The sequence below is a fragment of the Paenibacillus sp. LjRoot56 genome, from assembly GCF_964253335.1.
GTDB lineage: Bacteria > Bacillota > Bacilli > Paenibacillales > NBRC-103111 > Paenibacillus_E > Paenibacillus_E allorhizoplanae.
On sequence record NZ_CAXURV020000001.1, the window covers coordinates 72501 to 275000 of the forward strand.

At 46.1% G+C, this 202500-nt stretch carries 171 protein-coding genes, 2 tRNA genes, 2 rRNA genes, 1 pseudogene and 2 riboswitches (2 of these 178 running past the window's edge); of the genes and pseudogenes, 20 read left to right on the forward strand and 156 right to left on the reverse strand.

Going from position 1 to position 202500, the window contains the following annotated elements; genetic code table 11:
- The 19 genes and pseudogenes from ligA to ACSQ8O_RS00450 all read right to left on the reverse strand — a co-directional run.
- Positions 1–1395: the 5' portion of an NAD-dependent DNA ligase LigA gene (gene ligA / locus ACSQ8O_RS00360; protein ID WP_436240039.1), read on the reverse strand. 627 nt of this gene lie to the left of the window's left edge; 1395 of the gene's 2022 nt are visible here — the first part of the coding sequence; the start codon lies at positions 1393–1395; its stop codon lies off the left edge, out of view.
- Positions 1396–1435: 40 nt separating this feature from the next.
- Positions 1436–3841, reverse strand: coding sequence for a DNA helicase PcrA (gene pcrA, locus ACSQ8O_RS00365; protein WP_436240040.1), 2406 nt, complete (start codon positions 3839–3841; stop codon positions 1436–1438).
- Positions 3813–4514, reverse strand: coding sequence for a heptaprenylglyceryl phosphate synthase (locus ACSQ8O_RS00370; protein WP_056611370.1), 702 nt, complete (start codon positions 4512–4514; stop codon positions 3813–3815). Before ACSQ8O_RS00370 ends, pcrA begins: the two co-directional genes overlap by 29 nt.
- A gap of 177 nt (positions 4515–4691) precedes the next feature.
- Positions 4692–5171 carry a hypothetical protein gene (locus ACSQ8O_RS00375; RefSeq protein WP_436240041.1) on the reverse strand — a complete coding sequence of 160 codons (480 nt, stop codon included), beginning with the start codon at positions 5169–5171 and terminating at the stop codon, positions 4692–4694.
- A 184-nt stretch (positions 5172–5355) separates the two neighbouring features.
- A complete protein-coding gene (locus ACSQ8O_RS00380) occupies positions 5356–6300 on the reverse strand; it encodes a spore coat protein (RefSeq protein ID WP_436240042.1) in 945 nt (314 codons plus the stop codon).
- 28 nt (positions 6301–6328) lie between these two features.
- Complete coding sequence (locus tag ACSQ8O_RS00385) at positions 6329–6553, reverse strand: hypothetical protein (RefSeq protein WP_056611378.1); 225 nt, start codon at positions 6551–6553, stop codon at positions 6329–6331.
- 116 nt (positions 6554–6669) lie between these two features.
- A complete protein-coding gene (locus ACSQ8O_RS00390) occupies positions 6670–7602 on the reverse strand; it encodes a DUF4340 domain-containing protein (RefSeq protein WP_436240043.1) in 933 nt (310 codons plus the stop codon).
- Positions 7599–8987 (reverse strand): GldG family protein, encoded by a 1389-nt coding sequence (locus ACSQ8O_RS00395; RefSeq protein WP_436240044.1) that lies wholly within the window; start codon positions 8985–8987, stop codon positions 7599–7601. Before ACSQ8O_RS00395 ends, ACSQ8O_RS00390 begins: the two co-directional genes overlap by 4 nt.
- Before the next feature lie 5 nt (positions 8988–8992).
- The gene (locus tag ACSQ8O_RS00400) at positions 8993–9709 is read right to left on the reverse strand and encodes an ABC transporter permease (protein ID WP_056611390.1); all 717 of its coding nucleotides are present in this window, start codon (positions 9707–9709) and stop codon (positions 8993–8995) included.
- Positions 9702–10778, reverse strand: coding sequence for an ABC transporter ATP-binding protein (locus ACSQ8O_RS00405; RefSeq protein ID WP_436240045.1), 1077 nt, complete (start codon positions 10776–10778; stop codon positions 9702–9704). Before ACSQ8O_RS00405 ends, ACSQ8O_RS00400 begins: the two co-directional genes overlap by 8 nt.
- Before the next feature lie 717 nt (positions 10779–11495).
- Positions 11496–12641 carry a glycosyl hydrolase family 8 gene (locus ACSQ8O_RS00410; RefSeq protein WP_436240046.1) on the reverse strand — a complete coding sequence of 382 codons (1146 nt, stop codon included), beginning with the start codon at positions 12639–12641 and terminating at the stop codon, positions 11496–11498.
- 67 nt (positions 12642–12708) lie between these two features.
- Positions 12709–13638, reverse strand: a complete 930-nt coding sequence (locus tag ACSQ8O_RS00415; protein ID WP_056611399.1) for a carbohydrate ABC transporter permease — start codon at positions 13636–13638, stop codon at positions 12709–12711.
- A 37-nt stretch (positions 13639–13675) separates the two neighbouring features.
- Entirely contained in the window at positions 13676–14611 is a 936-nt protein-coding gene (locus tag ACSQ8O_RS00420; RefSeq protein ID WP_235550406.1) for an ABC transporter permease, read from the reverse strand.
- A gap of 144 nt (positions 14612–14755) precedes the next feature.
- Entirely contained in the window at positions 14756–16453 is a 1698-nt protein-coding gene (locus ACSQ8O_RS00425) for an ABC transporter substrate-binding protein (protein WP_436240047.1), read from the reverse strand.
- A 94-nt stretch (positions 16454–16547) separates the two neighbouring features.
- Complete coding sequence (locus tag ACSQ8O_RS00430) at positions 16548–18335, reverse strand: sensor histidine kinase (protein WP_436240048.1); 1788 nt, start codon at positions 18333–18335, stop codon at positions 16548–16550.
- The gene (locus ACSQ8O_RS00435; protein WP_436240049.1) at positions 18307–19938 is read right to left on the reverse strand and encodes a response regulator transcription factor; all 1632 of its coding nucleotides are present in this window, start codon (positions 19936–19938) and stop codon (positions 18307–18309) included. The genes ACSQ8O_RS00430 and ACSQ8O_RS00435 overlap by 29 nt, the downstream gene beginning before the upstream one ends.
- Before the next feature lie 145 nt (positions 19939–20083).
- Positions 20084–20428: pseudogene (locus ACSQ8O_RS00440) on the reverse strand (endo-1,4-beta-xylanase); the annotation flags it as partial.
- A complete protein-coding gene (locus ACSQ8O_RS00445) occupies positions 20365–20685 on the reverse strand; it encodes an alpha-glucuronidase family glycosyl hydrolase (RefSeq protein WP_436240050.1) in 321 nt (106 codons plus the stop codon). The gene ACSQ8O_RS00445 and the pseudogene ACSQ8O_RS00440, both read right to left, overlap by 64 nt.
- Before the next feature lie 391 nt (positions 20686–21076).
- Complete coding sequence (locus ACSQ8O_RS00450) at positions 21077–23629, reverse strand: DUF3656 domain-containing U32 family peptidase (protein ID WP_436241916.1); 2553 nt, start codon at positions 23627–23629, stop codon at positions 21077–21079.
- 217 nt (positions 23630–23846) lie between these two features.
- Between ACSQ8O_RS00450 and ACSQ8O_RS00455 the strand changes: the two genes are divergently transcribed.
- The 6 genes from ACSQ8O_RS00455 (at position 23847) to ACSQ8O_RS00480 (ending at position 31870) form a co-directional block, all read left to right on the forward strand.
- Positions 23847–27086, forward strand: a complete 3240-nt coding sequence (locus tag ACSQ8O_RS00455; RefSeq protein WP_436240051.1) for an FG-GAP repeat domain-containing protein — start codon at positions 23847–23849, stop codon at positions 27084–27086.
- Between the two features lie 51 nt (positions 27087–27137).
- Positions 27138–27389, forward strand: coding sequence for an acyl carrier protein (locus ACSQ8O_RS00460; protein WP_056611423.1), 252 nt, complete (start codon positions 27138–27140; stop codon positions 27387–27389).
- A gap of 7 nt (positions 27390–27396) precedes the next feature.
- Positions 27397–28596, forward strand: coding sequence for a hypothetical protein (locus tag ACSQ8O_RS00465; RefSeq protein ID WP_436240052.1), 1200 nt, complete (start codon positions 27397–27399; stop codon positions 28594–28596).
- A 91-nt stretch (positions 28597–28687) separates the two neighbouring features.
- Positions 28688–29605, forward strand: a complete 918-nt coding sequence (locus ACSQ8O_RS00470) for a hypothetical protein (RefSeq protein WP_436240053.1) — start codon at positions 28688–28690, stop codon at positions 29603–29605.
- A 90-nt stretch (positions 29606–29695) separates the two neighbouring features.
- The gene (locus ACSQ8O_RS00475) at positions 29696–30850 is read left to right on the forward strand and encodes an MBOAT family O-acyltransferase (protein WP_436240054.1); all 1155 of its coding nucleotides are present in this window, start codon (positions 29696–29698) and stop codon (positions 30848–30850) included.
- A 51-nt stretch (positions 30851–30901) separates the two neighbouring features.
- Complete coding sequence (locus ACSQ8O_RS00480; protein WP_056611435.1) at positions 30902–31870, forward strand: sugar phosphate isomerase/epimerase family protein; 969 nt, start codon at positions 30902–30904, stop codon at positions 31868–31870.
- An 82-nt stretch (positions 31871–31952) separates the two neighbouring features.
- On the opposite strand, the gene ACSQ8O_RS00485 is transcribed toward ACSQ8O_RS00480, so the two are convergent.
- The 4 genes from ACSQ8O_RS00485 to uvrB all read right to left on the reverse strand — a co-directional run bounded on the left by ACSQ8O_RS00485 (position 31953) and on the right by uvrB (position 37785).
- On the reverse strand, positions 31953–32156 hold the full coding sequence (locus ACSQ8O_RS00485; protein ID WP_056611440.1) for a hypothetical protein: 204 nt from the start codon (positions 32154–32156) through the stop codon (positions 31953–31955).
- 292 nt (positions 32157–32448) lie between these two features.
- A complete protein-coding gene (locus tag ACSQ8O_RS00490) occupies positions 32449–32598 on the reverse strand; it encodes a hypothetical protein (RefSeq protein WP_157256838.1) in 150 nt (49 codons plus the stop codon).
- Between the two features lie 264 nt (positions 32599–32862).
- A complete protein-coding gene (gene uvrA, locus ACSQ8O_RS00495; RefSeq protein ID WP_436240055.1) occupies positions 32863–35745 on the reverse strand; it encodes an excinuclease ABC subunit UvrA in 2883 nt (960 codons plus the stop codon).
- Positions 35746–35787: 42 nt separating this feature from the next.
- Positions 35788–37785 (reverse strand): excinuclease ABC subunit UvrB, encoded by a 1998-nt coding sequence (gene uvrB / locus ACSQ8O_RS00500; RefSeq protein WP_436240056.1) that lies wholly within the window; start codon positions 37783–37785, stop codon positions 35788–35790.
- 271 nt (positions 37786–38056) lie between these two features.
- Between uvrB and ACSQ8O_RS00505 the strand changes: the two genes are divergently transcribed.
- The gene (locus ACSQ8O_RS00505; RefSeq protein WP_436240057.1) at positions 38057–38848 is read left to right on the forward strand and encodes a flagellar motor protein; all 792 of its coding nucleotides are present in this window, start codon (positions 38057–38059) and stop codon (positions 38846–38848) included.
- A complete protein-coding gene (locus ACSQ8O_RS00510) occupies positions 38832–39653 on the forward strand; it encodes an OmpA/MotB family protein (RefSeq protein WP_236290347.1) in 822 nt (273 codons plus the stop codon). Before ACSQ8O_RS00505 ends, ACSQ8O_RS00510 begins: the two co-directional genes overlap by 17 nt.
- Positions 39654–40091: 438 nt before the next feature.
- Here the strand turns inward: ACSQ8O_RS00510 and ACSQ8O_RS00515 are convergent, their stop codons facing one another.
- From ACSQ8O_RS00515 to ftsE, 5 genes are all read right to left on the reverse strand, one after another.
- Positions 40092–41375, reverse strand: coding sequence for a PDZ domain-containing protein (locus ACSQ8O_RS00515; RefSeq protein WP_436240058.1), 1284 nt, complete (start codon positions 41373–41375; stop codon positions 40092–40094).
- Between the two features lie 119 nt (positions 41376–41494).
- On the reverse strand, positions 41495–42958 hold the full coding sequence (locus ACSQ8O_RS00520; RefSeq protein ID WP_056611460.1) for a S41 family peptidase: 1464 nt from the start codon (positions 42956–42958) through the stop codon (positions 41495–41497).
- A gap of 91 nt (positions 42959–43049) precedes the next feature.
- Positions 43050–44243, reverse strand: coding sequence for a murein hydrolase activator EnvC family protein (locus ACSQ8O_RS00525; protein WP_436240059.1), 1194 nt, complete (start codon positions 44241–44243; stop codon positions 43050–43052).
- Positions 44244–44541: 298 nt separating this feature from the next.
- Positions 44542–45459: a permease-like cell division protein FtsX gene (gene ftsX, locus ACSQ8O_RS00530; protein ID WP_436233461.1), complete on the reverse strand. Its 918-nt coding sequence runs from the start codon at positions 45457–45459 to the stop codon at positions 44542–44544.
- On the reverse strand, positions 45449–46135 hold the full coding sequence (gene ftsE / locus ACSQ8O_RS00535; RefSeq protein ID WP_056611468.1) for a cell division ATP-binding protein FtsE: 687 nt from the start codon (positions 46133–46135) through the stop codon (positions 45449–45451). Before ftsE ends, ftsX begins: the two co-directional genes overlap by 11 nt.
- Before the next feature lie 217 nt (positions 46136–46352).
- Here ftsE and ACSQ8O_RS00540 point away from each other — a divergent pair, with 217 nt between their 5' ends.
- From ACSQ8O_RS00540 to ACSQ8O_RS00555, 4 genes are all read left to right on the forward strand, one after another.
- On the forward strand, positions 46353–47786 hold the full coding sequence (locus ACSQ8O_RS00540; RefSeq protein WP_436240060.1) for a VanW family protein: 1434 nt from the start codon (positions 46353–46355) through the stop codon (positions 47784–47786).
- 113 nt (positions 47787–47899) lie between these two features.
- On the forward strand, positions 47900–48685 hold the full coding sequence (locus tag ACSQ8O_RS00545; protein ID WP_436240061.1) for a DUF1700 domain-containing protein: 786 nt from the start codon (positions 47900–47902) through the stop codon (positions 48683–48685).
- A 3-nt stretch (positions 48686–48688) separates the two neighbouring features.
- Entirely contained in the window at positions 48689–49576 is an 888-nt protein-coding gene (locus ACSQ8O_RS00550; protein ID WP_436240062.1) for a DUF4097 family beta strand repeat-containing protein, read from the forward strand.
- Positions 49577–49808: 232 nt separating this feature from the next.
- Complete coding sequence (locus ACSQ8O_RS00555) at positions 49809–50441, forward strand: DUF975 family protein (RefSeq protein ID WP_436240063.1); 633 nt, start codon at positions 49809–49811, stop codon at positions 50439–50441.
- Positions 50442–50547: 106 nt separating this feature from the next.
- Here the strand turns inward: ACSQ8O_RS00555 and ACSQ8O_RS00560 are convergent, their stop codons facing one another.
- Genes ACSQ8O_RS00560 through ACSQ8O_RS00575 form a run of 4 tightly spaced genes read right to left on the reverse strand, consistent with a single transcriptional unit; the run spans position 50548 to position 54269 of the window.
- Positions 50548–50910 (reverse strand): response regulator, encoded by a 363-nt coding sequence (locus tag ACSQ8O_RS00560; protein ID WP_436240064.1) that lies wholly within the window; start codon positions 50908–50910, stop codon positions 50548–50550.
- Entirely contained in the window at positions 50903–52660 is a 1758-nt protein-coding gene (locus tag ACSQ8O_RS00565; protein ID WP_436240065.1) for an ATP-binding response regulator, read from the reverse strand. Before ACSQ8O_RS00565 ends, ACSQ8O_RS00560 begins: the two co-directional genes overlap by 8 nt.
- A complete protein-coding gene (locus tag ACSQ8O_RS00570; protein WP_056611489.1) occupies positions 52661–53206 on the reverse strand; it encodes a heme NO-binding domain-containing protein in 546 nt (181 codons plus the stop codon). It lies immediately after the preceding gene.
- Positions 53207–53225: 19 nt separating this feature from the next.
- The gene (locus tag ACSQ8O_RS00575; RefSeq protein ID WP_436240066.1) at positions 53226–54269 is read right to left on the reverse strand and encodes an HD-GYP domain-containing protein; all 1044 of its coding nucleotides are present in this window, start codon (positions 54267–54269) and stop codon (positions 53226–53228) included.
- 234 nt (positions 54270–54503) lie between these two features.
- Between ACSQ8O_RS00575 and ACSQ8O_RS00580 the strand changes: the two genes are divergently transcribed.
- Positions 54504–56231, forward strand: coding sequence for a methyl-accepting chemotaxis protein (locus ACSQ8O_RS00580; RefSeq protein WP_436240067.1), 1728 nt, complete (start codon positions 54504–54506; stop codon positions 56229–56231).
- 139 nt (positions 56232–56370) lie between these two features.
- Here the strand turns inward: ACSQ8O_RS00580 and argH are convergent, their stop codons facing one another.
- From argH to ACSQ8O_RS00970, 78 genes are all read right to left on the reverse strand, one after another.
- Positions 56371–57786 (reverse strand): argininosuccinate lyase, encoded by a 1416-nt coding sequence (argH, locus tag ACSQ8O_RS00585; RefSeq protein WP_436240068.1) that lies wholly within the window; start codon positions 57784–57786, stop codon positions 56371–56373.
- Between the two features lie 116 nt (positions 57787–57902).
- A complete protein-coding gene (locus tag ACSQ8O_RS00590) occupies positions 57903–59141 on the reverse strand; it encodes an argininosuccinate synthase (RefSeq protein ID WP_436240069.1) in 1239 nt (412 codons plus the stop codon).
- A 39-nt stretch (positions 59142–59180) separates the two neighbouring features.
- Positions 59181–60140 (reverse strand): ornithine carbamoyltransferase, encoded by a 960-nt coding sequence (gene argF, locus ACSQ8O_RS00595; RefSeq protein WP_056611505.1) that lies wholly within the window; start codon positions 60138–60140, stop codon positions 59181–59183.
- A 30-nt stretch (positions 60141–60170) separates the two neighbouring features.
- On the reverse strand, positions 60171–61367 hold the full coding sequence (locus ACSQ8O_RS00600; RefSeq protein WP_436240070.1) for an acetylornithine transaminase: 1197 nt from the start codon (positions 61365–61367) through the stop codon (positions 60171–60173).
- A gap of 30 nt (positions 61368–61397) precedes the next feature.
- Positions 61398–62168: an acetylglutamate kinase gene (argB, locus tag ACSQ8O_RS00605; RefSeq protein WP_056611804.1), complete on the reverse strand. Its 771-nt coding sequence runs from the start codon at positions 62166–62168 to the stop codon at positions 61398–61400.
- 36 nt (positions 62169–62204) lie between these two features.
- Positions 62205–63431, reverse strand: coding sequence for a bifunctional glutamate N-acetyltransferase/amino-acid acetyltransferase ArgJ (gene argJ, locus ACSQ8O_RS00610; RefSeq protein ID WP_436240071.1), 1227 nt, complete (start codon positions 63429–63431; stop codon positions 62205–62207).
- 31 nt (positions 63432–63462) lie between these two features.
- Entirely contained in the window at positions 63463–64512 is a 1050-nt protein-coding gene (gene argC, locus ACSQ8O_RS00615) for an N-acetyl-gamma-glutamyl-phosphate reductase (protein WP_056611514.1), read from the reverse strand.
- Between the two features lie 444 nt (positions 64513–64956).
- Positions 64957–65799 (reverse strand): YitT family protein, encoded by an 843-nt coding sequence (locus tag ACSQ8O_RS00620; protein WP_235550407.1) that lies wholly within the window; start codon positions 65797–65799, stop codon positions 64957–64959.
- Between the two features lie 146 nt (positions 65800–65945).
- Positions 65946–67059 (reverse strand): peptide chain release factor 2 gene (gene prfB / locus ACSQ8O_RS00625; protein ID WP_171633253.1). Its coding sequence is split into 2 segments (ribosomal slippage): positions 65946–66986 and positions 66988–67059, totalling 1113 coding nucleotides; the frame shifts between segments, so codons are not numbered across the junction.
- A gap of 54 nt (positions 67060–67113) precedes the next feature.
- A complete protein-coding gene (gene secA / locus ACSQ8O_RS00630; protein ID WP_056611523.1) occupies positions 67114–69633 on the reverse strand; it encodes a preprotein translocase subunit SecA in 2520 nt (839 codons plus the stop codon).
- 286 nt (positions 69634–69919) lie between these two features.
- Positions 69920–70468 carry a ribosome hibernation-promoting factor, HPF/YfiA family gene (gene hpf, locus ACSQ8O_RS00635; RefSeq protein ID WP_056611526.1) on the reverse strand — a complete coding sequence of 183 codons (549 nt, stop codon included), beginning with the start codon at positions 70466–70468 and terminating at the stop codon, positions 69920–69922.
- Between the two features lie 170 nt (positions 70469–70638).
- Complete coding sequence (locus tag ACSQ8O_RS00640; protein ID WP_028556842.1) at positions 70639–70836, reverse strand: cold shock domain-containing protein; 198 nt, start codon at positions 70834–70836, stop codon at positions 70639–70641.
- A 412-nt stretch (positions 70837–71248) separates the two neighbouring features.
- Positions 71249–71611, reverse strand: coding sequence for a hypothetical protein (locus tag ACSQ8O_RS00645; protein ID WP_436240072.1), 363 nt, complete (start codon positions 71609–71611; stop codon positions 71249–71251).
- Positions 71583–71975 (reverse strand): flagellar export chaperone FliS, encoded by a 393-nt coding sequence (fliS, locus tag ACSQ8O_RS00650; protein WP_436240073.1) that lies wholly within the window; start codon positions 71973–71975, stop codon positions 71583–71585. Before fliS ends, ACSQ8O_RS00645 begins: the two co-directional genes overlap by 29 nt.
- A gap of 29 nt (positions 71976–72004) precedes the next feature.
- Complete coding sequence (gene fliD, locus ACSQ8O_RS00655; RefSeq protein WP_436240074.1) at positions 72005–73954, reverse strand: flagellar filament capping protein FliD; 1950 nt, start codon at positions 73952–73954, stop codon at positions 72005–72007.
- Between the two features lie 21 nt (positions 73955–73975).
- Positions 73976–74386, reverse strand: a complete 411-nt coding sequence (locus ACSQ8O_RS00660) for a flagellar protein FlaG (RefSeq protein ID WP_436240075.1) — start codon at positions 74384–74386, stop codon at positions 73976–73978.
- Positions 74387–74446: 60 nt separating this feature from the next.
- Positions 74447–75655 (reverse strand): UDP-4-amino-4,6-dideoxy-N-acetyl-beta-L-altrosamine transaminase, encoded by a 1209-nt coding sequence (gene pseC, locus ACSQ8O_RS00665; RefSeq protein ID WP_436240076.1) that lies wholly within the window; start codon positions 75653–75655, stop codon positions 74447–74449.
- Positions 75656–75670: 15 nt separating this feature from the next.
- The gene (gene pseI, locus ACSQ8O_RS00670) at positions 75671–76720 is read right to left on the reverse strand and encodes a pseudaminic acid synthase (RefSeq protein ID WP_436240077.1); all 1050 of its coding nucleotides are present in this window, start codon (positions 76718–76720) and stop codon (positions 75671–75673) included.
- A 39-nt stretch (positions 76721–76759) separates the two neighbouring features.
- The gene (gene pseH / locus ACSQ8O_RS00675) at positions 76760–77329 is read right to left on the reverse strand and encodes a UDP-4-amino-4,6-dideoxy-N-acetyl-beta-L-altrosamine N-acetyltransferase (protein ID WP_436240078.1); all 570 of its coding nucleotides are present in this window, start codon (positions 77327–77329) and stop codon (positions 76760–76762) included.
- The gene (gene pseG, locus ACSQ8O_RS00680) at positions 77319–78452 is read right to left on the reverse strand and encodes a UDP-2,4-diacetamido-2,4,6-trideoxy-beta-L-altropyranose hydrolase (RefSeq protein WP_436240079.1); all 1134 of its coding nucleotides are present in this window, start codon (positions 78450–78452) and stop codon (positions 77319–77321) included. Before pseG ends, pseH begins: the two co-directional genes overlap by 11 nt.
- Positions 78449–79738, reverse strand: coding sequence for an aminotransferase class III-fold pyridoxal phosphate-dependent enzyme (locus ACSQ8O_RS00685; protein WP_436240080.1), 1290 nt, complete (start codon positions 79736–79738; stop codon positions 78449–78451). Before ACSQ8O_RS00685 ends, pseG begins: the two co-directional genes overlap by 4 nt.
- A 21-nt stretch (positions 79739–79759) precedes the next feature.
- On the reverse strand, positions 79760–80518 hold the full coding sequence (locus ACSQ8O_RS00690) for a cytidylyltransferase domain-containing protein (protein WP_436240081.1): 759 nt from the start codon (positions 80516–80518) through the stop codon (positions 79760–79762).
- A gap of 15 nt (positions 80519–80533) precedes the next feature.
- Complete coding sequence (locus ACSQ8O_RS00695) at positions 80534–81421, reverse strand: aldo/keto reductase (protein ID WP_436240082.1); 888 nt, start codon at positions 81419–81421, stop codon at positions 80534–80536.
- Positions 81422–81429: 8 nt separating this feature from the next.
- Positions 81430–82419, reverse strand: coding sequence for a UDP-N-acetylglucosamine 4,6-dehydratase (inverting) (pseB, locus tag ACSQ8O_RS00700; RefSeq protein ID WP_436240083.1), 990 nt, complete (start codon positions 82417–82419; stop codon positions 81430–81432).
- 29 nt (positions 82420–82448) lie between these two features.
- Positions 82449–84353 carry a motility associated factor glycosyltransferase family protein gene (locus ACSQ8O_RS00705; RefSeq protein ID WP_436240084.1) on the reverse strand — a complete coding sequence of 635 codons (1905 nt, stop codon included), beginning with the start codon at positions 84351–84353 and terminating at the stop codon, positions 82449–82451.
- Position 84354: 1 nt separating this feature from the next.
- Positions 84355–84948, reverse strand: a complete 594-nt coding sequence (locus ACSQ8O_RS00710) for a hypothetical protein (RefSeq protein ID WP_436240085.1) — start codon at positions 84946–84948, stop codon at positions 84355–84357.
- Positions 84949–85067: 119 nt separating this feature from the next.
- Positions 85068–86192 (reverse strand): DUF2920 family protein, encoded by a 1125-nt coding sequence (locus ACSQ8O_RS00715; RefSeq protein ID WP_436240086.1) that lies wholly within the window; start codon positions 86190–86192, stop codon positions 85068–85070.
- Between the two features lie 131 nt (positions 86193–86323).
- The gene (locus ACSQ8O_RS00720) at positions 86324–88270 is read right to left on the reverse strand and encodes a flagellin (protein WP_436240087.1); all 1947 of its coding nucleotides are present in this window, start codon (positions 88268–88270) and stop codon (positions 86324–86326) included.
- 144 nt (positions 88271–88414) lie between these two features.
- Positions 88415–88642, reverse strand: a complete 228-nt coding sequence (csrA, locus tag ACSQ8O_RS00725; RefSeq protein ID WP_436240088.1) for a carbon storage regulator CsrA — start codon at positions 88640–88642, stop codon at positions 88415–88417.
- A gap of 3 nt (positions 88643–88645) precedes the next feature.
- Positions 88646–89095 carry a flagellar assembly protein FliW gene (fliW, locus tag ACSQ8O_RS00730; protein WP_436240089.1) on the reverse strand — a complete coding sequence of 150 codons (450 nt, stop codon included), beginning with the start codon at positions 89093–89095 and terminating at the stop codon, positions 88646–88648.
- A gap of 120 nt (positions 89096–89215) precedes the next feature.
- Positions 89216–89800, reverse strand: a complete 585-nt coding sequence (locus tag ACSQ8O_RS00735) for a DUF6470 family protein (protein WP_436240090.1) — start codon at positions 89798–89800, stop codon at positions 89216–89218.
- A 19-nt stretch (positions 89801–89819) separates the two neighbouring features.
- Positions 89820–91124, reverse strand: coding sequence for a flagellar hook-associated protein FlgL (gene flgL / locus ACSQ8O_RS00740; RefSeq protein WP_436240091.1), 1305 nt, complete (start codon positions 91122–91124; stop codon positions 89820–89822).
- A 30-nt stretch (positions 91125–91154) separates the two neighbouring features.
- Complete coding sequence (gene flgK, locus ACSQ8O_RS00745) at positions 91155–92804, reverse strand: flagellar hook-associated protein FlgK (protein ID WP_436241917.1); 1650 nt, start codon at positions 92802–92804, stop codon at positions 91155–91157.
- 16 nt (positions 92805–92820) lie between these two features.
- The gene (locus tag ACSQ8O_RS00750) at positions 92821–93318 is read right to left on the reverse strand and encodes a flagellar protein FlgN (RefSeq protein WP_436240092.1); all 498 of its coding nucleotides are present in this window, start codon (positions 93316–93318) and stop codon (positions 92821–92823) included.
- A 34-nt stretch (positions 93319–93352) separates the two neighbouring features.
- Positions 93353–93625 (reverse strand): flagellar biosynthesis anti-sigma factor FlgM, encoded by a 273-nt coding sequence (gene flgM, locus ACSQ8O_RS00755; protein WP_436240093.1) that lies wholly within the window; start codon positions 93623–93625, stop codon positions 93353–93355.
- A gap of 109 nt (positions 93626–93734) precedes the next feature.
- On the reverse strand, positions 93735–94157 hold the full coding sequence (locus tag ACSQ8O_RS00760; RefSeq protein ID WP_436240094.1) for a flagellar protein: 423 nt from the start codon (positions 94155–94157) through the stop codon (positions 93735–93737).
- A gap of 110 nt (positions 94158–94267) precedes the next feature.
- Positions 94268–95023, reverse strand: coding sequence for a ComF family protein (locus ACSQ8O_RS00765; RefSeq protein WP_436240095.1), 756 nt, complete (start codon positions 95021–95023; stop codon positions 94268–94270).
- On the reverse strand, positions 95020–96888 hold the full coding sequence (locus tag ACSQ8O_RS00770; protein WP_436240096.1) for a DEAD/DEAH box helicase: 1869 nt from the start codon (positions 96886–96888) through the stop codon (positions 95020–95022). The genes ACSQ8O_RS00765 and ACSQ8O_RS00770 overlap by 4 nt, the downstream gene beginning before the upstream one ends.
- An 80-nt stretch (positions 96889–96968) precedes the next feature.
- Positions 96969–97364, reverse strand: a complete 396-nt coding sequence (locus ACSQ8O_RS00775) for a hypothetical protein (RefSeq protein ID WP_056611567.1) — start codon at positions 97362–97364, stop codon at positions 96969–96971.
- Positions 97365–97444: 80 nt separating this feature from the next.
- Positions 97445–98170 carry a response regulator gene (locus tag ACSQ8O_RS00780; RefSeq protein ID WP_056611570.1) on the reverse strand — a complete coding sequence of 242 codons (726 nt, stop codon included), beginning with the start codon at positions 98168–98170 and terminating at the stop codon, positions 97445–97447.
- A gap of 1 nt (position 98171) precedes the next feature.
- On the reverse strand, positions 98172–99335 hold the full coding sequence (locus ACSQ8O_RS00785) for a sensor histidine kinase (RefSeq protein ID WP_082595309.1): 1164 nt from the start codon (positions 99333–99335) through the stop codon (positions 98172–98174).
- 98 nt (positions 99336–99433) lie between these two features.
- Positions 99434–102037, reverse strand: a complete 2604-nt coding sequence (locus ACSQ8O_RS00790; RefSeq protein WP_436240097.1) for a stalk domain-containing protein — start codon at positions 102035–102037, stop codon at positions 99434–99436.
- Positions 102038–102234: 197 nt separating this feature from the next.
- Entirely contained in the window at positions 102235–102468 is a 234-nt protein-coding gene (locus tag ACSQ8O_RS00795) for a hypothetical protein (RefSeq protein WP_436240098.1), read from the reverse strand.
- A 203-nt stretch (positions 102469–102671) separates the two neighbouring features.
- Entirely contained in the window at positions 102672–103886 is a 1215-nt protein-coding gene (gene metK / locus ACSQ8O_RS00800) for a methionine adenosyltransferase (protein ID WP_056611580.1), read from the reverse strand.
- Positions 103887–104381: 495 nt separating this feature from the next.
- Positions 104382–104648: an alpha/beta-type small acid-soluble spore protein gene (locus tag ACSQ8O_RS00805; protein WP_056611585.1), complete on the reverse strand. Its 267-nt coding sequence runs from the start codon at positions 104646–104648 to the stop codon at positions 104382–104384.
- A 148-nt stretch (positions 104649–104796) separates the two neighbouring features.
- The gene (locus ACSQ8O_RS00810; protein ID WP_436240099.1) at positions 104797–105300 is read right to left on the reverse strand and encodes a hypothetical protein; all 504 of its coding nucleotides are present in this window, start codon (positions 105298–105300) and stop codon (positions 104797–104799) included.
- 115 nt (positions 105301–105415) lie between these two features.
- Positions 105416–108604 (reverse strand): S-layer homology domain-containing protein, encoded by a 3189-nt coding sequence (locus ACSQ8O_RS00815; RefSeq protein ID WP_436240100.1) that lies wholly within the window; start codon positions 108602–108604, stop codon positions 105416–105418.
- Positions 108605–108932: 328 nt separating this feature from the next.
- On the reverse strand, positions 108933–111851 hold the full coding sequence (locus ACSQ8O_RS00820) for an S-layer homology domain-containing protein (protein WP_436240101.1): 2919 nt from the start codon (positions 111849–111851) through the stop codon (positions 108933–108935).
- A gap of 350 nt (positions 111852–112201) precedes the next feature.
- Positions 112202–115108, reverse strand: coding sequence for an S-layer homology domain-containing protein (locus ACSQ8O_RS00825; protein WP_436240102.1), 2907 nt, complete (start codon positions 115106–115108; stop codon positions 112202–112204).
- A gap of 272 nt (positions 115109–115380) precedes the next feature.
- Entirely contained in the window at positions 115381–119334 is a 3954-nt protein-coding gene (locus ACSQ8O_RS00830) for an S-layer homology domain-containing protein (RefSeq protein ID WP_436240103.1), read from the reverse strand.
- A 270-nt stretch (positions 119335–119604) separates the two neighbouring features.
- Positions 119605–120714 (reverse strand): glycosyltransferase family 4 protein, encoded by a 1110-nt coding sequence (locus ACSQ8O_RS00835; RefSeq protein WP_056611602.1) that lies wholly within the window; start codon positions 120712–120714, stop codon positions 119605–119607.
- A gap of 135 nt (positions 120715–120849) precedes the next feature.
- Positions 120850–121641, reverse strand: coding sequence for a WecB/TagA/CpsF family glycosyltransferase (locus ACSQ8O_RS00840; protein ID WP_436240104.1), 792 nt, complete (start codon positions 121639–121641; stop codon positions 120850–120852).
- Positions 121642–121719: 78 nt separating this feature from the next.
- A complete protein-coding gene (gene csaB, locus ACSQ8O_RS00845) occupies positions 121720–122847 on the reverse strand; it encodes a polysaccharide pyruvyl transferase CsaB (RefSeq protein ID WP_436240105.1) in 1128 nt (375 codons plus the stop codon).
- Positions 122820–124871, reverse strand: coding sequence for a DUF5693 family protein (locus ACSQ8O_RS00850; protein WP_436240106.1), 2052 nt, complete (start codon positions 124869–124871; stop codon positions 122820–122822). The genes csaB and ACSQ8O_RS00850 overlap by 28 nt, the downstream gene beginning before the upstream one ends.
- A gap of 173 nt (positions 124872–125044) precedes the next feature.
- Complete coding sequence (locus ACSQ8O_RS00855) at positions 125045–126739, reverse strand: phospho-sugar mutase (protein ID WP_436240107.1); 1695 nt, start codon at positions 126737–126739, stop codon at positions 125045–125047.
- A 32-nt stretch (positions 126740–126771) separates the two neighbouring features.
- Positions 126772–127200, reverse strand: coding sequence for a 3-hydroxyacyl-ACP dehydratase FabZ (gene fabZ, locus ACSQ8O_RS00860; RefSeq protein WP_029195635.1), 429 nt, complete (start codon positions 127198–127200; stop codon positions 126772–126774).
- Positions 127201–127368: 168 nt separating this feature from the next.
- Complete coding sequence (locus ACSQ8O_RS00865) at positions 127369–127887, reverse strand: CDP-alcohol phosphatidyltransferase family protein (RefSeq protein ID WP_236290457.1); 519 nt, start codon at positions 127885–127887, stop codon at positions 127369–127371.
- Positions 127888–128001: 114 nt separating this feature from the next.
- A complete protein-coding gene (locus ACSQ8O_RS00870; protein WP_436240108.1) occupies positions 128002–128253 on the reverse strand; it encodes a DNA-directed RNA polymerase subunit beta in 252 nt (83 codons plus the stop codon).
- A complete protein-coding gene (locus ACSQ8O_RS00875) occupies positions 128246–129100 on the reverse strand; it encodes a flagellar hook-basal body protein (RefSeq protein WP_436240109.1) in 855 nt (284 codons plus the stop codon). Before ACSQ8O_RS00875 ends, ACSQ8O_RS00870 begins: the two co-directional genes overlap by 8 nt.
- 36 nt (positions 129101–129136) lie before the next feature.
- Entirely contained in the window at positions 129137–130030 is an 894-nt protein-coding gene (locus ACSQ8O_RS00880; protein WP_436240110.1) for a flagellar hook-basal body protein, read from the reverse strand.
- Between the two features lie 28 nt (positions 130031–130058).
- Positions 130059–131057 carry a rod shape-determining protein gene (locus tag ACSQ8O_RS00885; RefSeq protein WP_057313423.1) on the reverse strand — a complete coding sequence of 333 codons (999 nt, stop codon included), beginning with the start codon at positions 131055–131057 and terminating at the stop codon, positions 130059–130061.
- 174 nt (positions 131058–131231) lie between these two features.
- Positions 131232–131522 carry a sporulation transcriptional regulator SpoIIID gene (spoIIID, locus tag ACSQ8O_RS00890; RefSeq protein WP_056611628.1) on the reverse strand — a complete coding sequence of 97 codons (291 nt, stop codon included), beginning with the start codon at positions 131520–131522 and terminating at the stop codon, positions 131232–131234.
- A 247-nt stretch (positions 131523–131769) separates the two neighbouring features.
- Positions 131770–132507, reverse strand: coding sequence for a M23 family metallopeptidase (locus tag ACSQ8O_RS00895; protein WP_056611631.1), 738 nt, complete (start codon positions 132505–132507; stop codon positions 131770–131772).
- Between the two features lie 82 nt (positions 132508–132589).
- Entirely contained in the window at positions 132590–133636 is a 1047-nt protein-coding gene (spoIID, locus tag ACSQ8O_RS00900) for a stage II sporulation protein D (protein ID WP_436240111.1), read from the reverse strand.
- Between the two features lie 191 nt (positions 133637–133827).
- Positions 133828–135147, reverse strand: coding sequence for a UDP-N-acetylglucosamine 1-carboxyvinyltransferase (gene murA / locus ACSQ8O_RS00905; protein WP_171633436.1), 1320 nt, complete (start codon positions 135145–135147; stop codon positions 133828–133830).
- Positions 135148–135345: 198 nt separating this feature from the next.
- Entirely contained in the window at positions 135346–135606 is a 261-nt protein-coding gene (locus ACSQ8O_RS00910; protein WP_063795496.1) for a DUF1146 family protein, read from the reverse strand.
- A 19-nt stretch (positions 135607–135625) separates the two neighbouring features.
- A complete protein-coding gene (locus tag ACSQ8O_RS00915; protein WP_436240112.1) occupies positions 135626–138133 on the reverse strand; it encodes a S8 family serine peptidase in 2508 nt (835 codons plus the stop codon).
- Between the two features lie 416 nt (positions 138134–138549).
- Entirely contained in the window at positions 138550–140061 is a 1512-nt protein-coding gene (locus ACSQ8O_RS00920) for an NADH-quinone oxidoreductase subunit N (RefSeq protein ID WP_436240113.1), read from the reverse strand.
- Positions 140062–140065: 4 nt separating this feature from the next.
- Positions 140066–141688, reverse strand: a complete 1623-nt coding sequence (locus tag ACSQ8O_RS00925) for a complex I subunit 4 family protein (protein ID WP_056611647.1) — start codon at positions 141686–141688, stop codon at positions 140066–140068.
- Entirely contained in the window at positions 141678–143600 is a 1923-nt protein-coding gene (gene nuoL, locus ACSQ8O_RS00930; RefSeq protein WP_436240114.1) for an NADH-quinone oxidoreductase subunit L, read from the reverse strand. Before nuoL ends, ACSQ8O_RS00925 begins: the two co-directional genes overlap by 11 nt.
- A gap of 15 nt (positions 143601–143615) precedes the next feature.
- The gene (gene nuoK / locus ACSQ8O_RS00935; protein WP_436240115.1) at positions 143616–143927 is read right to left on the reverse strand and encodes an NADH-quinone oxidoreductase subunit NuoK; all 312 of its coding nucleotides are present in this window, start codon (positions 143925–143927) and stop codon (positions 143616–143618) included.
- Between the two features lie 2 nt (positions 143928–143929).
- On the reverse strand, positions 143930–144460 hold the full coding sequence (locus ACSQ8O_RS00940; RefSeq protein WP_056611655.1) for an NADH-quinone oxidoreductase subunit J: 531 nt from the start codon (positions 144458–144460) through the stop codon (positions 143930–143932).
- A complete protein-coding gene (nuoI, locus tag ACSQ8O_RS00945) occupies positions 144453–144905 on the reverse strand; it encodes an NADH-quinone oxidoreductase subunit NuoI (RefSeq protein WP_056611658.1) in 453 nt (150 codons plus the stop codon). Before nuoI ends, ACSQ8O_RS00940 begins: the two co-directional genes overlap by 8 nt.
- Before the next feature lie 104 nt (positions 144906–145009).
- Positions 145010–146014, reverse strand: coding sequence for an NADH-quinone oxidoreductase subunit NuoH (gene nuoH / locus ACSQ8O_RS00950; RefSeq protein WP_056611661.1), 1005 nt, complete (start codon positions 146012–146014; stop codon positions 145010–145012).
- Positions 146014–147114 (reverse strand): NADH-quinone oxidoreductase subunit D, encoded by a 1101-nt coding sequence (locus ACSQ8O_RS00955; protein WP_056611664.1) that lies wholly within the window; start codon positions 147112–147114, stop codon positions 146014–146016. Before ACSQ8O_RS00955 ends, nuoH begins: the two co-directional genes overlap by 1 nt.
- A 3-nt stretch (positions 147115–147117) precedes the next feature.
- Positions 147118–148053 carry an NADH-quinone oxidoreductase subunit C gene (locus tag ACSQ8O_RS00960; RefSeq protein ID WP_436240116.1) on the reverse strand — a complete coding sequence of 312 codons (936 nt, stop codon included), beginning with the start codon at positions 148051–148053 and terminating at the stop codon, positions 147118–147120.
- Positions 148050–148568 carry a NuoB/complex I 20 kDa subunit family protein gene (locus ACSQ8O_RS00965; RefSeq protein ID WP_056611667.1) on the reverse strand — a complete coding sequence of 173 codons (519 nt, stop codon included), beginning with the start codon at positions 148566–148568 and terminating at the stop codon, positions 148050–148052. The genes ACSQ8O_RS00960 and ACSQ8O_RS00965 overlap by 4 nt, the downstream gene beginning before the upstream one ends.
- Positions 148553–148918: an NADH-quinone oxidoreductase subunit A gene (locus tag ACSQ8O_RS00970; protein WP_057313434.1), complete on the reverse strand. Its 366-nt coding sequence runs from the start codon at positions 148916–148918 to the stop codon at positions 148553–148555. The genes ACSQ8O_RS00965 and ACSQ8O_RS00970 overlap by 16 nt, the downstream gene beginning before the upstream one ends.
- 220 nt (positions 148919–149138) lie before the next feature.
- Here ACSQ8O_RS00970 and ACSQ8O_RS00975 point away from each other — a divergent pair, with 220 nt between their 5' ends.
- Positions 149139–149303, forward strand: a complete 165-nt coding sequence (locus ACSQ8O_RS00975) for a hypothetical protein (protein WP_157256841.1) — start codon at positions 149139–149141, stop codon at positions 149301–149303.
- A 113-nt stretch (positions 149304–149416) separates the two neighbouring features.
- Here the strand turns inward: ACSQ8O_RS00975 and ACSQ8O_RS00980 are convergent, their stop codons facing one another.
- The 30 genes from ACSQ8O_RS00980 to ACSQ8O_RS01125 all read right to left on the reverse strand — a co-directional run bounded on the left by ACSQ8O_RS00980 (position 149417) and on the right by ACSQ8O_RS01125 (position 180547).
- Positions 149417–149821 carry a F0F1 ATP synthase subunit epsilon gene (locus ACSQ8O_RS00980; RefSeq protein WP_056611670.1) on the reverse strand — a complete coding sequence of 135 codons (405 nt, stop codon included), beginning with the start codon at positions 149819–149821 and terminating at the stop codon, positions 149417–149419.
- A 55-nt stretch (positions 149822–149876) separates the two neighbouring features.
- On the reverse strand, positions 149877–151274 hold the full coding sequence (gene atpD, locus ACSQ8O_RS00985; protein ID WP_056611673.1) for a F0F1 ATP synthase subunit beta: 1398 nt from the start codon (positions 151272–151274) through the stop codon (positions 149877–149879).
- A gap of 48 nt (positions 151275–151322) precedes the next feature.
- The gene (gene atpG, locus ACSQ8O_RS00990; RefSeq protein ID WP_029195659.1) at positions 151323–152180 is read right to left on the reverse strand and encodes an ATP synthase F1 subunit gamma; all 858 of its coding nucleotides are present in this window, start codon (positions 152178–152180) and stop codon (positions 151323–151325) included.
- 125 nt (positions 152181–152305) lie between these two features.
- Positions 152306–153820: a F0F1 ATP synthase subunit alpha gene (gene atpA, locus ACSQ8O_RS00995; protein WP_056611676.1), complete on the reverse strand. Its 1515-nt coding sequence runs from the start codon at positions 153818–153820 to the stop codon at positions 152306–152308.
- Between the two features lie 32 nt (positions 153821–153852).
- Positions 153853–154386 (reverse strand): F0F1 ATP synthase subunit delta, encoded by a 534-nt coding sequence (locus ACSQ8O_RS01000; protein WP_056611679.1) that lies wholly within the window; start codon positions 154384–154386, stop codon positions 153853–153855.
- Positions 154383–154868: a F0F1 ATP synthase subunit B gene (gene atpF / locus ACSQ8O_RS01005; RefSeq protein ID WP_056611682.1), complete on the reverse strand. Its 486-nt coding sequence runs from the start codon at positions 154866–154868 to the stop codon at positions 154383–154385. Before atpF ends, ACSQ8O_RS01000 begins: the two co-directional genes overlap by 4 nt.
- Before the next feature lie 78 nt (positions 154869–154946).
- Positions 154947–155171, reverse strand: a complete 225-nt coding sequence (gene atpE, locus ACSQ8O_RS01010) for a F0F1 ATP synthase subunit C (protein ID WP_028556930.1) — start codon at positions 155169–155171, stop codon at positions 154947–154949.
- Between the two features lie 79 nt (positions 155172–155250).
- Positions 155251–155958, reverse strand: coding sequence for a F0F1 ATP synthase subunit A (gene atpB, locus ACSQ8O_RS01015; RefSeq protein WP_310501116.1), 708 nt, complete (start codon positions 155956–155958; stop codon positions 155251–155253).
- Between the two features lie 37 nt (positions 155959–155995).
- Complete coding sequence (locus tag ACSQ8O_RS01020) at positions 155996–156376, reverse strand: ATP synthase subunit I (protein WP_056611685.1); 381 nt, start codon at positions 156374–156376, stop codon at positions 155996–155998.
- Positions 156376–156597, reverse strand: coding sequence for an AtpZ/AtpI family protein (locus ACSQ8O_RS01025; protein WP_056611689.1), 222 nt, complete (start codon positions 156595–156597; stop codon positions 156376–156378). Before ACSQ8O_RS01025 ends, ACSQ8O_RS01020 begins: the two co-directional genes overlap by 1 nt.
- A gap of 223 nt (positions 156598–156820) precedes the next feature.
- Positions 156821–157957, reverse strand: coding sequence for a non-hydrolyzing UDP-N-acetylglucosamine 2-epimerase (wecB, locus tag ACSQ8O_RS01030; protein WP_436240117.1), 1137 nt, complete (start codon positions 157955–157957; stop codon positions 156821–156823).
- 109 nt (positions 157958–158066) lie between these two features.
- Positions 158067–158696 carry a uracil phosphoribosyltransferase gene (gene upp / locus ACSQ8O_RS01035; protein ID WP_056611696.1) on the reverse strand — a complete coding sequence of 210 codons (630 nt, stop codon included), beginning with the start codon at positions 158694–158696 and terminating at the stop codon, positions 158067–158069.
- Between the two features lie 214 nt (positions 158697–158910).
- Positions 158911–162069, reverse strand: coding sequence for a glycosyl hydrolase (locus tag ACSQ8O_RS01040; RefSeq protein WP_436240118.1), 3159 nt, complete (start codon positions 162067–162069; stop codon positions 158911–158913).
- A 16-nt stretch (positions 162070–162085) separates the two neighbouring features.
- Positions 162086–163687, reverse strand: coding sequence for a response regulator (locus ACSQ8O_RS01045; RefSeq protein WP_436240119.1), 1602 nt, complete (start codon positions 163685–163687; stop codon positions 162086–162088).
- Positions 163684–165468, reverse strand: coding sequence for a cache domain-containing sensor histidine kinase (locus ACSQ8O_RS01050; RefSeq protein WP_436240120.1), 1785 nt, complete (start codon positions 165466–165468; stop codon positions 163684–163686). The genes ACSQ8O_RS01045 and ACSQ8O_RS01050 overlap by 4 nt, the downstream gene beginning before the upstream one ends.
- A gap of 71 nt (positions 165469–165539) precedes the next feature.
- Positions 165540–167153 (reverse strand): extracellular solute-binding protein, encoded by a 1614-nt coding sequence (locus ACSQ8O_RS01055; RefSeq protein ID WP_436240121.1) that lies wholly within the window; start codon positions 167151–167153, stop codon positions 165540–165542.
- A 77-nt stretch (positions 167154–167230) separates the two neighbouring features.
- Complete coding sequence (locus tag ACSQ8O_RS01060) at positions 167231–168103, reverse strand: carbohydrate ABC transporter permease (RefSeq protein ID WP_436240122.1); 873 nt, start codon at positions 168101–168103, stop codon at positions 167231–167233.
- Between the two features lie 15 nt (positions 168104–168118).
- On the reverse strand, positions 168119–169021 hold the full coding sequence (locus ACSQ8O_RS01065; RefSeq protein ID WP_436240123.1) for an ABC transporter permease: 903 nt from the start codon (positions 169019–169021) through the stop codon (positions 168119–168121).
- A 183-nt stretch (positions 169022–169204) separates the two neighbouring features.
- On the reverse strand, positions 169205–170215 hold the full coding sequence (locus ACSQ8O_RS01070) for a glycoside hydrolase family protein (RefSeq protein WP_436240124.1): 1011 nt from the start codon (positions 170213–170215) through the stop codon (positions 169205–169207).
- A gap of 474 nt (positions 170216–170689) precedes the next feature.
- Positions 170690–171940: a serine hydroxymethyltransferase gene (gene glyA, locus ACSQ8O_RS01075; protein WP_056611727.1), complete on the reverse strand. Its 1251-nt coding sequence runs from the start codon at positions 171938–171940 to the stop codon at positions 170690–170692.
- 36 nt (positions 171941–171976) lie between these two features.
- Positions 171977–172588 carry a TIGR01440 family protein gene (locus ACSQ8O_RS01080; protein WP_436240125.1) on the reverse strand — a complete coding sequence of 204 codons (612 nt, stop codon included), beginning with the start codon at positions 172586–172588 and terminating at the stop codon, positions 171977–171979.
- 15 nt (positions 172589–172603) lie between these two features.
- Entirely contained in the window at positions 172604–173062 is a 459-nt protein-coding gene (rpiB, locus tag ACSQ8O_RS01085) for a ribose 5-phosphate isomerase B (RefSeq protein ID WP_056611733.1), read from the reverse strand.
- Between the two features lie 104 nt (positions 173063–173166).
- Positions 173167–173247: riboswitch (ZMP/ZTP riboswitch) on the reverse strand.
- Between the two features lie 109 nt (positions 173248–173356).
- Positions 173357–173929: a low molecular weight protein arginine phosphatase gene (locus ACSQ8O_RS01090; protein ID WP_436240126.1), complete on the reverse strand. Its 573-nt coding sequence runs from the start codon at positions 173927–173929 to the stop codon at positions 173357–173359.
- A 55-nt stretch (positions 173930–173984) separates the two neighbouring features.
- A complete protein-coding gene (locus tag ACSQ8O_RS01095) occupies positions 173985–174545 on the reverse strand; it encodes a manganese efflux pump MntP (protein ID WP_436240127.1) in 561 nt (186 codons plus the stop codon).
- 65 nt (positions 174546–174610) lie between these two features.
- Positions 174611–175690 carry an L-threonylcarbamoyladenylate synthase gene (locus tag ACSQ8O_RS01100; protein WP_436240128.1) on the reverse strand — a complete coding sequence of 360 codons (1080 nt, stop codon included), beginning with the start codon at positions 175688–175690 and terminating at the stop codon, positions 174611–174613.
- Positions 175691–175717: 27 nt separating this feature from the next.
- Positions 175718–176485 carry a stage II sporulation protein R gene (gene spoIIR, locus ACSQ8O_RS01105; RefSeq protein ID WP_056611746.1) on the reverse strand — a complete coding sequence of 256 codons (768 nt, stop codon included), beginning with the start codon at positions 176483–176485 and terminating at the stop codon, positions 175718–175720.
- A 154-nt stretch (positions 176486–176639) separates the two neighbouring features.
- Positions 176640–177530: a peptide chain release factor N(5)-glutamine methyltransferase gene (gene prmC / locus ACSQ8O_RS01110; protein ID WP_436240129.1), complete on the reverse strand. Its 891-nt coding sequence runs from the start codon at positions 177528–177530 to the stop codon at positions 176640–176642.
- Complete coding sequence (gene prfA / locus ACSQ8O_RS01115; protein ID WP_056611751.1) at positions 177530–178594, reverse strand: peptide chain release factor 1; 1065 nt, start codon at positions 178592–178594, stop codon at positions 177530–177532. Before prfA ends, prmC begins: the two co-directional genes overlap by 1 nt.
- A gap of 33 nt (positions 178595–178627) precedes the next feature.
- On the reverse strand, positions 178628–179728 hold the full coding sequence (ychF, locus tag ACSQ8O_RS01120; protein WP_236290506.1) for a redox-regulated ATPase YchF: 1101 nt from the start codon (positions 179726–179728) through the stop codon (positions 178628–178630).
- A gap of 78 nt (positions 179729–179806) precedes the next feature.
- Positions 179807–180547, reverse strand: coding sequence for a PilZ domain-containing protein (locus ACSQ8O_RS01125; protein ID WP_436240130.1), 741 nt, complete (start codon positions 180545–180547; stop codon positions 179807–179809).
- A gap of 103 nt (positions 180548–180650) precedes the next feature.
- Positions 180651–180737, reverse strand: a riboswitch (cyclic di-GMP riboswitch).
- A gap of 285 nt (positions 180738–181022) precedes the next feature.
- On the opposite strand from ACSQ8O_RS01125, the gene tadA reads away from it, so the two are divergent.
- Positions 181023–181481, forward strand: coding sequence for a tRNA adenosine(34) deaminase TadA (gene tadA / locus ACSQ8O_RS01130; protein WP_327205090.1), 459 nt, complete (start codon positions 181023–181025; stop codon positions 181479–181481).
- Here the strand turns inward: tadA and ACSQ8O_RS01135 are convergent.
- Both ACSQ8O_RS01135 and ACSQ8O_RS01140 read right to left on the reverse strand, forming a co-directional pair.
- Positions 181478–182047 carry a DUF1697 domain-containing protein gene (locus tag ACSQ8O_RS01135; protein WP_436240131.1) on the reverse strand — a complete coding sequence of 190 codons (570 nt, stop codon included), beginning with the start codon at positions 182045–182047 and terminating at the stop codon, positions 181478–181480. The genes tadA and ACSQ8O_RS01135 overlap by 4 nt on opposite strands.
- Before the next feature lie 14 nt (positions 182048–182061).
- Entirely contained in the window at positions 182062–182559 is a 498-nt protein-coding gene (locus tag ACSQ8O_RS01140) for a DUF1648 domain-containing protein (protein ID WP_436240132.1), read from the reverse strand.
- A gap of 131 nt (positions 182560–182690) precedes the next feature.
- Here ACSQ8O_RS01140 and ACSQ8O_RS01145 point away from each other — a divergent pair.
- Positions 182691–182764, forward strand: a tRNA-Arg gene (locus ACSQ8O_RS01145).
- 129 nt (positions 182765–182893) lie between these two features.
- Here the strand turns inward: ACSQ8O_RS01145 and ACSQ8O_RS01150 are convergent.
- Positions 182894–183226, reverse strand: a complete 333-nt coding sequence (locus ACSQ8O_RS01150; RefSeq protein WP_436240133.1) for a hypothetical protein — start codon at positions 183224–183226, stop codon at positions 182894–182896.
- Between the two features lie 148 nt (positions 183227–183374).
- Between ACSQ8O_RS01150 and ACSQ8O_RS01155 the strand changes: the two genes are divergently transcribed.
- The 4 genes from ACSQ8O_RS01155 to ACSQ8O_RS01170 are packed head-to-tail and all read left to right on the forward strand — an operon-like array spanning position 183375 to position 186876.
- The gene (locus ACSQ8O_RS01155) at positions 183375–184580 is read left to right on the forward strand and encodes an MFS transporter (RefSeq protein ID WP_436240134.1); all 1206 of its coding nucleotides are present in this window, start codon (positions 183375–183377) and stop codon (positions 184578–184580) included.
- A gap of 9 nt (positions 184581–184589) precedes the next feature.
- The gene (locus ACSQ8O_RS01160) at positions 184590–185237 is read left to right on the forward strand and encodes an RNA polymerase sigma factor (protein ID WP_436240135.1); all 648 of its coding nucleotides are present in this window, start codon (positions 184590–184592) and stop codon (positions 185235–185237) included.
- Entirely contained in the window at positions 185234–185710 is a 477-nt protein-coding gene (locus ACSQ8O_RS01165) for a hypothetical protein (RefSeq protein WP_436240136.1), read from the forward strand. Before ACSQ8O_RS01160 ends, ACSQ8O_RS01165 begins: the two co-directional genes overlap by 4 nt.
- Entirely contained in the window at positions 185710–186876 is a 1167-nt protein-coding gene (locus ACSQ8O_RS01170) for a hypothetical protein (RefSeq protein ID WP_436240137.1), read from the forward strand. The genes ACSQ8O_RS01165 and ACSQ8O_RS01170 overlap by 1 nt, the downstream gene beginning before the upstream one ends.
- Before the next feature lie 269 nt (positions 186877–187145).
- Here ACSQ8O_RS01170 and ACSQ8O_RS01175 read toward each other — a convergent pair whose 3' ends face one another.
- From ACSQ8O_RS01175 to ACSQ8O_RS01235, 13 genes are all read right to left on the reverse strand, one after another.
- Positions 187146–187316, reverse strand: a complete 171-nt coding sequence (locus ACSQ8O_RS01175) for a small acid-soluble spore protein P (RefSeq protein WP_157256842.1) — start codon at positions 187314–187316, stop codon at positions 187146–187148.
- An 18-nt stretch (positions 187317–187334) separates the two neighbouring features.
- Positions 187335–187490 carry a hypothetical protein gene (locus ACSQ8O_RS01180; protein ID WP_436240138.1) on the reverse strand — a complete coding sequence of 52 codons (156 nt, stop codon included), beginning with the start codon at positions 187488–187490 and terminating at the stop codon, positions 187335–187337.
- 20 nt (positions 187491–187510) lie between these two features.
- Positions 187511–187858, reverse strand: a complete 348-nt coding sequence (locus tag ACSQ8O_RS01185; RefSeq protein WP_436240139.1) for a hypothetical protein — start codon at positions 187856–187858, stop codon at positions 187511–187513.
- A gap of 120 nt (positions 187859–187978) precedes the next feature.
- Entirely contained in the window at positions 187979–192139 is a 4161-nt protein-coding gene (locus ACSQ8O_RS01190) for a choice-of-anchor I family protein (protein ID WP_436240140.1), read from the reverse strand.
- A 157-nt stretch (positions 192140–192296) separates the two neighbouring features.
- Positions 192297–192383 (reverse strand) — tRNA-Ser (locus ACSQ8O_RS01195).
- An 83-nt stretch (positions 192384–192466) separates the two neighbouring features.
- Positions 192467–193747: a serine--tRNA ligase gene (gene serS / locus ACSQ8O_RS01200; protein ID WP_056611785.1), complete on the reverse strand. Its 1281-nt coding sequence runs from the start codon at positions 193745–193747 to the stop codon at positions 192467–192469.
- A 91-nt stretch (positions 193748–193838) separates the two neighbouring features.
- The gene (pdxT, locus tag ACSQ8O_RS01205) at positions 193839–194417 is read right to left on the reverse strand and encodes a pyridoxal 5'-phosphate synthase glutaminase subunit PdxT (protein WP_436240141.1); all 579 of its coding nucleotides are present in this window, start codon (positions 194415–194417) and stop codon (positions 193839–193841) included.
- Complete coding sequence (gene pdxS / locus ACSQ8O_RS01210; RefSeq protein WP_056611791.1) at positions 194417–195298, reverse strand: pyridoxal 5'-phosphate synthase lyase subunit PdxS; 882 nt, start codon at positions 195296–195298, stop codon at positions 194417–194419. The genes pdxT and pdxS overlap by 1 nt, the downstream gene beginning before the upstream one ends.
- 119 nt (positions 195299–195417) lie before the next feature.
- Positions 195418–196788: a D-alanyl-D-alanine carboxypeptidase family protein gene (locus tag ACSQ8O_RS01215; protein ID WP_436240142.1), complete on the reverse strand. Its 1371-nt coding sequence runs from the start codon at positions 196786–196788 to the stop codon at positions 195418–195420.
- 167 nt (positions 196789–196955) lie between these two features.
- Positions 196956–198413, reverse strand: coding sequence for an IMP dehydrogenase (gene guaB / locus ACSQ8O_RS01220; protein WP_171633418.1), 1458 nt, complete (start codon positions 198411–198413; stop codon positions 196956–196958).
- Positions 198414–198574: 161 nt separating this feature from the next.
- Positions 198575–199780 (reverse strand): putative glycoside hydrolase, encoded by a 1206-nt coding sequence (locus tag ACSQ8O_RS01225; protein ID WP_436240143.1) that lies wholly within the window; start codon positions 199778–199780, stop codon positions 198575–198577.
- A 102-nt stretch (positions 199781–199882) separates the two neighbouring features.
- A 5S ribosomal RNA gene (gene rrf / locus ACSQ8O_RS01230) occupies positions 199883–199999 on the reverse strand.
- 71 nt (positions 200000–200070) lie between these two features.
- A 23S ribosomal RNA gene (locus ACSQ8O_RS01235) occupies positions 200071–202500 on the reverse strand (it continues 487 nt past the right edge of the window).

Sequence of the window (202500 nt, forward strand, 5' to 3'; positions counted from 1 at the left end):
CAGCTCTTGATGCAGCTGTGAAGCGGTCATCTCGCTGAAAAATTCAATGTCCATCGCATCGCGCGAAGCAAAATGCGCCATCCGGCCCACGAGCTGCGGACTACAGCCGAGACGATTGAGACAGAAGAGGTGCGCGCCACGCATCTCCAACTCACTGCCGCAGGACGGGCAATGCGTCGGTGCCACGATCTCCTCGCCGTCATTCTCCTCGGTGACCTTGCCGAGAATCTCTGGAATGACGTCATTCGAACGGCGGATGTAAACGAGGCTGCCGAGGGCGTGTTTGAGGTTCTTACGCTCAATGTCCCCGACATTGTTGAGCGTACAGTTCTGCACCGTCACGCCTGCGAGATCAACGGCTTCCACGCGGGCTAAAGGTGTGATTTTACCCGTGCGGCCGACTTCCCAAGAAACACTTTGCAGGATTGTCGTCGCTTCTTCGGCTTCAAACTTGTAAGCAATCGCCCAGCGCGGGAATTTCTCCGTATAGCCGAATACTTCCCTTGTGCGCATATCCGTCAGCTTCACGACGCTTCCATCAATGAGGAAATCAAAGCTGGACCGCTCCTCCGCAATGCGTTCGAGCTCGCTACTTACCTCTTCGATGGTGGAGAAGTACCGCGTGCGGTTACTGATTTTAAACAGGTTATCCCGCAAGAACTGAACCATATCAGCATGATTTTCAAATTGAAGGTCACTCGAGTAGCCCACATTATAGAAGAAAGCGTTCAGCTTGCGCTCTGCGGTTAGTTTGGGGTTCTGATTACGCAGGGCACCTGCTGCGGCATTACGAGCGTTTTTGAGCGGCTCTGCGGCCGTCTGATTGTAAGCTTCTAGGACAGACAGGAACATGACTCCCTCGCCTTGTACTTCAATCGTCCCTTGATCGTAAGGAATTTCTAACGGGATCGATTTGATTGTTTTGACTTGGGCCAAAATACCCTCGCCAACCGTACCGTTCCCCCGCGTAGAGGCTTGGACCAGCTGCCCCTGCTCATAGGTTAGGTTTAGTGTAAGCCCATCAAACTTCAGCTCGACCACGTAAGTCGGGTCTGGCAACGGTGTTTCAGGATTCTTGCTATTGTAATCCGCGATCAGCTTAAGCACGCGTGCATGCCAAGTTGCTAAATCTTCGGCGTTTTGCGCTTTGTCCAGGCTCCAGAGACGTGCTAAATGACGGTGCGGTTCAAAGCCTTTGAGGATGTCCCCACCTACCCGATGGGTAGGGGAGGACGGCAGGGTAACCCCTGTCTCCTTCTCCAGCTCGGACAATTTATCATAAAGCGCGTCCCACTCTGCGTCCGAAATCGTGGGCTGATCCAGCGTATAGTAATTATGGTTATGCTTGTTGATTTCTTGGATGAGGGTTTTCATTGCCGCGAGTTTATCGGTCATGGCGGACTTCCTCTCTCAATGTAGTGTTAACTGCCCGCTCCTACACTTTCGTGATTGGAGCGAACTTCGCGAGCAGGCGCTTCAAGCCAACAGGCGCCGGGAAAGCAATTTGCAGCTCGGTGTCATCACCCGAGCCCTTGACGGACACGACGGTGCCGACGCCCCACTTGCCATGCGACACGCGGTCGCTGGCTTTGTAGTCCGTCACCCCGCCGCCTGCGGCAGGCTGCGGAGCCCGGAACGCAGCCGGTCGGGGCGCGGCAGCAGGGCTTGGCGCAGCAGTCGCGCCAGCGGCAGTGCCAGTGCTTGGCCGTCCCCCGAAGGAGGACGGTGTGCCCCAAGCAGACGAGCCGATGGTCGTGCCACGGCTCGATGCAGCGGCGCTGCCGCTGCTGCCCCACGAGGAGCCTCCGACGGAACGGCCACCTCGGGAGAAGCCTCCGCTGGAGCCGCCAGCGGAAACGGTTTCCAGGAGTTCCTTCGGAATCTCCTGCAGGAATCGCGACGGCGCATTCGCGGCGGTACGGCCGAAGAGCGTGCGCATGCGCGCGCACGTGAGGAACAGCTCTTGCTCGGCGCGCGTGATGCCCACATAGGCTAGACGGCGCTCCTCTTCGAGCTCTTCGTTATCGGCGAACGCACGGCTGTGCGGGAAGACGCCTTCTTCCATCCCGATGATGAACACAACCGGGAACTCCAGCCCTTTGGCGCTGTGCATCGTCATGAGGACGACAGCGTCCTGCTCTTCTTCGGGTTTATCTTTATCTAGCGTATCAATATCCGCAATCAAGGCTAGGTCTGTGAGGAAGGAAATGAGGGATTTGTCCTCATTACGCTTCTCAAAGTCCATGGTCACGGACAGGAACTCTTCAATATTTTCGAGACGAGCCTTGGATTCAATGGTGTTCTCGCGTTGCATTTCTAAACGGTACTGAGACATTTCAAGGATTTTCTCGGTAAGCTCGGTTACGGACAGGTAGTCCACCATGCGATTGAGATTATCAACCATTTCGCGGAAATCCGCAAGGGCATGCTTTGCCTTCGTGTTGATCTCTAGAGAATCAACTTCCTCCAACATGGCAAATAGAGAAATCCCTCTACGTCCAGCCATTTCCGCCACTTTATCCAACGTCGTACCGCCAACGCCCCTTTTCGGCACGTTCACGATTCGGTTCAAGGAAATATCATCGTTCGGGTTGGAGATGAGTCTCAAGTAAGCCAAAATATCCTTAATCTCTTTACGATCATAGAACTTAACCCCGCCGACAATGGTGTAGGCGATATCCGATTTAATCAAAATTTCCTCGATGACCCGGGACTGAGCATTCGTACGGTATAGGATCGCATGATCGCCAAATCTTTTGCCATTCGACTTATTCTTATTGATTTCATTCGTAACGAAGTACCCTTCTTCATACTCGGTATCCGCTTGGTACAACTTAATCCCAACGCCGCCTTCTTTATCTGTCCAAAGGTTTTTCGGCTTACGACCTGTGTTGTTCGCAATGACTTTATTGGCAGCCTGCAAAATATTCGAAGTCGAGCGATAATTCTGCTCCAAGAGGATCGCCGTTGCATCTGGGTAATCCTGTTCGAAATTGAGGATATTGCTAATATCTGCTCCGCGCCAACGGTAGATGGACTGGTCACTGTCCCCGACGACGCAAATGCGTTTATGTTTGGACGCGATCATCTGACACAGCATATATTGCGCTCTGTTCGTATCCTGATACTCATCGACATGAATATATTGAAATTTGTTTTGATAAAATTCCAGCACCTCTGGCACTTCTTTAAATAAATGAATGGTTGCCATAATCAAATCGTCGAAATCCAAGGAGTTGTTGGCTCTTAGCTTCTTCTGATACAGGGTATAAATTTTCGAGGTCAACCCGTCGAAGTAATCACCGATTTTGTCTTCAAATTGTTTAGGAGAGATAAGTTCGTTTTTGGCTGTGGAGATGGCTGCTTGGAATGTTTTGGGCTCGTATTTCTTCGTATCAATGTTGAGTTCTTTGCAGCAGGTTTTGATGACAGATAGTTGGTCACCAGAATCTAGAATCGTAAAGTTCGAGGAAAAGCCGATCCGATTGATGTCTTTGCGCAGCATGCGCACACACATGGAGTGAAACGTGGATACCCAAATGTCGCTTCCACTGCCACCTACCAGCTTGCCTACACGATCCTGCATTTCGCGCGCTGCTTTGTTCGTAAAGGTTAGCGCTAAAATGTTCCACGGCGCCGCTTTACGCGTACCAATCAGGTAGGCGATCCGATGCGTGAGCACACGCGTCTTACCGCTTCCCGCTCCAGCCATAATTAAAAGAGGGCCGTCCACGGCTTCTACAGCTTTGCGCTGTTGGGGGTTCAACTTTTTGACAGCTTCTAAAATATTGACAGTTTCATTCACGTTAGAGTTACCTTCCATTTCTATCAAAGTTCGCATGCACGGTCTGAAGCGCCTGCTCCAAGTCACTATATATAATGTTGCCGACCACAATGGTATCTGCCGCTTCGGCTGCTAGTTGCGCTTTCTCTAGCGAGTCAATCCCGCCGCCATACAATAAACGGGCATTCTCGAGCACCTGCCGCGTCCGACGGACGAGCTCCATATCTCCGAAGGTGCCGCTGTATTCCAAATACACAATCGACATGTGAAAAAGCTTGTCCGCCATACGCGCATAAGCTGCTACGTCCTTCACATCCAAGTCGGTACGCGCTGAGGTCAGCTGGGCTGCCGTCGCTTCTTTATTCAAAATAATGTAGCCTTCGGCTACGATCTCATCCCAATTCAGTAATGCGCCGTACTCCTTAAGCGCCTCATGATGTTGCCCGACGATCCATTTCGGATCATCTGCATTCAGCACAACGGGGATCAAGAAGAGGTCAAATCCCGGTACGATCGCTTCCTGATTCGAAATCTCTAAGACAACAGGAACCTCATATTGACGGATTCGCGATAGAAGATCTACCGTATTATCGAACGTCACTCCGGAGGAGCCACCTACGAGAATCGCATCTGTACCCGATAAACAGAGCCGATCCAGTGCCTCATCTGAGATGTCCCGGTCTGGGTCGAGCTTAAATACATGTTTCCACTTACGTATATCGACGATCAATTGTTTCCCTCCGATTAGGCGGCAGTTCTGCCATACTATCAACAGTCTATGCTACGCATTCTGGTGTGTCAAATGACAAAAGACGGGCTAATCGCCCGTCTTTTAAAGGAATATGCAACTGAACGTATCCGATCTTCGTTGAAGCTACATTTGCGCCCGAATACGCACAAATGTTCGTTATTTCACGACGATGTTGAGAATTTTCTCTACATTGATTTCTTTGTGGTCATTTTGCTGAAGCTCAAGTTTAATTTCATGGGCACCTGTTGTTAAATTCGTGAGGGTTAATGGGCCTGTCTTGCCGATCATCGCCTTCTGCTTACCATCCACATACAAGTGGAGATGTCCTTCTCCCAGTACATTGGCTTTATTCATGTCTTCTTCTGATAATTTAAAATTGGACGTTTGGTACGTGATCGTGACATTCTTCCCATCTACTTTGTAGCTGGCATCTATCGCAGGCTTAGCACTCGTCGTAGACGCCTTCGTTCCTGTTCCTGTTCCCGTCTCCGTCTTCACTTGAACCGTTGTCATCGTACCCGCATCCTTCGTCCCTGTTGCTACGGACGGGATGACCTCATCTTTGGAACCGCACGCCGTTGTTAATGCTCCCAGTACCACTAAAGTAGCCGCACCATATACCCATGTTTTTTTCATCAGCTTAAGCTCCCTTTTTCCTAAGTTTGGACATCCTATGTTCCTTATATATGTGTGCCAAGCCGTACTCATTCCTGAATTAGAAAAATAGTGGGACAAATTAGAGGAAGAAAAAAAGACACCCTGCCCGAGGAGGACAGGATGTCTGATTATCTGGAAGCGATCTACTCGTGATTACACTTGCTTAGAAATTATATTTCGTACCTTCTTGTGACCTATTCATGTAGGAGTTCCCTTCGGAACCGGGCGATGGCATGCCTTGCTGTGTACGGGAAACAATACGTGCTTGCGCACCTCTGCCTGTCCCCGTTATACCTGTGTTCTCATTCGCATGAGTGGAAGAAGCAGCATATCCCTGAGATCCACGACCGTAGCTTGACTGATCATGGCTGGGATCTTGGTAGCTCCTTGTTGGAGTTTGGTTATAAGAAGAGGACTGTTGCTGAGACTGACTAGGTGTATATCCTTGGCCTCGACCTTGTTGATTGTTGTATACCGCATTCGGATACTGGTTAGCATAATTCACTGGCTGGAACGAAGGTGTAGGTGCTGCCGTTGGCGTTGGCGCTTGGTGCAGTGCCGCAACTTGATTCTGCTGTTGATTTGTTTGTCCTTGTTGCTGACTGTATGGCTGTCTTTGTTGGTACGACTGTTCGGACTGATGGGACTGTGTTTGGTACGATTGATGCTGTTGTGATTGTGATTGCGGCTGTGATTGTGCGTACGACTGATGCTGCTGAGACTGTGCCGATGACTCCGAACTCCGATCTTGCTGATCAAAGCTTGCTGACGCCGCTCTGCTCACATGCTGCTGGACGATGGCTTGTACTTGTAACGCCGTCTGACTCTGCTTCTGAATCTCTTGCTCAATCATCTGCTGCTCAGCCTGTTGAATCTGATAACCGCCAAGACTCTGAATTTCTTGAAAAACAAGCGCTTGATCATCTAGTGTTTTTTGCAATAAAGTTTCAAAGGTCTGTCGAATGCCAGGATTAGCAGCTTCCAAGGCAGCCGTTGTGTATTCACGTGCACTGCGCTTCAATTCAGACAGGACGAAGTTGGCAAAGTCTAAATCTTCTAAGTCGACTTGCTGTTGTTGGTGCTGTTGTTGAGAATTTTGCTGATACATGCGTCTTGCACCTCCTTGTGGGTTCGAATTAGTGGGTCATGCCGGATTGTTGTTGCAGGGCATTGATTAGGATACTCATATTTTGCAAACGCTCTTGCGATAGGTGAGACAAAGTTTGCTTCAAGGACTGACTTTGGCTGTTCACCGCGCCTTGTACACAAAGCTTCGCTAACAATTCTTCATTCTTGAATGTATCCGTTAGATACGAAAGTTCTTTACCAGAAATGGCTTGGTTCTCTTGTGTGTTGTACATGTGCATGTGACCTCCTTTCCTCTCTTTTATTTTTCCCAAAAAATGCCGTTTTATGTCGGATGAACAAAAAAACTGCTTCACCACAGTTTAAATCCCTGTAGGAAGCAGTTTTCTCATTAGGAAGTAGGCTGAGCGGTTTTGCCCGCATACGCATCTGCTAATTTTTGAATATCCTCGGCTGCCAGCGAGTAGACCCACTGCCCCCCCTGCTTGGCTAACCACACTTGTTCTCCGCTCAATTTACCCTCATAAACATCGGTAACTTCTTTCCCGTCTACCGTCATGGCAATCTCCAATTTAAGCTCTCCACCTGTGGTCGGTTTCTGAGCTGCCGCTTGCGGTAATTCGCCAGTATGCAGGAAGATTAATTGATCGAGCAGCGGACTTGCCTCCGTACCCTTCATCTCTTTATCCCCAAGCTTCCAGCTTGCATCCGCAGCGACTTTATCTTTATCTGTCTTAGAAAGCGTCCATGACTGACCCTCCCATGTCAACTTGACACTTTGTACCTTGTCGTTCTCTTGATGAATAGGACTTGTATCGGCAAAGTCGACCGGCGTTTTGTTCAGCGATGTCAATGATTGGTCGCTGACTTGATACACGGCAGATGAGCCTTCCACTTGTACGTAAGAGAAGCCTTCGATCGGCAACGCAGTCCCTACGAGTAAGCCGTGTTTGGAACCATCCTTCAAGGTGACTTCATAGGTGCCCACTGGTTTATCTAAGCCATATTCGGCTAGATTCGTTGCTTGATCCTCCACAAGTTTAGTCGACGTTACCAGACCTAACATATCTAACCATGAGTCAACTTGATTCGAATTGATCGGCGCAGCCGCTGGCTTTTGCATATCCCAGCCAGTGGTCGTACGGCTTAATTCAATCTGCTCCTCCTCCGTTTTCACGGTGACAGCCTTCACATCTTCTTGTTTCAGGATTAGAAGGGACTTGGGTTCATCTTTCTTCTCTTGAAAGAAGTCTTTGCTTGAGGCGTACCAGAAGCCACCGATGCAAATGACGACTAACAGAATGGTTGGAATAAACCGTTTCATCCTCTTCTCCTCCTCCACCAGATCAAGCCGCCAATGACAAGGAACAAGAGTGGTAAGAACACGATGGTGATGAGGAAAATCGTATTCGCTTGGCTAGGTGTAATCATTGCCTGTTGATACGCATCCCCTTGTCGTGGACGGATCGTAATTTGATCTTTCTGTTCTTGCAGCCAGCCAATACTGTTCAGAGCAAAGTCCTTATTCCCTTGATTCTGAATATCTTCATCCAACACGAATGTAGAACCACCTAGAATAACAGCTTTCGGCTTGTTATCTTTGTCTGAGATGGCGTAACCCAAGTTAAGCGGTCCTTTGACATCTGTCGCATCCTGCTTCGTCTTGTTCTGTGCCAGCAGGTTAATGTCCGTTTCACCGTAAGCTTTATCAGTTGTTGTTAACAGCAAGGATTTGGTATAATCCGGCGCACTTTCATCCGCATTTAAGCTAACTGCTAGTGACAGCATCGTAATCAGATTATTGCTTGATAATTTGTTCGTAATATCATGTGAACCGTACTCTGGAATGATCGTTAACGGGTCATACAACGACGTCTGTTTCGTTTCAATCGCAATCGCGTGCTGATCCTGAACACCGTAGGTTTTCATGATGGCATCGATATTTTTCCACTTCGTCGTCATATCCTTATTGAAGCCCAGCGCGATATAAATTTTACCTTTACCCTTCAAATAGGTCTGAATGAGCTCTGCTTCTTTGTCGTTCAAATCGTTAGTTGGCCCTAAAAGCATGAGCATTTGTGCATCATCCGGGATTTTGCCTTCCACGTAAAGATTCAGATCTTTCACTTCATAGTTGGCAGCAGCCAGGCTGCTTTTAAAAATACTCATAGCAGACGCCGGATACTCTTGATGACCTGACAGTAAGTAAACCGTATGTTTCTCCGTGGATGTCAGGCTCTGAATCGCTTGCGTGAACTTCTCTTCACCTGAGAATGTGTAGGAACCATCCTGTTGTCCCACAAACAGTTCATAGAAGTTGATGTTTTGCTTTTTGGTGCCAATTTCGAAAATAATCGTTCCGCCTTGGTCCACCCCGTACTGCTTCGCCATCGAAGGCTGCTTCAGCATATCGTACTCATCGTACGTAATTTTACTGCTTTGCTTTTTGTACTCAGCCACCATATCCGTGACTTGACGTGTCACAAAATCATTGCCGTCTCCACTGTTTGTGAAGGCGATGACGTGAATATCTTGATTGAGATTTTTGAGTGCAGCGGTTGTTTGCTCTGAGAGCGTGAAATTTTTATTTTTCGTCAAATCGACCTGGAAGCCCTTAAGCGAGTGAAGGAAGATTGTCAGAATAATGAAAATGCCGATAACCGCGATTGATAGAACCGTCGCATTAGTTCCCCGTATCCACTTATTCATTCCGCTCACCTCCAACGCTTTCTTTCAAGGACTTGTATACAAAGAACCAGGAACACGGCTGTTAATGTGATGTAAAAGAGGATGTCGCCGCCGTGGAAAACGCCTTTTTGGAGATTTCCTAAGTGACCGGTCAATGAGAATTGACCTACGTAATCCTTCAATTTACCCGTCATAGAGCTGCTAACCCAATCCAATAGCCACAGCAACAGCAAAATAACAAAGCCTGTAATCCCCGCAACCATCTGGTTATTCGACAAGCTGGATGCAAACAAGCCAATGGCCATCATCGCGCAGCCTAATAGGAACATGCTGAGGTACGACAACCACGTGACAGGCATATCCAATGTACCGAAGGAGGACATAATGAGCGGATATACAAGGGAGATCGCCACTAGGCCTACTTGCACGATTAGAGCGGATAGATATTTACCCAGCACGATTTCGCTAATACCGGCAGGTGATGTCAGAAGCAACTCGTCCGTACCCTGACGAAACTCATCTGCAACAAGACGCATCGTTAGTAGTGGGATGATGAAAAGGTAGATGAACGTGGTATTGCCCACGATGGAGCGCGCATCCACGATTGGCGGCTGTCCAGCCACGAAATTCACGTAAAAGAAGAAGCTCGACAACAGCACGTAGAAGGCAAACGCCACATACGCAACTGGCGAGAAGAAATACATTTGCAGTTCTTTGGAGCAAATGGCCCAGATTCTACGCATCGGTGTCATCCTCCTCTTTGGATGTGTCGGCTGGCTCGTCGGTCGTCAGCTTGAGGAAGATATCCTCTAGGCTAAGGCTTTCCCGCTTCATCGCTAGAATCGGTAGTCCTGCGCTTGCGAGACGGAAGAATAACGCTTCGCGGATGTCTTCTGCGCGATCTGCGGAGGTGACGAGGAGTTTGACGGACTCGGCTGGTGCGGCTGCCGGTGCTGGCGAGTCGGCTTCGTCTGTGGCAGACTCCGCAGATTCCAAAGATGCAAGGGCAGACGCCGCTGGTGCCGCTGTGCCCGCTTCCGGTACGTCGACTTCTTTGACTTCGCCGATGGAAGGCAGGCTGCGCAGCTCGGTCAAGATTCGCTCGCGAGGTCCCTTGACCTCGAGCGACACCTCGAACGTCTCGCCCATCGTGCGGCCGAGATGCTCGGGGCGCTCGTCGAGGACGACGCGGCCTTGGTTAATAATAAGAACGCGGTTACAAATCGCGTTAATTTCAGGCAAAATGTGCGTGCTCAGCAGCACGGTGTGGTTCTCACCCAGCTCATGAATGAGCTGGCGGATCTCGATGATCTGCTTCGGATCGAGGCCCGACGTGGGCTCGTCCAGAATAAGCAGATCCGGTTGGTGTAGGATCGCTTGCGCGAGTCCGAGGCGCTGCTTGTAGCCTTTGGAGAGGGAGCGAATGATTTGCTTCTCGCGACCTTGCAGTCCGAGCTTGTCGATGGCTTCGCCGACACGGAGTTTTTGCTCGCGCGCAGGCACATCGCGCAGGTTGGCGATGAAGCGCAGGTAAGACTGTACCGTCATCTCGGGGTACAGGGGTGGTGTTTCAGGCAAGTAACCGATCTTGCGGCGCGCCTTCTTCGGGTTGTCGGACATGGAGTGACCGTCCACCCATATTTGACCATGCGTCGGATTCAGGTAACCTGTAATCATGCGCATCGTCGTTGTTTTGCCAGCACCATTCGGCCCTAAGAAGCCGACGATTTCACCGCGCTGCATCGAGAAGTCGATGTTATGCACGCCGCGATCATTTCCGTACAGCTTGCTGACTTGTTTGACCTCTAGCATCCAAGATCCCCCATTTCTATGCGTTCGTATTATTCATCATCACTATACGGGTGGAACAATAAACCAACCTTAAGCAAATCTGAAAAATAGATTAAAAAAATGTGTCTAAATTGTGAACGAACAGGTGTATGTGCTCTAGCTTTATTCCGCTAGTGCGCATTATGTCGGATATACGATTTAGATGGAAAACATGCAGGTAATTCCGTGTGTTTCTCTGTTTTTTGTGAAATAACTGGAAAAGGTACGGCTATTCTCGGATGTAAGTCGAAAAAGTGGAGGAATGCTCAAAATTAACTGGATAATTTCCAGCTAAATATAAAATTCACTTAGAAATGGATGAATTAGACGTAGGTTTTCCAGTTAAATGGTGGGGGAGCGTTGGCATGGGCTGGATTGGTTGGGGTTGAGTAGCTTTTGCTTCGGAGCTCGTTTGGTTGGGGTTGAGTAGCGTTTGATTGTGAGCTCGTTTGGTTGGTGATTGAATAGCGTTTGATTGTGAGCTCGTTTGGTTGGTGATTGAATAGCGTTTGATTGTGAGCTCGTTTGGTTGGTGGTTGAATAGCTTTTAGTGTTAACTGGTGGTTAGTGTATCTCTCGGTTTTCCGACGGCAAATTGCTGGACAGCGATGGGGCTTGCCTGCCTAGGTGTATGGCGACCAGAAGCCCAAACAAAAAAAACCATAAACGACTAGCGTTCATGGTTTCCCTATTTGCAGCCTACTCAGGCAGCCAAATCTTAAAATTCCCGCTCAGCGCAAGCATACTAAACGCATACAAGCAATTATCGTAATATCGTCTTACACCTGTACGCACCGGTGTCTGCCAGAATAGCTCCACACATGCTCTAGCATGAGCACCATCTGGCACCGCAAGCGAGGCCATCGCGTTGGTAGCTATGAGGCCAACAGGATGCAGAGCATTCTCCTCAAAAGGTGTGCCATCGATCTGATACCGACGATAGTCCTCCGGCGATTTATCCGCGAAAAAGTTCTGAATTCGATTGGCTGTATCGGCATGCCACTTGGAACCGCCGCACCAAGCCGCGTCCAGCCCGATATTCGCCGCAACACGATAGGAGTCACTAAAGAAGTGGCCGTAGCCGCGATCGTCATTCGGCGTGCCGTCGTAGTGCGCATACTCCGGTGCCAGGCCTGTCTCTGGATGGCACGCCATCTGCATATAGGCCCGGCTAGCTTCCGCAGCCTCCAACCAGAACGACCGATCTTCTTCATAAGCCCACTCCGCGAACAGCTCATAGAAATGCGGTAGATGATACGAAGGATCCGAATATTCGCAGTTTGGCACAAACTTGATCAGCTTGTTCTCCGGATTCCACATGGGCTGACCTATACCGTCTTCTCCTTTGTGAATGCACGTCCGGAGCAGTTCACGTGCCTGCTCACTGTAGTTATAAGGCGCTGCACCATCGCCCCAGCGATGAGAGGCAAAGAAGAGAGACAAAGCGAAGTATTCCTCCCCATCTGGCGCCGGACCGTTCGATCGCTTAGAACCATCCGTGTTGCAAGACCAAGCAAAGTAGCCCGCATTATCGCCCTCGGTTATCAGCATATTCGTGTGTGTCCATGTCCAAATACGATCAAATACATCCTTCTGATTCAGTTGAACGGCCATCATCATGCCATAGGACATACCTTCCGTACGGACATCCAGATTGCCTGTATCCAGTAAATAAGCACCAGTTTCACCGGCTTCATAATAGATTCTCGTATCTTCATCTCCGTGGAACAATTGGTTCCACATGATATGCAATTTATCTTGAATATCTGCTTCCGCATACCCATACTCCGCAAATAGATTGCGGTTGCTGCCTGTAGCTGATGCGCCCATCGCTTGCTTTTGCATAAGAAATGCCTCCTCATGAACAAACCTCCAAGACATAAGAGATCCCGGGGGTTCATCGCTATATCTACTAACCTTTTACACCGCCAACCGTCATTCCTTTTACAAAATACTTCTGCAAGAACGGATACACCATAATGATCGGAAGACTCACCACGATAGTCATGGTAGAACGGATCGACGTTGGCGTTACTGTTGCTGCCCCCGTGTTCGCGCTGCTAGCAAAGATATCGGCTGCCGTTTGCGACGTTTGTGTATTCGTATTCTGCAATATTTTCATCAACTCGTACTGCAGCGTACTCAAATTTTCATTCGATGAATTGTACAGGAAGACGTCAAACCAAGAGTTCCATTGACCAACTGCGCTAAATAGCGCAACGGTTGCCAATACAGGAACAACCAGCGGAAGAACAATCCGCATGAACATTGAGAAATCATTCGCGCCATCAATACGAGCCGCTTCCATAATCCCATCCGGAAGTCCTTCAATAAACGAACGGATGATAATTAAGTTGAATACCCCGATCATTCCTGGAATGATATACACCCAGAAGCTCCCTAACATGCCAAGGTCCCGAACGAGCAGGTACCCTGGAATTAATCCGCCGCTGAAATACATCGTGAAAATAAATGAAACGGTAACGAACTTGCGAAGCACGTACTCTTGACGAGACATCGTGTAGGCTACCATGGCTGAGCAGAACACCGTAACCACCGTACCCAGCACTGTTCTCAGCACCGAAATGAAGAAAGCATGCACGATTGCGGCTTCGCTAAACACGTATTTAAAATTATCGAACGTCCACATTCTAGGAAATAGATAAATCCCTCCGCGGACCGCGTCATTCGCATCGTTCAACGCTACGGCTAGCGTATTAACAAAGGGATACAGCGTAACAACAACGAGAGCTAACATAAAAATGATATTGCAAATATCGAACAAGCGATCACCTATGTGCGTATTCCGCCGGCCTGAGCTTGTATGTTGTGAAGCTTCCATAGCTGATACCTCCTTGTGAAGTGGTCCAAATAAACGGTTAGAACAATCTGGCTTCACCGGCACGCTTGGCAATTTGATTCGCGCTGATCAAGAAGATAAAGCTAACGACGGTCTTGAAAATGCCTGCTGCTGTTGCCAAAGAGAAATTGCCTAAGTTGATGCCGTAATTGAGTACGAAAATATCTAGATTTTCTGCATAATCTATGTTCATCCCATTTTTGAGTAAATACTGCGGCTCAAAGCCAGACTCAAGAATGTGACCTAAATTCATAATTAGCAATATGATAATAACCGGTTTAATGCCTGGGAGCGTGATATGCACAATACGCTGAAATCTGTTGGCTCCATCCATTTCTGCCGACTCATATAGAGCCGGATCAATCGTCGTCATCGCAGCTAGATAAATAATGGTGTTCCAACCGACGTTTTTCCACACCTCGGATGCACCAAGAATTCCCCAGAAATACTCACCCTTACCGAGCCATAGAACGGGTTCGCTAATCACATGTAATTTTAATAAGATTTCATTAATGATCCCGCCATCTGTAGATAAGGCACCGGACACGATACTTGCAGCAACAACCCACGAAATAAAGTGGGGCAAATAACTGATTGTCTGTACAAAACGTTTGAAAATAACTTTACGCAGTTCATTGAGAAGAATAGCTAGGGTAATCGCTGTAACAAAACCTAATACGAGATTAATCGTACTCATCGCTAATGTATTTCGCATGACGCGAAGGAATCCCTCATCTTGAAAGAGGAACTTAAATTGATCGAATCCAACCCACGTTTGCTCCGAGAATTTTTTGGCAGGACGATATTTTTGAAATGCCATGGACCAGCCCCATAGCGGTACATATTTGAAAATAAATAACCAAATGAGAAAAGGCAGCGACATGGCCATCAATACTTTTTGTTTACCTAGCTTACGAAAAAATAAGGCTAACCCTGTTGATTTCTCGGATAGCATTTGTCTGTCCGTTAGGGATTCTTTTGTAAGGCTCTCCATAGAAAATCACCCACTCCTTAATGCATTTTATCTAATTAGAAGGGACGCAAGGCACCAAACCATACGCGCTAGTGCCCTGCATCCCTTATTCCATATGCCTATACCTTATTTCGACCAGTTACCTGCAACGCGGTCTTTAACAACCTTCGTTACAAATGCTTCGTAACCTTTGATATCAAGCTTGCTTGCTTGAGCTACATAGTCGCTCCAAGCTTTCTCAAACTTGTCTGTACCAGCAGCTAGAATCATTTCTGGATAAGCCTTCTTCTGAAGATCACCCATTTTTTGCTCAAAAATTTGCTCAGGCGTGCCTTGTCCTTTATTGATACTCCAAGCAGGGTACCATGGACGAGCATCCGGCTTACTAAACATGTCTGTAAAGACTTTCGCGTTGTACGCTTTCAAAAGTGCGCGATCACCATCTGTATAGTTCTTCTCTGCAACAGAAGGCTGCTTGTTCGGATCGAACGCATTGTCTCCTTTTACAATAGAGAAGTTACCATAACGAGGCCAGTTGTACGCAAACATTTTCAAACCGAAATCTTCATAGAACTTAGGATCTTTAATTTTCGCGATTTCCTCATCTGTACGGAAGAACTTGCCTTTGTCATCCACTTCATACGTTTGACCTTTAATACCCCATTGCTGAAGGATTTGATTGTCTTCTGTCAGCATCGTGTCAAAGAATTTGATAATGCGAACTGGGTCTTTCGCGCTTTTGGAAATGGAAATACCACGGTTGTTTACGAAGGAAGGTGGATCCAAGTATTGGTCCTTAACCCCTTTGTCAAATACGATTGGAAGTGCCACATAGCGCTTATCATCTACGCCAGCTTTCGCCAAGTTATTGCGCGCATCGCCCACTTGCCAGTCATATGCGAAGTAACCGAGCACGCGGCCGGAAGTCAATTTCGCTAAATACTGATCTTTGTTCATCGTGAAGGACTCTTTATCGAACAGACCTGCTGTATTGACTTCATTGAGCTTTTTCACCCAACGCTTCGTAGTCGCCTCGTCGATAGCATTACTTTTCGCTTCATGTGTTTTCAAATCGATCAACAGACCACCGTCATTCGGATAGCCAGCTAGATGGAATGCTGGGTTCGTAATCGTGAAGAAGTTCGTGTCATACGTCATGACGGAGAACCCGATCGTATCCTTGCCATCCACTTGTGGATGCTTGTCTTTATATGTCTTAATGGCATTGAAGTATTCATCAAGCGTCGTAAGCTTCGGATAACCAAGCTCTTTCAGTACGCCGCGTTGAATCCAGAATGCGCCTTGGTCAACGTTAGGGTTAGCGGCAAAGCCTTGATTCGCACTGAATGGAAGGTGATAAATCTTGCCATCCTTTTGCTTCATTTTGTCAAAATAAGGACCATATACGCGCTTAATGTTCGGACCGTATTTCTCAATTAACTCATCAAGCGGAATGAATGCGCCAGCATCCATGAACTTATCAATTTCTCCTTCAGGCTGCACCACATCTGGGAACTCGTTACCAGCGATCATGACACCGGATTTGGTCTTAGATTCGCCAACGAGATTCTCCACTTTAAAGTTAACACCCGTTTGTTTCTCTAACTCTTTACCAATTGGGGTTTCATTCGTGTTCATGTTCTTCCCTGCATTAAACAAGAAATAACTAAATGTAGCCGGTTTAAGCTCTTCCTTGGCAGCGGTTGTCCCACTAGGACTACTTGGTGTTTTGGAAGCGGCAGGATCTGCTGAGTTTGAGCTGCTGCAAGCACTTAGTGAAAGCGCTAACAACGTGCCCATCGTGACTAATTTCAACTTTTTCATTCTTGTGAAACTCCCCTCTCAACACTATCTTGTAAGCACTTTCATTATATAAAACCGCTCTCAGCTTGATTACCCTGTAAAGTTTAGTATCTTCTTAGTAAAGCTTAGGTGATCCTTCATTCCCATTCACTTGGACCGGGGTCGTAATCTTCACAATGGTTCCGACGCCATCCTCACTGCTAATCTGTACATCGATGGCATTGCCATAATATAATTTCAGTCGCATAAAAGCATTCTTCATCCCGACATGTCCACTTACATCTTCGCCGTTACCCATATAAGCGTTCAATAGATCAACTTTCTCCTTCGGCATCCCAATGCCGGTATCCGCAATCGTAAAACTCACCTGATCCCCACTTCTAGTCGCCTTCAATTCAATGGTGCCGTGCCCTTGCAAAGGCTCAATCCCGTGAAGACTAGCGTTCTCAATGAAGGGCAACAAGGTCATTTTGGGGATTTTGCAGCCATAGACAGACTCATCCACCTCGAAGCGGTAGCTCAGCTTATCACCGAAACGGTATTTCTGAATTTCTAGGAAGCATAGAATCAAATCTAGCTCATCACGGAACGTGACCCACTCCCCGCCCCATTCCAGTGAACGGCGAAACATTTTGGCCATATTTTTAATAATTTTAGCCGTTTCATTTTCTTGCTTGATCAAGCTGCGCATACGAATCGTTTCCAACGCATTAAAGAGAAAGTGAGGGTTAATCTGGCTCTGCAAAGCGTGCAGCTGGGATTGCCTCTGTTTCAGCTCCAGGTCTTTCTTCTGAATATCCGCGATGTACACATCATCAATGAGGCTCTTAATTTGCACGGTCATACGGTTGAATTCCCGTACCAGTTGGCCGATTTCATCCTTCGTTTCCGGCTCATCAATAAGATCGAAATGCTGGTTTTTCACCTTTTTCATATGAATAAGAATACGAACTAGTCGTGTATGCAAGGAGGAGGATATCCATACAATCACAAGCGTCGGCAGCAATAGGTTAACTAGTGCTAAATAAACGACGAATTGTTTGGATTTACGCACGGCATCTAGGACATGCCCATCAGAAACGAGCACGATACGCCAATTCTTTAAATAGTTGGTGGTATAATCGCGCTCCAATTGAATGGCATCCTTAGGGATCGCCACGCTGCGGAAATTCGTTTTACCCCGAATCCAATCCAGCTTCATGTCTGTCGTATACTGAATATCCCCTTCGGCGTTCAACAAATACAGATTTCCTTGCAGCGCTTGATTGCTAAACATCACCTCGATGGCATCTGGGCTCATCTCAATTTTGAGTATTTTACTATAGGTATTTGCATTCACGAAATTGTTCATTTGACGGATAATACTAAGTCCGCTATACGAGCTCTCATTGTCATCGCTTCGCATAACGAGGGGATAGGGTTGTCCTTCCGCATGCACCTTCTGCAGATTACGATACCATTCCGTTTCCCGAATAATATCCGTTAGCGGGTGTAAGCCGCCTGAGTCGATAATCGTTGGATTGTTGGTGTACATCTGAATGCCTTTAATTTCGCTATATACCAAATTGTACTTATTAATGTTGGTCGCCAACTGCGAGTTATACATGCGCACATAATCGATGGTTTCCGCGTATGTTTGCTCCAGGGCTTCATTTAAGAGACCGTCTGTATAAAAGACGGATGAAATCCCAACCGCATTGTCGATCTTGGCACGAAATTCATCTTTCAATTTATCTAAATTCAAAGAGATATCTTCCGTTTTCTGACGTTGAACATTATGCGTAGTCACTTGATAGAAAATTACATTGGTCAATAAGATCGGAATAAACACACTTAGAAAGTAAAGCATCAACAACTTATTGCGCAAACGCACATTATTTAGTTGGAATCGTCGCATTTTCATGGGTATGTCCGCCTTGTTTGGTCAGTAGTTTTTTGCGATATTCGGATGGAGGCATATCCTCCATTTTCTCAAATTGCGCAACAAAATAATCCGCGTTGTTAAAGCCTACCTTCTCGGCAATTTCATAGATCCGAAAGTCCGTCTGACGTAACAGCTTCTTGGCTTCGCCAATGCGGATAGACAGCAGAAATTCATTGAAATACTGGCCGTATGTTTTCTTGAACAGTTGCCCGACATACACTGGATTCATATAGAACTCCGCAGCAATGCTCTTGAGATTGATGTTCTCTTGGTAATGATGCTCAATGTAGCTCTTAATCTTGTGGATACTGCCCTTGGTCTGCTCTCCCCTCAATTGTTCCATCATGCGAGAACTCTCGATCATAAACGAAATAAATAAGTGCTGCAGCTGACTAAATGAAAGTGGTTGTGCATCCCAGCTTAGCATAGGCTTAAGATTCACGAGTAAATCCGTTGGTCCTTGCATCCCCTGCAGTGTTCCCACGATTCGGTGCACATAGCGATTGATAATGGTGCGAATCGCGTCTTTGGCTAGGGATTTCGTTTCAATTTCAGCAAACAGCGTCGCGATCGTTGTCTTGATCTTCTCGGTTTCTTGCTCCTCAACGGCTTCCTGAATGCGATGAAATAGGCTGACATCCGGCTCTGCATAGCTCAGCTTCGTCTTAGAGGCTGTTTCATAGAAGAGAACATCCTTCATTCCCTTCACATACTTGTACTGCAGCAGCTCGTTAGCTGTCTGAATCGACGTGCTGAGCATTTTCATTTCTTTCACACTCGTACCAAAATAAAGGGTGACTCCCGCTTGCAGCCGCTTGGCCAACAGGTTCTGCAGCGCAGCGCCAAATTGCTCATAGCTGCCGCCATACAGCTTCAACGCATCAGAGCAAATGAGAAAAGCGCACTGATGATTGCGCAGCTGAACAACAAAATCGTCGATAGGTACATCGACTAAGGTTTGCAAGGCCTGGGCGACAACGCTGACATCGTCCTTGATGAGGTAATCCGTCGCATCTCCTTCTTCGGAGAGGCTTCGGTTCATCTCAACAATGCCATACCGCAGTACGCTTCCTTTGGACAGGCGAACCCGTTCGTCAAGCTCCGTCACTGCTTTGGCCGCTTGTTCGCCTCTACTTAGTTGTTCGAACAAGCCTCTTAATGTGAGTCGGCCGCTTATCGCTTTCTGCAAGCGCACTTCTTTAATTTCAAGCGCTAACTTCCGCAGCGTCTCTTCCAAATCCTCTTCCTCGATGGGCTTCAAAATATAGTCGCTAACCCCATAACGAATGGCGGATTGCGCATACGAGAAATCATTGTAACCGCTTAAAATAATAAACTTGCATGTACTAAGATTATGAAGCTTTACTTCTTCTATTAGTTTTAAGCCATCCATCACTGGCATTCGAATATCCGTGATGACAACATCAATGTCAGATTGCCTGGAGGTAATGATGCGCAGTGCATCTTTTCCATTATCGGCTTCATGGCTGACACTGTATCCCAAGGAATCCCAGTCAATTAAGCCTAGCAAACCTTTCCTGACATATTGCTCATCATCAACTAACATCACTTGCAGCTTCATGACCTTCACTCCCTTGGTAACTAAAATGGAAAAGCGAGTCCGGTACATAGCCGGACTCGCAGGGTATCTATACGAGCAATCTAGATGTTGTCTATTGTATCCCAGTCTGTCATGATCTGACAACTATGGGTGTAAAGGTCTATTTTCATAATGACTTCATTACGCGGTGGAAAGCTTTCTTCGGTGCGTGATGACGATCAAAGAGGAATGGCCAATTCTTCCTCCCCTTCACTGGGAAATCATCCAACCATGTATAATCATCCGCTGCTCCCCAGAATGTAACGGCCGTAATGCTGCTTCGATACTCTCAGAATAGCTCAAAAATCTGCTCATACCGCTGCGCCTGCAGCTCTAGCATCTCAGAGGTCGACTCTGTGAGATCGGTTCGTCTGTCCGTGAATTCGAATACCGACAGATCTAGCTCTGTTATTTGAAGCTGCACGCCAAGAGAAGCATAGAGCTCAATACGCGCTCGGTATCTAAGAGATGGTCCAGCGCCGTCGTCTGATCTTTGACACTCAGGAGAATCGCATGTGATTTCGTAGGTTTCTCTGAATATACAGGTGCGGCACCAAGCAACGCTGAAATTCCTCCGTGGAGCTCATGCGCAGCCGTCTGAAAGACTTCAGATATCGTATAGGTGACTATTTCTTGACACCACGTTCGGTAGGTTTCTATTAAAGAGGCCTCGTCAATTAGCGAGTATCGAAGCCAACAAGGATCTGTTTCTTGCTTATGTGTAGACATGCTGCACCACCTTGATTATGTATGGTTTTCAAAATAAAGCGCTTTCGCGAGTTATTATATCGTCTGCCTCCATCGTTTCATACCCTAGGAAGTTTAGATTGTACCCAACAGATTAAAGGAGTTTTCTAGGTAGGTCAGCCCCTAGCGCCTCTACGTCTTCTGAGTGCTTTTTTGCTGTGATTTGGAGCTGTTTCGCGGAACTAGATGAAATAAAGACTAAGACTCGTAGAGTTCTTATTTTAACTTGATGAGGCTCTTCTGGGTAAATAAGGCCATAGAAAGTTCTTATTTACTACTACCGTCATCTGCCCCCTCCCCCACACCGACAAGACAAAAAACCGCCCCCGACACTAATCGTCGTGAGGCGGCTAAGCGCACTAGGCGCTGTTATTTATTTCACCAAAGTACCCTTCGTTACACCCAACTGGTTCGTTGCCTTCAGTGAACGCCATACTTGCGTCCCGCTGATTTGGCCATCGATTGCTTTGCGATACAAATCAAGAATTTCCGTTACTTTCTCCGGTGTCTCTTCCAAGAACTCTACACGGAATGAGCGGATGCCCAGATCCATGAAGTGATTCAAATACTCGGCACCAGACTGATCTATCGCGTTGTAAACGGTATTCCGACATCCTTCATCTACACGAACAGGATGAGACATGCCCACGCGGTCCTGCAAGGACACACGTTTCTCCTCGCATGGACGGCCACAGTTCGTAAAGTCCGTTCCTTCACTCAGGAACGTACAGTACACGCAGTGTTCCGTGTGGAACATCGGCATGTGTTGATGAATGACAACTTCAAGCTTGGATGTTTCCGCGCGGCGAAGCAAGTCAACCATCTGCTGAATGTTCAAGTCATACGAAGGCGTAACCTTCGAGAGCCCGGCAGCCAAGAACAAATCTGCGGCTTTATGGTTGGCTACATTCAAGGAGAAGTCACCAATCAGTTGTGGTTGTGGTGCATCTGGATTCTCAAAGCGATGCTTCAAGAAATAGTAGGCTGCACCGGTATTACGTATCAGAACTGCATCTGGCTTAAGCTTGAGTATATTATTAAAATAGCCCGTCTCCCCTGGCATATGAATCCGTGGTGTCACGAGGGCAATTTTGCGCCCAGCGGCATGAACGGCTTCGACAGCGGCAGGAAACTGCTTAATGAATTCAAAATCAGCATAAATCAAGTTGACGTCCGTTGTCGCCAATACAGCCTTCACCTGCTCCAGGTTACGGCACAAAGCAGTCAACTCAACACTACTACGATCCGCTTGAGATAAAGCAGGTGCATTCACAGCGGTAACAGCCGCGTGATGCTCGGTTACTGCATCAGGCACGTCGTCGTACACGCCGATCTCGCGCTTGATGTACGCGCGCGGCTTCTGCCGCTCGTCTTCCATCAGCTCGACAGCCATGCGGCGCATGCTGTTCAGCTCACGCATCGGCACGATCAGCGCGCCGTCCAGCTGGACATCCAGCTCGGCAAGCTCATAAATCGTGCCGCCAAGACGACCGAACTGCTCGGTGAAGAGCTGTTCGTCCATTGGTCTTTTTTCCGCTTGAACCAGCGGAAGCTCGGATTGTACGAAGACGGTGTGGCCACCGCGAACATCCGTCCACCAGCTCTTGAGCGTCTCGCCAAGGACGCCGGTTACTTTCACGCTTACTGGGAATGTACGGTAAGGCTTATCCGTCTCAAACGTCTGGCGCAGACGTTTGTCCAGCGCAGGATCGTTCGTCTTCCAGATGCGGTCGCCCACATGCAAACGGCCAAGCTCTACATCGTTGCGTCCCATAACGATTTCGATTAATCCACCCTCGGCTTCGCCTTCGAGTTTCTCTCCTTTGCGGCGCAAATCGTAAATGCGGCCGCCCTCTTCCTTCTTCGTCGGATCCCCCGCGTCGAAAACTAGCCCATCGCCGCGCTTAAGCGGCGCCTCTAGCTCACAGATCACCGCATCGCGCAGAATCTGCTTGATACGACCCACGAAAACCCCACGGCTCTTCGGAAACGTGCCGTCAACCAACTGCTTGTTGTTGGTTCCTTGCAGGAACCCAACGGTAAAACCGCGTGAGAAGCTTTGCTGAAGCTCACGCACTTCCTCTTTTGACGGACGAGCATCCTGTCCCTCAAAATAACGATCAATCGCTTTGCGATATTTGCTCACAACATTGGCTACATATTCAGGGGTCTTCAGACGCCCTTCAATTTTAAAAGAACGAACGCCTGCTTCGATCAGCTCCGGCACGATTTCAATCGCCGCCAAATCTTTCGGCGAGAGCAAATACGTGACGTCACCCATTGGTTTTTGCTCACCATCGACCATCAGATCATAAGGCAAACGACAAGCCTGCGCGCACTCACCACGGTTAGCGGAACGCCCTCCCCACATTTCGGAGGTCAAGCATTGTCCCGAATAGGACACACAAAGTGCACCATGCACGAAGACTTCCATCGGAAGCTTCGCTTGATCGCCGATTTGTTTAATTTGTTTCAGGTTATTCTCACGACCCAGAACGACACGTTCGATATCGAACGGTTTCGTAAATTCAACCGCTTCTGGCGATGTAATCGTCATCTGCGTTGAGCCGTGAATCGGGAAATCAGGTGAGATTTCACGAATCATTTTAACCAAGCCCAAATCCTGCACGATCACGGCATCCACACCTGCATCAACACACGCCTCAATTAACTGCTTCGCATCGTTCAACTCTTCCTCAAACACCAGAATGTTAAACGTCAAGAAGCCCTGAACACCATATAGATGAAGGAACGACATAATGTCCGGCAACTCAGCCATCGTAAAGTTATGCGCTCTCGCTCTCGCATTGAATTTCTCCACACCAAAAAACACGGCATCCGCCCCATTGGCTACAGCCGCTCGCAAACAATCCCAATCCCCCGCGGGGGCCAATAATTCTACATCTTCTCTGCGTATCGTACGCATGGCAGCAAATCCTTTCAATATCAATCCTCGGTAATCCTCAAACTCTTCTCTTTAGTGTAACAGAAACGATAGGTAGGAATCTAGGGCAGGGGATAACTACGCCTAAAGCCAATATCCGACAATACGGTAATGGGCGCTACCTTTAGAAGTTAACAAACGTACCCATGAATGCTATAATGGCAAGGATAGTGACCTTTCTAGCAATCGAGGGATCCTTTTGAATTTGTCGAAAATTCGTGTAACCCAACTACTGATCGGGTTAAGCCTTGGCCTCTTAGTCATCGTGCTAACCCTTCTATTTTTGCCAAAAGTCGAGGAAACTAAGCTTCTGTACGCAACGAGCGGAGATTCTTATGATACTGCCGCTTATAGTAATTTCGAGCAAACCTTGCAAGCAGGTGTTCAAATTGATAGAACTAGTTTGCTTGCAATCTCAACCCGTCAGCTTCGCAAGTACGACGCACTGTATTTGGATCCAGGGCTAGCCCAAGATGCTGCATGGTCCAAACAAGCCGATAAACTAATAGCTTTCGTGAAGCAGGGCGGACATTTATTGTTGGAAAATGAGTTTGCCGAGCGTTTTCCGCTAGACTTTCTGGGTGCAGCTGGGATCGTTGATTTGAGAAAAGCGCCTCTGAGCGGTGATTCGCTGTCTCTCAGCTACCCACAAGTGCCTGTTAATTTGCAGGGCATTCAACAATCGTTTCAATTATTTACAACCAGTTATCTCAAACATAACTCGATGGATGACATGCCTGGGTTTAATCTTGGTTATGGCTTCAACCCTTCAACAGGACAAACTGTTGTCACTATGGCTAACCCATTGGAATCGAAGCAGCCTGTCTCCCTTGTCTTGCACAATCGTGTGGGTAAAGGTGCCGTGCTCATCAGCAGTAACTTCCTGCCGAACCGGTACTTCCCTACGGGCTTTGATATGAAAAGTGGATTCGATCCGAAGTTAGGCTTTGCCCAGCTCGCAGAGAAATACCAATCATCAAGCAAGCCAACACCGGGAACGACTTACTTCAATAAAAGAGCGCTGCCGATTGAGCCGTATTTTAACTTTGCTTGGGCGGCGGCTAATATGCAGTATCGCAGTGAGCTGCTAGCTTATGTCGCTAAGGAAACGCTCGGGTACAGTATAAAGAAGAGCCTGGGGCCATATGGCAGGCCGGCGATGGCGTTTCAGAACCATTTCGAGGCGATGCCGGCCATCGGGCAAAAGGACGGCATTGCTTGGGCGGAGAAGCTGAAGGAGTACAACGAGGTTCCCTCGTTTACACTCGTGCGCAACGCCTTCTACTGGGGTGAATGGCGCGAGAGCGTGACGGTGCAGCTTAACACAGGAACGAACGCGAAGCCTTCGTTTGTGGGTGAGCTGCCCGGCTCCGGCTACGCGAGCGGACTGCACGTGATGGCTGCCGGCATTCCATTGCGGCAAGCCACGTACCCCGATTATCGTGATCTTGCAGGCACGATTGAACTGCCGTATCGCGCGTACCCTGCCGCCGCGGATTTGAACGGCGATGGCCGCATGGACTTGCTGGCCGGCAGCAGCGATGGATTCGTGTATGTCTACACGAATCTCGGCAAGGATGAGGCGGCTTACGTCAGCGAGCCGCCGCCGAAAGGCATGGCGCTGCCCGACACGTTCGGCGCGCCTGCGAAGTTGTTGCTGGAGAGCGGCGCACCGCTCCAGCTCAGCCCTTACAGTGCCGTTCACGCCGCCGACGTGAACGGGGATGGCCGCACGGACCTCGTCGTCTCGGACGAGTCCGGCGCGATACAGCTTTTGCCGCAGCTGGCAGGCGGCAAGTTCGGCAAGCCCGCGGCTGTGCTCGCGGGCGGAACTGCGCTGCAGCTGCCCGGAGGGCCTGCAGCGCCATCCGTCGCCGACGTGAACGGCGACGGCAAGCTCGACCTCGTCCTAGGCGCAGCCGATGGACGAGTGTGGCTGTATCAGGGCCGCAGCGCAGCGGCCCTGGATCTCGCGCCAGGCAGCGTGATCATCACGCTGCCGAACCGATCCACGCACGCCGCGCCAGCGGTGCGTGACATAAATCAAGACGGCCGACCGGATCTCGTGGTCGGCAGCAGCGACGGGGACCTTCAGGTGTTCACCCAAGAAATCGGTGGCGCTTGGGCAGATGTGGGTCCCCTCGCAGGAACAACCTTGAACCAAGTCGGCAACCACGCGTTAGTTGCTGGACATTATTCCGTGCCTTTATGGCTGGACATCAATCACGATGGCAATGACGATCTCATCGTGGGTGGTATCGAATTCGGCTCTCCAGTAGCGATCGATGACCCGCACTTTCCTTATAAATCGGAATTAAACGAATTCATTGCGTATGCGAAAGATCAGCATTTACAATTAAATCCGCACACATTTGTACATAATTTTAAGAGTGCTGATGACGAGAGAATTGAGTTCAACCTGCATCAACAGGCTTTCAATAAGCTTGGTATTCCATGGTTACATCCTGGAACGAACCAGCACACCTGGCGCATTAATAATGAAGATCACGATCAGACCCTGCTTACCGAGAAAGGAAAAGGCATGTGGTACAACTTCGGATTCTTACCTTCCGAGTCCCCTGTGCTTGCTCGTCCAGAATCGATCTGGTCGCTTCCCTTCCTTTTACAAGACGAGCAAGGAAAGACCGATACGACGATGCTCATTCATGCACCTACACCGGTCCTTAGGCCAGCTGGTGACAATGCAAACACAGATGTTTTCGAGACCATGGTAAAGCTGGATATGCCGATTGATTATTTCGAGCATATTGAATACCATTTCCCTGAACCTCAGAAAATTGCTAATTTAACGGAATTTGCTGATTACTTTGACAAGCTTCGCACGAAGCATGATTATAACTTTATGTCCGAAACACAGATGGCCAAATCGTTCTTAACCGCTATGCAAAGCGATGTGAAGATCAGCCAATCCTGGGGTTCCTACCTGTGGGATCGACTGAAGGATCGCCTCAGCGGTGGCAGTCCTCACTTCCACGCTACGCTATCACCTGAAAGATCAGATGTTTCTCTTTTAGCTGAAGAGTACGCGGATACCTTAGGCGTCACCATCGAAAAAGGGGATAAGCTCACCCTATATTCCCTGCAAAGCAATTCAAACATCTATACGACGATTGAGAACAAGTTTTATCTCGGATTAGCGAAGAAAGCTGAGATTCGCGTGGGACCATCGTCACAACAGTTCCATGTTGTCCGTTCGAATGTTCCTTTTACCCTTACGGAGAAAGGAAATACCTATCAGTTGAAGCTTGAATCCGCAGGGCTGCAGCAAGTTAAATTATTTAGTCCAGTTGAGCTCAAATTAGCTTCTTCACCTGATGTTACCGTTCTGCATGACGCTGCTTCCCAAACTTACACACTGTCCCGATACGGGGATGTGACGACACTTACTTTTACCGGGCCTGTCACCAATGCGCAGTAACCCTATCCACATTTAATCATCTACTTATTTTTGAATCAGGAGGCTTTCCCCATGTCTACTTTATTAGAAGAGCTTGAGCAGCATATTCGCGAGCGTTACGAAATTGCCGAGGATGATGACGATTTCGATGTGGACGTTCATCTGTTCGATTATGGGTTTATCGATTCCGTTGGGGCGACCGCACTCATCGCTCACATTGAGAAAACGTATAACCTGCAAGTAACGAACCAAGATTTGATGCTCTATCCAATGAACACGGTGAGTGAAATTGCCGATTTTATTTCCAAGAAGACTGCGAGGTAACGGATTCATGAGTACAGTTAAAATTTCATTGGCAGGCCTAGCTGAAAGCCAGCACGGTCAAGTCAAATATGCCTCTGCCTTTGCTGATGAGCACATTCAAGAAATCCTTTTAATTGATGGAGACATCATCATCACCCACAACTCACCTAACGGTGATGAAGGGATTACTGCACGAGTTGAACGCCTGATTGAGCGTTTCTCCCACGGTGATTTCGGGTTCAAAGAGAATATTTTATTCGAAAATAAAGTCGACACGCCTTATGAAGGCGACATTATTGCTGAGCTCGCTGAGCGTAAAGCGATTAAGGTGTTAGAGCCCGGCCTATTCATCTTCCGTGAGCCTTTCTCCAGCTTGATGCGCTTCCTTGACTACTCATTCGTCAGTAAAATTGCAAGACGTTTCGAAGGTGTCCAAGAGGAACAATATCCTGCGGTCATCAATAGCCATACGTTGAACAAAACGAACCATTTCACTTCGTTCCCTGAGCACATTCATTTCGTGACGCATCTGCGTGAAGATCTCGATGTCATTGAGGCATTTTCCCAAACAATTCGTGAAGCTGGCGGTTGGGATCAAGAGAAGCCTTTGGCGCTGGATAACAACATGGTGAAGCCTAATTTCATGATGAACCCTTCTACTTGTTACCACTGCTATGAAGGTCTCGAGAATGAAACGCTGGAAGGCGACGGCATTGTCGTGACCGCGATTGCGAAATGTCACCGTTTTGAGTCCAAAAACCACTCCGACTTCGGTCGTCTGCTCGACTTCTCGATGCGTGAAATTATTTTCGTTGGTAAGCCTGAATTTGTGAAAGAAAATCGCTTGAAATCCATCGAGTATTTGAAAGAATTGGCGGTAGAATGGCAGGTAGATAGCCTGCTTGAGATCGCGAACGATCCGTTTTTCACGAATGATTTCCAAGTAAAAGCGTCGTTCCAACGTAACCAGGAGATGAAGTACGAGCTTCGCCTGAACATCCCGCATGTGAAGAAGTCCATTGCATGTTCTTCCGTCAATTTCCATAGCAACACATTCGGGAATGCGTTTAATATTAAAATGGGCAAACGTAACGCCGTTACGGGCTGCGTAGGCTTCGGTATTGAGCGCTGGGCGTTCGCGTTCCTCGCACAGTACGGTCTCGATGTGGGGCAATGGCCTGCTACGTTCCGTGAGCAGTACCACGCTTGGCAAGAGAAGGCTTTGTAAGTCTTATTTCAATTACCCCAGGGTGCTCGTGTCATACGAACGAGTCCTTGGGTTTTCATTTTAACCACTACGAAGATAATGAGTGATTCTATTGAAAGCAACCGCTGCTTTTCTCAAAAAAAATAGCTTTGCACTCGGCCTATTGCTCGCCATCGTCGTCTCCGACCTGCTTATCTCTTGGTGGAACCCGATGGCGTCTTCACGCCGTTTTTACAAAAACGACTTCACCAAAACGCTCTACCACCATAGCTGGTCCCATACGGGTCCGGTTTTCTTCGGTAATTCGGCCGTTACGGGTGCTTATATCGAAGAGAAGTCGGATAGCCATTTGGTCGAGATGGGGCTTTCCTACGGGAAGCTGACTGATCTGAAGGGCATACTGAAGAACAACCTCTATCAGGTGAAGGATGAACTTGTCATCGGGATCGACGTGCATACGATGCTCGACCCTCTCGAAACGGATCCGACTTATCAGTGGTTCAAACCGTGGTACCAGCCTTATGTGTATACGTACCGTGATTACTTCCGCGATTCAGGTACCGAGTTTGCTCGCAATTTAAGCAAAGGCAGCCTTGCCTTCGAGCCGCGCTGGATTGACAAGGAGTTGTACCCAGGCCGCAAGGACGACGCTGCTCTGAAGACCAAGTGGGACGACTACGACAAACGGTTCGGCGCCATGACCTTGAAGGATTTCCAAGACAATCTGGATGCCCTACAGTGGGTGCTCCAGTATGCGGACGAGCATAAGCTCGCGTTGCGTGTGATTTGGATGCCGTGGAACAAAGGCTACGCTGATCCTCCCTATGTCACTTCACTGAAGAATGCCGTTAACGCACAGCTACAAGCTGCGAACGTTCCCACGCTCGATTTGATGCACACGTACGATCCGCGTTATTTCCATGACCTTGTTCACCTGAACCGGGAAGAGGGCGCGCCGCTATTTACGAAGGAGGTCGACACGTGGTTAAATTCCTTAGGAAAACCGTCGAAATCCTCATCTACCTCGTGATGCTTTACTTGGTTTTCATTTATTTTACCGGCAAGGGATTGTTCATCTACGAGAAGTTCTAAGATCTAGCAAGCGAGGAGTTCTTTAGCTATGTTTTATATGCACATGAACGCGATGGTCGCGATGAGTGGCATGATTGCCGTTCTGATGCTCACCCGCAAGTGGGCGGACAATAAGCGCATTTTGATGATCATATTCAGTCTGTGCTTCCTCCTGTTGTTTAGTAAGAAGCTGGTCGTTTTCTATGCTGCTTTTACGATTATTAATTATTTCGGGTTTGTGTATCTGTGCCGGACGACGATATGGCGGAAAGCGACCTTTATTTTCGGAATCGCCGCGAATATTGTCGGTGTCTTTCTCGGTGTTCGCTTTTTCGTTATGGGTGTTTTCACCTCTCCATTGTTCGACGCCATCATTTATTTAGGACTCATTTACAACGTTCTCAAAGTGATTGATTCGTACTATTTCGCTTATTTCTTTGGAAAAGAAGGCGAAGTGCCGGCCATTGATTATGCCAATTATCTGTTGTTCATTCCGACTTTTACTTCCGGACCGATTCTGAAATTCCGCGATTTCATGGCCGACAGCAAGAAGCCCTACACGGTAGATGCCAAGCTGTTTGAAAACAGCATTAAGCGTATTATTTTAGGCTTATTTAAAAAGATCGTCGTCGTCACCTGGATGACTGGGGTGTTCGATAGCGTGTTGAAGCATGAGCTTCATACTTGGGAATCTTTGTTCCTGCTAATCTGGTTCTATGCGCTCATCTACTTCGACTTCTCGGGTTATTCCGATATGGCAATTGGCTTTGGTCGATTAATGGGGTATACGATGCCAGAGAACTTCAAAAAGCCTCTCTTCTCACCTTCTATGACGCAGTTTTGGCGGAATTGGCATGCGACGCTGGGCGATTTTTTCCGTGATCACATCTTCATGTTCTTCTCGCGTAAAACTCCCTCCACGGCGCTCACAGCCAGCCTATCCATCCTTATTATGGTGCTGATGGGCTTATGGCATGGCTTTACGTGGTTGTACTTCCTTTACGGGCTGTACCATGGCATCATTATCGCGATTGAGAATATCTTCAAACTCACGACAGTGAATAAGAAAAAGGTATCTAAAGCATACTTCTACTTCCGCTGTTTGGTGACGCAGACGCTCGTGACGTTCTCCGTAATCATCTATAGTTCGAATTACGATACCGTGCTTCGGATCTATAAAGGCTTGCTTCATTTTACTGGATGATAGTGGTATAATTTGATCTGATTGTTTTATCAATTATGGAGGTGTAATCGAATGAAGTTAGGCGTTTTTATGGTTCTTTTCGGTGGAAAACCTTTCGAGGAAGCTTTGGATTATATTGCAGCGAAAGGCTTGGACGCCGTTGAGATTGGTACGGGTGGCTACCCAGGTACTGCACACTGCAACCCAGCTGAACTACTTGCTGATGCAGGTAAACTGAAAGCTTTTAAACACGCGGTAGAGTCCCGCGGTTTGACGATTAGCGCACTAAGCGCTCACGGTAACCCTCTTCACCCGCAAAAACACATCGCGAAAGAGTTCCACGATGCTATTATACAAACGATTGAATTGGCTGAACGCCTTGAAGTACCTGTTGTTAACACGTTCTCTGGTTGCCCTGGTGACCATGAGGATGCCAAATATCCGAACTGGCCGGTAGCACCATGGCCGAACGATTTCCAAGAGATCTTGGACTGGCAGTGGACGAACAAAGTCATTCCTTACTGGACAGAAACAGGCAAATTCGCAGCAGATCGTAATATCAAAATCGGATTAGAGCTGCATGGCGGTTTCTCCGTACATACACCAGCTACCCTTCTTCGCCTTCGCGAAGCTGCAGGTGAAGCGATTGGTGCCAACTTGGATCCAAGTCACATGTGGTGGCAAGGAATTGATCCTGTACAAGCGGTTCAAATTCTTGGACGCGCGAACGCGATTCACCATTTCCATGCGAAAGATACGTCACATGATTACAACAACACGAACCGTTTCGGTGTGACGGACATGCAGTCCTACACAAACATGCTGGATCGTGCTTGGCAGTTCCGTTCCGTTGGTTTCGGTCACGATATGAAAGTATGGGCTGACATTATCAGCGCATTGCGTCTGGTTGGCTATGACTATGTCGTTAGTATCGAGCACGAAGACGGCTTAATGTCCGTTGACGAGGGCTTCTCCAAGGCCGTATCGAACCTCCAACAAGTACTCATCAAGGAACCACTTGGTGAAATGTGGTGGGTGTAATCGAATAGATCGCACACAAAAAGCCCACAGGCTAGAGATCTTCCGATCTAGAGTCCTGCGGGCTTTTGTTTACTTGTATGTTCTACCAGCCTTTGATCATGATGACATCCATGAAAAGAAATACGAGTAGAGATACAGTTCCAAATCCAAGTGCAAACAGATTTCTTCTTGGGTTGATCAATTGACGGATAACGGCAATTGCAATCACCACTGTGAAGATCAAAACATAGATATCAAAGCTTGTATACGTGCTAGTTGATGCTTCAGCTGCTTCTGCTAATAACATGGTGAAACCTCCTTATAGTAACTCGGTGCAAGGCACACGTCCTGCTATTTTAATACTATGTTAGCTCGATTGGACACGAGATGCAAGTAGTTGCATCGATGTGTAACAAGTTTGTCACCTTTTGTTTGGGATTAGGCCTATTTGGCTAGCCCACGCAGGCAGATTTCTTTAATATCCCTTGTACGTATAAAATGTCCATCTGTGCAACTATTTATTACTCTCCGTAAGAACAACAAAAAGCCCATACGGAGAAACCGTGCGGGCTTTGTTCGATTGGAACTTAAGACTATGCTTACACGGCTAGCGCATCTCGGTGATCTTCATCTTCCGGTATTTCGGTCAATCCGGCGTAAGATAGCTCTTTCTCTTGCCATGCTAGAAATCGGAATGGATCAATCCCCAATGCAGATACAATTTCTTGAAGCTCTAACGTCGGTTTCATTATTTGCCTCCATTACATGAATTAGATTAGAACTGCTATATCTCTCAATCATCAAGTCAATGGTTAAGGTAGAGGGAGATGTTCACTGTTACTTACTATTATTATAGGCCTACTTCTATCACTATTGATAGAGGGTTAAATTGTCGAAGCCTGTATCATTCAATTAAGTCTTAGCAAAATTTTAGGTATTTACGTCACTTGCAAAAAGAAAAAGCTTGAAATTGGCAAATGAAACACCCAATTTCAAGCTTAATTGTTCGCTTTCTAGCTAACGGATCCTTCTAGGACCTCCATCCGCTTCGCATAGTCTTCTGAACGCACGCGATCCCGCTCAAGGATCGGCTTCAAATATTGGCCGGTATAGGACCCGGACACCTTCACGACATCCTCTGGCGTACCCGCCGCCACGATCAAGCCCCCGCGGTTACCACCTTCGGGTCCTAGATCGATGAGGTGGTCCGCCGTCTTGATGACATCGAGGTTATGCTCGATGACCAGTACCGTTTCACCGCTCTCCACGAGGCGGTGAAGGACCTTCAGGAGACGATCAATATCATGGATGTGAAGCCCCGTCGTGGGCTCATCCAGAATATAGATCGTCTTGCCTGTACTGCGGCGGTACAGCTCCGCCGCGAGCTTCACACGCTGAGCTTCGCCGCCTGACAGCGTGGTTGCTGGCTGGCCGAGGGTCATATAGCCCAGGCCGACATCCAGAAGTGTATTCAGCTTACGATGAATGCGCGGCAAGTTCTTAAAGAACTCGCAGCCGTCCTCAATTGTCATCTCTAACACTTCAGAAATGCTCTTGCCCTTGTACTTCACTTCCATCGTCTCGCGGTTGTAGCGTTTGCCTTTACAAATTTCGCAAGGCACGTAAACGTCCGGCAAGAAATGCATCTCGATCTTGATGATGCCATCTCCACGACAAGCTTCACAACGGCCGCCTTTCACGTTAAAGCTAAAGCGTCCTTTCTTATAACCACGAACCTTCGCTTCGTTCGTATTCGCATAAACATCACGGATATCATCGAATACACCTGTGTACGTCGCAGGATTGGAGCGAGGTGTGCGTCCAATTGGCGACTGATCAATATCGATAACTTTATCAATATGCTCTAATCCGACAATTTCTTTATGTTCGCCAGGTCGAACTTTCGCACCATTCAAATCACGGGATAACGTCTTAAACAAAATTTCGTTAATCAAAGTACTCTTGCCTGACCCGGATACACCGGTCACGCAAGTGAATACCCCTAATGGCACTTTAGCCGACACGTTTCGCAAGTTATTTTCTTTGGCGCCTTTCACTTCGATCCATTTGCCATTCGGCTTACGACGAACCGCAGGAATCGGAATGAACCGTTTGCCGCTCAAATACTGGCCTGTTAAGGAGTTCTCATCCTTCATCAACTCTGTTGGTGTACCTTGGGCAATAACCTGTCCACCATGGATTCCGGCCCCAGGACCGATATCAATGATGTAATCGGCCGCCATCATCGTGTCTTCATCATGCTCGACAACGATCAACGTGTTGCCCAGATCACGCATATGCTCAAGAGTTTGAATCAATCGCGTGTTATCCCGTTGATGCAAACCGATGCTCGGCTCATCGAGGATGTAGAGGACGCCCATCAGGCTTGAACCGATTTGCGTAGCCAAGCGAATCCGTTGCGCCTCTCCACCTGATAATGTGCCTGCTGCGCGATGCATCGTTAAATAATCAAGACCAACGTTCACGAGAAAGCCTAAACGAGCTCTAATTTCTTTCAAGATCAAATTCGAAATCGTTAGCTCGCGCTCGTTCAGCTGTAGACCCTTAAACCATTCTTCCGCTTCTCCGATGGAAAGGGATGTTGCGTGCGAGATGTTCTTACCGTTAATCGTTACGGCAAGCGTTTCAGGCTTCAAGCGGTGACCTTTACATTTCGGACAAGGCTTCGTACTCATGTAGGTCTGAATATGCTCGCGAATACCCTCAGAGAAGGTATCTTTGAACCTGCGCTCCAAGTTGCGAATGATGCCCTCGAATGGAACCAGCGCTTCTTTGGATGCACCCATATCATTCTCATAACGGAAACGGATTTTCTCGCCACCCGTCCCATACAAGATCACCTTCATTTGATCGCTGCTTATCTCAGATACAGGTACATTGCGTGGGATCTTGTAGTGTTCACACACAGCAGCAAGAAACTGCGGATAGTAGTTGGAAGTACTGCCCGCCCACGCTTCAAAGGCACCCTCTTCAATCGTCAGCTTCATATCAGGAACAAGCAGATCCGGATCGACGATCATCTGACTGCCTAAGCCATCACAATCTGGACAAGCACCGAATGGACTATTAAAGGAAAACATTCTCGGCGCAAGCTCTTCGACACTGAATCCACACTCTGGACATGCCAAGTTCTGGCTGAATAGCAGCTCTTCTTTCTCCATAACATCGACGATGACACGACCATTCGCCAACTTAAGCGCAGTTTCCAAGGAATCTGCCAAACGTGTCTGTACATCATCTTTGACCACGATACGGTCAACAACCACATCGATGGTGTGTTTTTTATTTTTGTCGAGCTCAATTTTCTCGGAAAGGTCTACCGTTTCCCCGTTTACACGAACCCGCACAAATCCTTGCTTCTGAATATCCACGAATAGCTTCGTGTGCTCACCTTTGCGCCCAGAAATAAGCGGTGCTAGAATTTGAATCTTCGTACGCTCCGGGTACTCCATAATCCGGTCTACCATTTGTTCCACGGTTTGCGAAGTAATCTCGATACCATGCGTAGGACAGTGCGGCCGCCCAATACGAGCAAACAGCAGCCTTAAATAGTCGTAAATCTCCGTCACGGTTCCAACCGTGGAACGTGGATTACGGCTTGTGGTCTTTTGGTCAATGGATATGGCTGGTGACAACCCTTCAATGGAATCGACATCTGGTTTATCCATATTCCCAAGAAATTGACGCGCATAGGCTGACAATGACTCTACATAACGTCGCTGCCCTTCTGCATAAATCGTATCAAAGGCCAGCGATGATTTCCCCGATCCACTTAAGCCCGTGAGTACGACGAACTTATCACGCGGAATGGTGACATCAATATTTTTAAGATTGTGAGCTCTAGCTCCTTTAATAACGATCTGATCTCTAGACACAGATACCCTTCCTCTCCTATGTGAAACTGAAACCTACTTAGCTTAGGCGTCAGCTTTCATTTCCATAATCGCGTCACGCAGCTGTGCTGCACGTTCGAACTGTAGGTTCTTCGCCGCCTCTTTCATCTCAACTTCTAAGCGCTCAATGAGGGATGCTCGATCTTTCTTCGACATCTTAGCACCCTTCACATCAGCCAGATAGTCGGATTTCTGTTCGGCAACCTTGGTTGCTTCGATCACATCGCGGATTTTCTTGGCAATCGTCTGTGGTGTGATACCCAATCGCTCATTGTTTGCTTCCTGTAGGGCACGGCGTCGATTGGTCTCCGAGATCGCTTTCTCCATGGAATCAGTGATCTTATCCCCGTACATGATGACTCGGCCATCTGAGTTCCGCGCTGCACGACCAATCGTTTGAATCAACGAACGCTCTGAACGCAGGAAGCCTTCCTTATCCGCATCTAGAATAGCGACCAGTGAAACCTCTGGCAAGTCGAGACCCTCTCTGAGGAGGTTGATCCCGATTAGCACATGAAAAGTCCCCAAGCGCAAGTCCCGCAAAATCTGCATACGTTCAAACGTCTTAATATCAGAGTGCAAATAACGCACTTTAATACCAATTTCTTTAAAGTAATCCGTTAAATCCTCCGACATCTTCTTCGTTAAGGTGGTCACAAGTACGCGCTCATCTTTACGAACACGGTCTTGGATCTCGGCGATCAGATCATCAATTTGACCCTTGGTTGGTCGAACCTCAATAATCGGATCCAACAACCCTGTTGGCCGAATAATTTGTTGAATCATCGTAGGGCAATGTTCTAGCTCATAAGGTCCTGGCGTTGCTGATATATATAAAATCTGACTGACTTTCTCTTCGAATTCCTCGAAACGCAGCGGACGGTTATCCAATGCGGAAGGCAGCCTGAAGCCGTGCTCGACTAATACATCTTTCCGTGCTTTATCCCCATTAAACATCGCGCGAATTTGCGGTAACGTTACGTGGGACTCATCCACCATGAATAGCATGTCGTCTGGGAAATAATCCATCAACGTATACGGAGTTGCACCTCGCTCACGGAATGTCAGTGGACCGGAGTAATTCTCGATACCTGAGCAGAAGCCCATCTCTTCCATCATTTCCATGTCGTAGCGCGTACGCTGCTCCAGTCGCTGTGCTTCCAGAAGCTTACCTTGCTCCCTCAACTCAGCCAACCGCTCCTCAAGCTCTTGACCAATGTTCACGAGCGCGCGCTTCATCGTATCCTCGCCTGTCACGAAGTGAGAGGCCGGGAAAATCGCGATATGATCGCGCTGGCCAATAATTTCACCCGTTAGGACATTAATCTCCGTAATCCGCTCAATCTCATCCCCAAACAGCTCAACACGAACGGCATGCTCACTGTGCGAAGCTGGGAAAATCTCCACAACATCTCCACGCACACGGAACGTGCCGCGAACAAAGTTCATATCATTGCGTTGATATTGGATATCCACTAGACGATGCAGGATTTCAGTTCGCGACTTCTCCATCCCTACTCGTAACGATAACAGTAAATTACCGTACTCTATTGGTGAACCCAAGCCGTAAATACACGACACGCTGGCAACAACAATGACGTCACGGCGTTCGAACAAGGAACTTGTCGCCGAGTGACGAAGTTTATCGATTTCTTCATTGATGCTGGAATCTTTCTCGATGTAGGTGTCGGAGGAGGCAATGTAGGCTTCGGGCTGGTAGTAGTCATAGTAACTAACGAAGTAGGAAACAGCATTATGAGGGAAAAACTCTTTGAACTCACTGCACAGTTGTGCGGCTAAGGTTTTATTGTGGGCAATAATCAAGGTTGGTCGGTTTAGTTTTGCTATTACTTGTGCAGCTGTGAACGTTTTACCTGTTCCCGTTGCACCGAGCAGCGTCTGATGCTTGTTGCCGGCTTGTATGCTCTGGACGATCTCCTCAATCGCTTGAGGCTGATCCCCTTGCGGAAGAAAATCTGATACAAGCTCAAATTTCTTAGAGCTCATGACAATTTCATTCATCCATTATCACCCTCATTGTCGAAATAAATCGAACTTTTATCCTATAAACTTTCCCATTCGACATTCCGATATAGAAGTCTATGGAACTTTTTCGTACATATATGAAGGATTGCAATATCTATCCAACATAAGAATGTTTGTTCTCGTTTTTTCATTATACTATTTTTGAACCATGGATGCAAACAGCTTTATCTGTTTTAGCCTTATACAAGGCCGTTTTCCTGAGTTTTTGGACCCTATTCTTTTTATGATAATTAGGAGTGGTACAGTCATGGATTTGACAACAGTATTAGGATTACTATTAGGACTTGTAGGTTTAATTGGCGGGTACATGTGGGATGGCGGTCATATCGACTCGTTGATCATCCCCAGTGCGATGCTCATCGTTTTCGGCGGAACCTTCGGTGCAGTCGCCGTTAGTTTCCCTGGCTCTATTTTAGCCAAAATCCCTAAAGCATTCGGCATTGCCTTTATGCAAGTCAAACGAGATCCTGCAACAACTATTAATGAAATTGTCGATATGGCCTCTGTCGCTCGTAGAGAAGGCGTACTTGCCCTAGAGCAGCGCGCCCAGGAGCACGAGAACCCGTTCTTGAAGGACGGATTGCTCATGGTCGTAGACGGAACCGATCCCGAGCTTACCCGACAAATTCTTGAGCTGGAAATGGACGCCATCGAACATCAAGTTAATAATATGTCGAAGGTATTCGAAGCTGGAGGCGGATATGCACCAACCATGGGGATTATCGGTACGGTTATGGGACTTATTCACGTTCTCGGAAATCTAGAAGATCCTTCTTCCCTTGGCCCAGCGATTGCCGTTGCATTCACAGCTACTCTCTATGGTGTTATGAGCGCCAACTTAGTTTATTTACCCATCGCTAACAAAATCAAAGTCCGTGGTAAAGAAATGGTCAATGAAATGGAACTCATGTTAGAAGGCATCCTTGCCTTGCAAGCTGGTGAAAACCCGCAATTAATTAAGAAAAAACTGAACTCCTTCCTCCATGATAAATCGAAAAAAGCCGTAGAGGAGGATGACGTTAATGGCGAGGCGCGGTAAGAAGCAAGAAGAGCATGTTAATCATGAAAGATGGCTCATTACTTACGCCGACTTAATTACGCTGCTGCTCGTATTTTTCATTATTATGTATGCGATGAGTAAAGTGGATGTTCAAAAGTATGCCGTTTTGGCGCAAGCCTTAAACCTACAATTCCAAAAAGCTGACTCTGTCTTAGATAAAAACCATGGTATCAGCGGCTCGATGACCCCTAAGCAAGGGGACGCGGACAGCAAAGATAAGGATTTAACGCATCAGAATCAGGATGATCAGAAAGAAGAGCATGACAAGACGAAGACGGAAGACAGCGAGAAAGAAAAGCGTGAGAAAGAGCTTCAAGATCTTCTGAAACAAGTACAAGCCTATATTAAGGATCAAAATTTAGAGGCGCAGGTGTCTGCCAGTGATACGGAACGCGGTGTGGCGATCACGCTCAATGACTTGTTCTTATTCGATTTAGGGAAAGCTGATCTCAAGGCGCCGTCCTTCCCGATTCTGCAAAAGCTGGCTTCGCTCTTCCCAACCTTGAAGAGTAAGGTTAGTATCGAAGGACATACAGACGATTTACCCCTTGCACCAGGCTCTCCCTATAAGGATAACTGGGGATTATCGTTTGCCCGTTCCCTCTCTGTACTTCGCTATTTCAGCGATACGGCTAATCTGGATGATCACAAATTCATTGCCACCGCTTATGCGGATACAATGCCCCAAGTGGCCAATTCAAGTGATGCGAATCGCAGCAAGAATCGCCGCGTGGAAATCATTGTCTTGCGGAACGATATTGCACCAACGACGCCAGTCCAATAATTCGTCCAGATGAATAGAAGCCCTATTTCCACGCTTGTGGAGGTAGGGCTTTGTTGTGTTCGTGGTTCTGGTTCTTGTGGTTGTGATCATGCATTGCTTTGTACGTGCTTGAAGTCCACGCATTGGTATGTCCACGTATCTGCAGCCGTGCCGCCAGTAGTACCTGTAAAAACTCCAGTTATTTCGGCCATTCTCCCCTCCAAAATTAAAATAACTGGAAAACACGTAGCTAATTCTCCCCAATCCGCTCCTTCTGAGATAAATACGGAAATTTAACTGTAGGAAATCCATCTATTGTCCATTTCACGCCAAAACAAGCTAATTTAACTACATAAAATCCAGCTATTCGCCCTCAACCGCCACAGAACATAAAACAATCATAGATAGAAAAAAGAGCCATCCTCACCGTAGTTTTCACTACACTGAGGACGACTCTTCTCATAATGACTTCGTTGTGTCATTCGGCAATAAACCCGTTAATTTGCCTCGCAGATAACTAAACAAGTGCATCGGACGCTGCTCCAAGAAATACAGCACATCCTGATCCGGTGCCAGTAGGATGCCCAGTTGATGATGATCACCGGCAAAAATCCCCCGCTTCAGGAAGCGAACCTCCCCTTGATCATTCAAGACTTCCAGTCGGCAGAAAGCGGAGTTGAGCCCCATGGCTGCATGCAGATCCGTCTTTGTCTTAATTTTGTATCCATTGACTTTGTGGATGATCTCCCCGACGCTGATTCCTAACTGCTGAGCTGGACTGTTCGGAACAACGGATAGCACCATAAGCCCGCGCTCTGAGTGGATGTAGAAGGGCGTCTGCTTCGCTTCTACCCATTGGTTGTAGAGCAGCAGCCCTTCATGAAGGGCTATGCTAAGGATCGCGACAAGCAGCACCAGTGGCGTCCAGTAGTGGGCAGCAACGGCTGTGCCTAGCAGAACGAGACCGTACACATAGAGCAGCTTAGCGCTAAAGCGTGCCTGTCTCTTCGGCAGCTTCGAAATCGTCAGCTCCGTGAAGCCAATCATCGCTGGGAATGCCAGCATCGTCCAGCCTGCGCTTAAATTAGAGGCAAACAACGTTTGCCACGGCAAGCCCAGCTCACTACCTCCAGCCATCGGCACTAGGAGAAACAGAGGGACTGGCCAGAAGCCCTGGAGCTGCTGTGCGCCAATCATTTGCCCGCGCTTCCCTTCCAGGAACAGAGGAGTCGCCATTCGCGCACCTTGGTAACCAACGAGCACTCCCTCCAAGAGATGAAGCACGCCTACGATAACCAGCAGCGATGGGATATCTGCACTTGCAATGGTCTCGAGAAACGTGTAAGACTCGCGTAGACTGTCTGCATTAGGAAACCAAGAGAAGATCACTTGGGCAATTCCTAGAATCCCTACTGCATAAGCTAAGCATAGGAATCGTATTCGGAATATCATCAGTACGACGGTGATGATCCAGAGCACGATCACGACATTCAGTTGTATGTTTACTCCGACGAAAAGGAGTAGAATGGAGGCTCCTAGCCCACCTAACCAGCCCCACAGCACTACGCGCCACGTTTCATTCAACAAGGAATGAAGCCGCGTGTGAAACAGCTTGCGTTCTAATTGGATTTGCTTCCTGTAATGTAACACGATAAAAACAATGCCTATATAGTAGAAAGGATTCGTAAACAACTGCCCCACAGCCAGCAGCATTCTGTCCAATAATTGAAACCACACATCCATACGAATCTAGGCTCCTTGAAAAAGAAATAGGAAGGCCGCCTAAGCAACCTTCCTACACTATTTCGACTGTGAAAGCTTATTTCCTGCCGCTCCGCACAATTTCCATTAACTAACGGTCATTATTTCCCAAGCTGCTTCTGAATTTGAAAGACAGCTGCTTTCAATTGCGAGTCATTCTTCGGGTCACGAATTTGTGCTAAAATCGCTTTTTCGATTTTGGCCGCTGTATCCGTATCAACTTCACCGGTCACCGGCAAATCATTGGTCCGTTGGAACGCTTTAACCGCGAGAGCAGTTTTGTCGTTGAAATAGCCATCTGTTCGCTCCGGATTGAAACCAATACCAGCCAGCATCAGCTGCAAATTCTTCACATCATCGCTGTTGTTGTCTAGTTTCAACACATCTTTCTTCGTAAGCGGTGCTGCTTTGAAATAGGCTGGTTGCTCGATCGGGATATCCGGTGTAATACCTTTTTTGTGAATCCAGTTGCCATTTGGCGTTAGCCACTTGTAGACTGTCATCTTAATGTTGCTGCCATCGCCCATTTCCTTCTCGAACGTCACTTGAACCGTTCCTTTACCGTAGGACGTTTCACCAACAATCTTACTGCCTACTGCTTCTTGGAATGCGCCTGCAAGGATTTCCGATGCACTGGCACTTCCTTTATTAATCAACACGGTTACTGGATAATTCTTACCTTTACCTGTAGAAGGTGTTGGCTCACGTTTGCCGTCCCGATTCTCCACTTGGAGAATGGAAGCCCCACTCTTCACGAATGGATTTACGATATCGACAACGACGTTCAGTAGACCGCCTGGATCATTACGAACATCGATGACGAGTCCCTTCATCCCTTTGGCTTCTAAGTTTTTCAACTCTTCAGCAAAACGAACTGCTGTGTTCGAGGAGAACTGACGAATCTCAATTTTGCCAATCTGATCCTGCATCATTTCACCGTAGACCGTTTCAACGTCAATATTGTCTCGAACCACGATGACTTGAACCGGATCCCCTGTTCCTTGACGTAGTAAATCCAGCTTAGCTTGCGTGCCCTTCGGTCCGCGGATTTTCATGACGGCTTGATTCAAAGTAAGCCCGTCCAATTTGTCGCCATTCACAGAAAGGACAACATCTTTGGATTGAATACCTGCTTTCTCCGCGGGTGAACCTTTAATCGGTGATACAATGACGAATTTACCATCCTCTAGCGATACCTCAGCCCCGATGCCTTGGAAAGAGGACGTAATGCTCTCATCAAATTGTTTGGCTTCCTTCTGATCCATATAAACGGAAAAAGGATCCTCTAATGATTCCAACATCCCATTAATAGCTCCGTTGACTAATTGATCATGATCAGGCTGTTTCAAATATTTGCTTTCAATTAGCTGAAACGTTGTTGCGATCTTGCTTAAATCCTTGCTCGAAAGACCAGACGAAGCAGATACTGAGGTAGCTGAACCTCCTGTTGATTGCTCCTTCTGCCCCCAAGTAAAGGAGGGATCTACAATCGTTAATGTGACAATACTACTTGCAAACATAGCTAACAGAACAAATACAATGACCGTGCGACCTTTGAATTGCAAAACCGATTCACCGCCTTTTTCCTAAAACCGAATTTGAGTTGGCCTGTTTGTAGTATATGACAAGCCATACCCCTTTTATAACCAGTTTGTCCTATCGAAGGAACGGTTTAGGATCGGTAGGCACTTCATTTTTCCTAACTTCAAAATGCAAGTGATTACCCGTCGACTGTCCTGTGGAGCCCACGCCAGCAATTTTCTGGCCGCGCTTCACGACATCGCCTACTTTCACATAAATCCCATCGTTCATAATATGACCATATAACGTCCACAGCCCATTCCCGTGATCCACGATGACACAATTCCCGTAACCGTTCATCCAAGAAGCATAAATAACAGATCCATTCTCCGCAGCAAGAATTGGCGTTCCTTTTGCCGTACCTAAGTCAATCCCTTTATGGTTCTCTGCTCGCCCTGTAACGGGATTAATCCGCGCTATGAAATCAGAGGTCATTGGCGCCTGTACAGCCAAAGGATATCCAAGCTTACCGCCCGAATACGTAAACGGTGATTTCGCATTCTGTGCCGCACGCTTCTTCGCTTGCAAATCCGCCTCTTGCTTCGCCAGCTGCGTAATCATTCTGTCGCTTTCTTCTGAAATATCCTCGAGTTCTCTCTCCTGCTTGGAAAGGGAAGCTATCTTCACTTCTTTCGCTTTTTCCTTCGCTTGCAGATCGTCACGCAAGGCATCTGCTTCCGCATAAAGCCCCTTCACGTTCTCAAGCTGCTTCTCGGTATCTGCCTTCTTCAGCATAACCGTTTCTTTGTCTTTCATATTCGACTCTAGTATTTCTTTATCTTGATTGACGATAGATTTCAAGGCTTCGACCCGATTCAAAAAATCAGAGAAGCTCGTTGCACTCAACACCACATCCATATAGGAAACGAAACCGTTCATATACATTAAGCGAACGCGGGATTTCAACATATTATCACGGCTCTCTACACGAGCCTCAGCTTCATCCAACTGCTTAGCGCTCTCTTCCAAGGCGTTCGACACTTGATCAATTTGTTCATTGAGCTGTGTCAGCTTTTTGCTTGCCTCATTCACCTGGCTGACAAGGGCATTCATATCCTTCGTTGTCTGCTCTTTCTCAGACTGAACTTTCGTGATTTGACTCTGGGCGCTATTGGCCTTCTGCTGCGCTTCCGCTTTCTGCTTCTTAAGCTGCGTCAACTGCTGGTCGATCTTGTCCGTTGCCGAAGCGGCATAACTAGCTGCATGAGGTATAGTAAGCGATATCGCCATACCTAATGTCAAAACGACAGGTAGAATCTTCTTCTTCAAGCACGTAGCCTCCCCATTTTCAAGCGATTGATGCCCCATGTATGGTTTGAATCTCTTACGTTCTGTCTCTAAGAATCTATATTTCTAGGAATCTATGAATCTTTGAAAATAAAAAAATAAAAATAAAAGCTAAAAAAGCCCGCTTTCAGAACCGAGAAGGTTGGATCAAAATGAGGGCAGGTGGAACGGAGTGTAGCAAGCTACATGAGTACCGCACTGCCCCATTTTCATTCAAGATTCGATGCTGAGTTTGCTTCATGGAATACTACGTTATCAAAGTGGGCTTTTTTAGCCTCCATTATACGCGGAGGAACTTACGGACGGAAATGAGGGAACCCCATACGCCAATAACAATCCCTAAGCCAATTAGAAGCACAGTCATCGTTGGTGCAATATCTTCAAATGGTGTTAATTTAATCATCAATAAATTCAAGTTCAAGGAGCTCAAATTCAACAATTTCCAGTATCCAGCAAGAATAATGGCGGTAGGGATTGCAGAACCAATCATACCGAGCAACGCACCTTCGATGAAAAACGGCCAACGAATAAAAGAGTTCGTCGCACCCACGAGCTTCATAATCGAAATCTCACGTTTTCTTGCCAAAATCGTAACTTTAATCGTATTCGCAATCAGGAATACCGCTGTAAAGGAAAGCAGCACAACGATACCAATGCCAATCCAACGTGCAATCTTCGTCACTTTAAACAACGCTTCTACGGTTCCTTTACCGTAGTTCACTTTGTAAATAGGCTTAGGATCCTTACCAACGTTAAGCGCTGAGATCTGGTCGGCCACAACCGCCACATTCCGCGGATCATCCACTTCGATCGTGAATGCGTCGTTCAGCGGGTTGTTATCCCCCTCGAAGCCATCAAGGAGCGCTTTCCCGCTATCCCCTAACTTTTCGCGTAAGTAGACAAGTCCCTCTTCTTTCGAAACGAATTTAATCGTTTTCACTTCAGGGATCGCCTTGATTTGCGTTTCGAGCGCTGTGATTTGATCCTGAGCGGTGTTGACCTCCAGGTACACGTTGATCTCAACTTGTTGCTCAATTTGCGTAGCAACATCATTCACATTTAAGGTGATAAGTACGAAAATACCAAGAATGAATAGGGAAATCGCGATGGAGCTAATCGACGCGAACGTCATCCAACCATTTCGCACGACATTTTTCGTACCTTCTCGCAGATGTCGAGAAGCTGTACTAATCTTCATAGCCATATTCCCCCCGGATTTGATCGCGAGCAATAAGGCCATTCTCGATTGCAATTACGCGCTTACGCATCGTATTCACGATTTCTTTGTTATGCGTAGCCATGACAATGGTGGTACCGCGGAAATTAATTTCCTCCATCAATTTCATAATGCCCCATGACGTTTCGGGGTCCAAATTTCCTGTCGGTTCATCGGCGATAATGACGGAAGGGCTGTTTATTATTGCCCGGGCAATAGCAACACGCTGCTGTTCACCACCTGATAACTGCGATGGGAGGGAGTTTGCTTTGTCCTTCAGCTTCACGAGCTCAAGAACCTCCATGGTGCGTTTCTTGATTTGCTTCTTAGGTGCCTCAATAACTTCCATGGCGAAAGCTATATTTTCAAAAATCGATAATTTCGGAAGTAAGCGATAATCTTGGAAAATTACGCCGATATTTCGACGTACATAAGGAATTTTACGTTGTTTTAGTTTTTCTAAATTAAAACCATTTACGAAAATTTGACCTTTCGTTGGTCTTTCTTCTCTATACATCAACTTCATGAAAGTAGATTTACCTGCGCCTGAAGGTCCAACCACATAAACAAACTCATTGCGGTCCACTTTTACATTAATACCTCTTAATGCATGCGTCCCGTTGGCGTATGTTTTCCATACGTCCTGCATTTCGATCACAATATCACATCCTAATTATATAGATAGCCTATATCCATTCGACACAAAAGGTGAAAATCCTTCTAAAACCACTTTGAAATTCATGGGGAATACCGTCATTATACCATGCATTGTACATATTTTAGCCGAATCAGGATTATGTACTAAATTGGCATCGAGATTGATACATATATAGAGACAGGCCGTATCACATTCGTATGTAAAGGAGTGGCTCTTCATGACACGCTCATTCAGAAACCCCATCCTCTATTTCTCGGTCGCTCTTGGTTTGTTCGTTACGTGCGGAACCGCACTCTACATATATGGATCTCAATCTACCTTCCCTGGGAATGTCACGATTGCTGGGTGGCGTGTTGGTGGCATGTCCTATGCCGAATTTCAGTCTGAATCCGAGCAACGCCTGAAGCGACTAGCCGCTTTCCCGGTCCTTTTACATGCATCCTATCCAGAAGTTCCAGCCAAAGAATTGTCACTTGGACAACTAGGCATTCGTTATGACAGGAGCCTTCTCACACAATCCCTCCAACAATTAACTAGCGGATCTCCCTTCGAACGCGCCAAAGCCCGCTGGACCTTGCGAAATGCGAATATCCCTTTAAATGTCTCGCTGGATCCCACTCAACTTTTGGCCACCGTAAAGAACAGTTGGAAAGAGCTATATTCGAAACAGCCTGTTGCCGCCAAACGCATTCTCAAATCGCAAGATCAGGTTGATTACGAACCAGAGCGAAATGTGCTGCGCATCGATACTGCGCACTTACAGGAGCAGCTACAAAGCATCGCCCCCAGCTTGGGCACACTAACACACACCGCACCACTCGGGCTCTCGTTACCCATCTATGAGCTGAGTCCCTCTATCACAATAGCATCCTTGAAGCAGCAAGGTATCGATGGCAAAATTTCCGAATTCACGACCTCATTCCCCCAATCAGGCGAAGGACGGGTTCACAATATACGAGCAACCGCTACATCTATTCAAGATTACTTGATGGCTCCGGGCGACACCTTTGATTACAGTAAAATTATTGCACAGACGGAAGCCAAATTCGGTTACAAGGAAGCCCCTGTTATTCTCAATGGGAGTCTCGTCCCAGGAATCGGCGGCGGCATATGCCAAGTATCCACAACGCTCTATAATGCCGTTTTACGCAGCGGTCTTGAAATCGTAGAACGACGTAATCACTCTCTCCCAGTCAGTTACGTCCCTCTTGGGCAAGATGCCACATTCGCAAGCGGCTATATTAATTTCAAATTTCGTAACAATACCAATAGCTACATCTGGATTCGTACCATAACGACGGATTCAGCGGTGACCGTGAAACTTTTTGGACATCAAACACCAACTATCACCTATGACATTGCGTCCAAGATCGTAGAAACGATTCAGCCTCCAGTCAAATATGTGAACAATCCAAGCTTGAGCCCTGGGTTGGAACGTCCGATCAGCACCGGAAAAGTCGGTTACAAGGTTGAGACCTATCGAACCAAACGAGAAAACGGCACAATTGTGAGCAAAGAGTTAATCTCGAAAGATCAGTATTCACCTGTGCCTACAGTTATCGCGGCCAACCGTAAAGGTCTCCAAACGGAAGACCCCGCTCCAAAGCAACCTATGGTAGAAGATGGTGTAAGTACGCTCGCTGTACAATGATAACCAATAAATGTGATGAAATCATGAAGGTCATGTGACTGTAGTTACTACGTCATTATGACTTTTTTCTTTTATGATAAGACTATGGAAAGAGTAGTGAAGGAGGCATAACGATGAGCAAAGTAGATTATTTCAAAGAATTAAACTATCGCTTGCGCGGACTTCCCGAGAAGGAGCGCCAAAATATATTAAAAGTATATGAGGAATTATTTCAAAAAGCCGTTGAAAACGGCAAGCATGAAGATGAGGTGTCACAGTCTCTCGGCTATCCGCGGGTACCCAACTGGGATGCACAGAAAGAGACACCACCAGTTAAAGAGGAAGTTACCAAGCGATCCATAGATGAGTTTGATGTTGAAGCGATACAAGCTGAGGAACTTCCTTATTCGCATGATGAGCTTGAGGAGGCAGCTATCCCGTATGTAAAGCAGCCCGATCCGGCCATCGGACCGAAGATTCCCGTACAAGCCCCAGAGACCTGGGTGCCGCCTGCCTATACCCAGCCACCTCAGCCGAATTACCAGCCTATGTATAATACACCTTATCCGCCTCCCTATCCGACTACAAAGCCTGAAAGCGGGATTAAAGCGATCATTATTTCGATTATGCTCGGTTTCTTTAATCTCGTATTCGTTGTAGGTCCATGGGTTGGGGTTTGCGCTGCGTTGATTGGGTTGTTCGCTTCCGGATTCGCTCTTCTGATCGCCCCTGTTATTGGCGTGCTTACCAGCTTAGCGGGAACATCCGGGAGTGACTTCCAATTCATCTCCTTTACGCTGCTTGCCTGCTTTGGCTTAGGTATCATCATCACGACGCTTAGCAGTTGGCTGCTCAAACAGTTTTTCAAGCTTAGCTGGAAGTACATCCAATTCAACGCCAAATTGATTAAGGGGGTTTAAGCCATGCAACTTAAAGTGAAATTCTTCTTAGTGACCGGCTTTATCTGCCTGGCAATAGGCCTGATTGGAGCAGCTGTATCTTTCCAGTCACTGGACTTTGATACAGGCGTCGCTAACCTAGATGTTGAGAAGAAAATAGCAGCAGCCAATATCGATACATTAATTATTGAAAATGATATCTCAGGCATGACGTTCGTTCCTAGCAATTCAGATGAAATCAGCGTTCGTTTAGTCGGCGCTGCCCGATCCGAGAATGCCCAAAACTGCACAATCGAGGCCGTAACAGAAGGTTCAAATACGTGGCGAGTTGACGTCTGTACGAATAGAAAAAACCACATTGATTTCGGAATTGATCTCACCGAATTCAAAAGCTTGTTCAGCGGTCAACGCCTTCGTTTACAGACAGAAGTTCGTTTGCCTGATAAGCTTTACAAGGCGATTACCGCCAGCACAGATACAGGCAGCATCAACTTCAAGGAAGTGAAAGCTGAGAAGCTAACTGCTAGTACAGATACCGGAACTATTACGGTTGACCGCTATGAAGGAAAAGCATTGAATCTACAAACAGACACAGGCAGTATTCATCTCAATGACGGGCAGGGTAATGTAAAGCTCAAAACCGATACAGGTTCCATTACAGCGAAACTTCGTGAGCTTGGTGATACAGTTACCGCGGAATCAGATACAGGATCGGTTCGCATACAACTAGATTCTGCACCCACAGATGCAACCTTTGATCTAACCACAGATACAGGCAGCGCAACGCTGAATGTACCGGGTGTGAATGTACAGCGAACCAGCCATAATAACGCTAAAGGCACTATCGGCAATGGCAGCAAAAAGGTAACGGTTCGGACGGATACAGGTTATGTAGAGGTTAAGGGTAGATAATCTCCCCTTTTTTCAGATACGTATGTTTTTTCCAGAGGCTGTCTCTTAGGTCTATTTAGACCTTTTGAGGCAGCCTCTTTGCGTTAACATAGTTATTACTTACATGTATATTATTTTGTCGAAGAAGAAGGAATTAAGTCACACGCCCCCGAATATACAAAAATATACAGTTTCCTTCATATTTATCCAAAAGTTAAAAACACTGTATATACAAAGAGAGAAGAGGGTCAACATGAAAAATAGTAGAGAAATTCGAGAAGAAGCAAGAAAAGCATTAACAGGGAATTGGCTTGCTGCAGTTGGACTGTATCTGATTACAATCGTGATCACGATACCATTATCAATTGCTAGCAATCTAGTTGAAACAAACGAGCATTATGTATTGTCTATTATAATAACATTGGGATCCCTCCTTCTTTCCGTTGTCATATCTACAACTGTATCAACTTACTTCCTCCACATAGCTAGACAACAGAAGATTGGGTACTCTGACTCATTTGCATACGGAATTAAAAATTTCTGGCCATTTTTCAAGTTAACTTTTTTAATGGGACTCAAAATATTGGCTTGGACACTTCTGTTTATCATTCCGGGTATCATTGCTTCCTTACGATATTCACAAGCGATATACATTAAGTTAGACGATCCAGAAATATCTTCGTCGAAAGCCATTCGAGTTAGTTCGGAGATGATGAGAGGGTACAAGTGGAAATACTTTTGTTTAGCACTTAGTTTTATAGGCTGGGTACTATTAGTTCCATTTACTTTATTTATCGGAGGATTATGGGTTGGCGCTTATTATAATACCGCAAGATCTGTATTCTACGATATCCTGAACGCTGACAGATTAGTTAAACTTACCTAAATAAGCCATACCATAAACTTAAGCAAAAAAGCTCCTCCTAAGCATCCGATGGATGATGGGAAGAGCTTTTTTACGCTATATGAGTTATTCCTTCTCAAGCGGTGACCTATTTCAAAAAGGTCTGAATCTTCTCCAACAGCCGATTCCAATCAACCGGCTTCGTATCGAAATCATCGCAGCCAGCCTCAAAGGCCATCTCCCGATCCGATGCCATGGCATGGGCGGTTAGCGCGATAATGGGAATTCCCTGCGTCTCCGGCGACGCTTTGAGCAGTCGAGTCGCTTGCCAGCCATCCATGACAGGAAGACTCATATCCATTAGAATAAGGGCTGGTGCCTCGGTCCGCGCTGCATCTACACCTTGCTGTCCGTCTGTCGCAATAATGACTTCATAACCTTTGCGAATTAAACGGCGGGACAGCATATCGCGATTCATTTCGTTATCTTCCACTAATAAAATTTTATACATGGTCGTCCGTTTCCTCTTTGCGTCGAATACAGGCTTGATCCCCGTTGCTATGCTCATTCCTCGCACTTGCCATAAGGCTGCGGATTTCCTGCAGCAGTGTTTCGCGCTTAAAGCTTCCTTTTTGGATAATGTTTTTCACATACCCGTTCAGCCGCATCCGGTCCTCGGAAGCAATATCCTTCGCCGTAACAACGACAATCGGAATCCATTGCCATTCCTGACGTTTGCGCAGCTCTGTAACAAACTCAAAACCATCCATCCCCGGCATCATTAAATCGAGCAAAATCAATTGCGGAAGTGCTTGAGACATCATGTTCAAAGCCGAGCGACCATCCTTCGCCTTCGAGACCTTGAAGCCTTCCCTTTCCAACATTTGCGTCATCATATGACTTGTTGTCACATCATCCTCAATGACAAGTACAGCGTTGGTTTGGCGCTCAGGGATATGCTTATCCAACACAGAGATTAATTTATCGATATAAACGGGCTTGGTTAGAAACTCTGCCGCGCCAAGCGCATAGCCCGTATTCTTGTCATCAGTCATCGACATCATGATAACGGGGATACCCGATAATTCCGGATCGTTCTTGAGCGTCGTCAGCACGGCCCAACCATCCATTCCCGGCATAAGTACGTCTAGGGATATCAAGGTAGGACGCAGCTCTCTAGCGAGTCGAATGCCTTCTTCTCCATTTTGGGCCAAAGCAACCGTACAGCCTTCTTTACCAAGAAACCGCTGCATCAATTGCAGCACAGCTGGATCATCGTCAATGACTAACACTGTGCGATTATTTTGAATGTCGAGCGGACTGCTCTCCATCACTTCATCAGGGCTTCCCCCCACCTGATTCTCCTTCAAAGGCAACCAAGCGGTAAACGTTGTACCTTGGCCGTACACACTATCAACGGTGATATGACCACCCATCATTTGGCACAGCTTCTGAGAGATAGCAAGTCCAAGCCCCGTACCTCCGTATTTCCTGGTCGTCGAGGAATCCGCCTGTTTAAACGCTTGGAATAGATGCGTCATCTGCTCCGCAGTCATCCCGATCCCGGTATCCTGAATACTAAAGCTAATGCCAGATTGCCGATTGACCATCTCGTAACCTGCCGTCAGCCAGATTGTGCCATCCTTCGTAAACTTGCCTGCATTGCTCAACAAATTGAAGAGAACCTGCATCAGCTTCGTGACATCTGTTCGTATTTCTCCTTCAGGGAAAACGACCTCCAAACGGTTGCCGCCTGCCTCTATAAGCGGATTGACTGTCGTCAGCACATCGTGAATCAAAGTTTGGATATCACAGACTTCTAGGTACATATCCATTTTACCCGATTCGATCTTGGAGAGATCCAGAATATCATTGATGAGTGTCAACAGATGTTTGCCAGCGTTATGAATTTTGCCCAAATCGTCTGCAAATGCCGGTTCATTCATATCTTCGGCATCTTCTTTGAGCATCTCACTATAGCCAATTATCGCATTCAGCGGAGTACGCAGCTCATGGCTCATATTAGCGAGGAACTGACTTTTGATCTGATTGGCCTCAATGGCCTCATCACGTGCTTTGGATAGCTCCGCCGTACGCTCCTTCACCAATTCCTCCAGTTGATCGTTTAACTGCATCAGCTCTTGATTCACGAAATAAATTTCCCGAGTCTTCTCCTCGGCGATCTGTTCGGCTGCCTTCCGCGCTTTCTTCTCCCGTTCTAGCTGCCTTCGAAGAACATCAATTTCGGATATATCCTGCATTTATTCCACTTCCGCTTTAGATATAATAAACCGTGCCGCGGTTCCTTCCTCCAAATTCTCGCGTACCACATTAATCGCCTCACCATAGTGCTGAATGCATCCGTTAATTAGCCCTTCAGCCAAATCCGCAAACGGTCGCGAGGATCGGTAAATCATGATCAGCGTCCCTTCTACGGAAGTGTCATATTCGAATGCAGGCAGCTCCGCGCCTGGATAGAGCTTACGGACTTCAACGTGAATATAGCTGTCCACCTTTTGCAAAAAGCTGAATACCGTGCTATTTTCTTGAAGAAATTGCGGGTGCAGCTCGATGAGCTGGGTAAATAAATATTCACCGAAAGTGATAATCAAGTCAGTAACGGGGATGCTTGTCCGCTGGCTTAACTGCACGATAAGCTGAATCATTTCACTATGATCATAAGTTCCTACGGAGGTATAGCTGCCGCCCGAAGGTAAATCCGAGCCTTCAATAATTTGATCCACGATACTTAAAGAGAATTTATTCTCCACCATTTCGAGAAAAGAAGTAAAAACCATGCCTTTCATCGTAACAAACTCCCCTTTGCTAATTAGAATAACTCTCTTTACGTACGATGTGCATGAAGGCATCCACCACTTGAGGATCAAAATGAAGACCACGCTGCTTCTGAATCTCCGTCAAAGCTTCCTCGGTGGACCATGCCCGTTTATAGGGGCGTTCGTGCGTCAGGGCATCATAAAAATCGGCAAGTGCCACAATGCGCCCTGCAAGCGGAATCGCTTCCCCCCTTAATCCGTTCGGATACCCTGTACCGTCCCATTTCTCATGGTGCGTTAAGGCAATCGTATGGGCCAACTGCAAGTCCGGGAATTGACTCCCCTCGAGAATACTTGCACCAATCGTCGTATGTGTTTTCATCTGCTCGAATTCTTCTGGACTGAATCTTCCTGGTTTCAATAAAATATCATCCGGTATGCCTAGCTTCCCCAGATCATGTAACGGTGTAGCTCGCTCAATCAGCGATGCTTCGTGATCCGATAAACCTAGTGAGGAAGCAATCTCCTTCGCCATTTGACCCACACGCTGCGTATGCTGCCCCGTCTGATCATCACGGAATTCCGAAGTTCTTCCCAGCAATTGAAGGATTTCCAGCTTCGCTTGCTCTAGTTTAACGGTCCGTTCTTGTACGCGCAGCTCTAATAACTGATTCTGGTCTTGCAGCTGCAAATGATAGAAACGTGTTTTCAATAAGTTCTTGATCCGTAAGACAACTTCTGTTTTATCTAAAGGCTTCGTAAGGAAATCATGAGCGCCCAAATGCAGGGCTTCCTTCTTAGCCTCCTGCGTCACATCTGCAGTAAGCACTAAGATCGGCAGATAATGACCTTCCTCCACCCGTTCCTGAAGTAGTTTCAAAGCCGCAAATCCATCCACGTCAGGCATATGTAGATCTAATAAAATAATATCCGGTTTAATCTGTTCAAAGAGGACTTCTAGCTGTCTGGGATCCGTTGTACAGTGTAAATTGGAAAAACCTGCACGGCTCAGTATTCGCTCTAACAGGCTAATATTGTAGGCCTGATCGTCGATAATCAGAAAACGAGCGCCTTGCATCCAAATTTTATCCATCTATGCACCTCATTCCATCCTTGCTTGTAGATCTAATTCTAATGCATATTTTACCATATATATCATGCTATGTGACTTTGTAATGTCGAAATGTAGAATAAAAAGCTAACATGGATGTCGTTAACTCGAATTGTAAAAATTTTGTCGAAATAGAGGGATTACCACGATTATCAAGAATATATACAAAATAATACAGAAAGTAGGTAAATTAACCATATGTTAAAAAGTTTTCAGATGAACATTCAGATGAAGATTGTGACAACATCACTGCTTTTACTACTTATCCCCATTCTCATCCTCGGCAGTATCAGCTACTATGTATCTTCCAATGTCACGAATTCCTTGATCGAAAAAGACTTACGGAATGCCGTGCAAATGTCCATCCAACTGATTAAATCCTTCGATGATTCTGTTAAATCGGGGAGTATTACTAAGGAAGAAGCGCAAGAGAAAGTGAAAATATGGATGCTCGGTCCCAAAACCGATGGGAAAAGGCCGATCAATCCTAAGATTGATTTAGGCAAAAACGGGTATTTCTTCGTCCTTGATAACAAGGGTACCGAGCTTGCTCATCCCTCGTTGGAAGGCCAAAACATTTGGGATAAGAAGTCGAATGATGGTCAACTTTTCATCCAAGAAATGATTCAAAAAGCAGAAAATAACGGTGGATTTACAACCTATATGTGGCCACTGCCTGGCGGTTCCACGAAGGAAGCCTTGAAAATTACCTACGCGGAGAAGGATCCACTGTGGGGATGGGTTGTCGCAGCCGGCTCCTATTTACAAGATTATAACGCCGGACAAACAGACATGTTGAATACGATTGTAATTACTCTTGTCATTTGTTTACTGATCGGTCTATTGGTCCTCATCCTCTTCGCAAGACATATCTCTAAGCCTCTCGTCCGAGTAGAACGTCAAGCCAGTCAGATTGCGACAGGCAATTTATCGATAGCGGATTTGAAAGTGATGAATCGTGATGAAATCGGTAAGCTGGCTGGATCTTTCAATCAGATGAAAGCCTATATTAAGCAACTCGTTTCGCAAGCAAGCTTAAGCTCCGGTGCCTTAAATGAGGAATCTAAGCAAGTCTCACATTCTCTGGATCAAATGGCACAAGCCGCAAATCACATTTCCTCTGTCATGCACGGTGTAGCAGCTAGTACAAACTCACATGCACTAAGTGTCGTGGAAAGCTCCTCAGCTATGAAAGAATTGTCCGACAGCATTCAGCAGGTCGCATCCAGCTCTTCTATTGCCTTCGACTTATCAGAAAACACAGTATTGGAAGCGGAAAAGGGAAATGCCTATATCCAACAAACGAATACTCAGATGCAGATCGTTAGCTCAACCATGGACAACCTCTCTAGCATCATCGACTTACTGCGTGATCGCTCCCAACAGATTGGTGAAATCGTTTCGATCATTTCCGACATCTCGTCACAAACGAACTTATTAGCCTTGAATGCTTCAATTGAAGCCGCACGTGCTGGGGAACATGGCAAAGGGTTTGCCGTAGTCGCTGGGGAAGTTAAGAAGCTTGCCGAGCGCTCCAAGATGTCTTCAGAGCAGGTCACAGAGCTGATCGTTGGTATCCAAGTTGATATCCTGGGAGCCGTTGAAACCATGCATAAAGGTGACCAAGAAATTTCATCCAGTGTTGGGACATTGAAGGAAACGGGGTTAGCTTTTGAACGAATTCACAGCGCTGTTAAGCTGGTGCTAGGACAGGTACAGCAAGCATCCTCGGAAGCCGATCGCATGTCAGCTACCTCTCAACAAATCATGTCATCCTTATCCGAAATGGAGAATTCCGCCAACCAATCCGCAGGTACAACTCAAACTATATCCGCTTTGACCGAAACACAGCTATCCAGTATCGATGGCATCTCAGCCTCCGTTAAAAACTTAAATGACATGTCAGCCCAGCTTCAGGATGTTATTCAACAATTTAAGGTATAGGGCGGTTTCCTGCCAAAAGAAGCGTAAAACGAAAAAGCTCTTCTCCTTCATCCACATGGTAATATCCCTTTTAAATAAACAAGGATATTACCATAATGATGACGGGAAGAGCTTTTTTACGTGCCTATTCGAAAATAGCTTATTTACTTTTCTCTAAAAAGTCATGCAACCATGCCTGCGATTCCGCCAGCACCTGCTCTGCGCGACCAATGGCCTCGCTCACTTGATTGCTCGCTGTACCACCGAACACATTACGCGCATTCACGACTTGCTCAGGTTGAAGAACAGCATAAATATCGGACTCGAATAGCTCGGAGAAGGTTTTGAACTCCTCGATGCTCATATCGAGCAAGTATTTTTTGTTTTGGATGCAGTAGAGCACCGTTTTGCCGATGACTTCGTGCGCTTGGCGGAAAGGAAGACCCTTGTTCACCAGGTAATCCGCAATGTCCGTTGCGTTGGAGAAGTCTTGGTTCACGGCTTGACGCATACGCTCGGTGTTCACCTTCATCGTGGACACCATCGGTGCAAACAATTGTAGCGCGCCTTGCAGGGTACGAACCGTATCAAACATGCCTTCTTTGTCTTCCTGCATGTCCTTGTTGTACGCCAGCGGCAGCGACTTGAGTACGGTCATCAGACCGAACAAGTTGCCGTAGACGCGGCCTGTCTTACCACGGACAAGCTCCGCTACGTCCGGGTTCTTCTTCTGCGGCATGATCGAGCTGCCGGTGCAGAACGCATCATCGAGTTCGATGAACGCGAACTCGGTCGAAGACCAGAGCACCATTTCCTCGCTGAAGCGAGAAAGGTGCATCATGATCATGGACGCGTTAGAGAGGAACTCCAGGATGAAATCGCGGTCGCTGACCGCATCCAGGGAGTTCTCGTACACGCGTCCGAACCCGAGCTGCTCCGCCACAAAATGGCGGTCGATCGGGAAGGTCGTGCCCGCGAGCGCGCCAGCGCCGAGCGGCAGCATGTCTACGCGCTTGTAGCTGTCCTGCAAGCGCTCAAGGTCACGCTGGAACATGCTGACGTACGCCATCAGATGGTGCGCGAACAAGATCGGCTGCGCGCGCTGCAGATGCGTATAACCCGGGATAATCGTATCGAGATTAGCCTTCGCTTTCTCAAGCAGGGCTTCCTGCAGCTTGATCAGCAAGCCAACGAACTCAACTACGCGCTTGCGCAGGTAGAGATGCATGTCCGTCGCCACCTGATCGTTGCGGCTGCGGCCCGTGTGCAGCTTACCGCCGACAGGACCGATCAGGTCGATCAAGGTTTTCTCGATATTCATATGAATATCTTCGTTCTGAATCGTGTATTCCAGCTCGCCGCGGCGAATCATGCCTTGTACTTGCAGCAAGCCATCTTTGATTTTCTCTACGTCTTCCGCAGGAAGAATCCCGCATTTGCCCAGCATCGTCACGTGCGCCAAGCTGCCTTCGATATCTTCCTCGGCAAGCTCTTTGTCGAATGTAATCGAAGCTGTATATTCCTCAACCAATTGGTCAGTTTGTTTCGTGAAACGTCCACCCCAAAGCTTAGACACCTTGCATGACCCCTCTCGTTTTAACGTTCTTCACGGTAACACCTATATGGACAAGCCCTTGGACAGCCCAAAGGCTTTCCACAAAGGGAAAGCCCACGGCTGAGGCTATTGAGATTTTACTTCTTCGCGTTTTGTTCCACGCCGGAACCGACTTTCAAGCGCAGTGCATTCAAGCGGATAAAGCCTGTTGCATCGCCTTGATCGTAAGCCTTCGTTGGATCAGCTTCCATTGTCGCGATATCCGGGTTGTAGAGGGATACTGGGCTTTTCACGCCAGCGCCGATCACATTACCTTTGTACAATTTCAGACGAACTGTACCGGATACGTTCTTTTGGCTCTCGGACACAAGCGCTTGAATCGCCAAACGCTCAGGAGCGAACCAGAAGCCATTGTATACAAGGGATGCATATTTCGAGATCAAAGAATCACGAAGGTGCATAACGTCGCGGTCCATCGTGAGGGATTCCATTTTGCGGTGAGCGGTGAAAAGGATCGTACCGCCCGGCGTCTCGTATACGCCACGGCTTTTCATGCCAACGAAACGGTTCTCAACCATATCTACACGGCCAATACCGTGTTTGCCACCAATTTCGTTCAACGTTTCCATCACTTGAAGTGGTGTAAGCTTCGCTCCGTTGATCGCTACGCAATCGCCAGCAGCAAACTCAAGCTCGATGTACTCCGCTTGGTCTGGTGCATCTTCTGGCGCAACGCTAAGCACGTACATGCCTTTGTTGTCGTCAGCTGCTGCATCGAACCAAGGATCTTCCAACATGCCGCTCTCGAAGGAGATGTGCAGCAAGTTGCGGTCTGTCGAATACGGCTTCGCTGCGGATGCCGTTACCGGAATGTTATGCTTCTCCGCGTAAGCGATCATCTCTGCGCGACCTGGGAACTGCTCGCGGAACTCTTCCAAACGCCAAGGCGCGATCACGGACAGCTCAGGCGCTAGCGCCGCTGCTGTAAGCTCGAAACGCACTTGGTCATTACCTTTACCGGTTGCACCGTGGGCAATCGCAGTTGCACCTTCAGCGCGAGCGATCTCAACCATACGCTTCGCAATCAAAGGACGCGCAATGCTCGTGCCAAGCAGGTATTGCCCTTCGTAAAGCGCAGCCGCTTGGAACATCGGGTTGATGAAGTCTTTCGCGAACTCATCGCGTAGATCGTCGATGTAGATTTTGGATGCACCCGTTGCCAGTGCTTTTTCTTCCAGGCCGTCAAGCTCATCCTTTTGCCCGATATCCGCTGTGAATGCAATGATTTCTGCGTCGTACGTTTCTTTTAACCATTTGAGGATAACTGATGTATCCAACCCGCCTGAATACGCGAGTACGATTTTTTCCTTAGCCATGTCTACTCTTCGCTCCGTTTCTACACTCTCATTTGAAATTTATATCATTGTCGCGGCCATGATAGCCTTTTGCGCGTGAAGACGATTCTCTGCTTGATCGAAAATAATGGAATGTCCGCCGTCGATGACGCCCTCGCTCACTTCTTCCCCGCGGTGTGCAGGCAAGCAATGCATGAACAAGTAATCCTGCTTCGCATATTTCACCAAAGCCTCGTTGACTTGGAAGTTTTTGAACGCGATTTCCCGCTCCTGCTGCTCTGCTTCTTGCCCCATACTCGCCCATACATCGGTATAGATGATGTCCGCATTCTCAACAGCTTCGCGTGGATCGCGCGTGACGAGCAGGCTTCCGCCCGTTTCGGCTATGTTTTCCCTAGATTGGCGAATCACTTCTTTATCAGCGTCATAGCCTTCTGGCGAAGCAATGGCGAAATCCATCCCTAGCTTGCTAGCACCCATCATCAGGGAGTGAACCATGTTGTTGCCATCGCCGATATAGGCGACTTTGATGCCTTTCAAACGGCCTTTTTTCTCCAGTACCGTCTGATAATCCGCCATTACCTGACAAGGATGTGCATGATCGGTTAAGCCATTAATAACAGGCACTGTTGATCCTCGTGCCAGATCAATCACCTTGCGGTGCTCATAAGTACGAATCATAATTCCGTCTAGGTAACGGGATAGGGTTTGAGCGGTATCCCATACCGTCTCTCCGCGGCCCAGCTGCAGATCATTTTTGCTCAGGAAAAGCGCTTGGCCTCCCAATTGGTACATCCCCACTTCAAAAGACACACGCGTACGCGTCGAGGATTTCTCAAAAATCATGCCCAGCGTCTTACCCGCTAGTACAGCATGCGGCTCTCTCGCCTTCTGCTTGCGTTTAAGCTCGATGCCATAGTGAATCAAATATTCGATTTCTTCCGCTGTATAATCAATCAATGCAAGAAAATCCTTGCCCTTCAACTGGGCAGCCAGTTCTTCCTTGACCGTGCTATTCATGTGATCCAACCTCTCTACTGTAAACTTCGGTTAGACGCCGCTAATGGTCGATGCCTTCTGGGAGAGGACACCGCACACGACTTCTAACGCCTGATCCAAATCTTCTTGCGGTATCGTTAACGCCGGCACCAAACGAATCACGTTAGGTCCTGCTGGAATGACCAACACGCCTTGTTTGTGGATTTCGCTGATGATTTCGGCACTTGGCTGTGCGCATTCAATACCAATGAGAAGGCCAATACCACGGATGCTTTTGACCAACGGATTACCCGCTAGCTTGCTCTCCAACTTCTTCACTGTGTATTCGCCTAACTGAGCTGCACGCTCCGGCAATTGATTGTCGATAATCGTACTTAACGTTGCATGAGCCGCTGCTGTTGCAATCGGAGTCCCACCGAACGTGGAGCCGTGACTTCCAGCGCTGAACGCTTCCGCCAAGTACCCTTTGCTTAGCATCGCGCCAATCGGGAATCCACCGCCAAGACCTTTGGCCAAAGTGAAAATATCCGGCTCAACACCATAATGTTCATAGGCAAAAAGCTTACCCGTACGACCTACACCTGTCTGGATTTCATCTGCGATCAGAAGTAGATTATGTTCCTTACAAAGCTCAGCAAGCTGCTTCACGAATGTCGGATCCGCTGGCAATACGCCGCCTTCGCCTTGCACGAACTCAAGCATAACCGCACACGTACGGTCGTTCACGAGGTTGCGAACAGACTCAATATCGTTATAATCCGCATAGACGAAGCCTTCAGGAAGCGGAAGGAAACCTTCCTTTACTTTGTCCTGACCCGTCGCTGTTAATGTAGCAATCGTACGCCCATGGAAGGACATGTTGAACGTGATGATCTCGTACTTCCCGTTGTTCAGCACTTTTTGGGAGTAGCGACGAGCGATTTTGATCGCAGCCTCATTCGCTTCTGCGCCCGTGGAACAGAAAAATACAGCGTCCGCACAGCTGTTGTCTGTCAATAAACCAGCCAATTTTTCCTGATTCGGAATATGAAAAAGATTGCCCACATGCCACAGCTGATCCAGTTGCTCGATCAATTTCTCTTTTACCGCTTGCGGTGCATGCCCAAGAGCTGCAACAGCGATCCCGCTCATCATGTCGATGTATTCCTTGCCGGTGTCATCCCAAAGACGGCTGCCTTCACCTTTCACTAGCGTAATTGGATATCTGGCGTAGGTTGGAAATAGCGAGCTTTTTCCTTGTTCTGTCATGTCCATTCCCTCCTTATGGGGTTATTAAAATTAACGTACAATGCGCGTGCCGATGCCTTCGCCTTTCAGCACTTTACTTAACACGTTCGGTTCGGAACCGTTCACGATAACAACTTCCTGCACTTGCCCTTGTATACAAGCAATCGCTGCACGAACTTTCGGGATCATGCCGCCATAGATGTCGCCACTTGTGATCATTTCTTCAATCTGCGCTACGCTAACGACAGGAAGCACTTGCTTCTCGCCATCCACAACCTTCATAATGCCGGGCACATCGGTTACAACGACCATTTGTTCCACGCCAAGATGAGAAGCCACAGCGCCAGCCGCCGTATCAGCGTTGATGTTGTACCGTTGTCCGCCATCTGCGCCTAACCCTACTGGCGCGATAACCGGAATGTAGCCCATGCCCACGATGCCTTGAATTAGCTCCGCATTGACCTTCGTCACATCGCCTACAAGCCCAACTTCATGGCTGTTCGCTACTGGCTTCGCTTCGATCAAATGTCCATCCACACCGGACAAACCAAGCGCTTTCGCACCTGTTAACTGAATACGGCGTACGATTTCTTTGTTAATCTGGCCAGACAGCACCATTTCTACGACGTCGAGGACTGCTTCAGAAGTTACCCTTAGTCCGTTCACGAAGCCAGATTCAATACCCAACTTCCCTAGCGTGTCTGAAATGGCAGGACCGCCGCCATGCACGATGACCGTAACAATGCCTTCTTCCTGAAGGTGCCGCATATCCTCAAAAAAACTAGTTGGCAGCGCCGCAAGCGTGCTACCTCCGCATTTCATCACAAAGCAATTGTTCTTCACTGCTCTTTTTCCTCCTTACGTCCGATATGCCGCATTAATGCGGACATAATCATAGGTCAAGTCGCAGCCCCAGCCCGTTGCTTTGCCTTCGCCCATATGTAAATTCACATGAATTTGAATCGTATCAGTTTTCAAATAAGCCAATGCCGCTTCCTCGTCGAACTTCACCGGACGCGATTGCTCCAACACTGCGATATCGCCAAGGCGAATATCAACGGTATTCACGTTCACCGGCTGACCCGAGTAACCTACAGCCGCAATAATCCGGCCCCAGTTCGCGTCAGCGCCATAAACGGCGGACTTCACGAGGCTCGATCCGATAATCGACTTCACGATCTTACGAGCCGCATCATCGCTCTCTGCGCCGATAACCGTCGTCTCGATCAGCTTCGTCGCGCCCTCGCCGTCACGTGCAATCGCTTTGGCGAGGTATTCGCCAACGTATTGGAACCCTGCCGCGAAAGCTTCCCAATCCGGGTGCCCCGGATGCAGGGAGTCGCCGCCGGCAAGCCCACTTGCCATCACCACGACCATGTCGTTGGTGCTTGTATCTCCGTCAACGGTGATCATGTTGAACGTGTTATCTGTAATCCTGCTTAGCAACAGCTGCAGGTATTCGCTCTCGATCGCGACGTCGGTTGTCATGAAACCGAGCATCGTCGCCATGTTCGGATGAATCATCCCCGAACCTTTAGCCGCTCCGGCAATGTGAACCTCTTTGCCGCCAACCACAATACGTACGCACGTCATCTTCTGTACGAGATCCGTTGTCAGGATCGACTGGCAGAAGTCTTCGCCGCCGTCTAGCTTCAGCTTTGCTGGCAGCTGCTCGATGCCGCTCAGCACTTTGCCCATCGGCAGCAGCTCGCCGATAACGCCCGTGCTCGTCACGCCGACGTGGTGCTCTGCCACGCCAAGTGCCTTCGCACTTGCCGCGCGCATAGCGCGAGCGTCGTCTTCGCCTTGCTGGCCGGTGCACGCGTTCGCGTTGCCGCTGTTCACGATCATCGCCTGCAGCTTGCCGCTGTGGGCGATGCTTTCTTGCGTCACGCGCAGCGGTGCCGCTTGGAACGCGTTCAGCGTGTAAACGCCTGCCGCTGACGCAGGTACATCACAGAGGATCGCGCCAAGATCATAGCGCTCTGTCTTCTTTAATCCGCAGTGCAGTCCGCCTGCTCGAAAGCCCTTCGGTGTTGTTACAGTGCCCTCTGGCACGACAGTGAAGCTAACTTGGTCCGACATGGTCGTCTACTCACCTATCCTCATCTTCTTGTTATGGATATACCGGTGCGAACAACAACCCTGTCGTTTCGTCCCAGCCTTGCATAATATTTAAGTTCTGAATCGCTTGACCTGCAGCGCCCTTCACAACATTGTCGATAACCGACACGATCGTTACACGCCCTGTACGCTCATCCACCGCGAAGCCGATATCACAGTAGTTCGAGCCCATAACTTCCTTCGTTGAAGGATACTTCCCAAGCGGGCGAATCCGTACGAACTTGCGGCCTTCATAGTACTGACGATACTTTTCAATAAACTCTTCAGCTGTATGTTCACCTGTTAGCGTGGCATACATGGTTGCCATAATCCCGCGTGTCATTGGCACAAGGTGCGTCGTGAACGTGGTCACAACCGGTTTCCCCGCAATGCGACTCAGCGCTTGCTCGATTTCCGGGATGTGTTGATGCTTATTTATTTTGTAAGCCGATAAATTCTCATTCACTTCCGAGTAGTGTGCGCCCAGGCTCAAACCTCGACCCGCACCAGATACACCGGATTTCGCATCAATGATAATCGTGGACGGATCAATCCATCCTGCTTCAACCGCAGGAATAAGTCCTAGCAGCGTTGCTGTTGGGTAACAACCTGGGTTCGCGATCAGATCGCTGCCCTTCACTTCGTCCCCGAACACTTCGGACAGACCGTAGATCGAACGTGCCAAAGCTTCTTCCGAAGCAGCCGGCTTTTTGTACCATTTTTCATAGTCGCTAGCGGACTTCAATCTCAAATCCCCCGAAATATCAATCACTTTCAGGCCCGCCTCGATCAATTTAGGCGAAAGTCCAGCGCTCACACCTGCCGGAGTAGCTAGAAACACAACGTCTGCTTTACCAGCGATCAAATCAACATCAAGGACATCGAGAATATCGACGACCACTTCCTGCAAATGTGGAAAATGCTCCGCCAACGGCGCTCCTGCATTCGAAGTTGAAATAACGGATGTAATATGTACAAGTGGATGCGCCTGCAAAAGACGAATCAATTCCGCACCACCATACCCTGTTGCTCCAATAATAGCCGCTCTAATGCTCTGACTCATTCCCATGACCTCCCGATGTTCCGAAAATATATGTATTATTATACATTCGTATACATAATAATTCAATGAATTTTTTTACGCTCTAGCTTTGGCCAAAAATGCTATTCAGCAAGGTATTTCAAGGCTTTTATCCGGTAAAATCGAATTAATTTTAGTTAACTGAATAGTCTGACTATATCGAGTTATATACACATTATGCATCAATTTTCGCAAGTCGTGCATAAAACTAATCGCAATCACCGCCATCGCTTCTTCCGTTACCCATTTGCTCAGCCTTACTCATTATCCCAAAGACTATAGTTGGAAGGCAAATTATGTTAGTTATCCTTGAGTTATGCACATTTGTACACAGGCATTGTGTATAAGTCAGGGGATTACGCACAATTTACCAACAAGTTATCCACAAAAAAGACCATCAGGTATATTTCTCCCGACGGCCCTCCACTACGCGTGGCGCTTAAACCCTTCTCCCAACACTTCATTCGTTTCACTCAAAATTACAAAGGCCTGTGGATCCACGGATTGCACCAGTGTTTTTAACCGACTGACTTCATTTTGTTTCACGACCACCATCATGACCGTCCGCGATTCACCCGTAAATCCACCCGATCCGCTAAGTTCGGTTAACCCGCGATCCAAATCGTACAAAATCGCCTTCCGAATAGCATCCGTATGATCCGAAATAATAAAGGCTACTTTGGCATAGTTGAAGCCGAGCTGCACGATATCAATCGTTTTGGTCGTAACGAATAAGCCGATCATCCCGTATAGCGCATTCTCTGGGGTAAACACTAGGGCCGAGCTGATAATGACAAGTCCATCGAATATGGCAACCGAAAAGCCTAGGCTTAAGCCGGAGTATTTATGTAATAATTGTGCTGCCAACCCAAGCCCGCCTGTGGATCCACGCCCTTTGAAGACAATCCCCAGACCCAAACCTACGCCTATGCCGCCATATACAGCAGCTAGTAATGGATTATGCGTCGGCACGCCTAAATGGGTCGTGACAAGTACGCAGAACGGGAAAATAACCGATCCTACGATGGCTTTAATGCCGAATTTCTTCCCGAGCAGCCACAGCGCTAACAGTAAAATCGGAATATTGAGCGCCCATTGTGTGTACGCCGGGTTTATTTTGGTCACTTCCTGCAAAATGGTTGAAATCCCCGATACCCCGCCTGTCGCGATTTGGTTCGGGTTCAAAAAGCTGTTAAAGCTCGCTGCCATGATCAACGAACCAACGATCAGTAATATATATTCAAAAACGGTATGCGTGGGACTCCCCATTGTGATTCGTGGTTCTCTTCTGGACACCCGTGGTCCTCCTTTGTTCGTTTACATGAAAAATCCTACACCTATTAGGTGTAGGATCAACGTTTATAACGTGAACCATGCACAGCCCGGCAAATCAGCTTGCTTGGCTTGTGGCAGGCTTACTCTGGCTTCCGTATTTGATGACGCAGATACGCGTCGATGAAGGTATCAAGGTCCCCGTCCATGACAGCTCCAACGTTACCCGTCTCAGCGGAGGTTCTGTGATCCTTCACCATGCTGTACGGATGAAAAACGTAGGAACGAATCTGGCTGCCCCACGCAATATCCGACTGCTCGCCGCGAATCTCGGCTAGGTGCTTCAATTGCTCTTCGATCTTCCGCTCATAGAGCTTGGAGCGAAGCATCTTCATCGCCTTCTCGCGGTTCTTGATCTGCGACCGCTCTTGCTGACAGCTCACCACAACACCAGTCGGAATGTGCGTAATCCGCACAGCCGAATCCGTGGTGTTAATGTGCTGACCGCCGGCGCCGCTTGCGCGGTACGTATCGATCTTGAGATCCTCGGAGCGGATCTCGCCCACGTCGGTGTCGTCTTCGATCTCTGGCATCACGTCACACGATGCGAATGAGGTGTGACGACGGCCAGAGGCGTCGAACGGCGAGATCCGTACGAGCCGGTGTACGCCCTTTTCTGCCTTCAAATAGCCGTAGGCGTTGAAGCCTGTGATCTGCAGCGTGACACTCTTCACGCCGGCTTCGTCGCCTGGCAAATAGTCGAGTACCTCGACTTTGTAGCCCCGCTTCTCTGCCCAGCGGCGGTACATCCGCAGCAGCATCTCTGCCCAGTCCTGCGACTCGGTGCCGCCGGCGCCTGGATGCAGCTCTAGAATCGCATTCAGCCGGTCATACGGCTGATTAAGCAGCAAACCAAGCTCGAAGGATTCGAGCTTCTTGACGAGCGCCGCGATACCGGTTTCGATGTCTTTGACAAGACCCGCATCGCTCTCTTCTTCCTCGAGCTCAACCATAACCTGAATATCCTCGAACGCGTTCGTGAAGCCTTGGAACTCATCCACGACACTCTTAATCACGTTGAGCTCAGCGATCGTCTTCTGGGCACGTTCATTATCGTCCCAGAAGTCTGGCGCGCCCATTTTTTCCTCAAAATCCCCGATGGCTTCTAGCTTATGATCTAAGTCAAAGAGACCCCCGTAATTCGGTTAGTCGCTTCGCTGTTTCTCTTAAGTCTTGTTTTACTTCTGGTTCTAGCATGTCGTACACCTCGTTTATTCTGCTTGCATGTACCTAGACAGGTTGTTTAGTTGCTTACATGCCTTGCCCGTGGCACTGCTTGAACTTCTTGCCGCTGCCACATGGGCATGGGTCGTTGCGTCCAATACGCTGCTCTTCATCGCGTACCAGCGGTTTTTTGCCGCCTGCTTCATTCTTCGTATCAACAGCCTGACCTTCTGCTACCGCTTGGCGCTCCAGGTTGCTCTGTACGTGTGCTTTCATGATGTACATCGCGACTTCTTCACGAATGTTGTCGATCATCTCTTGGAACATCTCGAAGCCTTCGAATTGGTACTCACGAAGCGGATCCGTACCGCCGTATGCACGTAAGTGAATACCTTGGCGCAACTGATCCATCGCATCGATGTGATCCATCCATTTGCTATCTACCGCACGAAGCGCTACGACTTTTTCAAATTCACGCATGAATTCTGCGCCAATTTCCGTTTCACGCTCATCATACCGTTTGCTCACAAGATCTTTGATCAGCTCGATGATCTCATCTTGCTCTTTACCCCAAATGGTTTGATCGGTAATTTGTGCATCGTCATGCAGCAAGTTGTTGTTCACAAAGTTCGCAACTTCTTGCAGTTCCCACTCTTCTGGGATTTGCTCCTCAGGACAGTGTGCTTTCACGATGCGCTCGATGACGGCACCGATCATACCCTCGATGACTTCGCGGATATTTTCGGACTCCAGCAACTCGCGGCGCTGTTTATATATAATTTCACGTTGTTGATTCATAACATCGTCATATTGAAGGACGACTTTACGTACGTCGAAGTTGTTACCCTCAACGCGTTTTTGCGCGGATTCCACGGCACGGGAGATCAATTTGCTCTCAATTGGTTGATCTTCTTCCATTCCGAGACGATCCATCATCGCCATAATATTTTCAGCGCCGAATCGTTTCATCAATTCATCTTCAAGAGAAAGGTAGAATTGTGAGGAACCAGGGTCACCTTGACGTCCTGCACGTCCACGCAGCTGGTTATCAATCCGTCTGCTTTCATGACGTTCTGTACCTATGATATGCAAGCCGCCAGCTTCATGTACGCCTTGACCTAGCATAATGTCTGTACCACGGCCCGCCATGTTCGTAGCGATCGTTACGGAACCTGGTTGACCTGCACGTGAAACGATTTCCGCTTCTTCGGCATGATACTTAGCATTCAATACTTTGTGTTGAACGCCTTTCTTCTTCAGCATTTCGGAAAGCTTCTCGGAGTTCTCAATCGATACCGTACCGACAAGCACCGGCTGATTCAGTTTATGGCGTTCAAGGATTTGCTCCACAACAGCTCTGAACTTACCGTTCTCTGACTTATACACCACGTCCGGTAGATCCTTACGAATCATAGGGCGGTTCGTCGGAACAATAATAACTTCAAGGCCGTAAATTTTCTTCAACTCTTCTTCTTCCGTCTTCGCCGTTCCCGTCATTCCCGCTAGCTTGCGGTACATACGGAAATAGTTCTGGAACGTAATCGTAGCGAGTGTCATGCTCTCGTTCTGAACTTTCAGCTGCTCTTTCGCCTCAATGGCTTGGTGCAACCCATCACTATAGCGACGGCCAGTCATGATACGGCCCGTAAATTCATCAACGATCATAACTTCTTCTTCTTGAACAACGTAATCCACGTCACGTTTCATAATGAAACGCGCTTTAAGTGCTTGTGTGATGTGATGGTTGATGTTGACGTTCTGATGATCGAATAAGTTCTCAATGCCAAAAGCTCGTTCGCCTTTCGCAACGCCTTCTTCAGTCAATGCGACAGCACGTACTTTGATATCGATTGTGTAGTCTTCTTCTTCTTTCAGCGTCGAAACGAAACGGTCTGCCGTAAAGTACATATCTGTCGATTTCGCGGCTTGTCCGGAAATAATCAATGGCGTTCTCGCTTCATCGACTAGAATGGAATCCACCTCATCGATAACCGCATAGTACAGCGGACGTTGAACCATCTGCTCTTTGTACAGCACCATGTTGTCACGCAGGTAGTCAAACCCGTATTCGTTATTCGTGCCATACGTAATATCACAAGCATAAGCTGCTTGCTTCTCTTCATGAGACAAGTCATGCAAGTTAACCCCAACGGTTAATCCGAGGAACTCGTAGATTTGACCCATTTCAGCGCTATCCCGCTGTGCCAAATAGTCATTGACGGTAACAACGTGTACACCTTTACCCAGCAAAGCATTCAAATAAACAGGAAGTGTTCCAACAAGCGTTTTCCCTTCCCCTGTTCTCATCTCTGCGATACGGCCTTCGTGCAGTACCATACCCCCGATAAGTTGAACGTCATAATGACGTTTTCCTAGTACACGGATACCTGCTTCTCTGACTACTGCAAAAGCTTCAGGCAATAAATCATCGATTTCTTCGCCTTTCTCAAGACGTTCTCTGAACTCGATTGTTTTCCCTTTTAACTCTTCATCGGTCAGCGGTTTAATGCTGGCTTCAAGCTCGTTGATGTAGTCAACGGCCTTGAGCATCCGTTTAATCTCCCGTTCATTGGAATCACCAAAAATTTTCTTCACTAGTCCTAGCATCGGTGAACCCCTTTCCCTTACGTTCGTATCCTTAAATTGTACCACTTATGACAGTCTTGTCGCAACAAACGAGCATTCTCTTCCATCTAAAACCTATAGAAATAGGACTTAAAAACCATGCTTTCCGTATTTCTTAGTATGAAATGGAGGTGCCCCTAACATGCATAGCAAGGTTTATGACTTCATGTGCTAAAGGAAAGAGCTTAATCCGATGATATCGAATTAAGCTCACTTGATCATTTTATATAGGAATGTTGTTGAATGTATTAGGCCATTTCTTTATGCATTACATCGCTGGTTCGATTAAACCGTACTTACCGTCGTCTCGTTTGTAGACCACATTGACTGTGTCTGTCTCCATGTTCGAGAATACAAAGAAGTTATGACCCACCATATTCATTTGGAGAATCGCTTCTTCCACGTCCATCGGCTTCAGATTGAAGCGTTTGTTACGTACGAGTTCGAAGTCCTCTTCTTCTTCCATATAGGAAGCTGCCGCGACTTCTACCTTGAACAAATCACGTTTGCCGCCATCTTGGCGAATTTTACGATTCGTCTTGGTTTTATGCTTACGAATTTGACGTTCTAATTTGTCCACAACCAAATCAATGGATGCGTACATGTCTGTGTTGCGTTCTTCAGCTCGCAGCAGCACACCTGTTAATGGGATGCTTACTTCGATGGCCTGAAGACCTTTAACCACGCTTAGCTTTACTTGTACATCGGATGTAAGGGGAGCTTCAAAATACCTCTCTAGTCTATTCAACTTCTTGTCGACATAGTCTCCGAGGGCTTCAGTAACTTCAAGGTGTTCTCCGCGAATGCTAATTTCCATAGTTAAACATCTCCCTTCCTTCTTACATTATACTACATTCTACTCCAACTTCATAATTCCTTTAAATTCCGAGCTAAACTTTCTAGGCAAAATATAAAAAACACCCCAGAGTATGTCCCCAGGGTGATCTTGTCATCGTTGTATGCGATGGCACAATACGTGCCAAATAATTATAGTCTGCTTACGTTTGCAGCTTGTGGTCCGCGTGCGCCTTCTACGATGTCAAACTCAACAGCTTGACCTTCGTCTAGCGTTTTGAACCCTTCAGACTGAATCGCTGAGAAATGCACGAATACATCCCCGCCATCTTCGCGCTCAATGAACCCATAACCTTTTTCTGCGTTAAACCATTTCACTTTACCTTGCATATCGTACACAATCCTTTCGTTTTAAAAAATATAAAAAAGAGTTTAAATAAAATGTAAGCCCTTTCTTTTTGACTATAACACCTACCTGCTTGACCTGTCAATTTCTAACTTTTAATTAAATAGAATATTTAGAAAATTCAAGTATTTACATCCCGTGGATAACTGCAGAATTTGTAGAATCCTGTCATGACGGGCTTCTTTACATGTTATTAACAAAGTTATTAACAGGTTTATGCACATTATCCACAGAATGAATGGAGAGAATTATGGATAACTCGCGCTAAAACAGTTCATTTATTCACATGGTGGGGCCAGATCGGATTGTTTATCCACGGAATGCTGTAGGGGTTTGAGGAAAACAGGGGATAAAAGAAAAAACCTCCTGCCGCGGCAAAAGGTTTTTGTGGATAGACTACTTCTTCTTGTCGAAGAAGTAACTGCTTTCTTGGCCATAAGCATTTGTTTCGTACATGCTTTGCTGCTGTTTTGCCAACTTCGTTTTCTGGATCCCTTGTAAAGCCTCTTCTTTCAAGAAAGAAAGACGTTCAAAAATAACCTTATCATAAGATAAAATCCGTTGGATTTGGTCGAGATGTTTCTGTTCAACAACAGATGCTTCAATGAGTTCCTTACAGTCATTCATATACTGTTCTCGGATGTCCACGAATTCGCTAAGGTAGAGATAGTCAACTTGATATATATTGTTCACTAAATCCTTCGTTAACGTCTCCAACTGGTCAAACATTTCATCCATGCGTTGCTCCGCTTTTCTCACGTTGAGTAATCTTTGCGGCTTCCATCCACGTCTCTTTTAATTCTATTAAGTACCCCAAAACTTCCTCAGCAGGTCCAACTTCCTTCTTAATATTGGCTTGCGTCAAACAATATAAGAAGTAGTCATACATTTGGGTAAGGCCCTCTGCCACAGGAGATTTTTGATCCAACGTAATGACGAATTCGCCAACAATCTCTTGAACTCTGCCTAAGTGGCGATTCGCATCTTCAAAATTCTTCTGTTTAATGGCCTCAACAGCCTGTTTCGTGAAGCGAATAGCGCCATCACAAAGCATAATTAGAAGTTGCGCAGGAGTAGCTGATTGCAGTGTCTTTTCTAAATATTGCGATTGCTGTGGGTGCATATTACTCCCCCCTTAATTAGTATTTCTAGTTAGCCGCCTGAAATTGATGAAAAATATGAACTTTGGGAACTATACTTACTCATCGCAGACTCCATTGCAGAGAACTGCTTATAATAACGATCTTCCATTTGTGTTAACCGATCATTCATACTCGTGATTTGTTTGTTAATCCGATCTAGACTTTTACCGATATCAAAATCCTTACTACTACTTAATGAAGTCCCTGCTTTGGTCTTTAGGGCATCAATAAAACGGGTAGAAATATCGTAAATACGAACCGCAATACCATGGCCACTATCCTTGGTTGAATCATCTTTCGCTGTAAATAAGTTCATGACTTGCTCAGGATTCTCGGCAATAGCCTTCCGAAGATCGGCCTCATTTATAATGAGCTTGCCTTTCTGGGAGTAGTCAGCACTTGTTTGAATCCCGATCTCGGAGAGCTGCTTAAGGTCACCTGATGATAGCCCACTAACAGATCCACCTAAACCTAAACGGAAATTGCTCACGCTTGACGACAAAATGAAGTCATTTTTCAGTAAACCGCTTTTGGCTTTGGCTTCCCATTGCTTAATCTGATCATCCGTTAAGCTCTCGCGTTGCTCATCTGTTAACGGCGTATACGAACGGAATTTTTCTTCGGAAATTTTATCATTGAATGCACCAATTGTCTCATTGTACTTATCAATTAATGACTTAATCGAATTGTAGACAGAATCGGTATCTTGACTTACGGTCACGCTGACCTCATTACCAATATCAGCCTTCTTCGCTGTAAACTCAATTCCGTTAATGGAGAATGTGTTACTCGCATATTTCGTTATATCAGAACTTCCGTTAAAATACACTTCAGCGTCTAAACCAGCTGTGGCGACGAAACTCTTATAGACTTTAGGTTTTTCTGCAATAGGTGTAATAGGATCAACCGATTCGTCAACTAGACCAAGACTTGATTTAAGTAAAACGTTTATCCCATCACCGTCGGAATCTGTGAATGTGAGTTTACCATCAGTAGGAGGTACTACGGGAGTTGCGGTGGTTGTATCTGGATTCACGATAACAAGATGATTGCTTTCATCCAAATATGCAGAAACACCCAGCTTTCCAAGCTCCGATGTATTAATGTTGGTTATCAATTGCGATACAGTTGAATCTTTATTCACTTTAATTTCGCTTGTTTTCCCATTATAACTTATCTTTAACTTTTGTTCGGCCGCTAAATCTGCATTAATTAAAGTATTAATTCCATTAGTAAAAGTTCTTGAACTTGTCGTTGTAGCTACATTTGCATCGGTTCCTGATAATTTAAATACTTTATCTACGAGACCTGTCGCGCCATTTACAGGATCATTTATATCATTAGAGAACTTTAAGTCGATCTTGGCTTGACTACCTGTATTCGTAGAAGTAAAGAAAAATTTATCCATTGTTTCATCATAACTGGCACGAACGCCCGTTTTGCTGGCTTGCGCGTTAATATTTGAAATCATAGTGGAAATTGTATCAGTTTTACTAACTTGAATCGTTATTGCACCTTTTTCCCCGCTAATGATCATACTTTCGTTCTTACCCATTCCGAGATCCTCAAGAGCAGTTGCCGAGCCCTTTAACTTTGTGCCTGGCAGCCCATCAGGTTTGGCACCTACAGTATCCGTAGTCATCGTTGACGCCATTGCAACTTGCTTAACTTTCAGCGAATAATTACCAGGAATTGCAGAAGTTGAAGCCTTCGCAGTAACCACTTTCTCATCATCAGACGAAGCCGTTCTTGACATATAAGGACCTTGTAATTTCATATTGAAAGCCATATTACGAAGATCTAACACCTTGGAATTCATCGTTCGATAATCATCACGCTGCCATTCAAGCACTTGCTTCTTCTGATTTAGCTTGTCTAACGGGATACGCTGTGCTGCCATCAACTTCTTAACCGTCCCGTCAATATCCATACCCGAAAATCCAGTAACGCGTTCAACCATTCATTCTCACCTCAATCTGAATTACGCCTTTTTATCTACTACAATCCCGGCTAACTCCCACATTCTTGCTACCATATCCAATGTCTTTTCTGCTGGGATTTCTCTTAACGTTTCACCCGATTCTTTATCTACAACTTTTACCATGATCTCATGTGTTTTCTCATGAATTGAGAATTCAAAAGAAGTCATTGCCCCTTGAAGCGCTTTGTTTGCTCGTTCAATCGCCTTGATGACCTGCTCCTCACCGACAGAAACAGGCGCACCTTGTAATTCAGCTATTTTTAAATCTTTCGTGGTTTGAAGCGTGCCCGCTTCATTCTTTCCTTGATCAGATGGCTGTTGTGATGTAATTGGCGTTATCTTGCTGCTATCATCTGAAGAGGGAGGTATTACTTTACTTGAGAAACCACCAATTGGTAAACTCGAACTCATAATAAAATCCTCCAAACCGATATGTACTTACTATATGTATCGGTAGATAAATAGCTTTTATTAAGATCTCTTTGCATAAAATTCAAGTACTTTATTAACAGCTTGAATCGTATCCTCTACATCTCTATCATCCATTTTAGGAAATAGCGGTAACGTAATAAATGAAGTATATAATTGCTCTGCAGTCGGACATAAACCCTGTTTATATCCTAATTTTGCATAGTAGGGATTTAAGTAAACAGGAATATAATGAACATTTACACCGATATTCTCCGCACGTAACGCCTCAAAAATTTGTCTACGATCAACTGTCAGATGCTCTAATTTAAGTTGCAAAATATAGAGATGCCAACCTGAGTGTGCCTGTTCCCTAACTACAGGGCGCCGGATCCATCCCTTATCTTCTAACACCTGAAATGCTGCATCATATTTAGCTGCGATCTCATTACGGAAGCTAATGAAACGATCTAGTCTGTTTATCTGACTAAGTCCAAGAGCAGCTTGCATATCAGTCATCCGGTAATTGTATCCAAGCTCTTGCATTTCGTAATACCATGGACCTTCGCTTTCATGTTCAAGTTCTTGAAGATCACGTGTAATACCATGCGAACGAAACAGTCGTAGCTTTTTGGCATACAACTCGTTATTCGTAACGATTACGCCGCCTTCTGCTGTAGTAACAGGTTTTACAGGATGAAAGCTAAGCATTGTCATATCAGCAACGGAGCCTACAGGTTGCCCATCGTATGATGCACCGAAGGAATGAGCCGCATCTTGAATCATAACGAGATTATTTTCACGTGCAAATGCTTGGAATGCCTGCATATTGACGGGTTGTCCGCTAAAGTCAACGGGAATGATTGCTTTCGTCCTGGAGGTAAGTTTGGCTTTCATTTGTTCGACGGTAAGCAAGTACGTCTCTGGATCAACGTCGGCAAATACGGGCGTACCGCCTTCGTATAGTACACAATTTGAGCTTGCCACAAAGGTTAATGGACTCGTAATAACTTCGTCGCCTTCTTTAATTCCCGCAGCAAAACAGGCAGCATGCAAAGCTGCAGTACCGTTACAGAAAGCAACTGCATATGTTGCTCCTGCCTGCTTAGCTACAGCCTCTTCAAATTGCTCAATTTTAGGACCTTGCGTCAAGAAAGAGCTTCTTAAAACAGCAGACACTTCTTGAATATCCTGCTCGTCCACCCATTGCTGACCGTAGGGCAGTAGAGAGGCGCGGACTGGTTTACCACCGTTAATTGCTAATGTTTCCATCACATTCACCTCCTGCTACAATAGATCCCAGCTTACTGGCGTTCCTTTTTTCACGTCGCATCCAGCTTTCTTGCCCAAGAATTGATCGTAATACTTGGGGGGAAGCCCAAACCCTGGCCTAACAGCACGTAAATTCTGCTCAGTAAAGATCTCTCCTGCCTGTACGTCTTCAGCGATATACAAGGATCGACGAAACTTTAATGAAGCTTGCTCTTTTGCCGTCGCGCCGTAGGAAATTTGCCCTAGCGCTTGCCAAGCACGTTCTGACTCTATAACCAACGTGGACATTTCTTCAGGTTCAAGGGAGAACGATGAATCCACCCCTCCGTCAGAACGTTTCAGTGTGAAATGCTTCTCAATGATAACTGCACCTAAGGCCACACTAGCTACCGCAACGCCAACACCCATCGTATGATCAGAGAGACCTACTTGCACTGAGAAAAGTTCTTTCAAATGGGGAATTGTACGGATATTCGTATTCTCTGGCGTTGCTGGATACGTACTTGTACATTTAAGCAACACTAAATCATTACAACCAGCCGCTCTCGCGGCCTTTACGGTTTCATCCAATTCAGCTACAGATGCCATACCCGTTGAAATAATCATTGGCTTTCCCGTTGCTGCTACTTTTTTAATTAAAGGAAGATCTGTATTTTCAAATGATGCTATTTTATAACAAGGCACCTCAAGTGATTCTAAGAAATCTACTGCTGATTCATCAAAAGGTGTGCTAAAGCATATAAGTCCTAACTCTTTGCACCTGTCAAAGATAGGCTTGTGCCACTCCCAAGGTGTATAAGCCTCTTGGTACAACTTATGAAGAGACGTCCCTTTCCAAAGACTATTAGGATCATCAATATAAAAAGCACCTTCCTGCAAATCAAGCGTCATCGTGTCCGCAGTATAGGTTTGAAGTTTGAGCGCATGTGCCCCAGCCTTAGCAGCCGCGTCGACAATTTGCAATGCTCTCTCCAAAGACTGGTTATGATTACCTGACATCTCCGCTATGATAAAGGGGGCATGGTTAAGACCAATGACTCTATCTGCAATTCTGAATTCGTTCATATGACTACACCTCGAAAATTTAGTTTCACACAAACAAGATCAACTTAAGAAAATAAGTTGTTTAACGTCTTCCTTCACGCAATCCCACTCGTCTTTAAAATGAGCAAAAACGATAATATCTTCGAAGCCACCATTTCTATTCAAATGGCGCTTTAATGTTCCTTCTTGCGTAAAACCAAGCTTATGATGAATTTTGATGCTTTTTTCATTAAATCCTAAAACCTCACCGCATATTTTGCGTAGATTATATTGCTCAAACATAAGTTCTAGACCCAAATAGCACATAATCCCACCTGAGCCTCGCGGGGCGGAAGGTTCACCGATATAGAAACCCCAATTGCACCTATTATGCCTCTTGTCCATACCAGTGAAAGAGATCAGCCCCAAAGGAGTACCCTCAACCTCAAAGATCAAAAACTTATCTTCACTTTGTTCTATTTTCAAACGAGTAAACCATGCGGTATGTTCTTCCCATGAGATTAATCGATCCGTAAACATGTGACTACGAATAAAATCTCGGTTTCTCCAGTCCAAAACAAGAGATAAATCGTCCTCAGCCAATTCCCTCAATTGGAATGAATGCCTATTCGCCATAGTCTTACCCCTCATTAATAGCCGTAATTAATGAAACCTCATTTAGTCCCTCAACATCAATAATCTTTCTTGACGCATTGCTCATTTCTAGTACTTTTTTGGGATTATAGAAGAGCTCAATCAAATGATCTGCAATCATCTGTTCTGTTACTTCATGATACCAACCTAGATTCGTTATAGCTCTCGAAGCCGCGACAGCCTCCGTCATCTCCCATTGATTCTCTGCCACAACAGTTACTAACGAAGGCAGACCCAGCATACACCGTTCCCACGTCGTGGAACCTCCTGCCCCAAGGGCAAGATCCGCTTCCGACATTAACTCAGAGATATGATCAACATGACCATAGAATCGAACATGATCCATTTGAGAAACGTATTCCTCAATGACACGTTTTTGGGGATTGCTGCTTCCAACGACAACATGGACTGATACACCCGTTAAATCTGCCTTTTGAATAGCCTTCATAGCTTTAAGTGTCTCATTCGTAGGGTCACTTCCCCCGTAAAACACAAAAACATTTGAGATGCTACCATTTCTACTTCTAAGGCTTTTCTTGTTCTCATAGAATTCTTCTCTTAGAAGTGCGTGCTGCGGTCCTAGAAATAACTTACAATGAGCAGGCACTAAGGATAGGTAGCGCTGCGTCATATTCATATATAGATTCTGATCTAGTAGCATCTCGCAAACGTGTCTACGATCCGCTAAGTCATCAATGACAAGGATACGGTTCACAAAGTAACTCATCTGCTGTTCCCATTCCATATCTAGTGCATAATGATCAACTACCAATAAGTCTATCTTTTCCGGCATCGTATCTAAAATAGCACGTACCTGCATGGCATCCTCATCTTGACTGACGGTCAACCAATCGGCATGCTGTAGTTGATGTCTTCCGGCGTTTTCATCATAAAGACTCTCTACGCTCGAGTTCTTCATTTCTAGTAGGTATACAGCGTAGCCCTTGGCTCTCACAAATTCACTGAGATTCCCTGGGAGATCTCTGCAAATAAAACTTATTCTTGCACCATGCTTATGTAACTGCCCAGCTAGAGTCAAACACCTCATGACATGGCCAGAACCTATTTGAACCGATGCATCCACTCGAAAAATCACATGATTAGACTTCAATCCAATCACCTTACTCTGAAAAGCGGAACCAACGGTTCACATTGTAGGTGTAAATGGAGTGTCTGGTTCTGAACAACATCCTTCAATTTTTCAAAAAAGCTATCACATACATGTAACAAATCGGATATATCTTGATCTGTATGTGCATAGCTCATGTTAAAGGTACCCGTTGTTAGGAAGCCATGACTGAACATTTCCTGAAAGTATAGAGTTTTCAATTCCCACTGAGAATATGTGGATTGGTCTTTAAAGGTTAAGAACAACCAACTCGGATGACCTGCTATCGACAACACATCAGATAGTTCATGTTTATTAATAAGATTCTGAATGCCCGATAATAGCTTACGTCCTTGATTGTGTATCGTTTCAACGATCGGTTGTGATTGCATTTTAGACATGGTTGCTTTAGCCGCAGCTAATGACAGAGTTTCCCCTCCAAATGTAAAAGAGAAAAAGATTTCTTCCATTAACCTCATGATTTCAGCTTTACCCACGACAGCTGAAAGCGGGTAACCATTCGCTAAGCCTTTACCGAAGGTAGCTAAATCTGGTGTTACACCAAACAGTTCTTGAGCTCCACCATTAGCATAACGAAAACCTGTGATAGTCTCGTCAAAAATAAGTACAGCACCATTCTGATGTGTAAGCTCCTTAAGTTCCTCTAAAAACCCTTCATGAGGATAGGCAATATTCATAGGTTCAAGGATTACGGCAGCAATCTGATCTGGATACTCAAGAAATAGCTTCTTCAAGGAATTGATATCGTTGTATTGAAAGGTATGCGTCAAGTCGCTTACTGCCTTCGGAACACCTAGATTACGTGCGGTAGCCCCAATATACCAGTCTTGCCATCCATGATAGCCGCAGACTGCCACATGGTCTCTGCCAGTATAAGCTCTAGCTACACGAATAGCTCCAGACGTTGCATCAGATCCATTCTTACCGAATCGAACCATCTCTGCACATGGAATCATCTCTACCATTTTCTCTGCGACTTCAAATTCTAACGTATGTGGTAGTGTAAATATTGTCCCATCTTCAAGTTGTTCCCTAACGGCATTAGTCACATCAACATCATTGTAACCAAGCGTCACTGAGCATAAGCTGTTTGCAAAATCGATGTACTCATTGTTATCTACATCCCAGACACGACTACCTAAGCCCTTTTTTATAAAATAAGGGGAAACACCAAAGGGATATTGTGTTTTACTTTTGCTAAACGTCTGTGATCCAAGTGGAATCGTTTTTAAAGCTCTTTCTAGTAGCTGCTCTGAATTATAATAACGTTCTGACATCAGGATCCCTCTTTTCACATCTTATAACTGCACTTGGTCTTGCTTTAAGGATTTTATATAACCTTCATTTCTTTGAAAATCCGTATTATATATAGTCAGTTCTGGGTTCTCGTGTAAATATGTTAAAACGTCCACAGTTGTAAAAGTCGACTTTAAAGGATATAGCGCTTGATAGAAATGATTTATTAATTCATAATCCAAGCGTTCATCTACAGTCCAGCGTAAATGGGATAGATTTTCGTTACTTTTAAAATGATTGATATTAAAATGACTAGATCTCTGATGAATATAAGGAGTTACATGCTCTCTTTCGGAAAGAAGATCCGCGTTCCTCCACGCTTCTTCCAAGCACTTGTAGCGCATTACTTCAACATCAAGTCCATCAGGGTACGTTGGTTCCAGAGCATTGGTTGTATAATCATACTTGCCTGCGATATGTGCACATATTATAGCATCGATTAAATCAGGATCAGATAACGGACAATCGCCCGTTAATCGAACAACATGCTCGGGGTTAAAAGGTTTAGCTGCTTGGTAAAACCGATCAAGCACATCCTCCAAAGACCCTCTAAAACAAGAAATGGACTTATTCTCGCATAACTGGGCTATCGGATCATCTGAGACGTCATTACTTGTTGCAACAATTAAGCGATCTATCTTCTCCGAACGCAGAATTCGCTCTAGCTGCCTCGCTAGCATTGGTTCCCCAACCAAAGGCAGTAGTACCTTTTCCGGTAAACGAGAAGAAGATACTCGCGCTTGTAATATGGCTAGTATCAACGAGATCCCCCATCCCTAAAGTTTCCATAGTGCTGGATTTATTATATTGACATCGTCTACAGCAAACTTCTTAAAGTCCATGTTGTGTGTGCGATGTTTGATAGCTTCAACTAATTCTATGAATTGTTTACGATCATTGACTCCACAAATAATACGATCTACTTCTGGAAAAGCATTAACAAATGATAATGCACCCTGAACAGCAGATAAACGGTTTTGCTGCAATTCGCTATGATACTCTACTAGTAAGGTACGGATACTATCAAAATGCTTAGGAACTTGTTCTGTATCCATTAGAAGTAATCCTTGTAGAAAAGATGATCGAACATGAATTTCAATATCAAGCTCTTTCATCTTTTTCAAAGCTCCATTGCAAACTAATCGCTGATCTAGAACATTCATTGGAATTTGAATAAGATCAATTGGGTAACGAATTAATACTTGTTCAATTTCCTCCATTGCATAGACGGATACACCTATCTTTTTCACTAGTCCTTGCTTTTTTAGTTGGAGAAGTACCTCATATAGTTGCTCCCCTCCCGGCAAAAGCAAATCCGTAGCTTGATGCATGAGTAGCCCGTATACAGAAGATTGTCCCAACTTTTCTAATGATTCATAGAAAGTGCGGGATAAATTATCTGCATCCGATTGTTCTACACTAGAACCTGCACACTTCGAAGTCTTCGTTATGATTTCAAAAGATTCGTTCTGGGACAAACACTGGAGCGCCTGTCCCAGAACATATTCGCTCGAGCCATAGAGCGCGGCTGTATCCAACGCGACGACCCCGCGTTGTTGCGCTTCTCTTAACACCTCGACGACTTCTTCGAATTTTGTCTGACCAGAACTATTAGAAATTCCATAATTCACACCGAATTGAACTGTACCTATGCCTAGCTTCATGACCAACCCTATCCCCTGTCGTTCATATCGGAAATTTCATCAACTGTGAGGAAGTGTGAATTACTACCGGAATTATATTCAAAACCTTGCTCTACTGGACGACCCTTTTCACCTAATAGATTCACATGGTAATCGATTGCAGCCATAAAAGTAATTGTAGGAGTAATTACAAAGTGATCATTAAACTCTAGAGTCAAATGGGAATCATCCATTGGACACATAATCTCATGTATTTTCTCTCCAGGACGAATCCCTACAATTGTAGTCGGCAGGTCAGGTGCAACAGACTTTGCCAAGTCTGTAATACGAACGGATGGAATTTTAGGAACAAAAATCTCTCCGCCTTGCATACGTTGGAAATTTTTAAGAACGAATTCCACACCTTCTGTTAACGTAATCCAGAATCGTGTCATTCTCGGATCTGTAATTGGAATTTCTTTAGCGCCTTCAGCCATTAATTTGTGAAAGAATGGCACTACCGATCCACGTGAACCTACGACGTTCCCGTATCTAACTACGGAGAAGCGAGTTTTTCCACCTGAAATATTATTAGCAGCTACAAACAATTTATCAGATGCTAATTTGGTAGCACCGTATAAATTTACAGGATTGGCAGCTTTATCTGTTGATAATGCAATAACTTGTTTAACCCCGTTATGAATAGCAGCATTGATTACGTTCTGACCACCCATAATGTTGGTTTTAATACACTCCATCGGATTGTACTCGGAAGCTGGTACCTGTTTCATAGCGGCTGCGTGGATAACGTAATCAACTTCTCTCATCGCAAGCATTAATCTCGCTTCGTCGCGTACATCACCTATGAAATAACGCATCGCAGGATCATTATACTCTTGTTGCATTTCATATTGTTTTAACTCATCGCGCGAGAAAATAATTAGTTTCTTAGGTTTATATTTTTCAAGCAAAATTTTTACGTATTTTTTACCAAATGAGCCTGTTCCGCCGGTAATTAGAATCGTTTTATCGTTAAACATGTAAGCACGTCCATTCTGAGGATAAGATATTAGCTAACAGCAACTTCTTGTGCTTTCTTTTTCATTTTCTCATGTGATTCTTGAATCACTGGTTGCAGTATTGTTACTTCCTGTTGGCATCTAAAAAGAAAATGACCAAACATATCAATTATTTTTTTAGTTTTTAGGAGCACATTCGGTTCAAACCGAATTTCTGCAATATTTCTTCCGAGTATTTCATGCTCAACCCGATTCATAGGAAGTAGGATAGCATCAAAGATTTTATTTTTCTTCATTTTTTTAAATTCTTTATCAAAAACTGGATACACCTTTACTAATTGCTGTTCATTTTTATGCTCCAGCAGCTGTTTCATTTCATGTAACAGCTGCCCCATTCTTTGAAGGCGATCAAGTAACTGATTCTGCTCAACCTCTATTACTTTACATTGCTCAAGCATGTGGATCAAATCATACCCAACGTCTTCTTTTTGAGTTTGATACCAGTCCGACTCTACCACGGTTTGAGTTAACCGCTCCTCAACTAATTGCTGTAGCGATGCAAATGTTGTATTAGCAATCTTGGCTCCGCCTTGCGTTGTATTTATTATCTCGCGCCCTGCAAATTTAGCCGTGTACGACTCCATTTGTAGTCTCATACTGTTAAATCCAATACTAGTGTAAACAGGACTTCCATCAACACCATCAACCATTATCGCATTCTTTATTTCTTGTTCCGATAGGTCGGTAGGTCGTTGCTGACTTGGTGTTTGATAATCAATACCAGACGCATAGAACTGGTTGTTCTTATAGGCGAAGTTTTGCCCAACTAAGATAATGGGAGAAGCCCCTAGCTTATGCAGTAATTCTAAAGTAACAACTGCAATTGACGGAGCGTCCTCAACATATTCAAGTTCTTTCTTATCCTTATTACTGATATATAATGGAGCTACTTTATCCTGTGATGTAACCATATGCAGCTTAGGACCTGGATAGTTATGAACCGTTTCAAACCCAACACTTGTACCATATATCAACGGTATGGACTCAATTTTTTCTTCAATAATCTGATAATAGGTTTCCACCGTATTGTGCTGTGGATCATAGGAGCATACTGCATCTGGATATATCCCTTGTGCAAGTAAAGCCTTAATAGAGGAACCAACAGCGAAAATATAGGCTAGCCCTTGTTCCTTCACATGCCTAATGTGCTCAATTTCCTCCTGCAAGGAAGGTCCCGCTGAAACAAGTAGTACTGGTTTATTATGAAAATAAGACTTCTTCGACTGAATAATATTCGCCGATTCCATTAAATAGGGTAAATTTGCAATGCTGTTAATGGTCCATCTTTTCTCAAAAGCAATATTAACCTGAAGTGACGATCGTTTATTTAAAACCATATTTCGAAATTCCGTTGTAAATCGTTCATACTGCTCTTTATATATACGTTCATAAGAAGGTAACACGACTAACATTACTCTTTCCTTTGCCCCGTTCACAAACTCATTCAAACTATGATGTAAAAACTCTGGAGTAAATTCAACGAAAATATTCTTTAGTCGATGTAAAGGAAGAACATCTAAATTCCTCTGTGAAAGATAATGATAGAACAGAAACGCATCTGGTTCATATAAAGAAAAATTACGATCAGGATATCTCTCCATAAACTGTTCGATATGATAGCCCATACCCACGCCATAGAAAAAAATATGTTCGAATTCTTCTACTTCGTCCGGCAGAAACTGATCAATAAAACGTTCTGCTTCTTTGAACGGATCATACTGACTATGGATATACTGAGCTTTCCCCTCTTTCGTCACTTGAAGGTTGGATAGACCACTTTTGGTTGTACTCACTTCATAAGGCATGTTAGAAATAACCTTATCTAATTGAGATACATTTCCCCAAAGTTGCGCGTATCGCTGCCTTAGAAATTGAACGTTATCAATTAAGATCATATTAGGCAACCTCATTCTCCAATGTATTATCTACTACTATCCCTAGAGATTGAAACACAGGCAGAATCTCATATTGAATAACATCGCCAATCATAGTGGTGTCGCCAGCTTGGACGGCTTCCATAAGTTGCGATATTTTCTCTTGAATCTGGGATAGCGCTTCTGTATAAGCTTCTGGATTCGATAGTGGCTCTGATTCTTGCCCCATCAATTCTACCACTTGTAGTAACCAGCCCATAGCTTCTAACATCTCATTTAAGCGGGTCCATGTCTCTGAATCAGCACCTTGATAGAATCCGTCACTCAATCTTTCCAAATCTGGCAGAGCTCTTTCCAAATACTCCTTCAGAGTTTGAAGCATGCTCCACTTTTGTTGACGATAGGTTTGAGTAACGATTTCAACTTGGTCAATCCCCGCAAAATGTTCTAAGAGATACGACTCATAGGGTTCATAAATGTGTACCCCATCTATAATCATATAGCTATACAATTCCTTGCTAGCTTTATTCATTTCATTCACACGCTCTGTAAGTTCTGCTATAGCAGTTGGAGCATCCGTTATCTCCAAGCTGAGTTCCTTTAGTGTCACGTTCATAAAACAGCCCCCATTCAACAAAATTCGCCTTTATTCTTATTATCGGTTTCTTAACTTTAATTGTTAACAGGTGAATCTTGTCAAAAAAACCCCTCTCATGAGGGGCTATAGTATGATTATCACTTTTGCACAACTTTTTCTTGTCGAGTCAACAACGGTAGACCAGCTGAAAAGTCTACATTGTACCTGTAAAGCTTCGTATCAATACGGGTAGGTGTTTGCGTTGTTGAATCATGAATGACCTCGCCTAATATTGCATACTGTTCCATGGAGTAATCATATAGCCTCAAAAAATTTGCTCCCACGCCATGGCCATTGGATTGAATCACGCTGTCCACCAATGCTGTAGCAGTTACCTCTTTTAGGCTGCATAAACGGACGGATTGACAAAATGCTTTCTTATGGGCAATATTCGTCAAATGATCATCTGTTCCATGGTATGCGATGATCCGCGCTTGATTCCTAAAACTTTTATAAACAGATGCTAGGTGCTGTAGTTCTTTATCAAAAGGCATGCTAGCTGCTAGATAGTTAAATGTAATGGAGTAATCCATTTTCCCATAATTCCCTCTAAGATTACGTCCACTCTTTAAATAGGTAGGTACAAGCCATGCCGAATTATCAACGATACATGTAAATCGTTTGGGCGCAAGCACGTTGCATAAGTAAATTAGGTAGGCACCATGTCCCTGTCCATATGCATGAACTCTTTGCTTATTCACTATCCGTTCATTGTCTTTCAAAATTGCTTCCACTGCAAATATTGCAGTTAATTGATCTATTGCCTGCATAATACCCATATCATTAAACTCTTGCTTAGTCTCATTTAAAACTTCTTCGCCATCTAGATGAATGGGATAGTTAGATCCAACCTGAAACAATTTATCTATATCAATATTTGATCCATCATATACGTAGTCAAGCTCATCAGAAGTCAATACTTGCCTCATCATATTCAAATTTAATGAATACTGCACACTCAGGCTATCTTGCATAAATGCTTGTCCAAAATAGCCGCATTGTACGGTAAACATATTATGATGGTCAGAGAAATAAGCTCGCGCTTCCTCGTACTTTGGAGAATTCATAGTCTCGCCGAATCCTGCAACTAGAAGAAGCAAACCCGTATTTTCATTCCCGCCGCCTTCTGGCTCCGTAAAGATAATATCTAAGTTCCGCTCACCACCATGTTTATCATACACATTGGGATGGGCTGGGACGCTAAATCGATGTTCCTTTGCCATGTCGCACATCCTGTTCTATTAAGGGGTAAAAAGCACATTTGCATTATAGCATATATTACCTAGATTCATACGGAAATAACACACCATAAAAAAAGGGGCCCCAGAAGGGAGCCCCTGTCTTATAGAAACGATTAACGTAACAATTGTAGAACTTGCTGAGGGGCTTGGTTGGCTTGAGCCAACATCGCTTGTGCAGCTTGTTGAAGGATGTTGTTTCTTGTGTTGTTCATCATTTCTTTCGCCATATCTACGTCACGAATACGGGATTCGGAAGCAGTCAAGTTCTCGGATGAAGTACCCAAGTTATTGATTGTGTGCTCTAGACGGTTTTGGTATGCCCCTAGTTTGGAACGCTCAGAGGATACTTTATCAATTGCAGACTGAATGACAGTAATTGCATTCGAAGCGTTCGATGCTGTAGAAACATCAAGTGCAAACTCGTTGTTCGTGTTGTTAGTACCATTGCTTACTGATACTGCACTTGTAAATCCTTTTAATGAACCCTCTGCAGCAGTTCTTGTGATACCTAGTGCGTTAGAACGCATATCAGCGATTTCAAGTGACATGGATTGGTTTTGGTTAGCTCCAATTTGGAAGTTAACTGAACTTTCACCAGACTTAGCAACTGCTGATTCTTGACCTCTTACTGAGATCGTCGTTACGCCAGATACTGGAACATCACCAGAAGTAAAGGATACCTGTACGCCACCCACGTTAGCTGAAACTGATGTGCTAAGACCAGAAACACCTGCTGATCCTAAATTTGCAGTTCCCACACTAGTTCCTGCAGCATCTTTAAGGGTTGCCGTATACTCTGTACCTGTAACAGAGAATTTCATTGTTCCGCTGCCACCATTTGTGATTCCAGACAAACCAGTGAAAGCGATGTTGATTCCATAGCCAGAGTATGTTGTTGCACCAGAAGAAGACACGCCTTCTAAGACATCCAATACTTGAGTAGAGCCATCAGTACCTGAGAAAGTAATTTTCAAATCACCAGATGAACCATTATCAACAAAATTTACGGTATAGTTACCAAGTTTTGCACCGGATGTTGTAGTTAGAGTAGCAGAAGGAGCAGGTGATGTACCGCTTAATGAAAGATTCGTCCACAATGTGGATGCCGTGTTAGCTGTAGCTGTACCACCACTCAACACATAAGTAATCGTGTCTCCTGATGCCATATTACCAACATCGGTAATTGTAAAGGAAATACCGTTTGAATTATAAGTGAACTTGCCACTTGCATCAGCGATAATCGTATCATTTAGTTGCGTACCGCTTGTAAACGTTGCATTTCCGCTACCAGAGAAGTCTAATTTCATAACTCCGGATGAATACGTCAATTTAAGCGTACCAGACGTTGTTGCATCTAATGCTGTACCTGCAGTAGCAGTAAATGTAATATTATTTCCTGAAAAAACTGCTTTACCAGCGGAATAACTTACGTTTGCCGCAACTGCAGTTGCGCCACTTCCAGCACTCAATCCAGAAGCTGAACCCGTAAACGCTGACGATGTAACGCTTAAGCTGTAATCAGCATTGGAAAGTGTGTTTCCAGCCGCTAGAGCTGCAGTTCCAGATCCGCCTACTGCTACGGAAGAAGCAAAACCGCTTGCACCAACTAATGATTTTGTAATACCGATTTCGGAATTAGCTTTTTCACCGTTCAACAATTTCTGTGTATTGAACTCAGTTGTGTTACCGATACGGTTGATCTCGGAAGTCAATGAGTTGATTTCCTTTTGGATCTCACCACGGTCACTTGCTGTATTCGTATCTGTGGAAGCTTGAACAGATAGTTCACGCATACGTTGAAGAATGTCGTGAGTTTCGTTCAATGCACCCTCAGCTGTTTGAATCATGGAGATAGCATCTTGGGAGTTACGGCTAGCTTGATCCAAACCGCGGATTTGACCACGCATTTTTTCGGAGATAGCAAGACCTGCTGCATCGTCACCTGCGCGGTTGATGCGAAGACCGGAAGACAGCTTCTCAGTTGATTTAACGGAAGCAGCTTGGTTGGAAGTTAATTGACGGTACGTGTTTAGTGCTGGTAAGTTGTGATTAATTCTCATTGATTTCTTCCTCCTTGAAGTTCGTGTCCACATCCATGTGGTTAGCAATTCCTACAGGGTCGGCCGCCCCTAAGAAAAGCGTATGATTTATATATCGGACAAACCTCGACAATTATTTAGAGGTATTTTGACGAAATCCAACATTTATTTTTTTTTGAAAAGTTTAGAGAGTTCACCTGGGTCTAAAGATACTTTAGATGCCTCTTGGTTGGAACTTAGGACCTGCGCGTAAATTTCTTTACGGTATATCTGTAAGGACTTCGGGGCTTTAATCCCCAATCGGACCTGGTCACCGTCCATTCCTAATACAACAATTTCAATGTCATCTCCAAGCATGATCGCCTCATCTTTTCTCCTCGATAGTACGAGCATGAGCTACACTCCCTTTTCAGCAGGATTCTGCGTAACATGAATGACGTGTTTCGTTCTGTACGAAGTTCCATGCAGAATCGCTTGCTTGCCCTTCTGGGTACGAAGATTAAGAATAATTGGTGCCAATAGATTCATAGTAAGTTCATTGGTCGACCCGTTGACCGAGACGATCGTAAATACCATGACATCTTCTTCCTGTACAATGTCCATTTCTATTTTGGTTTCATCATTTAAATCAAATTGATATTCGCTGTGATACAGAAACGGATCTGTAATAAGAAAGGCAAGGTCACTATCATCTAACGATTGCATAAATGAGAATGGAAGATCCTCGTCTGGATGGATTAAGATAAATCTATGTCTGTCTTCAAACCCAGGAAGTCCATTGTGGAAATGGAAAACCTGTTTCTCATCAATTTCTATCTCGCCGAAGCGCGAAGTTAAGAACTGCATGTTCACAACATCCTATTCCTATAATTTGTGAATATATAAAGTTAAATATGAGAAAACCTCTATCGAGGTCATTCGAGGATCATCGACCGCGTTTAGAGGTAATTTGTATCGCCTGTATGTTTATACTTTGAGATCTATTTGTGGAGGTATTAGCTCAAACACAGGCTTCTGCGCCAAATAGATCTGCACTTTCGCTGGATCATATTGAAATTCGGTAGGACTCCAATTATAGCTGAGATCCGCCCTAGCCCCTGTGAATTGAATTTCCGGCGCCTGCGCTTGAAAGTCTAGATCCACATTATGAACTTCATAGGGCCCATCATAATTCACTACATTTTCACTAAAAAAACTATGTGCCGCGAATTCAGCAAAAACGTTACCTTGACTATGCGCAAGATCCCCAGCTTGATTGCCTCTTTCAACCATTTCCCCGATAGCTTCCATTGCAATTCGTGAAGCCTCATTAGCTACTCTTCCCACAAACCAGAAAGTGGAACCAATACCCAGCGCCTCACGAGCCCGACTCTGATCAATACTCAAATGTCCGGGAGGCGATTGCAGGGCGTTCGTAATCTCTAGCTTTAAAGGTGTCGTCTCGACTTTTAGCTCCGAAGGTGGTTGATGGATCTGCATTTGCCCTGGAGTCGTTTCTATTGCGATCTTAGCCCACTGTTGATTATATTGAACACTAGGAATCGAAACCATCCCGCTTCACTCCTAAGCTTTACTTTAAGAAATCCACCAAACTTGGTGTAATGATTTTGGAACCAACTGACAGAGATGCCTGATAAATGTTCTCGTTCGTTTTGAGATTTGTAATTAGCTCAGCGATATCGGCATCTTCCACCTTAGACTGCAAGGATTGCAAGTTAATACTGCTATCCTTCAAACGGTCGCTCGATAGATCCACACGACTTTGCTTCGCTCCGATATCGGCTCTTGTTTCCAAAAGCTTCGTAAGTCTTGTATCTAGATTGCCTAACTGATCGGATACACCTGCCGTGTCTCCAGCATCTAATCGATTAATTATGTTCTCAAGTACAGCAAAGAGATTATCTTTATCAGATGATTTTCCAAACACCTCATTACCAGACACATTAACTGGCATGTAAATACCTGTACCAATCTCATAATTGATATTGCCTTGGTCAGCATTGGAGTTCTTCGCAGCTACAACATATTTGCTAACGCCATCTTTTCCTGGTGCACTTACAAGGTCTGATAACGTACCCGCTGCACTTAAGAAAGTAGTCGCCAAAGTTCCTCCTGTTACCTGTAAGCTGGAACTAACGCTCATAGTATTCGATTTAATCGATAACATGTTATTAGCATCTGCTGAAATACTAACCGTATTTCCTTGTGTGGAAGCTTTATTAATGGCTGCCTGTAAGTCTGTCGCAAACGCTGCCGCCCCGCCGCCAACTGAATAGTCACGAGGCGGAAGCGTGATGGACAGCGTCTCACCTTCAACTACTAAGGATAACGTATTATTGGCAGCTGTCACATTCGCTGTACTCACGTTGACATTCCCAGTTACGGAAGCACCTGCGCCGAGTAGGGTGGTACTATTGGTTTGAATCGTTCCATCGTAAGCTTCTTTATCTGTTACTTGTCCATTAAAAACGTGTTTTCCGTTGAAATCACTGTTCCCAATATTAACAAGCTGAGAGGTTAACTGCAATATTTCACTCTTGATGGCATCCAATGCGGACGGAGGATTGTTGCCACTAGCACCTTGCACCGTCAGTTCTCTAATACGCTGTACTACATCACCAGCTTGGCCTAGCATGGAATCTGTATAGTCTAACCACGATGTTGCTGTATCTACGTTTTGTTGATATTGATCTGTTGCAGTCAACTCTGTCCGGTATCTCATAGCATAGCTAATTCCAACAGGATTGTCTGATGGCTTATTGATTTTCTTACCTGTGGCCATCTGGTTCTGCAAATCATTCATCTGATTCAAATTACTATTTAAGTTACGCTGCAATTGCATATTCATCATCGACTGTGTAACACGATTCATCATAGGTCAAACAACACCCTTCTAATTCGTAAGCTATCTGCCCACTGTACCCATACCATTAATAATTTTATCTAACATTTCGTCGTAGGTAGTCATAATGCGCGCTGCTGCACTGTAGGCATGCTGAAATTTAATCATATTCGACATTTCCTCATCCAAGGAAACACCACTCACACCTTGTCTTCTTGAGTCAACTTGCTCTACAAGGGCACTTGAATTTGTGGATTGACGATCTGCTTCTTGTGTCTGAACGCCTAATTGCCCAACAATTGCGCGGAAGAATTCATCAAAGGTACCATTTTTCAGAATCGGTATACCTGTTGAACTGGGGTCAAAATCAAATTTCTTATCTCGCAATCCTGCGGTAATTAGGGAAATGGCGTTATTGCCTTTAACGAGAATTTCATTCCCGTTCGCATTCTTGACGATGTTATTAGAAGAATCCGTTAATACGCGGGAAGATGTAGCGATATTACCTATATTGGCAAGGATATCAGGGTTAATCGTTATATTTCCCGCAGTGGCTACAGTTGCCCCATCTTTCAATGTAAAGAATGGTACGCCGCTCTTAGGAGGATCGGATAGCGTATAGCCCAACTGATGTATCCCATTGAGTCCTTTGACCGTCATTTTCTGATCTGATGTTAAAACCCTAGCTGAGTCTGGAAGTACCTCCGACGCAGTATAGGTTTTCCCATTCATGACTGTACCTTCTGGTAGGTTACGAGGTAGAACGGAGCCAGCTGGCATCGTAATTTCTACTTCTCCCTCCATGAGGGATTTCACCATTGCGTTCAGTTGAAATTCATAGCTTGTCAAATAATTATCACGGGAATAAATCATTCCGTAAACTTCACCACTATTTAAATCTCCTGATTGCACGGCACTTTCAAACGTTATACCGGAGGAACCAGCTTCCCCTGAGTCGAATGTTGTGTCGACTGAAATCCCCGTTACTAGACTGGTACTTCCCATTTTGACATTATATCCACCCGAAGAATCTTCCACTGTGACATTAATAATTTTGGATAAATTATCGACAAGGACATCCCTCTGATCTCGTAAATCGTTTGCCTTGTTGCCCAATCCTTCTACTCTGAAGATCTCGTTATTTAGACGAGCTACCTGAGACAATGTCGAGTTGACTTCATTGGCTTTCATCCTGAGGTTTTCGCCAATATCGTTACGCAGCTGTGAGAGCTGAGTTGCTGTATGATTCAACGACTCGGTCATCGCCAAGCTATCTTCTTTCAATGCCGCTCTTGCTGTTGTATTTTCGGGCTCCATACTCACAACCTGCCATGATTTCCAGAAATTCTCGATGACTTGTCGATTCCCTGTATCCGATGGCTCATTGGTAATAGCCTCTAACTTTTCCAAAATATCCTTACGAACATTCCAGCTGCCTAAATCCTTATTCTCATGCCGAAACTGTTGATCCAGGAAGCTTTCGCGAATTCGATTAATAGAATCAAACTCAACACCTTGGCCAATCTGTCCAGGCACAGCATCTCGATTCATGCCTGCAGCTGTATACGGATCAGAAGCAACTAGATTGACCGTTTGCCTTGTATAACCGATAGTGTTTGCATTCGCAATATTATGACCTGTTGTTTGTAACGCTACTTGTTGTGAGAATAGCGCTCTTTTGGAAATTTCAATCCCAGAGAAAGTAGACCGCATCATCGTTAGTCATCTCCTATGCCCTCGTATCAAATATACCTAACCGATTGTTACTTTTCTGACGCTGTGGATTCTGATACATCATGTCATCTTCCGGCGCACCTATGACAAGATCTAATGAATAGTCGATAAAAGCCAACGATTGTTCCACAAGTTTCTGATTTAATGAGTTGCGTTCTTTTAATTTGGCAAGTGTTGCAACCAAGTTTTTCTGGGACTCTGCAAGCGCTAACTTATCATCTGCCTTGAAAATCACCTTCACAAGATCACTTATCGTAATTTTGGGATTGGGGTTATAGCCCCTAGCCAAAAGATATTCATTAATACGCTGTATTCGCTCCCGCTCAAGTTCTGCAATTCCACGCAAAAGCTTGCCCTCTTTATTCACGATAGCATTCAACTCATCAACTGCATTGCGAACGAGTATCGGTGTCTTCTCAACAGCCAAATCAAATAATGCCACATGTAAATCTCGAAGTTTGTTCATGGTTTCAAGCAAGGCTTCTATACCCATGGCGATTCACCTATTCCTTAACCTGTTGATAGTACTATTTGATATACGGGAACAGCTTCTCAGCTATTTTCTTAGCATCCACGTGGTAAGTACCCGCATTCACGGAATCTCTAAGCTCCTCTAACCGCCTCAAATGCTCTGGGGACTTTGTTGTCCCCGCCGTACTCAAAAGCTCTTTCGCTTCTGATGAAATTTCTATTTGATCCTTCGGCCTATCCTTTTTACCGACTTGACCAGTGGAACGATTTTCATTCGCCTTATTATATGGATTCATTGCACCGATTCGTTTGTTATCATTTATCTTCATCTTGCTTCACCCCTATGACTTCGCATATAAAATAAAAAGCCGATAATCTTTAGAACTATTATCGGCATCATCTATATGAAACTTTATATCTCTGCAGACCTATTTCGAATTATCGCTTATTTTTCAAGCGGTCTTGGATGTTAAAGGTAATCCTACTCTCTTGCTGTCTCCGCTCTTCGTCTCGCCGCTCATCTTCCGAATTGTTTCTTACATCCTTCACAAGTTTCTGACGGCACAGCTCACAAATCGTGTTCTCACGAATAAGAGTTCCACAAACCTCGCACGGATAAGACATGTTCGGAGCATTATAAATGGAGATACGACCATCACGAACAAACTTAGTGATTTGCTTGATACTAACACCAGTCGCTTCGCTTAATTCAGAAATGTTGACACTCTTGTTCTCACGCAGGTACTTCAAACATTTCTCGTACTGTAGCTCCTGCTCCTTCACGCAATTCGGACAAAGCTCTACGAAGCCCTTCACATATATTTTCCCACAACGCGGACAATTTGCCACATTCATACTCACAGTATGTCCCCCTTTTCAGCATTCCCAGTTTCCACTTTTTAATTCCAGTTTACCGCAATTCGACAGCTTTTGCCTAATACTATTTTTGTGAAAATAGGTCTACGACCCATTTATCTCGCCCATGTTAATCCGCAAATTTCGACAGGTATCGACATTTCCTCTTTTAATACCATCGCACATTGATTCATCGTACTCCCCGTTGTGTACACATCGTCCACGATATAAATGATAATGGCTTCCCCGTATTCAATTATTTCTCCCAATTCTGTGGTATCAAACTCAAAAACGTGCGCAAGATCGTCGATCCGCTCGCTTCGCTTTTTAAAACTCTGCTTTGTCGTATGCTTAGAACGATTGAGTAAACGGATGACCGGGAGTTCCACTCGCCTGCCTAGCTCTCTCGCCATTTGCTCCGCTTGATTGAATCCACGCTCTTGCATACGTTGCTCACTTACGGGTACGTAAGTGATAACCTCTCGAACTTGCCCCGTTGTCGCCGGTACCCGATCCAACCGAAGTTGCTGAAACGCATGAACCAACATATGACCGAAAACTACCTTCAAGCGCTCGTCTCCTCGATACTTATATCTGGCCAGCAGCTCCTTCATCGTCTCATCATATCGAACGGCACTTCGGCTTTTGGCGAAATAGGTATGCGGCTTCCGACGACAATCCGGACAATACTCTCCTCGTCCACAAGATAGACAAATCACCTTACGAATCCACGGAATTCGAGTGTAGCACGCATGACAAAGCCCCAACTGGCCTCTCTCCAGACTGGTCACCTGTTTGCACAATAAACACACCTCCCGCCTAGGGCCTAATAGCGAGAATAGCGTGTTCCCCAGCTGCCTCCACATGCTCATACTTTGCCTCCTTGTAGAAATCCATGTTTACGCGCAATCCGATTCATCGTACGGATCTGTCGAACAGCTTCTTTCTGTGATTTTGTTATTTCTGCAGCAGCTAAATATACTTTCCCATGTGGGTCATCCTTCGATCTCCCTGCACGACCTGCCATCTGAACCAATGCGGCTTCATCGAACAACTTCGAGTCTGCATCTAAAATGAAAACATCTGACTGGGGCACGGTTACCCCACGTTCGAGGATGGTTGTCGTGACGAGGACGCGGATCTCCCGATTTCGGAAAAGCTGTACTTTCTCTGTACGTGAAGTATCCTTAGAGGAAGTTCCCTCTACGCGAACCGCTGCGCTTTTACTGGCCTTGCTCAACTTCTCTCTCAGCAGCATGACCATCGGCTCTACGAGCTGAATATTCGGAACAAACACAAAAACTTGCGCTCCACGTTCAATGGATACTTCCAAGCGGGATTGAATCGATTGCGGGATGGATTTGGCGGTGATAGATTTTCTTAATGTAGGCGTAGATACCAACTGAGGTACTGGTAGGGGATGTTTATGAAATCGGACAGGGACGCGTACATGTGGTAGACGTCCGCGTTCGGCAGCGTGTCTAACACGCGTTGGCGGTGTCGCTGACAGCAGGATATTCGTCCCGCTGGGTTTGCACACTTTCTCTGCTGCATAGCTAAGCATGGGGTTATTGTGGTACGGGAAGGCATCGATTTCATCGATGATGACGAGGTCAAAAGCTTGATGAAACCGCAACAACTGATGCGTGGTTGCGATGGTGATTTGCCCTTGCTCCCAGCGCTGCTCGCTTCCGCCATACAGCGTGACCACGCTGTATGTAGCGAACGCCCGCTGGATGCGCGGTTGTAGCTCTAGCACCACGTCCTTGCGTGGTGTAGCGATAAGGACACGCCCGCCTCGAGCGGCGGTGTAGTGTATGAACGGGAAGATCATTTCGGTCTTCCCGGCGCCCGTAACGGCCCAGATGAGGAACCTCCCTGGGCCACTAGGCTGCTTGCCTTGGATGTAGCGCAGCCCTTCAAGGGAGGCATGGGTTTGAGCATCACTGAGCCCCCAGGGCTCTATGTAAGCTTGTAATTCGTCGGCAGCCACTGCGGCAGCGGTGGACAGCGCATCGCCCGAGCCGCCGAGTACAAGCAAGGAGCAGGATCGAACCCTGCCCATTGTGAGGCACTCCTCGCAGTAGGGGCAGTCTTTCCCGCAATGCAAGCAGGGCGACCAAAACATCCGCGCTTCTCCGCTTCCACAGCGTTTACATGCGTATTGTGAAGTCTTTCTGAGCCAGCGACGCCACTCACGCTTTACCTGTATGCGCAAGCCACTCGTGAGCGATACATCGCCATTGAGGTAGGCGAGTTGCACATAGGCTGGCCACGAAGCTTCCAGCCCCGACAACCCTGCCGTCTCAACACCAGGGGCTTCTATTAGCTGCTGAAGCTCATCTACCAACAGCGAACGCCCTCTGCAAGCTTCAACGAGATTAATATAAGTGGACGCGTGTAGCTGAAAGTTACGAATATGCTTGTCCCGCCAAAACGTATAGTCCATTACTTCCGAACGTATCTCATCCGTATTAACCATTCCAAGCGCCGCTGCTTCACGTTTTACCATTGCAAGTAACCGACCCTCGCTATGATCCTGAGAAGTCACATCACTCTTCCTTAGCCCCTCAAGCAGGCGAATCCCCTGCCCTAACGAAACAAAAGGTTCGAACAATACGAGGCCGGCGTCGGCTGCGTAGTGCTCGAACCAATATTGGATATCTGTCTGGGCATGTATCGTGAATTGCCACTCCCACACATGTCTCTTGCGAACGGCATAAATCTGAACTTTCATTCCTCACCGTACTCTCTTCATCAAATTATTTGGCGCGTATGTTGGTTGAAGTGTGTAGGATATATTGAAAGCGTTTGCCCTTAGATAACAGGAATTTTTACGAGTTCCTCCCTATTACTGAGGTGAACAAGTACAACAGGATCTTCGTCATGCTGACTTAGGAAACGATCAACGGCATCGTAGTCAGACTGTAAACGCAACTCTAAGGCATACGTTTGGGATAAACGCTCAATGATCTCTCTTGTATCGTCAGACGACCCCTCGTCAATAATCGTAGCCTTGACCTGGTTGCCTCTTACACGCGAAAAGAAAAATAATGAGCGAATAACCCACTCAATTTGATTTTGATTGTTTTTGGTAACAAGTAATACAGTAGCAGGTTTCTTCTTCAATCCCTTACGGGTACCCAATAAGAGATGCAGCACGATAATGCTCACGCCATAGCAACCGAAGATACAAAGCAATCCAATCCACATAGCGGGTCCCTCCCTTACCTGCAGTGTATGCGGCAGTGCAAAGGGGGGTTCCTATAGGCGCAGAAATGCAGGATAGCGAATTACAATGTTACCCAACCATTCTTGATTGCAATAATTACCGCTTGCGTGCGGTCATCAACTTCCATTTTTTGAAGAATACTACTCACGTGGTTTTTCACTGTTTTCTCACTGATGTACAAGAACTCGCCAATCAGCTTATTGCTCTTGCCCTCCGCCATAAGTCGAAGCACTTCTGCTTCCCTTTTGGTTAGTGGGCTGTTCGCATTATGTATGTACTTCAATCCAGAATCCTTCACGCCTGTGCCCGTACCAACCACACCAACGTCATCCAGATACGTCATACGTCTTAGTTGATTGATTAGCTTACCCGTTACCTTAGGATGAATGTAGGCATGTCCTGCAACAACAGAACGAATGGCATTAATCAGCGACTCTGCTTCCATATCCTTCAGCAAGTAACCTGAAGCCCCTTTACGAAGTGTCTCAAACACATAGCTTTCATCATCATGAATAGATAAAATGATGACTTTAATATCAGGAAAGATTAGTTTCAGACGTTCTGTTGCAATGACACCGTTCTCCAGGGGCATATTAATGTCCATGAGCACGATATCGGGCGTGATTTGATTACACAATTCAATGACTTGGATGCCATCGCCACACTCACCGATAACTTCCATGTCATCTTCCATATTAATGATCCGTTTAACACCTTCACGAAAAAGCTGATGATCGTCTGCAATGACAATATGTACATTGCGTTTGTGACTCGCCGTGTTGTCCATTCTAGTTTTCCTCCTTGTTCTCTCCAACGCCGCCGATAGGGATGAGCATCGTAATTTTTGTTCCTGAATCTTTCTCGGACTCCAGAACCATGGTACCTTCTAGCAGCTCTACACGCTCTCTCATTCCCAGTAGACCAAAGTTATTCCCCTTGGCTATTCTTAGTTCTGTTAGCGGAACATCAAAGCCGATTCCGTTATCTACAACGTAAATCTGTACTTGATCTGGTTCTAGCGTGAGTTCAACAGACAAGAAGGTTGCTTTGGCATGTTTGTTTATATTCGATAAAGCTTCCTGCACCAAGCGGAAAATGGCAATCTCCAACCCAGACGGTATGCGTGTTTCTTTTCCGACCAGGTTAAACTGTGTGTGAATTCGATATTTGTCTTCGAAATCCTGCACATACTTCCGTAATGTAGGCACAATCCCTAAATCATCGAGCGCCATTGGTCGGAGGTTGAAAATAATTTTGCGAACCTCTTCAAGACCATTTCTGACTTGTCCCTTTAAATCAATTAACTCATCCTTCACCGCAGAAATATCTTCCTTGACGAGCATCCGATGGGCAATTTCAGTCCGAAGCACAACGTTCGCCAAGGTTTGAGCCATACCATCATGAATTTCGCGCGCGATTCGTTTGCGTTCTTCCTCTTGGGCCAAAATAATTTTGAGCCCCAGCAGTTGTCGATTCTTAGCAGACTCAATAATACGTGTTAACTGATTGAGGTCCCCTGACAAGTATTCCAATGCAACATTCATCTGAGAGACGATAGTTTCGGCGCGTTCTACCTGTTTGTCCACATTCTTCATGCGAACCTGCAGATCATTGCGGCGGATCTTGAGATTATTCTCTTTTTCACGCGCAACGGTTAGCTGTAATTGAAAAGCGATAGCGGCTTCATAAGCAATCTTGATATCTTCTTCTCGATACTTGTTGAAATCTCGACTGACTTCCGTAAGTCGGATCCGCGACCGCTTGTATTCTTTCTCTAACATATCCACGAGATCAATCGTGACACCCGTCTCATGCTTAATGTCATTGAGCTCCCGAGTAAGCGACTCCTTCTCTAAGCGTGATGACTCAGCAATCTCAAATAATTGATATTTGCTGCTTTCCATGACGTTAATGGCGTTGGTTATGACCTTGTCTATAGCGTCTGGTTGCACATGAAACGAGCTCCTTTTAATAAAACCTTATAATAGTAAGTTGTCTACCCCATATTGTAGCATAGTTCTTCCCGTTTGCCGTGTACTTCTAGTACTATTTATTCAATAGAAATTCCGTAATTCTGGGGATCCCAGCCTACTTTGAAGCCTAATCTCTCAGAAATGAGTCGTAATGGGACCATTGTCACATTATTCATGATCGCTGGAGCCACTTCTGCCGTGACACGACTTCCATTTACCAGGAGATCAGCTTGATCAATCCATAGGTCAATTAGTTTATCACCACGAAGGACGGTTACCTTACGTTCTTTATCATCCCACTTCACAGTGCCACCCAATGCTTCTGTGACAAAACGAATCGGAACCAACGTATTATCCTTCACGATCGTCGGCGCTTGTTCCAGCGTCATCGGCTTGCTATTTATAGTTGCTTGCTTCTTATTTACGTTAAGCTTGATTGCATTTTTCGGTAGCGATGGCAATTGTCCTTTATAAATAAATGAAATATCGTCAATATTAATTTTCCCTTTCACGGCTCTTTCATCCTGCCCGTTAGCAGGATTTGCTACATAAATGCTTTTCACCAGCAAAGGTGCTTTCAGATCCGACACATCCGCCGTCACCTTGCGCCAGCCTGTCCAGTTCATATTTTCCGTAAAACTGACATAATTCAGCTTGCCATCCGCATCAATGACCTCTGCACGCACCCAATTGAAGCTGCCATCGCCCAAGACTTTAGCCGTTATAAATTCGGGTTCACCCTCAATCGGCGCACCATTCCCATTATTAAACCTCGCATATGCTGCTTTCGTTCCTAGTCCCTTGGAGAAATCATAGGCGATTTCCAAGTTCTTATTTCCATTGTTCGGCACAATATTGACGCTAGAAACGACCTCTGCCGGATATTTGTCACCTGTTGTCATAACTGCAAACTTATCTAAATCGTACCACACTTTCTCCTGTCCGACAGGCAAGGTTACTATAGTGCTATACCCATCGTAGTGAGCGATGACCTGTGCTGTTTGCGCTCCAACTGTGCTGTCTACGTGCAGAACGCCATTCGTAATCGTCCCTTTAACTCCGCTAAGCTCCCAAGTCGCTGATGCCGCGGGTAATTCTCGCGTTGCTCCACTGCGTGTTGTAACGGTAATAGGAAGCTTGAAATCGCCACCCTCCGTCAATGAGAATGACCCTGAGCTAAAAGCCATCGACGTAATCTGATCACGCCCGACAATTTCGACATCCATTGTTGCGGATCCTTTGCCTGATTTTGCGACAATCTGCGTTTTCCCAGGCATTGTTGGTGTATATACGTTATCCTTAAACGAACCATTGGCTATCGTGGTGCTCCATTGTGGAACAATACCTGTTACAGCTATAGGATTATAATAGTCATCATAAGCTTTGAATTGATAAGTGCTGGATTCATTTACGAATAATAAGGATTGCCCTTTTAAAATAAGACCTAGTAAATCACCCTTCGGTGCTGTCGAATATACGCCCAACCCATTTGCTACCGCACGTTGATTTCCGTTTTGTGTTTTGTTCACTAGCTTCGGATCTACATCACCAAGTGGCCTAGACACCATCTGTGTCGATCCACCGCCATCGAGGACCATCCCTCGCCAAACACCAGCATCAATCATGAATTGCTGAAGCTCTGGCAGCGTCATCCCGGCACTTGGACCATTACGATCGGCAGTAATGATATAAGCCTTCTTCAGATCCTTGGAGTAACCCACTGCTGTCCTAGAAACAGGACTATATCCGTTGAAATCATTAATATTCCGCGTAAAATAGCTCGGCTTCGCCTCATCAACCAGCAATGTGCTGCCGCCAATGAGCATTTTGAAGTTCTTCCAATCATACGTTTTCGATGCATCGTGTGGAATCATGTCGTATTTTGTCGTGATTTTATCGCCAACTTTGAGATGATTAACAATAAACTCTCTCGCTAAACCGGAACCCCTAAGGATATAACCATCTGCAGGAGCAATCATTTTTACATTCGTATCAACTTGGATCTCCTTGACAATATCGTTCTGGATAAGCGCCTCAGTAGGAACGTGTGTGCCATCCACAGCACGCTGTGTCATCGCCCAAGCACTTGTGTAAAGGAAAAGACCATCTGCAATCAGCGGAACGTCATTATCGTCCCAGTAGAACGTTTTATTCACGCCACCAAGCTCGAATTTTGTCCCATCCTTTGCCGTAACCGTACCCTGGAAATCGAAAATATCAATAATCGGCTGATTCGTCTTCGTAATAGCAAAAGAGTACAACCCCGAAATCTTCGCTGGCGTTGCCATCACCTGTCCATTCGTGATCTGCGCACCCTCTGGTACGCCTTCCGCCTGGGTATTATAGAAATCCCCGTTCACGCCTGCTACAGCGCCTGTATCCTTCACCATGCCGAGCACACTCTGATTCTTCGTGAACTGATTGTTCGTTCCTGCCATTGCGTCTATCTTCACGTTCGGGTTCGTCAGATCCACTTCGATCACATTGGCGTTCACCGATACTTCCTTATTGCTTCGTGTCGTCGACCATACGTAGTTCTTCATAATTGCACCTGATGTAATCGTCTCCTGTGAGCTCAACGTCAGCTTCGTGCCCGCCGCGTTTACCGTAACTCCCGACACCAACTGCCACACCATAGCGCAAGCCAGCGCAGCTACTCCTACTTGCCTCTGTACCTTCACGTTGCCGTTCCACTCCTCTTTTTCATCTAATTCTAGTATCTATCATTTAAGCGATAACTATATAGACTCTTAAACTATGGAAAAAGTTACGATATTCCCCATGTTGTATTCATATGTCATAGATAAATGGTAAAAATGTAAAAAAGAGCACAACCCTCCCGGGTTTGCTCTCTGCTTGAGATGCTTATCTATAATGATTAAATTATTTTCTTTAATTTAGCTTCTTGTTCAATCGATCGCGCTGAGAGCAGTTCAATAATCCTGTGTTGTTGCTCTTGCACATTTTCTAAACGCTTCACGATTTCGTTGGTTTCAAGTACGGCTTGCTTAATTTGAGATTGTTCTAATTCTAGCCTGTCTAATCTCTCTAATACGGGTGATAATTCTGCTCTCAGCAACGTGGTAAGTGATTCCTTAAATTCAGTATCCATAATATCGCTCTCCTCTCGTATACCAACGCAGAACTTATCTTCTACCTATCATAACATAATTCCCTATGAATTAGCATCAGATGACATATACATATAGTACCACTATTATTAGCTAAAGGAAACTAAAATATTTACTATAGTAAATTTCAGTTGTGGTAAAATACACAAACAAAAAGCCGCCCCAGAAGGACGGCCTCTCTATATTAATGCTTAAGCTCTAACGCTTGAGTTCTTAATGATTCTGCTTTATCTGTACGCTCCCAAGGAACATCTAGATCATTACGGCCAAAGTGACCATAAGCTGCAGTTTGACGGTAGATCGGACGACGAAGATCAAGCTCTTTAATGATACCCGCTGGGCGAAGGTCAAAGTTATTGTGGATCAACTCAACAAGCTTCTCTTCACTCACTTTAGCCGTACCAAATGTATCTACAGCAATAGATACAGGACGAGCAACACCAATAGCATAAGCCAATTGAACTTCACATTTCTCAGCAAGGCCAGCTGCTACGATATTCTTCGCAACATAACGCGCCGCGTAGGCACCGGAACGGTCAACTTTTGTCGGATCTTTACCGGAGAACGCGCCGCCGCCATGACGAGCATAACCACCGTACGTATCAACGATAATTTTACGACCTGTAAGACCTGCATCCCCTTGAGGTCCGCCGATAACGAAACGGCCAGTTGGGTTGATGAAGTAATTAGTCTTCTCATCCAACAAGTGTGCTGGAACGATTGGAAGAATAACATGTTCTTTAATATCTTTTTGGATTTGCTCCAAAGTTGTGTTCTCATCATGCTGTGTGGATACAACGATTGCATCTACACGAACAGGTTTATCATCGATGTACTCAACAGTTACTTGAGTTTTACCATCTGGACGTAAGTATGGAAGAGTGCCGTTCTTACGAACTTCAGTCAAACGACGAGCCAATTGGTGAGAAATAGAGATCGGAAGAGGCATAAGCTCAGGCGTCTCATTTACTGCAAAACCAAACATCAAACCTTGGTCACCAGCACCAATTGCTTCGATTTCTTCATCAGACATATTACCTTCTCTTGCTTCAAGGGCTCTGTCTACACCTTGTGCAATATCAGGAGATTGCTCGTTCAAGGAAACGAGAACCGCACATGTTTGGGAGTCGAAACCATACTTCGCACGTGTGTAACCAATGTCCTTAATTGTTTGTCTTGCAATAGCTTGAATATCGACATATTCAGACTTCGAAGTAATTTCACCAATTACCAAAACCAAACCAGTTGCTACAGATACCTCACATGCTACACGAGCATTCGGATCATTAGCTAGAAATGCATCCAAAACCGAGTCAGAAATTTGGTCACAAATTTTATCTGGATGACCTTCTGTTACGGATTCGGATGTAAATAAACGACGTCCACGAACTTGAGCCATATTATTCATCCTCCTACATTACATTTAGTATGTTTGAAAAGCTTCTACTCGATGCCTCTATGATAAAAAAATCGGGCCCGGCTTTAGCGCAAGCTTTTCTCGCCAAACGGAATCCCTCTTTTGCGCTCATGCGCTGATAAGATCTTTGAATTCCGCACTGGTACAAATAGATAAAGCATAAATAAAGACAATACATGAATAAAGACAACATTAAAATGAACCTTCCCCTATCGGAAAAGGTTAAATTGAATATTGACCTTCAATTAACCATCCTACTTTATTTGTCGTGTAATGTCAATTTATAATTTCGATTATCATTAATCTTCTTATTAAGTTTACTTTAAGGTACGCTTCACTTTTTTTTCACAGCTTTTATCTATACTACTCATATATTAACTAATGAGTTCGTGAATATTTGTAATCTCTGAAAATTCGAAGAAAGAGGTCAGCCTATAGCCGACCTCTTTCTCATCACAATAATAGAAGGAATAATACCTACAAAGTAAACAAGGTTTCTTCTGCTCTTTGAATCAGACGTTGCGTAATGCGCCCGCCAACAGCGCCTGCATCCCTGGAGGTGATATGCCCCCAGTAGTCTTTTTTCATAGAATTTGAAGGAATAGAACCAAGTTCACCCGCAAATTCGGTATCCGCATTGGCCGACATCGAATTGCCTACTGGCAGACCTAACTCAGCAGCAATTTCGTATTTTAAAATATCTAAAGCTTTTTTCGATTCCGGAACCACTTTACTTCTAGCCATAACTAAACGCCTCCTTAGAGTTTTAGTTCAGATCATGCACTCGATAAGCAGCTACCCGATCAATGGGGTACGCTAATAGTATGGCTAGAATCGGCTCCGCGAACCGAATAAGAAGTTGTCATTTTGGGTAAAATTATGGAGTAAACATTTATTGTAGAACTTTACTACCATCAGCATTCAAAATCAAAAATCCACCACGTACCATAACATAAATGGACGTGTCATTTTTTTGCGAAGGCTTAATACCGCGGCCCTCTGTTGGGAAAATCAAAAGATGATTCAGCGCGACTTCCGTTCCCGCCGGCAGATCCTTGCCTCCCGTTACGTCCGGGATGCCGTTCTCATCGTTGCTCACGGCTAGTACCTTGCCGCTTCGCACGATAAATTCCGAGCCAGCGCCGGCATACAAGGTTTGTCCATTTTCCAATTGGACAACCTTCATATTCGCCGCTGCCGTAGGGGTAGTGCTCGTGCCTCCGTTGCTCCCGCCAGCATTCGCTGCGATCGCAGAGGCCACAATCTCTTTCACCTTTGCTTCGCTTAAGGTGTTCTGTTCGAAATAGCTTTGCGTGATCACCGGGTCGGTTGTTCCTGGGGATGGGGCTTCGGCTTGGGCCGTTCCAATAAAGAATAGAAGAATAGTTAAACTCATATAAAATGCGACAATTTTTTTACTTTTTCCTAACATTATTATTCACTCCAGACATTGGTTTTTAATTATTATAACAAAAAAAGACCCCGAAGGGTCCTTTCTTTACTTACTAATATTAAGGGTTAACTTTGACAAGAGTTGTAGTAGAAACGCCTGATGGAGCAATTGCTTTAAGAACGAACTCTGTTGTGGAGTCGTTAATAGTAACAGTTGTACCGTTCAACGTTACACTTGCACCTGTTCCTTTTACATCAGAGATTACGTATTGAACACCAAGTACTGCTTGGTATCTAGCAATGTAATCAGTAACTGCAGCTAGTGGAGCAGACAAACCAGTTTCACGTTTGTACTCAACGCCATAGTTGTCAACGACTTTAATACCATTCATTAATTGTGCTGCTTGGTATACTCCCTTAGTTGATACTACGCTATCAGTAAGGTCTTTTGCAAGTGCTACAACCTTATTAGCATCTGCTGTAATTGTTTTAACAGTAATAGCATCAGCTTTAATGTTGATAGGCATTGTAACGTCTTGTTGGTTACCGTCTTCTTTCTTGAAGACAACAGTTACATTAGTTGTACCTGCTTTGTTACCAATGATCCAAGCATCGTTTGCATCATATACAGCTTTAGCAACTGTACCATTGTCAGTAGATGCGCTCACTATACGGGAACCTGGGATAACAACAGTATCACCGGATTTGTCTTTAGCTGTAACAGTAATTTTGCGAGCAAGCTTACTGTGCTTAGCGAACAGTCCGTTTGTACCACCATCAGCATCAACTGCATTTGTTAATTGCTTATCATCAGCAATTACAAGCGCGCTGTCAAGAGCTGCAAAGGAATCAGCCAAAGCATTTACGCTATAAGTCAAGTCTTTAGCTTCGATTACATCTAAAGAAGATTTAACCTCGCTGATTACTGGAGTACCTGTTTTAGTATTATCAATCAATTGTAATTTAAGCTCAGTTTTTCCGCCAAATTGCAAACCAGTCAAGCTAAGTTCCTTTTTATTAATGTCAGCGAATGTTGTTGCGCTGAAATCATAAGTACGAGGAGTACCAGTTAGATGGCCAGCAATTGCAGTAGTATTGTTGTTAGTGAAAGTTGCATAAGTTGCATCAGATACTGTCAATCTCAAAGTAAAGTTACCAGCAGTATATTTAGCGCCAGTCACAGTTGAAACTGAATCAAGTGCCTCACCATGTTGGTCTTTAACATACCATTTGATAGTCGCTTTACCACCAACGATACCTTTAGCAGCTGGAAGAGATCCATCAACAGCAATTGACTCTGGCTTACGAGCATCTGCAACAGTGATGCTTGTTTGAACATTTTGTTGAATGTTAGCATTAAAGATTCCGAAGTTAACGAATACAACGCCTTTGCTTCCGGAAGTAATAGCATCTAACTTGATTTTCCCTTTGTGTTCGCCAGACTGAACGATAGCATCATTACCATTGTTACCAGCAGCGTAGCTAGCTCCAGAGATAGATACTGAGAATCTTCCGTTTTTAGCATTTTCAGCGACATCTTGTGCAGACAATTTGTTGCCTTGTGCATCATAAGCAACTACTGGAATGTATTTGTTAGTGTCACCTTCAGCTAGAACTCCAGAGAATGTACCAAACTCTACTTTAGTTGCAACAGTAGATGATTGTGTTTTCAAGGAAACAGTTGCACTAGCAGATCCAACGTATACAGTTGCTGAGTATTCAGCATCTTTATCAACGTTTTTAGCAAGTTTAAATTTCAATTTGTCATAAGTTGAATTCACTTTATCAAGAACAAGCGAATCAAACGTATAAGGAGTAATTACAGCGTCAGCAACTAAACGATCTTTAAAGCTTTGCGCATATGCTGTATTTTCAGCAATTACATCGCCGTATTGATCATAACGAGTCAAGCTAACTTCTGCAACATCACCTTCTTTAGTTAATGCTGTTTTAGTTGCAGGGTATTTAGCTGTGCCTAATTCAATTTTAGTTACATATGCCTCAGTTCCAACTTTGAAAGTTTTTTGAACTGACACAGAGGAGTTAGTCAAGAAGATGTTAACAGGAATAACATCAATCTCTGATTGTGTTTCGTCACCACTTGATCCATTTTTGTAGAAAGTGTTTAATTTCAACTCAAGAAGACCAGTATCGTCGTTTCTTTTAAGAGTCTCATTACGGCCACTTACATATGCAGTGTAATTACCACCTGTCAAAGAAGCATTCTCACCATATTGGTTTTCAGCTTTTACTTTAACCACTACACTAATGGATTTTGCAATTTTGTCACTTGCGTTTACAAAGCTAAGTTTAGTAACTTTCTCGTCTTCTGCTGTAAATGTTGCTGTCGTTTTGTCAACACCAGCTGCATCAAGACCGGAAAGAGTAGCTGTGTAAGTACCTTCGCTAATTTTAACATCAGTCAAAGTCAATACAGCAGATTTCTTGTCATCAGACCATTTTGCAGTAGTTGCGATTGTTTGTGTACCTTTTGTCAAAGCTACAACAGCTTTCGCAGTATCAACTGGTTTGTTGAAAGATACAGTTACGGATTTCACACCAGTAGCTTTAGCTTCAGAAAGAGATACTTTACCTGGGGATACGTATTGAGCTTTCGCTTCGTATGCACCAGTCAAAAGAAGATCGCGAGTTGCATTGGATTTACCACCGAATTTACCGTCTGCTCCATTGGAGAGAAGTTTCAATTCAAGTGCAAGTGCTACATAACCTTGTGCCCAATCAGTTACTGTTGCATCAGTACCTGTTTTGCCTTTAGCATCAGCATCTTTACCAAGAACGCGAACCAAGAAAGTAGCAAGTTGTTCTTTTGTTACTTTACCAGCTGGGTTGTACGTGCCTTCGCCGTAACCATCAGTGATGCCAGCAGTTTTCAAAGCTTCGATGAAAGGAAGTGCGTAGCCGTTAGCTGCGTCATCAGCTTTAACATCGGAGAAGCTGGAAGTTTTAAGATCTTTGTTAACTTCGATACCAGTGATCAAAGCTGCAACTTTCGCGAATTGAGCACGGTTCATTTCTTCTTTAAGACCGAATGTTGTTTCGCTCACGCCATCAAAAATACCAGCGCTGATAAGAGCGTCAAATTTTGCTTTTGTAGCTGCGTCAAGATCTTTAAGATCTGTGAAATCAGCGGATGTTTTACCGAATGCTACGGAAGAAAACATGGATAATGCCATTGCTGCTGTTAGAACTACGGATAAACTTTTTTTCATAACCTTTTTTTCTCCTCCTTGAATATCTGTATAATTTTTTAGTTTAAAACCATTATTATTTGAGCTCGATTTACTCATTTTTGGTTCACCTCCTTTCCAGAGTTAGAGCATGATATAACTAAGTTCGCTTGTGACACATAAAATAATTACATGAAAACTAGTAAACTAGTTAAGTAATTAGAGGAACTCACACCAATGTATATTATACAGTGGTCGAATTGGATCGTAAAGAATTATTTTTTACTTCTAATTCACAACAATATGTTATTTTGTATTTCATAGTATTAAACGCATAGGTTTCAAAAAAGTTGCGCATCCTAATAAAAATTATTTTTTAGATGAAATACGCAAAAAAAGAAACCCAACGTTGAAATAACGTGGGTTTCTCTTCTGGTTATTTAAATTCTTAGTTAACCAATGTTGTTGCTGTTTTACCACTAACAACTGCTTTAATGTTAAACTCAGTTACGCCAGCGCCAATTGTAACTTTTCCATTAGCACCTACACTAACTGTTCCTCCTGTATTAACATCTGTTACAACGTATTGAATACCTAGAAGGTCTGCATATCTAGCAAGTTCTACATCTGTATATTCAACACCATAGTTGTCAACAACCTTAAGGTTTGGCAATAAAGTGTACGCATCTACGACTGTTCCAGCCGTTAGGGCAATATCATTTGTAGCATCAGCAGTTACTGTTGCCGCTGTTATAGCATCTGCTTTTACGTTTACCGTAAAAGATTTATCTTCAGCAGAACCATCAGCAGTTGTATAAACCACTGTAATTGTAGCAGTACCAGCTTTATTACCTATAACGACTACATCCCCACTGTCTTGAACGACTTTAGCAATATTTTGATCAGAAGATGCCGCACTGATGACACGACCTGCTGGAATAGCAACCTCATCACCTGAGGAATTAATTGCTTTAATGACTAATTTTCTTCCTAGGCTTCCGTTAAACGCCCATTCAGTTCCCGTTGTTAATTGCTTCTCTTTATCAGCAACTACGCTACTGTCTAAAGTAGCATACATATCAGTTACAGGTTTGATGCTGTATGTTAGATCTGTGCTGTTAGCAATAACTTCCATAGAGCTATCCACTGATTTCAGAACATTTTCATTAGTCTTGCCTGGGTTTTGAATTAATTTAGCTTCAACTTTAGCCGTTCCTGTTGCTAATGCTGTTAGCTTCAATTCTTTCTTGTTGAAACCAGCAAGTTCAGTAGCCGAGAACTCATTAGCATCTAATCCAGTTAAGCTTGCATATGTCGAACCTGTTACTGTTACTTCAACTTTATAATCATTTGCGTAATCAGATATCGTGCTATCTAATTTCTCACCATATTGGTCTTTTACAAACCATTTAATCGTTGTTTCTCCACCTACAATTGCTTTTTGAGCTGGCTTGTCGCCATCAAGAACGATCGTTTCAGGCTTACGCGCTTCTTGAATTGTAAAGCTTTGTTGTACATTGGTTTGAACATTGGATGAGTAGATACCTAAGTTCATGAATACTACACTGTTAACGGATGCATCAACAGAGCTGATTTTAATTTGACCTTTATGCTCACCTGTTTTCACAATAGCATCATTACCATTGTTACCCGTAGCTGTTGTTGCACCAGAGATGGACAAGGAGAAGCGTTTTGCAGTTGCTTGATCAGCAATTTCTTGTGCAGTTAATTGCGTGCCATTTGCATCATAAGCAACGATTGGGATGTATTTATCCTTGTCACCATGTGCTAGCACGCCTGCATAGGATCCAAACTCAACTTTGTTCGCTACTTTAGAAGATTCAACTTTAACTGTTAATGTTGCACTTGAAGAACCAACATAAATCGTTGCCGTGTAATCCGCTGCTTTTTCTACTGCATCCTCTAAAGTAACTTTAACTGTATCATAGTCAGTCGCTGTAATTTTCAAAGCATCATAGCTGTAAGGAGTAACCACAGAAGTAAAATCTGTACGATCTGTTGCAATTGCACCTTCTGGAATTACGTTACCATATTGGTCATAACGTGCGATGGATGCTTCTGCATAGTCACCTTCGCTAGATAGTACTGTTTTGCCGGCAGGATATTTCAATGTGCCAAGTTCAACTTTTGTAACATAAGGCTCTGTTCCAACTTTAAAAGTCTTCTGAACAGACACGGATGAATTTGTTAAGAATACATTTACAGGAATAACAGAAACTTCGGATTGCTGTGCACTAGTATCCAAAGTCATCTCTAGTAAGCCAGTATCTGCATTTCTTGTCAGAGACTTTGTTTCACCAGAAACATAGGCCGTATAACTTCCGCCATTAATTGTTGCTGTTTCACCATATTGATTCTCAGCTTTGATTTTAATTAATGCTTTTGTTGATTTCGCAAGGTACTCACCTGCATTTACAAAGCTAAGTTTCGTTACTTTTTCGTTCTCAGCTGTAAATGTTGCTGTCGCTTTCGCTACGCTAGCTGTATCAAGGCCGGAAAGTGTTGCTGTGTATTCGCCTTCTGTTACTTTAACGTCAGTCAAAGTTAGAACAACGGATTTCTTATCATCTGCAAATTTAGCTGTTGTTGCAACGCTAGCTGTACCTTTTGTCAAAGCAACTGTTGCTTTCGTAGTATCAACTGGTTTGTTAAAAGTTACTGTTACTTGTTGTACACCAGTAGCTTTCGCTTCAGTCAACGATACTTGACCAGCTGGTACGTATTGTTGTTTTGCTTCGTATGCACCAGTTACAAGAAGATCACGAGTTGCATTCGTAATACCACCGAAAGTACCATCAGCGTTGTTAGTAAGAAGTTTCAAAGCAAGAGCTTCAGCTACATAACCTTGTGCCCAACCAGAAACTGTCGCATCTGTACCAGTCAATGCTTTCGCTTCTGCATCTTTACCAAGAACACGAACCAAGAAAGTAGCTAGTTGTTCTTTCGTTACTTTACCAGCTGGGTTGTATTGACCTTCAGCATAACCATCAGTTACATTAGCAGTTTTCAAAGCTTCGATGTAAGGAAGTGCATAGCCATTTGCTGCATCGGTTACACTAACGTCAGTAAAGCTTGAAGTTTGAAGATCTTTATTTACATCAAGACCCATAATCAAAGCTGCTACTTTAGCGAATTGCGCACGGTTCATTTCTTCTTTCAAACCGAAAGTTGTGTCGCTCACACCGTCGAAGATTCCAGCAGAGATCATCGCATCAAATTTCGTTTGTGTTGCTGCATCAAGATCTTTCAAATCAGTGAAGTCAGCAGATGTTTTCCCAAATGCGACAGCTGAGAACATCGAAAAAGCCATTGCGGAAGTAAGAACTACGGATAATGTTTTCTTCATAAAGGGTATTTCCTCCTAATATTTTAAAGTTTTTTTGTTATAAAAACTTATAACCAACGTAGCAACAATGAAAACTTAATGAATTTGTGTATAGCATTTCGTATATCAATTTATCTACAAATTGAGTATACGGTAATCCACGCAAGCTTTCATTGCTAAGTATTTTCCAATGTCTCTGCAATCTCTTAACACTCGCTACTTAGCCTCTTGCTTACTAGTTAAGAATACTATTTAATTATGAAGCAATTGAGAAGAGTAACTGAACTTAAGCTAAAAATTAGCTTAAAATAAACTGAAATTCCTTACTTATAGAAAAAGAGACCCCTAGGGGTCTCTTTAAATTCTGTTGATTAGTTAACCAAAGTTGTAGCTGTTTTACCATTAACCACTGCTTTGATGTTAAACTCTGTAACGCCAGCGCTAATTGATACTTTTCCATCAGCACCTACAGTAACTGTTCCACCTTTAACATCTGTTACAACATATTGAATACCAAGAAGATTTGCATATCTAGCAAGCTCTACATCTGTATATTCAACACCATAGTTATCAACCACTTTAAGATTAGGCAATAGTGTGTATGCATCTGCCGTTACAGCACTTGTCATAACGATATCATTCGTAGCATCAGCTGTAACTGTAGTTGCTGTAATTGCATCTGCCTTCACATTTACAGTAAATGATTCATCTTTTGTAGCTCCAGCTACAGTTTTGTACACAACCGTAATGGACGCTGTACCAGCTTTGTTTCCAACTACTACTACTTCATTGCCAACTTGTACTACTTTAGCAATATTTTGATCAGAAGAAGCTGCACTTATTACGCGGCCCGCAGGGATAGCTACCGCTTCACCAGAAGTGTTTACTGCTTTAACTACTACTTTTCTTCCAAGACTACCGTTAAACACTCCTGTTTCAGTCAATGCTTTCTCGCTAGCAGAAACAACACTGCTATCTAAAGTTGCATACATATCAGTTACTGGTTTAATGCTGTACGTTAGATCCGAGTTAGCGATAACTTCCATGGAATTACTTACTGTTTTTAGAACATTTTCATTAGCTTTGCCTGGGTTTTGAATCAATTTAGCTTCAACTTTAGCTGTTCCTGCCGCTAGTGCTGTTAGTTTCAATTCTTTTTTGTTGAAACCAGCAAGTTCAGTTGCTGAGAACTCCATTGTTGATAAGCCAGTGAAATCCGCAACAGTAGGTTCAGTTGCTGTTACTTCTACTTTGTAATCATTTACGTAATCAGCAATCGTGCTATCTAATTTCTCACCATATTGGTCTTTTACAAACCATTTAACAGTTGTTTCTCCACCTACGATTGCTTTTTGAGCTGGTTTGTCGCCATCAAGAACGATCGTTTCAGGCTTACGAGCTTCTTGGATTGTGAAGCTTTTTTGTACATTCGTTTGAACGTTTGATGTGTAGATACCTAAGTTCATGAATACTACGCTGTTAGCAGAAGCATCAACGGAGCTAATTTTAATTTGACCTTTATGTTCACCTGTTTTTACAATTGCATCATTACCATTGTTACCTGTAGCTGCAGTTGCACCAGAGATGGACAAGGAGAAACGTTTTGCAGTTGCTTGATCAGCAATTTGTTGTGCAGTTAATTGTGTACCATTAGCATCATAAGCAACGATTGGGATGTATTTATCCTTGTCACCGTGCGCAAGTACGCCAGCATAAGATCCAAATTCAACTTTAGTTGCAACTTTTGCTGAATCCACTTTAACTGTTAATGTTGCACTTGCAGAACCTACATAGATTGTTGCCGTGTAATCTGCTGCTTTATCAACTGATCCCTCTAAAGAAATTTTAACTGTGTCATAGTCAGTTGCTGCGATTTTTAATGCATCAAAGCTATAAGGTGTAACTACGGAAGTGAATTTAGTACGATCTACTGAAATTGCGCCTTCTGGAATTACATTTCCGTATTGATCATAACGTGTGATGGATGCTTCTGCATAGTCACCTTCGCTAGAAAGAACTGTTTTACCAGCAGGATATTTCAATGCGCCAAGCTCAACTTTTGTAACGAAAGGCTCAGTTCCAACTTTGAAAGTCTTTTGAACGGATACCGATGAATTCGTCAAGAACACATTCACAGGGATAACAGATACTTCAGATTGCTCAGCGTGTGTATCCAATGTCATTTCTAGTAAACCTGTATCTTCGTTTCTTGTTAACGTTTTTGTTTGACCAGAAACATATGCTGTGTAGCTTCCGCCGTTAATTGTTGCTGTTTCACCATATTGGTTCTCAGCTTTGATTTTAACTACTGCTTTTGTTGATTTTGCAAGATAATCACCAGCATTTACAAAGCTTAGTTTTGCTACTTTTTCGTTCTCAGCTGTAAATGTTGCTGTAGCTTTTGCTACGCTAGCTGCATCAAGACCGGAAAGTGTTGCTGTATAGTTACCTTCTGTTACTTTAACGTCAGTCAAAGTTAGAACAACTGATTTCTTATCGTCTGCAAACTTAGCTGTTGTTGCAACGTTAGCTGTACCTTTTGTCAAAGCAACTGTTGCTTTCGCAGTATCAACTGGTTTGTTGAATGTTACTGTTACTTGTTGTACGCCAGTAGCTTTCGCTTCAGTCAAGGAAACTTGACCAGCTGGTACGTATTGTTGTTTTGCTTCATATGCACCAGTTACAAGAAGATCACGAGTTGCATTCGTAATACCACCAAAAGTACCGTCTGCATTGTTAGCAAGAACTTTCAATGCAAGTGCTTCAGCTACATAACCTTGTGCCCAACCAGAAACGGTTTTGTCTGTACCAGTCAATGCTTTTGCTTCTGCGTCTTTACCAAGAACACGAACCAAGAAAGTAGCTAGTTGTTCTTTTGTAACTTTACCAGCCGGGTTGTATTGACCTTCTGCATAACCATCAGTTACGTTAGCTGTTTTCAAAGCTTCGATGTAAGGAAGTGCATAACCATTCGCTGGGTCGGTTACACTAACGTCAGTAAAGCTTGATGTTTTAAGATCTTTATTTACTTCAAGACCCATGATCAAAGCTGCTACTTTAGCGAATTGTGCGCGGTTCATTTCTTCTTTAAGACCAAATGTTGTGTCGCTTACGCCATCAAAGATTTCAGCGGAGATCATCGCGTCAAACTTTGCTTTTGTTGCTGCGTCAAGGTCTTTCAAATCCGTGAAATCTGCAGATGTTTTACCAAATGCTACGGATGAGAACATGGAAAGAGCCATTGCGGACGTAAGAACTACGGATAAAGTTTTCTTCATAAAGGGTGTTTCCTCCTAATATTTTAAAGTTTTTTTGTTATAAAAACTTATAACCAACGGGGCGACTTTTGAATCTACTTGCTCGGCGATCTCTGATTCTCTTTCGTGTAGCTTCGCGTCTATCACCTCGGCTACAAACTTAGTATACGACACTCTATACTACATTTCATTGATAAGTATTTTCCAAATGTGTGTCTCAATGCATTCTAAATTCATACCAAAAACAGCCCCATCACTTATTAGGTGACAGGGCTGTTTGTTTTAACTTCTACTTATGGAACCATCTTTTGTTGCTTCATAACGCGATATCCGATTATGGATGCTTGTGCGCGTGTAAGGAGCTCAGTTGGGTCAAATCGCACTGTTTCTTTCTTCTCTCCTGGAAGTAAAGTATTCGGAATGCCTTCAATTAACCCGGCTTTAGACACCGCCTCAACGGCAGGCCTTGAATAGGACTCGATTCTATCGCCATCCGTGAACGATTTTTGCAAAGTGGCCAGGGATTTATTCAGATCAGTATTCATTTTCATTTCAGCTGCTCTGGCGATCATTACAGCAGCGTCTTGGCGTGTAATGGATCCGCCTGGGTTAAATCGATTGCTCGCTTGACCACGAATAATACCCGCTCTCGCGGCTGTCTCAACATACTTATAGTCGTAGAGCATGCCTATCGCGTTATCAATTTTCAGAACATCTGAGAAAGTTGAGTTACCAGCATAGTTCAAAGGAAGCTTAAAGATCTTGACTAATACTTGAGCAAACTCGCCTCGTGTAATGTAATCATTCGGGCCAAATGAGAATGTAGTTTTCGCTCTCATTAAACCTTTGGAGTACAGTGTCTCGAGCTCATTTCTTGCGAATGAGTGCCCTGTCATATCATCGAAGCTACGATCCATATACATGACTTGATAGTAGCCGAACTTTCGGAATGGAACTGTGATCGTGTTGTTTTTTGTATCTACAACGCCGCCGAGGTTCCTCCAACCATAGTCTGTCGTATTAGAATAATTCGCATAAATATCATAGAAGAATACAGTGATGTACTTTCCGGCTTCTTGACGAATGGCTTGATCAAACTGCAGCGTCAATTCCCCATCTTGTGTAGGTACAACGATCTCGTCGTTTAGACGGTTAAAATAAGCTCTTCCTGAGTTCGTAGTGTCATACGGATCGACACCAGTGCCGTTAAGTCCTTTAGTTAAATCATCAGGTGTTGTTGTAGTTGAATTTGGTGCTGGAATGAAACCTGCATCCATATAGTAGAGATTACTTGCTGGATGGAAGGTATCTTCTACAACTTTGACACTAATTTTGGATTTATAATACCCATTCGGCACAGGAAATAATGCTTTATCCACTCGGCCATCATCTGTATCCGCGATACCAAACAATATCTTACGTCCTGTTGTAATATACTGATTGTTATTGCTATCCGGTACATTTCTCATTAACTTAGTGTCTTTAGGGAAAGATAGCTGTAGTCCACTATTAAAGAGTTTAAACTTAGTATTCATATTTTGAAGTGTAGCTGCACCCTGAACATTGGTATTGGTATTGAAAAGAATAAAACTACCACTCACCTTAGCCCCATTACGATTAATAGTAAACTTAATTTGATTTGCACCAGGCTTCAAATTAGTAACTTGATATAAATATTGATCTACGGAATTCACTGTACGTTTGGTTGCTTCATTCTTATCGAATAAAACACTATCTGCGTTCTCAGCTTCAATAATGATGTTATAAAAATCGCTATTGATGTTAGATTGTAACTCCCCTTTAGGATTCTTGATCAAGAGGGGTTGAACAACGGTGTAAGGAACATTCTGCCTTGTAATAGTAATAGACTTCGTTGCTGTGATATTTGAATTATTGGTGATTCTAAACTCAAAGACAACATCTGAGTCATCCAGCAATTTAAATGCTGTTGTTTTAAAATTTGTGCTACTAATTGATGTGAAATAATTAGCATTGCCAGCTGATGTCACTGATTGCGAATTAGCTGATTGGTCGATAACAGCAATCGAGCTGGAACTACCTATCGTTTGCTGATAAACCAACGCATCTCCCTTAGCATCCTTCGTATGCACAACCAACGTTAAAGCTTTGATTGGTGATGCCACTCCATTTGCATCTAGACTTGAATATAATCCGTCAAATGACACAGTACGTTGTGTCGTTGTATAAGTATCAGAGTCGCTGTTTGCGATAAATTGAATGCCTGATGTACCACTTTCCACTGGTTTAATAGCAGTAAATTGAGGTGCATCTGTTGAAAATAGATAGATGTCATACGACTGTTCCGTGATAAATACATTATTGACGTAAATTTTGAACTTCAACGTATTTTTACCTTCAACCATTACCTTCGTGAGATCAGCGTTAAAAGAAGTTAATGGCAAAGTGAAGGTATTCAGTGTTCCTGGAACTGTTGATGTTGAAGGTACTTTCCCAAATATCGCTTCAACAGTTCTGGAGTCAAGTGTATAGACACTTTCATTCATAGATACTTCTACTTTATTAACAGGTACCGCCGGGGCAGTTACTGGATCTTGATAGAAATTAACAAGTCTACCCGAAATACATGCTTCTGTAGCTCCACATGTTAGATTCTTGATATTCTTGATCGTCATACTGTTAGAGATATTATTAACTAAGACATAGGGAGCGTTACTTATGCTCAACTTATAATCGACTGTACTGTATCGCGTGGTTCCAGCAACGTCACTATAAAGCTCAATACTTAATTTCTTGTTGCCATCGGTTATGCCTTGTAACTTAAGATCATACTTAAATAACTGGGCTACGGAATCCCATGTCCCTACAATTGGATTTAGATCAGGGTAATAAACCCCATCAATCAGAGCCTTAATTGCAAGTGTTTTGTCATTTGCATAAACATGGATGTCAGATGGAAGCTCGTTAACTAGTGTTGCATCGGTTAGGCTAAGTTCATTTTCAATCGTTCCATTACTTATTGTTGATCTATCAATGTAAGGATGGCTAGGATCAACATATTTAAATTTATATTCTGTTATTACTGGAATTAGGCTATTGGTAACATCTCTAAATGTAAATGTTAGACGCTGCTCATTCGCCGCGACAGAAGTAATGTTAGGTATGGCAACCTTCAAGTCTTTGACCAGATATTCATTGTTACGAGTCAACGAATTATTTTTAGATGCAGAGTAGGTAACTCCTGACACCGTTGTGGGTAATAAGTCAACTCCTCCCAAATCAATTGTAGCCACGGAAGCGTCGTTAATTGCCACATCTACATAGCGGTATCGTAATGACCCTGATGCTTCCAAATCGCTTTTTACACTAGCTGTGAAAGTCAAAGCACTTGTTTGAAATGTTGGAATCGTAATTAAGTCTTTTTGAGGTAATAACGCGGCCGTATCCTGTATCTTTCCGTTAAAAGCAAACGGCTGTCCATTATCGTACCATAGTTTCTTAACTACTTGATATTTATTCGTATCATTGCTCGCAATGAAGTTAATAATGTTGTCACCTGGATTCAAACAGAAGCTAGTAACAGAAGCACACGTTGAAGAAGACTTGTTCTTGTCATCCCCAGTGAAATAAAAGTAACCATCATTACTTTTGAAGCCTTGTTTAGGCAGACTATCGCCAGTTAATGTAGCTTGAACAGCACTAGCGTTGGAAGCTTTTGTTTTAATTTGAATACCTGTTGTCCCTGCTTTCAAAGGACCACGGTCAATCGGATAGATCTTTCCTTCTTCCAGTTGAGCGTTATTTACCGTAATATCGGATAAATTGGTCGTTGGAGCATAGTACAACCAACCTGGTGCAGAAGCAATTGCGTTAGAATCTCCTAGATAAACGACGACTTTATTTAAACCTTCTGTTAACTGGATATTATCAAATTTCACAAGATTCGTTCCAGTAATAACCGCTTTGTTATTCTTCTCTGTTGTCACAGCGCCTGAATTAATATTCGTAATTTCGAAATAGATGGACGGAATCTGTGAATCTGTTACATTTGTTGTTTCTACATTTAATGTAAAAGGTAATTGCGTGATTCGTGTAACTAAGTTGTTATCCTTTGGCTTGGCTAAGGAGGTACCGGCATTATCGGTTTCCGTGTATAAGTTTTTGATAACTAGCGTTGAGGCTGCACTCGCTGTCATCGCAGGCATTAAACTAATCATCAAGGATATGATCAACAGTATGCTTGCTAGTTTGGTCTGTAATCGTTTCAAAACAATTTCCTCCTTATGTTATCTAAATGTGATTAGTTGTTTATGTATGGGACTGGTGTATCACTTATCAATTAACTAGATTTCGACAATCCCTCCCAAATTCTTCTATCATTCTACATGATTAGACGCGGCTAATCGCCAAAAGTTACTGTATATTACTTATCGGTTGATTGCAGGTAAATGTTTAGAGATAGAAAGGTTTTCCCTTAAAAAGTAAAAAACCCAGCCACAAGGGCTGGGTTAGATAAGTCATATGAAATGAGGTATAGGTTATTTTCCTACGCGATCACTCTGAACCTGCTTACCTACTAACCTTTGCAGGAAGTTGATCACAGGCTTGCGGCTTTTGCTAATAATACCGATAGCTTCTGCCCCGACAAGCATAACGAGGAACAATGCGACTATAATCATAATCAATCCCCAAGTAGAGTCTTGGGAAATAAATACTGAGCAGACCACCGCGCTACCACCGAAAATAGCAGCAATACCATAGATGATCAGGACGCTTGTACGATGGCTGAAGCCCATTTGCAATAAGCAGTGATGCAAGTGGCTTTTGTCCGGTGCCGAGATTGGCAGTTTATTCACATAACGGCGAAGCATCGCGAAGAAAGTATCAGATAAGGGCACGCCTAAAATCATAATCGGGATTAATAGTGAAACAACAGCAGCTTGCTTAAAGCCGAGAATCGAAAGTGTTGCAAGGGCGAAGCCCAAGAACAAAGCGCCGGAATCGCCCATGAAGATTTTGGCCGGATGGAAGTTAAAGAACATAAAACCTGAAATACTTCCTAACAAAATCACACAAAGTAAAATAACAGTTACGTTCCCCATCATCAGGGCAAGAATGAGAATCGTTGTTGTTGCGATGCCCGATACACCTGCTGACAAACCATCGAGGCCGTCAATCAAGTTAATCGCATTGGATACACCAACAATCCACAATATTGTAATCGGGATACTCAACCAGCCAATCGGCAGGTTCGTTTCACCAAATGGAATATTAACCAAGTCTATTTTGAGTCCAAAGGAAACAACGATACAGGCAGCAATAAGCTGTCCTAAAAGCTTCCATTTGGGAGATAATTGAAAGCGATCATCTAGAGCACCTGTGACAACAATCACAAAGCCTCCGAGCAGAAGTCCAAAAGCAGCATCTGAATTCACGGCATCAAGTGCTGGAGAGACGACGAAATAAGCTCCAACGAACGCGAGGAAAATCGCTAATCCTCCTAAACGCGGCATAATTCGCGTATGAACCTTCCGATGGTTGGGGGCATCAACAGCTCCTACCCAGAAGGCAAATTTTTTGACCAGGGGTGTCAGCAACAACGCCATAACGCACGCAGCAATAAACCCTATCGCATATAATCCATACATGTCTTCTTCACAGCTCCTCTTGTCATGGGTGGCAGGCCGGTGACCGCCGAAATGAATTATACTCCCATTCCGTCACAAATACTACTGCTAAATTCATCTGAAATGACCGTTTTCAGCCAATTTTCAAAGATATTTTCATGGTTTTGTGACGTTCTCTTTGTCGCGCATCACTTTCACTGCGAATTTCGGTAATAGAAGCATTCTCTTATAGCGCCACGGTTCCTGAAGAAGGCGGTAAAACCATTCCAGACGTAGTTTTTGAAAAAATTTAGGTGCTCGCTTTAGCTTGCCCGAAAGCACATCGAAACTTCCGCCAACTCCCATCATTACAGGCACACCCAGTTGTTCTTTATATTTCCCGATCCAAGGCTCTTGGTTCGCTGCCGCTCTACCTACGAGAAGCAGATCTGGCGCAGCATCTTTAATGGCTTGAATCACTTGCGCGTCTTCGGTATCGCCGAAATAGCCATCCCTTACTCCGACCAAGTTTACCTTCGGATAAGTCGTGCGAATTTTCTCAGCCGCGGCTTGAATAACTTCATTGGAAGCACCTAAAAGGTAGACCTTCCATGCCTTCTTCTCCCCGACCTTCATGAGTTCGTGGATTAAATCATAGCCAGGCACTCGTTCTGCGACAGGTTGACCGACGTGATTAGCGGCCCAAACAACGCCTGTTCCATCTGGCACGATCAACTCTGCGCACTGCATCATCTTCAAATAAGAAGGATCGTCCTGTGCGGCCATCACCATAATCGGATTAGCCGTAATAACCTGATGCGGCTGTTTTAACTCAATGACCTTTGTTAAGTAGTCAACGGTTTGTTTCATACTCATTTTGGAAATAGGCACACCGTAAATGCGCACTTTCGGTATAGCTTGCAAGGATGCCAGTGCTGCTGGCTGATTGGTAACAGAAGTAGAGCTCATTATATCTCTTCCTTATTATTGACGTTGTAGGTTGCATTTTGGTTGCTAGTTGGTGGAATGTGGATGAAAATCTATCTACTATTTCCTTTTGTAAAAGGAAATGATCCGCTGCGCGGGCAGCTGCGCTTGCGCCTTCAGCTGCTCAATGGCGGCGCTGCTCGACGCCGCCCACTGCTCGCGACCATCGAGGAGGCCCAGCGCCTCCTGCGTAAAGGCAGAAGCATCGAAGCGAGCTGTCGATGCGGCGGCTTTCATACCAAGCCTATGGAGGAACTGGTCGATCTTCGGATCGTACGAGATCCCCACCATAGGCACGAACTGCGAAGCTGCATAGATCAAAGAATGCAGCCTCATCCCGATCAGCAGGTCGCACGCCGCGACCTGCGCGAGCATATCCTGCGGATGCGTGATGCCACGCACCATCTCCGCACGACCACCGTGATCGCCCAATCGGTCGATCACGAACTGCGACGCCACCTCATCCGAGGGGAGGTGGAAGGGCAAGAACCGCAGCTGCACATCCGTGTGTGCTGCGAGCAGCTCTTGCAGGGACCGCGAGAGGGCTTCCAGCTCGGAGCGGTCCTCGTTCCAGAAGCGGACGGACACACCGATCGTCCGCACCGCCCCTGCAGACGCGCCATCACTCGGCGCGGCATCCATACCATCCCGGAGGGGCAAACCCATCACCGGGTCGGGCACGACCGTGATGCGCTCCCGCGGGAGACGCATCTTACCCAATAAGTCCGCGGACTCTGTATCGCGGACCGACACGAAGGCGCAGCGCTTGAACACGCTGCGGATCCAGCCGTAGAACATCGGCCGGCCCACCGGCCCGATGCCTTGCGAATAAATAAACGTTGGCTTCCCGAGCCATTGCGCAATTTTCAAGACAGCCAAGTAATACGGGATCGTCTTCGAGCTAGTGGCATCCTGCAATAAGCTGCCACCGCCGCTGATTAGCCCATCCGATTCGCGTAAAGCTCGCAATAACGTGCCTGGCTTCATCCGATGATAAGCCTTCACGCCATACATCTCTGTTGTTTTCGCTGGATTGGCCGAAAGCACGATAGGTTCAATCTGAATGCCCTGTGCCTGACCCTGCTCCTGCAAAGCGAACAAAATCGACTGCAGTACAGCCTCATCCCCGCTATTATCGAAACCGTAGTAGCCGGATAACGCTATTTTGACAATTGGGGCTGTACCCATCGTTTCCAACTCCTTGTGAGTATTTCCCAAGCTGCAATGAGAACTAACCCGATGATTGCACCTAGCACAAGTCCGTAGAAGATACGGATTAAGGAAATGTGCAGCGGTGTGTGCAGGTGAGCAAACGTATCCACTAAGGAAAGTTGACCAACGACACCGATGAACAGCAAGTACACGGCATGACGGTAACGAACGGACAAGTACGCACCCAGTACGAATATCGGATGAGCAACTAGGAATTCCTTCGTCCGCGGACGTACGCCTAATGTATTTTCTAAGAAGGAACGGAATAACTTCTCGATCGAAGAAGCTTGTCCTTCATTCCCTGTACGAGACAAGTAATAGAAGACTGCCGCAAGTCCAACGCCTGCGATCACGATCCACAACACACTTATATAGGAAGAAAGCAATCGGCGAATATTCGCGATCTTTTCCTTATACGTATTATTCTCACTAAAGAATAAGAGATACACACCAACTATGGCAATTGGTAGCAAATGCAGCATCCCAACCCCTCTAAACTGTTGAAGTACCAAGGAATACGTCACATGATTTAGCAACGCCACAACATAAACAATACCTATACAGGAAACAAGCGATGTTCGAAGCAGCTGCCATAACCCATAAGCCAGTCCTGATTTCCATTTCGCTGCAACACCTGATCTCACTGAGCGGATTGCCAGCATAACCGCAACACTAGGTGCACTAATAGCTGTCGCCAACGCAAGTCCTTGCGCGTACAAATTCGCCGAAAGCGTATGTAAAGCAACCAAACCTAGCAAGCCCACAACGAAGAATACAATCGTCAATTCAGGCAAGAAGAACGAAATCATCCATACGATCAAGCTCAGTCCGCCTAACAGCAAGAAGAATCGAGCAATCTTTTGCCAACCTGTAGTATGTACATCGAATGCCTCAGCTTGTCCTAACGTAAAGCCTACGTCTTGGATACGAGGAATTGCACCGTCTTTACCCTGCAAGGCTGCATAATAGGACGAAAGAGGATCAACAACCTTACCTTTATCTAAGCTTTTCACCGGTCTGGCATTCAGAAATACCATGCGGATATTACGATCCTTCACAGCCAATACAAGCCGATCTGACACACCTTGCACACGATCAGCAAGCTCAGCTTTTTTCAGCGGTTCTGTCAGTTTCTCGCCATCTTTCTCTGTAAAAGAGTGCAGGCGCACAACGTTGTAATTCGTTTGCTTAGCTAATGTACTGAACCCTTTTTGCGGCTCCTTCAATAACTCAATTGCTGCGAGTCCGATGCCGTTTTTATTAAGCAAATCAGCCATTTTATTCAAATTAACTTCTGTATCTTCTTCGGTATATCCAGGGACTTCATTCCCGTCCACGATGATGCGTTTGACACCAAGATCATGGAACTGCTTAAGCATAGCATCCATCTCATTGGTGTGGAACGGTCTACGATTCGCTAACCGCACAACGATTTGAAAACCTTGCTCTTTCAGCATTTGCAGCGTAATCGGGTCTGGATCCATCGCCTTAATAGAAGCATCATCCATGCTCATCTGAATGACGAGACCATTACGGTTTTTGAAGCTCCACGGCTTCACGCCCACTTGCAGATCCGCGAACGTTTTCTGGATAAGCGGCTCTAACTTCTGTTGCGTTTGGTTATCTGCGAACAGCACATACGTATAGTTCTCGCTAGGATTACCAAGTGTTTGAGTCAGCATAGCCGCGTCACGGGAGTTGTACATCTCAATGCGACGGCTCTCTTTGAACTCACCTAACGTGCTTTCGTAAACAGCCATAGAGCTTATGCCCGCGGCTTTCATGTTCTTCAACTCATTGTTCACAAAACTCTGTGGATTCGTCTGCACGTCAGCAATATCCAATAAATCACGATAGTCGAACACGAATTCAACTTGATTCGCCGACGTTTCGGTTTGGTGACGTGTATAAGCAAGCGGCAAGGAACACAGCATCCCCAAAATCACGATCCACCATAAAATATTTCTTAACGGGTTATTCCAGGTTTGATACAGATTCACCAGTTTGTCCACTCCTTAGGGCATTTTACTTTCCAATCCCTTATACACTCGAAAACCCCTCCGCCCCCAAACGCGGGGAATACGCCCAATACATGCTAGATTTCGTATCCAGCCATGTATTAGACGATCTATCCCTCACTTAGGTTCTGAAGAGGTTTTGTACACCTATTTCACTATCCGTCTACACGATTAAGCACGTATTGAATGATGCCATCTAGTTGCTGTGCAGCCTTAGGTCCTGTTGTTCCTTGGACTGCAAAATAAAATTTAATTTTCGGTTCTGTACCGGATGGACGTAAACAGAACCATGAACCATCCTCTAGTTTGAACTTAAGAACGTTCTCCCGAGGTAAGCCATTAATCCCTTGTGCGTAGTCCTCAACCGCGATTACACGTGTACCGCTGATCTCAGTTGGCGGATTTGTTCTCCAAGCTTCCACCATGCGGCCAATTTGTTCTACGCCGTCTTTCCCTTTAAGGGTTCTAGATTCCAGTTTTTCCAAAAAGTAACCAAAGGATTCGTACAGCTCTTGCAGGACCTCATAGAGGGTTTTGCCTTGCTTCTTATAGTAAGCCGCAGCTTCCGCAATTAACATAGCCGCGATGACTGCATCTTTATCTCTTGCATAATCGCCAGCCAAGTAACCATAGCTCTCTTCATAGCCAAACAAGTAAGTGTATTCACCTGTTTTCTCGAATTGCGACATTTTTTCACCGATATACTTAAAACCCGTTAAGGTATTCAGTGTGGGAATTCCATAGTGATTCGCGATAACTGCGCCCATCTCACTCGTTACGATCGTTTTGATCACAACACCGTTAGCTGGAAGGGTTCCACGCTCTTTCATACTCGACAATAGATAGTTCACAATAATCGCACCGGATTGATTGCCCGATAACACGACATACTCACCATTCGGATCCTTCACGACGGCACCCATGCGATCAGCATCCGGATCGGTTCCGATAATAATATCGGCATTCCATTCCTTCGCTTGTGCAATTGCTAGCGTAAACGCTTCGCGCTCTTCTGGGTTCGGCGATTTGACGGTAGAGAATTGTGCATCTGGCAGTTCTTGCTCAGCAACAACCCGCACTTGCTCGAAGCCAACAGCCTTCAGAACTTCGCGTACCGGTATATTCCCTGCGCCATGCAGCGGAGTGAAAATCACACGGAAATCATCGCTGATTTCCTTAATGACGTCTGGATTTTGACTAACGGCCGTAACCGCTTGTATGTAAGCCTGATCGACATCTTCGCCTAACCATGCGAGAAGCCCTTGCGCTTCCGCTTCTTGCTGAGACAACTTCTTCACTTTATCAAAGGTATTGATGCTCTGTACGTGATCAATAACCTGCTCTGCAAACTCAGGCACCAATTGCCCACCGTCTGCACCGTACACTTTATAACCATTATATTCCGGTGGATTATGGCTCGCTGTGACAACCACACCCGCTGTCGCTCCTAAGTATCTGACGGCAAAAGAAAGCTGCGGAGTGGCATGCAGTGTCTGGAACAGATAGGCTTTAATCCCATTACCCGCAAAAACAAGCGCGGATTCCAGTGCGAACTCAGGTGACATATGGCGGGAATCATACGCTAGAACGATTGACGGATTAGCCGCGCCTGTTCCGTTTACATATTGCGCTAAGCCTTGACTGGCACGACCCACGGTGTACACATTGATACGATTGGTACCCGCGCCAATGACCCCACGGAGACCGCCTGTCCCAAATTCAAGATCTTTATAAAAGCGATCCTCGATTTCTCTCTCATCTTCCCGAATTGCTTGAAGTTCTTGCTTCGTTTGCTCATCGACAGCTGGATCTTGGAGCCATAATTGATACTCTGTTTGCACACGCGTCATCGTCGTAGGTTCATCTCCTTTATATGTATGGGCTATTTATTAGCAAGGGCGAACATAAGCTCACCTTCGACTACCACTTTGTCGCCAACTTTAGCCACAGCTTGACCTTTAACAATAGTGCCTTTTACCCGTGTGATGGTCATTTCTAAGGTAAGTGTATCTCCAGGTACAACTTGCTGACGCCAGCGAATGCCATCTGCACCTGCGAATAGGCCGATTTTGCCTTTATATTCAGGCATGGACAGTACGGCTACAGCACCAACTTGTGCTAAAGCTTCAACAATCAAAACCCCCGGCATAACCGGATAACCAGGAAAATGTCCTGCAAAGAATGGTTCATTGATCGTAACATTTTTAATTCCTACAGCTCTAACCCCTTCTTCTACCTCCAAAATACGGTCAACTAGAAGGAAAGGCGGGCGGTGAGGAATGATCTCTTGAATTTGATTTATATCTAGCATGTTGCGTTCGTGCTCCTTTCGATTACTTGTATAAAATACAAGGGAATTACTTACAATAGGGAGGTCCCTTCATATCCTGCAGAAGTGAAGGTTCATATAAGGGGAGCTTATGTAACGGTCTGTATGACAGACCCCTACATAGGCTCTTTTTCATTTTGCCCATAACCGTTATTTCGCTCGAGCCCCACGATTTAATAGAAGGAACTGGAAAATATAAATGAATGACGTTAAGAAAGAGACCCCAATCACATACCACAAATAGGTGATGGCAAAGGTAAATTCAAACACAATAAAGAGGATGGCGAAATAGTAGAGTACCGTCGTTAGCTTCCCCATAACGTTCGCTGGAACGGTCAGTTTGCCTCTGAAATGAAAGAAGGCGGAGCCAATAATCATGCCTGCATCACGGATGAACATAGCCACTGCTGCCTGCCAAGGAATCATCTCTGAGATGAGGAGGGAGAGGATGACCGCAATCATCATGCACTTGTCAGCAAGTGGATCTAACATCACACCCATCGGGGTAATCAGCTTGCGCGTTCTAGCGATATAGCCATCTAGAATATCCGTTAATCCAGCTACAAGTAGAATGATGAAGGAGGTTCGGATGTGGCCATTGAAAAAAAGCACGAGGTACACGGGGATTAGTACAAACCTGCTGATCGTGAGCATGTTCGGTATATTCAAGGTACTCCTCCTGCGCCTAAGTATCCGATCCGAAATTTCAATATTTGGTAGATAAAGTCTTTCTTCATTATACAACTGCTCTTACAAAAATAAAACTCCCATACGGGAGTTCGATTAATTCGCAAAAACGAGATCGTATAAATGCCGCCATGTGCTAATATGTAAGATTTCTGATGAAGGTTGATTCCCAAACTTCGTGTAGCCCACCCATAGACCAATATAGATCGCTGCAATGGCCAGCACGGGAATACGTACAATTTTGAAAATAAGCCATAGGATCTTCTGCCATTTCGGCCTTGGCTTCTTCTTGACTGGAGCTGGCTTGTCTGCCATCGAGCCTATCCCTACCTTTCTACGATCATGCACGTAAATTGTTAGCCATGTTCATCATCTGATCGGAGGATGTGATGGCCCGGGAATTCAGCTGTAAAGCACGTTGGACAATAACCAGGTCCGTCATTTCATCCGAGAGTGTCACATTGGATTGTTCCAGAAAGCCCTGCATTAAGCTAACGCGAGTCGCTTCTGTTGCAGCCACGCCGTTCACATCTTGCAAGATATTCGCTTTCTCAGCCTCAGTAATCCCCGTTGGAAGTGTGTATAAATTATCCCCCACATCTTGAAGAAGCTGCGGTCGTACGACACGCACCAGCTTGATTTGACCTAAAGTTACGGGCGCAGCAGCTGGATCCTGTTCATTGTAGCCTTTAATCGTACCGTCTTGCTCAACGACTGGCCGAGTCCCTGATGGTACATTAATCGGGCTTCCATCGATATCGGAGATATAATGGCCCTCTTTCGTCGTAAGAACCGTCCCACCCTGTCCGTCTGGCGTTAAGCTGAATGCCCCGTTACGTGTCCATGCGGGCTGGAATACTTGATCACCATTATCGTCCACCTTGCTGACGGCTACTTCAAACAAGCCATCGCCTTGAATGGCGAAGTCGGTTGTATTACCTGTCGGCTGAATCGGCCCTTGCGCCAAATTCGTCTGAATTTGCACAAGCCTCGATCCCCAGCCTTGGTTAAATCCGAGCGGCGAGAAGCGGCCTTGCTGACGGAACCCTTCAGGCTGCGCTTGCACATTCGTCAACACGTCCTCGAAGGAGGCTTCCTTCTTCTTAAAGCCGTTTGTATTCACATTTGCTATGTTATTGGAGAGAATATCCAGCTTTTGCTGTAAGCTGTGCATGGATACCGATGAGTTGATCATGGAATTGTTCATGGCTGGCTCCTTCGCAAGCTAGATTTAGACGCGTCCTACTTCATTTGCTGCTTTGTCCATACTTTTGTCATACGATTGGATCACTTTCTGATTCGCCTCATAGGCGCGCAGCGCCGACATCATATCCACCATAGATTGCGCGGAATCCACGTTCGATCGCTCGATAAAACCTTGGCGCACTTCAACTTGATCACCTGGCGCTACTTGCGAGATCGTCGCTTCATCTCCTGGATTAATACGCAATAACCCATTCCCCTCACGGAGCAATAGATTCGGATTCTCTGCACGTGAAAGCATCAAACCGATCGGCGCGCCAGCCGCATCCAGAATCGGGCGTCCGTCGCTATCCATGAACTCGCCCTTAGCCGTTACTTTGAAATTGGAGATCGGTTGCCCGGCTCCATCCAACAAGACCAAGGGTTGTCCATCTCGGCCCAATACTTGTTCGCCATTAGCATTAACAAGCTGACCTCCTGCATCGACAGTGAACTTCCCGTTTAAGGAGTAACGCTGCTCGCCATTCGGGTTCAAGACGGTAAATAGTGCCTGCGGTTGAAACGTTCGCTCCCCTTCTGCATTTACGTATTTACCCGTTGCATCAAATGCAATTCCCGGTAATTGAATGTTGGAGACCAATGCGAAATCGAAGGGATTCTGCGTTTCCTGCAGATCGCCTTGGGTGTGAACGGAGATACTCTCCTCCGAAAACACACCTAAGCTCATCCTCCCAAGTGGTGCTGGAGAGGCACCTTGTCCACCGCGAATCGTAGCGATCAGCATTTCTGGAAACGAACGCGACAAGGCATTACCCTGTTTAAAACCTGGGGAATTCAAGTTGGCAATATTATTCGTTATGGTATCGTGTCTGCGTTGCTCAGAAATCATCCCTGCCGCCGCGGTATACAGTCCTCTTAACATCTAGTCACCTCTTAGATAGGTTATCTCATTAAAATTTACGTTTGGTTACTTTATCTAAATTATCCAACATAATCCCCGTGCCTTTAACAACGCAAGACATTGGATCTTCAGCGATAAGTACAGGCACTTTCAACTCATCCGCAAGCAATTGATCAAGCCCATGCAATAATGCACCGCCGCCTGTCAGAATGACGCCACGGTCAATAATATCCGCAGACAACTCAGGTGGTGTCCGCTCGAGTACGCTCTTCGCCGCTGTGACGATGGAATAAACCGGATCCCATAGCGCTTCCTGTACCTCACTGGAGTGAATGGTAATCGTCAATGGAAGTCCAGAAACCATATCTCTTCCGCGAATATCCATCTCTTGATCACGCCCATGTGGATATACCGTTCCAATTTTCAACTTAATATCTTCGCTAGTCCGTTCACCGATCAACAGCTTGTACTTATTTTTGATATACTTCATGATCGCTGTATCGAACTTGTCGCCAGCGATCTTGATGGAAGAGGAGGTGACGATGTCGCCCATGGATAACACGGCAACATCCGTCGTCCCCCCGCCAATATCAACAACCATGTTACCGCTAGGCTGGAAGATGTCCATACCAGCGCCGATTGCCGCTGCCTTCGGTTCTTCTTCCATGAATACCTCTCGGGCACCGCTGCGCTCAGCTGCTTCGCGAATCGCTTTCTGCTCAACTGAGGTAATGTTGGTAGGGGCGCAGATCAGTATTCTCGGATGAGAATACCAATTCTTGCCCCCAATTTTCGCAATGAAATGCTTCAACATCATTTCCGTAATATCAAAATCCGCGATAACACCATCCTTAAGAGGACGAATCGCAATAATGTTACCAGGTGTTCTACCTACCATGCGGAAGGCTTCTTCTCCAACAGCCAACACACGTTTCGTATCGCTTTCAATCGCGACTACGGATGGCTCATCAAGCACAACTCCGCGACCTTTTACATGAATAAGCACATTTGCCGTGCCGAGATCTATTCCAATATCCTTGCTGAACATTTCTAATTAATCCTCCCTAAACCTACCGTCCATCCCGTGAAGAATCGGCGCTCTGATATACAGTTCTAATTATAAGCTAAATTCGCTATAAATGCATGTTTTCCTCTTTTTCCGTGAAATTTCGACACGACCAGTTATAGGAAACACAGGAAACATCTCGGGATGAAGGGTATCTTAGGACTTAACCGTAACCAGGATTTCGGAAAGCTTAGGATTACGGGTCTTACGATACTTAATTTTTGTCGCTTCTCCTCCCCTAAGGTGCCGAATTGACTTGTGATACTCCAAAATGTGCTTCACCTGATTGGCCAGGTCTGGGTTGATTTCCGGTAGTCTTTCCGTCAAATCCTTATGCACTGTGCTTTTGGAAACGCCGAATTCCTTAGCAATGGTGCGAACCGTATTCTTGGTCTCGACGATACAGGTACCAATCTTAATGGTTCGCTCTTTGATGTAATCGTGCACTCCCCTCGCCTCCCTACTCGAGATAGTTTGGTAAAGTATATGAGGGGCATGACTAGATATTCTACGTAACCAAGCCTGACAAGCTCATTTCCCATATTTATTTTCAAAATAATAACAAGAAACCAGCTTTTGGCGCCCAAACCGGTCAAATGTGCAAGAAAAATGTGAAAAAGCAGCAGGAATATACCCGCTGCCGTTCACTGTATGTAGGCTTTAGCCCCATGTATCGTAATGCTCGAAATGCTGCTTATTGCTTGACGTTCAAGAGGTTTTCTGGGTTAACGGCTGCATTGTCGCTAACTTGACGTACTTCAAAGTGTAAATGCACGCCATCTTCCTTCTCGAAATCGTTGCTGCCTGCTTTGGCGATGATATCGCCTTTCTTCACTTCTGCACCCTTCGTTACCTTCACATCAGATAAACTTTGGTAAATACTGATTAAACCGTTGCTGTGTGTAATCTCAACTAGCTTACCTACAACAGGGCTTTGCTCAACGGCTGTAACTTTACCACCTAGTGCCGCAAGTACATCGAATGCTGCGCCATCTTTAGCTTTCAAGTCAATTGCCGTGTGCGGTGTCAGTTGATCGAGGTATTCGATCATGGCCGCTGCCTTCACATCGTTGGATGCATTCGTGTCATAGTAAGGAATTGCCACTTCGACTGCAGCTCTGTCTTTCACAGGCCATTGCATGGCTTCCGTGGTTCCGTTAACCGCGAGAGCCCCATCATGTGGTGCTTTCGGATTATCGGTTTGTTCGCTACTGCTAACCTTAAGACCCGGATCATCTAGGCTGACTGTTTTCGTTCCTGCTCCCTGGTACACCCACATTAAGGTTAAGATAATTGCTGCTGCTGCCACATACGTCGCTGGGAATACCCATTTCTTAGCAAGCAACCTCTTCCATGCAGATGTTGGACCTTGTGCTCCTTGAACAGTTTTAGGAGCTTCTTCTTTCTGAAAACCTTTGTTATTATCACTCATGGTTATCACCTCATCAACCATTCTTGACACTTTACAAGGTTTTATACTTCCAGAAAGATATTTTTATAGAAACATTACAAGTTTACGATTTGCCCAGAAAAGAAGCTGCATTTTCAATAGAGATGCCCGTGTAATAATAGGTTACGATCTCCTCCGCGGTTTTCCCTTCTTTCGCCATACCGTTGGCGCCCCATTGACTGAGACCTACTCCGTGGCCGTATCCGAACGTAGTAATCGTGATTTGAGCGCCCGCCCATTTCCAAGCGAATTGAGAGGATGCTAGACCTAGCTTCTCTCTTACTTCGCGACCTGTGAATACCTTGCCTCCTATCGTCATGCTTTTAATCCGATGTCCAGTAGACCAAGAGAGTACTTTCATCCCTTTGGCACTGGTATCTGTCGTTGAGATACTAGCTACACCTAACTTCTGAAGCATCGTCTTATAGCTAATCGTGACACTTTCTTGATAGCGAGAGGACAGCTTAATATCCCATGGACTAGGTACGCTGCGTAAATAAGGACTTGCGAACGGCCAATATTCTTCCGAATTCTCGGTATACCCATTGCTTGTTGAGAAAAAAGTCGCGTTGATCGGTACATGTCCATAAGTAAGTATCTTATCTTTGGTCTCATTGACGGCTCTATCAATTTTGGCCATATTCGTTTCGTACTTGGTCTTGTCCCACTTCGTCCTAAGCTCTTGATCCGTCAGATAGGCTTGATGGGCTGTCGTGTCTGTCACTAGCGCATCATTCACGGGCATATTGCTATAATCCTTCTCTATGACTCTACGCACAACATAGGTTCTCGCAGCCATCGCTTGCGCCTTGAGTGCCTCTAACTCGAAATCTACGGGCATTTCGGCAGCTAGCACACCTCTTACATACTGTTCTAGTGGAACGGTTTGCACGATGGCCTGCTTCGTCAAATACACGGGAATCATCAACCCTTGTTGACCGCTAGTCTCTTGCAAAGTTGTGCCTTCAATGGGGATCGGGTACACCTCGTCGGTCGGAATCTTCTTGACTAGCAATCCTGGCACGATGATAGTGACACACAACATGGAAGATAAGCAAACAGCCATCCACAGGATGACTTCTTTTCTGAGTACGCGTTTCTTTTTGAACATATGTCTGAGCAGCCTCCATTAGCGCGTTTACTAGCAGCAATTTTGGTATGTCTTAGCTTATGAGAGGGGTTGCTAGAATAGAACACGAACGAGGCAGGTAAGTAAGTTGATAGGATCTAGTTGCGGGTAGGTATAGAGGTAGACTCAAAAAAAAGAACCATCAGGTCCGTTCCCTGATGGTTCCTCTCGTCTTACGCTAGCGTCGGCTGGATATTGAAAAATCCAAGCTCCGCCACTTCTTGCTCAATTTCTTGTGGGACCGAGCGATAGATATCGGCACCTAGTTCACGCAGAACGTCAGTGATATCGACATAGCCACGATCAATGTGATGGACACCCGTAATCTCCGTCTCACCCTCAGACGCCAATGCCGCGAGAATGAGCGCTGCACCAGCTCTCAGGTCTGTTGCACATACCTTAGCACCACGCAGTTTGGAATTACCGCTTACGATCGCTGTGCGACCGTCCACTTTAATGTTTGCATTCATATTCGCGAATTCTTCCACATGCATGAAACGGTTCTCGAACACAGTCTCCGTTACAAGGCTCGTTCCGTCCGCTACCATCAACAGTGCCATCATTTGCGACTGCATGTCGGTTGGGAAGCCAGGATACGGCAACGTTTTCACGTCTACCGCACGCAACGGACCTGTAGCTCGAACGCGAATGCCGTTCTCATCTTCTTCAATCGTTACACCCATTTCCTGCATTTTGGAAATGACAGGACGAAGGTGGTCTCCAATCGCGCCCTCCATATACAACTCACTGCCTGTAATAGCTGCAGCGATCATGTATGTGCCGGCTTCTACGCGATCTGGGATCACCGTATGTACGCAACCACGAAGCTTCTCTACACCCTCAATACGAATAACACCCGTTCCCGCACCGCGGATCACAGCGCCCATCGCATTCAGGTAATTAGCCAAATCAACAATTTCCGGCTCTTTTGCCGCATTTTCAATCGTTGTCGTACCTTCCGCAAGCGTTGCAGCCATCATAATGTTCTCGGTTGCACCTACACTGGCGACATCCAAATAAATCTTGGCACCCTTCAGGCGCCCTTTCACTTTAGCTTCGATATAGCCTTGGCCTAGTTCAATATCGGCACCCATCGCTTCAAAGCCTTTAAGATGCTGGTCAATCGGTCTTGTGCCAATCGCACAACCGCCAGGAAGCGAAATTCTCGCTTGACCCAACCTAGCTAACAAAGGACCCATCACGAGGAAAGAGGCTCTCATTTTACGGACTAGATCATAGGAAGCTTCACAGGTATTAATCTGCCCAGCTCTTACTCGAATCACCTGACGGTTGTATTCGACTTCAATTCCTAAGCTTTGTAATACTTTATTAATGACTAGTACATCGTCAAGGGGAGGCGCATCATGGATGACGCTTTCACCTTCCGACCCCAGAATGGAAGCCGCAATAATCGGCAGTACCGCATTCTTTGCTCCGTTGATTTTTACATTGCCAGCTAGCTTTCGGCCACCGCGGACGATAATTTTGCTCATCATGGTCCCTCCGCGCACTTATTTTAAAAGACAGGTTTTGCACATTTCCTAAGTTTATCATTTGGAGCCACATAGTTACAACTGTGTTCTTTTGGCAGTCAGAGATGCCCTACATAGAGTTCGAAGCGTCATGTGATTTTCATTCCGTTCTATTATCCATTGTTGACAACAAACTTCCGCATTATTCGGAAAATCGCATTAAAACATCTTACTGAAGCTCATCGAGAGACCTAAATACTGAATGAAAAACCCTGCAACCAGCTGCCCGAGTCCGATCGAAAGTAAAATTTGCAGCATAATCGCTTGTGCGCCTTTGGGCCTTCGCAGCAAAACATCAAAGCGGAACGCTTGCAGCGACCACCACGCCAACCCGATGCAAAGAATATAGACAGCTATACTAGCCATGTTCATCAACGACGCGTATTGCGCCACTTCACTCCATTTGTCCGTCTCGCCCATAGGTCACTCCTCTTCAATTTTACCGATTTACAACTCTCGCCAGCAAAGTCACAAATTCAGCCCGTGTTGCCTGATCTTCTGGATGGAAGGTACCATCGGGAAATCCGCTGATCCAACCATCTGCCGCCATCTGTTTGAGAATGCCTACACCCCAATAAGATTCACTCACATCGCTAAAAGGTGCATTGCCTCTCAGCTTCCCTGTCATATTCATACTGCGCGCAAGCATTTGTGTCATTTCCATACGGGTCAGCTTGCCGTCGGGTTTAAATGTCCCATCCGGGTAACCATCTACGATGGAGGCTTGAACGGTTTTAGCTATATCCGCGTAAGCCCAATGCGAAACGGCTAGATCGCTGAATCGCAAATCCTTGCGTTTCGATAAACGCAAAGCACGAGACAGCACGGTTGCCGCTTCAGCTCTTGTAATGGATTGATTCGGTGCAAAACGATAATTCCCGTAGCCGCTAATCATCCCTTGCTCGGTAAGCTTGCTAATGGCATCTTGTGCCCAATGTCCAGCAATATCAACATACCCGCTGACCAGCCCATAACTGTTCAACTGTAAGCGATACATCTGACTCATGAACCACTGGTTCGCCTGGAGCTTAATATAATACGTTCCTTCGGGCAACGGCTTCTCGAAATTAAGCTGACTCGAACCACTGTCACTACGATAGGTGCCTTGTTCCTGCAACGAGTTATTATACAACGTCGCATATAACGTACGTGAGGTAGGAATATTCGTCAATCTGATCTGGGCCAAACTATCGGAAGTCAATCGGAACTCGAACCAATCAACGTCTTCATTTTTACTAAAAACACCTTCATACCCTGCATTCATCGCAGCAAAAGTAGCTTGATACGATTTGTCATTCGGTTCGTTCGCATCAATCAATTTAGGCGTATACTCTATCTCTAACGTGTATTCACCCGTAATCGGTCCGGTATAATCCTTCACATTACTAACACGAATATAATATTGCCCAGGAAGCACTTCCATCTGGGAGCTCACTTCGATACCGCCATCGCCCGCTTGATCGATCGTCGTCGACTTCTCCCCTTCTTTCTGGAAAAGAAGCATTGGATCAATCCGTCCCGTATCCGTAGATAGTCTGAGGCGCATCGTGCCCGAGTGTTCAAGCGTGAGTGCGAACCAATCGATATCGCCTTTTTCATGAAACGTGCCTCGAATGGTCTGACTACGTTCTGGCAATGAAAAAGCTTTATACTGCTTATCATTATCCTCAAAAGGATCCGTATAAATAACAAAATCTGTTTGCAACGTGTAATTAAGCAGTGTCTTGCGTGCTCGATCAACATTCTCCAACTGCACATAGGTAATGCCTTTGGTCACAGCTACAGTGAACGACTGGCTTCCCTCAGCAGCTCCACTAGCCGCGACAAAGCTCTGTCCAGAATCAATATTCACACGAATACCTGCGCCGTCCTCGGGCTGTACTGCTAACTGAATATAACCGTCGTAAGCTGCATCAATCGCATACCAGTCTTGGTCCTGCCCTGAGCTGAGGTTCGCTTTGACTACCGTATGATTAGGAAGTGAAGCGGCCTGACTCGCAAGATCATTCGGCTCGAAGCGATCTTGCTTATAAGGCTCCGTCAGTGCCTTTTCGATATTCAATAAGCCATAACCCGTCTTAGCGTCCCACCCTCTGGACATTAAGTCCGTGGCTGTTTGCTCGAGCTGTGAGCGCACTTGATACGCCGACATAGCCGGATATTTCCCCCATACTAGTGCAGCTGCGGCTGCCACTTGCGGCGCAGCCATTGAGCTTCCATCTTGATACTGGTAGCCACCGCCAAGCGCCGTCGTGTAGACGTCCCATGGCGCCATAATATCGAGCTCTGGACCGTAATTTGATCGTGGATCAGCCTGTTTATTGGTGCTAACACCGCCAACAGAAAGCACAGTTGGATACGCCGCAGGGTATTTCACACTCGTGCTTTCATTACCAACAGCGGCGACGAGCAAGACATTGTGATCCTCTGCGTATTGCACAATACCTGCCAGATAATCCGAGTATTTGTTCAACCCCAAGGAAAGGACTACGATTTTCGCCCCGTGATCCACGGCATATTTAATGCCTTCACCCAGCTTAGCTTCACCGCCAGTTCCATCTGCTTCAAGTGCCTTGATTGGCATAATTCTGGCATTAGGGGCAATGCCCGCGATGCCTTTATCGTTATTAATCGCAGCGGCAATCAAGCCGGCTACGTTCGTTCCATGTCCATTATCATCAAAAGGCTTCTTCGAAGCCTGCAGCAAGTTCACACCATCCACTAAATTGCCAGTTAAATCTGGATGTCCAAGGTCAACGCCTGTATCAACCACGGCGACAACGATCGGCGTACGGGCATCACCTGCCGCAGCCCATGCTTGGTCAACGCGAATCATATCCAGATAAGTTTGCTTCACTCTCATGGGATCCGAAGACACCGCATAAGCCGCATCTACGTTAGGCACGAAACCCGTTAGTCCTAAGACTAGCATAGTCATCAATATCATGGGGCCCACGTATCTAAAAGTAGTCATCACATCAGGTCCTTTATCCCAAATTGAATCTCTTTGTCATTTACTTACCACATAAGAAAGTATACGTTTTCGGTGTTCGAAAACAGCTTTGTTATTGGCGATAAAATTTACATCTAAACGCGGTCGCTCATCTTCGAGGTGCCTCGATAAAAGTTTTCTCATATATCTATACCATATTAAACATCTTCTCGATACCTATAACGGTTCATCTTCGCAAAAAGTTCAGATCTTAGTAAATATTTTTTAAAGTATTTTCTGGGAGTTGCCCGTAGCTCATCTAAATAATGTAAATATTGGGTCATCGGACCTATTCGCCTTTATTTCCGGGGAAATGAGATGAAAAAAAGCCCTCCCTACATTTACGTAGGAAAGGCTGATTAGGGTACAGATTATTGGATGATAAAATCCTTCGTCAAAGTAAAGACGCTCTCGATGCCTTTCAGTACCAAGTGCGGAACCACACCAAGTGCTACGCTGATTAGCGCACATAGCCAAACGGTTATGCCTAACGGCACGGACACTTTGATCGCGGCTGGCTCGTAATCGCTGCGCATGAACATTTGACGCACGATGCTGAAATAGTAGTAGAACGAAACAACGCTGGTTGCGATCATTAGAGCACCAAGCCAGTATTGCTGCGTCTGCATCGTTCCTAAAATAATGTAGAGCTTACCGAAAAATCCGCCTGATAACGGAATACCAGCTAAGGAAAGAATAATCAATACCATCGCCACAGCTGTTAAAGGTGCGCGATAGTACAGACCCGCGAAGCCTTTGGCTTCGGTATGACCTTCGGCCTGCTCGATAATCATCAATACAGCGAAAGCTCCGATGTTCATAAACATATACGCGATTAAGTAGAATATGAATTCCGAGAAATTAGCATAATGCGTGGCCGAAAAGTACGTTCCAATCGGAACGAGCAAATAACCTGCATTGGCAATTCCCGAATAGGCGAGTAGCCTTTTCATATTCGTTTGCTTCAGCGCAATGAAATTCCCCACTACCATCGCAATAGCCGCCATAACGGAGATCGCTAGGAATACATCGGATTGCAATTTACTCTCTCCGAAGTCGCTGAATCCGAATAAGACATAAAAGACACGGAACAAGATGGCGAACCCGGCCGCTTTGGACACGACAGCCAAAAATGCCGTAACCGGTGTTGGCGCACCTTCATAAACATCTGGCGCCCAACTGTGGAAAGGTGCGGCGGCAATTTTGAAACCGAATCCTGCCAGCAGTAAGAAGAAAGCAACGTAGAGCAGCGGCTCGTACGATGTTACCAACGTAGGAAGGGCTGCGCCAATCTCTTGCAGATTCGCAGAACCTACCATCCCATACAGGAAGGACATGCCATACAGGATAATCGCGGATGAGATACCTCCCATCACCAAGTATTTGAATGCTCCTTCATTGGATTTCTTGTCTTTCTTCTTCATAGCTACCATGAGGTAAGAAGTGATGCTCAGCAATTCCAACCCGACATAGAGTGTAATCAAATCACCCGAAGACGACATGATCATAGCCCCTAGCGCTGCAGGCAAATAGAAGTAATAATACTCTCCGACATGCGGGATGCTATCCTCTTTCACGAAGCCTAAGCTCATAAAGACGATGAGTCCCGTACCGACAAGGGTACATAATTTAAGTAAGTTCGAGAAGTCGTCAACGCGATAGCTTTGATTCAAGAGTTGAATCGCTTCGTCCGGATTCAGCTGCAAGACAACGAACACGGCAGAAATCGCGATGCCGACCAGGGTCAACCATCCGATAATCGAACGACTGAATCGGTTCGGCAGAACCAAATCCAAGAGAGATAGGATGATCGCGGTAGCAACCAGCGCAAGCTCAGGGAGCAGATACGATAAATCACTAGCATGGAGTCTAATCTGTTCCACTGGACTAACCTCCTATCTTCCCGGCTACGCTATGGATCAATTGATCCAAGCTGCCAATGGTTTGTTGAAGCGGCTGGCTCAGCACGCTTGGGTACACGCCCAGCAAGAGAATGAACGCGACCAAGGTAATCATCGGCACAGCCTCGATGAGACGCGCGTCGCGCATCCCTTGCTGCAGTAAGCTCGGCTGCTTAGGGCCGAACGTGATGTTCAGCACCCCGCGCAACACGTAAACCGCTGCGAAGATAATACCCAGTGTACCGACAATCGCGTACACACGGTGGGTTTCAAAGAGTCCGACGAACGCGAGGAACTCACTGATGAAGCCGGATAAGCCTGGCAATCCGAGCGAGGCCATGCCCCCAATCAGCAGAATACCGCTGATGAAGGGGATATTGCGAGCGAGACCGCCCAAGCGATCGAGCTGTGTGGTTTCGGTTCGCTCGTAGATGCTGCCGACGAGCAAGAACATCAGGGCTGAAATAAGACCGTGTGAGATCAGCTGGAACACTGCGCCTTGCAGACCTGCAATGTTGAATGCAGCAAGTCCCAACAGGACGATGCCCATATGGCTAATACTCGAGTAGGCGAGCACGAGTTTGAAGTCCTTCTGGACCATCGCGAGCAACGCGCCGTACACGATGTTAATGACACCGAGGAGCGCGAGCACCCACGCCCATTGCTGAGCTTCCGCCGGGAAGAATAGAATGCCGAAACGGATAAGGCCGTAGGCCCCCATTTTGAGCAAAATCCCGGAGTGAATCATAACAACAGCAGGCGGAGCCTCTGTATGTACTTTCAGCATCCACGTATGGAACGGGAAGATCGGCAGCTTGATCCCGAAAGCGACCAGCAGCATGATGAACACGGTCCATTTCATGTTTTGACTCATAAAGAATGGCGTACCGCTTTGATTCACATAAGCCTCAGGGGCCTGCAATAGATTGTGTGCAATCGTATGAATGTCGCCGCTGTAGTAAATGATAGCCTCTGTCTGCGATGGATCTTGGTTAAATCCTGCAGTCGTAACCAGAATAAGGAAGGCAATCAGCATAATTGCCGAGCCAAGACCGTTATACAGCAAGAAGCGGTTTGCCGCTTGCTCTCGGTTCATATACCCCCAAATTCCGATCAAGAAGAACATCGGCACGAGTGTAATTTCGAAGAACAGGAAGAACAAGAAGAGATCCTGTGCCATGAATACACCGAACATCCCCGTTTCTAGCAAGAGGAACAAAATGAAATACGTTTTCCATCGTTTCTTGATGTAAACAGACGCTAATGCGGCCATCGACGAAATCAGCGCTGTTAGAAAGACGAGCGGCAACGAAATGCCATCGACAGCTAACGAATATTTAAACTCGAAGAAGAATTGTGTAATTTGTTGAATACCCTCGTGGTTTAAAGGGACTTTGATCCAATCGAGCTGTTCTTTGTACTGTAGTGGATCCCCTTGATAGTTATAGTCCACATACAGCCATGCCGCCAAAATCAGCGGAATCAGCGTCGTGACGATACCTACCGTTTTGATCAGACGTCCACGATCACCCCGAAGGAAGAGCAGGACGAGCACACCAAGCAGAGGTGAGAAGGCAATCATACTAAGAATGGGTAAGTTAGCCGGCATGTATGAACCTCCTTCCTGCAATGGCAAGTGCCAGAATCAGCATCCCGAGCAGCATGATGACCCCGTAGGACTGCAGTTGACCATTTTGGAGTCGGGAGCCTAAGCGTCCAAGACTAACCACGGTGAAAGCAACTAAGCGTACAATCCCGTCAATAATGTAAATATCAATCAATTCCAGGATATAGCCAAGGCCTCGAAGTGGTTTGACAACAATGGTGTCATAGATTTCATCGATGAAATATTTGCGATTTAGTAAAGTATACAACCAAGGTAATTTACCCGAAACAATGTCCCGAGGGATGGTACGTTTGAGATAGATCAGGTAACCCAAGCCAATTCCGAGTACGCCAGCTAATGTGGACAAAATAATAACCGTCCAGTTAGCCGCCTCCTCATGGTCTTGCCCTGTTAACCAGTGACCCAGCCATTCATTGAATGGCGTATTCACGAAGCCTGCCACGACAGCAAGCACAGCAAGCACGATAAGCGGTGTTGTCATCGAAGCTGGAGATTCATGCGGCTCATGTGCGTGGTTATGCTCATGATCATCGTGATCCTCCGAAGCCACTGCTTTCGCTCTAGACGAGCCCATAAACACAAGGAAGAACAGGCGTGACATATAGAAAGCGGTGAAGAAAGCCGCAATCACACCGACCCAGAACAGAAGTTGATTATGCTCGTACGCTTCTGTCAGAATCATATCCTTCGACCAGAAGCCTGCGAATGGGAAGATACCGGCTAAAGCCAGCGTTCCGATCCCGAAGGTCCAGGTCGTGATTTTCATTTTGCGGGATAAGCCGCCCATTTCGTTGATGTTCTGCGTATGAACCGCGTGAATCACACTGCCTGCACCCAAGAAGAGCAGCGCTTTAAAGAAGGCATGTGTAAACAAGTGGAACATTCCTGACGTAATTGAAACGCCAATCCCCAGTGCCATCATCATGTAGCCGAGTTGACTCACAGTCGAGTAAGCGAGAATCCGCTTAATATCGTTCTGCGCGATACCGATGGTGGCTGCAAAAATGGCGGTAAATCCACCCACATAAGCTACAACCGTCAACGCATCCGGCGAAGCATGGAAAATATCGAACGTACGTGCCACAAGATACACCCCAGCAGCTACCATCGTTGCGGCATGGATCAGCGCCGAGATCGGCGTTGGCCCTTCCATGGCATCAGGTAACCACGTGTGCAGCGGGAATTGTCCGGATTTACCCATCGCCCCGATGAAAATCAGAACTGCGATCCATGTAACGATCGTAGGGTCGATTTTGCCCGTGGTGAAGGCATTATGTATCGATGTGAAATCTAGCGCATGTCCTGGCATGTAGAGATACAACAGGAGGATCGCGATAAACAAGCCCACATCCCCGATGCGGGTGACGATGAATGCCTTTTTGGCGGCAGCCTTCGCCTCTGGCTTGAAGTACCAGAATCCGACGAGCAAGAAGGAACATACCCCTACTAGCTCCCAGAAGATGTAAAGCTCCAGCATATTTTCAGAAATAACAAGGCCTAGCATGGAGAAGGAGAACAGCGCAATATAGCCGAAAAACACGTGAATACGCTCGTCGCCTTTCATGTAGCCTTTGGAATAAATATTCACCAGCAGTGAAACCAGCGTAACAATTACGAGCATCAGGGAGTTTAGATTGGTGACCTCAAACCCCATCTTCAGCGTAAAATCGCCCACTTGCAGCCAGTTCATTTTATCCCAGGTGAAATCCTCAACATTGCCGCCAATCCGCTCCACAAATATGAGCAAAGCCACAATGAATGAAAGCAGCATCGCAAAAATGCTAATGTAAATCCCCAAATCTTTCAGTTGACGCCCCATTGCCGTAAGCGCTAGAAAAGCAAGCAACGGAAACAATGGAATGAGCCAGGCGTACTGTGAATAGTCCGATACCATAGCCTTGTTAGCCTCCTAGCGCTTCATAGAATCCAAATCAGTCACTTCGACAGTGCCTTTGTTTCGGTAAATCGTGATTAATATCGCAATCCCCACAGCCGCCTCAGCAGCTGCAATTGTAATGTTAAATAAGGAGAAAATTTGCCCCGTCAATGCGGGGTGATCTCCTAGTTTCGAGAAGGCAATCAAATTCAAGTTCACCGCATTGAGCATAAGCTCGATGGAGAGCAAGACGATAACCCCGTTTTTCTTCGTTAATGCACCGTATAGTCCAATGCAGAATAGGATCGCCGCTAATGTAAGATAAGGAGTAATTAAGTTACCCAACGCTAATCCTCCTCTCTCTTCGCGACTACGATGGCACCGATGAACGCTACCGTCAGCAGTACGGACATGATTTCGAAGGGAATGACATGCACGTTATACAGCAGCTTTCCGATTTCGAGCGTATTATCCTTGCCAGCATCCAATGTCCCCGAAGAGACGAAGGTCGATTTCTGAATCGCATAGAACAACACGCCGAACAATCCCACAGCGCCAAGAATGGCCAAGCCTTCATGCCATGGACGCTTAAGTCCCTCGTCTTCACCCTGTCTATGCTTCGTCATCATAATGCCGAAAATCATCAGAATGGAGATGGCACCAGCATAAATTAAGACCTGCACGAAAGCGACAAACTCCGCTTCAAGGATGACATACAGGCCAGCCAAGCTGATAAACGTGAGGGCCACTGCAACAACCATGTGAACGACTTTCGTAAAAGAGATCATAAAGATCGCCCCGCCGATCGCGAGCAACGCGAAAATGAAGAACGCCCAACTCGTACCGCTGGATAAGAAATCGCCAAGTCCACTAAACATCTTTCTTCGCGCCCCCTTTAGGCATCGCAGAATTGTTCTCTTGACGAATGTTTTGGGTGTTGTTGCTCAGCCACTCCATATTTTTGAACAAATCATCCCGACTATAGCTGCTGAGCTCAAAATTGTTCGTCATCACGATGGCTTCTGTCGGACACACTTCTGTGCACAGGTCGCACAGGATACAAATTTCGAAGTTGATGTCATACGTATCAATGACCTTCCCCTTTTTCTCAGGGTCTGGGTTCGCTTTTCCAGTTAACGTAATACACTCCGTCGGGCACACACGCGCACATTGATTGCACACAATGCATTTCTCGGGATCAAAATATTGAATACCACGAAAGCGATCCGGCATTTTAATCGGAACTTCCGGGTATGCGTACGTTACTTTCTTCTCAGTCAAATGCTTGAACGTGAAGCCTAAACCTTTCATAATGCCCTTCATGTGTTTCAACTCCTTCAAGTTTTGCGTTAGCAAAACTAACTTCGAAAGCATGGACTTAAAGTTTTGCGGAGGAAGATCCGACCAAGATCAGCTTTCTTGCTTGTTTAGAAGATGGTCATGATAATCGCCGTCACCAGCATGTTGACGAGTGCCAGTGGAAGCAGCACTTTCCAGCCGAACCCCATCAATTGATCAATTCGAACACGTGGCAGTGTCGCCCGCAACCAGAAGAGGAAGAACACGACCGATGAGAATTTCAACAGGAACCAGATAACGCCTGGTATGAAATCAAGGAATCCGAATGGCGCATGCCATCCACCAAGGAAAATCAGACTCACCAGTGAAGCAATGACGAAGACGTACACATACTCGGATAGCATGAAGAAAGCGAAGCGGAAACCGCTGTATTCAACATGATAGCCCGCAACGAGCTCAGATTCTGCTTCTGGCAAGTCAAACGGCGTACGATTAAGCTCCGACACACCTGCAATCACGAAAATAATGAAACCCAGGATCTGCGGAATGAAATTCCAGTGCCAGAAACCGCCTGTTTGGTGATCAACAATCGTATGCAGATTCAGGCTGCCCGTCATCATAATTACACCAACAACCGAAATAACTAACGGAACTTCATAACTAATCATTTGAGCTGCCGAACGCATGCCGCCCAGCAACGCATATTTATTGTTGGATGCCCAACCGCCTAGAATAATTCCGATGGTTGAGATCCCTGTCAGTGCCACGTAATAAAGCAATCCCACATTCAAATTGGCACCAAACATCCGATCCGAGAACGGAATGGTCGCAATGATCGTAAAGGACGGGATAAAAGTAATGATTGGTGCGAGTATGAAAAGCTCACGCTCAGCTTTCTTAGGGATCGTATCTTCCTTAATGAGAAGCTTGAATACGTCGGCGACGCTTTGCAGCAGCCCAAAAGGTCCTGTCCGGTTCGGTCCGATCCGCAGCTGCATCCAGCCGATGACCTTACGCTCGAAGTAGATCGCATAGGTAACGAACCCCAACACGAGCATGAGCATCACGATGCCCCAGAATAGGAATACGAAGAAGTTCGTCCATGTCAGACTCTCCTCCAATAAATTGACCATTAGGCATCCACCTCCCCAACGACAATATCGATGCCGCCCAGAATCGTAATTAGATTGGTCATCGATTCCCCAACCAGAAGCTTGGGCAGGATTTGCAGATTCACGAAGGACGGTCTGCGAAATTTCAAGCGGTACGGTTCTTGCTTACCTCGGGAAATAATATGACAGCCTATTTCCCCACGTGGAGACTCAATTGCTGCGTAAATTTCGCCTTCTGGCGGGCGAATGACTCTAGGCACTTTGCCCATCGTCTCGCCACCCTCAGGGAACACGTCTAAGGCTTGTTCCAGGATGCGAAGGGATTGTTTGATTTCTTCCATACGTATTAAATAACGGTCATAGCAATCCCCACCACTGCGCACAGGCACATCGAACTGGAAGCGGCTGTACAGGCTGTAGGGCTGCGTTTTGCGAATATCCCAGTCAACACCCGTACAACGCAGGTTCGCCCCGCTAAGGCCATACGCAATGGCTGTCTCAGCGTCATATTTGCCTACACCCTTAATCCGTGACAGGAATATCTCATTTCCGGTGACAAGCGTGTGATATTCTTCTAATTTGCCGTACATATACGGCACGAATTTCCGTACCTTCTCGATCCAGCCGTCTGGTGCGTCCCATTTCACGCCGCCTACACGCATGTAGTTGTATGTTAAACGCGCGCCACACAGTTCGTTGAAGAGATCGATAATGATTTCACGGTCACGGAACGCATACAAGAACGGGCTCATTGCTCCGATATCCAGCAGGTATGTTCCCCACCACACCATGTGTGAGGCGATCCGTTGCAGCTCCATCACGATTAAGCGAAGAAATTCCGCTCGTTCCGGCACTTCGAGTTGCATCATTCTCTCTACGGCGTTAACTAACGCGTAGTTGGTCGTCATCGCCGATACATAATCCATTCGGTCTGTGTACGGGATGATTTGGGTATAGCTGAGATTCTCAGCCAATTTCTCTGTTCCTCTATGTAAGTAGCCCATAACGGGTATTGCTTCTCGAATGACTTCACCATCCAGCTTTACAATCACGCGGAAAACGCCGTGTGTACTGGGATGCTGAGGACCAACGTTTAACAGGAGCTCTTCTGTCCGTAACACGTGCTACACCTCCGGGTCAAGCGGTTCGTAGTCTTTGCGCAGTGGATGACCCACCCAATCATCAGGCATCATGATCCGTACTAAGTTCGGGTGGCCAGGGAAGTCGATGCCGAAAAGGTCAAAGGCTTCGCGCTCGTTCCAGTTGGCCGTCGGCCAGACATCAGCTACCGAAGGTATGCTAGGTTGCTCACGGTCTGTCTTCACCTTCACACAATACTCATGCTTGTGTGTAAGGGAAAGCAGATGATACGCCACCTCAAGGTGCGTTTCTTGATCCACACCGGAAAGATTGCGCAAGTAATCACAGCGCAGCTCTTCGTGATTCCGAAGCGTCAGCGCGGCCTGCGGCCAGCGCGAGCTGTGAATGACGACGTAAGGACGATGCGCGTCCCTTTCGTTGATGAAGGATTCGACGACGGCGTCTTCGCCTGCCTCGGCCTTCAAGATCGCAACCAGCCGGTCCAGCAGCGGCTGGTTCGGTGATGGCTCCTTCGGCGCGGCTGGATCCGCCGATTCGGGCTTCGCTCCGCGTGCTGCGGCTCGCGCGGCGCGGGCTTCTGCGGCGGCCTGGGCTTTGGCCGCCTTCTCTTCGTCAGAGCCAGCGTCTGCGGACGCTGGAGTTGCTGCCCCGGCGGGCGCAGGTTCGCCCGCGTCAGCAGTGGCCGCGCGCGCTGCGAGGCGCGCGGCTCTTGCCGCGGCGCGCTCTGCCGCCGCGTCGGTGGCTGCTGGCGTGCTTGCAGCCGACAGCTCGCTGGCTTCGGTTTTGCTCTCCGAGCTTCCTACCGTCGGATTCGTATCCACAACTTCCGTTTTGTTCTCAACCGGTGGGCTTCCCGCTTTAGCGGGCTCGCTGCCTACCACTTTGCCTTCCTCTTTTCCATCCTCACCAACAGGAGGAGTCGGAACCGTGGTTTCTTCCGGCTTGTTCTCCTCACTCATCGATTGATCACCTGCTTCCCAGTCTTCGCTTCATAACGAATCTTCTCCTGAAGCTTGTTGATGCCATAGATCAGCGCAGCTGGATTCGGCGGACAACCTGGGATATACACGTCCACTGGAACGATTTGGTCGACACCCTTCACGACCGAGTACGATTTCACATACGGTCCGCCTGCTGTTGCACAGGAGCCCATCGCGATAACCCACTTTGGTTCAGGCATTTGTTCATAAAGTCGGCGCAACAAAGGAGCCATTTTCTTCGTAACTGTCCCTGCTACAATCATGACATCTGATTGCCTTGGTGACGTACGGAAGATGACTCCGAATCGGTCTAAATCATAGTGAGAACCGCCTGTTCCCATCATTTCGATTGCACAACAAGCCAAGCCAAAGGTTAATGGCCAAAGCGAATTACTGCGAGCCCAAGCTTTTACCTGCTCCAGTGTTGTCATAAATACATTACGGTTTATTTCTTCCCGTTCCTCGGGAGAGATTGACTCTAGACTGAAGTCCATCGCAGCACCTTCTTCTTCCAAGCGTATATTAATCCTATGGCAAGCAAGGCAACAAAAATACACATTTCAATTAAAGCAAATAAACCAAGTTGATTAAAGGCAACGGCCCACGGATAGAGGAATACGGTCTCCACATCAAAGATGACAAACATCAAAGCGTACAAATAATATCGAATGTTAAACCGGATTTGTCCCTCACCTACTGGTTCATTCCCACTCTCATACGTCGTATACTTCTCATCGATGGGTTTACTCGGTCTTAACCATTTGCCAATCGTCAGCGCTGCTATGGGGAGGAAAATACCTAACCCTAGAAAAACCGCTACGATTACATAGTTATTTGTATACATCATGTGAATGTAACCGCCTCCATTTCTTATTTGCATTCCTTACGATTTCGATAGTTTTGGTAATAATCACCTATATTAGTATAACAAAAAGGGGTTTGGGCGTCGACATTAATTCTTTTCATATATGAGTAGCATTTCACAGAAGTGGGTAATACTATTCACTGGGCATTCTAGTCTTGTCCAAATTTCCTATTTTGATAAGCGAAAGGAATGATTTCTTATGGCAAATGCATCGAACGCTAATCACCAACATAGAACCAATGACAAGGTTACCGAAACCGGCCGCTATCGCGATGCCGACGGGCAAAGCATCGAGCTAGTTGCAGGTCAAACGTTCCCTCCATGCCCTAAAACAGGAGAATCCACAGTCTGGCATCACGCTTAAAAAGGAAATTATCAACGAGCTGTTCCTCTCCTCCGAGAGGGGCAGCTTTTTTCTTCGCCATTTCAAAGCAAAAAAGCGGAAGAACCGAAGTTCCCCCGCTTTTTCTCATATATTTATTTCCCGGACACACCGATACGATTTAATGCTCTTTGTAAGGAAGCTTCAGCACGTTTGAAATCTACGTTATCTTGCTTCGTTTCTGCAAGACGTTTCTCCGCACGCTCTTTCGCTGCTCTCGCACGATCGATATCAATTTGTTCAGGCAGCTCGGCGCTTTCCGCCAAAATAACCACCTTATCCTTGCGCACTTCCATGAAACCGCCGTTCACTGCGATGACTTCGTCTTTGGAGCCCGCTTTCTTCACAGTAATCGGAGCAATTCTAAGTGGAGTGACCAATGGAATGTGATTCGGCAGAATTCCAAGCTCCCCTTCAGCACCCTTCACGCTAACCATGTCCACTTGTTCAGCGTACACTTTGCGCTCCGGTGTTACAATTTCCAGTAGGAATGTACTCACTTGGATTCTCCTTCCTTAGAGTTTAGCAAAAGCTGATCTTAGCAAGATGCCAAGCTTACAGTGTTTTTGCTTTCTCGATAGCGTCCTCGATCGTTCCAACGTTGTGGAAAGCTACTTCAGGAAGGTTGTCGTGCTTACCTTCAAGAACTTCTTTGAAGCTGCGCACGGTATCTTTCATTGGTACATACAAGCCTGGGAATCCGTTGAACGGCTCAGCAACGTGAAGCGGCTGAGACAAGAACAGACGAAGACGACGCGCACGAGTAACGACCAATTTGTCCTCATCAGACAACTCATCCATACCCAAGATCGCGATGATATCCAGAAGCTCTTTGTAACGTTGAAGAATTTGTTTAACGCCTTGTGCTACTTTATAGTGCTCTTCACCAACGATTTCTGGTGTCAAAACACGGGAAGATGATGCTAGTGGATCTACCGCAGGGAAAATACCTGCAGCCGCGATGCTACGCTCCAAGTTCGTTGTTGCGTCCAAGTGAGCGAAAGCCGTTGCTGGAGCCGGATCCGTATAGTCATCGGCAGGAACGTAAATCGCTTGAATGGAAGTAACGGAACCTTTTTTCGTGGAGGTAATACGCTCTTGCAATTGACCCATTTCTGTCGCTAGGGTTGGTTGGTAACCTACCGCGGAAGGCATACGGCCTAACAAAGCGGAAACCTCGGAACCTGCTTGTGTGAAACGGAAGATGTTATCGATGAAGAGAAGAACGTCTCTTCCTTCTTCGTCACGGAAATACTCAGCCATTGTCAAACCGGACAAAGCTACGCGAAGACGCGCACCTGGAGGCTCGTTCATTTGACCGAATACCATCGCTGTTTTTGCAATAACGCCGGAGTCTTTCATCTCGTGGTAAAGGTCATTACCTTCACGAGTACGCTCACCAACGCCCGCAAATACGGAGATACCGCCGTGCTCTTGTGCAATGTTGTGAATTAGCTCTTGCATTGTTACCGTTTTACCTACGCCGGCACCACCGAAGAGACCAATTTTACCACCTTTTGCATAAGGAGCCATCAAGTCAATAACTTTGATACCCGTTTCAAGAATCTCTGATTTTGTCGACAAGTTGTCGAATGCAGGAGCTTCTTTGTGGATCGGGCTAGTAAATGTACGGTCAACCGTTTCGATACCATCGATCGGATCGCCCAATACGTTAAATACACGACCTAGTGTTGCTGCACCAACCGGTACAGTAATCGCTGCGCCAGTATCTGTTGCTACGGCACCACGTACAAGTCCGTCTGTTGAGGACATTGCTACGCAACGTACGAGGTTGTCACCAAGGTGAACAGCCGCTTCAACCGTCATAGTGGACTGTTGTCCACCTTCGGTTCTTTCAATTTTGATTGCATTCAGAATTTCAGGGAGTTGTCCGCGTTCGAACTCAATGTCGACGACAGGCCCTGTAATATTCACAACGCGCCCTTTGCTCATGGTTTCCCTCCTAAGTAAAGCTTGTGTCTCCATCGAGACCGTTTATCATTATGCGTTCGCGTTTGCTCCAGCGACGATTTCCGAAATTTCTTGCGTAATCGAAGCTTGGCGTGCACGGTTGTAAGCCAATGTGTAGCTGCTGATCATCTTCGTTGCATTCTTCGTTGCGGAGTTCATCGCTGTCATTCTCGCGCCAAACTCACTCGCTTTACCTTCCAGAACAGCACTGTAAATAAGCGTCTCAGCATATTTAGGGAGCAGTACTTCCAGAACGCCTTCCGGTGACGGCTCATACTCATAGCTAGCTGCAGCCACGCCGGATACATCTTCCATAGGAAGCAGACGAATCATGGTTGGAATTTGGGTAATCGCGTTTTGGAACTTGTTGTAAATCAGGAACAGTTGATCATACGTACCGTTAACGAAATTAGCAACCGCTGCTGTTGCAACAGGCTTAATATCCGAGAATTTAGGCGTATCCGGAACACCGGTTACTTCTTCAACAATCGGAATATTACGTTTCGAGAAGAAATTGCTTCCTTTACGTCCGATAACGAAGACGGAGTACTCAGCTGTTGATTTATGATTTTCACGAATTTCAGTCATTGCTTTACGCAACACGTTGGCATTGTAACCACCAGCTAGACCACGATCGGAAGTAATGACCAAATAGGCCGTTTTCTTCACTTCACGTGACTGTAGCATCGGGTGCTTCACGCCTTTGGTGCCAGCTGCAATGCTTGCAACCACTTCTTTCAACTTCTCGGAGTACGGACGTGCCGCTTCCGCTGATTGCTGTGCTCTACGTAAGTTAGCTGCTGCAACCATTTCCATTGCTCTCGTGATTTGCTTCGTGCTTTGTGTGGATTTAATTTGGCGCTTAATCTCGCGCATTCCTTTTGCCATACCTGCTCACCTCTCTTTTGAGGCTTATAAAGCCTTCATTCGAAGACCTGAATTCAGGCGTCCGCCTGCCCAGGATTCACATGGTAGGAAGAGCTTCACTTGACATGAAGCTCTTCCTTCATGATTTATTCAGAAACAGCAAAGCTCTTTTTAAATGTATTGATTGCGTCAACCAATGCTTTATCGTTATCCGCAGTAATATCTTTCGTATCACGAATGCTATTCAGAACTTCAGGACGGTTAGATTCCAAGAAAGCCAAGAATTGTGCTTCGAAACGCGTTACGTCTTGAACTGGAATATCATCCACATGACCTTTGACAACCGTGTATAGGGAAGCAACTTGCTTCTCCAAAGACATTGGTTGGTGAACGCCTTGTTTCAAGATTTCAAGCGTACGAACCCCACGATCCAAACGAGCTTTAGTCGCTCTATCCAAATCGGATCCGAATGCGGCAAACGCAGCAAGCTCACGATATTGTGCCAAATCCACACGAAGTGTACCCGCAACTTTTTTCATCGCTTTCGTTTGAGCGGAGCCCCCTACACGGGATACAGAGTTACCAACGTTAACCGCTGGACGCTGACCAGAGTAGAACAAATCGGATTCCAAGAAGATTTGACCATCGGTGATGGAAATTACGTTCGTTGGAATGTAAGCTGAGATGTCGCCTGCTTGTGTCTCGATGAATGGAAGCGCCGTAATGGAACCGCCACCTAGCTCATCGTTCAATTTCGCAGCACGCTCTAGCAAACGGGAGTGCAAATAGAATACGTCCCCTGGATAAGCTTCACGACCTGGTGGACGACGAAGCAAGAGGGACAACTCACGGTATGCGGCAGCTTGTTTGGACAAGTCATCGTATACGATAAGAACGTGCTCGCCTTTGTACATGAAGTACTCAGCCATAGCACAACCGGAGTATGGAGCTAACCATAGCATCGGTGAAGGCTCGGAAGCGGAAGCTGTTACTACGATTGTGTAGTCAAGCGCACCAGCAGCACGAAGGGTTTCAACAACACCTACAACTGTGGATTGTTTTTGACCAATTGCAACGTAGATACATTTAACGCCATTGCCTTTTTGGTTGATGATTGCGTCGATCGCAATCGCCGTTTTACCTGTTTGACGGTCACCAATGATCAACTCACGTTGACCACGGCCAACTGGTACCATAGCGTCAATCGCTTTAATACCTGTTTGCATTGGTTCATGTACGGATTTACGAGCCATTACGCCTGGAGCCATGTTCTCTACAGGGCGGAATGCTGTTGTATTGATTGGACCTCTGCCATCTACAGGTTGACCCAAGGAGTTAACTACACGACCTAGAAGTTCTTCACCAACTGGAACCTCCATGATACGGCCTGTACGTTTAACTTGGTCTCCTTCGCGAATATCACGGTAAGGTCCAAGAATAACGATACCTACGTTGCTTTCCTCAAGGTTAAAAGCATAGCCTAGTACGCCGCTCGGGAACTCAAGCAGCTCGCCTGCCATAACGTTTTCCAAGCCGTGAGCACGAGCAATACCGTCACCTACTTGAATGACTGTACCTACATCAACTACTTGGATATCGGAATTATAGTTTTCGATCTGTTGTTTAATCAATGAGCTGATTTCTTCAGGTTTGATACTCAACGAACTTCACCCCTATTCTTACAGTGGTTATATTAAACTAACGCTTTGGCCAAACGATCAAGTTTGCCTGCCAAGCTTCCATCATATAAACGATCACCGATACGCACTTGAATGCCGCCGAGCAGCTTAGGCTCAACTACAGACGAAACACGGATCGTTTTACCAGTTACTTTACTGAAATGTGAAGCTATCTCAGCTTGTTGTGCATCCGAAAGTACGTATGCAGAGTATACGGTCGCACTCGCTTGACCAAGCGCTTCATTTGCAACTTTGGCATAATCGTTCGCCAACGCTGAAACAATGGACTGTCTACCTTTATCAATCAAGACAAGCAGCGTGTTCCACACCGGTTCGGAAACTTTGCCTTCGAAAATCTGCTTCAGCAGGTCCGTTTTAGCGGTATTCCCGATGTTCGGATGGTTCAGGAACTTCTGCAAGTCTGCATTATCCCTAATCGCACTAGCTACAGATTTAAGCTCATCTTCAACTTGGGAAATAATATTCTTTTCCTTCGCTACTTCGAATAAAGCTTTGGCATAACGCTTCGCTACGACGATGTCACTCATACGTTGCCTCCTACCTCTTTGAGGTAATGCTCAACAAGTTCTTCTTGTGACTTTTCGTCGATTTGTTTCTCAATAATTTTGGATGCGATCAGAACGGACATCGCGCCAACTTGGCTGCGAAGAGCGGCAACCGCTTTGTTCTTCTCATTTTCGATATCTTTAAGCGCTTCGTCTTTCAGACGGTTTGCTTCTGCACTAGCTGCATGAATAATATCATCCGCTTGCTTGGAGCCTGTGTGCTTCGCTTGCTCAATGATGTCGTAAGCTTCCTTACGAGTTTGTTGCAGCGCTTGCTTTTGTTCCTCCAACAGTTGCTCTGCCTGTTTACGGCTAGTTTCAGCTGTTTGAATTTGATCTTTCACCAATTGTCTGCGTTTCTCCATCATGCCGAACAGAGGACCGAACGCAAATTTAGAAAGCAACAAATATAAAATTAAAAACGCGACAAGTTGTATCCAAAATGTGGACCATTCAATATGCAAGTAACGTCACTCCCTTCTGATAACATGGGCAAAACGAAGGCGTGGTGGCGACTTCGGCCATCAACGCCAAGCGGTTTCTTAAGCTTTTCCCATAAAGATGAACGCAAGAACCAATGCAACGACCGGCATTGCCTCAACTAGACCTACCCCGATAAACATTGTTGTTTGAAGCGTACCACGAAGTTCTGGTTGACGAGAAATACCTTCCAAAGCACGACCTACGATCAAACCGTTACCAATACCTGCACCTAGTGCTCCCAAACCGAATACGATACCTGCTGCTACTAATGCTATTGCTCCCATTGATAAAATCCTCCCTTAAACTCTTAGGTTTTTTGTTGTTTTATAAGTGACTCGAGACTTCCCGAGGTAAGTCTAATGCTTAGTGCTTTTCTTCATGAATCAATGTTTGTGAGATATAAACCATGGTCAACATCGTGAATACGAAGGCTTGAATCGCACCTACGAACACACTGAAGCCCTGCCATACGAAGAGAGGCGCAATTCCAAACCAACCTGCTCCAATAATGACAGATATCATGATTTCACCTGCATAAATGTTACCGTAAAGACGGAACGCAAGCGTAAGCGGCTTAGATACAACTTCAATTAAATGAAGGATCAACATTGCCCCTTTGAACTCAAAGTAATGCGCGAAGTAATGCTTCGTGTTACGAGTTATCCCTAAGTAATGACTTAGTACGATAACAACTACCGTTAGTGCTCCTGTAACAGCGATATCAGCTGTAGGTGATTTCCACCAAGATACATGATCTTCCGTCACGATTGAGAAAGGAAGGCCGAGCATGTTGCCGATAAAGATATACATGATGAGCGTAAGACCAAGTGCGATAAAACCTTTGCCATGCTTGGAACCGATCGTGCTTCCAATAATGCCTTCTACGAACTCAATCGTCCATTCCATGAAGTTTTGAAGTTTCGAAGGATTTGTTACGGATGCTCGGCTCGCTCCTGCAATAGCAAGAATTAGCACGATAACTGTGGTAATCCCGATCATCAGTAGTGCTGATGCATCGAAATCAATACCAAACCAATTATATATTGGCGCGTGATGTTCCATATTTTCCATTTTCACCCCTTTCATCCGTTGAAGTTACATCGTGGAATTACTTCTTTGACTTCTTAATAGAAAGAATACCCAGTACGAGTGTTGCCAATTGAGCAAAAAAGTATCCAACAATCGTCGTGGTTAATGCAACATGTTCGGGATACCTGACGGCAATCAAACCGACAAACCCCGCGATTGCTGCCCTTGTCAGAAAGCCAAGGGTTACCTTGCGCCCTGACTGCTCTATCGCAGCTGCTGCCAGCTTGTTAATCTTCCAGGCTAAGAACCTTGCATTGATCATACTCGCACAAGCTCCAAGCATTATCCCCGCAACGTAAATCCGGTAATCGACAAGAAGCGCCCATGCAGCCAAACAAAAGGATAAAAAGAAAAGAAATACATTTTGAACCGTTTTCAGAGTGGCTGAAAAGTCGTCCATCATAGCCCTCCGTACCGCTTAATCATGAAGTAAATGCTCATGATGCCGGTTACAAGCCCAAGTAAAAACCCGACTAACAACCAGATCTGTCCACCTAGTGCGCCACTCAACCAATCGCCGAAGAAATATCCGGCTGCCAAACATACGACAAGGTCTATGCCAATTGCACTAGTTAACGCTACTGCCCGCCAAGGATTATCATTGGAATTTGGCCGTTTCATTGCACCCTCCTGGGTGTTTTCCACATGGGAAAACGCGTCTCGTAGCTCATCTGCTACGAATCCTCATTCATTGTATCGAAGCCATGCTAAGTTTGTCAATTGACGGAACTTCATTTGTCACATCTCACAAAACTCCTTAGAGCCTTGCGGCTCTAGGGTTTGCGCTTTTTCAAACCGAACAGTCCAACTGTACGCTGTAGCGTTTGTCATGATTTTGTCACGGTTAGAAAGATTCCGGGCGTTCAGTAGTCCTACCGAAGTGATGAAGAATCGCTTGAACAATGCGTTCAGACGCTTTTCCGTCTCCGTAAGGGTTCGCAGCTTGGCTCATTTTATTGTACTGTTCTGGATCTGTCAGTAGCGCGCGCGCACGTGTGTAGACCACTTCTTCATCCGTACCAACTAGCTCCAAAGTCCCTGCTTGGATGCCTTCTGGACGCTCTGTTGTATCGCGAAGAACAAGAGCTGGAACTCCGAAGGTCGGCGCCTCTTCTTGAAGGCCGCCAGAGTCTGTCAGAATCATATACGTATACGGATAGAAATTATGCAGTTCGAAAACGTCAAGAGGGTCAATCAGTTTGATGCGTGGATGATTGCCTAGAATTTCATGGGCAGGCTCGAGAACCACCGGATTCGGATGAACCGGGTAAACAATCGCAATATCCTCAAACTCATCAGCGATGCGTTTCACGGCACGGAATATTTGGCGATGCGGCTCACCTTGAGCTTCCCGGCGATGAGCCGTCATCAAGATCAACTTGCGGCCTGCTGCCCATTCCAGCACAGGGTGATTGAACTTTTCCTGCACCGTGTACTTAAACACGTCTATGGCTGTATTACCCGTCACATAAATTTGGGACTCTGATTTATTTTCTTTGCGCAGGTTATCTGCGGATTGCTGTGTAGGCGCAAAATGAAGATCAGCGAGAACACCCGTTAATTGACGGTTCATTTCCTCTGGATATGGCGACAATTTGTTCCACGTCCGAAGACCCGCTTCCACGTGTCCTACTTGGATCTGCTGCATGAAGGCTGCATAGCTGGCAAGGAAAGTTGTTAGTGTGTCCCCATGCACGAGAATTAGATCTGGCTTCGCTTCTTGGAACACAGGCTCCAAGCCTTGCAGCACGCGCATCGTAATCTCATTCAGTGTTTGGCGATCCTTCATAACGTTAAGATCAAAGTTCGGTGTGATTTTGAAAATATCAAGCACTTGGTCCAACATTTGACGATGTTGTGCGGTTACGCATACCAGAGACTCAATCTGCTCAGGATGCTTCTCCAACTCGAGAATGAGTGGAGCCATTTTGATAGCTTCAGGTCTTGTTCCGAAGATCGTAATCACTTTTAAACGTTTCATCGGTTTCTTCTCCCCTTAAAGCTTTCCATAGGAAAGCTATCTTCGTAAGCATGAGCTTAGTTTTCTTACAGGAAAACTGACTTCGTAAGCTTTACTTTTGTTCAAAAAATTAATCCGTACCGTACAGTCGATCCCCTGCATCCCCGAGACCTGGCACGATGTAGCCATGATCATTCAAATGATCATCAACCGCTGCGACATAAATATCAACGTCTGGATGTTCTTTTTGTACAGAAGCTACGCCCTCAGGTGCTGCAATGAGACACATTAGCTTAATACGTGAGCAGCCTCTGCTTTTCAGCACGTCAATTGCTGCATTGGCAGATCCGCCTGTTGCAAGCATAGGATCAATAACGAGCAAATCCCGCTCCAACACATCGGTTGGCAACTTCACATAGTACTCAACAGGTTGGAGCGTATCCGGATCGCGGTAAAGACCAACATGTCCTACTTTTGCAGCTGGCATCAGCTTTAACACGCCGTCAACCATACCTAACCCCGCGCGCAAAATAGGAATCAGCCCTAACATTCTACCCGAGATAACTTGGCAATCTGCTGTTGTAACCGGCGTTTTCACTTGCACTTGTTGTAGTGGCAGATCTCTTGTAATTTCATACACCATTAATGTAGCAACTTCATCGACAAGGGCTCTAAAATCCTTCGTTGTTGTGTTCTCATCCCGAATATAAGTAAGCTTATGCTGGATAAGCGGATGATCGCAAATATGTACTTTACCCATATGTTCCTCCTAATTAAGCTTATAGGTCAGGCAAACCTCGTCCATTATATCATATGTTATCCAACTTATCTGCTGTAGAACCGCCATTTCTCTTGATGACTACTACAACGAAGCAGCGTGGTTTTCCTGCGGTTATAAAATCATGACAAAAAACCCTCGTGAACCGCACTTTCCAATCGGAAAATGGGCTCATACAAGGGTTTGCATGTGAGGTTTAGCTGGCGTTAACCAGCAACAATTGAACGCCGGTCAGCCCGCAGCTGACCAAACAATAGCGATCCGTCCATATGTGATCGGCACCTGCATCGACCCAACCGATTTTATCGGTGAAGCTGGTGGGGCCAACAAAGGTGACTTCCCCTTTTAGATGATGATGGGGTCCAAATGTATTGCGCCCGCTGGTCAGCAGTTCGATTTGGAGCTGTACCTGTTCGCTCACTATTTCATCTGTTACGTCCAGCTGGTGGGCTCCCCAGAGAATCGTATGGGTGGTTCCACCATTCACTGTGATGTTCATAGCTGGACAGCGCATAGCGTCCCACTGAAGGACGAGCCTTCCGTTATTGTTGCGAATATGTTTCAACACTTGCTCGGGTAAGGTAAGCGTTTTGTCTGCGGTCACTCGTCCCGAATAGAACACCAATCCCTGCGTCGTGACGTCCGTCAAGTGAAGCTGCTTCGGCAGTGTGGTTAACGTGAATGGACCTTCCGTCCACAACGCCTCGCGCTCTGCCTGCTCCCAGCCGCCATGTGGCTTCACAGCGAATGGCCCCAGCACATACTTGCTTTCGACTTCAACATCGAATAAGAGCTTATTGCGAATTGGAGCCAAATTAGCACCTGCCACACCGAAGAACCGATAGACATCATCGTTACAATAAAAGGATCCAGACATGCGGATACGATTACTGCCCTCCCGCACAAATTCGCCAATTCTCAGCGTTGGGAAGCTGCGGTCACCGCCAAACCAGCCGTCAGCATCCTCCGCATGGACATACTGTCCATTGATCGCTAGCTCCCAATGCTCAGGACGCTCGACTGCCAGCTTCCACAGTGAACGATCCGTCTGCCGCATCAGCTCAGCATCCGTCTCGAAGGTGAACTCCAGCTCAATGTGCACCGGTCGCTGCATCGCGATACAATGCTCTTGGATGTTCAGCACATAAGTAGGAGATGTCCACTCTCCTCCATCTATTCGATAGGCGGCATAGTCGAGTGTCAGGGTATTAGATGTTGACAATTGGTAGTCCCATGGCGCATCTACGTTCGCTTCAACTACTGAGAATGTCTTCTCATTCAGTGAAGGAGATGCTGCCTGAGATGTATATCCGAATGGGGCCGGCTCCACCGCTGCCTCTCTATCCCAAACGGTGAAGAGCTTCGAATCGCCTGGGGCTAGCTTTATTCGCAATGACAACATTCGTGCATCAGCTTCGGCCTTTTCTCCTTTTTCCAAATCCAGCTCCATCCATACTCGCCGATCAGACGCTGGAATCTCCAACTCGATCATCCCGGTATCACCCGTATGCACAGCATAAAGTAACGTCACACCTGGCAATCGCCGTTCCTGCACATAGAGTTTTCGCAATGCTTCCTGTGATGTACCCTCCACTGGAAGCCAATCCTGACGTGCTTTCACATGCTCACGCAAGTCACTTAATTCCGCAACACGAACAATGCGATCGCGTAAGAACCACAATGACAACTCCTCACACCGCTCCCCCTTCAAGTAACGAGGCGCTTCACCCACCAGAATAACCTTTCCCCCGGCTTCTGCGAATGATTTCAGCAGTGCTAGGGTTGAAGCCTCCAACGTCAGCACATCATTCACGATCACCGTATCGTATGCCTGCTCCCCAATTTGCAAAACGCCGTCCAAGACACGGCTGTAGCGCTCCATCAACGTCTCGTCCCCGTAATCGAAATCACGCTGAAGCGCTAATAGTCCATGGGCTAACTCATCCATTCGGTCCTGCATGCGCTCTACAGCACTACTATCCTTCACGCTTTGCAGGAGCCAAGCTGATCGCATCGGATGCAGCACAAGAATCCCTGGAGCCGCCTTCCCGAGCGTCAACAAATACGTAAGCCTCGCAAAGTAATCATTAAACTGACTGTACACGTTCCACCACGGTTGCTGAATGTAAAGCGAAGGCGGATAATCCCGCTTCCGAACCCCACGAATCGAGTAGGATTGCAGATGAGGGCATAGTCGGTTCACACCTAGGACAAACTGCCACTCCGCGATGCGCTTCATCTCGCGAAAGCTCAAGTTCCAACCACAGCAACCGAAGGTTTCTGTAATCACGAACGGTTTACCCAACTGCCGCGCTACCGAGGCAGCCTGCTTAGGCAGCAACGTACTACGCGGCGTCCGCCCCAGCATATCAATACCCGGCATATGCATCCGTTCATACAGCGGCATCACGCCGGCCGTATACTGCATCTGGTCCATGAGAGTGTCTTCCCCCATGAAATGACCTGTCAGCTGCCAGCCGTGTGCCTCGCACCAGTCAGCTACCAAACGAACTGACGTTTGGAATCGTTCACTTACTAGATGCCAGAACTGATAGCGTGCGCGATAGGCTGCATCTTTCATAGACTCATCCGCTTCTGTTAGCAGCCAACCGATCGCGTTCGCAATCGAATCCCCATAACGTACAGAGTACTCTTGTGCGAAGTCAACAGACCACGGAACACCTGAGAACTTAAACTCATCGGTGAAAATGCCCGGCATTCCTGCTTCACCGAAACGGTCCCCCATACGCTGGAAATAAACATCGTGGCACGCCTGCAGGAAAGCCTCCATGGCTTTTTTAGATAAAATATCAATATAATAAGGATTCACGCGACACATTACAGCCACTGCGACATCCCAGTCGTCCAGCACCGCAGCCGCCTCTTGCACCCTCCATTGCTGCTCGTTCTCTCGACGAACAAGCAGGTACAGGAAGTCTGGATCCTGCTTAAGCGCTTCAACCTGTTGCCAAGCATCCTCTCTTTCGACTCGGATACCCTCTAGTGACTTCTGTTGATAGGAAGCTCCCAGTGCCGGCACAAAACCGTTAGCTGTTCCACTAGGCCATCCGTTCTCATCGTAACACCAAGCTTCAAGCCCTTGAGCCTTCGCTTCTTCCGCTGCTGTTTCTACCGCATCCAGAAATTCTTCGCCCATATAAGGGGTAAGCAGTCCCTGCCTCGTGTGCATGAAAAAGCCACCTAGCCCAGCTCGCTTCATTTCGCCAATTTGCCTGCGAAGCTCCTCGGGTTCCAGCTTATCATTCCATGACCAGAATGGCGTGCTTCTATAGGTAGCAGGTGGATTATGAAAAATCGATTCTTCGAATTGATCTCGAGCTTCCTTTGGTAACAAAGCAACTCTCTCCTCGTCAATCTCTCCAGCTTGCTGCGACAAACTTCTGTGGAGAGGTCCCGGTTATTTTTTTGAACAAGGTGCAAAAATACTTCTCATTATGAACACCAACAGCCTCAGCAAGCTCTAAATTCGAATAATCACGTTTACGCAACAACTCGATGGCCCGTTCTATCCTTCGCTTAGAGACGTAATCGGTGAAATTAATCCCTAATTCTTTCTTGAAAAGCTCACTCACATAAGTCGGATTCAAATGAATATGCTCTGCTACAACGCCTAAGGAAATTGATTCCTTCAGGTGATCTTCAACGAAACGCATCGCCTTCACCATTTCGGGGCGCAGACCGCTCCCTTCTGCACGGGCGTGCAGCTTCTCCCACTCCACGCGCAGCCGCTCCACCAGTTGATGCAGATGCGTACAGTCCGCAAATGTAACCACATCGGCTGTAACTTCATCATCCGCAGATAGCAACCGTTGGCGAAGGCGTGCACACCAGCCCTCGATATAACCCAGCATCTTGCCAGGAATAATCCGATGGTTATGCAAAACATGCAGCAAAGGCGCAAGCGCTTCGCCTCCCGACGACTTCGCACTAGAGCGCTCGAGCACTTGCTCGAAGCGTTCTGTGAGTTCGCGCCAGTCACTTTCGCTATAGCCTAGCCTGCGATTTGGCGTAATCACCGTGCCAAAGCTGGCGTAGAAAGTGTCGTCAAGCGCACCTTTGGCTTCCTCATAGGCCGCTGAAGCGGAACCCCAACCGTTGTACATCCGGCTCACACCCATCGAAACCGAGATCCGTAAATACGTTTTTATCGCATCACGGATGCTTTCCCCAAGCTCGTAACAGATTCGGTCGAACGATTGTTCGCTGCCCGCCCGAATCGTAGCCAGGGCAACAATGACGCCCTGCTGCAACTCACAAGCGAAGCAGCTCCCATTCTCTCGGAGCACTTCCTCGATAATATTTAACATGCCGTACTTGAGCATGTTACGGTCCGCTGGTGAATACTCCGAGCAGAATACATCGTAATTATCAAAACGCACAGCAAAGCACCCATATTGCCGCGGCTCAAAACCTGGTACTAGCTCTGCACTTCGGCGCTCCATGACAGGATCAGATACCTCTCCACGGAGTAGTTCTTCTAGCAGATGCTTGCGCAGACGATAGGAATTCTCCTTCACGGATCCGCTGAGGGTTTGTAGGTGCCGCTCCTTCTCCTCACGTGCGATCACGTTATCGCGTGCTTTGGACAAGGCCGTGCGTACATCTTCTTCGCGCAAGGGTACCTTGACCAAATATTCAAACACACCCATAGCAATCGCTTGTTTGGCATAGGCAAAATCCGAATAGGCGCTTAGGATGATGACTTCCACACCAGGCAATCGTTCCCGCAGCTGACGAACGAGCTCAATCCCGTCCATGCCAGGCATCACGATATCCGTGATAATGAGATCAGGACGCAGTTCTGCAGCCTTCTCCAGCGCTTCAGCGCCCGAATAAGCACGACCAACTAACCGGAATGGCATCCGCCGCTCGGCCCACCGCCCGAAGTATGTCTCTAGCCGCTGCACCATCGGCGGCTCATCATCCACAATGAGGCAAGTCACCTCTCTCATTGCGCCTCCCCCCTTCCGCGTTCCTCAAGCTGATCCTGTGCTGTATCATCTGGGAATGTCAGTGTTACACATGTTCCACGACCTGGTTCACTCCATACGCTAAGCCCATAAGGCTCCCCGTAATTTAAACGGATGCGTTGATGAATGTTGTACAAGCCTATTCGTTTACGGTGATCAAAATTTCTCCCTACAGGATCCTCAAGTAATAGCTCAGTTGTCTTATCAGGTGTCATACCAATCCCTTGATCCTCAACTTCAACAATGAGTTTGCCATCACGACGGACGGCAGACAACCGTATAGCTCCTGACTTACGTCCACCTGCATAGCCATGGAAAATACTGTTCTCCACAATCGGTTGCAACGCCATCCTCAATACAGGAAGTTCTAAAGTAACTGGATCAATCTCCTCTATGAGCTCAAATTCACAGTCATATCGGATCTTCTGGATATATAAATAATCTTTCACATTCCGCAATTCCTGTTCCAAGCTGACACGGTCTGAGAACTCCGTAATACCGTATTCCAAAATTGAAATTAGTGCTTCAATGATGTTATCGACCTCATGATAGCGCTCAAATGCGACCACATTGGAAATAGAACCTAGCGTGTTGTATAGAAAATGCGGATTGATTTGAGACTGTAGCACTTGAATTTCTAACTCTTTCTTCTTGCGCTCGCCACGGTTCACATGCTCAATTAAGGTGCGAATCTGGCCTAGCATATCATCAAATGTTGCTGCCAGCTTGCCGAATTCATCACGGCGTGCGCTCGATATGCTAACGTTCAAATCTCCGTGACCGACTTGATTGATTTTACGAATCAGATAATACACAGGCGTTCGAATCATGCGGGCCACGAAGCCGGCCGTCAACACACTAAGCAAGAAGCCAAGCAGCAGCAGGCCTACGAAAAATGTCTCCATCCTCTTGAGCGAAGTTTGCAGCGTCGTTCCGTCATAGAAGGCAAATACAATCCATTTGGTACGAGGATTAATGCTCTTCATAATGGTCACAGCTGTGCCGTTCATATGGTCAGTAAAGACATCGTCCTTGGACTCGACAAGCTCCCGACCATCTCGGTCATCAAAGCTCAGACGATGATCAACGATACTAAACAGGCGGCTGCCCGCTGGCTCCAGAATGACACGTCCCTCTTTGTCCATAATGCCTAACTGCAAATCGTTGCTACCGCCGCCAATTTTCTGCAATCGCTCCTGCATCGCAGTTAGATTCAGATCCACAGCCACGGCCATGGGTTCGCCAGCTATGGTAATTGCTTTGGTGAAAGTGACTGTCCAACCGGAGAAGAAATTCTGATACGGCTGGCTAACCGTCACGGCCCCATAGGCGTTGCTATAAGCCATTTTATATAGAGGATCACGATCATCTCTAGCGTCGTTAATGACCTTGGTTACAGGATTCCCGCCCAGAATGGATAAATCCTTGCGAATCACGTACACGTCTGTCAGCATGACCGAGTTCTCCCTATAGGCATTCTCCAGGGCAGCTTGCGCAGCCGTCAGATCATTACGCCACGAAGCCGCTGAAGTGGAGAGTTGGCCAATCGTATTTTGCACAAGAAGAAAGTACAGATCGATATATTCCTCTTCCTTATGCAGCAACTGTGTCGCTTGGTTGAGCTGACTAGACGTAATTTCATTCTTAATATAGCGGTAGGATAAGCCGCTTAGAATAGCCTCCGAGCTGAGCACGAAGACGAAACAGACCAGAAACAGTCGGAATGATATGTTGTGAAACCATTTCTTGATCCAATCTCGCATGTGCGCACCCCTCGTAGCTAGCTATACAAATGTGGAAAAAGAGGAGGCGTCTCCCCTTTTCCCTACCCTATTTATTTTATTACACCGTCACCCTGCAACTGCTTGGTATAATTGGCAATCGCATCGTTCAGCTTGAATTTGTCCTGCAGCGTCTTCACGTACGTATCCCAGTTCGTCAGAGGCTCTTTGCCCGTTACGAATTTGAGCATCATTTCATTGGCATATTTGAGGCGATCTTGCGACATCGGGTCAGCCGGATCGTCAAAAACACGTGGATTTACGTTATTATCCTTCAAGTAACTCGTGTTAATCTTCTGGTTCGCGTTTGTGATATCAGGTTTTTGGAAGTCGAAGTACACGCCGTCCGTCGCTTTGCGAACGAAAGCATAGTTATAGCGCCACTCAATTTCCTTCTCGTTGTAAGTAGATCTATCGATTAACTTCGGTGTGCCATTCGTCACAGTAAAGGACTTATCTTTGATCCCATAAGCTAGGAATGGATACGCGTCTTTATTGGTGTATAGATATTGAATGAACTGCATGGCACGCTTAGCTTTACCAGCATCCTTCATCGCTTCCTTCGAAAGTCCAATGAGGGACTGCTGGAATGGTTTCACGTCAAGGATTTGATCCCCATACGGCCCTTTTGGCGGCGCAATTTGCTTCCATTCCGGTACACTGCCTCCGGCATCCTGCATTTTCTTCGTTTCCGCAGGCTCCGAACGGCGCCAGTCTTCGATCATAATACCAACCTTGCCTTGGTACATTTTATTATCACGTTTGAGTCCGTCGTCGATCGTTACCCAGTCCGGGTCAACAACTTTCGTATCGATCATTTCTTTAATGAACGTCAGCGCTTCCTTCGTCTTCGCGTCGGTGTTGTAGACAACCACCTTACCATCTTTGACATCTACAAAGTTAGGCTGTACACCGTACATCCAGAAAATCTGTTGGAAGCCTTGCGCACCACTCGTGCTATAACCCAGTGAGCCGTCCTTCGGCAGCATCGCGACATAACCATACGTATCGTTCTTGCCATTACCATCTGGATCATTAAAAGTGAACGCTTTCATAACGTTGAGCAATTCTTGTGGATTTGTCGGAACTGACAGGTTCAACTTTTTGAGCCAAGTATTGTTGATCCACCAACCATTCACGCCGCCAACGGCTTCGGAAGCTGGTAAACCAATCGTATGACCTTTATATTTCATAGGCTCGAGGCGCGAGGGGTCGAATGCTTTCGGAAGCTCTGGGAACTCCTTCAACAAATCATCGAGATCGGCAAGCAAGCCTTGATCGTAGTATTTAATCGCAGAGGCACGGTCAGGAAAAGAGACGATATCCGGAATTTGATTAGAGGAGATCAGCAGGTTGAGCTTATCCTTCCAGTTCTCACCACCCATGATCATGTCGAGATCCATATTATTGTCTTTCTCGATCATTTGACGAATGGGATCCTGCTCTTTCGCCGGCATTGGCGTTGTTAACCGATAACCGACTGTATTATAAAAGCTAACTTTATACTTCTTGTCAGCTTCCACCGGTTTTGCCGTTTGCGAGGCTCCTGTAGAGGGGGCAACGCTCGCGCTTGGTGAAGCCGTATTCTCAGCCTTGCTGCAGCCTGCAGCAACAACCCCTAGGATTACAGTCATACTAAGCAACGCACTTGCGTGATTCTTTTTCATCTTGAACCTCTCCCTTTAGTCTATTATACATGCTATATCGAGAGTTGCCTCTAGATATCATCGATTTTGGCCCCACATTAACCTTTCACAGAGCCAAGCAGAACACCTCGGGTAAAATGCTTCTGGATGAACGGATACACAACCAGAATCGGTAACGTTGTAATGGCGACGGACGCCATTTGGACCGAAATGGGGTTCACCGAGTTAGCAGCTTCTGCTGCATCCCCGCTAATTGCGACAGAGGCGAGTAAGATCTGCCTTAGAAATAGCTGTACAGGCTGATTCTCTGGGGTGTTGATGTAGAGCAGGGCATCGAAATAACTATTCCAGTGCCACACGGCGTAGAAAAGGCCAATCGTCGCGATAATCGGTACAGACAGCGGAATAACGATGCGTACCAAGATGGCGATTTCCCCCGCTCCATCGATACGAGCAGCCTCGTCAATGGCCTCTGGCAGCTGTTCGAAAAAGCTTTTCACAATCATGAGATAGAACGCATTGATCAATCCAGGAATGATGAGTGACCATTCGGAATCGAGCAGTCCTATATTTTTCACGAGCAAGTAGCCCGGAATAATACCGCCGTTGAACAGCATGGTGAATACGATGAAAAGCAGGAATGGGCTTCGACCAGGCAACGCTTTGCGTGATAGTGGAAGTGCTGTAATCACGGTGAACACTAAGTTCAGCAGCGTACCGACAATGACACGAAAGAGGGTCACTTGGTAGGCATCGAGTAATCGGCCCCCTTGCATAATCTCTCGATATGCCGTCAATGTGGTATGCGTCGGAATAATGACTAGCCCGTCTTTCTTAATGAACTCGGATATCGGTGTTAGTGAGACGCTGATGACATACAGGAATGGCAATACACAGGAAGCAGCGAGCAGGCTGAGCAGCAAATAGTTAACACCTTGGGTGAGTCGGTCGCCAGTGGTCATGTGACGCATGGATAATTCCTCCTTCTACCAGATTTGTCCGTCGAATTTTTTGGCAATCCGATTCGCACCAAGTACAAGCACGAAGCCGATTACTGATTTGAACAATCCCACGGCGGTAGCAAGTCCAATGCGTCCCTCTTGTAAACCGACCCGATACACCCATGTCTCGATAACATCGGCCTTCTCTTGATTAAGCGGATTGAGCATAATGAAGATTTGGTCAAAGCCAACATCAAGAATGGCACTGAGCCGCAGCACGAGCATGAGGATAATGACGTTGCGAATACCTGGCAGTGTAATATGCCATAACTGACGGGACTGAGACGCGCCGTCCATCGTTGCCGCTTCGTAAAGGCTTGGATCAATACCTGTGAGCGCTGCCAAGTAAATGATGGCTCCCCAACCGACTGACTGCCAAATATCCGTTGTTACGATAAGGGATCGAATCAGACCAGACTCCGTTAAGAAGGATATGCGGTCTAAGTGGAAGGTGGTTAACAACTGGTTAACAAGCCCTGTTCCAGGTGCGAGGAAAGCCACCAGCAACCCGTAGATGATGACCCATGACAGAAAGTGAGGCAAGTAGGTCAGGGTTTGGATGGTTCTTTTGAACCCCGTTGAGGTAACGGCATTGAGCATTAAAGCGAGTATAATTGGCGCTGGAAACGAAAATACGAGCTTGTAAAACGAGATCAGAATGGTGTTTCCGATAATTTGCTTGAAGTACACACCATCGAAAAATAGCTGAAAGTTCTGCCAGCCGACCCACGGGCTTTCCCAGAGTCCTTGCAGGACGTTGTAGTTCTTAAATGCAGCGGCGATGTACACCATCGGCACATATTTGAATACCGCAAAGTACAGCAAGCCCGGAATTAATAGGGCATACATGACACCGTATCTCCGCAGCAGGTTCATCGTTCGATGCATGAGCTGCCTCTCCTCTCTCTGTTTGTTATACCTTTATTGTAGCGCCGCGGAAGAAGCGATCCTTTTCATATCTTTGGCAGATGGTCTAAAATCTTCGGAAATACGAAAGCCGCCTCCTAGTTGGAGACGGCTTTGCTAGATCAATTTTTGGCGAGCGTGATGTAATCAAAGGCTTGAAAATCATCATTCATCTCTTCCTAATGGGATTCGTATGTTATACGATCGGCTTCCCTCCCGTTCAAGCACGGCACACAGCAGGACGGCAGGCATTCCGCTCTCATCGAACCATAGCTGGGGGCGTTCCAGTCTGAGGACGGATTGTGCTACCCGGTGAGCCCAGGGAATTTGTAAATCGAAAGCCAGTACATGCCGCGATGGTTGCCACGCAATGCCGTCTGATGATTCAAATAAGGCCACTGAGCCCCGTTCAAATTTCGTAAAATAACCTTGAAAGTCCTTCATCAATGAATAGTACTCGTTGCCGTGACACCAAACATAAGGGTCCTCTACCGCCCAATCGTTCGTTGGGTTCGATACCGCCACCTCTGGCTGCTTGCGAAACGGTCCCAGCGGATGATCTGCGAAGGCTACGCCCGCATTAACTGCCCCGCCCTTTGGTGGAGGGCCCTCGGCCACACCTTTGTACATCATCAGGATACGGCCGTCAGCGGTCACACACACCGTAGGGTTGCTCGTCATGAGTCCATCCCACTCTCCTGGGGAGACATCGAGCACGGGCGACGTCCCTCGAGTCCATGGACCAGCGGGATGATCAGCCACAGCCACGCCGATACGCTGATGGTTACGATACGCCCACCAAGTTGCCTCATCGGCAGGTCGGTCGAGATCAAACTCGGGGCCATGCGTTCCCATGTAATACAAGTAATAACGATTACCATGGCGCAAAATGGCTGGATTGTGTGCCACATCCCTGTCCCAGCTCACTGCGCTATCTCTACATGTCCAAGCCGTATCCACGTGATGAAACGGACCCAACGGGTGATCGGCAACCGCATAGGCGATTTCGGAATGCGTGACCCATGCCTCAAAACCAGCACGTTCAGGCCAACGCGAATAATACAAGTAATACCTCCCCTCCGCATCTTGTGTCATCGATCCACACCAAACATGCCATCCATCTAGCTCGAACTTCGCCCCAGCCGGCACAGGCCGAAGCATCTCCTGAAAATTCATGTACACCTCTCCTAGCTGTGTAAGTGTTTACATTCGTACAGAACCAGTGTAAGGCGTCTGCCGCGCTGAAAGGTTTCATATTTTCGTAAGATGGTTTGAAGTTTTGGGATATGTGTTTGGAAGATTGGTGTGAACTGACCTTGGCTTGGCGCAGGATTGTGGCTGGCTTGTGGCTGGTGAGTGCATGGTGACTGGCGAGCGGTGTTTAGATGTATAAACTACAGCTAATTTTCTCGATTCTAACGTGTCGTCGTGAATAGATGGAAAAAGTACAGCTAATGTATCTCATACATGCTGAATCGAGCGAAACGAAGGAATTTACCTACAGGATATACAGTTAATCCTTCCGATTTGAGAAATAAGCTTCAAACAGATGGAGAAAATCCAGTTAGTTCGCGGGGCAGCCGGGAGTTGCGGTGGGGATGTGAACAAAAAAAGACCAGCTCCTATGAGCTGGCCCTATAAAAATAGCTATTAGTAAGTCAAACCTGGGTAAAGCGGGAATTGTGCCGTTAGATCAGACACCATACCACGAGCTTTCTCAAGCGTAGCTTCGTCTTTCGGATTTTTCAAAGTAAGACCGATAACCTTCGCAATGGTTTTCATTGCCTCTTCGTCCATACCACGGGAAGTAACAGCCGGTGTACCCAAACGGATACCGCTTGTTACGAACGGGCTAGTTGGGTCGAAAGGAATTGCGTTTTTGTTCGCTGTAATACCGATCTCATCCAAAACGTGCTCTGCGTCTTTACCGGAGATGTTAAGGTTACGCAAGTCAACCAACATCAAGTGATTGTCCGTACCGCCGGAAACAAGGTTGATACCTTCAGCTGTAAGAGCGGTTGCCAAAGCTTGTGCGTTGTTGATTACGTTTTGACCGTACACTTTGAAATCCGGTTGAAGAGCCTCACCGAAGGAAACAGCTTTCGCTGCAATTGTATGCATCAAAGGTCCACCTTGGGAACCAGGGAATACCGCTTTATCGATTGCTGCAGCCCAAGCTTTCTTCGTAAGGATCATACCGCCGCGAGGACCGCGAAGCGTTTTGTGTGTTGTTGTTGTAACGAAATGTGCGTGTGGTACTGGGTTCGGGTGCAAGCCAGCTGCAACTAGACCAGCGATATGCGCCATATCAACGAAGAACAATGCGCCTACATCGTTAGCGATCGAAGCCAATGCTTCGAAATCAATCGTACGCGGGTATGCACTTGCACCAGCTACGAGCATGCGAGGCTTATGTTTGAAAGCTGCTTTACGAACATCATCATAGTCGATGCGGAAATCTTTTTCGCTTACGCCATAAGCTACGAAGTTGTAAAGGATACCGGAAGCATTTACTGGGCTACCGTGTGTTAAGTGACCACCATGCGCAAGGTTCATACCAAGAACCGTGTCACCAGGGTTTAGAGCTGCCAAGTAAACAGCCATGTTCGCTTGTGCACCGGAATGCGGTTGAACGTTCGCGTGCTCAGCACCGAAAAGCTCTTTCGCGCGGTCACGAGCGATATCTTCCACGATGTCTACGTACTCACAGCCACCATAGTATCTTTTGCCTGGGTAGCCTTCTGCGTATTTGTTCGTAAGTACAGTACCCATAGCTTCAAGAACGGCTTGGCTCACGATGTTCTCGGAAGCGATTAGCTCGATTTTGTCGCGTTGACGGCCAAGCTCAAGGTTCATTGCTTCTACGATTTTCGGATCTTGCTTGCTCAAAAAGTTTGTCATCTCATATTCCTCCTAAGGATAATCGTTAATAATAAATTAGCAATCTGCATCAGGTGCAGCTTGTTGATAAAGTTGATCCGCCAGATCTGCGGAATATACAGCTCTAGTACCACCGATGAGCTTCGGCCTAGTGAATGCCATAGTGACATAAGCCTGGCCAATATGGCGAACCAGCGGCCTTACGGGAACAGCGACTCTGCGCAGATGCATCCCAATAAGCGTTGAGCCAATATCGATGCCTGCATGCGCTTGAATCGTCTCGACAACAACCGGCTTCAAGAAGTGTCTGTACGCATAAGAGGCCATCGAACCCCCTGCCTTCGGCACGGGAATCACAGATACCGGTTCAAGCTGCGGAGCCAGCGCCAGCAACTCTTCTTCCACAATCAGCGCACGATTCAAATGCTCGCAGCACTGATAGGCTGCATGCAGCCCGAATTCGCCGCAAATGCGCGCAACCGTCTCAAAAATCGGCTTCGCTGCATTAAGCGTACTCGATGTCCCAATCTGATGCCCGAGAATTTCACTCGTACTCGTACCGATCACAAGAATGTTACCAGGGCGAAGCCCGCCCACTGTAACCAGCTCTCGCAGATTCGCTTCCAAAGCTTCCGCTGCTGCTATAGGGTCAAATACGGAATCACTCATTATGCATCCTCATTTCTAGGGATGTACCGTGAAACGATCTTCGATGCTCTGCACTTTGTTGATGCGATTCTTATGGCGGACACCTTCAGAAAACTCGGTCTCTAACCAGATTTTAACGATTTCTTCCGCTACGCCAGGTCCAACTACTCGCTCACCCATCGCTAGCACGTTCGTATCATTATGTTCGCGCGTCGCTTTCGCGGAGAAGAGGTCATGCACAAGTGCACAGCGAATTCCCGGAACTTTATTGGCAGCAATGGACATCCCAATGCCAGTTCCACAAAGCAGAATCCCTTTATCTGCCTCGCCTGAAACGACTTTTTCGCAAACTTGAAGTGCATAATCCGGATAATCGACGGAGTCGCCGCAGCTGCATCCGAAATCGATCACTTGATGACCTAATGATTCAATAAAAGGAATGATAACATCTTTCAAACGATAGCCTGCATGATCTGCACCTAAAGCAATTTTCATGAATAAAACGCTCCTTTTTGACTGTTCGAATCCGACCATCCTATTATATCCCAAAGCTCACCAAAAACGAAAAAAAGAGCGCACACGCTAAAAAACGCGCGTTGCTCTTTTGCCCAGGCGACCGGCCGTATAGCTCAATGCTCCATTGTGGTTACTCCCACTCGTCGCCAGTTACATTGAGTCTTGCTTGTTATTTGTATTTTATCGCATTCCCAGCAATGTGTAAAGCTCTATTGGCCTATCCCACTGAGGGCCTTTATGGAAAAAGCAAACGTCCGAGTTAACCTCGGAAGACTAGCGTATTTTTTTTACCAATTTATCTAGGCTCCGACTAATTTCCTCGGCTGTATACCGATAATCGGCTAGTGATCCACCATAAGGATCTGAAATATCATAGTCTGGAATTGTGTTTTCCAGCGCATACATACGGCTTCTTTCTTCCACAGATACCGTCTGAGATAGCGCTTGTTTGAGCTGAAGCTCTGTCGCAAGCTGCTCTCGCTCCTCAATCGCATTGAGAATGCGAGCATCGTCCTCTACATACTCTTTGAGCGTATACGTCTTCTCGACCGCATGAGGAAAGCGTCCAATCACGGTACGTTTATGACCCGTCGTCATCGTCAAGACCAGATCAGCCCAATCGACATCCGCAGCACTAATCGCTAGCGAACTAATCGATTCCTTGAAACCCGCTTCATGAAGAAGTGACTGGCTGTTTCTCGATATCGGACCACCCGTCATTGCAGATACACCTGCCGAACGGACCTCCGCCGCAAGCCCCTCTTGATGCACCCTCATACGCAGCAAACCTTCAGCTAACGGACTGCGGCACGTATTTCCTGTACAGACAAATAGAATTCGCAACATGAAATCCTCCCTAGAATAAACGGCTATACCACCGTTCGTACTTACACGTATTGTATCATAGTAAAAACTTGATCCCAAACCCTAATAGGATAAGTCCACCGAATGCCTCACCATATTCCCCAACCCAACCGCTAACTCGTCTTCCTAGCAGCAAGCCCGCTATTGAGAGTAAGCCGCCAAATAGACCGAAGATCAGTACGGTAAGCACAATGTCCGTCGCAAACATCCCAAGAGAAACACCCACTGAGAAGGAATCTATACTAACACTGAGTGCAAATATAATAAGCCCCCATAACGTTCGATGATCGAAGGCCGAAGCCTCTTCCCCGCGTATCGAGCTATATACCATATGTGCGCCAAGCAAAATAAGTAAACATCCCCCTGCCGCCGTAGCGACATTTCCCAGAAGGAGGGAGACATACTGCCCCATAAACATCCCCATCAATGGCATGAGCACGTGAAAGAGACCGATAATTATGCTGATTTTCAAAATATCCAACAGACGAATGCCCTTCATCCCTATGCCAATTCCTAACGAAAAAGCATCTAGGCCCAAAGCAATCGCCATTATTCCAATTGTCATGAGTTGCCCAACTTGTACCCCAGATGCGAGCATAGCACGATCCCCCTTGTCCACGATTCTTTCTCAAGATATGCGGACAAACTGGGAATCATGCTAATTTAGAGGAGAACCCGCTCGTGGCCTGCTGCTTTGAGCAGTCGATTCATAATGGCGCTGCCAATCCCTGCATCTGGAACACCTTCTGCAACAATATAGCTAATGCCTTTGTGATCAAAAGTCCGCAGAGCGGCATAAAGATCTCGAGCTATTGTTTCTGGCTGTGACAAGGAGCCGCATGCGACAACGAGATCCGCTCGGTATCCGCCTACTCTTTCTTCAAAAGTGAGAATACCCGTTGACTCTCCCCGTGACTTTGCGGCATCGATATCGCGTTGAATCCATGCGGAGACTTCTAGCTCGTCGTCCCCTTGAACGATATGCATATAGCCTTTCGGCGCATAGTGCGTGTACTTCATACCTGGCGCACGAGGCGTATCCGCAGCTTCAACCTCTGTCGGTTCAGCTACATGAATACGCATATCTGGCAAAACCGCCTGCAGCTGCTCCGAAGTCACTCCACCTGGCCGCAACACGTATAACTCACCGTCTACAAGTTGAATAACCGTAGATTCTACACCGACACCCGTTGCACCACCGTCTACAATCCCGCCAATCTTGCCATCCAAATCATCTCGCACATGCGATGCCAACGTCGGGCTCGGTCTACCCGAGCTATTCGCGCTCGGCGCTGCGATCGGAAGTCCCGCTTCCCGCAGCAACTGTAGGGCTACCGGATGGTCTGGGATACGAATACCGACCGTTTGCAGTCCAGCCGTAACGAACGGCGAAAGGCTACCTGCACGTACAGGTAGCACAATGGTTAATGGTCCAGGCCAGAAAGCCTTCATTAGCGCCCGATGATAAGCTGTGAGACTATCTGGCTGAACAAGGCCTGAGAGCTGCGTCGCATCAGCGATATGTACGATTAGAGGATTGTCGGAGGGCCTCCCTTTTGCGGCAAAAATCTGCAGAACCGCTTCGGTATTCGTCGCATCGGCACCAAGTCCGTAAACCGTTTCAGTCGGAAAAGCGACTGTATCCCCTTGTCGCAAGAGACTTGCTGCCTCTGCTATATCCTGGGCTAACTCACTCTGCTCGCCTTGATCCACGTTCCAATAGGTTGTCACAATCACTCTCATCCTTACTTGTATGAAATAAAATGTACATTAGCTAAACCAGGAAAAGATCGCCTTAAACATTTCCCAGATAAAGAACTTCACTTTCGGTTGAGCTGGCTCTTCGGTCGTGGAAGTTGAAACTGAAGCTGCTACTACCTCAACTTTAGCGTCCTTCTTAGCAACTTTCTCTGTAGAAGCAGCTTTGTCCTTGCTAGTTTTAGCCTTATCTTCTTTAACCGGTTGCTTTTCCTTGCCGTTCTCATCCGTTGTTTTGGCCACTACAACTGCTGCCGAAGCAACCGCTTCACCCGATACGGAATCTACAAAGCATAACGGTGGAAATAAGACGCACCACCAATTTTGTCCTTCACCAGAACCAATCACAACACGTAAAGCTTCATAATCCCCAGCTGGGTAGACATCGTTACCGTACATTTTGGTTGGAAAAGGGACAACACCTAGCTCCACTGTATGCGGGTAGTTGTAGCCGCGGGAGGCAATCATCTCGCCAACGAGTTGATCGAATTCAGGCAAATGCGCATTCACGACCGCTCTAGCCTCGTCCAAGGAATGTGGTCCAACAACCCAATCCGCCATACGGGCAATAATCGCATCGCGAATCTCGCGTTTCAAGGCTTGGTCCTGCGCAGAATCCGAGTTTGCTAGAATACGCAAACGAATCGATTCTTCTGGTATCGTAGGCGAAATAACCGCCGCATTCGTACGATTGGATTCCCAACACATAATCATAAGTATAAGTGCAAAAACAATGAATGATAAGCTCTTAACTGAGTGGCGCTCCGTTCTCTTAACCATGGAGAGTAGCCCCTTTCCCTTTCCCGTCATCTACTAGCCAGTATGGACAATAGTGGGTGGGGCTAAACCTATGAATCTATTATTTTTTGCAAAATGATAGAGTTGGTCCTCCGAATAGAGAGAGGAAGTGAGGTAGCCGATCTCGGAGGATCGGCTACTCGGAAGCACGAATCGCGATCACGTGGCGATCGATCCCTTGGAGATCCTGCACGAAGCGGATCTCCCTCCAATCCGCGGCGGCGCGCAGCAACGCCGCAACCGCCTCCGCCTGCCCGATGCCCACCTCGAACCCGACCACGGTCGGGATTCGTGGCAGCCGATGCAGCTGAGAGACCATCCGGCGGTATAGGTCGAGTCCCTCGACACCGCCGAATAGAGCAGTGTGCGGCTCGAATAGCCGCACCTCAGGCATCAGCGCCGGCAGGTCGCCATCCGGAATGTAGGGTGGGTTCGACACCACCATATCCGGCGCGAGCCCGCGCTCAATATAAGGCTCGAGGAGGTCGCCCTCGAGCCAGGTTATCCGCGCAGCCACGTCGTGGCGCTGCGCATTCTTACGGGCCATCTCCAGCGCTGCCGCGGAGATGTCGCTGGCTGCCACGCGCCACGCAGGGCGCGCGTGTGCGATTGTCACCGGGATGATACCACTCCCGGTGCCCACATCCGCAAGCAGCGGAGCGCCTTGCGGGAACAGACGCGAACCCTCGTGGAGCATCGCCTCCACGAGCAGCTCGGTCTCCGGCCGCGGGATCAGCACGGCCGGCCCGACTTCAAACGGAAGGCCGAAGAAATCCTGCTCACCGGTAATGTACTGCACCGGTTCACCCGCGGCCTTCCTTGCAACGAGCTGGTCCCACGTAGCGACCAGCTCCACTGGCATCTGTTCCTGCCACCAGCGGAACAGCAGTTCAGTCCGCGTACAGCCACCTAAGAGGTGCTGCAACAATAACTCTGTGCAAGACGAAGCCTCTGCGACGCCTTGCTCCGCTAAAAAAGAAGAAGCCTTCACAAAGGCTTCTCTCACACTCATGTTGGCAGTCGTCATTACATTGCCTCTAAGGCATCGGATTGTGCAGCAATCGTTAACGCTGACACAATTTCCGCCATATCGCCGTTCAGCACCGTCTCCAAACGGTGAAGGGTCAAGCCGATACGGTGATCGGTAATCCGGCTTTGCGGGAAGTTGTACGTACGAATACGCTCTGAACGGTCGCCCGTTCCGACTTTGCTTTTACGCTCGCCGGCATATTTCGCTTCTTCTTCTTCACGCAATTTATCTGAAATCCGCGTACGAAGTACGCGAAGCGCTGACTCTTTATTGGAGTTCTGCGATTTACCATCCTGACACGTTGCGACGATACCCGTTGGTACGTGGGTTACACGCACAGCGGATTTCGTTGTATTAACGGACTGACCGCCTGCTCCACTGGAACAGAATGTGTCTACGCGAATATCCGCATCGTGGATGACGATTTCCACATCTTCTGCCTCCGGCATAACAACAACCGTCGACGTGGAGGTGTGGATCCGTCCACCGGATTCCGTTACTGGAATACGTTGAACACGGTGCGCACCGCTCTCGAACTTGAGCTTGCTATAGGCACCTTTACCCGTAATCATGAAAATTATTTCTTTAAATCCGCCCAAATCATTCACGGATGCATCCAAAATCTCCGTTCTCCAACCTTGCGCATCCGCATAACGCGTATACATCCGGTAGAGGTCGCCTGCGAACAGCGCAGCTTCATCGCCACCTGCCGCGCCGCGAATTTCCACGATGACGTTCTTGTCATCATTAGGATCTTTCGGCATCATCAAAATGCGGAGATGTTCTTCGAGTTTAGCAGATTGCTCGCTAAGCTCTTCGATCTCCATTTTGACCATTTCGCGCATCTCATCATCCAGCTTCTCATTCTGCATCACTTTCGCATCAGCTAGCTGTTCGCTCACACTCTTATATTCATTATAAGCATCGTAAGCTTCCTGAAGATCAGATTGCTCTTTGGAATACTCTCTTAGTTTCTTCGTATCACTCGTTACATCCGGGTCACACAATAACTCGCTTAGTTTGTCATAGCGGTCCACAATGGACTGAAGTCGATCCAACATAGGGGATCACTCCTTTCTTATTTTTGTAAGTAATTAAACGTTGAAACGGAAATGCATAACGTCGCCGTCATTTACTACGTACTCTTTACCTTCAAGGCGAACTTGCCCTTTTTCCTTCGCACCCGCCATGGATCCTGCAGCAGCCAAATCGTGATAAGAAACAACCTCTGCACGAATAAATCCACGTTCGAAATCCGTATGAATGACGCCAGCCGCTTGAGGAGCTTTCGTTCCTTTACGAATCGTCCATGCTCTAACTTCTTGAACTCCAGCTGTGAAATACGTGTACAAGCCGAGTTTGCGATAAGCAGCTTTAATCAATCTATTCAAGCCGGACTCTTGAAGTCCCAACTCTTCCAGGAACATCGCTTTTTCTTCGTCTTCCAGCTCAGCAATTTCGGATTCAACCTTCGCGCTAATGGAAACAACTTCGTTGTTTTCTTTCTCTGCGAATTCCTTCACAATTTTAACGTATGCATTATCGTCCGCCGTTGCAACTTCATCTTCACTCACGTTTGCCGCGTAGAGCACTGGCTTCATCGTTAGCAAATGTAGATCGCGAACCAGAAGGCGCTCATCTTCTGTTAAATCCAAGCTGCGTGCTGGCATATCATTATATAAGGCTTCTTTGATACGTTCCAAACATTCAACTTCAGCAACTACTTTCTTGTCGCCGCCTTTGAGGTTTTTGCGTGAACGCTCGATCTTTTTATCAACCGACTCAATGTCTGCCAAAATCAATTCAAGATTAATCGTCTCGATGTCGCCAATCGGATCAACTTTCCCTGAAACGTGAGTAATATTATCATCCTCAAAACAACGGACAACATGCACAATCGCATCAACTTCGCGGATGTGTGCTAGAAATTTATTTCCAAGGCCTTCGCCTTTGCTCGCACCCTTAACTAAACCCGCAATGTCAACGAATTCAAAGGCTGTCGGCACGATGCTCTTAGGCACAACGATTTCCACCAGCTTCTGCAATCTCTCGTCTGGTACTTCTACTACCCCAACATTCGGATCGATCGTACAGAACGGATAATTCGCAGATTCTGCCCCCGCCTGTGTAATTGCATTAAACAATGTCGATTTTCCTACGTTCGGTAGACCGACGATACCTGCTTTCAAAGCCATTGTCGTTACAACTCCTTAATTTTCGAAAATCATCCTTCTTATTATATAGTACTTAGCGGGCAAAAAAAAGCCTGCAAGCTATTGATTGGCTGCAGACTTTTTTTCCATTGCTTTTTTGAACTCTTCATCCCGCTTCTGTTCGAAGTAGGTTTGGATCTGATTTCGAAGAATAAACCCCCGTAATGCATTGCTTTGCTCGGCAGGAACGCTCTCGAAGCTGGCTCCATAATAGTAGCCGTCTTCCTGCTTTTCTTTCCTTATAATTTCCAACCTGCACGGCATCTCAAAACCTAAATCTAGCTCAACTTGCAACATACATTTCTTATGAAGAATACCATCGATCATCGAATTATCATTAATGATAAAGCCAATTCCGTTCATGGAAATATTTTTTATCGAAATTTCAATTGGATTTTCCAAGTGATGCTGCTCTTTTTGGGTTATATTTTGAAATCCTACAATGTATCCTATGTTCTTCACATCGACCCGCGGGAACTCCCGTTTCTCCGAAAACTTCTTCCGATTCTCAGGTGGATTGATCACGATCAGTGAACCAGGCTCTCTAGCTACGACTGTCGAATGAAAAACGAATAGACCCGATTTCGTGTATAACGTCATTTTGGTCTTATCACCAAGCTGAAATACCTCATATTCCGGCAGCTCAATCTCCATGATGTCTCCTTGTGCATAGGTAAGAATACCTGTTGACACGAAATCATCTTTCGCCACTACAGCTCGGCAATTAATCAATACCTCCGCATCATATCCTTCTTTACTCCCATATCGCTTCAAAGCATCCTGCTTCATTGCCATGCTCATCTTCACCCTCCCTTAATGATGGATTTCATAACACTTTTCCGCACAAAATAGACTGCCCCCCACTTAGGGACAGCCTATCACCGCAATCAAAAAAGCATCGATTTTCGGTAACCAGGCTGCCATAGTTCATAAGAACCGTAGACCCTCAGCTTTGCGTCCTTGCCTTTCAGCAAGTTTGCCATTGTCGAACCCTGCTATTCATTTATATAGATATATCGTTACTGGTCTAAATGATCTATCTTTCGTCCAAACTGGTCTAAAAGACCCACTGTAATCACCATTATACGTAGCTTATGCACTTCTTTCAACTAAAATCCTTGCATGGGCAATGTTTTTATTGTATGAATGTGTAGTGGAATTGAATATCCACAGGTTTATAAGTTATCCACATTGTTATCCACAGCTTGTTAACAACGAATATTTGTTCGGATTTTTATGCACATGTGGATAAACTATTATTGCGAGGTGTCCCCCTGTGGATCAACATATCCCTTGGATGAGAGAAGCGATCGGTGAGGCGCTGAAAGCCGAAGCCATCCGCGAAGTTCCGATCGGCGCGGTCGTCGTCCATCAAGGTCAAATCATTGGCCGCGGCTACAATTTACGTGAAACAACCCTTGATCCGCTTGCGCATGCAGAGATGATTGCTATTAAACAAGCGAGCGAGCATTTGCAGGCTTGGCGTCTTCTGGACTGCCAGCTCTATGTGACATTGGAGCCATGTCCGATGTGCGCGGGTGCGATCGTGCAAGCACGAGTGCCTCAAGTTATTTATGGTACGGTAGATCCGAAGGCCGGCTGTGCGGGAACGTTAATGAACTTGCTGCAGGAAGACCGGTTTAATCACCGGGTCGATGTGGTTAGCGGTGTTTTGCAAGAGGAGTGTTCCACGATGTTAACGCAGTTTTTTCGAAAATTACGGGGCAAAGCCTAGGGGGCTTTACCGTTCGGATTATTTGCTGGCTGTAAGGCCTCGGCTAACACTACGAGTTTGCTCATCGTATTCCAATTACGTGTGGTCGTACGATCTCCAAGTTTCTGAATGTTGCTCGCCAGCTTCGAATCCAACACACTTTGCCGAAACAGAAAATATATGGTGCAGCCCCGTATCTGAAATTCATCTACTTCACTCTGTCCCTTGGATAAGATGTCGGTGAATGTCTGCGGGGCTTCTTCTGTAAGCACGGAGATTTGAATGCTCTCCCCTTCGGACAAAGCTTCTGCGTCATAGGGGCAATTCCTTACAAGTTCAGTAAGCTCCCCCGCGGTGCACAAAATAACAGTAGGCGCTACGCCTACCGCATCGCTGATTGCTTTTTCAATACGCGGACGTAGGGCTTCTCCTGACTCTTCTGATTGGAACAGCACATTGCCGCTTTGCAAATAAGTCTGTACTTGCGTTAACTCTAAATCCTCTAGCGTCTTTTTCAAATCGGCCATTTTGATCTTATTTTTGCCTCCTACATTAATCCCACGCAGAAAACCAACATAAATCGTCATTGAGCTTGCCTCCCTTACTTTAATTTTATGGAACGAATGATGAAGAAGATGATCGTGCCAAACAGCATCACTAGGATGAGTCCTAGCACCCACCAATTGAGGTCAGCGTTGCCCTCCTTAGCACTTTGGATAACAGACCATTCAATAAATCCAAACAGAATGACAATCACTGTTTTTAGACTGTTTATTAATAAACGCGCATTCTGGTATTGCCCTCTGGCATTCTGGGCTGTAATAGGAGTCGGATAATTATACACATGAGGGACCTTGCTTAGGAGCGTCAAGCCAACATAGATGATAACTCCTATGAGTGGTAAGGCAATTAGGCTCATTTTGTTCCCCCAACCATCGATCTCCCCTTTACCATTAAAATGCATTGGCATTCTCTCAGGCATATCTTGCCACATGTAGGCGACATATGCGATCATACTTATGATTACGAACAGGGAAATAACATCGAGTATGATTTCAGCTTTAGTTCTGGCGAGATGAATCACCGGACGTTGCTCCATACGACACCTGCTTTCTATTGGATTTCTTTTTCCACTATGTACTTTCCTTATTCCAAATCAAACCTCCTGCTTGCACATGGGTTAAAATGGTTGCACCCCGAAAACATCTCGTGTTAGAATGACGATACTATGCGCCCGTAGCTCAGCAGGATAGAGCAACAGTTTCCTAAACTGTAGGTCGTACGTTCGAATCGTATCGGGCGCGTATACGAAATTAATTCGCATTAAAAAAGACGATAGCTAATCGGATAATCCCCGACTGCATCGTCTTTTGTTTTATGTTGATATAGGTATAAATTTGGTGCGGTTGGTGCAGCCGTATTGCCCTTGTCTACTAATACCAAGGATAGTAAGGATAAAATGGGCGGTAGTACGGGAACGGTCTAAAGAACGGAAATCCAAAAAGAAAAAACGGAAAATGCTGCCGACGAAACCGGCGGTATCCATATCCAAACGGTTGTCTGTAGGGATCCGATTCCCTTCCCTCGCCACCAACCTCTTCTGGAACTAACATCGTGACGCCTTCATTATCCATACCATCAATAATTCCCTCAATTTGTGACCCATCTTTCATATGTGCAATAACATGGTAATTCATATATTTGTTACAATGTGCCTTTACGTCGCCACTTACTTGACTAGCTTGAATAGGATTCATTGCGGACACGCCTATCCCTCCTTCTTTAACTATCCATAGGATATTCGCCCACTAAAAAACGGTTACAGTTTTTTGCCTAATCATATTCCTTTTGACGCCCAGTTAACAAAAGAACGATAATAGAGTTATCACTGATTAGAAAGGGGTCCTCACTCCGATGACGACTCGCCCTATTTCATCTTATCGCATCCCGCTCTTCTGTGCGGTCACAATGCTGTTCTGGATGTCGATGTACACAAGTGTTCCGATCATGGCGCCTTACGTAGAATTCCTCGGGGGAAGCCATCAACTGGCAGGCTGGATTGTCGGTATGTACGGCATCTCGCAGATGCTCCTCCGCATACCCGTAGGCATTATGTCAGATCGCTTTCATAAAAGAAGGCTGTTCATCACCTTCGGTCTCCTCTTCACTGCCATTACGGGACTCGGTCTGTGGTTCACGCACGATTTTACATGGATCTTGATCCTCCGAGCACTTGCAGGGGCAGCTGCAGCGACTTGGGTTGATTTTACGGTACTATTCACAAGCTATTACAAGCATGAAGAGTCTACGAAGGCGATCGGTACGATCTCCTTTTTCAACTCACTCGGTCAGGTGCTGGGCATACTTAGTGCAGGCTGGGCAGCAGACAAGCTGGGTTGGGAATCCGTGTTCATTCTCGGCGCAATACTTGGTCTGTTAGGCATGATTGGTTCCTTCTTCCTCATCGAAAAAGTAGAGAAAGACGCGCCCAAAATCACCATGCGCGGAATCGGAAACGTGGCGACGGATCGCACACTTCTCTTTGTTTCTCTGCTCGCTATCTTATCGCAGGTGTTGATATTTGCTACGGTGTTCGGCTTCACGCCAGTTTATGCGATGCAGCTTGGCGCAGATAAATTCTCGCTCTCCTTGCTTTCTTTATTCGCGAACGTTCCTGTTGCACTAGCCTCTTTATTCGGCGGAAGGCGTTGGGCGATGAAATATGGCGAGAAACGCATGGTTGTAGCCGGCTTCCTTCTTATGGGGATCTTCACCTTTACGGTGCCGTTCACCCATCATCTCTGGCTGCTCATGATTACACAGGCATTTGCCGGGTTTGGTCGCGGACTTTCGTTTACCCTGCTCATGGGGATGAGCATTAAACATATGCCTGCGGATAAGCGGGCGACAGCAATGGGCTTTTTCCAAGCGATTTATGGACTCGGTATGTTCGTAGGACCTGTCCTTATGGGCATCATTGGCGACTATTTCTCGCTGAATGAGGGCTTTATTGTACTCGGCGTCCTCGGTGCTGGCAGTGCACTACTCGCATATCTGTTCGTTCAGAGCTCCGCTAAGAAAAAGCCTTTGGGGACAAACAAACCTACAATAGCGCAATAATAGTTAAGAGTGAATCTCACGATTCTCTCTTTTTTTCATACATGTGCAGGGGTAAGATGGGCTAGTCTCGTCTATTCATGCGGAGAGGAGGAGAAGCATATTGAGGAGCACGTACTAATTGATCGTATTCTAAAAGGCGACGAAACGGCATTCCGTGAATTAATTGCAAGGTACCGTCCGTATATTCTGCAGACGATCTCTGCTATTGTTCGTCATCAGAAGGACGCCGAAGACTTGTCCCAAGAGGTTTGGACCCGCATCTACTTCTCCCTCCCTCGGTATGAAAAGAAAGGCCTGAAAACCTGGATGACCCGCATCGCAGTGAACCGGGCTATCGATTTCAAACGCGCCACCAGCCGGCGCAAGGAGGACAGTGTCGCCGGATTCGAGGAGGCACTGTCTTCAGCAGGACCAACACCTTCAGAACTAAGTGTGGAGCAGGAAGTGTTGATCAGAGAAACGACGGAATTCGTTCGTCACAAGCTCCATCAGATCCCAGCAAACTACCAGGATGTACTATTGGCCTATTATATTCATCAACAATCGTATCAAGATATTGCCGATGCGCAAGGTATTACAATCAAGACGGTCGAATCGAAGCTATACAGAGCCAAGATGTGGCTGCGAAATCATTGGAAGGAGGAGGAGTTTCGATGAAGGGTCGTCATTTTAACCAGCAAGCGTGGTTGCAGTATGTGGAGGAGCGTCTGCCGTTACAAGAACAAGAAGAGATGGAAAGTCATCTCTATCAATGTGATGAATGTCTAGCCAACTATATGCAGTGTGCGGAACAAGTAATTGTCATACCAGACATAGACGCTAAACAGACAACAACCTATGTGAATGGCATTATAGCCCGAACGGTAGGAATGAAGCCCGCTTGGCATCGCTCAACCATGTTCCACTATGGGATTGCGGCAGCCGCGACGCTTGTGCTTGTTGCGACTGGCTTTTTCCATGGCTTGTCACAGGAATTAGGAACGTTGGGTGCCTTCAAGCCCGCTCCTCCTCTGGAAGCGCCTGCCTCACTTAAAGCTCAAGTGCCGATTTCGGATCACTTCATTCATAAAACATTAACATGGCTAGACACCTTACAAAATGAACACAAAAAAGGAGGCCTAGAGCCTTAATGCCTACCAAAAGTAATCTTGTTGCATTCCTACTGTCCTTCATACCTGGAGTGGGTCATTTGTATATGAACCGTACCATCCGCGGCTTGTTATATGGCTTTTTATTCTTCGGACTATCTTTCTTACTTTTTCTAGGAATTGTGTCCCATGATGCCGACGAATTCGCCTTTCTGCTTATACCTATCGGGCTCACGTGGATTATCAACATGGTCGATATGGTTATCTACTTATTGCACGCTCCAGCTCCAACGCCAATGCCAATGCCATTTCCAACAACCTATCATCAACCGATATCAGCTCATTATGGACCTTATCCACCTGAGCAAGAGGTGCCATCTTGGGATACTGCCTCCTATTATGCTCAATTTGCAGGAAGACAAGAAAGATCTAAAGTTCTCATGCTCTCCTTCATTCCAGGTGTTGGTCATTTCTGGCTTGGTTTAATGCAAAGAGGCCTTACAGCTATGATCTCCTTCTTCGGAATTGCCATTCTCGTGTTCTTCATCGCCATTCTGACGCATAATGAAAGTTTTATCGTGTTCCTATTGGCGTTGCCAGTGCTCTGGTTTTACACCATGTTCGATGCGCTGAAGCAGCTAGATCGCAAACAAGCTGGGCTAGAGCTCACAGATCGCAGTATGTTTGAAGATTTCCAACGCGATGAACATGGACGCAAAAATCGGACCCTTGCCACGATTATCGCCATTTTCCCCGGTGCGGCGCACCTGTACTTATCGATGACCAAACGCGGTATCCAGCTGATGGCAGTTTTTCTTTTTTCCATTTACGTGTTAGATGTGCTGCGACTGTCCCTTTTCTTCTTTTTGATCCCGATTCTATGGTTCTTTAGCTTTTTTGACGCCCTGCAGAGCATTTCTAAGTATGAAAATGGGGCTTTAACTGACAAGCCTCTCGTTGAAAACTGGACAGCCTACCAACGCTATATTGGCGCTGTTTTGATCGTTTTCGGAGGCTATTATATCTTCAGCGATGTCTTTGTACAATTTATGTATCAGTTCCTACCCGCTTCGCGGAATTATATGTATTTGATCAACAACTTCAGCCAGACCTTCATAGTCGCTGTGCTCCTCATCGGAGGTGGTATTCGGTTAGTCATGAATCGGAAGCAACAGAACACCATAGACAACGAAAAAAAGAACCCCTAAGGGTTCTTTTTTCTGTCGGCATTGATGATATTTCTTTGAACCTTGTTACTCATAAAACTTAAGTTAAATCTGCGTATAAAACACGGTAAGTGTCTTTAGCACATCGCCCTCCAGCCTGATTATAACAGGTAGAAAAGTCCTCTTTGCAACGGTTGTTTCGCTTTCGCTAATTGCTCCAACGGAACCACACCTCTCTGCTTGCCGACAATAATAGTATGACCGGTTTCCGTTTTTTTAATCATGTTTTATTAAAAAAATTTCGTTGCCTATTATCCGCCGTGTCCATGCCCTTCCGCAGCGTGCCCGCCATGATGATTCTGGTTCTTCACTTTCTTAGATCCAGACAACGGCTCCTGATTGCCACCCGCGTTGTTTCGGTTTTTTACATTGCCATTATTAACGAGATTGTCGCCTGCGGAATAGTTCTTAGGTTTAGACATAGCTCCTCATCCTCTCTTTTACGAGTTTGTTCCTTCATGATTTAGAGCATCCTGATGCCGATGGTCATTGACCTTCTGCTGGACCTGCTGCGCATTATGGGCATTGACTGGATCGGCATCCAGATCTTTGGCCACATTTTGCAAATTTTTATCCGGACTCTTTTGCTTCGTCATCACGGTGTCCTCCTTCTTACTTAAGCGTTGGTGACCTTCTGCAAGGCCTGTGCACATTCATGAATATGCCGCACATAATCATCGATTAGCGACTGTACAACATCGCTGCGTTCGTCAATATGCGTGGTTCCTTGTTGTACGTCAGTTAGTTCAACCTTCACTTCTCTGGCGTCCACATACGTCACTTTAAAATCAAACGAATAGCCGGTATGCCCCGCCGTCATAATGTGTACGCGGATGGCATTCGCATCACCTTCATCTGCCCATACCCTTGTTTGATCGGCAGGTTGCAGGACAGTGGGCATGACATTCATCCACTCTTTTACGATTTCAGCTTGATTCACGCTAGGCTTATCTGATTTGCTCATAGGTAACACCTCCACATGATTAAAATGCGGAAGCCGCCCGTGTTTTATCCATGTAAAAAAACACCTACTCCCCAGCACGAATTGAATCCGTGTAAAGAGTAAGTGCTATCCGCTTCCGGTTTATTTGATGATTTGCTGCAAAAGCATACCCAGCATCTTCGCCGCTTCTTCACGCGAAGCAAAATCCTTCGGCGCAAATGTATTTCCCGATTTCCCGGAAATGATGCCAGCCTGCTGCATCGCTCTCGCCGCGTCTACGGCGAAGGCAGGAATCTCTGCACCATCTGCGAAAGGTTCAGCGCTCACCGCTTGCGGTAAGCTAAACTTCTGAAGCGCAGCGAACCTCGCGATCATCGTGACCATTTGCTCACGCGAGATGTTGGCAGCAGGTGCGAATACGCCCTCGCTTACACCGCTTGTAAGGCCGTTCTCAGCTGCCCATTGGACAGACTGGGCATAATAGCTGTCCACCTTCACATCGCGGAAAATAGACGATTTGTAGGCGCTAAGGTTCACGCCAGCCATACGAGCCAGCATCAAGGTGAAATCGGCACGATTGATTTGGGCATTTGGAGAGAACTGGCCATCTGCTGTTCCATTGATAATATTGCGAGCCGCTAGATATGTGATATAGCTCTTAGCAAAGCTTGCTGACGTATCCCCGAACGTAACGGGTGAATAACCAACCGCATACTGCGAGAAGTGGCTTATTTTGAAAACCAGTGTACCTGTAGCCGCGTCGTAGTAGCTATTCGAGACTTTAACGAGCTCGCCATTATCAGCAATGTAAAAGGCTAAAATAGCATTCGTATCTTCATTAGCCGCCAGTTTATAAGGTACTTGAACCTCAACTGAACCTCCGTTAAAGGTGGAAACCGTTTTGCCTCCTGCTGTGATGGTGAAATCGAAGACAGGGCGGTCACCAATAGCCGCTTTAACGGCGTCACTATCTTTTGCTGTCATATGTTGTGTGACGGCAGTTAGATCCGCTTTAGCGATGGACAGGGATACTTCACCCGTCGTCGCAGTAGAGGTGATGGCAGACAGCACATTTTTATCCAATGTGACCGAGCCAATACCTAAGTCTAACTTAACTGCTGCAGTGGAGCTATCGGCAACCTTAACGAGTGATTCCGCAGGCAATTTAATGACCGCTTCTTTCGAAGTAGCATCTACAGTTGCTTTGATTTCAAGAATAGATGATTTCCCTGCTGATTCGGTTATCTGTTTTAAAGCATCCGTTACTTGCGCAACCGTAAGGTTAGCCGTTGAGGTACCTTTGCTATCTTTGACAGTTGGGCTCGTAATCGTGGTTGTGTCTCCAATGGTTGTTGGTTGGCTAGGTTGTGTTGTTCCCGCTCCTGGACCGGAGGAAGATGTGCCGGAAGAAGATACCGTTACCGTCACTTCCGCTGTCGCATATCCATCAGGACTTATAGCTGTAATTACCGCACTACCTGTATCCACGGCTGACACTAGACCTTCTGCACTCACCGTTGCAACCGCTGAATTCGACGACTTCCAAGTCACTGTACCTGAGCCAACAGCGTCTCCTGCAGACGTCGTCACTATTGCTGTGACCTTGCTTGCAGCGTCTCCCTTGGTAACAGAAAGTGCGGACCTATCCACGCTAATCCGTTGTACATTAAGCTGATATACGGCAACCGTTCCTCCCACCTCATTCGCAACTAGAAGCAGTGGATTCCCATTCGGGCTAATCGCGGCAGGGATGAAATCGATCCCCTCTGGCCCCGTATCTGTATTCAGATTGTCCTTCGGTGTAAACACACGTGAATTCGTATAGTTCACGAACTTCGCATTCACTGGATCCGATACGTCATAGGTCATAATACCTCCGACACGCTCGAGTCCCACGAAAGCAAGTGTTTTACTTCCCACTTTCCCAACTTTAACATCTTCAGGCTCTGGGCCTTTCTTCGAGCTCCGATCATCTAAAGCTGTCTTGCTATTGCTCGTGTTAAAATTGTTCGGCACACGCTGTGCTGTGACTTTCTCAAATTCATTTCCACTGTCATAAACTTGAGCCATCGTGTTCGCTTGCCAGATTGAGAAGGAACGGCCGCCATAAAGATAAATACTATCCGACCCCATATCACTAGCTACTTCTACGCCGTCGTAAGTCGTCTTACCAGCCAAGAATTGAGCTGCAGGTGAATTAGGTGCCAAGCTGCCTTTCATCGCGCCAATCGTGCTTCCATTGAGTCTCACACCTGGCCACTCTGTGACATCTCCCTCATTAGCAGAGAATACATAAGGAATGCCATTGATCGTTTGACTTGCAATGCCATCTGGCATGTACATACCATAGAAAGGGACATTTTCAAACTTTATCGTATTGTCTTTTACGAGATCCAAAGCATTACGCGCAAGGCTCAAATCCTTCAGTCCTAGCCCTTTAATCGAGATAACAGCTTTCGTTGCTAAATCAATCGTTCCAATCGCATTATTTTCTTGGAAGGATACATAGGCTTTACTGTTGTCTTCTGATAGTGCGATATATTCAGGTTCCAAATCAAAAATTGCGTCTTCCTTCGTCCCTTCACCCGTAATCTGTATGGGGTTAGAAGCACCACGAATATGAACGTTATTATCGATGACGAAAGGATCGGCAAATCTTAGTTGTGTCACACTATCCATCATCGTATCAACGATGGTTATACTACCTTCAGGATCTGTACCAGCCGTGCGAGGCTCGCCTTCATTCGCAGTCAAAATATATCTGCCATCCGTTGTGGATTTAATCATATCTGGCTGAACACCTGCGACGTACGTTTTCACTACATTGCCGTCATAATCCAGAACGACAATTTTACCAGCTTTTTTGGAATCTAACTCTTGAACAGATACAGATACTTTCTTGGTGATCGTATTCACATCCACACTTGTCAGGTCACCATATAGGAAGCCGTTATTTTCAACTAAATCTTTTACTTTAATCGTTTTCTCTTTAACTAGGCCTTGCACAAGATCTAAACGAACGATATCTAAGCTAGGTGGATTCCCAGATCCATTAACCAAATAGAACTTATTATTATCCTTATTGTATTTAACAATCTCGGCAACACCACCGTCTTTATTCGTAATCCCTACTTTATAATCTGTGAGCTTCGTAATGCTCAACGTATCTTTAAATAGGTTAGAAGCGGGTTCAACCTTAATCGTCAAATTACGGCCATATTGCGTTAACAAACTATCTGTCACTTTGATGTATACGTTAGATGTAACTACTTCCGTCGGGTTACCGTACACTTCACCAGTGACTGTATTAATGGCTAATCCGGCAGGTAATCCTGTAGCTGCGAACGTAAATGGAGCTCTCCCTCCATACACATTCATGAATACCGAGTATGCTTCTTGCTCATAGGCTATAGGAAAAGTTTCATTCGAGTAGCCAAGAACAGTTACATTATTGCCCCATTGCCCGAATGACCCATATTTAGGTCCTTTGACTGCCAATTCCTGCGTAGTCGAATCCGCAATTCCGAACTGACCAAAATCCTGCTTGTTATTATCCGTATCTGTTAGTGCTTTGCGACGGACGGATATCTTTTTGGAAGTACCTTCTGAAGATCCTCTCGGATAATCAAGTTCGAAACCATCAATGTCCGTTTGAATATCTATATTGTCGCCATCATTACTTCCTGAACCTATCATATCTACATAACCATTAGGTTTTGGCACATTGGTAAAAGGGTTTTTATTGGTGACATCCAACTTCGTTTGATTACTCATTAAAACAACTTTCAACCCTTTATTATTGATAAAACGGGTACTCCATAATTGGTCATAGGTATTTGTGAGGTTGAGTTTAGGTGCGGTTGCCCCTGTCGCTTGCCCAAGGATAAGAAAGGAGGACTTGGCTTTAATCGTGCCAACAAGGTCTAATTTATCCCAATCGCCCGTTGGCCCTGTTTTGGCGGATGTTCCACGATCCGCATATTGCAATGACCAGCCCGCTAAGCTGATATCACTGCTCGTTGGGTTATATAGCTCTATAAATCCATGGGTAGATGCTGTATTTCCTGTATCCGTTACCAAACCGCCGCCATAGACCTGATTGATGAATACATGCGGTACTGTCACATCGTAAGTGCCATTCGCCTGATACGGCGTTCCTGGTGTTATCGCTACAGCACTTGCTGGAATGGCTATTGCTAAAGAACTTATCGTGACTGCCACGGATAAAAGTACCGAGACTACCATCGTTCCAACCTTCTTCACAGGGTTTTCACTCTCCTCATATTGGGTGATCTCGTCCATTATAAGAAAAGCTCCAGCTACTAAATACCCACTTTTTGTTAAAATATGATTTAGATTTTGTAAAGCTTGCTCCCTCAATGTCATGTATATGAAAAACAAAAAAAGCCACACGATTTCAAGAATCGCATGACTTTTTGGTTGGGTATTACCTTGGCTACGGAGAGGGTGGGATTCGAACCCACGGAGACCTTGCGACCTCGGCGGTTTTCAAGACCGCTGCCTTAAACCACTCGACCACCTCTCCACGATAGGCGTCTCCGATTAGGGAGACGACCTTGTGCAGTGACAAAAAGCATTGTAGCACATAATCGTCACTCGATGCAAGTGCTATTTTTTCGTGATGACTTTAACGTTGTTCATGTAAGGAACAAGTACGTCTGGAACGATAATCGAACCATCCGCTTGCTGGTAATTTTCAAGAATCGCAGCCACTGTTCGACCAAGCGCTAAGCCTGATCCATTCAGTGTATGCACGAACTCGGGCTTCGCCTTCGCATCGCGGCGGAAGCGAATGTTCGCTCTGCGCGCTTGGAAGTCTTCAAAATTCGAGCAGCTGGAGATCTCGCGGTACGCACCGCTGTTAGGCAGCCATACTTCCAAATCATACGTCTTCGCCGACGTGAAGCCAATATCACCTGTGCAGAGTGACAGCACGCGGTAAGGCAGCTTCAATAGCTGTAGAACGCGCTCAGCATGCCCTGTAAGCTTCTCCAACTCCTCGTAGGAGTCTTCGGGCTTTACAAGCTTAACAAGCTCAATTTTGTTGAATTGGTGCTGTCTGATTAAGCCCCGTGTATCACGACCAGCGGATCCAGCTTCCGAACGGAAACAAGCACTGAACGCCACGAAATTAACCGGCAGCTGTTCATTCGTTAGAATATCTTCGCGGTGGTAATTCGTAACGGGTACTTCCGCTGTTGGAATTAGGAAATATTCCGAATTCTCCAGTTTGAACACATCTTCCTCAAACTTCGGAAGCTGTCCTGTACCTGTCAGACTATCACGGTTGACGATATATGGAGGCAGCATTTCTTCATAGCCATGCTCATCGCTGTGCAAGTCCATCATGAAGTTGATTAATGCGCGCTCTAGGCGGGCTCCTAAGCCCTTGTAGAACACGAAACGCGAACCTGTTACCTTCGCCGCCGCTTCGAAATCCAGAATGCCCAGATCCTGCGCAACTTCCCAATGTGGCTTCACTTCGAAATCGAACGAAGGAATGTCGCCAATTCGGCGTACTTCCACGTTCTCTTCCTCCGTGCGGCCCACAGGAACGCTGGCATGCGGCATATTCGGAATGGAGAGTAGGACTTGTTGTAACGACTCGTCCAAGACACGGATCTCGTCATCAAGCTCTTTAATGCGGTCTCCGACCACTTTCATTTCTTGAATCAGCTCATCCGCATTTTCACCGGATCTCTTACGTCCCGCTACCTCTTGGGAAACGGTATTACGACGGTTTTTCAGCTGTTCCGTTTCTTGTAGCAGCTCTCTGCGCTTCACATCTAATGCTGTGAAACCATTAAGCTCCTCGATCTGCTTGCCGCGGTTTTGCATGGCAGCTTGTACAGCTGCTAAATCACTTCGAAGTAACTTTACATCAAACAAGGAGATTCCTCCGTTAGCGCAAAATGGTTTGTATATGGAAGCAAGCACCCATACCGGCAATCCGGTTAACTCGGGGTGCTTGAACCATTGGTTATGCTTGGCTTTGCTTTACCATGTCTAAGAAATAACTGTGCAGACGGAAATCATCCGTTAGCTCTGGGTGAAAGGACGCCGCAAGGAGATGTCCTTGACGCGCAGCTACGATCTGGCCGTCATACGTGGCCAATACATCCACATCCGGTCCCACTTTCTCAATGAGTGGTGCTCGAATGAACACCGCGCGAACGTTCTCGTCAATGCCTTTGATCGGCAAGTCCGTCTCAAAGCTTTCGCGTTGACGACCGAACGCGTTGCGAGCCACCGTAATATCCATCAGCTCGAGATGAGCTTCCGGTTGTCCGGTGATCTCTTTCGCGATGACAATCAACCCCGCGCAGGTGCCGAACACCGGCTTGCCTGCCGCGGAGAACTCACGCAACGCATTGATGAAGCCATACGTGCGCATAAGCTTACCAATCGTCGTGCTCTCTCCGCCAGGGAGAATAATGCCATCTAGCTCAGCGAGTTGCTCGGTGCGTTTAACAACGACACCTTCGGCTCCCGCCTTTTCAATACCACGTATATGCTCTGCTACCGCGCCTTGCAGCGCGAGAACCCCAATCTTCGTCATTACCAGCCGCGCTCCTGCATACGCTCGGAAGCTTGAAGCTTGGAAATTTCGATTCCCTTCATAGGGGCACCTAGGTTTTTGGAAATTTCAGCAATCAATTTGAAGTCTGTGTAATGCGTTACAGCTTCAACGATCGCTTTCGCGAACTTCTCTGGGTTATCGGATTTGAAAATACCGGATCCAACGAATACTCCATCAGAACCAAGGTGCATCATAAGCGCTGCATCAGCAGGTGTGGATACACCGCCAGCTGCGAAGTTAACGACAGGTAATTTACCTGTTTGGTGAACTTGCAGAAGCAACTCGTAAGGCGCGCCAAGAGTTTTCGCTTCGAACATCAACTCATCCAAAGACATGCTTTGAACTTTACGAATTTGACCTTGAATCGTACGCATGTGACGAACAGCTTCTACGATGTTACCAGTTCCTGGCTCACCCTTCGTACGAAGCATGGATGCACCTTCACCGATACGACGCAAAGCTTCGCCAAGATCACGGCAGCCACATACGAAAGGCACTGTGAAATCACGCTTGTTAATATGGAACACTTCATCTGCAGGAGTAAGTACTTCACTCTCATCGATATAGTCAACGCCTAGGGATTCAAGAATTTTCGCTTCAACGAAGTGACCAATTCTTGCTTTCGCCATGACTGGAATGGATACAACTTTCATAACATCTTCAACAATTGTTGGATCTGCCATGCGGGATACGCCACCTGCTGCACGAATATCAGCGGGTACGCGCTCAAGCGCCATAACAGCGGACGCGCCAGCTGCTTCTGCGATTTTAGCTTGCTCGGCGTTCATAACGTCCATAATCACGCCGCCTTTTTGCATTTCGGCCATACCAGTTTTAACGCGGGAAGTTCCTGTTTCCATTCTTGATTTCCTCCTATAGCTTCTATGCAATTTCGGTGTAGTTCCCTACACGATTCGATATAAACTTCTAAACAACAATTTTACATGAAGGAGGGGTAATATACAACCCATTTTCTGGCCTAAGAGCCGCCTTTAATCCCATTGAACATATCGCTGAAGAAGTTTTTAATGGAGCGGAACAGCAACCTGATCCAACTGCCTTTCTCGACATCGCCATCTGCAATTAGATCTACTGTTTTTTCTTGCCCATTGTAGTTCACTTTCACTTTGCCAAGCGTATCCCCTTTTGTAATTGGAGCTACTAGCTTGCTTTCTTCAACAGACTCTGTCGTCACTTTGAATTCCGTATCTTTCGCGCCTTTTCTAGCAACGAATGTTAAACCCGTTTTTGTAACAAGAGGTACTTCTAATTGTACACCCTTCTTAATGTTCACACTTTTCAAAGAATCTATCGTCTGTTTCGCATTCAAGAATGGTTTTATTTCAAAATTATTAAATGCATAGTCCATCAGCTTGCGTGTTTCATTGAAACGTTCTGGTTCTGTCTTCGTCCCCATAACAACCGTAATCATACGCATACCGTTACGTTCTGCCGTTCCCGTGAAGCAGTAGCCCGCATCATCAGTTGAGCCTGTTTTCAAGCCGTCTAAACCTGCATACGCATACTTCTTAAAGTTGGTGTTCGTTGAATTCCCTTCAAGCATCCAGTTCCAGTTGATCATAGGTGACTTATCTGTTGCTCTCAGCTTCAAGGAAGGGATCTTCGTAAATTCTAGAATTTCTTTATGGTCCTTCAAAATATTATATGCAAGAATGGCTGCATCGCGCGCCGTCATCTTCGTCTCACCTTCAATAGAAGCAGGTGGATTCTTGAGATCCGCACGTGAAAGTCCTGTCGCACTAATAAAATGAGCCTTATCCGACATCCCAAGCTGTTTCGCTTTGTCATTCATCATTTTCGCGAAATTCTCTTCTGTACCGCCAAGCAATTCAGCAAAAGCGACAGAAGCATCGTTCGCGGAATAAATGGACATCGCATTGAACATATCTTTGAACGTTAGTGTTTCATTCTCAGCGATCAACTGGCCGGAACCAATAACATCTGCTGCATTCTTAGTGGCTGTCACAGGTGAGTCCCACTTGAATTTGCCTTCTTTAATGCTTTCCATTGCCAAATACTCTGTCATCATCTTCGCCATACTTGCCGGAGGGAAGGCTTCGTCTGCATTCATTTGAAACAGGACTGCTCCTGTGCTGGCTTCCATGATTATCGCAGATTTCGCTGCTACTTGAGGTTCATTCAAAGCAGGTGCTGGTGTAGTCCCTGCGTTAGGTGCAGGCGTTGTCACCGCCGCTGGGGATGGAGAAGCCGCTGGCTTTTTCTCATCTGCCGCGTAGGTTGGCTGTATATGTAAAAGTAAGGATTGAGCAATTAAGCTAATACCTAACACCAAAGCAACCTTTTTCTTTGTAAATCGTAAAAATCTCACAATTTCACTCTCCCTAAATAATGTTTGTAAAACAATATGACACGTTATATTGTATCACACCCCATTAGACAAAAAAAAGAAAACGTGGGTTCAACTCCCACGCCTCCAATTTCATCCATATTGTGACAATATATAGGGACCTTTTAGCGGAGCTAAAAGTCTCTCATCTACATTGAGTAATTTGGTGCTTCTTTTGTAATTTGAATATCATGCGGATGGCTTTCTTTCAAACCTGCTCCTGTAATACGAACAAATTGCGTATCATGGATAAGTTCTTGAATGTTGCGTGCGCCACAATACCCCATACCTGAGCGAAGTCCGCCCACCAGTTGATACACCGTATCCGCCATTGGCCCTTTATAAGCCACACGACCTTCAATACCCTCTGGAACAAGCTTGCTCTCGTTCTCTTGGAAGTACCGATCCTTGCTGCCTTCCTTCATAGCACCTAAGGAGCCCATTCCACGGTAAACCTTGTATCTGCGACCTTGGAAAATCTCAGACTCACCCGGACTCTCTTCTGTCCCTGCAAAAAGACTACCGATCATAACCGCGCTAGCTCCCGCTGCGATCGCTTTAACCACGTCACCTGAGTACTTAATTCCGCCATCTGCGATAATCGGAACACCAAATTCGGCCGCTGCTTGTGCACAATCATAAATCGCGGTAATTTGTGGAACACCAATCCCTGCAATAATACGAGTCGTACAGATCGATCCAGGACCGATCCCCACTTTCACCATGGAAGCTCCTGCTTTGATCAAATCACGTGTACCATCGCCTGTCGCAACGTTCCCTGCGATAATTGGCAATTCTGGATACTGGGCTCTCAGTTTCTTCACAGTCTCTGCGATGTTAATATGATGACCATGTGCAGAATCGACGACGATGACATCAATACCCGCTGTAACAAGCGCTGCGGCTCTCTCAAGCACGTCTTTAGACACACCAACAGCTGCACCAACAAGTAGACGCCCTTGAGCGTCCTTAGCTGAGTTAGGGAATTGAATGGCCTTCTCAATATCTTTAATCGTTATTAACCCTTTAAGACCAAAATTCTCGTCTACCAAAGGCAACTTCTCAATTTTATGCTTCTGAAGGATGCCCTCTGCTTGCTGAAGTGTCGTGCCAACTGGTGCTGTCACAAGTCCTTCTTGCGTCATCACTTCTTTAATTTTAATGGAGTAATCATGTACAAAGCGCAAGTCGCGATTCGTCAAAATACCAACTAAACGATTATTTTCATTTACAATCGGTACCCCTGAAATGCGGTATTTCGCCATCAACTCTTCTGCATCATAAACGTGATGTTCAGGCGTCAAGGAGAAAGGGTTGGTGATAACGCCACTCTCTGACCTTTTGACACGATCAACGTGCTCAGCTTGCAGCTCAATCGGCATATTCTTATGAATAATTCCGATGCCACCTTCACGGGCCATAGCAATCGCTAGCGCGGACTCCGTCACTGTATCCATAGCGGAGCTAATGAAAGGGATATTTAATTTCACACCAGGCGCCAGTTGCGTCGAAACGTCGATCTCCTTACCGAACACTTCGGACTTCCTCGGCACTAACAAAACATCATCAAACGTTAAACCTTCCTTGCCAAACTTATCTTCTCTCACAGCGTTCCATGTCCTCCTTAAGCCCTCTAACTGAAGAAAGCTTGATTCATTAGCCTCAGCTCATTCTTTCGTATGATTGCAATCTTAACAAAAGCCTATTTTTGGTGTCAAGGAAAAGGACGAGCCTACAGCTCCCCCTCACCTCGAATAAGTCAATTCCGTTAACGATAGGAGTATGTGCTGCTTGGATTCCAGAGTAGGAACTGCTCAATCCCTTGCTCCTTCGCTGCCTTAATCTGCTCCTTAACATCGATCACACCATACTTCTTATGCGGTTTGACCCATGTTGCCGTAAAATCCTGATACCAAGGCCTGATCTGTGCAACCTGACTACTTGATTTCGCTAGCTGATGGTTTTTCCATTTGGCGTCGTTAATGGCTTGATGGATGATCGCGTATGGCTGCAAATCCGGGTATTTCACCCCATAAATTCCTGTCGTGTAGTGTGACGGATACAGCATCGGAGAAATAAAGTTAACCTCTTTACTAATCATCGCCCAATCTTGTCCAATGCCCATATCATTAGGTAAAGACGTCGTTAATCCGAATACATCTGCCGAAATATACGCCTTATTGCCGATCTGTTCCTTCGCTTTATGCAAAAACGTTGCAATATCCTGAGCCTTACTTAGCTTCTGAGGATTATCGAATTGAACTTCCCGATCTACCTTCTGACCATTCTCTGGGAACCTTACATAATCGAATTGGATCTCATCAAACCCCAGCGCAGCTACTTCCTTCGCGATTTGAAGATTATAGTCCCATACCTCAGTTTTAAAAGGATCTACCCAAGCGATTCCTTTCGCATCCTTCCAGACACTACCGTCTCTGTTTTTCATAGCGTACGTACTCTTCTTCTTACTTAAATAAGGATCCTTAAAAACAACAAGCCTTGCTATCGTATAAATATGCTTCTGCTTCAATCTCTGCAGCTTCGCTTTCATATCTTGTATAATAACGTGGCTATTCGCCCCGATTTCATTGACCAAAGGAACCGTTGAGGGATAGGTTACCTGGCCGGAATCGTTCTTAACATCAATCACCATCGCGTTTAAATCCGTATGCTCCACCAGCTCAATCAACTGCTCGAATTTGGTACCTACGGAGGACCAGGCGGATACGTAAATACCTTTCACGATCGGTTTTGCAGGCATGGAAAAAGAAGGATTTATAGCCACAGCCTGCGGCATCTTCTTCGGTTCTTGATTAGGCGCAAGCCCCATGCTACCTACATGACTTAAAGAGTGAAGTGTATTTGCCCCTTCCTTCACTTCTTCGATTTTCGTAGAGCAACCATTCATCATCAGCGTTACTATTGAACAAAGACATACCCTGCCCATCCATCTCATGCTGCTTGTTGTTCTCATCGTCATCCCTCCTCGTAGGATTAGTATGGTTAAAAAAGCAATATTTACAGATGCAAAAAAAAGAGTCTTTCTGGAAAAAATCCAGAAAGACTCTTACTGTGTGCTTGGCAACGTTCTACTCTCCCAGAACCCTGCGGTTCAAGTACCATCGACGCTGGAGGGCTTAACGGTCGTGTTCGAGATGGGAACGCGTGGGTCCCCTCCGCCATCATCACCAAACAGTCAAAGCGTTTGTTTGCGCCTTGAAAACTAGATACGAAACTTCAACGTATAGTACTTACTTAGGAATTTTGGTTAAGCCCTCGACCGATTAGTATTCGTCAGCTGCATACGTTGCCGCACTTCCACCTCGAACCTATCAACCTCGTCGTCTACAAGGGGTCTTACATACTGGGAAATCTCATCTTGAGGGGGGCTTCGCGCTTAGATGCTTTCAGCGCTTATCCCCTCCGTACATAGCTACCCAGCGATGCCTCTGGCGAGACAACTGGTACACCAGCGGTACGTCCATCCCGGTCCTCTCGTACTAAGGACAGCTCCTCTCAAATTTCCTACGCCCGCGACAGATAGGGACCGAACTGTCTCACGACGTTCTGAACCCAGCTCGCGTACCGCTTTAATGGGCGAACAGCCCAACCCTTGGGACCTACTTCAGCCCCAGGATGCGATGAGCCGACATCGAGGTGCCAAACCTCCCCGTCGATGTGGACTCTTGGGGGAGATAAGCCTGTTATCCCCAGGGTAGCTTTTATCCGTTGAGCGATGGCCCTTCCATTCGGTACCACCGGATCACTAAGTCCGACTTTCGTCCCTGCTCGACTTGTAGGTCTCGCAGTCAAGCTCCCTTATGCCTTTGCACTCTGCGAATGATTTCCAACCATTCTGAGGGAACCTTTAAACGCCTCCGTTACATTTTAGGAGGCGACCGCCCCAGTCAAACTGCCCACCTGACACTGTCCCCATACCGGATCACGGTACTAGGTTAGAACTCCGATACGATCAGGGTGGTATCCCAACGATGCCTCCACCCAAGCTGGCGCTCAGGCTTCAAAGGCTCCCACCTATCCTGTACAGATCGTACCAAAGTCCAATATCAAGCTGCAGTAAAGCTCCATGGGGTCTTTCCGTCTTGTCGCGGGTAACCTGCATCTTCACAGGTATTAAAATTTCACCGGATCTCTCGTTGAGACAGCGCCCAAGTCGTTACGCCATTCGTGCGGGTCAGAATTTACCTGACAAGGAATTTCGCTACCTTAGGACCGTTATAGTTACGGCCGCCGTTTACTGGGGCTTCAATTCATAGCTTCGGGGTTGCCCCCTAACCACTCCTCTTAACCTTCCAGCACCGGGCAGGCGTCAGCCCGTATACTTCGCCTTGCGGCTTCGCACAGACCTGTGTTTTTGCTAAACAGTCGCTTGGGCCTTTTCACTGCGGCCCCCTCGGGCTATTCACCCTACCGAGGCACCCCTTCTCCCGAAGTTACGGGGTCATTTTGCCGAGTTCCTTAACGAGAGTTCTTCCGCGCGCCTTAGAATTCTCTTCTCACCCACCTGTGTCGGTTTGCGGTACGGGCACCTTCGCCTGGCTAGAAGCTTTTCTTGGCAGTGTGAACTCATGACCTTCGGTACTTAAATTTCCCTCCCCATCACAGCCCAGCCTTACGATGTGCGGATTTGCCTACACACCAGCCTCACTGCTTGGACGAGCATCCATCAGCTCGCGTCACTATCCTTCTGCGTCACTCCATTGCTCATAACGGCTACGGTGGTACAGGAATTTCCACCTGTTGTCCATCGACTACGCCTTTCGGCCTCGCCTTAGGTCCCGACTTACCCTGAGCGGACGAGCCTTCCTCAGGAACCCTTAGGTTTTCGGCGGATCAGATTCTCACTGATCTTTTCGTTACTTATACCGGCATTCTCACTTGTATGCGCTCCACCTGTCCTTACGGTCAGAATTCAACGTACATACAACGCTCCCCTACCCATGCACATACGTGCAAGCCATAGCTTCGGTGGCGTGTTTAGCCCCGTTACATTTTCGGCGCAGAGTCACTCGACCAGTGAGCTATTACGCACTCTTTCAATGGTGGCTGCTTCTAAGCCAACATCCTGGTTGTCTGTGCAACTCCACATCCTTTCCCACTTAACACACACTTGGGGACCTTAGCTGATGGTCTGGGCTGTTTCCCTTTTGACAATGGATCTTAGCACTCACTGTCTGACTCCCGGATTTAAGTTTGTGGCATTCAGAGTTTGACTGGACTTGGTAACCCTTGGCGGGCCCCGCACCCAATCAGTGCTTTACCTCCACAACTCAACATCCGAGGCTAGCCCTAAAGCTATTTCGGGGAGAACCAGCTATCTCCGAGTTCGATTGGAATTTCTCCGCTACCCCCACCTCATCCCCGAATTTTTCAACATTCGTGGGTTCGGGCCTCCAGTGAGTGTTACCTCACCTTCACCCTGGACAGGGGTAGATCACACGGTTTCGGGTCTACGTCCACGTACTAAAGCGCCCTATTCAGACTCGCTTTCGCTGCGGCTCCGTCTCTTCAACTTAACCTCGCACGGGAACGTAACTCGCCGGTTCATTCTACAAAAGGCACGCCATCACCCATATAGAGGGCTCTGACTTTTTGTAAGCACACGGTTTCAGGTTCTTTTTCACTCCGCTTCCGCGGTGCTTTTCACCTTTCCCTCACGGTACTGCTTCACTA

What these genes read in the sequence shown, in the direction of transcription:
- ACSQ8O_RS00810 (WP_436240099.1), bottom strand. Translation starts at nt 105,300, where the DNA reads ATGAGTTTAACTATTCTTCTATTCTTTATTGGAACGGCCCAAGCCGAA.
- ACSQ8O_RS00510 (WP_236290347.1), top strand. Translation starts at nt 38,832, where the DNA reads ATGGCGAGGCGCGGTAAGAAGCAAGAAGAGCATGTTAATCATGAAAGA.
- ACSQ8O_RS00515 (WP_436240058.1), bottom strand. Translation starts at nt 41,375, where the DNA reads ATGGATGTGTGGTTTCAATTATTGGACAGAATGCTGCTGGCTGTGGGG.
- ACSQ8O_RS01165 (WP_436240136.1), top strand. Translation starts at nt 185,234, where the DNA reads ATGAAGGGTCGTCATTTTAACCAGCAAGCGTGGTTGCAGTATGTGGAG.
- ACSQ8O_RS00925 (WP_056611647.1), bottom strand. Translation starts at nt 141,688, where the DNA reads ATGCCGGCTAACTTACCCATTCTTAGTATGATTGCCTTCTCACCTCTG.
- ACSQ8O_RS01000 (WP_056611679.1), bottom strand. Translation starts at nt 154,386, where the DNA reads ATGAGTGACATCGTCGTAGCGAAGCGTTATGCCAAAGCTTTATTCGAA.
- ACSQ8O_RS01135 (WP_436240131.1), bottom strand. Translation starts at nt 182,047, where the DNA reads ATGACGATTTATGTTGGTTTTCTGCGTGGGATTAATGTAGGAGGCAAA.
- prfA (WP_056611751.1), bottom strand. Translation starts at nt 178,594, where the DNA reads ATGTTGGATCGACTTCAGTCCATTGTGGACCGCTATGACAAACTAAGC.
- ACSQ8O_RS00590 (WP_436240069.1), bottom strand. Translation starts at nt 59,141, where the DNA reads ATGGCTAAGGAAAAAATCGTACTCGCGTATTCAGGCGGGTTGGATACA.
- ACSQ8O_RS00940 (WP_056611655.1), bottom strand. Translation starts at nt 144,460, where the DNA reads ATGTTTAGTGGACTTGGCGATTTCTTATCCAGCGGTACGAGTTGGGCG.
- ychF (WP_236290506.1), bottom strand. Translation starts at nt 179,728, where the DNA reads ATGGCTTTGAAAGCAGGTATCGTCGGTCTACCGAACGTAGGAAAATCG.
- ACSQ8O_RS01055 (WP_436240121.1), bottom strand. Translation starts at nt 167,153, where the DNA reads ATGAAAAAGAATCACGCAAGTGCGTTGCTTAGTATGACTGTAATCCTA.
- ACSQ8O_RS00465 (WP_436240052.1), top strand. Translation starts at nt 27,397, where the DNA reads ATGAGTACAGTTAAAATTTCATTGGCAGGCCTAGCTGAAAGCCAGCAC.
- ACSQ8O_RS01225 (WP_436240143.1), bottom strand. Translation starts at nt 199,780, where the DNA reads ATGAGAACAACAAGCAGCATGAGATGGATGGGCAGGGTATGTCTTTGT.
- ACSQ8O_RS00545 (WP_436240061.1), top strand. Translation starts at nt 47,900, where the DNA reads ATGAGCAAAGTAGATTATTTCAAAGAATTAAACTATCGCTTGCGCGGA.
- ACSQ8O_RS00855 (WP_436240107.1), bottom strand. Translation starts at nt 126,739, where the DNA reads ATGACGCGTGTGCAAACAGAGTATCAATTATGGCTCCAAGATCCAGCT.
- ACSQ8O_RS00640 (WP_028556842.1), bottom strand. Translation starts at nt 70,836, where the DNA reads ATGCAAGGTAAAGTGAAATGGTTTAACGCAGAAAAAGGTTATGGGTTC.
- upp (WP_056611696.1), bottom strand. Translation starts at nt 158,696, where the DNA reads ATGGGTAAAGTACATATTTGCGATCATCCGCTTATCCAGCATAAGCTT.
- ACSQ8O_RS00550 (WP_436240062.1), top strand. Translation starts at nt 48,689, where the DNA reads ATGCAACTTAAAGTGAAATTCTTCTTAGTGACCGGCTTTATCTGCCTG.
- ACSQ8O_RS00975 (WP_157256841.1), top strand. Translation starts at nt 149,139, where the DNA reads ATGGCAAATGCATCGAACGCTAATCACCAACATAGAACCAATGACAAG.
- hpf (WP_056611526.1), bottom strand. Translation starts at nt 70,468, where the DNA reads ATGGAAATTAGCATTCGCGGAGAACACCTTGAAGTTACTGAAGCCCTC.
- glyA (WP_056611727.1), bottom strand. Translation starts at nt 171,940, where the DNA reads ATGACAAACTTTTTGAGCAAGCAAGATCCGAAAATCGTAGAAGCAATG.
- ACSQ8O_RS01090 (WP_436240126.1), bottom strand. Translation starts at nt 173,929, where the DNA reads ATGTTGCGAATTCTATTTGTCTGTACAGGAAATACGTGCCGCAGTCCG.
- atpD (WP_056611673.1), bottom strand. Translation starts at nt 151,274, where the DNA reads ATGAGCAAAGGGCGCGTTGTGAATATTACAGGGCCTGTCGTCGACATT.
- argC (WP_056611514.1), bottom strand. Translation starts at nt 64,512, where the DNA reads ATGAGTCAGAGCATTAGAGCGGCTATTATTGGAGCAACAGGGTATGGT.
- flgK (WP_436241917.1), bottom strand. Translation starts at nt 92,804, where the DNA reads ATGCGGTCTACTTTCTCTGGGATTGAAATTTCCAAAAGAGCGCTATTC.
- secA (WP_056611523.1), bottom strand. Translation starts at nt 69,633, where the DNA reads ATGCTAGGACTAGTGAAGAAAATTTTTGGTGATTCCAATGAACGGGAG.
- ACSQ8O_RS01050 (WP_436240120.1), bottom strand. Translation starts at nt 165,468, where the DNA reads ATGCGAGATTGGATCAAGAAATGGTTTCACAACATATCATTCCGACTG.
- pcrA (WP_436240040.1), bottom strand. Translation starts at nt 3,841, where the DNA reads ATGCGAACTTTGATAGAAATGGAAGGTAACTCTAACGTGAATGAAACT.
- ACSQ8O_RS00600 (WP_436240070.1), bottom strand. Translation starts at nt 61,367, where the DNA reads ATGACAGAACAAGGAAAAAGCTCGCTATTTCCAACCTACGCCAGATAT.
- ACSQ8O_RS00620 (WP_235550407.1), bottom strand. Translation starts at nt 65,799, where the DNA reads ATGGGGAGTCCCACGCATACCGTTTTTGAATATATATTACTGATCGTT.
- ACSQ8O_RS01125 (WP_436240130.1), bottom strand. Translation starts at nt 180,547, where the DNA reads ATGAGCATGGCAATGAAGCAGGATGCTTTGAAGCGATATGGGAGTAAA.
- ACSQ8O_RS01155 (WP_436240134.1), top strand. Translation starts at nt 183,375, where the DNA reads ATGACGACTCGCCCTATTTCATCTTATCGCATCCCGCTCTTCTGTGCG.
- ACSQ8O_RS00485 (WP_056611440.1), bottom strand. Translation starts at nt 32,156, where the DNA reads ATGTTATTAGCAGAAGCAGCTGAAGCATCAACTAGCACGTATACAAGC.
- argJ (WP_436240071.1), bottom strand. Translation starts at nt 63,431, where the DNA reads ATGTCGGACCAAGTTAGCTTCACTGTCGTGCCAGAGGGCACTGTAACA.
- csaB (WP_436240105.1), bottom strand. Translation starts at nt 122,847, where the DNA reads ATGGGTACAGCCCCAATTGTCAAAATAGCGTTATCCGGCTACTACGGT.
- ACSQ8O_RS01095 (WP_436240127.1), bottom strand. Translation starts at nt 174,545, where the DNA reads ATGCTCGCATCTGGGGTACAAGTTGGGCAACTCATGACAATTGGAATA.
- fliD (WP_436240074.1), bottom strand. Translation starts at nt 73,954, where the DNA reads ATGGTTGAACGCGTTACTGGATTTTCGGGTATGGATATTGACGGGACG.
- atpG (WP_029195659.1), bottom strand. Translation starts at nt 152,180, where the DNA reads ATGGCAAAAGGAATGCGCGAGATTAAGCGCCAAATTAAATCCACACAA.
- nuoL (WP_436240114.1), bottom strand. Translation starts at nt 143,600, where the DNA reads ATGGTATCGGACTATTCACAGTACGCCTGGCTCATTCCATTGTTTCCG.
- csrA (WP_436240088.1), bottom strand. Translation starts at nt 88,642, where the DNA reads ATGCTCGTACTATCGAGGAGAAAAGATGAGGCGATCATGCTTGGAGAT.
- ACSQ8O_RS01065 (WP_436240123.1), bottom strand. Translation starts at nt 169,021, where the DNA reads ATGCATCGAACGATGAACCTGCTGCGGAGATACGGTGTCATGTATGCC.
- ACSQ8O_RS00580 (WP_436240067.1), top strand. Translation starts at nt 54,504, where the DNA reads ATGAACATTCAGATGAAGATTGTGACAACATCACTGCTTTTACTACTT.
- ACSQ8O_RS00965 (WP_056611667.1), bottom strand. Translation starts at nt 148,568, where the DNA reads ATGGACTTCAGTCTAGAGTCAATCTCTCCCGAGGAACGGGAAGAAATA.
- nuoH (WP_056611661.1), bottom strand. Translation starts at nt 146,014, where the DNA reads ATGGTCAATTTATTGGAGGAGAGTCTGACATGGACGAACTTCTTCGTA.
- ACSQ8O_RS00705 (WP_436240084.1), bottom strand. Translation starts at nt 84,353, where the DNA reads ATGATCTTAATTGATAACGTTCAATTTCTAAGGCAGCGATACGCGCAA.
- ACSQ8O_RS01185 (WP_436240139.1), bottom strand. Translation starts at nt 187,858, where the DNA reads ATGAGCAAATCAGATAAGCCTAGCGTGAATCAAGCTGAAATCGTAAAA.
- metK (WP_056611580.1), bottom strand. Translation starts at nt 103,886, where the DNA reads ATGGCTCAAGTTCGTGGACGTCGTTTATTTACATCCGAATCCGTAACA.
- ACSQ8O_RS01100 (WP_436240128.1), bottom strand. Translation starts at nt 175,690, where the DNA reads ATGAGAGTGATTGTGACAACCTATTGGAACGTGGATCAAGGCGAGCAG.
- ACSQ8O_RS00710 (WP_436240085.1), bottom strand. Translation starts at nt 84,948, where the DNA reads ATGAACGTGACACTAAAGGAACTCAGCTTGGAGATAACGGATGCTCCA.
- ACSQ8O_RS00555 (WP_436240063.1), top strand. Translation starts at nt 49,809, where the DNA reads ATGAAAAATAGTAGAGAAATTCGAGAAGAAGCAAGAAAAGCATTAACA.
- ACSQ8O_RS00820 (WP_436240101.1), bottom strand. Translation starts at nt 111,851, where the DNA reads ATGAAGAAAACATTATCCGTAGTTCTTACTTCCGCAATGGCTTTTTCG.
- ACSQ8O_RS01175 (WP_157256842.1), bottom strand. Translation starts at nt 187,316, where the DNA reads ATGTCTAAACCTAAGAACTATTCCGCAGGCGACAATCTCGTTAATAAT.
- ACSQ8O_RS01020 (WP_056611685.1), bottom strand. Translation starts at nt 156,376, where the DNA reads ATGGACGACTTTTCAGCCACTCTGAAAACGGTTCAAAATGTATTTCTT.
- ACSQ8O_RS00450 (WP_436241916.1), bottom strand. Translation starts at nt 23,629, where the DNA reads ATGCGTACGATACGCAGAGAAGATGTAGAATTATTGGCCCCCGCGGGG.
- pseH (WP_436240078.1), bottom strand. Translation starts at nt 77,329, where the DNA reads ATGAGGGGTAAGACTATGGCGAATAGGCATTCATTCCAATTGAGGGAA.
- argB (WP_056611804.1), bottom strand. Translation starts at nt 62,168, where the DNA reads ATGAAATGCGGAGGTAGCACGCTTGCGGCGCTGCCAACTAGTTTTTTT.
- ACSQ8O_RS00400 (WP_056611390.1), bottom strand. Translation starts at nt 9,709, where the DNA reads ATGCGTAGAATCTGGGCCATTTGCTCCAAAGAACTGCAAATGTATTTC.
- ACSQ8O_RS00410 (WP_436240046.1), bottom strand. Translation starts at nt 12,641, where the DNA reads ATGCAAAAGCAAGCGATGGGCGCATCAGCTACAGGCAGCAACCGCAAT.
- ACSQ8O_RS00895 (WP_056611631.1), bottom strand. Translation starts at nt 132,507, where the DNA reads ATGAGTGATAATAACAAAGGTTTTCAGAAAGAAGAAGCTCCTAAAACT.
- pseC (WP_436240076.1), bottom strand. Translation starts at nt 75,655, where the DNA reads ATGGAAACATTAGCAATTAACGGTGGTAAACCAGTCCGCGCCTCTCTA.
- ACSQ8O_RS00875 (WP_436240109.1), bottom strand. Translation starts at nt 129,100, where the DNA reads ATGATCAACTCATCGGTATCCATGCACAGCTTACAGCAAAAGCTGGAT.
- ACSQ8O_RS00375 (WP_436240041.1), bottom strand. Translation starts at nt 5,171, where the DNA reads ATGAAAAAAACATGGGTATATGGTGCGGCTACTTTAGTGGTACTGGGA.
- ACSQ8O_RS00825 (WP_436240102.1), bottom strand. Translation starts at nt 115,108, where the DNA reads ATGAAGAAAACTTTATCCGTAGTTCTTACGTCCGCAATGGCTCTTTCC.
- ACSQ8O_RS01080 (WP_436240125.1), bottom strand. Translation starts at nt 172,588, where the DNA reads ATGAGTGATTCCGTATTTGACCCTATAGCAGCAGCGGAAGCTTTGGAA.
- ACSQ8O_RS00505 (WP_436240057.1), top strand. Translation starts at nt 38,057, where the DNA reads ATGGATTTGACAACAGTATTAGGATTACTATTAGGACTTGTAGGTTTA.
- ACSQ8O_RS00420 (WP_235550406.1), bottom strand. Translation starts at nt 14,611, where the DNA reads ATGCTATCCGAGAAATCAACAGGGTTAGCCTTATTTTTTCGTAAGCTA.
- ACSQ8O_RS00720 (WP_436240087.1), bottom strand. Translation starts at nt 88,270, where the DNA reads ATGAGAATTAATCACAACTTACCAGCACTAAACACGTACCGTCAATTA.
- ACSQ8O_RS01170 (WP_436240137.1), top strand. Translation starts at nt 185,710, where the DNA reads ATGCCTACCAAAAGTAATCTTGTTGCATTCCTACTGTCCTTCATACCT.
- ACSQ8O_RS01140 (WP_436240132.1), bottom strand. Translation starts at nt 182,559, where the DNA reads ATGGAGCAACGTCCGGTGATTCATCTCGCCAGAACTAAAGCTGAAATC.
- pseI (WP_436240077.1), bottom strand. Translation starts at nt 76,720, where the DNA reads ATGAACGAATTCAGAATTGCAGATAGAGTCATTGGTCTTAACCATGCC.
- ACSQ8O_RS00395 (WP_436240044.1), bottom strand. Translation starts at nt 8,987, where the DNA reads ATGAATAAGTGGATACGGGGAACTAATGCGACGGTTCTATCAATCGCG.
- prmC (WP_436240129.1), bottom strand. Translation starts at nt 177,530, where the DNA reads ATGACGACTGCCAACATGAGTGTGAGAGAAGCCTTTGTGAAGGCTTCT.
- rpiB (WP_056611733.1), bottom strand. Translation starts at nt 173,062, where the DNA reads ATGAAAATTGCTTTAGGTGCAGATCATGCAGGCTATCGTTTGAAAGAT.
- spoIID (WP_436240111.1), bottom strand. Translation starts at nt 133,636, where the DNA reads ATGTTCAAAAAGAAACGCGTACTCAGAAAAGAAGTCATCCTGTGGATG.
- ACSQ8O_RS00770 (WP_436240096.1), bottom strand. Translation starts at nt 96,888, where the DNA reads ATGAAAGTTCAGATTTATGCCGTTCGCAAGAGACATGTGTGGGAGTGG.
- flgM (WP_436240093.1), bottom strand. Translation starts at nt 93,625, where the DNA reads ATGAAGATAAATGATAACAAACGAATCGGTGCAATGAATCCATATAAT.
- pdxS (WP_056611791.1), bottom strand. Translation starts at nt 195,298, where the DNA reads ATGGAAACAGGAACTTCCCGCGTTAAAACTGGTATGGCCGAAATGCAA.
- pseB (WP_436240083.1), bottom strand. Translation starts at nt 82,419, where the DNA reads ATGTTTAACGATAAAACGATTCTAATTACCGGCGGAACAGGCTCATTT.
- ACSQ8O_RS00775 (WP_056611567.1), bottom strand. Translation starts at nt 97,364, where the DNA reads ATGTGGATTGGATTGCTTTGTATCTTCGGTTGCTATGGCGTGAGCATT.
- ftsX (WP_436233461.1), bottom strand. Translation starts at nt 45,459, where the DNA reads ATGAAGATTAGTACAGCTTCTCGACATCTGCGAGAAGGTACGAAAAAT.
- ACSQ8O_RS01180 (WP_436240138.1), bottom strand. Translation starts at nt 187,490, where the DNA reads ATGACGAAGCAAAAGAGTCCGGATAAAAATTTGCAAAATGTGGCCAAA.
- ACSQ8O_RS00480 (WP_056611435.1), top strand. Translation starts at nt 30,902, where the DNA reads ATGAAGTTAGGCGTTTTTATGGTTCTTTTCGGTGGAAAACCTTTCGAG.
- ACSQ8O_RS01025 (WP_056611689.1), bottom strand. Translation starts at nt 156,597, where the DNA reads ATGAAACGGCCAAATTCCAATGATAATCCTTGGCGGGCAGTAGCGTTA.
- ACSQ8O_RS00565 (WP_436240065.1), bottom strand. Translation starts at nt 52,660, where the DNA reads ATGCAGGATATATCCGAAATTGATGTTCTTCGAAGGCAGCTAGAACGG.
- ACSQ8O_RS01070 (WP_436240124.1), bottom strand. Translation starts at nt 170,215, where the DNA reads ATGAATTTTCAGGAGATGCTTCGGCCTGTGCCGGCTGGGGCGAAGTTC.
- ACSQ8O_RS00540 (WP_436240060.1), top strand. Translation starts at nt 46,353, where the DNA reads ATGACACGCTCATTCAGAAACCCCATCCTCTATTTCTCGGTCGCTCTT.
- ACSQ8O_RS01045 (WP_436240119.1), bottom strand. Translation starts at nt 163,687, where the DNA reads ATGAGAGAGGTGACTTGCCTCATTGTGGATGATGAGCCGCCGATGGTG.
- pdxT (WP_436240141.1), bottom strand. Translation starts at nt 194,417, where the DNA reads ATGACGAAGATTGGGGTTCTCGCGCTGCAAGGCGCGGTAGCAGAGCAT.
- ACSQ8O_RS00435 (WP_436240049.1), bottom strand. Translation starts at nt 19,938, where the DNA reads ATGAAGCTGCAAGTGATGTTAGTTGATGATGAGCAATATGTCAGGAAA.
- ACSQ8O_RS00715 (WP_436240086.1), bottom strand. Translation starts at nt 86,192, where the DNA reads ATGGCAAAGGAACATCGATTTAGCGTCCCAGCCCATCCCAATGTGTAT.
- fliW (WP_436240089.1), bottom strand. Translation starts at nt 89,095, where the DNA reads ATGCAGTTCTTAACTTCGCGCTTCGGCGAGATAGAAATTGATGAGAAA.
- ACSQ8O_RS00385 (WP_056611378.1), bottom strand. Translation starts at nt 6,553, where the DNA reads ATGTACAACACACAAGAGAACCAAGCCATTTCTGGTAAAGAACTTTCG.
- ACSQ8O_RS00735 (WP_436240090.1), bottom strand. Translation starts at nt 89,800, where the DNA reads ATGGTTTCGATTCCTAGTGTTCAATATAATCAACAGTGGGCTAAGATC.
- ACSQ8O_RS00415 (WP_056611399.1), bottom strand. Translation starts at nt 13,638, where the DNA reads ATGGAAGCTTCACAACATACAAGCTCAGGCCGGCGGAATACGCACATA.
- ACSQ8O_RS01190 (WP_436240140.1), bottom strand. Translation starts at nt 192,139, where the DNA reads ATGGACGAGATCACCCAATATGAGGAGAGTGAAAACCCTGTGAAGAAG.
- wecB (WP_436240117.1), bottom strand. Translation starts at nt 157,957, where the DNA reads ATGAAACGTTTAAAAGTGATTACGATCTTCGGAACAAGACCTGAAGCT.
- ACSQ8O_RS00750 (WP_436240092.1), bottom strand. Translation starts at nt 93,318, where the DNA reads ATGGGTATAGAAGCCTTGCTTGAAACCATGAACAAACTTCGAGATTTA.
- ACSQ8O_RS00575 (WP_436240066.1), bottom strand. Translation starts at nt 54,269, where the DNA reads ATGGATAAAATTTGGATGCAAGGCGCTCGTTTTCTGATTATCGACGAT.
- ACSQ8O_RS00815 (WP_436240100.1), bottom strand. Translation starts at nt 108,604, where the DNA reads ATGAGTAAATCGAGCTCAAATAATAATGGTTTTAAACTAAAAAATTAT.
- ACSQ8O_RS00780 (WP_056611570.1), bottom strand. Translation starts at nt 98,170, where the DNA reads ATGGACAACACGGCGAGTCACAAACGCAATGTACATATTGTCATTGCA.
- ACSQ8O_RS00405 (WP_436240045.1), bottom strand. Translation starts at nt 10,778, where the DNA reads ATGCTAGAGGTCAAACAAGTCAGCAAGCTGTACGGAAATGATCGCGGC.
- ACSQ8O_RS00960 (WP_436240116.1), bottom strand. Translation starts at nt 148,053, where the DNA reads ATGAGTGAGGAGAACAAGCCGGAAGAAACCACGGTTCCGACTCCTCCT.
- ACSQ8O_RS00840 (WP_436240104.1), bottom strand. Translation starts at nt 121,641, where the DNA reads ATGAGCTCTACTTCTGTTACCAATCAGCCAGCAGCACTGGCATCCTTG.
- ACSQ8O_RS00915 (WP_436240112.1), bottom strand. Translation starts at nt 138,133, where the DNA reads ATGATATTGATGACTATGCTAGTCTTAGGACTAACGGGTTTCGTGCCT.
- ACSQ8O_RS00765 (WP_436240095.1), bottom strand. Translation starts at nt 95,023, where the DNA reads ATGAGCATGTGGAGGCAGCTGGGGAACACGCTATTCTCGCTATTAGGC.
- ACSQ8O_RS00835 (WP_056611602.1), bottom strand. Translation starts at nt 120,714, where the DNA reads ATGTATGGATTATATGCGATAGGGTTTATTGCTGCGTGCGTTATGGCG.
- spoIIR (WP_056611746.1), bottom strand. Translation starts at nt 176,485, where the DNA reads ATGGTTAAGAGAACGGAGCGCCACTCAGTTAAGAGCTTATCATTCATT.
- argF (WP_056611505.1), bottom strand. Translation starts at nt 60,140, where the DNA reads ATGAATAGCACGGTCAAGGAAGAACTGGCTGCCCAGTTGAAGGGCAAG.
- ACSQ8O_RS00695 (WP_436240082.1), bottom strand. Translation starts at nt 81,421, where the DNA reads ATGAAGCTAGGCATAGGTACAGTTCAATTCGGTGTGAATTATGGAATT.
- uvrB (WP_436240056.1), bottom strand. Translation starts at nt 37,785, where the DNA reads ATGAATGAAATTGTCATGAGCTCTAAGAAATTTGAGCTTGTATCAGAT.
- ACSQ8O_RS00380 (WP_436240042.1), bottom strand. Translation starts at nt 6,300, where the DNA reads ATGTATCAGCAAAATTCTCAACAACAGCACCAACAACAGCAAGTCGAC.
- fabZ (WP_029195635.1), bottom strand. Translation starts at nt 127,200, where the DNA reads ATGCTAGATATAAATCAAATTCAAGAGATCATTCCTCACCGCCCGCCT.
- ACSQ8O_RS00970 (WP_057313434.1), bottom strand. Translation starts at nt 148,918, where the DNA reads ATGTATACAAATAACTATGTAATCGTAGCGGTTTTTCTAGGGTTAGGT.
- ACSQ8O_RS00460 (WP_056611423.1), top strand. Translation starts at nt 27,138, where the DNA reads ATGTCTACTTTATTAGAAGAGCTTGAGCAGCATATTCGCGAGCGTTAC.
- ACSQ8O_RS00805 (WP_056611585.1), bottom strand. Translation starts at nt 104,648, where the DNA reads ATGGCTAGAAGTAAAGTGGTTCCGGAATCGAAAAAAGCTTTAGATATT.
- ACSQ8O_RS00885 (WP_057313423.1), bottom strand. Translation starts at nt 131,057, where the DNA reads ATGTTCAGCAAGGATATTGGAATAGATCTCGGCACGGCAAATGTGCTT.
- ACSQ8O_RS01060 (WP_436240122.1), bottom strand. Translation starts at nt 168,103, where the DNA reads ATGCGTCACATGACCACTGGCGACCGACTCACCCAAGGTGTTAACTAT.
- ACSQ8O_RS00880 (WP_436240110.1), bottom strand. Translation starts at nt 130,030, where the DNA reads ATGTTAAGAGGACTGTATACCGCGGCGGCAGGGATGATTTCTGAGCAA.
- ACSQ8O_RS00560 (WP_436240064.1), bottom strand. Translation starts at nt 50,910, where the DNA reads ATGTATAAAATTTTATTAGTGGAAGATAACGAAATGAATCGCGATATG.
- fliS (WP_436240073.1), bottom strand. Translation starts at nt 71,975, where the DNA reads ATGCACCCACAGCAATCGCAATATTTAGAAAAGACACTGCAATCAGCT.
- ACSQ8O_RS00425 (WP_436240047.1), bottom strand. Translation starts at nt 16,453, where the DNA reads ATGAAAAAGTTGAAATTAGTCACGATGGGCACGTTGTTAGCGCTTTCA.
- ACSQ8O_RS00685 (WP_436240080.1), bottom strand. Translation starts at nt 79,738, where the DNA reads ATGTCAGAACGTTATTATAATTCAGAGCAGCTACTAGAAAGAGCTTTA.
- ACSQ8O_RS00475 (WP_436240054.1), top strand. Translation starts at nt 29,696, where the DNA reads ATGTTTTATATGCACATGAACGCGATGGTCGCGATGAGTGGCATGATT.
- ACSQ8O_RS00390 (WP_436240043.1), bottom strand. Translation starts at nt 7,602, where the DNA reads ATGAAACGGTTTATTCCAACCATTCTGTTAGTCGTCATTTGCATCGGT.
- ACSQ8O_RS00570 (WP_056611489.1), bottom strand. Translation starts at nt 53,206, where the DNA reads ATGAAAGGCATGGTTTTTACTTCTTTTCTCGAAATGGTGGAGAATAAA.
- ACSQ8O_RS00490 (WP_157256838.1), bottom strand. Translation starts at nt 32,598, where the DNA reads ATGAAACCGACGTTAGAGCTTCAAGAAATTGTATCTGCATTGGGGATT.
- ACSQ8O_RS00910 (WP_063795496.1), bottom strand. Translation starts at nt 135,606, where the DNA reads ATGGGCGAGACGGACAAATGGAGTGAAGTGGCGCAATACGCGTCGTTG.
- nuoI (WP_056611658.1), bottom strand. Translation starts at nt 144,905, where the DNA reads ATGAAGGGCATTATGAAAGGTTTAGGCTTCACGTTCAAGCATTTGACT.
- ACSQ8O_RS00445 (WP_436240050.1), bottom strand. Translation starts at nt 20,685, where the DNA reads ATGTCTACACATAAGCAAGAAACAGATCCTTGTTGGCTTCGATACTCG.
- murA (WP_171633436.1), bottom strand. Translation starts at nt 135,147, where the DNA reads ATGAGCAAAATTATCGTCCGCGGTGGCCGAAAGCTAGCTGGCAATGTA.
- ACSQ8O_RS00795 (WP_436240098.1), bottom strand. Translation starts at nt 102,468, where the DNA reads ATGGATACTGAATTTAAGGAATCACTTACCACGTTGCTGAGAGCAGAA.
- ACSQ8O_RS00430 (WP_436240048.1), bottom strand. Translation starts at nt 18,335, where the DNA reads ATGAAAATGCGACGATTCCAACTAAATAATGTGCGTTTGCGCAATAAG.
- atpE (WP_028556930.1), bottom strand. Translation starts at nt 155,171, where the DNA reads ATGGGAGCAATAGCATTAGTAGCAGCAGGTATCGTATTCGGTTTGGGA.
- ACSQ8O_RS00660 (WP_436240075.1), bottom strand. Translation starts at nt 74,386, where the DNA reads ATGAGTTCGAGTTTACCAATTGGTGGTTTCTCAAGTAAAGTAATACCT.
- atpB (WP_310501116.1), bottom strand. Translation starts at nt 155,958, where the DNA reads ATGGAAAATATGGAACATCACGCGCCAATATATAATTGGTTTGGTATT.
- flgL (WP_436240091.1), bottom strand. Translation starts at nt 91,124, where the DNA reads ATGATGAATCGTGTTACACAGTCGATGATGAATATGCAATTGCAGCGT.